Below are 222,095 nucleotides of genomic sequence, written 5' to 3'. Positions count from 1 at the left end.
GTGCGTGTCCTTGCCGGGCGCCCGTACTGGGAAGGCGTTCCAAACCGTTCCATGTGGTTCGGGGCCGTGGCGTGAAGGAGAGCGCTGCCCTGCCCATGACCGACGCGTTGACGACTTCCGGGAAGGGGGAGGGGCATGGACACAGTACGGTTGGGCCGCACAGAGCTGCAGGTCAGCCCGATCTGCTACGGCACTTGGCAGTTCGGCGGGGATTGGGGTCAGGTCGACGAGCAGGCGGCCGTCGCCGCCATCCGGCACGCCCGCGAACGAGGTGTCACCTTCTTCGACACCGCCCAGGGCTACGGGTTCGGCGTGGCGGAACGCGTCCTGGGCCGGGCACTCGAGGGGGACCGGGACCAGGTGGTGATCGCCACGAAGGGCGGTCTGCGCATGGACGGTGACCGGCTCGTCCGCGACTCCAGTCCCGCCTGGTTGCGCCAGGGGGTGCGGTCGAGCTTGGAAGCGCTCGGCACCGACCACGTCGACCTGTACCAGGTGCACTGGCCCGATCCGCGCACCCCGTTCGAGGAGAGCGCCGCCGCGCTGCGCGACATGGTGGACGAAGGGCTGATCCGGCACGTCGGAGTGTCCAACTTCGACGCCGACCAGCTGCGCGCCTTCCCGGGCGCGGAGACCGTGCAGCCGCCCTACCACCTGTTCCGTCGCGACGTGGAGGCGGAGGTGTTGCCGTACGCGGCGAGTGACGATCTGGGTGTGCTGGCGTACGGGCCGCTGGCGCACGGGCTGCTCGGCGGCGCGTTCGACGAGCACACCGTGTTCCCGGCCGACGACTGGCGTGCGCACAGCCCCGACTTCACCGGCGACCGCTTCCGCCGCAACCTCGCGGTCGTCACCGAGCTGAGCCGCTTCGCCGTACGCTTCGGCACGACCATCGGACAGCTCGCGGTTGCGTGGGTGCTGTCCAACCCGGCCGTGCACGTGGCCATCGTGGGCGCGCGCAGCCCCCGGCACCTCGACGAGAGCCTGGACGCGGCCGAGCTGACGCTGGGGCCGGACGACCTTGCGGAGATCGACGCGATCGTGTCCGGCGCCGCCCCGATGGCAGGGCCCGCACCGGAAGGCATGTGAGGACCCTGTGAGGACCCTGTGAGGACCCTGTGAGGACATCGTTACGGGCCTCATCCGCGAGGTGCACGAAGAGACAGAGCCGATGTTCTCATCGGTGTGTCGGCGCACGACGGTGTCCGTCCACGAGCGGATCCATGCCGCATACGGGTCGTCGAGGGCCGGGCATGGAACCACTCATTCAGTCATGATGCGAGCAATGCGATCCCTGCTGGCAGAGGGTGACAGTGCGGAATCGAGGAGACGCGAGAAAATGCGGCGGAACCAGTACAGCGACTTCTCATCGGCGGTGACCTGGTCCAGGATGCCACTGTGCTCGGTGTAAAGCACACTCTGCTCCACTCCGGCGAGCAATCGAGTTAATATTGTGAAGTGCGCGTCGACGATACCGGAGGGCGCCGTCAGCGGCAACACGCGGAGATTCACATTGGGAAGCTCCGAAGCTTCGATCAGTTTCCGTCCCTGTGCTTGCATGATGGACGCTCCGCCGACCGTGCGCCGCAATACAGCCTCGTCGATGACCGCAATCAACTGCAAGGGGTCGTCAGAGGTGAGGCGCTCCTGGCGGCGCATCCTTACGTCAACGCGATCGTCCACCTGCCGATCGCGAAGACTCGTATCTATCTCTTTCCAAGCGGAAATAATACACCGCGCATAATCCGCAGTCTGCAGCAGTCCCGGAATCGCCCGAAGCTCCCACTGTTCTATTGTGTGAGACACCGCCTCGAAGTCCAGAAACTGAAGAAAAGCTTCTGAGCGCGCGGAGAAGGCGCGCCACCACGTTTGAGCGGGTTCGCTGGCCACGAGCGCTAGCACGCCTTGGCGCTCCTCGGCGGAGGCGCCGTAGACATCCAGAAGCGCTGCCACGTCCACTAGTGACACCCCGATCCGGGCGTTCTCGATTCGGCTGATCTTGGAGGCGGACCAACCGAGCCGCCTGCTGACCTCCTCGCCGGTAAGGAGACTGCGCTCACGAAGTCGCCGCAGCTCCTCGGCTAGCAAGACGCGCTGCATGGACGGGGACAAGGTCCACCTCTCGGGGAGTGAAGCCGCGTTGGGTATGGGCAAATCTCACGTCATAAGAGGCTGAGCCATCGGGGGTAGGGAAGTAAGACCTTGTGCAAGCTTGCATGCAAGCTCTCTGAGAGCCCATCATAGAAGCGCAGGCATGGTCAATGGCCGCGAAGTAGATCTTTACCGTCAGCGCCCACGACGACCCGCCGTCCGCAGGCAGGTCATCATCTACGTCATGGCTGCACAACAGAGATCGTCACCGGGAGGCCCGATGGCTCCTTCACCGTCTCGACCACCGTTGTTGTCGGTCAGGGCCGCTGTGATACTGGTTTCCGCCTCCATCCTGGGCCTCGTGGCCGCCCTGCTCAGCTATTGGGCCGATCAATCCCTGCCAGGAGCGATTCTTATGGGCGGTGGAGCAACAGGAGCAGGGGTATTACTTTTGCAGAAGCTGATTGCCGAGTAGCCAACATCCCTTGGCCGGCTCCCCCCTTATGTACGAACAGCGCGATGCGCTTGAAGCTGTAAGGGTGTGCAAGGCGGAGGAAGGCTTCCGCCGGCCCAAAAAGCTGGTCGAGTCTTGCGCACGAAGGATCTGTACGGGTAGCTTCTGGCATCGTCGCGGCGAACAAGCCATGTCGCCGTGAACCGACATCGGCCCCATCGCCGATGTGAGACAGATAAAGATCCACTGGTCGCACTCGATATCCCCATCTCACCTTCGTCGAGATGTCGACCTGCCGAATCCGTGCAGCCAGGAAGCGCGGAGCCGGGGAACCAGCGATCCCGCTTTCCCGAGGGACCAGGGGTGAATCGGCGCGCAGACTGCGCCGTAGGGCTACTTCCAGCCCGAACCCGTCAGCTAACCCGGTAGGCGTTCGTGGAAGACTCAAGGAGAAATCCTGACTACTCTGTACAATGCTGACTCATTCAATTGGCGGCGCTCGAGCCGCTGCGAAACGGGTGCGTGCGTCGAGATCGCCATCGTGCCGGGCAACCGGGTCGCCATCCGTAACTCACAGAAGCCGTCCGACATGGTGGTCATTTCGGGAACGGAATACCAACGGTGGATCGACTCTCTGAAATGAGGTGAACATCCTCGGGCAGGACTCCAGCCTGCCCGAGGATGGTGACCGTCATGCTGGTGGGTGTCCGGTTCAGGTGCCGCGCCTGGGACGGTTTCGCGGTCGGCCTGAGGCGCCGTTCTGGTCGGCGGAGGCGGCGGTGGTGCTCGGGGAGACCCGGCGAGAGGTGTTCCTGGCCGTCCGGGCTCTGCCGCGACGCCAGCGCGAGGTGCTGGTGCTGCGTTTCTACCTCGAACTGTCGGAGGCGGAGATCGCCCAGGTGATGGGGGTCAGCCGCGGAACGGTCAAGTCGACAGCATCCCGGGCGCTGAAGGTGCTCGCCGCGAAACTGCAGGAGGAGCGATGACCCGAAGCGTTGAAGACCGGCTCCGCGACGCCTTCTCCGCCGGCGCGGAGCTGGTACGCCCGGAGAGCCTGGGGCCTGTCGCGGACCCTGTCACGATCCGCGCACGTCGTGGCTTCCGGGGGTTGCCGGTGTTGACGGCTGCGGCGGTCGCCGCCGTTCTCGCCGTGGTCGCACTGGTCACGAACCTGATCATCCCGTCCGCCCGCGTGGCTCCTCCCGTTCTTGCGCCCTCTGACGGGAACGAGGCACTGCGCCGGTTGGCGGCCCAGGTCGCGCGGTTGCCGGACGAGCGGGGCGCGTACTGGCGCAGGTCGCTGGTGCGTGACTCGCTGATCCGGGTGCAGGCCGGGGGGCGCGCCTTCAACGCGGTGGTCTCATCAAGGACAGAACTCTGGCTGCCGCGCGACCTCAAGAACCCGGTCCAGACCCAGGACGGGGAACCGAGCCTGCGCCCGGCGACTGCGGCGGACGGACGCGTGTGGCGGGCCGCGGGATCACCCGCCAAGGTTCAGCGTGTGTGCACTGCCGGCACGAAGGCGGCCGACTGCCTGAAGCTGCCGATGCGCGTGGAGAGCAAGGGCTGCCAGTACACCCACGAGGTCGCGCCGGACCACGGGCCCGGCGCCCAACCGCTCGGCCCATACACGCCGGCCGAGATCTCGGCACTGCCCGCCGACGACAAGGGGATGCGCGCATGGCTGCGGGCCCGGTGGGAGTCCAGCCGGACCAAGACGGGGACTGCGCGGACGCTGGAGGAGACCATGGCCGGTTCCGTCGGGCTGCTGGCGACGCCCCTCGCCCCGGGCGCCCGGGCCGCCATCCTGCGCCTGCTCGCCGACCTGCCCACGACCAGCGTTCGGGGGCCGGCCGAGGATCCGCTGGGCCGCAGCGGCCTCGCCGTGGACTTCGACAAGGGCAGCGCCTATTTCAGGGAGTTCGGTACGGACGACGAGGTGACCGAGGACCACACGACCATTCTGGACCCCTTGACCGGCGAGATCCTGGCCAAGGTCACGAAGGCGGGAGAGAGCACCGTGGGCCTCGCCAAGGGCCAGACCGTGGACTCCGAGGTCTGGACCTCCGTGACAGGCTGGACCGACGACCGCCCAAAGCCGCCCGGAAACTGCCGTCGCCTCTAGCGAGCCACCCGGGCCGACGCGGACCCGCCCGCCCGCTGCGACGCCGTCCTCTGCAACCGCGACCGCGGCGGACGGCGTCGCGCGCATGCCGAGCCCTCCGGCTGGGACGACCCGAGCTCGGCCCGCCACCCCACGGCGGCGCGGCGCTGTGGGCGATCACTTCCTTGAGCACTCGGGGCGGGAAGCACAGCCAGGGCTCGGACGGGGGCTCACTTGACAGCGGCTAGGCCAGGTGGAATCGGCACCCGGAGCTCTATCGATCCCGCGCCCCGAGGCTGGCCCGATCGGCGGCGGTACGGCCCGCCGCCCAGCCCTCCCGGTCCCAGGCCGTGCGGACCGCATGCGAGACCAGGTTCGGGAACATGCGCTCGACCGCCTGCTCCACCTCCTGTTCCCGGGCCGCCAGCACGGGCACCAGGTCGGCGCCCCGGCTGGCGCTCTCCTGCGCGACCGCGTCCGCCGTGGCCCCGGCGAGCCGCTCCCCGATCCTGGAGGCGAACGCCGACAGGAACGACTGGCGGAACGCCTTGTTCCTCGACCGGCCGCTGCCGTGCTTCTTGGTGCCCGAGTTCACCAGCGCGGTCTGCGCCTGCACCAGCAGCGAGGTGAACAGCATCTCCACCCAGGACAGGTCCGCCCCGAACCCCATGACGGTGGCGAACCCCAGCTCCTTCGACCAGATCACCCGGCACCTGTTAACCTCGGCGACGAGAACGAGCAGCACGGCCTTGGGCTCCTCGTACGGCGCGTCGACGCCGACCCGGATGCCCGCCGGGGCCTCGCCTCCGCCGGGCCGCGCGTCCAGCATCGCCGCGTCGATGCTGTACTTCGCCATCAGGCTCTGCGCCGCCGAGGTGAACGTCTCCGCCTCCGCCTCGTACGTCGTCGACTCCGCCTTGGCGAGCAGCGCCCGTACCCGCGCGAGCGTCTTCTCGCTGACCGCGTGCGGGCGGGCCAGGACCGTACGGCGAGCGGCCCCGGGCGGCGGGCCCAGCGACTCCAGCCGGGGCAGCCCGGTCAGCAGCCCCAGCAGCTCCAGCACCCCGGAGACGGTCACCAGCCGGCCGGCCCCGTCGCGCGCCTGCCGCGCCGCCAGGTAGCCGCCCTTCCACCACACCACGGCCTCCAGGCCGGCGAGTTGGTCGCGCCAGCGCTCGTCCACCGTGGCCGGCGCGTAGGCCCGCATCTCCCAGGCGATGAGGTCGGCCGCCACCCGCCCGTGCCAATCGGTCAGCCGCCTGGCCGCGATCCTGACCACGTCGGCGGGCTGCCAGCCGTTCCGCCACAAGTCCGAGACCGCACGGGTGACGACCTCCACCAGCACCCGATCGGCGTCGTCCCGGTCGGCCAGGAAGGCGGCGGCGGAGTCGAAGGCCGCCTGGTCCTCGCGGGCGAGCGCCTTCATCGCCGCGCCGATCAGCTCATCAGCCTTGCTCACCCGTGCCGTCCACCTCAAGGAAAGTCCGCCAGAACTCTACCGTGACGGAGCCCCGTCCCGATTCCTTGATCGCGATGATCGGCCGGGGAGGGATGAAGGGACATGACCCCCCGTACGAAGGCAGGGCAGCGATCAAACTCGCTGTCGTGGATGACCATCGCCGCCGTGCGCGCGTACGAGGAGCGGGAGGTTCCCATCCTGCGCCGCCTGCCCGACCTGGGTGAGGGCGCGTACCTGCGGGCGGGCGTGAACGTGCACGACCAGCGGGATCAGGCCCTCGTGGTGGTGGACGGGCTCGTCATCGGCCTGCAGGTCGAGGACGACGAGCAGGCGACCACGAACTACGCGAAGATCCTGGCCGCGCGCCTGCGCGAGGAATGAGGCCGGGAAGCGAGGGCCGCAGGACGATCGCCGGGGATACAGTGATGCTGTTCCTCCGGTAGGGCGCTACGAGGGATGGGGCAGTGGGCCGTCAACCGAAACCACTCGATCCCGGACCAGGGGTGCGCCGGCGGTTCGCCCATGACCTGCGGCTGTTGCGGGAGCGGGCGCGCGGGCGGCGGCGCGGGCTCGTCGTGACGGGCGCGATCGCCGTGGCCTTGCTCGCCACGGCGCTGTTGTGGTTACCGCAGGTGCGAGGAGCCGGCACACCGGCCGAGGCGGCTCGCCCATCGCCCTCCGCAGCGCCGCCCGGCCCACCGGACGCCCCTGCGCCGGCCGATCCCGCAGCGCGGGCCGGGCTGCTGGCCGGTCCCGGATGCCCGGACGGGGCGACGTACAACATCGACACCTGGACACCCGGGAACGACGGCTGGCACGACGACCACGGTGGATGGCAGGGGAACGGGTGCAGCGGCGCCACGGCCTACACCAGGCTCACCGGCGCCATCGACCACTGGGAGGACGTCTTCGACTGGGAGTACCGCGTCGGCGAGAGCGCCCGGTGCAGCTTCGCCGTCTACGTCCCGGACACGCCGCGAGCGGGGGCGAACGCGGCGTACGACGTGTACGGCGAACGGGAGTCCACGGTCGAGGACCGGATCGCCACGTTCACCATCGACCAGCCACGCCACCGCGGCACGTGGGTCGACGTACCCGGCACCCACACCTTCCCCGACGGCGTCGCGCAACTGGCCCTCGTCGACCGGGGAAAGCCCGCCGGCGCCACCGTGGCCGCCGCGGCCGCCGTCCTGACCTGCTCATGAACGCGTCATCGAGGGTCGCCGAGGGGGTCGGAGTGCCGACATGCAGGCGGCCAGGTACTCTCCCAGCTCCTCGATCCGCGTGTCAGGCAGGCGGCTGGACGGCCCGGAGATGCCGACCGCGCCGAAGCGACGACGCGGCCCGCGCCGCCATCGCCGGCTACGTCCTGGTCAACGACGTCAGCGAGCGCACCTTCCAGCTCCACCGCGGCGGGCAGCGGGTCATGGGCAGGTCGGCCGGGACGTTCAACCCGTGCGGCCCGTGGCTGGTGACGCCGGACGAGGCGGGCGACGTCGGCGACCTGGGCATGTGGCTGGACGTCAACGGCGTGCGCCGGCAGACCGGCTCGACGGCGAACATGCTGTTCGACCCCGTCTTCATCGTGCGGTACCTGAGCCGGTTCATGGTCCTCGAACCCGGCGACCTGATCAACACCGGGACGCCCGCGGGGGTCGGCATGGGCCTGACGCCGCCGGTCTATCTGCGGGCGGGGGATCGGATGGAGCTCGGCATCGACGGGCCGGGCCGCCAGAGCCAGTCCGTCGTCGCCGCACCGTAGCTCCCGCACCGCTTCCCCACGCCGCAGTGGGTTGCCGCCTGCCGCCGGTCCGGCTGCACGACCTGCGCCATGAGCTGCGACGTTGGCGCCGGCGTCGGGAATGCCGGCGTCTTATGAGCCGATGCGTCGTGCCGCGACGAGCACGGGCCCGCCCGGCATCGTGGGGAATCGCCGTACGTCCCCCAGGCCGTACGCGGTGAGGGCCTTCGCCATCCGGTCCGCGTCGTAGGCGTTGCCGCCGTTGCGTACGGCGTGCCAGCCGGCGACGGCCCGGCGCAAGGGGGCGGTGACCGCGGGGTTGGTGCCCACGACGATCCAGGCGCCCGGCTTCAGCGCCTCGATCAAGCGCGGCAGGGCCTGGGCCAGGGCAGCCTCCGCCAGGAAGGGTGCGGGCAGCCAGACCAGGTCGTAGGCGGCCTGCTCCGCCACGTCCACGACGTCGGCGTGGCGCAGGGTGACGCGGCCGGCGGCCTCGCTGCCGGCGCCGGCCAGCTCTTTGCGCGCCAGCTCCAGCGCGCGCTCCAGGACGTCGATGCCGACGACCTCGGTACGGGGGAACGCCTCCGCCAGGGTTAGTGCCAGAGCCGCGATGCCGGTGCCGATGTCCAGGATGCGGCTGCCCTGTCCGTCCAGCCGGTCCGCGAGGCCGGGCAGGGCGGGGACGACCTTGCCGGCGATGGCGCGGCCGGTGCCCGCGGACGCGCGGCCCTGGTTGAGCAGCACCTCGTCGTCCTGGTCCGCCCAGCCGCCAGCCTGCCCTTGGTCCCCCGCTGCCGCCGCCACCGCCTGGCGCAGCGAACTCAGACGGGCCTGCGCCGCGCTGCGGTTCGTCGGGCCGTCGGGGTACCGGTACGACGGATGCAGAACCAGCGTGTCCCCGTCCCGCTGTACCAGCCCGGCCGCTTCCAGCACGGCGGTGCGCTGCGGGTCGGCCGCCAGGACGTCGGCCAGTGGCTTCGTGGCGGCGTCGTCCAGGGTGGCGATCAGGGCCGCCAGCGCCCAGGCCGCGGCTTCCAGGGTGGCGGCCGGATCGTCGTTCGGGTCCGGGGAGAGAGCGGAGGGCGGAGGAGCCACGGACATGCGCGGGCCTTTCCTGTCTGAGGGGCTTGTAAGCCTGCGGGAATGGTAACGGCCGCCCAAGCATGAGAGAACGCTCGGTCTTGACGCGGCGCTCGACTGGGAAGACTGACCGTTCTATCTGCTAGACTTGCTTTGGTGGTACACAACACTCGAGGTCACGTCTCCGAAGCGCGATCAAGGCTGCTCGCGACGGCCACCCGGATCTTCTACGCGGAAGGCCTGCACGCCGTCGGGATCGACCGGATCGTCGCGGAGGCCAAGGTCACCCGTGCCACCCTCTACCGGCACTTCCCCAGCAAGGACGAGCTCGTCGTCGCCTATCTGCAGGGAATTCACCAGGCCGATCGCGACCAGGTCGGCGAAGCGCTGGCCAGTGGACTGCCGGCGGCCGACATCCTGCGAGCCATCGCCGAATCGATCACCGAGGGCATCAGGTCGGCCCGGTTCCGCGGATGCGCCTTCCTCAACGCCGTCGCGGAATATCCGGACCCCGAGCATCCCGTGCACAAGGCAGTCCTCGCCCACCGCGCATGGTTCCTGCACACCGTCACGGATCTGCTCGCGCAAGCCGGGAAGACGCCGCCGGAACCCGCGGGCCGGCATTTCGTGATGCTCCGGGACGGCGCGATGGTAGCGGGCTGCCTGGCCGACTCGGCGGAGATCTGCGACACCTTTCTGCAAGGGGTCGAGGATCTCCTGCGGTTCCGCGTCGACTCCTAGCCAGGCCCGCCCGCAACTCGTGGCTGGATCGCCCCTGGTCCCTCCGAGGTAGAACGTTCGGTCTTGACAGCTCCAAGCTTCGTTGCGATGCTGCACGAGATAGAACGTTCGGTCTTGTCGCGTTCAGGGGAGGCCTGATCGTGGCATCCGCTGCATCGCATTCCCTGCGCCACACCATGGAAGGGACCATCGTGACCACCGTTGACTCACCCACCGCCGGCCGGATCGCATCGGCGCTGCGCCGGCTCTACTTCGTGCGGTTCGCGTTCGCCATCGTCTGGGCGGCCTTGATGTTCATCACGAAGGGGCAGCTCGGGCCGCTCGGAATCGCCCTGATAGTCCTCTACCCCTTGTTCGACGTCGCCGCGGCGATCGTGGACGCTCGCTCGTCCCGTGCCACCGGACCGGCTCTCGGGCTGTACGTGAACATCGCCATCAGCCTTCTCGCCGCCGTCGGCCTGGCCATCGCCGCCGCCAGCTCCGGTGTGCCGGGGGCCCTGCTCGTGTGGGGTGTCTGGGCGGTCGTTTCCGGGCTCGTCCAGCTGGTCGTGGGCGTCGTCCGTCGCAGGATGGGCGGCCAGTGGCCGATGATCCTCAGCGGGGGCATCTCCGTGCTGGCCGGGGCGTCGTTCGTCATGGGGGCCTCCGCGCCGAATCCGTCGCTGACCAACGTGGCCGGTTACGCGGTCCTCGGCGGCATCTTCTTCCTCGTCTCGGCGCTGCGCCTCGGCCGCGCCGCCAAGGGGAACTGACATGGGCGCCACGACGTACGACGTCATCGTCATCGGCGCGGGCCCGGTCGGGGAGAACGTCGCCGACCGGGTGGTGCAGGGTGGCTTGACCGCGGCCGTCGTCGAGCGGGAACTGGTCGGAGGCGAGTGCTCCTACTGGGCCTGCATGCCGACCAAGGCGCTGCTGCGCAGCGCGGCGGCGCTTCGGGCGGCCCGCCAGGTGCCCGGCGCGCGTGAGGCCGTGACGGGAGACCTGGACGTGGCCGCCGTCCTCCGCCGTCGCGACTCCTTCGCCTCGTCCTGGAAGGACGACGGGCAGGCCGCCTGGCTGGAGCAGGCGGGAATTCCGCTGTACCGCGGGCAGGGGCGGATCACGTCCGCCCGGACCGTCGAGGTCACCGGAGAGAACGCCGTCAGGACCCCGCTGACCGCGCGGCACGCCGTCGTCATCGCGACAGGAAGCGGCGCGCTGGTCCCGGACATCGCCGGTCTACGCGAGGCGGCGCCGTGGACGAGCCGTGAGGCGGTCGCCGCGAACGCGGTTCCCCGCAGGCTCGCCATCATCGGCGGTGGCGTCGTGGCCTCGGAGCTGGCCACCGCGTTCGCCGCGCTCGGAGCCTCGGTGACGATGCTGGCCCGTGACGGGGTGCTGCCGCTCGCGGAACCGTTCGCCGGCGAGCGGGTCGTCGAATCGTTGCGGGACGCGGGAGTCTCCGTCCGTCTCGGCGCGGAGGCCGGATCCGTGAAGCGCGGCGACGACGGAACGGTGCACCTCACCCTCACCGACGGCGAGCAGATCGAAGCCGACGAACTCCTCGTCGCGACCGGACGCACACCGAACACCCAGGACCTCGGACTGGACGCCGTCGGCCTGACCCCGGGTGCCTGGCTCACGGTCGACGACACCTTGCGAGTCCTCGGGGACGACGGGGCGCCGATCGGTGACGGGTGGCTGTACGCCGCCGGTGACGTCAACCGGCGCGTACTGCTGACCCACCAGGGCAAGTACCAGGCCCGCGCCGTGGGGGACGTCATCGTGGCGCGTGCGAAGGGCGAAACGGTCGAGGGCGACCGGTGGGGGCGGCACGTGGCGACGGCCGACGAGCGGGCGGTACCCCAGGTGGTGTTCACCGAGCCGGAGATCGCCTCGGTGGGGCTGACCGCGGCGGCCGCCGAGGCCGCCGGGCTGCGGGTCCGGGCCGTCGACTACGACATGGGCGCCGTCGCCGGGGCCGGGTTGCAGGCCGAGGGATATCGGGGCCACGCCCGCATGGTCGTCGACGAGGACCGGAAGGTGATCGTCGGTTTCACGCTCGCCGGCCCGGACGTCGCGGAGCTGCTGCACGCGGCGACGATCGCCGTGGCGGGAGAGGTTCCGCTGGACCGGCTGTGGCACGCGGTCCCGGCCTTTCCCACCGTCAGCGAGGTCTGGCTGCGGCTGCTGGAAGCCTACGGCCGATGACTGTCCGGCCGCGAACGCCGGCCGATGACGTGAGGTTCAGCCACTGGGACCGCTGGTAGCCGTGTTCCTCGTCTGGCGGTCGTCGAAGGTCGTCGAGCCCGGCGTCAACGTGCGAACTTCTCGATGGCCGCCGGGGTGACCGGGGTGAAGAAGTTGACGAGGTTGCCGTCGGGGTCGCGGAACAGCAGCGACCGGTTGCCCCAGGGCATCGTGGTGGGCTCGTTGACGAAGTCGGTGACGAAGCCGGTCAGGCTCCGGTGAACGCGGTCCACGTCGTCAACGCGGAACTCGGTGATCACGCTGTGGTTGTCCGCCGGACGGGCAGAGCCCGGAGCGAACAGCGGGACGGTACGGGTGCCGGCGATGGCGAGGGTGGCGTTGGGGGTCCTGAGCTCGGCGAAGTCCTCACCGGCCCACATCGCCCGCACCCCTGTGGCTCGCTCGTAGAACGCGACCAGGCGCGCGACGTCGCCGGTGATGATGCGGATCGAGACGAAGTCCATGCTGATCTCCTTGGCTGGTGGAACCGCTGCACATCGCAGGTTAGGAGAAATACTGGACAGAATCGGTCCTGTATTCGCCTTAGGCTGTGCGCATGCCTCGACCCACCGCCCGCGTGCTGACACTCCTGGAGTTGCTGCAGTCGGGCGGTACCCGGACGGTGGCCGAGCTCGCCGACCGGCTCGGCGTCGATGGGCGCACCGTGCGGCGGTACGTGGACCAGCTGCTCGACCTTGACGTACCGGTGGAGTCGGTGCGCGGCCGCTACGGCGGGTACCGGCTCGCCCCCGGGTACCGGCTTCCTCCGCTCATGCTCAGCGACGACGAGGCGCTGGCCGTGCTGCTCGGCCTGGTCGCCGGCCGCAGAACAGGGCTGACGGCGGCGGGTCACACCGCGAGCGAGACGGCCTCGGCCAAGATCCGGCGGGTGCTGCCCGAACACCTCGCCCGCCGGCTCGGCACGCTCCTGGAATCTCTCGCCTTCACGGATCAGCCCGGTGAGCTCGCCGCCCCGGACGCCGGCGTCCTGCTCACCATCGCCGATGCGGTACGCCATCGCCGGCCGGTCTCGATCCGATACACCGACCGCGATGGCCGGCGCAGCGAACGCACACTGCACGCGTACGGGATCGTCGCCCACTCGGGCCGCTGGTACGTCACGGGCACAGACCCTGACGTCGGGGAGGACCGGACCTTCCGGTTCGATCGCATCGCAGCCGCGAGGACCCTGCCCGGTTCCTTCGAGGCGCCCGCGGGTCCCGATCCAGCGCACCGCGTGTTGTCGGGGTTCGCCACGGCTGCGTACCGGCATGAGGTGATCTTGCGGATCCACGGGACAGCCGAGCAGATCCGCGCCCACCTTCCCGCCGGCGTCGCGACCCTGGAGGAATGCGAGCCCGTAGTTCAGGACCGGGCGACCGGCCGCTGGCTGCGTGTCCGGCTACGGGTGGAGCGGCTCGACTGGTTGCCTCCGATACTCGCCTCACTCGACCGGCCGTTCGTCATCGAGCGGCCCGATGAACTGCGCGACCTCGTCATCGCGCTCGCCGAACGCCTCGCGTCCAACGCCCGCCAAGCCTGACGGCGAGGAACCGACGTCATGAGGGTGGAGACCGTACGGGGAGAGCCTCACGCCAGGTCAGGTGCGCTGGAGCGGCGGCCATACCCCCGGCTCGGATGCAACACGAAACCGCCGCGGTGGTGTTCAGCGCATGACACCCTGCACGGGAGTCTTGCCGACCACGTACGCCGAGGCGGCGCGCTGGGCGAGGACGGTGCTTTCGAGCAGGTATGACGAGCGCTCATGTGCAGGTTCGTGGCCAGAATCCTCCCTGTCGTTGTGCCGGTCTGTAGTGCCGCCAAGCAGTCATGCGTAGGCGATGTACGGCCTTTTGGCAGAATGACTTGCCTCGCTTTTGAAGCGAGGCAAAGCCTGCTTTTCGGGTACGAATCTGGTTTCGGGACCGGATCGCTCAATGAAACGACGCCCCGCGGCCGTTCGTGTGGCAGAAGACCGCCGAAAAGATCCTCGAATTCCTAACCCGATTTTGCCGACGAATTTCAGGCGCGGAACACCGGTGAATGGCCGCTGCCGTACCAGGACCGGGTGCGCCGGCTCATTCTAAAACCACGCCTGACGAGGGAGCGCGGCGCCACCACCTCGCCCGGCCGCACCGCTCCGTTAAATGCCGCCGCCATTCCCGGCTGTGGCGATACCGTGAGTTCTGTGGGTGATCGCGAGACAAGGATTCCGCCGCACATCACCGCGGCCAGGAAAGGGCGGCCGGGCGGCCTGCTCCGCACCCGGAACTTCGGCCTGCTGTGGGCTGGGGAGTCGGTCAGCGGGTTGGGCTCGGCGATCACCACGGTGGCCGTCCCGTTCGTGGCGATAACCGTCTTGCATGCCAGCACCGGCACGGTGGCCCTGCTGACCGCAGCCAGCTGGCTGCCCTGGTTCCTGATCGGCCTCCCGGCCGGCACCTGGGTTGACCGCTGGCCACGCCGCCGCATCCTCGTGTCCGCCAACCTGGTGTCCGCCGCGGTCCTGACCGCTGTCCCGGTCGCCGCCTGGACCGGTGTGCTGACCGTGCCCATGTTGCTGGCCGCGGTGCTGATCGCCGGCACGTCCAGCATGTTCTTCACCCTGGCATTCAACGCCTACTTGCCGCACCTGCTGGCCCCGGATGACCGGATGGAGGGCAACGCCAGGCTCCAGGCCAGCGCCTCGGCCGCAGAGATCGCCGGCCCGGGCCTCGGCGGTCTGCTCACCGAGGTGGCCGGAGCGGTCGGCGGCCTCCTCATCGACGCGTCCACCTTCATCTTCTCGGCCGCCTGCCTGCTCAGATTGCGGACCACGCCCGAGCCGAGGGCGGCGGCGGGCGAGCGGCCCGGCATACTCCGGCAGCTCAGCGAGGGCCTGGGCTACTTCAAGTACGGCGAGTTCATGCTGCCCATGCTCATCGTGGCGGCGATGATCAACCTCGGGATGCTCGGCGTGTTCTCGCTGCGCATCGTCTTCCTGGTGCGCGCCGAAGGTATCGCGCCGGGAACTGTGGGCGGCCTGATCAGCCTCGCCAGCCTGGGCGGCCTGCTGGGCGCCGTGCTCGCGTCCCGGGCCGTCGCCCGCTTCGGCAGCGCGCGCACCTACGTGGTGGTCAATGTCGTGACCGCGCCGTTCATGCTGCTGCTGCCAGCCAGCGGCCCTGGCTGGCGGCTGGCGCTGTTCACGGTGGGATCGTTCGTGGTCATGCTCGGCGCCACGATGTCGGGCATCGTCACCGCTACCTTCCGCGTGAACTACATACCGGCGCATCTCCTGGGCCGGGTCACGGCGGTCTCCCGGTTCGTCATCTCCGGCACCGTGCCGCTCGGCGCAGCCACCGCCGGCGTCCTGGCGACAGCCTTCGGGATCGGTGCCGCGATGTGGGTGTTGGCCGCCTTCTTCGCCGTCACCCCGCTGCTCCTGCTCGCTTCCTCGATGCGCAGCATGCGTGACTTCCCGGCCCTGCCCAGCCAGCCTCCCGTATCCAGCAATGATGACCGACTGCGGTGAAGCATCGGAAAACTGCGCCTGACCTCCTCCGGCCAGCACAATCCGGCTGCGGCGATCAGGCGGGGCTGAGTAGCGGGCCGGCCTGCGTCGTTGCGAAGAAACCATACGGCGGTTAGGTATATCGGAGGGTCTGCGGTGCGAGATTGGCGTGGGAGGGGTCACTAGTTCGACGAGCCGGGGATGGGCTGGGTGGGAGCGAGTCAGCCGTGTTCGGCGTGGCTGCCGTGGTCGGTGACCTGGGCGTCGAACCAGGCGTGCAGCGCCTTGATCAGGGACGGGTCGGTGGTGGTGTAGGCGATTTGGGCGCCGGCGGGGGTGTCGGCATAGCCGATGTCGATCCGATCATGGCCCTGTTCCAGCTCAAGCAGGCCGGGCATCTCACCGCCGTGGATGGACGCGGGGTCGCCGTAGTCGCCCTTGCTGAAGCCCGTGGCCTCCTTGGCCAGGTGCTCGCGGATGAGCTTGACCTGCTGCGCGTCGGAAGGATCGTCGGAGGTGACGGTTTGCAGGCCGCCGGTGGCTGATTTGGCGAAGCGGTGCGTGGTGCGTTCAAGGTCGAACGGCATGACCTGTCGGCTCTTGGCCGCGATCTCCGCCTGACGGGCGGCCAGCGCTTGTGGTTCGTTCCGGCCGACGAGCAGGTATCCGGCCGATGCGGCGCCGATCAGCGCCAGGCCGGCCAGCAGTAGGGGGACGCGTCGCTTCCTAAGGATCATCCAGTGCCTCCGTGAGGGTTTCCAGGGCGTTCAGAACGCCGGCGCGTTCGCTCTCCGGCACGCGGTTCAAGACCGCGGAGAAGCGCGCGGCTCTGGCCTTGGCCAGTTGGTCGGCGGCCTTCGTTCCAGCGGGAGTGAGCTGGACCAGCACCCCGCGCCCGTCGTCCGGGGCCGGGATGCGCTCGGCCCAGCCGCGGTTGATGAGCTGCGTGACGAGGCGGCTGGTGGTGCTCTTCTCCAGGCGCAGCCGATGCGAAAGCTCGCTTTGCCGCAACGCGCCGTCCCTGGCCAGCTCGCCCAGCGCGTGCGCCTCCGACACCGGGATCGGCCGTCCGCAGGGGGTCTGGTCGGGCTGGTGCAGGCCGAATGCCCGGACGAACCGGGCCACGGCCTCCTGAAGATCACGCCCATCCGTCATGGTTCGACCATACAACTATCTTGTTGTACGGCACAACTAGATGGGTGTGCTTCGTGGCTCTCAGCGACTTGGCCTTCCGAGGAGATTGGTGTTGAAAGGCCACGTGAGAACCGGCCGATCCCTGGATCCGACGATCAGACGACGCACCCCGGCTTCTGGAATTCCGGAGCCGGGGTCCTGATGCGTGCAACAGGCACTTCAGTGCTGGGCGAGACGGCGAGCCTCCGCCAGGGTTTTGGACGGGATGACCAGGGTGGGCCTGCCCGAGATGTGCATGACGTGGGTGGAGGTGCTGCCCGCGAGGAGTGCCCGCAGCCCTTGCCGGCCACGTGAGTCCATCACGACGAGCGAGGCGTCGATCTCCTCCGCGACGTCCACGATGGCCTTGGCGGCACTCTCCTCGGGGATCGAGGCGACCCGCGGTTCGGCCCTCAGTCCCCGGCGGCGAGCGTGATCGGCGCCCTCGGTGGCCGGCCGTTCCGAGGCGTCGAAGGTCTTGGCGTCGATGTCGCGCAGGTCTTCCAGCGCGGGGGTGGCCCTCCAGGTGGGCAGCAAGGCTCCCCAGCGGCCGGCGGGCGTAGAGAACGACCGCGATAGCCCTCGGGAAGAGCCGGGCGGTCTCCTCGATGGCGTGGCGCGCGTCGGGGGAGCCGTCGTAGGCGATGAGGATCGGTGCGATGCCGGTCATGGGATGCTCCTTGGGGAGTTCAGCGGGCGGTGGCGGAGCCGGGCTCGGCCGGCTGGGGCTGGTGGGAGCGCAGGGTGAGGCCGGCGAGCAGGGCGCCGGCGGCGGCGATGCCCGCCGCTCCGACGAAGGCGGCGGAGAAGCCGCCGGTCAGCGCGGGCAGGTCGCCCAGTTGCGCGGCCCCGTTGGCGGCGGCCACGGCGGTCATCGCGGCCAGGCCGAGTGCGGAGCCGACCTGGTAGCTGGTGTTGACGATGCCCGAGGCCAGGCCGCCTTCCTCCGGGCGGGCGGAGGAGATGGCGGTGCCGAGGGAGGGGATGAAGGCCAGCGACATGCCGAGGGCGGCGACGAGGCCGGCGGGCAGGACGTCGGTGGCGAAGCTGCCGTCCGGGCTGATCAGTGAGAGCCAGGCCATGCCGGCGGTGAGCAGGACGAGGCCGGTGACGGTGGTGGTCTTGGGGCCGAAGCGGCCGATGGCCCGCGGCGCCACGACGATCATGCCGATCATGATGAGCACGGTCATCGGGACCAGGGCGGCGCCGCTGGGGAAGGCGCTGTAGCCGAGGACCTGCTGCAGGTAGAGGTTGAGGAAGAACCACATCGGGATCCACGCGCCGCCCAGCAGGAGCTGCGTCAGGTTGGCGGCGGCCAGGTTCGGGGTGCGGAAGATGGACAGGCGCATCAGCGGCTCGCGGCGGCGGGCCTGGATCGCGACGAACGCGCCGAGCAGGGCCACGGCCACGGCCAGGACGAGCCAGGTCTGTGCAGCGCCCCAGCCGACTTCGGGCGCGCGGACGATCGCGTAGACGGCGGCGGCCAGGCCGGCGGTGACGGTCAGTGCGCCGGCCACGTCCACGGAGCCCCGCTGCGGGGGAGCGGCGGGCATGAGCGGCTTGTTGGCCAGCAGCGCGACGACGGCGATGGGGATGTTGATGTAGAAGACCCAGGGCCAGCTCAGGTACTCGGTGATGACGCCGCCGAGGAAGACGCCTGCGGTGCCGCCTGCCGGGGCGGCGGCGCCGTACAGGGCCATGGCCTTGGTGAGCTCCCTGGGGTCGTGCCCGAAGAGCATCATGAGCAGAGTGAGGGCGGACGGCGCGATGAGGGCGGCGCCGGCTCCCTGGATCACCCGGCCGGCGAGCTCGACCCACACCTCGGGGGCGATGCCGGCGACGAGCGAGCCGGCGAGCAGGATGCCCCAGCCGGCTCCGAAGAGGCGGCGGGCGCCGAACAGGTCCGACAGGCGCCCGCCCAGCAGGAGCAGGCCGCCGAAGGCGACGACGTAGGCGTTGAACACCCAGGACAGGTTCTCCTGGGAGAAGCCGAGGTCCTGCTGGATGCGGGGCAGGGCCACGCCGATGATCGACGTGTCCATGATCACGATGAACTGGGCCGTGGCGATCAGGGCCAGCGCGGCCCAGCGCCGGGGGGATGGTGCGTTCATGAGCATGCCTTCTGTTCAATACCCGGGTACGGTATGAGCGAGCCCGACTGCCGCTCCGGTATACGGCCCGGGGGTATCGGAGAGCCAATGAATACCACTAGGGGGTATCTGTCAAGTGCCATCGGTGCCGCCGGCGCGCGGCGAGGGAGATCGCAGCCGACGGAATGACGAGCGCGAAACCGATGGTCATGCCGGCTGTGAGGCCGATGAGCTCCTGGACCCAGCCCAGCACCACGTACAGCGCGCCCGCGGGAGCGGCCGACAGACCCAGAACGGTCCCGGCTGCCGCCGCAGGGTGCGCGATCACCACGTTGATCGGGCTGCTCAGGTACAGGAACGCACCTGCCAGAGCGGCCGCGGTGAAGTACGGCACACCGCCGGGCTCCAGCCAGGCCACCGCGAGCAGCGGCACGGCCGCGGCCATCAGGGAGCCGGTCAGCACCCGCCGGTGTCCCAGGCGTGGTGCCAGGACGCCGCCGATCAGGCTCAGGAACGGCGAGGCCGGCAGCACACCGATGGCGCCGACCAGCCGCAAACTGCGTACCCCGGCCACCGTGCCGAAGAACGGCTGTGTCACCTACGACGCGATCGAATGGACCGCGACGATCAGGGCCAGGATCGCCGGCCCCAGCCCGAACCGGGCCTGCAAGGTGGGGAGCGGGGCGCCCAGCATCGCGGTGATGGCGTCGTTGGCGACGTGGACCGCGGCGAGGAAGGCGGCGAGCCTCGTCCCTCCCGGTACGCCTGGCCTGCGGATGATGTGCGGCGTCTGAATCTCCCGAATCTCGTGGTTCGACGCGCGTGCCCGGCTCTCACCGGTCGCCCGCTTGCTGGGAATACCATAGGGGGGTATGGTGTTATTCCCGGCGACGAACCGATGGGAGGGCTGGACATGGCCGGATACACCGGAAACAAGCAGGACCACGCGATGCGCCTGCGCCGCATCGAGGGGCAGGTTCGCGGCCTGCAGCGCATGGTCGACGAGGACAAGTACTGCATCGACATCCTGACCCAGGTGTCCGCGGCGACCAGCGCGCTCAAGGCGTTCTCGCTGTCGCTGCTGGAGGAGCACCTGGCCCACTGCGTCGCCGAGGCCACCCAGAAGGGCGGCCCCGAGGCGGAGGCGAAGGTCAAGGAAGCCTCCGACGCCATCGCCAGACTTGTCCGTTCCTGACTGGATTGAAGGAGAGATCGCTATGAGCACCAGCACCTACACCGTCAAGGGCATGACCTGCGGCCACTGCGTCAGCTCGGTCAAGGAAGAGGTCGGCGAAGTCGCCGGTGTGACCGGCGTCGAGGTGGACCTGGCCACCGGGCTGCTGACCGTTGACAGCGACGGCCCCGTCGACGCGGCGAAGATCATTGCCGCCGTCGAGGAGGCCGGATACGAAGTGGCGAATCAGTCGTGAACGCGGCGGCCAAGCTCGGCGCCTACGTCCTGGGACTGGCCGTCGTCTTCGGCGGCGCCCTGGGCGCGGGCAAGGCGGTGGGCCCCATCGGGACGCCGGCGGCCGAGGACCACAGCGCGATGACCGCAGCCCCTGTCGCGAGCGCCGAACACGACCAGCACGCCACCCAGCAGGCAGACAGTGATACCCCTGGGGGGCTCCAAGTGTCCGAGAACGGGTACACCCTCGTCCCGCTCACCGAAACGATCAAGCCCGGTGAGGCCACAGACTTCCAGTTCACCGTGACCGGCCCCGACGGCAAACCGGTCACCGACTACCAGGTCGAGCACGACAAGAAGCTGCACTTCATCGTGGTCTCCCGCGACCTGGGCAGCTTCCAGCACCTGCACCCCGCCGAGGCGGGCGACGGCGTCTGGTCGGTCAAGCTGACGCTGCCGGACGCCGGCCTGTACCGCGCGTTCGCCGACTTCGTCCCGACCGGCGGCCAGGCCCTGACCCTGGGCACGGACCTGGCAGTGGCGGGCGACTACGAGCCCAAGGCCCTGCCCGAGGAGAGCCGCACCGCGACCGTGGACGGCTACACCGTCACCCTCGACGGCGACCTGACCCCCGGGCAGTCGAGCAAGCTCACCCTCAAGGTCGCCAAGGACGGCAAGCCCGTCACCGACCTGCAGCCCTACCTCGGCGCCTACGGCCACCTGGTCGCCCTGCGCGCCAGGGACCTCGCCTACCTGCACGTCCACCCCGACGGCGAGCCCGGCGACGGCAAGACCCCGGCGGGCCCCGAGATCGTCTTCTACGCCGAAGTGCCCAGCACCGGCGACTACCGCCTGTTCCTGGACTTCCAGCACGACGGCAAGGTCCGCACCGCCGACTTCACCCTCGGCGCCGGAGAGCAGCCCACCCTTCCCAAGGCGGCTCCGACGGCCACCCCGAGCGGGCACGACGCCGACGGCCACAGCCACTGAACGAGAGAAAGGAGCACGGTGATGACCTCGGTCACCGATGACCGGCAGAACGCGGTCGAACTCTCGATCGGCGGCATGACCTGCGCCTCCTGCGCCAACCGCATCGAGCGCAAGCTGAACAAGCTGGACGGCGTGACCGCGACGGTCAACTACGCCACGGAGAAGGCGAAGGTCTCCTTCCCCGAAGGAGTGGACCCGCAGCAGCTGATCGCCGAGGTGGAGAAGGCCGGTTACACCGCCGCGCTGCCCGCCCCGCCGAAGGCGGAGGCGGCCGAGCAGGAGCCGGAGGACGAACTCCGGCCGCTGCGCAACCGCCTCATCACCTCGGTGGTACTCGCGGTGCCGGTGATCGCGATGGCGATGATCCCGCCGCTGCAGTTCACCAACTGGCAGTGGCTGTCGCTGGTGCTGGCCGCGCCGGTGGTGGTGTACGCCGGCTGGCCGTTCCACAAGGCCGCCTGGACCAACCTGCGGCACGGCGCCGCCACCATGGACACGCTGATCTCGCTGGGCACCATCGCCGCGCTCGGCTGGTCCCTGTGGGCCCTGTTCTTCGGCACGGCGGGCACGCCGGGCATGACGCACCCGTTCGCGTTCACCATCGAGCGCACCGACGGCTCCGGCAACATCTACCTGGAAGCCGCGGCGGGCGTCACCGCGTTCATCCTGGCCGGGCGCTACTTCGAGTCCCGCTCCAAGAGGCGGGCGGGTGCCGCGCTCCGCGCGCTGCTGGAGCTCGGAGCCAAGGACGTCGCGGTGCTGCGCGACGGGGTGGAGGCGCGCATCCCGGCCGAGCAGCTGACGGTGGGGGACAGGTTCGTCGTCCGGCCCGGCGAGAAGATCGCCACGGACGGTGTCATCGAGGAGGGCACGTCGGCGGTCGACGCCTCCATGCTGACCGGCGAGTCCGTGCCGGTGGAGGTCCGGACGGGCGACGCCGTCACCGGCGCCACCGTGAACGCCGGCGGCAGGCTCGTCGTGCGCGCCACCCGGGTCGGCGCCGACACCCAGCTCGCCCAGATGGCCAAGCTCGTGGAGGACGCCCAGACCGGCAAAGCGGCCGTGCAGCGGCTGGCCGACCGCATCTCCGGGATCTTCGTTCCGATTGTGATCGCGCTGGCCCTCGGCACGCTCGGCTTCTGGCTCGGCACCGGCGACGGCGTCGGCGCGGCGTTCACCGCCGCGGTCGCGGTCCTGATCATCGCCTGCCCCTGCGCGCTCGGCCTGGCCACGCCGACGGCGCTGCTGGTCGGCACGGGCAGGGGCGCCCAGCTCGGCATCCTGATCAAGGGTCCTGAGGTGCTGGAGTCCACCCGCAGGATCGACATGGTGGTGCTGGACAAGACCGGCACGGTCACCGAGGGTCGCATGACCCTCACCGGCGTCCACGTCGCCGACGGTGAGGACGAGGCCGAGGTGCTGCGCCTGGCCGGCGCGCTGGAGCACGCCTCCGAGCACCCCATCGCCCAGGCCGTCGCCAAGGGCGCCACGGCCCGTGTCGGCGAGCTGCCCACCCCTGAGGACTTCGCCAACGTCGAGGGCCTCGGTGTCCAGGGCATCGTGGACGGCCACGCCGTTCTGGTCGGACGCCCCCGGCTGTTGGAGGAGTGGTCCCAGCACCTGACCCCGGAGCTGGAGCGTTCCCTGCATGCCGCGCAGGCCGCCGGCCGTACCGCGGTCGCGGTCGGCTGGGACGGCCAGGCCCGCGCGGTGCTCGTGGTGGCCGATGTGGTCAAGCCGACCAGCAAGGAGGCCATCACCCGGCTCCGCGCGCTCGGGCTCACCCCCGTGCTGCTGACCGGCGACAACGAGGCCGTGGCCAAGACCGTGGCGGCCGAGGTGGGCATCGACGAGGTGATCGCCGAGGTCCTGCCCGCCGACAAGGTGGACGTGGTCAAGGAGCTGCAGTCGGAGGGCAGGGTCGTGGCCATGGTGGGCGACGGGGTCAACGACGCCGCCGCACTGGCCCAGGCCGACCTCGGGCTCGCGATGGGCACCGGTACCGACGCCGCCATCGAGGCGAGTGACCTGACCCTGGTCAGGGGTGACCTGCGGGTGGCGGCCGACGCGATCAGGCTGTCCCGCCGTACCCTGTCGACGATCAAGGGCAACCTGTTCTGGGCGTTCGCCTACAACGTGGCCGCCCTGCCGCTGGCGGCACTCGGCCTGCTCAACCCGATGATCGCGGGCGCCGCGATGGCGTTCTCCAGCGTGTTCGTGGTGAGCAACAGCCTCCGCCTGCGCCGGTTCAAGTAACCGAAACCTACGGAACGGCCCCGGGCAGCTGCGCTCGGGGTCGTTCCATCGTGACAGGACCCATCCAGAGGAAGATCTGCTGCGCATGCCATCATGAACTGGTCGCCCTGTTCGCCTTGGACCGGCCTTGATGGCATCGCGATCCAGCGCCGGTAGGCGAGGGAGCCGGAGAAGGCGCCCGCCGCGGGGCCGGCCTCCAGTGCGGCGGCGAGGGTTGCGCGCCGCCGGCGGGCGGTCTCGCTGCGGTGGGCGCCGGCGAGGCGGCGGGTGGCGACCGTGATCAGCCATGTGGCCGGATGGTCCGGGACGCCCTGGCCGGGCCATTGCACGGAGGCGGCCAGCAGCGCCTCCTGGACCGCGTCCTCGCAGGCGTCGAAGTCGCCGTACCGGCGGATGAGCGTGCCGAGGGCCTGCGGAGCGAGCCGGCGCAGCAGGTCCTCGGCGGTGCTGGTGCCGCTCACATCTCGAACCCGGACGGGTCCATGATCGGCCTGACCTCCACCGCGCTGTACCGGGCGTCGGGAAAGCGCGCCGCGATCTCGGTCGCGCGTTCGAGGCTCTCGCAGTCGATGACGAAGTAGCCGGCCAGGTGCTCCTTGGAGTCCAGGAAGGGGCCGTCGGTGACCCCTGGCATGCCGTCGCGGACCCGTACCGTCCTGGTGATCAGCGGATCGGCGAGCGGCGCGGCGCCTGCCGCTCGCCTGCTACACGCGGAGTGTGGCGGCACCGAGGACATGGAACGAGAACGGGGTGCGTGCCTCCGGAAGCAGGAAACGCTCGACGTCTTCCAGGGTGAACCCGGCTCGTTCGATCTCTGCCAGAGTGTCGCGGCCGGTGTGGCATCCACCGGCCAGATGCGGCCAGACGGTGGCATCCAGGACCCGCTGCACCCGGACCATCGCGGGTGTGCCGGCACGGACGTGCTCCAGGAACCGCACCTGCCCGCCCGGCTTGAGCACCCGCCTCGCCTCGGCCAGCGCCGCCCCGACGTCAGGCAGCGAGCACAGCACCAGGCAGAACACCACCGCGTCCACGCTGTGATCAGCCGGCGGGAGCCGGTCGGCCAGGCCGGGCACCACCTCGACGGAGATCGTGGCACCGGCGCCGGCGATGCGGGCCTGTTCCCGCAGCCGCGGTTCCGGCTCCACCGCCACCAGCCGGGTCACCTCCGCGGGATAGAGCGCGAAGTTGACGCCGTGCCCGGCTCCCACCTCGACCACCTCGCCGGTCAGGCCGGCCAGCAGGTCGCGGCGGCGTCCGGCCATGCCGCCCTCGTCCAGAGCGCGGGCCATCCTCGGATACATCCGGCCGAAGAACGGCCGCCGCGCGTTCGTCTTCGTCATGGCGGTCACCAGGTGACGGGCAGGGCGGTCAGGCCGCCGGTCAGTACGTTCGCGTTGAAGGTCAGCTCATCTGCCGCACACCCCGGCCTCAGGGTGGGGAAGCGGGCGACGAGCTGGGAGAAGACCACTTGGAGTTCGATGCGGGCCAGCGGGGCGCCGATGCAGTAGCGGGCGCCGTGCCCGAAGCTCAGATGGGGTACGGCGGCACGGCCGATGTCGAAGCGGTCGGGGTCTTCGAAGACCGTGGCGTCATGATTGGCCGCGCCGTTGTCCAGCAGCACCAGATCACCGGCGCGCACCTGCACCCCGGCGATGTCCAGATCGGTTCGCGCGTAGCGCGGGATGCCACCGCCGCCCAGGCCGGGCGCGCGCAGGATCTCCTCCACCGCCGCGCCGACCCGGGACGGGTCCGCCACCAGAGCCTGCCACTGCTCCGGGTAGGCCAGCAACCACAGCGCCCCCTCGTCGATCGCGGCGACCGTCGTCTCGTGCCCCGCGAACAGCAGGAACATGCCCATCGCGGCCGCCTCGTCGTCGCTGACCCCGTCGGTGGCGGCCAGCCGTGAGATCACATCGGCGTCCGTGTCGCCCGCGGCCCTCTTGCGAGCCACCAGCTGCTGCCCGTAGCCGAACAGCTCGGCCAGCCCCTGCTCGGAGCGGGCCCGGTCGGTGATGTCGCCGGCGGCCTGGGTCCAGGCCCGGAACTGGGCGCGGTCCTCGTACGGCACCCCGAGCAGTTCGCAGATGACGGCGATGGGCAGCGGCAGTGCCAGCGCGGCGTGCAGGTCGGCGGGCGGTCCGGCGGCGGCCAGCTCGTCCAGCAGGCCCGCGGTGAGCGTCTCGACCCGGGCGCGCAGGGCGCGCATCCGCTTGGGCGAGAAGTGCGGCTGCAGCAGGGAGCGCATGCGCCGGTGGTCGGCCTGCTCGGTGTCGAAGTCGCCCAGCGGGCCGCCGAACATGGCCGATTCTCCCGTCCGGGAGGCCTGGTCCGGCTCGCGGTGAGCGCGGCCGAGCCGGTCGTCGTCCAGCAACCGGCGCACCTCCTCGTACCCGGTGACCTGCCAGCCGGGATCACCGACCGCAGTGCGGATGGCATGGATCGGAGTGCGGGCCTGCAGCTCGCGTAGCAGCGGCGCGGGCCGCATCGGGTCAGGTTGCGCGTACGGAAGCTGAACGGGTCCGGACATGACTCCTCCGTGAGGTAGACGCAGATTTGTATACTCTGATGTCTAAAAAGCTACATGTAGACTTTTGCTTCTACAAGTGGAGGTGGGATGAGCAACCCCGACTCGACCGGCAACGAGGACGTCGCGGTTCGGCCGGTGCGGCGACTGCGCCGCGCGGAGCGGCGCGAGCAGATCCTGGACGCGGCCACCCGCGCCTTCGCGCGAGCCGGATACGCCGCCACCGGCCTGGACGACATCGCCACCGAGGCCGAATTGACCCGGGCGATGCTGTATCGGCATTTCGACTCCAAAGCCGACCTTTACCGCGCCGTCCTCGACCGGGCCTGCGTACGGCTGGCCGAAGCCACCGGCGCCGACGACTTCGGCGACGACGCCATCCCCGCCCTGCTGCGCGCCGCCGCCGCCGACCCGGACGGGTTCCGGCTACTCTTCCGCTACGCCGCCCGCGAGCCCGACTTCCGCGACCTGATCGACTCCCTCACCGCCGCCTCCCGAGAAGTCGGCCGCCGAAACCTCGCCCGCGCCATCCCCGAAGGCCCTTGGCTGGACTGGGCCGCCAACCTCATCCCCGGCTTCACCCTGGAGGCCGTCATCGCCTGGCTGGACGCCGGCCAACCCGACCCCGATCAGGCCGCCGACCGCATCGCCCAAGCCGTACACGGCGTCATGGCCGCCGCGCACCCCAACGCCTGACGGATGAGACATCGCACCCATCTGCCTTGTAGCCGACAGATCGACCAAGGAAGCTGGCAGGGCTGCAAGGGCCGGCCACCGCCGCCACAAGTCCTCTTTCATCGCGTCCGACCTTCCCGGCCGACCCATCCGAGCCACGATCCACCCATCCACCTGCAGTGTTGCGTTGATCGTTTGAATCTGAGGCCGCTTTTGAGTATGGGTGTACTCATCCCTTGTCTTGCTGCTCCGGCCTAGCCTCGCTGTGGAGCACGAGGAGGATGAGATGGCCACACTGCCCCGGCAAGTGATCGAAGCCATGGCCGACCGGGCCGTACGCCTGCACCATGCCGTCTGGCATGCCTCCCGCGACACCTGGCAACGGCTGAACGAAGCGCAACGCAAGGTGTACCGCGATCACGGGTGGGAGCCGCCGCGCCCGTCGCTGACGAGGGATCAGCAGGTCGAGTTCGACAACGGCTCGGGCGAGGACTTCCTGTACATGCACCGGGAGATGATCCGCACCGTGAACGGGATCCTCGTCGGCTCGGGCGACCGGGTGGTGGGATGGCCGTCCATACCGGCAGCCGGCGACGCCGAGTTCCCCGTCCCGCCGCCGTTCACCGTCCCCGGGAGCGAGGAGACGACCCGGCAGATCGAGCAGGCCAAGTCCGCCGCGACGCTGGAGCGGCTCGGGGAACGGGAGGCCCAGGTGCGGGACCCGGCGGTGCTGCGCGGCATCACCCTCGGCCGGCTCGGCGCGTTCATCGAGTTCCGCATCCACAACACTCTGCACCTGCGCTGGGCGGCCGAGCTGCCACGCTACCGGCCGAGCGGTTCGGCGTTCGACGTGGACCCGCAGTGGGACGTGCCCGGCTACGACTGGCTGGCCGACACCTACTCCAGCCACGTGAATCCGATCTTCTGGAAGCTGCACGGCTGGGTCGACGCCCGAATCGACGACTGGATGCGGGCCAACGAGCTGACCGGGCCGGTGCCCTGGTCGTTCGACCCGCCGTGGATGGGGCCGGGACACCATCACCACCACACCGTGGCCGAACTGGCCCTGCGCGACCGCTCCGGCGCCGGCCTGCGGTCGCACGTCCGCGACCTCGAGGACACCGTCCGAGCCTTGCGGGAGAACGCCGTTCCCGAGCCCGCGCCCTTCCTCGTCCAGGACTGACCAGTCATGGACATCGCCGCCCTGACGGGCACGTACACCTACCGGAGCTTCCTCGACGTGCCGGACCCGGTGGACGACTTCAACCGGCTCCGCTTCGGGCAGCTCGAACTGAGACTGTCCGCCGACCCCGGGGGAGCCCTCAGCGGGTTCCTGCTCTTCTCCTCTGGGTCGCAACCACTGGTCATGGACCTCACCGGCAAGGCGTCCGCCGCGGATCCGCTGCGGTTCCAGCTCACCGGCAAGGGCCGCCCGGCCACCCCCATCGCGGACTTCCACTACGAGTACGACGGCACCGTCCTGCGGCGCTGGGAGGCCGGCCTCGGCCAGCGGACGACGCTCGCGGGCACCGTCCTGCGAGCGGCGGACCACGGAAGCGGGGCAAGCCTCGCCAGGGCAGGACAGACTGCCAGCTTCCTCGCCGTCCGGCGAGCCGCCTGACCTTCCGCTGTCCGCGTGATGGTGGTTCGCCGGTCAGCCGGCGTCGAGCCAGCCGAGCCGTGCCGCCCGCACCCCTGCCTGGAACGGCTGCTCGCTCCCAGCATCGCCGTCAGCTCGCTCACCAGGCGGGTGATGGTGCGGGTGGAGACGCCCATGCTCCTCGCGATGGCGGAGGCCTTCGCGCCGGCGGCCAGCATGCGCAGCACCGCGAGCTGCTGTTCGGTGAGTGAGACGCCATCGGCGGAACGCGGCACGTCCTCCGGCTCCGAGGCGGTCGTCCAGCAGTAGTCGCAGATGGCCGCGAGCGATCTGACCACGCTGCCGCCCCGGATCAGGATGCTGCCCGCGTGCAGGTCCTCGGGGCCGGCCTGAAGGACGGTCGGCGGGGACCTCAGGATCGTCGGCAGGCAGCCAGACTCCCGCGTCCGGAAGGAGCGCAGGGCGGGTCGTCCACCGATGGACGGCGGCGAACCGGCCCCGTTCTGGAAAGCCGGCCATGGCGGGTATCCGTGGCCCGAGTACAGCGAGGCCGGTGTCCATGGCATAGGCGGCCGCCACGGCTTCGGTCGTGCGCGGCGGGACGGACAGCACGCCGCCCTCGGGGCTCGACACCCCGAGGACCGGATGAATCTTGCCGTCCCAGGCAGGGCGATCACGTCCGGGCTCGCCGATGATGTGCAATGCGCCGACCGGTGGCCAGCTGCCGAGCCGGCGGGACAGGTGCTCGATGAGTCGTCGCTCCACCACTTCTCCAATGTACCCTAGGGGGGTATGGTACATCCATGGCACGTTGAGGAGGAGAAATGCGACGACTGGCCCCACTTGACCCCGCTGACGCGCCGGGGAAGGCCAAGGATCTGCTGGCTGACATCGTGAGCAGAAGGGGCGGCGTCGGCGACATGGTCGCCACCATGGCCCACTCGCCGGCGCTGCTGGAGGGATATCTGGACCTTTCACGAGCGATGAAACGCGTCAAGCTGCCGCGCACGCTCAGCGAGAAGATCTCGCTTGCCGTTCAGGAACGGATCGGATGCGGTACCTGCCTCCAGGCGCACACCGAGGCCGGTCGGGCGGTGGGACTCAGCGAGACCGACATCGCGCTGGCCCGGCAGGGCACCTCCACCGACGTGAGAGAGGCGGCACTCATCGCGGTCGCCGTACGCGTGCTGGCCGAGCCATCCTCCATCACCGATGAAGAAATCGCCGAGTTGCGCAAGCACGGCTGGAGCGATCGGATCATCGCGGAGATCGTCGGCGTTGTCGCCCTCAATGTCCTGACCGGCGCTTTCAACCTCCTAGTCGGCTTGCAGCCAGCCGAAACCGCCACGTAGCCCGCTGTACGCCGGCAGGGCCGTGACCCGTTGCTCTGCCCGTTGGTTCCGGCCGGCAATCGGAGCGGCCGAGTGGGGCGCTGGGGATTCGCCTCATCCGATCTGCCTGGGTCTCTCGTACTTCTGCCCTTCGGCAAGGGGAGGCCCAGGGCGCGATCGCGGTGACGCGTACCGAACAGCAGCAGGGGGCCAATCCTGAGGCGAAGCAGCTGGCCCGAAGATCGAGACCGGGCAGCAGGTGCAGCAAATTCAGAAGATCGTCGATCGCCTTCAGTGACCCGCCGTGCGGGAGGAGTGCCTGTTCGTACCGTCGAAACAGATCCGGACTCTTCATTGCGCTTGCGGCATTGAAGGTGGGATGATCGGCGATCATCAGCCCGTGACGGCCTGGTCAGCGCCCCATGGGACAGGGCATGCCTTCGCCGCCGAACCAGTCGGCCAGATACTGCTGCATCTGGACCATCTCGGCGTGCTGCGCGTCGCGTACCTTGGCGGCGAAGGCGGCGACCGGTGGGTGCTGGACGTCTCCGTGCATGAGCAGCTGCTGGGACATCATGACCGCCATCATGTGATGCGGGATCATGTCGCGCAGGAACGCCTCATCCAGCGCATCGCCGGACAGCTTCGACAGATCGCGCATCATCGGGCGGTAACCGGTCTGCGGCGAATGCCCGCGGTACCAGGTGGTCAGCCACCTGTTCATCGTGGCGATCTCGGCGCTCTGCGTGGTGACGATCGAGGCTCCCAACGTGCGCATCTGGGCCCGGCCCGAGCGCTGAAGCTGCTTGGCCGCGGCCACCGCCTCCTTGTGGTGGGCGATCATGTGGGTCAGATAGTCGGCCTCATCGCTGACGTTCGCCCCAGGCATCGAGCTGGTTGACGCCATCATGCCCCAACCGGGCGGCCCGGCACTCTGCTGCGAGGCCGTAGCCGTGCCGCTTGCCGCCGTCGCCGCCAGCACCGAGCCGGCCGCGATCCCTGCCAGTACCGAGCGTTTCATCTCGGCCTCCAACGCTCCTGCTCAGAGCGTTGTCCTACCCTCCAGCCTGGATAACGCACGCATCTGTGCAGGGCCGTCAGACCCTTCACCGGCCGGGGACCGGAGCCCCTCCCTCGCCACGTCGCAACGGGTCACGAGCCCTCCGTCGCGACCGCATGCGTCCCCGGAACCCGCTCAGGACTGAGGGCGCTGCTTGATTCCCGCCTCCAGCAGACGAATCGTTTCGGCGATCCGCTGCGCGCGCACCTCGGGGCGGCGTTTGGTGGCATCGATCCAGCGCAGATAGGCCCGCCGGTAGAACTGGGCCAAGGAGTCGAAGAAGGCGCCCGCCGCCGGGTTGGCTTCCAGCGCAGCAGCGACATCCTCGGCGAGATCCGCCCGCTGTGGCCCTTCCGGAGTCAGCACCACCGTCACGTGCGCGCCTGGCTCCAGCCCGCACCGCAGCCAGGCGGGACCGAGCAGGAACCCGCGCTGCCCCTGATGTTCGGTGATGACCGCACGAATACCCATGCCGTTGAGCGTGCCCGTCACATGATGCACCGGCTTGGGCGCCCAGACCGCATCCGGATCGAACGGCACCGGGACGAACAGGCGTCCCCGCCCACCGGGCCGGCTCTCGACGGTGTAGTGCTGCTCCTGCACGCCCTGATACTGCCACGGCGAACCTGACGCGCCGAGCCGGCACGCAGCCACCGGCGGAGCGGGCCGGAGGATAGGGAGATGCGCCTGGGATCACTCTGCACGGCACATCGGGGCCTGAGAGGTCACGCGGAGGCCAGGATCCGGCAGATTCCTTCGGGGCCGCAGCCGGCCGGATCGACGCTTCGTGCCCGCTGGTGCAGGCTCTGCAAGGCGGTGCGGGTGGCGAGCAGTTCCGCGATACGTGCCTCGACCTGCTCCAGATGGGCCTCGATCAGCGTGGTGACGTGGTGGCAGGGTGGCTGTCCGGCGTCGCGGATGGCCAGCACGCTGCGGATCTCGGCCAGGGTGAGCCCGGCGGCTTGGGTGTCGCGGATGAAGGCGAGCCGTTCGGCGGCCCCGGCCGGGCAGTCGCGGTAGCCGGCGGGAGTACGGGGCGGCTGGGGTAGCAGCCCGGCTTGTTCGTAGAAGCGGATGGTCTTGGTAGTCAGGCCGGCCGCGGTCGCTGGCAGATGCGCGGCTCGCCCACCCTGCTGATCGACGATGCCAATCCGCAGGTCAACGGCCTTCACCTCGCCCGTCGCAAGGAGGTAGATCCCATGGCCACCACCGCAGCCGACGACGCACAGCGCCTGCTCGCGCTGATCCGCCGCCAGATCACCCGCCCCGACATCGCCTTCACCCTGTGGCAGCTGCTGGCCGAGCACGGCGAGCCGGTCGGCATCGAGCACCTGGCCGCCGCCGGCGGGTGGAGCGAGCAGGAGGTCCGGGCCGAATTCGCTCGCCAGCCCGGCACCGACTACGACGCGCGCGGCAGGATCGCCGGGTTCGGGCTGACCCTGCACCCGACCCCGCACGCCTTCACTTTCGGCGGTCGCACCGTGTACGGGTTCTGCGCCAGCGACATCCTCGACTTCCCCGTCGTGCTCGGCCGCCCCGGCGTGGCCGCATCGGCCTGTCCGGCCACCGGCGCGCCCATCCGCGTCGAGCTGACTCCGGACGGCATCACCAGCCTGCAGCCGGCCGCCGCCGTGGTGTCCCGGATGCGGCCCGGGCCACGCCGTCCCCGACGTGCGCCAGCTGTGCAACCTCGGCAACTTCTTCGCCTCCCGCGAGGCGGCCGCGGCCTGGCAGGCGGCCCATCCCGATGGCGAGGTCGTCCCGGTGGCCGAGGAGTTCGAAGTCGTCCGGCTGGCGATGATCGAGCTCGGCTGGACCGCCCACCGCTGACCCAGACTCGGGCCACACTGGCGACAAGAAAAGGTTGTCGACACCCGATTGACAATCTGACGTTGCTGTTCACCCTTGCCACCGACCCCGGCTGCTCGGCCCGCCGCATCCTGGACGACCTCGGCGTTGAGGCCGCCCACTTCAAGAGGGAACTCGCCGACTGCATCCCACCCCCGCCCCGGCCCGGACGCCGCGGCCGCAAGCCGGCCAGGCGTGATCCCGGCAGGCGGGCCTGCTCGTTCTGCGGCGAGTGTGTGCACCTGGCCGGCGAGATCGTCGTCGGCCAGCACGAGCAAGCCCAGCACGAGCAAGCCCAGCACGAGCAAGCCCAGCACGAGCAAGCCCAGCACGAGCAAGCCCAGCACGAGCAAGCCCAGCACGAGCAAGCCCAGCACGAGCAAGCCCAGCACGAGCAAGCCGCGCACGAGCTTCAGCCCGGCCGGCGACTCATCGGCTGAGCATCCGCCGCCCCAGACTCAGGCCGTCCGTGCGGCGTGCGGCGGCTCGGACCCGGCGGTGGGCGCTGCGGGCCAGCGCCGCCATGGCCGGCAGGCCGACAACGGCCGCAGGCGCGAGCGCGCAGGACATCGTCACCGGCCAGGGGACGGGCCAGGTCCACGCCTGACCGGCGATCAGCATCGCAGCCCAGGCGGCGGCCATGCGCGGGCCGGTGGCCGGCATCGCCCGGGCTGCGCGCTGCCAGGGCGAGGCGCGCACGAACGCGGCGGCGATGGTCTCGGCGTCGCCGAACTCGGCGATTGCCGCGCGCCCAGCCGCTTGAGGGTTCATCGAGCCCGGCAAGATGCGCCCCGTAGGCCTCCTGCAGCCCGTCGGACAGTTCCTCGCCGGCGGAGGCGGGCAGCCGTCGGGCCAAGAGAGCGATCTGGGCGGCGATCAGCTCGTGGCCGGCCATGGCCGTGTTCCCAGGGCCGCGGTGATGGCGGCGGCGAACTCCCGCCAGGTTGCCCGCTCGCCGCTCAGCGCCAGGCGTCCCTTCTGGTGAGCGCGACCCAGGCGATCGTCAAGGCCGGATGGCTGGCACGCCCGCGAACAACCGCGTCCTCTGCCCACCTCGGCAGAGGGTCGCACTCGATTGTGCGAAGCCATCGTGCGTGCGGTCACACCCATCCGACCGTCAGCGCGTCCAGCACCTCGACCTGCTACTCGGGCATTCATACCTCCAGCGCCTTGACGCCGTCGGCGTTGGAATGGGTGCAGGTGGAGAAACGAACAGCAGCTGTTCCCTCGCGCCGTGGCGAATTGCTCCTACGGCGGTCCCGACGGCGAGAGGGCCAGGAATGTCCCACTTGCCAGGCCGAGCAGGATGGAGAGCAGCGCGGAGAGCTCGGCGACGCGGGAGGCCGCGGGGTGGGGTTCGGCGGGCGGTTCCCCGGGCCGGAAGAGCGGCACGATCCAGCGCAGGTAGTAGAAGACGCTGGCGACCGTGTTGAACACGGCGATCACGGCCAGCCAGGCATAGCCGCCATCCCAGGCCGCGGCGAAGGCGAGTAGCTTGGCGACGAACACGCCGGTCGGAGGCGTGCCGACGAGCCCTAGCAGGCAGACCAGCAGCGCGAATGCCAGCAGGGGCGAGCGGCGGCCTAGACCGTCGTAGCTCGTCAGTGAGTCCGCGCCCGTGGCCACCACCACGGCAAACGCTCCAACGTTCGTGACGGCGTACGCGGCCACGTAGAACAGGAGAGCTGGCTGTGCCAGGCCGGACTGCCCGGCGACCACGACTGGCAGAAGCAGGTAACCCGCCTGGCTGATCGTGGAGTAGGCGAGCAGGCGGCGCACGTTGTCCTGGTAGAAGGCGGCCAGGTTGCCCAGCGTCATGGTGGCGACCGCGATCACCGCCAGGACAGGGCGCCAGGTGCCGGCGAACACTTCGGTGGCGAGCCGGAGGAGGCCGATGAACGCCCCGATCTTGGGCACGGTGGTGATGAACGCTGCCACCGGCGCGGACGACCCTTGCGTCGCGTCCGGCACCCAGAAATGGGCGGGTACGGCGCCCACCTTGAAGAGGACCCCGGCCAGCACGAGGAGCACCGCCACGCCTGCGGCTGCGGGAACGCCTGGCGCGGGCGTGTAGGAGGTGGTGCCCGAGAGCCCGTACTGCAAGGTCACGCCGGCGAGCATGACCACGCCCAGGAAGGTGCCCATCAGGTAGTACTTGAGCGCGGCCTCGGTGCCGTGCGCGTCCTTGCCGAAGCCCGCCAGCGCGTACGCCGGAATGCTCGCCAGCAGGTAACCGGCGACGAAGACGAGCAGATCGCTCGCGCCGGCCAGCACGATCGTGCCCAGCGCCGCGAGCAGCACGAGCACGTACCACTCGCTCTCCCGGCTGTGACCGCGCAGGCGACCGGAGCCGAGCAGCACGATGAGCAGGGTCATGCCGGCGACCGCGAGCCGGGTGACGTTGGTGGGCAGATCGACGGCGAAGGCCTCGAACGCCATCACGTCCGGCCTGGTCATCGCGTAGCCGGCCGCCGCCATCGCGGACACGAGCGCCAGCCCGCAGATCCACGCCACGACGCGCTGCCGCCGGCGCGGGACGAACAGCCCCACGAGCAGGCCGGCCACCGCTCCCAGCAGGATGAGGAGCTCGGGCAGCAGGTCGAGCGGGTTCTCCGCCATGCTGCTCATCGGCTCACCCACGACACGACGAGAGCGGAAGCCGGCTCGATCAGATCGAGCAGCCAGCGGGGCGCGATGCCGATGGCCAGGGAGAGCAGGAGCAGCGGGGCCACCGCCGCGATCTCCGATGGACGTGCTTCGAGCATGCGTCCGGTGAGCTCGCCAGGCTCGCCCAGGAAGGCCCGGTGCAGCAGCCTCAGGAACAGAGCGGCGGTGATCAGGATCCCGAGAATGCTGAGCGCTCCTGCCACGATGGCGCCGGTGCCGATGACTCCGATGAAGATCTGGAACTCGGCGATGAAGCCGGACAGCCCGGGCAGCCCCAGCGAGCCGAAGGCCGCCACCGTCGCGAGCGCTGTGAAGACGGGCGCGTTCGCGGCGATCCCGCCGAAGCGGCCGGCGTCGTAGCTGCGGGCTCGGTCCCACAACACGCCGGTCAGCAGGAACAACGCACCCGTGAGCAGGCCGTGGCTGACCATCTGGGTGACCGCGCCGGTGACGGCGAGGTCCTTGGCCCGCGAGGCGCCGGAGGACAGGCCCGCAGCGCCGAGGGCGAGCACGATGTAGCCCATGTGGTTGACGGAGGTGTAGGCGATGAGCCGTTTGATGTTCTCCTGTGCCAGCGCCGCCAGCGCTCCGTAGAGCACGCTGACCACGCCCACGATGATGATCACCCATGCGTAGGCGCGCCACGCCTGCGGCATCATCGGCATCGCGATCCGTACCAGCCCGTAGGTGCCCATTTTGAGCAGTACGCCGGCCAGGATCGCCGATCCGGCCGCCGGTGCGTCGGTGTGGGCCGGAGGCAGCCAGGTGTGCACGGGCACGGTCGGAGTCTTGATCGCCAGCCCCAGGCCGATGGCCAGCAGCACCAGCGCGCTCGCGGCCGGCGGGTTCTGGATCAGCTCGACCATGTCGAAGGTGCCCCCGGCCAGGAACAGGCCGATGAAGCCGAGCAGCAGCACCAGCGAGCCGAGGAAGGTGTAGAGGAAGAACTGCAGCGCCGAGCGGCGTGCCTCGCCGTGACCCCAGCCGACGATCAGGAAGTACATGCCGACGATCGACAGGTCGAAGAAGACGAAGAACAGCAGCAGATCCAGCGCCGCGAACAAGCCGGTGCACACGGTCTGGAGGAACAGGAAGAGAGCGGCGTAGGCGCGTGGTCGCCGCGTCTCACGGACCGAGTACACCGCGCAGAGCAGGAACAGGACGGCGGTCATCGCGATGAGCGGCAGCGACAGACCGTCCACGCCCACGTGGTAGCCGGCCCCGATGGACGGGATCCAGCGCAGGCGCGTCTCGTGAGCGATACCCGAGCCGTAGCCGAGCCACATGACGAGGACGAGGGCCAGGTCCACAGCGGCGGCGCCGATCCAGATCCCCAGGACGGCACGCCGACCGAGCCGGGGCAGCACGAGCAACGCGGCCGCCGCCAGCGGAAGGAAGATCACTACGGACAGCACGGTCACCCCATCAGCACGATGATCAGCGCCAGGACGATGAGCACCGCCACCGCCTGGGCGAAGTAGGTGTGGATCTGCCCCGTCTGAGGGCGGCGGACCAGCCTGGCGAGCCGGGCGGCGACGGCGGCGACACCTGCCACGACACCGTCCGCACAGGTCTCGAAGGGCTTCATGACCACGCGGGAGGCGGCCATGACCAGCCCTCCCGCGGCTCGTACGGCTCCGGCGACGACCCGATCGTCGAACCACGCCACGGCGGAGGCCGTCCACATCAACGGGCGCCACACCAGCGCCACCGCCACCGTCTCGAGATGCAGCCACCTGCTCCAGGGACGGGCGGCCTGCCAGTGCGTACGGCGGGTCATCGCGATCACGATCGCAAGGGACAGCGCGCCTGACAGCGCCAGCTCGCCGCCGCTGGGCCCGGGCCGGACCGGTCCGCCCACCAGTTGCGACCATGCGCCGAACGACCACGGCGTCACCACGACGCCCAGCACCGCCGCGCCCGCGGCCAAGGCAGGCAGGGGCATGAGCTGCCGCGCGCTCAGCGCACGTGCGTCGGGCTGCGCCGGCCCGCCGGCCCGCCAGACCGCGATCAGCGCCTTGGCCGCGTACGCCGAGGCCAGCAACGCGGCGCCGAGCGACACGACGAAGAGTGCGAGCGAGTCCGTTGAGGCCAACACGGCGTCCTTGGTGAGCCAGAGAGACAAGGGAGGCACCCCGGCCAGCGCAAGCGCGCCCACCGCGAACGTCACCCCGACCAGACGGTGGCGACGGGCTGCGCCCCGCAGCTCGTCCAGGCTCTCGGTGCCGAGCGAGAACAGCCAGGCGCCCGCCCCGAGGAACAACAGGCTCTTGACCGCGGCGTGCGCCACCAGGTGCGCGGCTCCGCCGGCAACGGCTCCCAGGCCCGCCGCCATCACCATGAAGCCGAGCTGCGCGCAGGTGGACGCGGCGAGCAGTTGCTTGAGGTCCCGCTGTGCGAGCGCCACCCCGCCGAGCAGCAGCGCGGTGAGCGCCCCCGCCCACGCCACCAGGGTCGCCGCCCAGCCGGTGGCTGCCAGGAGCGGCTGCAGCCGCAGGAGCAGGTACGCCCCGGCGGCGACCATCGTCGCCGAGTGCAGCAGGGCCGAGACAGGGCTGGGGCCGGCCATCGCCCTGGAGAGCCAGAAGGAGAAGGGCAGCTGGGCCGACTTGCCCAGCGCTGCCAGCACGACCCCTGCCGCGACCAGGTCGAGCCAGGGGGAGCCGGCCAGCTCGGCCAGCGCCAGCGACTGGCCGCCAAGCAGCGCGGCACCCGCCGCGACATACAGGCCCAGGTCTCCCGCCCTGGTGGTCACGAAGGCGACATCAGCCGAGCGCACCCGCCAGGGCTCCCGCCACCAGAAGCCGATCAGCGCGTACGACATCGCGCCCATGACCTCCCATGCCATCAGCAGCAGGAGAAGATCCGTGGCCGTGACCGTCAGCAGCATGGCCCCGACGAAGATCAGCATGAAGCCGTGGAAGCGAGGGTGGCCGATCTCTCCCGCGGCGAAGACGAGCACCGCCAGGGCCACCGCCGCCACCGTGACCACCATCACCGCCGACAGGCCGTCCACCGACACGCCCGAGTCGATGCCGGAGACCAGCGTCGTACGCGCCGAGGGGCGCGCCACCGCGGCCAGCACGGCGAGCACCAGCGTCACGACCGCCACGGTCACCGACACCATGGCAGGGCGCCACCGCACCACGAGCAGCAGGGCACCGCAGGCCATCGGCAGCACGGGCAGCAGCCACGCCAGTGCGGTCATCCCTGCAGATCCGAGGCGTCGTCGGTCATGTCGACGTCTCGGGCTCGGAAGAGGGCGGTGACCACGGCGAAGCCCATCGCCATCTCCAGCGCCATCACGGTGACCGCCACGAGCACCAGAACCTGGCCGTCCGGAGTCTGCGGGCTGAGGAAGTACCAGAAGGCCCCGCCCGCGACGATCAGCCCGTTGATCATCAGCTCCAGGCCCATCATCAGCATGACGATCGACTGCTGGGAGAGCGCGCCGTACAGGCCGACCGCGAAGAGCGCCGCCGCCAGGACGAGCAGTGCCTGCAACGTCATGAGCCATGCCCCCGATCGGCGTCGTAGCGGCCCCGGTGCGTGGCGAGCACCACCGTGGCGATCATCGTGGCCAGGATCGCGACACCGATCACCATCATCACCAGCATCTTCGGGCCCATGATGGACAGCCCGAGCGCGTGCGTCGGATCCGCCGGGGGCGCACCCCTCCTGTGCGGCCATGGCGTGAGCAGCGCCCCGGCGGCCAGCAGGACGAACACCGCCCCGGCGATGACGATGGCGCCGCGGTGGTTGTGCACCATGGTCATCGGCATGAGGCCGGCCGGGTTCATCATGTACATGATCATGAAGACGGCCATGACGAGCATCTCCATGACCATCATCAAAACGATCAGCACTCCCAGGTAGTGCAGGTCCAGCAGAAGGAAGATCCCGCCCACCGCCAGCAGCGACGCGAGCAGGGCGAAGGTCGCCCGCGCCATGGAATCCACGACGAACACGGCCACGCCGGCGGCCGCCGCGACGACCGCCAGCACCCAGAAGGCGACGTCCATCACATCACCACGATCGAGACGACCAGCAGTTGCACGAGAACGAGAGGAATCAGCACCACCCACGACACCTGCATGAAGCGGTCCATCCTGATCGCGGGGAACCGGTGCCGCGCCCAGAGCAGGACACCGAGCACGGCGGCGGTCTTGACCGCCACCCAGCCCCAGGCCGGAAGCAGGGGACCGGCGCCACCGCCGAGGAACAACGGCACGGCGGCCCCCGCGGCGACGACGAGCAGGGCATATCGGCCCGCCTGGAAGACCAGCCGGTCGGCTCCGGCCAGCTCGGCCGTGACCCCGCCGGCGATGTCCGGGCCGAGGGGCTGGCTCATCGGCCCCCAGAACGCCATGGCCAGCGCCGATACGAGATAGACGACGAAGGCCACCGGCATCCACACCACGAACCACAGCCCCTGCTGGGCCTGCACCGCATCGGCCACGCGCAGCGATCCCGCGCCGACCGCCACAGTGATCAGCGCGAACATGTGCGGGAGCTCGTACGCGAGCCCCTGTGACACGAACCGGTAGCCGCCCACCAGCGGATAGACCGAGTTCGCACTCCAGCCGGTGAGCCAGAGCGCGCCCCAGGCACACACCTCCATGGCGTTGAACCAGACGACGCCGACGTCCAGATCCAGCAACGCGACCTCGCCCAGCGGCAGGACGGCCCCGGCCAGGACCGCCGCCGTCAGCAGGCTGATCGCGCCGATCCTCATCAGCAGGACGTCGGGGAGCAGCGTACGGCGGCGCTGCCCCACCAGCAGCCTGGCCAGCCTGGGGAGAGGGCTACCGCCGTCGAAGGCCGCCGTGGCCAGCACGAACGCGCCCAGCACGACGGGATAGGCGGCCAGCGTCCAGAGCGGTGTGTCGTCAGCCATGGAGCACCTGCTCGACGTCCGGGTCGATCCCGGCCACGATCAACCGGGCCGTCGCGAGCTCGGCACCTGCCAGCAGGCCGGGAAGCTCGGCGAGCTTCCTCGCCACGGGACGGGCGCTCAGCGCGCCGCGCGGGCCCTCGTCGTTGTCGAGGAACTCACCGTCGTCCAGCGAGACGAGCGCGTTCTCCGTACGGGCGAGCCAATCGCTCGCCCGGCCCCACACGTCGCCACCACCACACGGGACGTCCCGCAACATCCAGCGCAGCGTGCGCGAGCCGCGGACACGGCGCGCGAAACGGTCGAACGGGCGCCTCAAGGCGAACTCCGGCTCTCCCGCGAGCGTGCGGTCACGTAGCCGCCTGGCGTGGGTGGCCTGTGGTGACCAGCCCGCGACGTCGAGCAGGCGGCCGAGGCTGTCCAGGTGTGCGGCGGCGCGACGCCGCTCGGCCTCGCCTCGCGTGACCGGCCGTCCCCGGGCGGCTTCCAGCCAAGGTTCGTCCCAATACGGACGCGGGGGACCGTCGGGCAGCCCCGAGACCGTCGTGATCTCGGCCTGCTGTACGACGTCACCCTGGAGCACCGTCTCGACGACCAGCCCGCATGGCCAGTCGTTCAGTATCGGACCCAGCGGCACGTGGAGCTGGTCGAGCTTCAGCCCGTCACGGTCGTCGCCCCGGTCGGCCATCGCCAGGCCACCCGGAACGCCCATGTGGTGCCCGTGTGCGTGACCGGCGGCTGCCTCATGACCCTGGCCTCCGCGGTCCATGCCGGCCTGGGGCGCGTGATCGTGGTCATCGGCTTCGGGCTTCTCCTGTGCGTCGCGCATCTGCCCTCGTACGTCGGCCAACCGGCCGGCACCGTCGTCCAAGGCGTGTGCCACGTGTGCGGCGTCCGCGTCCGGTGGCAGCTCGACGAGCACGCGCGGGCTCGTGAGCTGCGCCCACGTCCGACGGACGGCCTGGCTCAACTCGCGGCCAGGGGTGCCACAGACCACGAGCATGCCCGCGTGGGCAGGCGCGTAGGCGACCCGCCAGCCCCGGCGGGCCAGTTGCGCTTCGGCTCGCACGCGGGTGCTCGTGGCGAAGGGGACGCTCACCACGAGAGGGCGCGGGTCGAGAGCAGCGGTCCGCAGCAACCAGCTGGTCAGGCCCACCGGAACGCGCCTTCGCGCCAGGCGTACACCACGCCTACCAGGAGAAGGGCGAGAAAGATGAACATCTCCGCGACAGCCATCGCGCCGACCTCGGCGACGACGAGCGCCCAGGGAAACATGAAGATCATCTCCATGTCGAAGGCCAGGAAGACCAGCGTTACCGCGTACCAGCGCACATGGAAACGGGACAGTGCGTGCTCCCGGGGGTGTCCGCCCGACAGGAACGGCATGACCTGCGTTGTGCCTGGAAGGGCGGAGAGCCTGGTGGCCAGGTAAACGGTGAGCACCACCGCCAGCAACAGGGTGATGAGGCCCAGCAGGGCCATCCAGGGTGCCATGACATCCCTCCCACCATTGCTACTAGGCCACGTAGTTCCCATCTGTGATACCGCCAACCCCGACGTCCGTCATGGATCCCCCGCAACCGGTGCAGGAGCATCCCGCCGCGTCGCCCGCTTTGCTTTCGTTGGCATGCTCCTGCTGAGTCGCGTACGTGACTTGCACTGCTCATCCGGCGGGCGACCTCATGAGGAGGCCGCATCCCGGGCGTCGCCGCCTGTCTCGCGGCGCGTTGCGTTCGCCACGCGTGCTCGTTCCGGCGGACGTGCTTCTCGCCGCTGTCCTGGCCGATGCGGTACCGGCCATCGTGCTGTTCGGACAGGTCCGGCGAGCGGAAATGGCCGCACGCCGCCTGGCGGGCCTGGGCCGAGCGCGCTCTGATCAGCACGCTCACCACCCTGGCCTGCTGACGAACCGGTCATCGTCACTGTGCTCGGTTCAGGCCGTTCTCATAAGCGAAGATCACCACCTGGACGCGATCGCGCAGACCGAGCTTCATGAACAGCCTCTTGACGTGGGTTCTGATCGTCGACTCCTCGACGACCAGGGCCGCGGCGATCTCGCGGTTCGACAGGCCACGGGCAACCAGCTCGAGGACCTCTCGCTCGCGCGGGGTCAACCCGGCCGGCAGAGCCTGGTCGGCGAGGTCCGGCGCCGGCTGCCGGGCCATGCGGTCGATCACCCGCCGCGTCACCGACGGCGACAGCAGCGAGTCGCCGGCGGCGACGATGTGGACAGCGGCGATGAGATCCTCGGGACGGGTGCGTTTGAGCGGGAAGCCGGAAGCGCCGGCACGCCTGCTCGACCGCCTCGCGCCCGGTCGCGGCCTGGCCGACGATGTCGATGGTGGGATCGTTGGTGAGCAGTTCGATCAGCCCTGCTCGCATCAGGTCGTCGTCATCGCTGATCAGCACCCGCGTCATGGGCGGTGGCCTCCGCAGGGGATGCGGGCGCGGACGCGGAAGGCGTTCTCGGCGCGGTCGACGTCGAGGCTACCTCCCATCAGCGTCGCGCGTTCCCGCATGCCGATCAGGCCGTGCCCGCCACCATGGCGTCGAACGGCGTCCGCGGGCACCCCGTTGAGGACGGTCATCTCCACGGCGGCCTCACCGAAGACCAGCTCGACCCGGGCGCAGCCGTCTCCGTGGCGGGCCGCGTTCGTCAGCGCCTCCTGCTGGATCCGATACGCGGCCTGATCCGCCGGGCCGCCGAGGTCTCGCGGAGACCCGGAAACGTTCAGCGTGACCTTCAGCCCCGCGGCGCGGTGACGCGAGACCAGGTCGTCGAGCGAGGCGAGCCCCGGGCGGCGCCTCATCCGCCGCCTCGCCGTGCCCGCGCAGCGTGCCGACGATCTGGTCGATCTCGCCGGCCGTCTGCCGTGCCAGCTCCTCGATGGCCTCCAGCGCCCGCAGCGAGCGATCCGGATCCTGGTGGTGCCGCAGCCGGGCCGCTCCTGCCCGGACGGCGATCACGCTGATCGCATGCCCGGCCGAGTCGTGCAGGTCACGGGCGATACGGGTACGTTCCTCCGCGGCGGCCAGCAGCCGTTCCTGCTCGGCCTCGCGTTCCGCCCGCATGGCCCGCTCCTGAAGCTCGGCGATCTGCTCGCGCCGCAGCCTCGTCCGCTCGCCGGCGAACCACGCCACCGCCCACGTGATCGGCGTCAGAGACAGGGCGATCCCGGGAACGTCACTGGCGGCCATACTCGCGCCCAGGTGAGCGACGCCCAGGCCACAGACCACGCCGTGGACCGCCAGGTCCAGGGCGACTGCCGCTCGCGGCTGGCCGTCAACACGTAGAGCGCGGCGACAGGGCCGAGCATCAGCACCGAGCGATAGTCCAGGGCCGACAGCACCACGCTCGCCGCCGCAGCCGCCGCGAACACGCCGAACGGTGAGCGCCGCCAGAGCACCAACGGCACGGCCGACAAGCCCACCAGTACCAGGGCGAGCATCGAGGTCACCTGCCCCGGCGCGCGCCGGGTTCATGCCGCCGTGGGGAAGGAGACCAAGCCCGTGGGCCAGCGGCACCAGCGACCCGCCGAACACGGTGATCGTCAAGGTGACGTCGAACAGCGTTCCCCGGACGGGCTGGGCCGCGAAGAGCCGGCGCGCGCTGATCTGGGAGGACACGAACGCCATGGCTACCTTCGTGCCGTCCGGATCAAATCCCCCTGACGGATGAACCTGGTCCACGCCATGGGGACGCGGAAGTTCTCCTCACAGGGGGAAGCGCCACCCCGCCCGCTGGATGTGAAGTGGTGAGCCCGACATGGCGGCAAGAGCGGAAGGACAGGACATGACGAACTCGGTCCCCGGCCCTGACGGCGGCACCGCCCCCGACCGCGGATCGCCTCCCCGCATGCCTCGCTGGGTGAAGACGGCCGTGATCGTGGTGGGCGTGCTGCTCCTGCTGTTCGCCCTCATGCGGATCACCGGCCTCGGAGGTGAGCACGGGCCCGGACGGCACCTGCCCACAGGATGTCGCAACCGTGCGCGGGGGACACCTCGCCAAGGACATCACGACCTCGTACGTCATCGTCCCGCTCGCCTGGGCGGCCTTGGCCACGGGCCTGCTGCAGTCGTGGGGACCACGTGGGGGTTGTTCCGTCACTACCGGGTGCCGACGAAACTCACGCTCACGGTCGTCGCCACGATCGTCCTGCTGGCGGAGACGAGGACCGTCACCGCCCTGGCCGACTACGCGGCCTCCAGCGCTGATCCTCGCGCCGTGCCCGGCACGCTGCCGCACTCCATCGGCGGCCTCGCCGTGCTGCTACTGATCACGATCCTGTCCGTGGTGAAACCACAGGGGCTGGCCCGATACGGATGGCGAAAACAGCAGGACAACCGCCGCAGGAAGGCCGCAAGCCGGGCAAGTGCCGTGGCGTAGAGGTGGCCGCCGTACTCAGTGGCCCTGGTGATACTGGTGGATCACCGCATGGCCCTTGCCCCGGGAGATCAGCCACTTGTTCACCGGCGTCGTCAGCACGAAGGCCACCAGCAGGGCCCCGGCCAGCGCCACCCAGAACAACCAGCTGGCCAGGCCCGCGTCCATGGCGCCCGGCACGATCAGCATGACGCCGTTGTCCAAGATCTCCATCACCGCGATGGAAATGGTGTCCGCGGCCAGCGCGACCTTCAACGCACTGCGGAAGTCCACCCCGGCGCGCAGCACGCCCCGCATGGTGAGCGCATAGCCGAAGACGAAGGCCAAGGCCACTGCCAGCACGATGGTCGCGACGTTGGACAGGCCGGCCCAGGCGCCGATCACCATGCCCAGCACCTCGCCGATGGCACAGCCGGTCAGGCAATGCAGAGTCGCCTGCGCGGCCATGCCCCACGTGGCCGTGGGGTTGGCAGATGTTTCATGTCCGGAGTGTTCGGCCGCGTGGTGAGCGTGCCCGTGCTCGCTGTGCGAGGTCGAGCCGGGACTCGGGTGGTGGTGACCGCTGTGATCCATGTGATCCTCCATAGTCGTGGGGTCCAGATTGTACGGGTAAGGGGTATAAGAGAGAAACACGTGGATTGATGGGGTTTTTAGGCGTGCGCGACCTTGGAGAGGAGAAGGGAAGAGCCTGTTCGGCCATGGTCGAACTATGTGGAGTAGTAGGGGCTGGCTGGTACGCACTCAGGCGAAGCACCGCGCGCCACGCCGTGAGCGAGCCGGTGCCGGCCCCGTCCAACCCAGCCGGCTGACCATGCCGGGCGTCAGGGGTGCCGAGGCGGACAGAGGGCTTGCACCGCCACCTCCATGGCGTCGAATACCGGGAGGTAGGCCTGCAGCCCCGTGATCCTCAACCATCGCGTGACCAGCGCGTTAGGCCGTAGGTAGGCCATCGTCCCCCCTTGCTGCCGCAGCTGCTGGCAGGTCGCGATCAACGCGGAAATCCCGGAGGAATCGAGGAAGGTCAGGGCTGACAGATCGATCAGCCCGGGCAGATGCGCATCGGACGGCAGATGCGTCTCCTCCCATGATCGCCACTCGGCCACGGTCAGCCAGCCCAGCTCCCCGGCGACCCGGACGAGCAGCACCCCATGGTCCGGGGCGACGCTGGTGGTGAGCCCGCTCTTCTGCATCCCACCCCCGTCATGCTGACCACGCACGTCACCGGCCTGGGTGACCACCTGCCCGCGCTCGGCCCCTTCCCCATCGTCGCGGCCATTCTGAGAACCTTGGCCGTCGGACCTGACGTTCGTCTCGTAGGCCAACGGAATCACTGGCTGGAGGCCAACTGCCCTCTTACGCGATCGGAGGTGAGGTCGCGCAGCTCGTCCAGGTACGCCCGCACCTCAGGATGATCAGAATGTTCCGAGCCGACCGCACGCACCAGTTCCTTCGACGACATGATCAGATGCGGGACGGACCTCCGCTGGGCCTTGAGAGACGCCCTTGGGGCGCAGCGACCGTCTGATGTTGGCGAACGCGGCGACGGGGTCGTCGAAGAACATGACCCCAGCGCGGCTGATGGCCACCTCGAAGTGCGCGTCCTTCAGCGGGTGGACCTGGGCATCGCCGCGCTCGAAGGTGATGTTGCCGATGGCCTCCTCTGCGGAGATACGTCAGGCGATCTCCAGCATCGGAGCCGACAGGTCGATCCCGACGGCATGCCCGCGTGCCGCGTGACGTGCGGCGATCCGAGTGGTGTCACCCGTACCGCAGCCGATGTCGAGAACCCGGTCACGCTCGCCGATGCCCGCGGCGGCGAGCAAGTGCTCGTTGGCGGGCGCGGCCATGCGATCCAGACGTTGATAGTGATCGGCACAGCGCCTGCCTTCCTCGCCGTTCCACGCCTCCTCCTGCCTGGCATTGGCCACGAGCGTCATCAGGACGCCTCCGCATCGCTCAACTGCTTGACGAAGTGCCCGCGGCAGTGGGTGCAGCAAAAGCCATAGGTCTTCCCGCCGCGCTCCAGGATGACAGCATCCTGAAGAGGCACCGTCGCGCCGCAGACCGGATCGACGATCATGTCGTCAGCGACCGAAGCCGCAGGGCCGGTCTTGGCTCGCTCGATCAGTTGCAGAACGTCGGCGGAGCGCTGGGCCCGCCCGTGCAGGCCGTAGCCGCCCTCGTGAAGGCTGATCACGTGCACCACCGCCCGCGGCTCGGGATTTCCTTCCGCCTCCGCCAGCTCCGCGGTGATGCGGGAGATGAGGTGCTCGCTCATCTCCTTCCCCCACATCCCGACGATCACGTTCACCACGTACCAGGGGCCCTGCGAAGGGTCGAGCAGCCGCCCGCCGCCGTTCCATACCTCTTCCTCGCGCACCACCACATGGCTGAGCGAGTCGAACAGGTCGATCACGCCAGGATCGGCAGCCATCGTCTCCCCGTTTGCGGCCGACAACAGGCGCCGCGCGGTCAGCCGCCCGGCGAGGTTTCGGCGCTCTTGCTCATCGAAAACACCCCTGGGCACCAGTAGCTCAACGAACAGCATCGTCGATCTGTCCTTTTCGAAGAGGGCCGATCAGTGGCAATGCTCCCGCGCCGGAGTCCTCTCCGTCGTCGGCCCGGAGACGACTCTCCCGGCTACCTCGCCAGTTGTAGCGGGCAGGCACTCTACGACCAGGGAAGTAGCGCGGTGCGCTCTCCTCCTCGTGGGGCTCCGCGGCGTGGCTGTCGGAGACGTATTCGATGTTGCGTGGTAGCCGCCAGGACCGGTCGCTTCGTGCCGCGATCCAAGTGCCGCCAGCCGCCGCCGGGCAGCCGTGCCCGGCTGCATGGGAAACTACTGGGGTGACCGCACGACGTATCGCCTACCAGGGCGAGCCTGGCTCGAACTCCCACATCGTGTGCAAGCGCCACTACCCCGACTGGCATGCGGTGCCGTGCGCGTCCTTTGAGGACGTGTTCGCGGTGGTGGAGAACGGCGAGGCCGAGCTGGCGATGATCCCGATCGACAACTCGATTGCCGGCCGGGTGGCCGACATCCACCACTTCCTGCCGACCTCGGGCCTGCACATCGTTGGCGAGCACTTCCTGCGGATCCAGTTCAACCTCATGGCGTCGCCGGGTGCGACCCTGGACACGATCAAGGCCGTGCACAGCCACGTGCATGCCCTCGGACAGTGCCGCCGGATCATCCGTGAGCACGACCTGGTGCCGGTGATCGCCGGTGACACCGCCGGCGCTGCTCGTGAGGTGGCCGAGGCGGACGACCCGACTCAGGCGGCGATTGCGCCGCCGCTCGCGGCGGAGATCTATGGCCTGCACATCCTCGCCCGCGACGTCGAGGACGAGGAGCACAACACCACCCGGTTCGTGGTGCTCAGCCCGGACTTCGTGCAGGCACCGCGCGGCGAGGGCCCCGTGGTCACCTCGTTCGTCTTCAACGTCCGCAACCTGCCGGCTGCGCTCTACAAGGCGCTCGGCGGGTTCGCGACCAACGGCATCAACATGACCAAGCTGGAGAGCTATATGGTGGGCGGCCACTTCGCAGCCACCCAGTTTCTCGCCGAGGTCGACGGGCACCCTGAGGACCCCGGTCTGAAGAACGCGCTGGAGGAGTTGGCGTTCTTCACCACGGACGTGAAGATCCTCGGGGTCTACCCGGCCGACGCGTTTCGCGCCGACTGAGTCTCGAGACGGGCGCCAGGGCACTCTGCGGATGCCGACAACTGTGCCGGCACGCTGACCAGGCACCTCCAACGATCCTTCGATTACCGCCTGTGAGCAATCGCTCAAATTCTGCTGAGCAAACGCTTGAGCGGGTTTGAGTGTGTGCTCGAAGCTGGCGGGCCGCTCGCCCAGACCTCGCAGCTCGGACGCATGAACGGGATATCGGCACCCCACAGGCCGAACCTGGCATGTCCAGGCAGGGACGCCCGGCCGGAGGGATCTTGTAGGTTGAATCGGCGGCCGCTGGCCGACCGCGTCCACCGCATCGTTCGCGTAGGGAGCCGGGGCGCGGCGACCTGAAACTTTCAGCACGTTCGTGCGTCCGGCCTGGCCGGACGCACATCTGTCGTTGACGAGCGGTGATCTCATGGCTCAGGGTGCGAGGTACTTGGGAACGCTCCCACTCAAGGCTCCCGCATAGGTGCATATTTGCAGAGGTCCCCATGAAATCGACCACACGGCTGCTGACCGCGGGCGCGGTGATCGCCGCGATGCTCGCCGCGCCCTCGGCGACGGGCACGGCGCAGGCCGCCACCTTCCGGTACGGCGAGGCGCTGCAGAAGTCCTTCCTCTTCTACGAGGCCCAGGCGTCCGGGCGGTTACCGGACTGGAACCGTGTCTCCTGGCGCGATGACTCCACCCTGAACGACGGCAAAGCGGCCGGCGTGGACCTGTCGGGCGGCTGGTACGACGCGGGGGACCACGTCAAGTTCGGCTTCCCGATGGCCGCCGCGGTCACCACGCTGGCCTGGGGCGGCGTGGACTACCGGGCCGCGTACAGCAAGGCCGGCCAGCTCACCCACCTCCTCAACAACCTGCGCCAGGCCAACGACTACTTCATCGCGGCGCATCCCGAGCCGAACACCCTGTACGTCCAGGTCGGTGACGGCGGCGAGGACCACTCCTACTGGGGCGCCCCGGAAACCGTGGACGCCAAGGGCCACACCCGCCCGGCGTACAAGATCACCGCATCCTGCCCGGGGACCGACGTGGCCGCCGAGACCGCCTCGGCCATGGCCGCCTCCTCGATGGTGTTCCGGGCCACCGACCCGGCGTACGCCGACACGCTGCTCACCCACGCCAGGCAGCTCTACACGTTCGCCGACACCACCAAGGGCACCACCGGCCAGGACACCGCCTACGTCCGCTGCGTCCCCGCGGCGCAGGGGTTCTACAACTCCACCGGCGAGGGCGGCCAGGTCGAGGGCGCCACCAAGATGTACTGGGACGAGCTGGCCTGGGCCTCCATCTGGCTACACCGCGCCACCGGCCAGGCCTCCTATCTGGACAAGGCTCGCGAGTTCTACCCCAAGATGGGATCCCAGGACGACCCGGGCAACCAGGGCGTCAAGGTGCCGGTGTTCAACTTCGGCTACGGCTGGAACGACAAGCAGTACGCCGTCTACATGATGATGGCGAAGCTCACGGGCGAGCAGAAGTACAAGGACGACACCCAGCGCTACCTCGACTACTGGACCGTCGGATACAAGGGCAAGAAGGGCACCATCACCCCCGGCGGGCTGGCCTTCATCTTCTTCTGGGCATCACTGCGAATGGCGGCCAACACCGCCTGGGTCGCCCTGAACTACGCCGACTACCTCGGGTCCGACGACCCGCTGTACGCGCGCTACCACGACTTCGGCAAGAGACAGATCGACTACGCGCTGGGTGACAATCCGCGCAACTCCAGCTACATGGTTGGCTTCGGCGCCAATCCGCCGCGCAACGTCCACCACCGCGGTGCGCACGGCTCGTGGACCAACGCCGGGCCGGACAGCGAACCGGCCACGAGCCGCCACATCTTGTACGGCGCGCTGGCAGGCGGTCCCGACGCGGGCGACACCTACACCGACAGCCGGGGCGACTACGTGAAGAACGAGGTCGCGCTGGACTTCAACTCCGGCATCACCAGCTCGCTGGTGCGCCTCTACGACGAGTACGGCGGCGAGCCCCTGGCCAGCATCCCGCAGGAGACGCCCGACGGGAACGAGTACTCCATCGAGGCCACCATCAACCACCAGACCCGCGAGACCATGGCCAGGACCTACATCATCAACAAGTCGGCATGGCCGGCCCGGGTGCTGGACAAGGCGAAGATCCGCTACTACTTCACCCTGGACGGCAACACCACGCCGTCCCAGGTCACCGTGGGCGCGTCCTACACCCAGTGCAAGACGCCCACGGGGCCGCACCAGCTCGAGGGCAGGATCTACTACGCCGAGGCCGACTGCACCGGCACGCTGATCTTCCCGGGCGGCCAGTCCGAGTACCGCCGCGAGGTCCAGCTGAGGATCGGCGTGGCCGAAGGCGCCACCTGGGACCCAGCCAACGACTGGTCGGCGTCGGGCGGGCAGAACATCACCTACTACGGCAACGACGGCACCCTGCTGTGGGGCAGGCCCCCCGTCCCGGACACCCCCGACACCCAGCCGCCCACCAGGCCCGGCACGCCGGTCGCGTCCGGCGTCACCGCCACGGGGGCCACCCTGACCTGGGCGGCGGCCACCGATGACCGTGGCGTTCAGGGCTACGACGTCTACCGCACCGGCAGCACGACCAAGGCCGGCTCGACCACCACCACGTCCATCACGCTGACCGGGCTCACCCCGGGCACCGAGTACTCCTACTACGTGGTCGCCCGCGACTCGGTGAACGCCGGGCCCCAGTCCGACCCCGTGATCTTCACCACCGACCCCGTCCCGGTCGACAACGAGGACCCGACGGTGCCCGGCAAGCCAGCGGTCTCGGCGATCACTCGCACCGGCGCCACCGTCACGTGGATCGCTTCCAGCGACAACGTCGGTGTGACCGGTTATGACGTGGTCTCGCCCAATGGCACCGTTCTCGGTTCGTCCACCGGCACGTCACTGGTCCTCACCGGCCTCACCGCCACCGAGTACTCGGTGGCCGTCGTGGCCAAGGACGCGGCCGGCAATCGCTCCGACCCCTCGCCGGCCACCGCCTTCCGCACCGAGTCCGAATCCACCGGCACCTGCCGGGTCACCTACAGCACCAGCGACTGGGACACCGGCTTCACCGCCGCAGTCGGTATCACGAACACCGGTACCACGCCGATCAACGGCTGGACCCTGAGGTTCTCCTTCACCGCCGGCCAGCGGGTCACCCCGCCTGGCTGGTCCGCCGCCTGGACGCAGTCGGGGGCCGATGTCACCGCCACCCACCTCGACTGGAGCCGCACCATCAACCCCGGCCAGACCATCACCATGGGGTTCAACGGCAGCCACACCGGCAGCAACCCCCGTCCCCCGTCCTTCACCCTCAACGGCGCGACCTGCGCCTGATCCCTGACAGCCGTCCGGGAAGGCAGAAGCTCCCCGCCGCTCGTCCTTCGAGCGGCGGCGGGCCACCTTCTTGCATGGGGTGATCGGGATGAGGGTCCAGGTGTCGTTGGCGGTTTTAGAACCACCGTTCGCCTGGAGCCACTGGCTCGCCCGGCAGGCGGCGGGCGGTAACACGTGGTGGTCGCACAGGCCAGGATGTCGGGAGAGCTGCGGCGTCCACGGTATTCACGGCATTGAGCGGAGTAGTGACACCCTTCACCCCCCAACGTGATCCACTTCAACGGGCGTCGTCCGCACCGGGCCTTGAAGCAGGCCAGCCCTCTGCGGGCGCTACCCGATCCGGTCGAGGCCGACATCGAGATTTCCCGACGGGAACGGCTCGGCGTCCTCCTGCATGATTACGCGCAGGTCGCATGAGGAGACACGATATGCGGCACCCAACAGCTTGTGGTCCGTGGCTGGTGACGGACCGAACTATGGCCAGGGCGACGGTGGTGGCTTCTGCGGGCGAAGGACTGGGGTCAGGGCCCGCGTGTCCGAGTGGAGGGCTTGGGCGCACAGCTTGAGCGTTTCCGCGAGTGTCACGCGGTCCGGGTCGTCGATCTCGGCGAGCATGACGGCTTCGATGCTGTCGAGGGAACGGTCGCATCGCCGGAGGGTGCTCAGGCCTTTCGGGGTGAGGCGGGTGCGCAGAGCGCGGCCGCCACGGGGATGTGGGTCGCGGCGGATCAGGCCGCGTTGTTCGAGATCGCGGATGACCAGGTTCATCGCCTGTGGGGTGACGAAGGCGATGCGGGCCAGGTCGGCCGAGGATGGGGCGTCGCGCAGGCGCAGTTCGCTGAGCGCCATGTATTCGGTGGTCGTCACGCCGTGCCGGGCGAGCGCTTCATCCAGGCAGGCGCGGATGCGGCGTTCCAGCCGGAACACCAGATAGCTCACACGGGGCGGAGGTGCGTCCGGCGCAGCGGCCACGGGGACACCCGGATCGGTCACCAGGAGAGGATATCGCGCCCCGTCAGAACGGGCCCCAATGTAAGTTTCTCCCACCGCTATCAAGGACCTTGATAGCAAGTTACTTGATAACCAGGGGAAACGGCTCCCTGCCAGGTGAACCGGCGGACATGCGCACCAAGCGTTCATTGACGGTGGATTGTGGCCCTTCTATTGTCCAGCGACCGATGTCAATACGCGGCGGACCTATTCGCGGCGCGCCGCGAATAGGGAGAGGAGGAGCGCGAATGAGACGATTGACCACGGTGCTGGCCGGTGCCTGCGCCGCGGCGCTCTTTGCCGTCATGACCGTGGTACTAGGATCTCCGGCCGTCGCCGCCGCCTTGGTGGAGGTGACCAGCTTCGGCAACAACCCGGGCAACATGAGGATGCACGTCTATGTGCCGGACTCGCACCCGGCCTCGCCGGCGATCGTGGTTGCGATGCATGGCTGCGGCGGCTCCGGTCCCGGCTTCTACCAGAGCAGTGAGTTCGCCTCGCTGGCGGATCGACATGGCTTCATCGTCATCTACCCGACCGCCACCCAGTCGGCAGGGTTCGGCAACTGCTTCGACACCTGGTCGGACGCGGCCAAGCAGCGCGGCGGCGGCAGCGATCCGGTCTCGATCATCTCAATGATCGACTATGCCGAGCGGAACCATCAGGGAGACCCGAACCGGGTCTACGCCACGGGAAGCTCGTCTGGCGGCATGATGACCCAGCACATGCTCGCTGTCTACCCGGACGTGTTCAAAGCCGGAGCCTCCTTCATGGGTGTGCCCTTCAACTGCTTCGCCGGCGCCTCCGACTACCCGCCCGGAAGCAGCAGGTGCACCGGCGGGAGCATGGACCGAACACCCCAGCAGTGGGGCGATGCGGTCCGCCAGGCGTACCCGGGGTATTCCGGCCCCCGCCCGCGCATGCAGCTGTGGCATGGCACCGGTGACACCCTCGTGCCCTACTCGCTGCTGCGGGAGTCGGTCGAGCAGTGGACCAATGTGTTCGGGCTGAGCCAGACCCCGACCAGCACCGACACTCCGCAGGCAAACTGGAACCGCAGCCGGTACGCCAATTCGTCCGGCACCGTGCAGGTGGAGGCGTACAGCATCCAGGGCGCCGGGCATGTTCTTCCGCAGAGCGGTATGGCCCTTCACGCCACCGAGTTCTTCGGTTTGACCACCAGTCCGACCGACACCACGCCGCCGACCACGCCAGGCACCCCGGTCGCGTCCAACGTGACCGCCGCCAGTGCCACGCTGACGTGGACCGCGTCCATGGACCAGGGCGGCTCCGGCCTGGCCGGCTACGACGTCTACCGGGAGCAGGGCGCCACCGACCCGCAGATCGGCCAGTCCACCACCGCCTCGATCACCCTGACAGGGCTGAGTGCCAACACCCAGTACCAGGTGTACGTACGGGCGCGTGACAGCGCGGGCAACCTGTCGGGCAATTCCGCGCCGGCCACCTTCACCACGGCCGCCACCGGAGGCGACACCGCGCCGCCGACCGCCCCGGCCGGGCTCACCGCCTCGGGCACCACCACAACCGGCACCAGCCTGACCTGGACGGCCTCTACCGACGACACCGGTGTGACCGGCTATGACATCCTGCGCGCTCCCGGCGCGACGGGCGGAACGTTCACCCAGGTCGGCACCTCGGCCACGACCTCGTTCACCGACACGGGCCTGACTGCGAACACCACCTACCGCTACCAGGTCCGGGCGCGCGACGCCGCCGGCAACGTCTCACCGGTCTCCAACACCGTCCAGATCACCACTCAGGGAGGCACGACCGGTGCCTGCTCGGCCACCCCGACCGTGCAGTCCCAGTGGGGGAACGGGTATGTCATCCAGCCGGTGACCATCACCAACACCAGCACCTCGACGATCACCAGCTGGACCGTCACTTTCACCCTGCCGGCCGGGCACACCCTGACCGGCTCGTGGAACGCCACCGTCACCACCAGCGGCCAGACCGTCACGGCCAGAAGTGTCAGCCACAACGGCACGCTCGCGCCGGGAGCCGGCACAGCCAGCTTCGGCTTCCAGGCGAGCAGGCCCAACGGCAACACCGCCCTGCCATCCGGCTACACCTGCGCCTGACCGTCAGCGCGCTTCCCTGATCACGGCCCCGGCCTTGACTGGAGGGACCCGGGCCGTGATCAAGGGATCCGCGCCGGCGGGAGAACCGGCTGCGTACCTGCCCCTGCCGACAATTGCGTCCACCCAGGTCATGACCCCTGCGAGGCTGTGCGTGGCGGGCGCGAGCTCCGGCCACCTTGGAGAAGAAAGCGCGTGCGGCAGGATGGTCGCGTGCTCCTTCGGCTGGCCTACCCGACCGTCACGAACGCCCCGGCTCCGTCGTGGGCGGATCGGGCGATCCTTTCCGTGCTCGCGCGGTTGCTTCCTCGACACCGTGGATGTCACCTGCTTGCCACCCCGCGGATGCTGCTGCGAACTCGATGTTCGATACACGGCTGTCCGGATCGGTGACGTAGGCCCACAGAGTGGGAGTGAGTGACGAAGCCATCTCGACTCCGTTCACCGTCGTGGCAGGCGCAATGTCGAGATCGGCGACGACGGCTTGGCAAGGTCAACCTTCAGCGTCTGCCACTCCGACCAGGTGCTCGACGCGCCGCCCACGCTGACCCGCGTGCGCCAGCGCACCTGCCAGAGGTCGGCCGGCTTGTCCGTGGGAATTGTCACGGAGCCGAAGGCGCCGTTGGTCACTCCGGTGACGCTGCCCGACCAGATCGGACCCGAGCCCTGGCATCCGCACCTCGGCCGGGATGGCCGCGATCTCCCATGCGCCCGTCTCGGGGCGCCTCGCCGTCAACGAGGTCCGGGGACGGGCATCACGGTGAGCGCCGCCCTTCCCCGCCGGGCTCTCGCCTAGCCGGCCCGCACGGCGGGCGGCCCGTGCTGAGCCGTACCAGGAGAGGTGAGCGGCTCGAATCAAGCGGTGCCGGATGCGAGCGTTCAGGGAGATTTGAGAAGCTTCCGGCGTGCGTATCTCACTGCTCGGTCCGCTTGAGGTCCTTGCCGCCGATGGGAGACCGGCCGACGTCGGCGGGGCCCGGTTGCGGATGCTGCTGGCCAGGCTCGCCCTGGCGGCCGGTCGCCCGGTCTCCGCGGAGTCGCTGATCGCCGACCTGTGGGGCGAGGAACCTCCTGCGGGCGCCGTTTCCGCCCTGCAGGGGCTGGTGTCGCGGCTGCGCAAGGCCCTGGGCGAGACAGGGGCGGTGGAGCTGGTGGCGGGCGGCTACCGGCTGCCGGTGGAGCCCGAGGACGTGGACGCGCACCGGTTCGAGGAGCTGTCCGCCCAGGGGCGCCGTGAGCTGGCCGCCGACCGGCCCAGGGAGGCCGCCAGGCTGTTGGGTGCCGCGCTCGATCTGTGGCGCGGCGCGGCCCTCGCGGACGTACGGGAGGCCGCGTTCGCCGCCAACAGCGCGACCAGGTTGCACGACCTGCGGGCCGCGGCGGACGAGGACCGGTTCGACGCGGAGCTGCGGCTCGGGCGGCACGCGGAGGTCCAGGCCGATCTCGCCGCGGCGGCGGCCGAGCATCCGCTGAGCGAGCGGCTGGCCGAGCTGAGGATGCGTGCCCTGTCGGCGGCCGGGCGCCAGTCGGACGCGCTGGCGGTCTACGAGGAGCTGCGCGCCAGGCTGGGCGACGAGCTGGGCGTGGACCCCTCGCCGGAGCTGCGGAAGGTGCATCTCGCACTGCTGCGTGGCGAGCTGGACCGGCCGGTGGCGCAGACCGAGGCCGCGCCGAGCCGGCTGCCCGCCCGGCTGACCACGTTCTTCGGCAGGGAGAGCGAGCTGGGCCGGCTGGCCGAGCTGCTGGACACGGCGCGGCTGGTCACCATCGTCGGGCCGGGCGGCGCCGGCAAGACCAGGTTGTCGCTGGAGGCCGCGTCCCGGCTGCGGGCGCGCGTGTGGTTCGTCCCGCTGGCCGGGGTGAGCGAGCCCGGCCAGCTCGCCGACACCGTGCTCGGCGTGCTCAGCTCGTCGGACAGCCGCCTGTTCGACAGCGGGCAGCTTCGGGAGGCCACCCCCGTCGACCGCATCGCCAACCTGCTCGACGTCGGCGACGGCGTGCTCCTGCTGGACAACTGCGAGCATCTCGTCGAGGCCGCCGCCGAGCTGGCCCAACAACTCCTGGAACGGCTGCCGCGGCTGAAGATCATGGCCACCAGCAGAGAGGCGCTCGCGATCACCGGGGAGACCCTGTGCCACCTGGGTCCGCTCGATCTGCCACCGGCCGAGCCCGAGCCGGCCGAGGCGGGGCAGGCAGCGGCGGTACGGCTCTTCGTCGACCGCGCCGCCGGCGTACGGCCGGGCTTCACACTCGACGCCACCACGGTGGGCGACGTGGTGGAGATCTGCCGCAGGCTCGACGGCATGCCGCTGGCACTTGAGCTGGCGGCGGCGAAGCTGCGCGCGATGGGCGTCAGGGAGATCGTGCGCCGGCTCGACGACCGGTTCAGGCTGCTGACCTCGGGCAGCAGGACCGCGCTTCCGCGCCAGCGCACGCTGCTCGCGCTGGTCGAGTGGAGCTGGGACCTGCTGGAGGAGCCGGAGCGGGTGCTGGCGCGCAGGCTGTCGGCGCTGCCCGGCGGGGCGAGCCTGCCGGCTCTGGAGGTGATCTGCGCCGACGACCGCCTGCCCGCCGACGAGGTGCTCCACGTGATCGGCTCGCTGGTGGACAAGTCTCTCGTCCAGGAGGACGAGGACCGCTATCGCATGCTGGAGACCGTACGCGCCTACGCGGCCGGCCGGCTTGCCGAGTCGGGCGACGACATCACGCCACAGCTGTCCAGATATTTCCTGGCATTTGCGGAGGAGCAGGAGCCGCTACTGCGGACCAGGGACCAGCTGGACGCCATCGCGGCGTTCGACGCGGAGCATGACAACCTGATCCACGCGCTGCGGTCCGCGCTCACCGCGCGCGATGCGGTCACGACGTCCAGGTTCGTGCGCGCGCTGTTCTGGTACTGGGGAATCAGGGGCATGAGCCGCCAGTTCGAGACGTACGTCGCCGAGGTGCTGGCGTTCGGCGACGAGCTGCCGGCGGACGTGCGTGCCGCCTTCCAGGTGGTCCAGGGCGTGGGGGCCGGGGTGCGGAGCGGCGAGCAGCCGCCCAGCCTGGACCGGCGGGCGCTGGGCTTCCACCCGGCGGTGCCGCTGTTCCGGCTGTCCCAGCTGGCCTCCGCCGACCAGGGCCAGGCCGAGCTGGAGCACGCGCTGAACTCACCGGACCCGTGGGTGCGGGCCAGCGCGCTGTGGGCGCAGGACTTCGTACGCAGCCAGCAGGGTGACGTGGACACCGGTGCGCAGGCGCGCCGGGAGGCGTTGCGGGCGTTCGAGCAGGTCGGCGATCGCTGGGGCATGGTGATGGGGCTGCTGGAGATCAGCATGTACGAGGACATGCGCGGCGACCACGAGCAGGCGATCTCGGCCGCGGAGCGGGCCGTGGTGATCAGCTCCGAGCTCGGCACGGAAGAGCATCTGGCCTGGGCCAAGGGGCGGCTGGCGGCGGCCCGGGCCCGCAGCGGCGACCTGGACGGCGCCCGGCGGGACCTCGACGCGGGGCTGCGCCAGGCCAGGGGGCGCGGCCTGCGACGCCTGGAGACCACGCTGCTGAACCATCAGGCGGCAGTGCTTCGCCGGTCAGGAAAGTATCGCGAGGCCCACCGGACGCTGGACCGGCTGGAGACGTTCGCCCATCGGACGCCCCTGCCTGAGGAGATCGTCCGAGGGCTGATCACGGGTGAGCGAGTGTCGCTCCTGCTCGCCGAGGGCGACGCCGCGCGGGCGCGCGAGTTGCTTCCGCAGGCCGTACGGGGCGCCTTCGCCTACGGGAACCCCGGTCACCTGGCCACCGCGTGCGAGTGGCTGGGCAGGCTCCTCGCCCTGGAGGGCGACCCGAAGGGCGCGGCCGCCGCGCTGGGGATGGGCGAGAAGATCAAGGGGCTGCTCGACTCGGGCGATCCCGAGATCCGCGCCCTGATCGGCGACCTGGTCGGGCAGCTGGGCGAGGACGGCTTCCAGGCGGCCTACCGCGAGGGTGCCGGCCTGCCCAGGCAGCAGGCGATAGACCGGCTGGCCGAGGTGGCCGGCCGGTCTCCGAGTCAGGACACCGGGGAGCACGGTCAGGTCGCCCGCTTGCGGTAGGCGCGCATGGCCAGCGGGAAGAACACCGCGACCATCGCGGCCATCCAGGCGAGGCCGCCGAGCAGCGGCCCCGCCACCGGGCCGCCGTTGAGCAGACCCCGCATGCTGTCGGCCATCAGGCTGACCGGGTTGATCTCCGACCAGGCCCGCAGCCAGCCCGGCATGGTCTGGGAGGGGACGAAGACGTTGCTGGCGAACGTGAGCGGCAGCACCAGGATCGTCATCAGCCCCTGCACCGAGCCCGGCGTGCTGACCAGCATGCCGAGGTAGACCGACAGCCAGGAGAAGCTGAGCGCGAAGGCGACCAGCAGCATGACCGCGGCCACCGCCGCGGCCGGGCTCGTCTGGACGCGGTACCCCATGACCAGCGCCAGGGCCAGCAGCGTGCCGAGCGAGACCAGGTAGCGGCCGACGTCGGCGAGCACCGCGCCGACCAGCGGCGCCGAGCGGGCGATCGGCATGCTCCTGAACCGGTCGAACACCCCCGTGCCGGCGTCGGCGTTGAGCGAGACGCCGATGCCGATGCTCGCCTGGAAGACGGTCATCACCATGATGCCCGGCACGATCGTCCGCAGGTAGGCGTCCGGGTCGCCGCCGCCGATCGCGCCGCCGAAGAGGTAGACGAACATCAGCAGGAACACGATCGGCGTCAGGACGACGTCGACGAGCTGCACCGGAGTCTTGGCGATCTTCGTGACGCCCCGCCCGGCCAGGGCGAGCCCGTGCCGCGCGGCCTGGGCCGGGCCGAGGCGCAGCGGCGCTCCTTCGGCGGTCATGCTGGTCATGCGGCGACCCTCCTCGTGCCGGCGTCCTGCCGGGTGAGCGCCAGGAAGACCTCGTCCAGGCTGGGCAGGCGCAGGCCCAGCTCGTCGGCGGTGATGCCGGCCGACTCCAGCCTGCGGACCAGCGCGGACACCAGCATCGGGTCGGCGGCGGGCACGGTGACCAGGCCCGCGCCCGGGTCCTGGGCAGGAGCGTGACCGGTTAGCTCGGTCAAGATCGCGGTGACCGCGTCGAGATCGGCGGGCAGGGTCGGCCGTACGTGCATGATCTGGCCGCCGACGCGCCGCTTCAGCTCACCCGGCCGGCCCTCCGCGACCACGCGGCCCCGATCGACCACGGTGATCCGGTCGGCGAGCTGGTCGGCCTCCTCCAGGTACTGGGTCGTGAGCAGGACCGTGGAGCCATCGTGCACCAGCCCCCTGACCACCTCCCACAGCTGGTTGCGGGTGTGCGGGTCCAGGCCCGTGGTGGGCTCGTCAAGGAACAGGATCCGCGCGTCTCCGACCAGGGAGGCCGCCAGGTCGAGCCGGCGCCGCATGCCGCCGGAGAACGTGCGGAGCGGACGGTCGGCCTCGGTGGCCAGCTCGAACCGCTCCAGCAGCTCGGCCGCGCGGGCCTTGGCCTGCCGCCTCGGCAGGTTCAGCAGCCGGCCGTACAACACCAGGTTCTCCGCGGCCGACAGCGTCTCGTCCACCGAGGCGTACTGGCCGGTCAGCCCTATCAGGGAGCGGACCCGCACCGGGTCGCGCACCACGTCGTGGCCGCCGACCCGGGCCCGGCCCCCGTCGGGCCGCATCAGCGTCGCCAGGATGCGCACCGTGGTGGTCTTACCGGCGCCGTTCGGGCCCAGGACGCCGATGACCTCGCCGGCCCGCACCTCCAGGTCGACCCCGTTCAGCGCGACCTTGTCCCCGTATCGCTTGACCAGGCCCTCGGCCTCGATCGCGTACTCCATCATCGCTCTCCCCCAGTTTTCCGACGACCGCCGTCAGGCGATGGCCGCGGCTGCCAGGGCCAGCGCGGAGCCTGCGAACACCACGACGTTGCGGACGTTCTGCAGGACCCACACCCAGGCGGGGAAGCCCTTCTCGGCCGCCTTGAGCAGGGCCCTGACGTCGATGCGCTGCAGCACGGGGTCGCCCTTGCGCTTGAAGGCCGCCTGGACGGACTTCGCCGCGGTCAGGTTGCTGTAGACGATGAGGACGTTGCCGAGGAGGACGATCGTCTGGAAGACCCAGGTCAGCGTCTCTCCCCAGGGGTTGGCCAGCAGGTTGAGCGTGGCCACGGCCACCATGACGGCGGCGACGGTGACGGGGACCGCGGTCTCGTGGCCGCTGGCGTCGAAGCTGAGCTTGTTCTCGGCCAGCACGGTGACCGGGACGCCCTGGCGGCGCAGCTCCGCCTCGGCGTTCGCCTTCGCGCTGCCGCCGAAGCGGTGACGGACCAGCGGGATGCTCAGGAAGGCGAGGGCGACGAGCAGTTGCAGGATCGCGGTGAAGGTCATCATGTCGGGTTCTCCTCAGCTCTGGTTGCTTGGTGATGCTGAGGACGATGGTGGCCTGGGGCGCTCTCACGGCGCCGATAACCCGCTGATAGGGGCTGTCAGGGCAGATCAGCGAGGTTGGTGGAAGGTGACGCCGGTCAGTTCCTCTTCGCTCATCGCGCCTGCCTCCGGATGACTCGGCACAAGGCTGGGCCGACCAGCGTGGCGGCGCCTACCGTGTGTCGCCGCGGTTGTTGCTGGGGTGTCTCGTGATGTACCGCACCGCCCAGTGGAGGGCGTGGTCGGCGACGCGTTCCCATTGGGGGGCGCCGAGGGCGAAGTGCGGCATGCGGGCGAATTCGTGGTAGTCGGTGACCGCACGGGACTTGCGATAGCGCTGGTAGGTCTGCCGTACCAGGGTGGCGGGGACGGTGTGATCGGCGCCGCCGGCGATCAGGAGCAGCGGGGCGCGGGTGTCGTTGTGCACGTCGACACTGGTTGCGGAGTGCCGTTGCAGGTTGGCGGCGGCGGCCTGGAACAGAGGGCGGCCGGGGGCGGGTACGTGGTAGCGCTGGTAGATAGCCTCCGATTCCTGCGGGGTCAAGGTGTTGGTGAACGCGTAACGGAACTGCCGGGCGCTCAGTGCCACGGTGCGGGAGCGGTTGCCGGGGTTGGACAGGACCGGGAAGGCTGAGCGCAGGCTGCTGAGCGGCAGTCTCAGCACGCCCTTGATCGGAGTGGGGTGGATCGCGACGCCGGCGGCGCCGAGGCCGCGGCCCAGCAGGACCTGGGTGATCAGGCCGCCGAGGGAATGGCCGACGATGATGGGGGGCCGGGCCTGCTCGCGGACGATCTTTTCGTAGAAGTCGACGACTTCGGTGATGCCCAGGCCGTTCATGACGTCGGGGTTCTTGCGCAGGGCTTCGACCTCGATCTCCATGCCGGGCCAGGCCGGGGCGGACACCTGGTGACCGCGTCCGGCGTAGCGCTCGATCCAGTGCTCCCAGGCGCGCGGGGTCAGCCACAGGCCATGAATGAGGACGATAGGGGGCTTGGTCTCGGTGTTCTCGGTCATGGGACTCTCCTGCGAAGTCATCGATCAGGCGGCCAGCAGCGTGGGAAATCGAGATCCGGCTGCCCCTTCAGCGCACAGGAGTACACGGCTGGAGGAAACGGGCAATTCATGCGCAGCTCATCTCCGGAGCTGATAACCGGCGCCGTCGGTGCAGAGACCGGCCCGGCATCGGGTTACCGAGGCCTACGAGCCACGCCGGTCGTGAGCAGCCTGACCGGTGGCTGCTGATCCGCCGCAGGCCTCGCCACCGGCGAGATCGGATGGTTCATCCCCGCGGGGTAGTCGAGCCCTCAGCCGGAGAGCTCGTCGGACACCGCCTCATAGGCCGACCGTCACGCTCCATGATCGCTGCCTTTCGCCAGGAATCGCCGTGCTTACAGCGCCCGGTCACCCGTGATCGCATCGGCCGCGTCCGCCCACGTCATGTCGAGAAGGCGAGCCCCGGCGTCGTGAAGAGTGATGCCGCAGGCCGGCGCCTGGTCGACAGGCAACCCTTCGGTTGTCGCGCTGATCGCCTGGAAGCGGGTGTCGCGCGTCGGGCCGTTGCCGACGAGGTGGCCGCGCAGACGGCCGGTGCGGTCGTAGACGGCCCACCGGCCGTCGCCCACTTGCGGCATGGCGTCGGGGTTGTCCTTCAGCCACTGCGCGTTGGCCGCGTGATCGGGCCGCTCATCGGCCTCATCCGGCTGGGCTGGATCCCCTGTGGCTTGAACCTCGGTGTTGCGAGCACTGCTCATGTCGTGTCTCGCTCTCTCATCATGGCTGGTCGCCTCCGAGACATCGGAGAAGTACTCTCAGCCGTAACCCAGGGTATGGCACGGATCGCACTCCGCCCTCCACCGTCGGGATGCGCTCTCCCGGCGTGCGCCGACGCAGCCCACCGCCGCCCCAGGCTCCACGCCTGACCGCCGGCCTGCCAGCCGATCCAGGCGCCGCCGCTGGAACAGGGTCCCGACGGTCCTGCGACTGCATGAGCAGGTAGATGCCGGCCCCTGGCCGCGTGGTCAGCCCGCGACCGCTGATGAACAGCCAGAAAATCAGCACCATTTCACCGGCGAAGGTGAACACAGCGACGTCGTGCAGATCGCCGCCCGGATTCCTGCACGGACGGCAGCCGAGCCGCGGGCTCGCAGTGATCAGACGGACGTCGCGGATCTCGGCCGGGGTGCCAGGCCGAACTGAACGGCGGTCACGGAGAGGAGCAGGTGTCGCCGCCGTGCCTGGCTGATGGGCGGCGTAGTGTGGGTGTTGTGACGCATCGCGATGTGCCTACCGACCCGCCGCATGACGCGGTGGCTCCGGTGACGGCGCTCGTCGACGCCTGCCGGCACTTCGCCACCCACGTGCGGCTGCTGGCCGACCAGCTCGGTGCGGTGGAGCTGAGCGACGACGACGTCGAGCGGGTCCACAGTGCCGTCCATCAGGTTTTCACCGCGGCGGGCCTCGCGGGCGCGCTCGCCACCGGGCTGCAACGGCACACCGGTGAGCAGGACTGCCCTCACTACAACGTGCTCACCGACGCCGAGTGGGCTCCGCTGGCCGAGGGCGGCAGGCACGGCCGCAAGGCCGTCTACGGGTGTGAGCTGGAGCCAGGTCATGCGGGCGCCCACGCGGCGCACGTCCAGCTGCTACCCGGACCCGACCGGTTCATCTGGATCCGCTGGGACATCCGCGCCCGCGAACTGGTCACGCTGCCGCCGTGCCCGGCCGAACGCGCCGACCCTGACCCCGACCCGCGCTCCCCTTACGGTGACGAGCCGGCGCCGTGCCTGCTGTTCAAGGGGCACGTCGGCCCGCACCGTTACTAGCCCGGATTCAGATCGCACTCAGCCCGTCACCGGCAGGACACGCCTCCAGGGCATGATCCGACTCCAGTTGCCTTCGGAGAGAGTCAGCCACGAGGCCCGTGCCGGACAGGGGCAGGGACGTACGGCCGATTCCAGGTTCGGTCGGCCACTGCCGGGCTGCAGGGGTATAGCGGGGGCCGCGCTCGCGGCGTGGCGGGATGATGATCGCGAGGTGCGCGGTGACCGTGGCCGGGGTCAGGGTCGGCGATGCGCTCCCGATGGCTGCACCGGTGGTGAGCGCCGTCCCGCTGGTCACGGTCGTGGCGGATCCGTTCCGTGGCCTGTCTCCTTGACATGAGCACCGGACGGACCCCGGGCGCGCGCATGCGCCACTCCGTCACGATCTGCTGCGCGACCCGTAGGTCAACCGTTGTCGGGGGTGGAGCATGCGGCAGGCTGCCTGCTCGGAGGGCGGGTCGTCTCCGCCGAGATCGAGGCCGAAGGGCGGATATCGGTCGGTCATCTGGGCCGCGTAGCGGGCGACCTGCAGCCCTCAGCGGTTCAGCCCGAGGATGAGGTCGAACTGCGGCCGGGGACAACGGCCGGTGATGGCGAGCGCGAACCCGGTGATCAGGACGAGCAGAGCGACCAGGCCGCCGCCGCCCCAGCTCCACCTCTCCGGCCTGCCCGGCCGATCCAGGCGCTGCCGCCGAACAGGATCTCGGCGATCAGGAGGTGCGGGATGGCCAGGAGCCGGCGTGAGGCTAGGCGGTGGCGGGCCGTACGGGCGCGGGATCGGTGACGCGGCCGCCTTCGTTCTCCCAGGCGGCTGAGCCGTCCCGGCCAGGTGAGCCCTCCTCCGGTGCCGTGGGGTGGAGGATGTCGGCGGGACGGACGCCGGTCGTGCCCGCGGCGGCGAGCGCGAGCGCGGCCATGGCGTGGCCGGCCGCGGTGCGAGGCGGGATGACCAGCAGGGTGATGGGCACGGTTCCCGCGATACTCAAGGTGATCAGGTGCGGGTCAGCGCTGCGGAACCAGCCCACCCTGACCTGACGGCCCCGGGCCGGGATACGGCGCGGGATGCGATCCCAGGCGTCCAGATGCAGGCCCACGCGCAGGACGGCCCTTCCGAGCCGCTGGTCCACGGCGGCGATGAGGGAAGGCAGTTCGGCGGCGGCATCGCGGGTGCGCGGCCACCATGCCCCGTCGACCGTGCCTCGCCGGTCGAGAACGGTGTTCAGGCTGAGCCTGGGCGCGGACTGGGCCGCGAGAGCAGGGCTGGACGGGGAGAGGAGTGTCGTCATCATGCTTGCCTGGCCTGTCAGGCCCCTCGTCGGGAGGCCGGAAGTGGTCTATCGCCGCGGGCGACGCCAACCTGAATGCCAACGCTCGAAATGTCCTCGGTATTTCTATTCTACCTCGTTCTGCGACCAGGGAGAGATCTGAAGGTGTCAACAGGGAATCGACGCTGTTATCGATTGCGGTGATGGCCAGGCCGGCGATCACCTGTTTCCCGCGCTCTCCAGGAAGGTCAGCCTGGGACAGGCCGCGCCACCGGAAACCGGCATCTGGAGTCGAAAGGCATGGCCGGTCGGACCGGAAACAATCCACGGCAGCGCGGCGGAAATTCGGAAGAATGTTCAAGCGCTGACCGCGGTGATCGTCGACGACACCGAAAACATGCCGGTCCGAGTCCGGCTTATTCTCGCTTCCAGCGATCAGTAAATCTCAGGCGCAAATCTGGAGTAGCCATGAATCATGTCATTGTCGTGGGTGCGGACGGTTCGGATGCCGCGACCGCGGCCGTCGAGTGGGCGGCAGACGATGCCGCTCGCGCGGGGGCGTCGACTGCGAGCTGCTTCAGGGCGCCGCCGCGGCGGTGTTGCGCAGCCAGACCGGTGACTCCGCCGAGGTCGTGATCGGCGCCGGCGGGCTCGGCGGATTCCCCGGGGCCGTGCTGGGCTCGGTGAGCACCCACGTGGCCGGGTACGCGCACGGCCCGGTGGTCGTCGTCCGATCCGGCCCCGACACCGCCCACGGGGAGGTCGTCGTCGGGCTGGAGGACTATCACGCCTGCGGACCCGCCCTCCGTTACGCCTTCGAGCAGGCGATGCTCCGGGCGAGCACGCTACGCGCGCTCTACGCCTGGCAACCGCTGGCACACGCTCACATCCCCGAAAGCGCCCATGACCTGGACGAGATCCACGCCACCCAGTGCCGGAGCGCGGCCGTCATCCTCCGGGGATGGCGGCAGCGATACCCGCAGGTCCCCGTGATCGAGGACGTGCGTCGCGCCCACCCCGTCGATGCTCTCGTCCGCGCTTCCGCCCAGGCGGATCTGGTCGTCGTGGGTTCTCAGGGCAGAGGGGCGATCGGCACCGTGATGCTCGGATCCGTCACTCTCGGGGTCTTGCACGGTGCACGCAGCTCCGTCGCGGTGGTGCGGCCATGAGGACTTGGCCGGGGATGTGCAGCCTGCGCCGGTGACCGTCGTGCTGAGTCAGCCGGCAGGATCGCGGTTGAGCAGCGGCGCCGGAGGTGCCGGCGGTGCGCCCGGCTGGGTCACCGGGCCGCAGACGAGCTTGTCGGCCGCCTGAAGCAGGCGATCCGGGATCGATCCAGCTCCAGAACCGATCACCAGGATGTCGGGCTGCGCACAGCGGTCGGAGCGCGTGCGTCAAACGTTCTCGTCGCTGTGGCCGGCGGCTGTCGGAGCGTCTTCGCGGGGTGCCGGCTGGGTGAACGGGGCGGCAGGCTCCAGCCAGCCGAGCTGTTGGGCGAGGTGCCTGGCGCTGTTGATGACGGTGGCGATGTGGGGAGAGGGGTTGTCCTGGTGCCACAGCAGTGACCACGGGTAGTGCGTCGCGGGCTCGGCCAGAGGCCGCCAGGTGGTGCCGGGCCGGTTGGAGGAGCGGAAGGAGGAGGGGACACAGGACACGCAGCGGTGCTGAAGGACGAGGTCGGCAGCGGCCCGGGAGCTCTCGACGGTGCCCTCGTAGAGGGCGGGCGTGAACCCGGCCGAACGGCACAGCGCGAGCACGAGCTGGTTGAGCTCCGGCGTCTGCGACTCCTCGCCCAGCAACAGCAGCTCGCCGGCGAGGGCGGCGACGGGCACGCCGGCGAGAGCGGCGAAGCGGTGGTCATCGGGCACCAGCACGCCGAGCGGATCGAGCCTGATGAGCTTCGAGGTCACCTCGGCCGGGGTCTGCGAGGCATGTCCGATGGCGATGTCCAGGCGGCCGTCGGCCAGTTGCCGGTACTGCTCGGGGCTGCCTGCTTCGACTTGGTGGATGGTGATGTCGGGATGGTTGTCCTGGAGTTCGCGCAGGATCTGCGGCATGGTGTCGTAACCGGCGTCGATGATGCCGACGCGCAGCGCGGGCACCGACGCGGCGGCGTTGCGGGCGGCCTGCGCGGCCCTGCTGACGTGGTCGAGGATCTGCCGCGCCTCGACGAGGAAGGCGGCACCGGCGGGGGTCAGATCGACGTGGTGGGTGCTGCGGTCCAGCAGCCGCACGTCCAGCTCGCGTTCCAGCCGCTGGATCTGCTGGCTCAGCGCCGACTGCACGATGTGCTCGCGGGCGGCCGCGCGGCCGAAATGCAGCTCTTCGGCCAGCGTCACGAAGTAGCGCAACTGCCGTAACTCCATGCCCGCCACCCCTCTCTGTCCGGGCGACGCCGTTCCGGGCCGTCGTCTCCCACTCTAGGGTGCCTCGTGAGCGAGTGAAGTTCTGGAGGCGGGCCTGACCCCATGCGCTGGACTGAGGTGTGTGGCAGGCGATCTTCGGATTCATGCCGAGGCAGTTGAGGGGGGCGGCCAGGATCGTCACCGCCGCGGAGACGATGGGGTCCGTCGGATGGGGTCATTGTGGAGTCCGCCGAGGTTCAGGCGGGATCCCAACTCGGGACGCAGGACCCGCCGGGCGGGCTGTCGAAGCGGGATCAGCGCTTACCGGCGTCGCCGGTCTTCCCGCCGGTCTGCTTCAGCCTGCCCGCAGTCTGATCGCTCTTGCCCGCGATCTGCCGAGGCCGGTTGCCGTTGACGCGGCCGAAGCGCTGCCTGGCCCAGCGCTTGACGATCTGGACCTTGTTGCTGATCTCCCACTGTAGGCTCATCGCGATCTTCCTCACTGCTCCGCCGCGGTCAGGCGGTTTGGACTCCCAGTGTCCGCACCGCACTGGTCGGGGGAAATGAGCAAAGGGCGGTTCCGGTTATCACCGGAACCGATGAGCGCGGTGTATCCCAAGGACCGCGACCATGTGATTCCTCTTTGTCCATGGAACGGGACCGGTTGGCAGCGGAACCGACAGGCTCATCGATCAGTCTCCGGTCGGCGCGTGGGCTTGCCTCTGTGGGCCGGCGCGACGGCGCTGGATCCGTTCGGGGTCGGGCCAGTGCACCTTGCCCGCCCAGCCGAGCCGCTCGAACAGGCCGATCACGGCTGCGGACGGGTCGAACTGGCCCCGGTTCAGGCCGTGCCGGGCGCAGCTCGGCTCGCTGTGGTGGCCGTTGTGCCAGCTTTCGCCGAAGGACAGCAGGGCCAGCGGCCACAGGTTCGTCGAGCGGTCGTGACGGCGGGTCTTGAAGGGCCGTGCGCCGATGACATGGCACAGGGAGTTGACGCTCCAGGTGACGTGCTGGAGGAGCGCGATGCGGATCAGGCCGGCCCACAGGAAGGCGGTCAGGGCGCCGTACAGGGTGCCGGTGATCGCCCAGCCGGCCAGGAACGGCAGCGCCAGCGACAGCGCGCACAGCGCCGGGAAAGCGCGTGCCACTCGTCTCATGGCGGGATCCGCCAGCAGGTCCGGGGCGTAGCGTTCGGCGGGGGTCGGGTCGTCGGCGAACAGCCAGCCCAGGTGGGCGTGGGCAAGCCCCCGAAGCTGCCCGCGCAGTCCCGTGCCGTACCGGTAGGGGGAGTGCGGATCGCCCGGCCGGTCGGTGAAGGCGTGATGGCGGCGATGCACCGCCACCCAGTCCACGACGTTGCCCTGGAAGGCCATCGACCCGGCGACCGCCAGCACCACGCGCAGCCAGGGCCGGGCGGTGAAGGAGGCATGCGTGAGCAGCCGATGGAAGCCGACCGTCACCCCCAGACCGGTGACCACGTACAGGACGGCGGCGAGCAGCAGATCGGTGAGTGTGACGCCCTGCCCCCACGCCAGGGCGATCGCGACGCCGAGCGCGACGAACGGCACCACCACGATCGTCGCGGTCAGTCCTACCTGGAGCCTGCCTGCTGGAGCGTGTTCTTCTGCCCCGGGGAAGGGCGATGCGCCGTCGTAGTCCTGACGGTGTTGCACCGCCTGTTCGGAAATGGTCATGGGTCTCCTGCGTCTCGTTCATACGGTGCGGCGGTGCACGTAACACCAGCGCCAGGTCGATCTCGATTCCAGGGTGGCGACGACCGGATGGTCGGTCTCCTCGTAGTGGGCGCGGGCGTGCCCGCCCTGTGAGTCGTCGGAACAGGCCACCCAGCCACAAATCAGGCACACCAGCAGGCGCGTCCAGGGCCGGTCGAGGGTCAGACATTCCTTGCACTCGGCCGGTCCATACTGCACCTGGGGGAGCTGGTCGATGTGATCGCAGCGCGGGGCCTGACCATTCAGGCCTGCACGGTCGGTCGCGTCCGTTCCTTGTGCGTCCAGGGTCATCACGACCCCCTCACGGTGACAGCGACGCAAGGTGCGCCGACTGGTCACTTACCAGTCAAGGTGCTCAGCCGGCTCGGCGGAAACACGCAATCCCAGCTAGCCTCATCAGCTGCGGCGATTGCGAGGCTGCGGGCTCGTCGCCGTTCTTCCTCGGGTACTGGTCTGTCTTCCGCCGATGCCCAGGCCGTCGCGGCGAACACGGGGCCGGGCGCGATCGAATTCTCCAGTGACGATGTGATTTGCGACAAGAGCTGATCATCAATCGCACATCGCGAAAAGTTCGGCCTGTGCGGTGATGTGCCCCAATATTCTCGCATCACAGCGCGGGTATTTCATATCAGCCTTGCTGGTGTGGCGCTGACCGCCTGGCCGGCCACTGTGGTGATCGCCCGCCTGGCGCGCCGGGCACACCCGCACCAGCGTGGCCTGGGCGGGCGTGTGGGCCGCCGCGCTCGTGTCCGTCGCCTTCATCGCCTTCATGCCGCAGAACACCACCGCCACGCAGGTGTCCTTCCTGAGTACACGGCACCCTGCCGCTCGCGGTCGCGATGCTGATCGCCACGCTCAGCGGGGATCCTGGTCACCCTGGTGCTCGGCACCGCCCGCATCGCCCAGCTCCGCCGCCTGGCCAATCGGCGCCGCCGCCGGAACCGCTGACCGGCGAGCCTGCTCCCGGTAGGGCTTGCTGCCCGAAGTTGAGCCGCCGTCAGGGAGATCGGATCGTCGTGTGGTATCGGCGCACCACCTCGGCGACGTAGCTCTTCACGTCATCGATCGAAAACCCCGACATCGCGATCCTGCTGTGATCAGCTTTCTCATCGAACGGGGAGGAAATGGCGCCAGCGCACTTCCGGAACCGCATGATTTCGGAAGGTATGAGGTAGAATGAAAATACCGAGGATTTTTCGAGCGTTGGCATTCAGGTCTGCGTCACCCGCGGCGAACCACCACCGGCCTCTTGGGGCCTGGACAGGGTAGGCGACATGACGCTGACACTTCTTTCTCAGCCCGCACCGCTCAGCTCCGCCTCATCGGCGATCCCCCGCGCCGATTCCGCGCTACGGCTCAGCCTCCACCCGGTGCCGAATCGGCGCGCCGTGGTGAACGGGGCCTGGTGGCCCTACTCCCGCGATGCGGCCGCCGAACTGCCTGGCCTCATCGCCGCCGTCGACCGGCTGCTTGATCGCGTCACGCTCGGCATCAGCGTCCATGGCGACACGTGGCAGAGCCTCCCTCGCCGCATCCCCGCTCGCGGCCGCCAGATCCGCATCAGCTGGTCACGCCACACCGACCCGCGCCTGATCACTCTCAGCTTCGCCGCCGGAGAGCCGGTCGTCTTGCTGATCATCCCCTCGGGCACCGCCGCCGACGCTGCGCAGGCCACGCTCAAACTCGCCACCCAGGACACCGCCGGCCTGACGCCCGACGACATCCTCAACCTGGCGACCCTGCCATCCCGACCCGCGGCGCGCCCGACCCTCCGTACGGTGACCGCCGGCAGCTCAGCCGACTGAGACCACGAGGCCGGGGTCTCTCCTCGGCAGGAGACGGCCACCTCCACCAACCGACCGTCGGCACCGGTGTGACCCACGTGCCGCCTGCCGGCCGGATCGAGCGGTCCAGGCACCGCCCTTACTGGCGGCGGCCCGATCTCTCCGGCCGGCAGGCATCCCGTCCATTCGGCTTCTCCAGTGAGGAAACCTTCATGACCGTCATCGACATCGCCCCACTCGCCGGGGCGACCGCCCCGGTGCCGACCCTCGTGCGGCTGTCCGGGAACATCGGCCTCTTCACCACAGCGCAGCTGCGCCAGCGACTGATCAACACCCTCGCGCACAGCAGCGACCTGCTCGTCCTGGACCTGTCCCGGGTCACCTTCTGCGGGCCCGGCGGGCTCGGCGTGCTGGTCGGCGTGCAAGGCCGTGCCCGGGCCCAGGGCATCACGCTGGCCCTGACCGGCCTTCCCCCGTTCATGGCCCGGCTGCTGCGCACCGCCGGCCTGGACCACCGCTTCCCGATCATGGCGTGACCGGCCCCGGCCACCCGCAAGCCCGCCGAGGCGAGCTGTGACGGCAGCCCGCCCTTCCCCGCCCTTCCCCGGCCGGCGACGCCCACGCGCGCTCCGGCGATGAAGCAGGTGCCCGTTGCCGCGAACGGCGCCAGTACGAACACCCACAACGAGCTGGCATGCGCGCGTCCCGCGTGAGCCCGCCACGGCCCGGGCGCCACCTGCGCCCGCCGCGAGCGTGCCTCCACCCGCCTCTGAGCCCGTCAATCCTTCTGCTTGGGTTGCTTCTCAGGAGGTACGGCCTGCGCCGGTGGTCTCGGGACCGGTCCTGCCGGGAGGGGGATCGGATCGTCCTTGAAGAGCTCTGGCACGGCCCGGTAGAGAATGGCGGTGATCGGCACGGCCACGACCGCGCCCGCGATCCCTGCCAGGATGCCGCCGACTGCCAGCACGATAATGATCGCGAGCGGGTGGAAGTGCAGCACCCGGCCGACGATCAGCGGCTGGAGCACGTGGTTCTCCAGTTGCTGCTCGACGATCAGGATGCCGATGAAGATCAGCGCGTAGATCGGGCCCTTCGCGCCGAGCGTGACCAGCGTCGCGACCGCGCCGGCGAAGAGGATGCCGACGATCGGGATGAAGCCGGCCAGGAAGATCAGCACGGCCAGTGCCGCCCACAGCGGGACGCCCATGATGGCCAGCACCACACCCATGAGCACGCCGTGCACCGCGGCTACGGCCACAGTGCCCTGCACGTAGTGGGACAGCGTGGCCCAGGCGGTCCGCCCGGCCCGATCGACCCGTGGCGCCATCCGGCCGAACCCCTTGAGGAACCAGGACCAGATCCGGTCACCATCCTTGAGCAGGAAGAACGTCACGAACAGCAGGAGCACGATCGAGGCCAGCACCTCGACCACCACCACGGTGCCCGCGAGAACCGTCGAGGTGATCTGCTGCTGCCGCTCGGTGACGAACGTGGCGATCTCGTCCACCCAGCCGCTGAGCTGGATGGGCTCCAGGTTCAGCGGGCCGGTATAGAGCCAGCCCTCCACCGTCTTGGCCGTCTGCCTGACCTGGGTCACCAGGCCGGGGAACTCCGCGTTGGCCCGGACGCCGATGATCCAGCCCGTCCCGCTCAAGGCAGCGAGGGCGACGAGCATGGTGATCCAGGTGGCGTAGATCGCCCGCAGGCCGGACGCGCGCAGGCGCCGGGTGAGCGGGAACAGCAGCGCGGTCAGCAGCAGGGCCACCGCCACCGGCAGGGCGACGATGCGCATCGCCGCCACGAAGCCGAACACGTAGTTGGCCACGACGCCGATGACGATCAGACACGCGCACCACGCGGCCATCCTCGCCAAGGTCGCAGGCACTAACCGCAACAGGTGCTCCTGAGGTGGATCCATGCACGGGAACCTTCCCCACCGGCCGGAGATAGGCACGCCTTGAGGCTTCAAGGCGCAGGGAAACGTTCGGAGAAATAGAGTGCGCGTTATGGGTAGGGTTATCCCTCCTCTACCAGCTTTCATGACGGCACGGTGAGCCATCTTCTGTGAGACGACCGCGGCGCGCGCTCACGGCCGCATTCCGCCGACGTACCGGCCTCGGCCATGAGCGCCTTCAGGGGCTGGGCCAGCCGGATGGCGGCAGGCTGGAAGAACGCGAGGAGCCGGCACGGGTGGCTGGATCACATGGTGCGGGCCCTGATCCGCTACGACCAGGCCGATGCCGGCCGGCTGTCGGCCGCCCTCACGTACTACGCTTTCTTCGCCACGTTCGCTCTGGCCCTGCTGGGGTTCGCCATCCTCGGCCGCATCCTGGATCAGCCGGCCGCGCTGGCCGAGGTGCAGCGCTACCTGAGCGACACCTTCCCGCGCCTGGACGTCCAGGCGCTTCGCGACGCCGGAGGAACGGCCGGGCTGGTGGCCTGCGTGGTGCTGCCGCTGACGGGCCTGTTCTGGATGGACACCCTACGCTCGGCGACCAGGGCGATCTGGCGGCTGGAGGAGTATCCGGGCGGCTTCTTCCTGCGTCAGATCATCGACCTGGGCGTGGTGGCGGGGCTCGGGATACTGCTCTCGTTGTCGCTCACCGTCGTCTTCGCCGCCGAGTGGGTGCTGACCTGGATCGCGGTGAACACCGTGGGCGTGCAGGCCGCTCCCGCCCAGTGGGTGCTGTCGGTGGCGGCGTTCGTGCTGGGCATCGGAGTCAACACGTTGCTGGCCATGGCGCTGCTCACCGCGCCACCACGGCTGCACCTACCGCTGCGCCGGGTGATCGGGCCGGCGCTCGTCATCACGATCGGCCTGGAGATTCTCAAGACCCTCGGCCAAGCTCTGCTCAACCTCACCGCCGCCAACCCCGCCTACCAGGTCGTCACCGGAGCGGTGGCGATGCTGCTCTTCCTCAAGGTGCTCAACCAGCTCATCCTGTTCGCCACCGCGCTGGCGGCCACCAGCACGACCGGGGACGTCACCGACCTGGCCACTCGGCGCGGTCCGCCGTGACCTTGAGGTGTACTGCCACGCGACGCAGGAAGGCGGTTCCGCCGAGAGCTTCACCATTCAACCCTCGTCGAGGGGCGTGAGCTGCGATCGGCTCCGCCGATGAGCTTTGCTCAAAACGGCCATATCCGTCTCCGGGTCGATGGCGTTGACTGACAGTGCCCGGTTACCTGGCTTCGGGCGGGATGCGCCGGTGATCCTGGAGCGGAGGCGGTCATGTCCACCGAGACCGTGATGTGGGTGGCTGTCATCGTCGGGGTGGTGGCGGTGATGCCGGCCGTCGGCTTCTTCTTGGTGCGCAGGCGTCGAGATCGCCTGCGAGCGCGATTCGGCCCCGACTACGAACGCACTGCCGCCGCGGCGGGTGACCGCAGGGCGGCCGAGCGTGAGCTGCGGACCCGCCGAACGCGATCAGGGCCACTCGACATACAGCCGCTCGATCCCGACGCGCGCCGCAACTACGCTGACAGATGGGCCGCGGTTCAGGAGCGTTTCGTGAACGAGCCGGGTCCCGCGGTCAGCGAGGCCGATCTGCTGGTGCGGGCCGTCATGGCCAAGCGCGGATATGCCACTGAGGACTTCGCGCAGCAGGCCTCCGAGCTGTCCCTGCGGCACAGCCGCACTCTGGAGCACTACCGCCAAGCCCATGAGGTCAGCGGGCGCGCCACGAGCGGCTGGGTGTCCATCCAGGAACTGCGGCAGGCCATGACGCACTTTCACGCCTTGTTCGACACCCTCCTCGGCGGCGACCAGCGGCCTGTCCGTGCTCGTACACCTCTGACACGCCCACGCGGAACCACGGGTCCCCACCGGTAGGCCGCAGAGCGCACACGAGGCCGCGAGCCGCGGCACACACGACGGATGAATCCACCCCGTGGTCGTGCCACGGGAAACTCACGAAGGCGCCAGGCCCATGACCGGGGGTGCAGGTGCTGTTCGCCCATTGCTTGCGATGCCATTCCAGAGCGGCTTTGCCAAGGTGGACGCCTCGGGCCACTGGCGCGTGGTTCGAAGGGCGCGTGATGTCAGCGGTGTCCGTCGGACTGGAGGGCGGAGAACTCTGCGTGCGCCCGTTCGACGGCCGCGCCTGGCAGGTGGTCAGCAGCCCGACAGAGGCCGGATCGGTCGGAAAAGCACGCGGCTGGGCCGATCACCTTCAGGACGCCGGCCAGAGCCTTGTGCAGGCGGGGCGTTCACCATCACTCACCTCGCCGTCCTTGGCTTCATGCAAGGACGTTCAGTCAGCAATCGTCCCTGCGCCGCGGGGATCTGGAGCCGGGTCAGCGGCTCTCGGTGAGAGGTGCGCCGCCCGCGGCGGGCGCCAGGGGGGCGCAGCCAGGGTGATCCGTGGCGGAGCGCAGTGGCCCTCCGTGCTGAATCTCAACGCGCCGTCGTTCTGCGACCTCAGCGTGATCAGGCACTCATCACCATGCGTACCGTGCTGAACGACGCCGGGGGGATCGCATCGCCATCATCGCGGCTCATCCCCGCGTAGCCGAGGTCTTCGCCAGGCTTCCCGCCCTCATGGACGCCCTCAGCCTGGTGTATCTACCGGCGCCCCGGAGCTTCCCAAGGCGAGCCGCTGTTGCCGCTCGGTGCGCCACTCGACCGTCAGCACGGTGGCATCGTCCTGGAGCCGGCCGCGCTGGTACTTCAGGACGGTCTGGATCAACCGGCGCAGCGTTTCCGGCGCCGACATGCCGTCGGCCTCGCGGCGGACGATGAAGTCGATGAAGCGCTCCAGCCCGAACACTTCCCCGTCCGGACTCTGCGCCTCGATGACGCCGTCGGTGTAGAACAGCAGCCGATCCCCGGGCTCCAGCTGGTAACGCAGGAGACCGGTGGACAGAGCCCAGCCGAAACCCATCGGCGGATCGGGGACGCCAGTCAAGGCGGCGACCAGTTGGCCGCCTCGGATCACCAAGGGCGGATGATGGCCTCGGTTGACCCAGCTCAGCTGGCCGCTGCGCAGGTCCAGGTCGGCCAGGACACCCGTGGCGAAGCGGTCCGTGAACTGCTCGGCGATCGCCGCGTCGATCGCCTGACTCGTCGCGGGCAGGTCCTTGCCCTGGCGGCGGCTGGTGCGACCGGACCCGACGGCGATGGTGGCGGTCAGCCCGGCCGCGGTGTCGTGTCCCATCGCGTCGAAGATCGACAAATGCAGCGTGTCACCGTCGATCGCATAGTCGTAGGCGTCTCCGCCCACCTCGTAGGCGGGCTCCAGCGCGGCACTGACCACCACGTGGTCGTTGGCGAAAGCTCCCGGCGGGAGCAGGTTCCACAACACCTCAGCCGACAGCGTCATCGGCTGAGCGCGCACCAGGCGCGCATAGGAGTCGCTGTGCGGACGCTTACTGATCACCAGCAGCGAGACGAGCGAGGCCAGCCGGCCGACCAGCAGCCCGGCGCCCTCTGCGCCGTTCGGCACGGTCACCCCCAGCACGCCGACCCGCTCGGTGCCGTTCAGCAACGGCACCCACAGCCGCTGCGGACCCTCGCCCGCCGGCGACGTCCGCGCACTCTCGGGCGCGGCGGGGTCCAGCACGTGCCGCGCCTCGACGATCTCCACGCCGCGGAAGGCACGCCCCGCCATGGTGGCGTCGATCCGGATCGGCTCGAGCCGCTCTCCGAACACATCGTGTTGTCCAGTCAAGGGCATCAGCAGTTGCTGTTGCAGGTCGGCTACGTAAATCATCGTCTGTGAGAAGCCGGCCAACCGGCCGTACTCGGCGACCAGGCCCGGCAGATCCTCCATCGCGGACAGATGAGCGGCCTCCAGCAGCCCGCCCAGCATCCCCTCACTCTCACCCGTCACCCTGGCGCCTTCCCTCGAACCCCTGCCATCACCCTAGATCTTGGCCCCGTGCCGAGCCCGCCAGACAGGTCGCCGGGGCGTAGAAGCCCCTGGCACAGCCGGGCGACACCACCGGCTGAGCGCGCCGGCGGCCCGGCGCCGCCCAGTTGCTGTCCCGACTGCTTCCGGACGCCTTCGACCGCGATGGCTCCATGGGCGATGTTCAGCGCTCGGGCGCGTCTCTGCCGTACGAGGACCGGAACTCCCGCGACCGTGCGTACGCGCTCAAGCCGGTATCCACCCGGCAGTCCGGCGCGAGGAAGGTCGTATCCGCCGGCCGGACACCCACCTCGCACTCCCGCGCCAGCAGGTTCTCCCAACCCTCCAGAGCCAACCGCCGGACACCCGCCCCACCGCGCTTCCCGGGGCATCCGAAACACGCGCGCAAGTCCGCCACATCAGCCCTCTACTGAACAGGAACCACACGCCTATCCAACAGGGGACATGGTCACTGTGGCCCTGGCGGTCCTGTCCTCGGCTGCCGCGGTGGCGGGCCGGCAGCGGGGCTGGTGTGTCGCTGCAGGATGTGGCGGACCTGTTCGTGGGAGCAGCCCGCGGCGGTGGCGATCCGGCGCAGCGGCAGGCCGTCGGCGCGGGCGGCGGTGATGGCCTGCTCGCGCGCCTGGGTGTGCAGGCCGGTCAGGCTGTCCTGCAGCTGGTGCAGGATGCGAAGCCGGTCCTCGGCGGCGACCTCTTGCAGTCGGTCGTGGAGCCGGTCGATGCTGGTGCAGATGTCCTGGACGCTCTGCCGCCAGCCCGGTGTCGCGGAATCGCTCATGTCAGACCTCATCGATGGCGGGGACGCGCAGGAGCAGCAGGGCGGTGTCGTCGCTGCGATAGTTCCCCGCATGCGCGGTAAGGGCGGCGGTGATGCGATCCAGGATCCGGTCGGCGTTCAGACCGCCACATCCGGCCAGCAGCGCGGCGAGCGCCGGTTCTCCCCACGAGGCGTGATCTCCGCGGCGGTGGGCCTCGGTGACTCCATCGGTGTAGAGCAGCACCGCGTCACCGGGCGCCAGGTCAACGATCTCGGTGTGGAGGCTCAAATCATCGAACATGCCCAGCAGATCGCCGGGCAGGCCGGCTTCCTGCACCGTGCCGTCTGCTCGCCGGATCAGCGCGGGGGCGTGGCCGCCCAGGCTGATCAGCCCGCGCACGCTGCCGTCCGGGTGGGGCTCGAACGTCAGGCAAGCGGCGGTCAGGAAACGGGTGTTGAGCCGCTGGCGGCACAACGCGTCGTTGAGCCGGGTCAGCACGGTGGCCGGGGATAGATGCTGGGTGGCCTCGGTACGCACGGTGTAGCGGGCCAGGGCGGTGACCTTGGCCGCTTCCAGCCCCTTGCCCGACACGTCGCCGAGCACGGCGCACCAGCGCTGCTCCTGGGTGGCGAACAGGTCGAAGAAGTCGCCGACCACGTTCTCGCCGTCGCTCGCGGGCAGGTAGAGGGCGGCGGCATCCAGCCACGCCGGCCGGGCGATCACCGGCGGCAGGAGGCTGTCTTGCAGGCTCTGTGCCAGTTGACTAACGGCCTGGTGCGAGCCCTCCAGGCCCTCAATGCGCTCGTGGGCCTGGCGCAGTCGCCGGCGCAGGCTGATCTCTTCGCTTACCGAGCGGGCCAGCCGTTCCAACGCCTGGCGCTGCGTGCCGCTCCACCTGCGCGGCCGGTCGTCCAGCACGCACAGCCCGCCCAGCACCAGCCCTTCATCTGACAAGATCGGGAAGCCTGCCCACGCACCGAGGCCGCCCTCATGCGCGATCGGCAGATGCGCCAGCCGGGCATCGTGCGCGGCGTCTTCGACCATCACCGGTGTTCCAGCGCCGATCAGCAGGTGGCACAGGTCTTCATGGATCGCAAACCGCCGCGTTTCCAGCGACAGCGGCCCGCCGCCCGCGGCAGCCTTCCAAAAGGAGTGCCTGCCATCCAGCAAGGCCACGCATGCCCGTCGGGCTCCGGTCGTCGCCACAGCCAGCTCGCACAGGTCATCCAGACCCTGCTCGGGCTCACTGTCCATCAGCTCCGTCGCGGCCAGCGCGGCCAGCCGCTGCGGGTCGTACACCTGGGCCGGTAGCTGGGGCACCGTAGGCGCCAGGACCGGCTTGAACGACGATGCCACGCCAGCACCTCCTCATGCGAAAGGTGTGCCAGGGGGGCCCACGCTGCCTCGTAGTCGCTCAACAACCGATCCGCGTCAACTCACTTGACAGGACCTAATCTACACCCAGCAGCGTTGACTCCATCGTCGGGCGTGAGTCCGGCGTCTCGCCTGGAACCGCGTGCTCACGCCTGTTGGGGGCAGGCCCGGCCTAGTCTCGGTCCTGCTTCTCAGGAACGCTCGATTGCCAGAGAAGATCACCGGTGTCGTGGCCGCGCTGCAGAGAGGGTCAGGACGCTGAGGAGGTATCGCCGTGACGTCATCACGTCACCTCCGGCCCTTCCTCAGCACCAACTGGAGCTGCCCGCGCATGCGGACGGGCGGCGGCGTAACCCGCTGCGCCGCCAGGGCTTCTCCGTGGTCGAGGAGGTGGAGGCAGAACTCGAGCACGCCTGCGCGCTGCTGGCGTTGGATGAGGATCCGCATGTGCGGCGGAAGATCACCGATCTGGTGCTGGCCGTTTTGAAGGACACCAAGGTCCTACCGCCAGTGGAGGAGGTGCGGCGCAAGGTCCGTACCCACGAGGATCTGAACCCGACCGCTACGGTCGCGGAATGGATGACCGAGTTCCTGCGCCGCAAGCGGAAGATCGATCAGACCACGCGCCGATCGTACGAGGCGCACATCCGGCTCTACTTCACTCCCTGCTCACCTGGTGTGAACAGGCAGGCGGTTGGCTCAGGTTGCGGTGTGCCGCGTTGATGGCGGCGAGCAGTACACGGGCTGAGGGGTCTCGTTTGCCGGTGAGGGCGTTCTCGACTCCGGCGAGTTGCTGGAAGGCTCAGCGGGATTCGGTGCGCTGGGCGATCTCCAGTGCTTGGCGTCCGCTGGTGATGCCTTCGTTGAGGTCTCCGATGCGGGGTTGGGTGGCGGCGATCTTCTTGTGGTCGGTCTCGTAGGAGAGGGCGTTGAGGGCGGCTTGGCCTTCGGTGATGACGCGGTTCTCGTCGCCGAGGTTGACGTAGGTGGAGAGCCGGTAGGCGGCCATGCGGGCCGGGTCCAGGAAGCGGGTCCACGCTCGTTCACGCTGGGGCCGTGCCTCTGCATACACATCTCTCGCCTGTTCCAGGCGGTTGAGCGCTTGGCGGTCGCCGAGGTCGGCATAGGAGCAGGCTTGGACGATCGGGTGTCCGCTTTCCTGGGAGGCCAGGTCGGCGATGCGGTCGAACGCGGCGGATTGGCTCGGCTGCTTGATCTCCCAGGCGATCCGTGAGGCCAGGACGGCGGCTTCGCCGGTTGTCGCGGACAGTCGGCGGCGTAGTCGTTCGGGAAGTCCGGCTGGGAGGAGGGTGCTCAGTTCGTTGAGGTGGGCGGTGAGGCCCGGGTAGAGGGAGCGGGCGGGCATGGTTTTCGAGGCGGTGGAAGCCGAGGGTGCGGGCTTCGAGGCGTTCGGCGGTCAGTCCGGCTGCGATTGAACAGGCAACGGCGGTGCGGTTGACGGTGACGTGGCGCGCCGATCTGCCGGGAGAATCCCTCCCTCGCGACACATCACGACCTTCCCGTCGCGGACACTGAGCAGCTCCGGCGCATCGTCCTCATACCAGCGCTGGTAACCGAAAAAGGACTCGTCCTTGTGGAGCCGGGCGGTCAACCAGTCGATCAGCTCGGCCACCTCGGCATGCCCGTCGGGGTGGATCTCCCAGCGGCAGGCAGCAGATCGAGAACCTCATTGACGACGATCGTCTCCTCGGTGATGTGCTCGGGCCGCGAGCCGAGACCCAGATGCCGGCGCAACTCGGCGAGCTCGGTCTCGGACAGGTCGCCACGCAGGTCCATCGCGACCAGGAGTTCGTGAATGTCAGCCACGGCCGTATCGACACGGGCCGACATGCCGGACGGGCTTGTGAGGGATTCCTTGTGAGCAGGTCGCCGTTCAGGCGCAGGAAGCCGGCAGGGGTCCGTTGCGGCGCGCTGAGCGAACCCGGCGAGCCGGCCCCATCAACCGATCGGTGGATGCCGCCGTCGTCGCCCGCCGACGATCCTCGATGCATGGCAGTCATCGAGATCAACGAGCTCACGAAGACCTACCACGGCACCCAGGCCCTGAACGGCGTCTCCCTGCGGGTGGAGCGCGGCGAGATCTTCGGTATCGCCGGCCCCAACGGCGCGGGCAAGACGACGATCGTGGAATGCGTGTCGGGCCTGCGCCGGCCCGACGGCGGCACCGTACGGGTGCTGGGCCTGAACCCCCAGAACAACCGGCGCGCGCTCCTGCAGCGCATCGGGGCCCAGCTCCAGGAGGCGGCCCTCCCCGATGGGATCAAGGTCGGTGAGGCCCTGCGGATGTACGCCTCCTTCTACGACAACCCAGCCGATTGGCGCGCCGTCATGGACGAATGGGGTCTGACCGGCAGGAAGGGAACCCGGTTCGCGAGTCTGTCCGGCGGCTGGAAGCAGCGGCTGTTCATCGCCCTGGCGCTGGTGGGGGACCCGGAGGTGGTGCTGCTCGACGAGCTGACCACGGGCCTGGACCCCGACGCCCGCCGTACCACGTGGGTGCTGATCCGCGCCATGCGCGACCGTGGGGTGACCGTCGTGCTGGTGACGCACTTCATGGACGAGGCCGAGGCGCTCTGCGACCGGATCGCGATCGTCAGCGGCGGGCGGGTCATCGCCGAGGGCAGCCCGCGGGAGCTGATCACCGAGGCGCGGGCCGCCTCGCTGGAGGACGCCTACTTCGCACTCACCGGAAGGAACTGACCCATGCGAGCCCTCAAGAACGTCATCGCCGTCGAACTCATGCTGGGCCTGCGGGACCCCATGTCGGCCTTCTTCGCGCTGGGTTTCCCGCTGATCATGCTCTGGGTGAAGCTGCGCGAGGGGAACAAGCGACTGCCCGGCGGTGCGCCGCTCGTCGACGCCACCGTGCCCATGCTGACCGTGTTCGTCATCGGGCTGGCCGGGCTGGTGGTGCTGCCCGCGACGCTGGCCCAGTACAGGGAGCGGCGGGTGTTGAAGCGGCTGCGGGCCACGCCCGCCTCGCCGGTCATGATCTTCGGCGCGCAGTGGGCCGCCCACATGGTCCTGGCCGTGCTCGGTACGGTGCTGATCGTGGGTGCCGGCGTGCTGGCGTACGGCCTGACCGCTCCCGCCAGCCTTCCCCTCGTGATCCTGGCGTGGCTGCTCGGCGCGCTGAGCCTGGGCGCCATCGGTCTGCTGCTGGGCGTGCTGGCGCCCAGCGGCCGGGCGGCGACCGTGATCGGGCTCGGGCTCTTCTTCCCCATGGTGTTCATGTCCGGCGCTGTGATCCCGCGCGAGAGCATGTCGGGCTCGATGCGGGCGATCGGTGACCTGACTCCGATGGCGCCGGCCGTCCAGGCGATTCGCGACGGTTGGGCGGGCAACGGAGCCTCGGCGGTTACGCTGGGAATCATGGTCGCTGTCTTCGTGGTGGCCGGCGTCGCTGCCGTCAGGGCGTTCCGCTGGTGAGCCGCTGGGCCCAGGCGGGCGGTGGTCACTGGGAGAAGACGCAGGCCGCGCTGCCGTACCTGCTCGTCCTGATCCCCGCGCTGTTCTCGCTGCTGCGTGAGTGGCGGCCGGAAGCCCTGGCCCTGGCGTTGTTCGCGGTGGCCTGGCACTGGTCGCTCGTGACCGCGCACCCCGGCTGGATGGCGCGGCCCTGGGTGGTGCTCGTCTACTTCGTCGTGCTGCTTGCCGCCGTCGCGGCGCTGGTGAGGATCGACACGGTGTTCACGGTGACGGGCGTGGGGATGTTTGTGCAGAGTTTCGCCCTTCTGCCGGGCTTATGGGCCTATCTCGGGGTGGCAGGGACAGTCGGCGTGCTGGTCGCCGCCCGGCCATCGGACGGCCGGACCCCCGTCGAACTGCTCGCCTCCTGCGTCGTGGGAGTGCTGATCTCCTCCATGGTCGGCCTGATCATCAAGACCATCCTGGGGCAGAACGAACGTCTCACCGAAACCGGCCTCAAACTGGCCGCCCTCGCAGAGGAGAACGCGAACCTGCAGGCCAGGCTCCTGACGCAGGCCCGCGAGGCCGGGATGCTCGGCGAGCGGCAGCGAATGGCCAGGGAGATCCACGACACCATCGCGCAGAGCCTGACCGCCATCATCACCCAGCTCGAAGCGCTCGGCGACGTGCCCGAGGCGGGCGCGCGGCTGGAGACGATACGGGCCCTGGCCAAGGAGAGCCTGACCGAGGCCCGCCGCTCGGTGCAGGCACTGCGTCCGGCGCCGCTGGAGGACGCCCACCTCGCCACCGCCCTGTCCGGGATCGCCGAGCGATGGTCGCTGGCCTCGGGCATGCCCGCCTCGGTATCCGTCACCGGCGACCCCCGCCCCCTCCACACCGAGGTGGAGAGCACGTTGTTGCGGGTGGCTCAGGAGGCTCTCGCCAACGTGGCCAAGCACGCCGCGGCCGGCCGGGTCGGGCTGACTCTGTCGTACATGGAGGATGTGGTGGCGCTGGACGTGCGTGATGACGGTTCGGGGTTCGTACGGGACCGCGCGGCGAACGGCTTCGGCCTTGTCGCCATGCGCCAGCGCGTCACCCGCCTGGCCGGCACCCTTGAGATCGAGACGGCCCCCGGCCAGGGCACAGGCATCTCGGCCACCGTTCCCGCGATCCCGGCCGACGCGGAGCGGTGACCATGCCCGTTCGCCTGATCATCGTGGACGACCACCCGATCGTCCGCGACGGCTTGCGCGGAATCCTCGACACGGACGACATCGAGATCGTCGGGGAGGCGGCCGACGGCCCCGAGGCCCTCGCCGTGGCCCTGCGAACCGCCCCCGACCTGGTGCTCCTCGATCTGCGGATGCCGAAGATGACCGGTGCCGAGGTCATCCGGCTCCTGCGCGAGCAGCAGCCAGGAATCCACGTGCTCGTGCTGACCACGTTCGACGACGACGCCGACGTCCTGCCCGCGATCGAGCAAGGCGCCACCGGCTATCTCCTGAAGGACACCCCTCGTGCGGAGTTGCGGCGGGCGGTGCTGGCGGCGGCGGCCGGGGAGACGGTGCTGTCGCCCACGGTGGCGGGAATCCTGACGCGGAAAGCGCAGGAACCGGAGCCGCGCACGTTGAGCCCGCGGGAGCTGGAGGTCATGCGGTTCATCGCTCGGGGGGCGACGAATCGGGAGGTAGCGGGCAAGCTGTTCATCACGGAGGCGACCGTGAAGACGCATCTGCTGCACGTCTTCGCCAAGCTGGGGGTCAAGGATCGTGCGGCGGCGGTCGCGGTGGCGTACGAGCTGGGTCTGCTGGAGCGGCAGCGCTGATCAGTGGGGGCGCCTTTTCATGAACTGCGTCGCCCGTGCCACACGGGTTCTCCTCAGAGTTGTGGGCTCTCGGGCATGCCGGGCTTCGCAGAGGCGAGGAAACGCAGAGGAAACACGAACCTCACGTTGCTGGTCGTCATCAGGATGCACCGTCACGCCGGTGACTGATTCGGATCGACGTGGAGAGCACAAAGCGGCAGACACACATCTTGACCGTCGGAAGTTTCTCCAGGGTGCCGGCGCCGCACTCGGAGCCGGCGCGGTCGCCTCGCTGATCGGCACGGACGCGGCAAACGCCGCTGCGGCCTCTGCTGGGAATCCCGACGAACTTCTGCGGCAAGGCGAGTTCGCAGCCGCGGAGCGTGCCTACCGGGAGATCCTTCGCAAGGAGCCGGGCAACGCCCTCGCGGCCGCCCAGATCGGCTACATCGCCCTGCTGCCCAACCGCTTCGCCGACGCTGAGACGTTCCTGACCAAGGCCATCACCCTCAACCCCGGTGACACCTCCTCCCCGCATCAACTCGGCGACTGTTTCGTTCGCCAGGACGAACTGGACCGCGCGATCGAGCCGCTGCGCGCATGGGGAAACCTTGCCGGGGTGGCGTTCGGCAAGCAGTACGCAGCCATCAACGGCAGGCCGTGGCAGGTCCACGGTGCCGACACCGCCCGGCTGCCGTTCCTGACCATGGACCCGTTGCCCGTCGTCGAGGTCCGGGCGAACGGCGGCCCGCCTAAGAAGATCATTCTCGACACCGGGGCGACGAGCTTGGGCCTGACCGTGGCCGCGGTGGAAATGGGGCACCGACCTCGGCACCCTGTCCACCGGCGCCGACTGCCCGCTACGCTTCGCCGGCCAGTACGCCGACACCGAATCCGGCCTCCACTACAACGTCTTCCGCCACCACGACCCGGCCGCCGCCCACTACATCAGCAGCGACCCGCTCGGCCTGGCGCCGGGCCCGAACCCGTTCGCGTTCGTCCACAACCCGATCACCGCCGCCACCTTCACGGGAAGCCGCCATACGACCCGCATCCTGACGGAGGACACTGTCCTGTATCGGGCCGGCAACGCGGTGAGGGAACTGGGAGAGTACTACTCCGTGCAGAAGCCGGTGGGAGTGATCCAGGCGCGTATCGACAAGGCACTTCCGCCGGTCTGGGACGACGGCAAGGAATGCCTCGTGACCACCGGCTATGCCGTCAAGATCCCCTCCGGTGTGCCAGTCTTCGAAGGAGAAGTCGCGAACCAGGGCTCCTGGTACATGGGCGGCACTGATCAGATCTACATCCGAGACCTGGAACATCCCCGGAGTAGAGGTGCTGGACTCATGGCCGCTTCGCTAGAGGAAGACCGCCTGCACACTGTGCTGCTCGCCCTGATCGAGTTGCTCGACCGCGTCGGCGAGACCGGGTGGGCCGACGCCCTGAGGCGCCACCTCCTGGAGGTCGAGGAGGCCCGTGACCGCGACTCGCCCGAACTGCTCCAGTACGCGGTCCGTCGCATCCTCAGACTCTCCGGTGGCATGGGCAGCTTCGCGGACCTGGTTCTGATGCGTGATCGGAAGGTGTTGCCAGAGCAGAACGAATTCCACAGCCTGCGAAGGCAACTGTTCGAGGTGGCCTGGGACGAGCTGCGCTAACGCGCCGCCAGGGGTGCCTGCGGACGTCGCGGCGGATGGCTGCAGGCAGGGCCTGACGCAGCATGTCGCCGGCGTCGTGGTCGATTTGGCGCACCTCCAGCAGGGCGTCCGCGAGTCGGTAGCGGTCCTCCGGCGACGGGGGCCGGCATGCGGCGGGGGCGGCGCCTCGAACCGCGGCGGCCAGCGAGGGCCAGAGCCGTACGGCGGCTTCCACGGGCAGCATCCACGCGATCTCGGCCGCTCGGTCGGTGTGCGCGGCGGTGACGAGCCCGATCACCCTCAGGGCCGCCGGATCCCAGACTGCGGCGCCGCTGAAGCCACGCTCCACGGTGCCGCCGGTGGGCCGCACGCCGCCGAGCTGCACCCAGTCGGGGCACGGGCCGCCGACGCCGTGCCGCGGGGATGGCCGATACCATGATCTTCCGGCCGTCCGGCGGTCCGCAGGCCAGCAGCGGCAGGGGACGATATCCAACGGGGAAGGGGTGGATGACCAGGTTGCAAGGTCAGCGCGGCGAAGTCCCCGTTGCCGGTGAGTGGGGGACATCGTGGTGATCGATGACCGGCTGGTGGCGGGGCTGGAGGCGGGCGGCCGAGACGATCCGTCTGCGATAGCTCTTCGCCGTGCCTCCCGGCGTTGACGGGGTCGGGCCCGGCAGGTCGCGGTCTGCTGGTCGTGGTCGCGCAACCTGCGCGACATCGCAGCCCGGCTCGTCAGCAACATCTTCCGCAAACAGGACATCACCTCGCGCCGCCAACTCAAGGACATGCGCCTGGCGTGAGGTTGTCACTTCGAGTGATACCTCCCGCGACGTCCGCCGGCGGGTGCGGGCGCACGCCGGGACCACCGGAAACGATCACGCAAGGTGTCCCGGTCCGGCCGCTAGGAGTCCTGGGTGAGGTCGGCGCGGTGGTCGGTGGCCCACTGGGCGAGGGTGCGGCCGGGCTTGCCGAGGACGCGTTCGACGTCGGGCAGGACCGGGGGCGGCTCCTCGGCGTACTCGGCCTGGTAGCCGAGCAGGTATTCGGCGATGTCGCAGGGCATCCCGGCGGTGATGTAGGAGGAGCGTGCCTGGCCGTAGGTGAGCGCTTCGAAGCGCAGGCTTCTGCCCAGTCCCTCGCCGATGGCGGCGGCCTGCTCGCGGTGGCTGAGCGCCTGCGGGCCGCTCAGCGAGTAGGCCTTCCCGGCGTGCCCGTCCTGGACGAGGGCGGCGACGGCAACCTCGGCGATGTCGGCTTCATGGATGGGTACGCCGAGCGCGTCGGGGAAGGCGCTGCGCACCACGCCTTCGGTGCGGATGGACTCACCCCACATGTCCAGCTTGTTGATGGCGAACTCGCCCGGCCGGACGTGGGTCCATCGCAGGCCGGAGGCTTCGATGGCCTGTTCGACCTGGCGCAGCATCTCGTAGCTGCCCGGCCGCCGGACGGTGACGGCCACACTGGTGAGGGTGACGATGCGGGTGAGCCCCGAGGTGACGGCCTGCCCGGCGAAGGCGGCGGCCTGCTCGGCGGCGCGGCCGGGGTCGGGGTCGAGCAGGCCGGCCAGGTAGTAGGCGCCGTCCACGCCGTCGAGTGCGGCGGGCGCGTCACTGATGTCGCCGGCCACCAGTTCCACGCCGTCGGGCAGGGCGGCGGTGGCCGGGTTCCTCGTCAGGGCGCGTACGTGCTGTCCGGCGCGCAGCAGGCGGTCGACCACGATGCGCCCGATCGTGCCGGTCGCGCCGGTCACCAGGATGGTCATGGAGGTTCTCCGATCGTGGATGGCGGACGGCCGCGGGCCGTCGATCGAGCCCGGGTGGCCGCCGGTGACCGACGTGGACATGATGATCGAACCGGCCGGTGCGGTGTCGCGTTCGCGTCAGCGCACGGCCTTCTGAACGAGCTTCCTGATCGCCGCCTCGCCGGCCTCGGTCAACCCTGTCAGGGCGTAAGCGGTCGGCCACATGCCATCGTCCTCGTCGAGATTCGCCTCCACGCTGAACCCCAGCGAGGAGTAGCGTTCCTTGTCCGCCTGCCCGCTGCGGAAGAAGCACACCACCTTCCCGCTCTTGGCGTAGGCGGGCTGGCCGTACCACAGCCTCGGCGCCAGCTCAGGGGCGGCGGCGGTGACGATAGCGTGTACACGCTCGGCCAGCGCACGGTCCGGCTCCGCCATCGCGGCGATCGCCGACAGCACCGCCGCCTCATCAGCGGCCGCCTTCTTCGCGCCTCGGCCGCCGCGTGCCGCCTCCCTCAGCTCGGTGGCGCGCGCCTTCATCGCGGCGCGCTCCTGCTCGGAGAATCCCTCCGCCGAGCGATCGTGTCCCGTCTTCTCGCCGCCGGCCTTCGATGTGCCGCTCATGACGTGTTGCTCCTTGCCAGTCGCCGGGAGGGGGGTGTCCTCACGCTATCCACACGGGCACAGGTCAGGGCTTCTCGATTCCTGACCGATCCAACGCCCCGCGACGCCGTACGCGGCTGCAGGTCCAGATTTGGTTGGAGATTTGAGTCGTGGACACGACACGACGCACAGTCGCAGGTTCGCCCTGGTCCGGCGGACGAACCAGCGGTGCGCGCTAGGTGTATTGACCCGCTGGGTTGTTGACACGGGTGATCGGTGGTCGGACGCCGAGTGTGGTGTGGCATCGGTGGTGGGTGTAGGTGTGCGGGAAGTCTGGCAGAGCGGTGGTGCGTTCGTTGTTGCTGTCGTAGGGCTGGGCGTAGGCCCATTCGTCGAGCAGGGGGCGGTTGAAGCGTTCGGCCTTGCCGTTGGTCTGGGGCCGGTAGGGGCGGGTGTGCTTGCCGGCGGCGCCGAGGTCGGCCAGGGCCTGGTGCCAGGCGGTGCCACGGCGGTGCGGCCGGAGCGGTGGCTGCGCTGGTCGCGGCCATGGATGCGCCAGCCGCCGCCGTCGGGGATGCGGCCGAGCTTCTTGACGTGGACGTGGCGAGTCCCCTTGTAGGCGGTGGGCCGCGAAAACCCATCTCAGCGGCCACATGCGCGACTGGACGTCCCGCTTGAACACGATCGACGAGCGGCTGGCGGGCATGGACGGTCAGCCGGGCGCTACGGTGGGACATGAAGCCTCCGTGCGGTGCAGATTCGACACCTTCACCACATCGGAGGCTTCTCTATTGATCAAGTCCCTCTGTTGACAACGCTCGTGGTCAATACAGCTAGAGACAGGAGGATTCATGCGCCAGGCATTCAGCCCGAGATCCACGAAGCTGTACAAGGCCCGTACCGAGAAGAGGAAGCAGAGCGCGACATGACCTTTACCGGCTGGCGCAAGATCCTGAACTTCGCCCGCATCCAATCCCGGACTGTGACGGTGCACCTGACCAGCGGGGCCGTATTCAGCGGCATCGTGGCGAGCTTAGAAATGGACCTCGTCAAGATCGATGAACACCATCCCGAGACCGGCAAGGTGCAGGAGCACAACTTTGGTATCGATGCCGTCATCGCGATCACGTTCGCCCCGGGAGGACTGATGTCGGAGGATCCACAGTTTGGCAGCCCCGAAGAGCGGGAGCGCCAGTTCACAGAACGAATGCGCGAGATCGGCCGCCAGATGGATGAATCCGCCAGCTGGGACAGCAACCTCAGCTCCGCCCTCGGCAGCGCGTTGCCGCTGGTGTACCAGCGTGACATCGCCACCGCCCGCGCCATCCTGGCCAGGCTGAACCCCGATCAGTTGCGGGCGGTATCCGCCGCCGCGAGCACGCTGGCCGGCCTCGCCGACGAGGAGCTGAGTGCCAGATGAGGAGGAACTCAATCACCTTCGCAGACCATGAACTCGCCATCGATCAATGCGAGTACGAGACCTTCGACGATGACGGCAACCCGGTCATGCGGATGACCGGGCGCAGTACCTTGTGGTGCTCGTACGGGCAGCCGCACGGCTACTGATGCCGAAGCGGTGGTGATGCGGGCAACGGTGCTGGGAAACGGGGGATGACCTCCTCCATGGCCCGCAGCTCCCCGTGCGCTGGGGCGTGATCCTGCTCGCTGGCGTCGGCACCGGTGTCGCTCTGGGTTCGCGGCCGGGCCTCTCGCGGGCGTGATGGTGTCTCGTGGGAATGGTCTGTCCGTTGGTTCCACGCGTCAGACTGGAGCTCGCCTCCGGGCTTGGGTTCCAGGGGCGATCGCAACACCTGACCCTGTGGGGGTTGCCTGACCAAGGTGCATCGGACAGGGCTTCTGGAGGATGGAGCCAGAACTGGTCCTTGAAACCCACCTACACTTCGAACTGGTCGTCGGAGACGATGTGAATCGCAGCCTCCTCCGCGGAGGCGCCCGCACGGTCGATGCCGATGTCCTCGGCCCAAAGATCCGATGACGGGTCTCCGGCATCCTGGGTGGCCCAGACGAGCCGCCCTGCCCTCAGGTATCCGACTTGGTCGTCGATGAGTTCGCCGTCGGTATCGGATGCATCACCGATCCCGTCACCGAACTCTTCGGCTGCGATGTCGGGAACCTCATGGGCAAGCCTCTGGCTGAAGGGTTCGTGGGTGCGAGCTTCGTCGGCGGTCAGCCCCCAGGCCAGGCTTCCGATGGGGCGATCCACTGGCAGATAACCCGGGCCGTCGCCGTCCTCGCCAAGTTCCTCGTCATCGAGGCTCTCCTCTGGTGGCAGCAGTCCGGGCACGTAGTCGTCCATCATTTCTCCTATGAGTGGGTTGCCTGGTCGGCTGGGCCGGGCAACGTGTGCCCGTGGGTGTCCTCGAGAATCGCGTCGCTGTCGGGTACGTGCGCTTCCGCAAGAGGGTCGTGTTCGCCCTGGCATCGTAGCGCCTTTGGGAAAGAAACGGACTATTTAGACCAGTGTCCTTGAGGGGCAGATCGGATCGTTGATCACGGAGGCGGCCGCGTACGGTCGCAGGCAGACCGGCGACGAAGGCAGTGAGCAGCGCTGGCGCGGAGCTTGGCCGTGCTTAGGTGACCGGGTCGTGGCTGAGTCGTTGGACGCTCAACCAGGCGTCGGTTGGCGTCGACCGATCTCCCGTAGCGCGAAAAGATCGGCCATTGCCGAAGGGCGCTGCGGGAGGGGTGGCTCATGGTGAAGGGGATGGTCGGCGGACACGCGACCGCTGCAGGCGCGATGACGTCGCTCAGCGTCCTCGCACCGCTCTGGTGCAGGAGAGCATGCGTGCCTGGCTCGGCCCGCGTAGCTGGAGTGCCGGGCGGCCAGAGAGTGCGCGACCAAGTCGTGGGCCCGATAGTGCTCGCTCGAGGGCCCTGCTGAGAGGACTGGGGCTCTCAGCCGGTGGCCTTCGTGCGCACCGATTCGGCGGCGGTGCGATCGGAGTAGCCTGGGTGCCGGGCGTCGATCAGATCGGTATGGGCGGTCGTTCGTGAAAGGTAGTCGGCGACAAAGGGGCACATGGCGGTGATCGTGCCCTCGCGGGCGCGGATCTCGTCGAGCACTTGCCGCACCACTGCACTCCCCACGCCCCGGTGCCGATGGCTCGACTCCACCTCGGTGTGCAGCAGGGCGTACCGGTTGGGCTTCAGGTGGGTAGTAGAGCCAGCCGACCAGATCGCGGTCGCGGTGAAGCTCGAACCGCCCTTGATCGGTGTTGTCAATCAGCACCTCGGTCACCGGCGCCTGTTCTTCGCCGCTCATCGGCTCACCCTTCCCGTGTGGAGGGACGCCGCGCCTTCGTGCACGCCTACCAGCCGGACTGTCCCATCCACGTATGACGTCTGTCTGCTGCCAACATACACGTAAGTGCCATATATTTGGACTATAAGGTCCCTTTTTCTGGCGAGGGCTGCTCGGGGCCACCACCGATGACGAACGAGGCGAGAAGTGAACATGGAGCCATCACCGGCCGCCCTTGAGGTGCACAAGGACGAGACAATTCGCCTCCGCGAGGCGCTGTCCGATGCCGGGGTCGCCGGTACCCTGGCTTCCGAGACGACCAGCGGGCGGATTACGACCGCCCACCTGTACGTGGACCCAGACCAACGGCATCGGGGCATCGCCTCCGCCTTGGCCCGCCATGCGCTGAGTCAGAGTCGAGCCGTGGTCGGCATCTACTGCGGGTTTACTGTCGACTACGTCCAGGCCTATCCGGAATGGAACGTCATGGTCGACATCAGCCGCTCAGCCTTCGCTGCCACCCGCACCACGCGAAACACGAACAGCGGGCGCTGACGTCATGGACGATCTGCACGTCACCATCGAGCCTGAGCGCATCGTCACCCTGACCCTCATCTTGCGTTCCTGGTCCGCCGAAGATGCTCAGGAAGCGTTCGAGATCTACGGGGACCCGAGAATTGCCAAGGCCATCGGCCGGCGGCAGCCTGTGCGTGATCTCGCCGAGATGCGGGAGTTGTTGGGAGACTGGGATCTGCGGTCGTCACTGAGCCCTGTGCCGCAGGGCCTGTGGGCGGTGGAAGCGGCCGACGACGGCCGGCTCCTCGGCGGCGCGACGCTGCTTCCCTTCAGCCCGCGCGATCCCCGGCTGATGATGGGGTGGCATCTGCGGCCCGAGGCCCGTGGCCACGGTGTCGCCGGCCAGATCGGCCATGCTCTGGCACACCAGGCATTTCTTGCCGCCGACGTCGACGAGGTCTTCGTCGCGGCGCCGCCCCAGAACGCCGGCAGCCTCGCCGTTGCCAAGCGTCTCGGAATGACCGTCGTCGATGACGTCGACTGGTCACACCACGGCGTAAGGCTCGAGGTGCTGCGGATGGGCCGGGCCGACCTCCACAAGATCCGGCCCGGGATCTCGCTGGACAACTCCTATGCCCCGGACGGGCTGGACGACTGGTGAGCTTGACGACGGCGCCCGACGTCCCCTCGGCCGGCAGGCTCAAGGAGAGGGGCCCCGCTCCGGGATCTCATGCCGCCGATGTTGGCTCAACCGGCAGACAAGCTCTCGATATACGCCAGCGCCATGTCGATGGAGGTCGCCATCGGTGTGACATCGCGCGCAGTCTGGGCCAGCATGTATCCGCCCTGGAGGGCGGCCATGAGCCCGGTCGCGAGTTGGTCGATCGGCGCCTCGGCCGGAAGAGTGCCCTTGTCCTGAAGCCTGCGCAACACGCCCGCCAGGAGTCCCTGCCATTCGCTGAAAAGCCGAGACAAGGCCTGGCGCCCGAGGTCGTCCTGATCGGAGACCTCGGAGGCCAGCGTGCCGAGCGCACAGCCGTAGGCACCATGCCGCAGGGCGTTGTTCTGCACCAACGCATCCCGCCAGCGTCGCAGACCTGCGATCGTCGAGACACGGCCGAGGGCATCGCGCTCACGCTCGATGACGCGTTCTCCCACGTGATCGATGACGGCGCGCACGAGCGGTTCCTTGCCGTCGAAGTGGTGGTACAGCTGCGACTTGCTCACTCCACTTGCTGCGAGCACGTCGTCGAGCGTGGTATCCCCGACTCCTTGGACGTACATCAGGTCGGCCGCTGCGGTGACGATCCTTGCCCGCGTCTTTGCGCCGCGCGCCGTCAGGCGTCTGCCAGTGTGCGAGTCAGCGGTCGTCATCACGCATTCATGTTACTGATATCGGACTACTCGTTCCCCGTCCTCGCAGGGCTGTCGTCCTCGGCTGCCGCAAAGGGCGCGAGCGCCATGTCGAGCGCGGCGTTGAGCGGCCAAGGGTCTCGTGCGATCTGACTCAGGGTGCTGCCGCCATAAAGCGCTGCAAGGATCAGCACGGCAGTCTTCTGGGCGTCGACATCGGCTCTCGAGGTCTGCGCGGAAGAGCAGCGCGAGTTTCCTGTGGCGCCCGACTGCAGCAACCGGTCCAAAGCCTCGGCGATGAGCTCGCGCCAGCGATCGAGTAAATCGGCTCGCTCGGGCACATCACCCGATTTTTGCAGGGCCAGCACGTACGGTGATCGCGGGGTCATGAGCTCCTTGACGACGCGGCGACGCCAGCCGGCCAGCTTTGCCCGGTCGGTGACGCCAGACAGAGAAGCGCTTTCGCGGGCCAAGACTTCCGCGAAGTGTGTCGTCATCAATCCCTCCCGGCCAGTCGAACCGCTCACATATTCTGCCATGGAACAGGACTAAATAGTCCAAGTATGAGTTTGATCAACATCTGGCAGCCAGGCGCGGCACAGCCTGACCACCGTGGACCGACTTTCGGTCTGTGATGGCTTGCCAGGCTGTGCCCCAGGTGACCGCTCGGCGAGCGGCCGGTCGGCACCCGGCCGGTGACCTCGGCCGAGATGAGGTTCTTCTCAAGCTGCTTGAGGTCAAGGGCCAGTTCGTGTGGGATCCGAATGGGCCGCTGATCACCGAGATCGCGCGAAGCTGCCCAGCGTCGCCGCGATCTCGATCCGCGCGTACGAGGGCGTGGGGGTGGATCCGCAAGCGGGATGCGGCGCCCTGCGTTGGCGGAGCCGGTCTCCCGGTTCGTCGCGAGCACGAAGGCGATCCGTCCCGCATCCCTACTCATAATGTCGCCTCTGCGCCACCAAAGCCAAGGTCAGCGGTGGCCTTTGGCCACTCCGGGGTGCTCGGGGTCGATGAGGTCGGTGTACTCGGGGTTGTGCTCGATGAAGGTGCGTACGACCGGGCACATGATGGTGACCGTCTTGCCTCGCGCGCGCACGTCGTCGAGGACGCGTCTGATGAGCTCGGTGGCGATGCCCTGTTTGCGGTACTCGGGGAACACCGAGGTCGCCAGCAGTACGAGCCGGTCGCGGCCGGCGACGGTGTAGGGCAGCCCGGCGATCTCGCGGTCGCCCAGGATGGCCTCGTAGATGCCTGCCCTCTCGTCATTGACGACTGTGAAGTCGAACGCGGAAGCATGGGGATCGTCGATCACCTCGTCGACGAGGACGGCCTGGTCCTCACTGAGGGTGTTTCTCCCCTCGGGGTACTCAGAGGCGTAGCTGGTTGGCTCGGTCATGGGATGCTCATTCGTTGATTACTCGTTCGCCGGCCGGGGCCGCTCATCTTGTTCTTGGGTGTGCCGAGTCCTTCAGGGACGAACGCGAATGATCGTCTTCCCCTTGATCCGCTCGGTCGGGTTGAAGGCGGCGACGGCATCGTCGAGGGTCGCCACGTTACCGATGTTCGTGCGCATCCGGCCGTCCCGGACCCGCTGGACGACCTCACCCAGTTGCGCGCGATCAGCCTCGACCACGAAGTCGACCGCCAGACCCTCGGCCGGCTGCGCCTCGGGCGGGCCGGCGATGGTCACCAGCATCCCGCCGGCGCGGACCAGGCCCGCGGACCGCCTGGCGATGTCGCCGCCGATCACGTCGAAGACCAGATCGACCCCGCCGACGTCCTCCAGGGTGTCGTTGTCCAGGTCGACGAACTCCTGCGCGCCGAAGTCGAGCGCCGTCTGACGGTCGGCGGCACGTCCGGTGCCGATGACGTAGGCTCCGGCCTCCTTCGCGAGCTGAGTCACCATCGAGCCGACTCCGCCGGCCGCGCCATGCACGAGAACGCTCTGCCCCACCTCGAAGCGGCCGTGCACGAACAGCCCCTGCCATGCGGTCAGGCCGGAGATCGGCAGGCTCGCCCCCACCGCGAAGTCGACGTCGCCCGGCAGCGGCGCGAGGTTACGCGCCTCGACGGCCACGAACTCGGCCAGGGTGCCGTCACGAGTCCACTCTGCGAGACCGAACACCCGCTGTCCCACCGACAGCCCCCTCGTGCCATAGCCGAGCGCGGTGACCACACCGGCCACCTCGTGGCCAGGGATCGACGGCGTGCGGTCCCGGCCAAGGCGATCGGTCCAGGTTCCGGGCCACGTCAGCTCGCCGGGGGTGAAACCCGACGCGTGAACCTCAACCAGAACATCGTTTCCTGCCGCCTCCGGCTCCGGCCGCTCCGCCAGCGTCATCCCAGCCGTTCCCGCAGCCTCATCCGTCACCACAATGGCCTTCATCGGTACGCCTCTCCCTGTATCAGTCGCTCGCCGACACGAAACTTCGGCTCTTCGCCTTGGTGACGCCAGACGTCGTGGTCTTACCCGGCTGAGCGGAACGATCTGCGACCGGGAACGCAGCCCCGCTGCGGCTGCGTTCGAGGCCAGGCGTCGCTGAAGCTCCGACTGCCCTTCGGTGGCCCGGCTGGTGGCTCGACGGCTCGGCGGGTGGCCGGGTTCGCTCGGATCGGTATACAGCCGGATGGCGGTGCGGCACTCTGATGCCGCTGATCGTCGCGTCCGGACCGGTCGGTGCGGCACGTCGCCCGTCGTGGACCGGCGTGACGTATGGTGCGAACGAAGCGGTCTAGGCTCTAGCCCGTGACCCATTTCGATGTCCTTGTCCTCGGCGCCGGCCCGGGGGGATACGTCGCCGCCATCCGCGCCGCGCAGCTCGGCAAGTCGGTCGCCGTTGTCGAGGAGAAGTATTGGGGCGGTGTCTGCCTCAACGTCGGCTGTATCCCGTCCAAGGCGCTGCTGCGCAACGCGGAGATCGCCCACATCATCACCCAGGAGAAGGACACCTTCGGCATCACGGGTGAGGCGACCATGGACTTCGGCGTCACCCACAAGCGCAGCCGCGCTGTTGCCGAGGCGAGTGCCAAGGGCGTGCACTACCTGATGAAGAAGAACAAGATCACTGAGATCAACGGCTGGGGCACCCTCACCGGCCCCACGTCGATCGACGTTGTCAACGACTCTCAGACCTCGTCCTACACCTTCGACAATCTGATCATCGCCGTCGGTGCCACGGTGCGGCTGGTCCCGGGGGTCACGCTCTCCGAGAACGTGGTCACCTACGAGGAGCAGATACTCACCGACCAGCTGCCGAAGTCGATCGTCATCGGCGGTTCGGGCGCGATCGGGGTGGAGTTCGCCTACGTGCTCAAGAACTTCGGGGTCGACGTCACCATCGTGGAGTTCCTGGACCGAATGGTGCCGACCGAGGACGCCGATGTGTCCAAGGAACTGCTCCGCGCCTACAAGAAGCTGGGCATCAAGGTGCTGCTGTCCACGGCGGTCAAGGGTGTCCAGGACACCGGCTCCGGCGTGCGGGTGACGGTGGCCCCCTCCGCCGGTGGCGATGAGCGGCTGATCGAGGCTGACAAGTTCCTGGCGGCCTTCGGCTTCGCGCCGCGGACGCAGGGCTTCGGCCTGGAGGCTGCCGGCATCGCGCTCACCGACCGTGGTGCCATCGCGGTCGATGCTCGCGGTCGCACCAACGTCGAGGGCATCTACGCGATCGGTGACTGCACCGGCAAGCTGATGCTCGCTCACACCGCCGAGGCGATGGGCGTGGTCGCCGCGGAGACGATCGCCGGCACGGAAACCATGGAGATCGACTTCGACATGATCCCGCGGGCGACGTTCTGTCAGCCGCAGATCGCCTCCTTCGGCTACTCCGAGGCCCAGGCCAGGGAGAAGGGATACGACGTCAAGGTCGCGCAGTTCCCCTTCTCCGCCAACGGCAAGGCCCGTGGGATGGCCGCAGGCGTCGGCTTCGTCAAGGTCGTCGCGGACGCGACGCACAACGAGTTGCTCGGTGCGCACATGATCGGCCCGGAGGTCACCGAGCTGCTACCGGCGTTGACGCTGGCCCAGCAGTGGGACCTGACGGCCGACGAGGTGGCCCGCAACATCTTCGCTCACCCGACACTGTCGGAGGCGATGAAGGAAGCCATCGAAGGCATCGCCGGTCACATGATCAACCTCTAGCCTGCTGCGGAAGTGCGGTCGAGGTCTGCGCCGGTCTACGGCATCCGCGGCCACGCACGGAGCTGCCCGAAGACCGCCGAGCATGCGGCGGTCTTCGATCGCACGGGACCGAGACGGCCCGGGTGAACTCGCGGCCCAGGGTCAGCCATTACGCCAGGGCCGCTCGCACGCGCTGACGTAGCTGGGGGAGGACCTCTGCCTCATACCAGGGGTTCTTCGCGAGCCATCGGAAGTTGAGCGGAGACGGATGCACCAGCGGCAGCACTGCCGGGAGAAAGTCCGCGAACCGTCGAACTGTCGCTGTGAGCGACTCACGAGTGCCTAGATAGTGCTGTTGCGCATGACTGCCGATGAGCAGTGTCAGCTGAATGTGGGGCATCGCCTGGAGGGTCCGCGGGTGCCAGCGGGCAGCGAAGTCGCCTTGCGTCCAGGCGCCTGTCCCGAGAGCGCGACGGACTGCGTTCGCGTTGACACCGGCTACGGCAGGACCCTACGTTTGGACTAAATCGTCCGTTGTGGGTTGCTGTCGCCAGCGACCCCGACCGTGAGACGACCACCACTAGAGACCGTTGAGTCTGGAAGAGAGCACAGGGTGACAATCTCCCGTGGCTTCTTCGGCCATCACGATCCGCGTGCCGTCGATCTGCCGCCCGGTCAGCATCTGACCCACGGATTCCCCGTGCTGACGGCTGGGCCGACACAGCTGATCTCGACGGAGGTGTGGAGCTTCACCATCACGCCTGAGAGTGACAAGCCGAGGCGGTGGAGTTGGAACGAGATGATGGCCTTGCCCTCCGAGGAGATCAACGTCGATATCCACTGCGTGACCCGGTGGACGAAGCTCGGGACCCACTGGCGGGGCGTGGCGCTCGACACCTTCTTCGAGGAGATCGACACCGACAACGAATACGCGATGGTGCATTCGTACGGGGGCTACACCACGAACCTCCCGTTGGAGGACCTTGTCGGGGGCAAGGCCTGGATCGTGTACGAGTATGAGGGAGAGCCGCTTCATGCCGAGCACGGTGGTCCGGCCAGGCTACTGGTGCCGCATCTCTACTTCTGGAAGTCCGCGAAGTGGGTGAACGGCATCACGATGCAGCGCTCCGACGAACCGGGCTTCTGGGAAGGCTTCGGCTATCACAACTACGGGAACCCGTGGCGCGAGGAGCGCTACGCCGGTGACTGACACGAATGCGACGGAGGGTCAGGCCGACAGCTCTGCAGAGGAGACTCCGCCAGCAGGGAATCACTGGCGCAAAGCAACGCTTATCGGTGTGCACCCGCAGTCCTGGCATTCTCGGACACTCGTTCTGGACGTCCCCGGCTGGGCCGGGCATCTGCCCGGTCAGCACGTAGACGTACGTCTCACAGCCGCGGACGGCTACTCGGCGCAACGGAGCTACTCGCTGGCGGAGCCTGCCACGCCCGACCGCGTCGCCGTCACTGTCGACCTCCTGCCCCACGGAGAGGTCTCGCCGTACCTGGTGGAGAGCATGGAGCTCGGCGACGAGCTCGATGTGCGCGGGCCCATCGGTGGATGGTTCGTCTGGGAGCCGGGGGATCCGTCCATCGGAGACGGCCCGGTACTCCTGATCGCCGGCGGATCAGGGGTGGTACCGCTGGTCACCATGCTGCGAGCCAGGAAGCGAGCAGTGGATTCGACGCCGACGATGCTCGTGTATTCGCTTCGCGGCCCTCGCGACCTCATGTACGGGCCTGAGCTGGAAGAGATGTCGGCCGATCTGTCCGCGCCAGGATCCGCCGAAGTGCGCCTCGTCTACACGCGCAAGGTCCCCGGCGGGCACCCCCGTCCCGCCTCACACCTCACGGTCGAGGACATCAAACCTCCGTCCGCATGGCCGGAGCCCTTGGCGGCCCGGGTCTACGTGTGCGGCTCCTCTGGCTTCGTTGACCACGCCGCAGGACTGCTCCACAAGGCGGGATACCCCGACGATCGCATACGCACGGAACGATTTGGACCAACAGGAGTTGATCGATGACCTCGGATCTCTCGACCCCGGCCGCGCCCGATGGCGGCGCCGAGTCAGGCGCGGTCTTGGACGGCAACGCCGCTGCCGGCGATTTCGCCGGGATCCTCGCAAGCGACCCGACCACCGTCACGGTCCGCTGCGGAAGCTGCGGCTCCACACAAGCATTCGGACAACTGTCGGCATGCCTGGGCGGACCGGGAACTGTGCTGCGCTGTCGCCAGTGTGAGGCGATGGTCGCCCGCGTGGCCAAGACACCACAGGGCACGTGGCTCGATCTCTCGGGCTCCAGCTCATGGTTGTTCCTGCCCGCCCCAGGTCCCGCCTGACCGCGACCGCCGGGCGGCCAACCCGATGGGCTCACCCCTCATCCGCCCGGCTGTGCGTTCCAAGGCATGGAAAGGAGGGAAAGCCCGTTCCAACACGAACGTCTAGCCATGCGCGCAAGCTTGCTGGTGCCCACCCTGGGCCGGTCACGAGAGCGGATGCGGCCAGGTAAAGGATCGATGAGGGGAAACGAAATGAAGGCAGTGGTCGGGGAGACCGTCGTGGCCGAGGCCGCGAACGACGCGGTCGTCAGGATGGAGGGAAATGTCTACTTCCCGCCGGACTCGGTTGTGGCCGGCGTGCTCCGCGACAGCCCCACGCCCTACACCTGTCCATGGAAGGGGAGGGCGCAGTATCACGACGTCCTGGTCGGCGAGACGGTGCTCAATGACGGGGCCTGGTCCTATCCGGACGTCAACGAGTCGGCGGTGGCCCGTGTCGGCCGTGACTTCAGTGGCTATGTCGCTTTCGACGGGCGCCAGGTTCGGATCGAGACCTGACCGACCACGACGATGACCGAACAGCACATGCGACAGGCGAACCTCCAAGATCTCGCGCAGGAGAGCCTCGCGCCACCTGGTTCGGATGCACCTGATGAGCTCCGAGATGTCGCTCTCGGCCATGCACGCATCACTGCAGGCCGTACGCGAGGGAACACTTCAGGCAAGCGCTGGTGCAAGTGGTGAGGAGATCTTGTCGGACCTCGATCGTCGAGTCCGGGTAGCTGTCCAACATCGCCGTAACCACCGAAGTCATCTCGCTCGACTTCCCTTCCCATCTCACGACCGGGGTGAGCCCACTCCTTCGGCCGGTTGGCCCGTCTGTCTGTAGCGTCTCCCGATCGAGGTCTTACGCGGATCGAGATGAGGGACGAAGGGGCCGCGGCACGTAAGGACGGACACCCGCATCACCAAGCAGGGCGGGAAACGACCGCAGGTCTCCGGTGACCGACGCCTGTCACCTTGGCACCGGGCCTCCGGCGCGACACACACGCACACTCTAGACGTGGACTATGAAGTCCATTAGCAGGCGTCAGATCGACTCGTCACGCGTACCAGTCAGCGAGGCGCAGGAAGAACGACGGGGTGCAGCTCCCACACGTAACCCCACAGGTACGACGTGGCATACGATCGATACGGTTGCCACGGCTCACCCCGCTGCTGCGCGGCCTTCGGTGTGATCACGCTGTCGAGTTGATCGAGTACGGTGATCGCCTTGCGCACAGTAAGGTCACCGGCCGGGAAGATGTCGGGTCTGCGCAGGTAATGCAGCATGAACCGTTGCGCGGATGATGGACCGATACCGGGTACAGCCACGAGGGCGGCGTGGATTTCGGCATCCGTCATGGTCACGAGTTTGTCCGGCTCCAGCAGACCGTCATCGACGCGTTCGGCCAGTGCGCGGATCGTCCTGGCTTTCTGGTGAGACAGCCCGGCGTCGCGCAGGGTCTGCTCGTCGGCCGAGACGACACGCTCCGCGGTGATGGCGCCGCCGAATCGCGCGACCAGTCGATGGTAGATCGCCAAGCTGGATGCTCTGCTGAGCTGCCGCGAGGCGACGGCGAAGGAGAACCATTCGAGCGGACTGCCCACTGTAACGGGCAGATGCGCGTCATAGGCATCGATCGGGCCAGTGGACTGCACCCACCGGGCGAGTGAGTCGTCGAGCGAGCCCAAGTACTCAGCAGCTGCATGCTGCTCCTTGGTCGCACGCTTCCCCGTGCGAGTCATGGTCACGGCACCAGCCTGGCAAACTTGGACGCTATAGTCCAGTAGAGGTTTGTACGCCGGACGGACCGGCTAGACATCTCGGTACATCATGGGGGCAGAAACTGTCTCGCCGGCCTGCGAGCTCAGTGACCGCCGGCAAGTTCTCCGGCACGCCTGGCACCGACGCGATGCCCTTGGGCTGTCCAGCCGAACCAACAACGAAGATGGAGTGATTGTCATGTCGGCACGTACAGCCCTGATCACGGGCGGCACCAGCGGAATCGGGAAGGCGACCGCGTGGACTCTGCACGAGCGCGGTTACCGCGTCGCAGTCACCGGACATCGTCAGGAGAGCGTCGCTCGGGCGCGGGAGGAGTTGCCCGACGATGTCCTGGTCTTGCAAGCTGACGCCCGGTCGCTCTCGGACACTGACCGGGTCGTGTCCGAAGTCGGGGCGCAATTCGGCAATCTGACCACGCTGTTCCTGAACGCCGGCGTGAACCATCCGATGACGCTGGAGGCTTGGGACGAAGCCGCGTACGACGATGTGTTCGCCGTCAACACCAAAGGGGTGTTCTTCACCCTGGTCAAGGCGCTGCCGCTGCTGTCGGACGGTGCTTCGGTCATTGTCACCGTGGGGATCGGAGCGACACGCAGCCTGACAGGCAGCAGCGTCGCCGCCGGGTCCCACGGCGCGATGCTGGCCATGATCCCGACTCTGGCCCTCGAGCTCGCGCCGCGCCGCATCCGCATCAACGCGGTCAGCCCGGGAATGACCGACACCCCGATGACGCGGGCCTCGATCCGGACGGAAACCGAAGACGTCGCGGGGACGATGACGGCGATGGCCGAGCACAACCCGTTCGGCCGCCTCGGGACGCCGGAAGACGTCGCCGGGACGGTCGCTTTTCTGGCTTCGGACGATGCTGCGTACGTCACCGGGCAAGAGATCGTCGTGTCCGGGGGTGCAGGCTTGGCCATCTGACCGAATCGTCACAGGTTGGCAGATCCGTCTCTGCCCGCATTCGGGGTGGGGCCGTTGCCGCGCCGGTCAGGCTGGACAGATCCGGAAGCAGCGGCGGGTCGGCCCAGCGGCCCGAAGGTGGCTGGGCTGCCACTTCGCCGGCGATGGCGAGTCAGCCAGGCGAAGGTTCGTGCTGCCACCCACCTGCGCGGCAGCACGTCGAAGCCGCCATCCTGTCACTCACCAGGACATACCTTGCAGGATCTCCGCTTCCGACATCCAACTGCGGCAGAGCCGCATCGCAGAGGAGTGAAGAGGCATGGGCGCGTTCGAAGGCCGCAAGCTGATCGCCGTCGGCGGCAGCAGCGGCATGGGACGGCAGAGTGCCCCACTCCAAGCAGATGGGGGAGTGGTTCCCCGCTGACAGGACACTCTAGCCAGGCATCCAAGGCATGACTCGACCAGGTGGACGCGTGGACAACACAGCGCACACCGCATCCGGCGATCAGCGGAATGATCACTGGGCTCGACTGGACGCCTTTCTCCAGACCGATCCGCGCGGCGCGGGCTGTGACGAAGCCATGGCAATGCTGGACGTCTACGCGGAGCTGCTTGCTGCGGGCAACGACCCGAGCGAGCGGTTCCCGGACATCCACCCCCGCACACCTTCTGGCCTGTGGTCCATGCGTCCAGGACTTGGAGGGCCTGCTGTCAGCGCTCACAGGGCCGGCCTCATCTCGGCGGGGCCTGCTGTAGCCCAATAAACCGGACTACAAAGTCCTATAACTTGGTGATCTCGCAGAGTATCTGGCATCTGTGTGGACTATATCGTCCAGATACGATGGACGTAGACGTGGTGTCGGGAGTGACTCGACCAGCGCGTACACGGATTGTGCTGCTCTGACGAAAGAGGTTTGCGGTGGACGACGCGGAGATCGATCAAGAGAATCGCCGATGGGTGCAGGATCTCGCCGGCGCAGGCCCGCGCAGAGAGGCGACATGCGCCGAGTTGTATCCCTTGCTGCTCCGCGTCGCGCGTTCCGAGGCACGTCGACGCGCCTCCCTCCTCAAGCTGGACGGCCCGGAACTCGAGGACATCGCCCACCAGGCCGCCGCTGACGCGCTGATGGCCATCACCGGGCGGTTGGACAAATTTCGGGGTGAGGCGCGGTTCACCACGTGGGCGAGCAAGTTCGCGATTCTCAACGTGGCCACGAAGATGAACCGCCACTTCTGGCGTCGCCACGAGATCCCCTACGAACAAGAGGATTGGTCCAGGCTCGCTTCTCGGTTCGACGTCGGCCCCGAGGGTGAGGCGCAGGTCCGGGAATTCGCGGCCGCCGTCTCGGCTGCGGTGAACGAGAACCTGTCCGATCGCCAGCGGCTTGTGTTCGTTGCGACGGTCCTCCACGGCATGCCGATGGATGTTCTGGCCGACGAACTGGGCTCGACCCACAATGCGCTGTACAAGGTGCTCTTCGACGCCAGGAGGAAGCTCCGTATCGCGCTGGTGGCCGATGGCTACCTGCCTGAGGCACCTGCGAGCCGGTCGGTCTGAGAGGCGCCTGCTCTCGGACGCGAGGCCTTCATCGGTGCCATCGGGCGACTCGCGCCAGAGGGGGAGCATCGGGTTGGGGTCGATATCCCGAATGGACACGCGGCGTCTCCATCGCCAAGTCGGTACAGGCTGCGCAGCATGGCCAGGTGATCAGCCGGCCCGCCGTGAGCTTCTTCGGCCGAACGCCTGCGGAGTCAGGGGCCTGCGCCTCTGGCCAGGATCGACGGTACCCGCGTGGTGTCCGGCCTGATGGACGCCACGGTGTGGGCGAAGACCAGGGGCATCGCGGGTGCAGGCATCGCTCCCGAGGAAACCGGCGTGTGCGAGGTCCGTGAAGCGCGGGGGAGTCAAACGCTCGCCACGGCGTTCTCGGTCCGGGCCGGCTCAGGGCAGGGATGTAGCCATCTCGCTCGAGAACGAACAGGCGTGAACCGGGATCAGCGTTCGACGGGGTCCGGCTCTAGCGCGGAGATGTCCAGGTCGCCCTTGCGGAGCCGGAAGACCTGAAGACGCAGCTCATAGTACTTCGTCGTTTCTCCGACCCACTCCATCCCGATGCGACGGGCGGCGCGTGTACCGCGATCGTTCTTGGGCCGTACGACGGCGAAGACCTCTTCCTCGCCGTTGCTGAAGGCATAGTGGGCCAGAGCGTGACCCGCCTCGGCCGCCAGCCCGCGGCCCCACGCCCAGGGAGCGAGCTGGTAGCCCAGCTCCAGGTCGTCGCCCTCCGGCGGTAGCGGAAGGATCTGCCCCGAGCCCGCGACACGCCCGCTCTCGGTCTCTTCGATCACCCACCGGCCACTCGGGCGCCCTTCGGATCCCAGGGGTGCGGCGATCCATCTGGTGATCATCGCCCGCATCTGGTCGAGATCGTTGACGCGATCCATGGCCGGGGCCAGCCACCGGGAGACCTCCGGGCTGCCGTAGATGTCGAGCGCCTCCGCTGCGTCTGCTTGATGCCACGGACGCAGCCGCAACCGCGGTGTGCTGATGGTCGAGCCGACGATGGTGACCTCGTGAGACAACGCTGCTCCTCGACGGGGGAGGGGACACGCCCAACGGGGCGCTCAGGGGTTGATTACACTACGCCGGATCGGACGAAGCCGTCCATCTAAGCTCCCAAGTGGAGCCACCTCGGCTCCTGCTCTCGACGCTTGCCTAGTGGTGCTGCGTTATCCTAACTTGGACTATATAGTCCTATTAGTGGATGTCGGCGAGGCCGGGTGCCGCGTAGACGGCGGGGAAACGACGACCCGGCCGTGGTGAACGCCGAATCGCATGAAGAAGGAGCGAGAGATGAACGACACCAAGTCGTCGGCCGAAGATCTGGCGATCCTCGAGCAGCTGAACCTTGACTACAACCGTTCGGACCAGGCCGGCGACGCAAAGCGCCTCGGTGAATTCCTCGCTGAGGATTTCATCGTGCAGACACCGGGTGTCACCCGTAACCGTGAGGAGTACCTCGATGACATCGCCAAACCCCGGCCCTTCAAGGATCAAGTGCTGCACGAAGTCAAGATCCGAATCCTCGGCGATGTCGCGCTGATCCACGGCAGGGTGACGTACACCATGATCGCCGATGGGGTGGAGCACGACGCGCTGTACACGGACGTCTACCAGAAGCGTGAGGGTGTCTGGGTCTGCGTCTCCGCCTGCGCGATCGCCCCGGGCGCCTGACCCGCCGCCATGTCCGACGTTGCGGTCCAGGCGCGGTACGAACAGTTCGCCGAACTCCACCGTGGCCCCGGCACGTTCATCATGCCCAACGCGTGGGACGGCCCTTCGGCCCTGCTCTTCAAGGAGGCCGGGTTCATGTCCATCGCGACCTCTTCAGCTGTTCTCGCCGCGACCCTGGGCCGGCTCGACGGCATCCACGCCGTCAGCCGTGATGAGCACCTGAACCATGCCGCCCTGCTCACGTCCGTGAGCGGCCTGCCGACCAACGGCGACTTCGAGGACGGCTACGGCGAGACTCCCGAAGACGTCCGCGCCACTGTCGACGCTGCCGTCGCCGCCGGTCTCGCCGGCATCGGAGTCGAGGACACCACTGGTGACCCCTCCAACCCGATTCGCGACTTCGACGACGCGGTCCGTCGCATGGAGACCGCCGCCGCGGCTGCGCACGGACGGATCGTTCTGACCGGACGGACGGACAACTTCCTGTGGGGGATTTCCGACCTCGATGACACCGTCCGCCGCCTCTCCGCCTACGCGGAGGCAGGGGCTGACGTGCTCTACGCGCCGAGCCTGCCGGACCTGGCCGCCATCGGCGCAGTCGTCAGGGCGGTCGCCCCCAAGCCGGTCAACGTCCTCGTCGGCCCCCAGGACGGGGTTACCCTCGCGGATCTCCAGACGATCGGTGTCCGCCGGATAAGCCTCGGGGTCGACCCCTACACGCACGCTCTCGGAGCAACACGGGCGGCTGCGGCGAAGCTCGCGAAGGGAGACCTGACAGCGCTCGCATCAGATCTCAGCTTCGGCCACCTCATCGACCTCATCAAGGGCTAACACGGCCGCGCAGCCCTGCACTTGACGCATTGAGCCAGATCTCGACGCGAGCCGTTCCGGCCGCCCGCGAGGGCTCGTGCAGAAACGCCGTGGCGCGCTTGCCGAGCAGAGCCCGGCCAGAAGCATGCGATCAGCCAGGAGAACACATGATCGAAAACGAAGAGCCGACGCTGACGCACCACGCACCGCAGATGCGCGTGGTCACGGCATCCTCCTGTACCGCGGCCGTCCGCGTCCCGGCCCAGCCTGTAGCCGCCCGCGCTGCTGCCACTGGTGCGGAGCTCGGTAGCAGGCGGGGCTGGGCGTCCGTCGGTGCGGTCGCGCTCGGCGCGTTCGTCATCGTCATGACGGAGACGCTGCCGGTGGGGCTGCTACCGGAGATCGCCGACGGGCTGCATGTCTCGCTCGGCCTCGCAGGGCTGATGGTGCTCGTGCCGGGCTTCAGCGCGGCGGTGTCGGCGCCGCTGTTCTTCCTCGGCTCCGGCCGCTTCAACAGGCGCTCCGTCATCGTCGTCCTGGGGCTGACGGTGCTGGTGTCGAACGCGGTCGTCGCGGTGGCGCCGGGCTTCGTCCTGGTGCTGATCGCCCGTATGATCTTTGGCGCCACTCTCGGAGCCTTCTGGACCGTGGTCTCACCGGTCGGACCCAAGCTGGTGGGCCCGGCCGGCGGCACTCGCGCCATCACCATCATCGCGGCCGGTATTTCAGGCGGGACGGTGGTGGGGCTGCCTGCGGGACAGTTCCTCGGCAACCTCGTCGGCTGGCGTCTCACGTTCGCCATCGCGGCGGCGGCGACGCTGCTCGTCGTGGTTGTGCAGGCAGTCGTACTGCCGGCAATTCCGCCGGACGGGCGTACGCACCTGCGTGATCTCGTGGGAGTCGTGACGCGGCGGGCCGCCCGGTTCGGGATGGCGGCGGGCGCGATGGTGTTCATCGGACAGTTCGCCGCCTGGACCTATGTCACCCCGTTCCTGATGGACCACACGCATCTGTCCAGCGGCGTGATCTCCCTGCTCTACATCATCTACGGCTGCGGTGGCGTCGCCGGCTCACTCATCGCTGGATCGCTGTTCAAGCGCGGAGTGATCGGCAGCTTCGCCGGGGCGGCGGCGGTAGTGGCCGCCCTGCTCATCGCGCTGGCGAGCGTGGGCGCCACACCTTGGCCTGCCGGCGTGTTGCTCGTGCTGTGGGGCTTGTTCTGGGGAATCGTGAACCCGGGAACGCTGGTCTGGATCCTCGACGCGGCCCCGGAAACCCCCGAGGCCGCATCGGCGGTGAATGTGACGAACCTTCAGATAGCCCTGGCGGCAGGGTCCGGCCTCGGCGCGATCCTGGTCTCGTCGACAACCTTGCAGACGGTGTTCCTCACAGCGGGCTTCATCGTCCTTGCCTCCGCCGTACTCGCCTTGGTGGCGGGGCGGGTCGTAACACTCGTCCGGCGGGGATGAGGGGACCGGGGGGGAGGCAGGGAGCTCACACCGCCCCTCGGCTCATCCCGCGCTGACCGCCAAGGGCCAGGCGGCGCGACGGCTTCGTCGAACGAGCGAGATCGCGAAGTCAAGCGCTTCAGCGAGTTCCTCGCCGAGGACTTCATCGTGCATGGAGCGAAGCAGGAAGCTCTGTACACGGATACGTACCAGAAGCGTGAGGGGACCTGGGTCTGCGTCTCCGCCTGCGCGATCGCTCCGGGCGCCTGACGGCGCCTGCGCAGCTGCTGGTCGCGGGCAACAAGCCGAGACCGTACGGTGAGTCCGCCCTCGTGATCCTTTCCGGCACGCCCGGCTGCGGACGATGGAATGCCTCCCGAGGGCTCATCTGAGGAGGCTCACCGCACGATCTCGGCTACGTCGTCGTGCGCACCGCGCAACCCCCAGAAGTGCTGGCATGGTCCCGAAAAGAGGAAGACGACTCGATGCAACACGTGACCCCAGCGACCAGTCTGGGCAACCGGGACAGAATGCTCCGGCCGGCGTTCGTTTCCGCAGCGGTCTCCCCGGCCGAGGCATGCAACCGGACGCTGCGGTTCTGACCGGAGCGTGCGCCAGGGCGATGTGACCAGCGGATATCGCTTGACATGGGTGGTGAAGGCGGGCGTCGATACCGACCGCCCCGGGCCGGCCGGTGGCCTCGGAGCGTCCCCGCTGCGGCCCCCGTATCGGGTCTCTGCGGGCCGACCGGGGCACGGCGATCCTCACTCCGGGCCGCCCGACGGCGACCGGCACGGTGATGGGCCGGGGAGGGGGAGCGCCGCAGGAAGCGCGACGTCGGGTGTCGACACGAACGACATGGCGAGCTACAGCATGCCCACTGCCCAGCTGTCCAGCACCAGAGCGAACGTCTGCTCGTCACCGTCACGCAGCCGCTGGACCAGAACCCCATCCAGGGGCAGCTCGCGTGCGCGCTTCATCTGCATTCCCTGCCGCTGATCAACTGAGGGGTCAGCTTAGTGCAGTTGGGTACATGGCCATTGCATTCATATCCATCTCCGTAAGACTTTCTTCACCCGCCCGTACAGGCGTCACGGGACGATGCTCGGCAGGTAGTGCTCATCGAGAATATGGGACACGAGCTGCCCTCGGCTGCGCACGCCGACCTTGGCGAAAATGGACTTGAGGTGGTCCCGCACCGTGCTGGTGGAGATGCTCAGCTCGGTGGCGATTCCGGCGGACGGCATACCGGCGATGACCCGCTGCAACACGTCCCGCTCACGGGGAGTGAGGGCGTAGGCGAGCATCAGCAGTTGGGAGATCTCCGAGGCAGGGGCCGCCTGGATGACGACCGAGACATCCGCCGCGTCACCCCCGTCGAGCGGGGAGCCCCAGAGCGACAACCAGCGGCCGGTTCGCGTACGGACCCTGGCGTGGGCACGGGAGCCGTCGCCGGCGCGGGCCGCCGCCGCCACCTCGTGCACGGCGATCCGGAACGGCGGCAGTTCCTCCAGATTGCGGCGGGCGGTCTCGTTGGCGGCCAGCGTGCCCCCGCCTCCGTCCAGAATCAGGACCCCGGGACCGCCGGTATCGCCGCTCACCCCCACCGCCGCGTCCCTGCGGCACGCGGCGGTCCTGAGCGCCACTGCGACGGGGGTGGAGATGGCCTGAAGCAGGTCGGCCTCACTGTCGGTGAAGTCGGCCCGTCCGCCGCCGCGGAACATGGACACGCTGCCCCAGCACCTGCCGTCGGCCACGAAGACGGCCCGCATCTCGTGCCGCGCCTCGATGAGGGACAGCACCGAGCGGAACCGGTGGCTGGCGGCCAGGTCGCCGCCGGTGCTCTGACTGAGGATCGCCACCGTACGACGGGACCTGGCCAGGTCGGCGAACTTGCCGAAGTCCTCGACCAGGTACTCGTTGAACACGGCTGGGGCGACACCGGTCGCGGGTATCGCGTCGGATACCACGTCGATGCGCAGCAGCGTCCACGGATCGATCGTGCTGAAGCAGTACGCGTCCATGGGAACGGCGCGGCGCAGCCGCTCGGCGAGCCTGCCGCGCAGGGTTCGCGAGTCCAGGTCGAGCCGGCAGATCGCCGTGATGTCGAGAACGGCTTCGCGCTGTGTGACAGAGAGCCTCGTCATGGGCGGGCAGCCTATCGGTCCAGAATCCGGACAATCCCATATTTCTGGGATACGCCTGTACGAGACCGCACCCGCATGGTGTCTGTCGATCGACGGCCGTCCACGATGTTCCGCTCGACGGCCTCGGCGGGTACGGCCTCACCGGTCCACGTCCACGAGGACGAGGACGAGGACGAGATCGTCGTGCTCCTGTCCGGCAGCGGCATCTTCTGGGCCGGGCACGCGGCTGACCGTTCTCGCGGGACGAGGCCTGGCAGGTCCTCCTGCACGCACACGACCACATCGGGCGGAAGATCGAGGCCGGTCTCGCCCCCGCTGAACGTGAGCATGGCGGAATACAGCGTCCTGTCCCTGCTCGCCCGGGCCGGTGGCGCCGGCATGCGCATGTCCGAGCTGGCCAAGCGCCGCGTGATGTCCACCGGCGGCTTCACCCGGCTGGCCGACCGGCCGGAGAACCGGGGGCTCATCGAGCGCCGGCGGGCGGCCGAGGACGGGCGCGGGTACGTCGCCGTCCTGACCGCCGAGGGGCGCACCCTCCTGCGCAAGGCCTGGCGGCAGCAGCACGCCGACCTGCGCCGCCTCTTCCTCGACCGGCTGGACGAGCAGGACCTGCGCGACCTGGCGCGCATCTGGTCGAGACTCGCCCCGGACTCCGGCGACGCCGCGGACGACGGTGGCCGCAGAAGCACGCGGGGGCGGTGATGCGGCGGCCCGCGCGTTCAGGACAGGATCTGCTGCAGGATGTAGACGATCACTGAGGCCACGATGCCCAGCACGTACTGCAGGATCGCCGCCGTCCTGATCGGCAGCGTGCGCAGCGTGCCGAAGTAGGCGTACGCCTGGAGGTCGTCCTCGGACCGGCCCACGCGGTTCAGCGCGTCGGACGGGCCGGCGGCCGGCGCCATCAGCGGCGCGATCACCTCGTCCAGGTGGCGGCGCACGATCCGCGACAACGTCACGTACGGCTGGACGCCCACGTACAGGGCGATCGCGGCGGCCGCCACCGGGAAGCCGAGCAGGAAGGCCCCGGCGGCGGGCCCGGGGTTGCGGGCGGCCAGGACCATCGCGGCGATCTCGATGGTGACGACGCCCAGCGCCATGGCCGCGGAGACCAGCGCGTAGCAGTGGCACAGCCGCACGATCGCGAACGTGCCGGCGGGGTCGATCCACGCCAGGCGGAGCCGGGTGTGCCCGCGCAGGCGCAGCGGCAGGTCGGCCACGGTGACGAGCCAGTAGAGCGTGTTGCCGCCGAGGAAGCCCATCCAGCAGTTGTGCAGGTAGAGGGCCGCGGTCGGCTCTACGACGTCGCCGCGCTGCACCGCGACGAGCGCCAGCATGCCCGCCGAGACGGCGGCCCCGGCGAACGCCGACAGGAGCTGGCCGGGCAGCCTCATCCGGCGGCGGAGCCAGCCGTCGAGCCGGTCCCGCTCGGGCGAGTCCGCGACCAGGTCGGCGAGCGGGACGACGAGTTTGCCCGCATGCCCCCAGGCGCCCCAGGCCAGGCCGAGCATGGCCACGCAGACGACCGTCGTCGACAGGGCGTACAGGGCGCTGCGCGCGTTGCCGAAGACCTGGCCGGGTGCCATGAACGCGAGCGCCAGATCGGCCAGGTACGGCCAGGCCGCCATGGCCGTCACGGACACGCCGGCGGTGAGCCAGGTGACCCGGGCGCCGGGCAGGAGCACCGCCACCAGCCGGGCGAGTGCCACGATCACGGCCCGGCGGTGGCCCTGCTCCAGCGTCCCGGCGAGGCGATCGGCGAAGCCGGGAACGGCGCCGCCCGTCGGCGCCGGGCTTTCCACCATGTCATGCGCCAAGACGGGCAGCTCCTCTTCGCGGGATTCCGGAGAGCCGCAGCCTGCCCGGCGCCGGTGACCGTCCGACAGGCCATTCGCTGCCCATTTCCGGCCCGGGAAGCGGCTACGATGCGGCGGCGCCGTAGAGCTCCCGGTGCCACAGGTCGGCGCAGACGCGTTCGACGCCGGCCGTCAGGTGGCGGCGGTAGGTGGTGAACGGCAGGCCGAGCTGCTCCGCGGCCAGCTCCTGGGTGGGCGTGCCGTGCAGGAACGTGACGGACAGCGCCCGGTGGAACTTGACCGAGCGCGGATCCTCCCGCAGGTCGTCGACCGCCTGGCGGAGCAGGCCGCCGAGCGCGGTGGCCGGATCCTCCCCGGCCCGGTCGGCGATCAGCCTGGTGCGCGTCAGCGGGGAGGCGGCCAGCGCGCTCGGCCGGGACAGCTGGCGCAACGCCACGCGCACCGCCTCCGAGAACTCCGTCTGGGACAGCACCGCCAGCTCCGCGGTGGCGGTGTTCGGGCCGTCGGCGGAGCCGCCGAGGAGCAGACGGTTCATCCGCTCCAGCCACGCCTGCGCCGGCACCGCGCGCCAGTCGTGCGCGAACAGGGTGTGGGCGTCGTCGTCCAGCTGCGGCTGCTCGGGGATGATGCGCATCCCGTAGTGCCCGAGATGCCGCACCCACGTGCGGTCCGGCCGCCGCACGGCGATGTACGACCAGGCCATGCGCTCGGCGCGCAGGCAGTTGCCGATCATCCGCCACTGGATCAGGTCCAGCACCGGCGAGTTGGCGCTATGCTGCGGCAGCACCCACAGCCGGCTGACCGCCAGATGCTCGCCGGCGCGCACCGGCGTGGTGGCGCGGGCGTGCGCCCACGCCGCGGCCACCACGGGGTCGGCCGCCAGCTCCCGCTCGTCGAGCTCCGCCAGGCGCAGCCAGGCGGAGAAGGCCACGAGCTCGCCGGTCTCGGTCCGCCGATACAGGCGGAACGCCTCCGGCTGCCGTCCGGCCCAGAAGGCGGCGCCGGCCGCGGACGCCGGGCCCTCCGCCGCCGTGGCCACGCGCAGCAGCGCGGGGACGTCCTCCGGGCGCAGCACCTCCTCCTGGAACTCGCCCTCGTCGCGGCAGCGGTCGAAGTCGGTCAGCGCCCCGTTGTCCCGATGCAGGTAGAGCAGCGCGGCCACCGCGCCGAGCACGTCCGCGTCGCCCGCCGTGCGGACCCTCTCCGCCAGGTGCGCGTAGATGCGGTCGTGCATCACCGCATACCCCTCGGGGTCGCGCCACCGCAGGTCCGCCTCCAGCAGCTCGCGCACCACGTCGTGCGGGAACAGCCCGAGACTGCTCGACTCCACGAACGGCAGCCGCCGCAGCCACCGGAACAGCCTCCCGGCGTCCTGCGGCAACGCCGCCCGCAGCAGGGCCTCCGTCGTCATGTGGGCGTGCGCGCAGATCTCCAGCGCGTGCTGGTGCGCCGCCGACGGCAGCTCGCCCACCAGCTGGTCCAGCAGCGTGGCCACCACGTCCTGGTCCGGCATCCACCGCCTGCTCGCCCCGCCGTCCTTGACCGCCACCGCCGCCCCCAGCAGCAGCGCAAGCGGATGGCCGCCGGCGAAGGACAGCAGCGGGTCGCGCAGCTCGGCCGGCACCCCGCGGGAGTCCAGCAGGGCCTGCGCGTCCACCGCCGGCAGGTCCCGCAGCGCCAGCACCTCCAGCGCCCCGGCCCATCCCGGATCGGCCTGCCAGCGCATGTCCGGCGGGTACCGTCCGGCGATCACCACCAGAGCTCCCACGGGCACCCGCGGCAGGAACCGCTCGCGCAGCCACCCCTCCAGGCCCTGAATACGTTCGAAGCTGTCGATCAGCAGCACCGCGCCGGCGTCCTCCAGCACCAGCCCGGCCTCCGCCTCGAACGCCGCCGGCGACGGCTCCAGCGTGCGCCCGTCCACCGCGGACACCTGCCTGCCCGCCATCGCGGCCTCGTGCGCGAGCCGCCGCAGCAGGGCCGACTTGCCGATGCCGCCGGGGCCGTGCATGTACAGGACGCTGCAGCCGCCGCCGTACAGCGCCGCCTTGAAGACGGCGACCTCTTCCTCCCGCCCCACGAACGCCAGCTCGCGCGCCGCCTCCAGGCGCGATCCCAGCAATCCGGTCGTCTTGCTACTCTCCGATGACATATCCCTGATCCCTCTCCGAACACCCGGCGCGGACTGCTCCTGGGCGCGGGTCCGACTTCTCGGACACGGCGGCCGGATTCTCGGCGAACCATCGACAGGTTCGGCCGGCCAAGAAATCAACAGGACGCACCATGGCATTTCACCACGATGCCCTTCCCACCCTATGAAAGGGCCGCGAGTCGCGGCCATACAGCTCGCTGCCCACCCCCGGTACAGCAGGCTGTGCCTTTGCCGCTTTTAAGTGTCATGAAATGAGAAATCACCTCATTTAATGCAAAGATCATTCATCTGATGAATTCTGGACTTTCAGGTGGGCTTGGAGTCGTCGGCGGTGACGCCGCTGCCCTCGTAGGGATCCGAGGCCCTCGATCAGGCCGAGGAGCTCGGGGTTGGTCGGCGGAGCGGTCGCGATGGACCTGGGCGATCTTGGCGCCGATCTCGGGGCCGGGGTCGTCGGTGAGGTCGTGGGAGATCGTGTCGGCCGCCAGTGGCAGGCCGATCGCGTCGATCTGGCGGTGCAGCGGGTCGTACATGTAGGTGCGGTAGTTGCTCGCCGAGCGTGCGCATCAGGTCGAGCGCGTGCTGGACCTGGTCCTGCGGGGTGTCGGGCTTCAGGGCGATGCGGACCTGGTGGCAGATCATGCCGGTTCCCTCGGAACGGCCCTTAATGCAATGATTTGTTGTGTTAAGTATTGTAGCCCTGAACGCACCTGTTGGTTTTAGACCCGCATAACGCCGTCGATCGGCTCGAACCAGCGTGCCGCCTCCTCGCGTCCGTATATCCGGAGATTTCCGTCCAAGCGTCGTCATGAGCCGATCGGCCGGACCGGGTGATTGGCCCTGATGATGTCCAGCGGGTCGTAGGTCTTCTTGACCTCCTGCAGCCTGCCGAGCACGTGCGCGGGCTCGAAGGCGAGCCCCTCGGCACGCCGTTCGGTGAAGTTGCGGTACGAGGTGGCCGCCCGCCAGGGCGTCATGGCCGCGGCAAGGGCGTCAAGGGTGGCGTTCACCGCGCCGAAGGCGCCGGCGTCAGGCGTAATCCCGGCCGAGAACACGGCGAAGGCGGCGTCCAGCGAGGACACCGCGCCGCCCTCGCTCGCTCCCGGAGCGAGGGCGCCGCCGAGATGCCGCGCCTCAAGGGTCAGCAGCGGGGCGTCGCGACCGGGACCGGCCACCTCCAGCAGCGCGGCCAGGGCCCCATCGGGCAGTCCGGTGAGCTGGAACCCGTCCCCGGCCGCCGGGGTGGGACCGGGCGGGTCAAGGTGGAGCAGGTGCAGGTCGGTGACGGGGGTGGGGGCGAAGGTGTCCATCTCGGGGGCGAGTTCCCGCAAGGGGGCCAGCAGATCGTCGGCCTGGCTCGGGCCGAGTTGCGCGACCGCCTCCACCGCGACCAGGCCGCGGCCGCGGAACGGCTCGGGGATCTCCTCCACCGGCGGGAAGCGGAGCAGCCGCCCGAGCGAGGTGACCGTGTCCGGGACGGTCGCGGTCCAGTCGCGCCAGCGGGTCAGCACGGCCTCGGCCCGCTCCAGCGGCCAATACATCGCGCCCGCGTACACCTGAGAGACAGGGAACAGGCCGAACTCCAGCTCGGTGATCACCCCGAAGCTGCCGCCGCCCCCGCGGATGGCCCAGAACAGCTCCGGCTCGTGTTCGGCGTCCACGCGCAGGACGCGGCCGTCGCCGATCACCACCGTGGCGGCGGTGACGTGGTTGGCGGCCAGGCCGTGGGAGCGGGCGAACCAGGACAGGCCGCCGCCGAGGGTGTAGCCGACCACGCCGACGTCGGCCGCGGTGCCGCCCAGGCCGGCCAGCCCGTGCCCGGCGGCGGCTTCGGTGACCTCCGCCCACACCACGCCGGCGCCCACGCGGGCCCGCCGTCGGCCGGCGTCGATGTGCACCTGTGCCATCTCGGACGTACGCAGCAGAATCGTGTCGTCAAGCGGGCCGAGCGGTGCGGCATTGTGCCCGCTGCTTTGCGGCGCCACCCGCAGCCCCAAGGTCCTGGCCGTGTCCAGCGTGACGGTCACGTCGGCGGCGGACCGGGCCAGCACCACCGCGGCCGGGCGCTGGTCCACGGCCAGTTGCCACGCGGACCGCCCGGCGTCCCAGCCCTGATCGCCAGGCAGGACCAGCACACCGTCGAGATGCCGGGCGAGCTGTACCAACTCATGAGGGGAAGTGTCAGTCACGGTATTCGGACCCTCCGATCGGGTTCGTTGTCCCGATCGAGGGTGCCGGGGTACGTGAGCGGGCCCCATCCCACAAATGAGGGATGTGCCGCGTGTGTGCCGCGTGGGAACCTGTGCGGTGACATGACTCGTCCACGGCATCTGACCTGGCCTTCTATCCTCAGCGCTCAGGTTTCTACGCCTGCTGTGTCTGCTGACGGTCCGGTTGTCCGGCTGGCTGACGCTTCTCGTGCGAGGCGACGCCTCCAAGGCCGTGGAGATCTTGGTACGGCGTCATGAGGTCGCCGTCCTGCGCCGTCAGGTCGCCCGGCCACGACCGGCCTGGGCCGACCGAGCGCTGCCGGCCGCAGAACGGCGATCTTGGCCGCCTCGCGCGACCGGCGCGGGAGATCCGCGCCGCCGGGCCGCGCACGGATAAGCCTGTGCCGCTTCATGACTCATCGTGTGGTGCTTGATCTGCGGCTTTGACCTCCAGGCGCCGTGCGAGCAAGATCGCGGTCTGTGTCGGTTCGTCTGCTGTATCTGACCTTGATGGCCTGGCATCGCCGCCTGATCAAACGCTCGTGAACCTACCCACACCGCGCCGGCCCTCCTGCGATGAGCAAGGAGGTCAGAGAGTTGGTCCTCCGGCTGGCACGTGAGAACCCCAGGTGGGGATACCGGCGGGTACACGGTGAACTGGTTCGGCTCGGCGTGCAGGTCAGCGAGGCGACCGTGCGACGAATCCTGCATTCGCGCCGGCACGGCCCGGTGCCACGAAACGTCGACATCTCTTGGCGGACGTTTCTATGGCTGCAAGCGCAGGGACTGCTCGCCTGCGACTTCTTCCACGTCGACACGATCTTCCTGAAACGCCTGTACGTGTTGTTCGTGATGGAGGTGGAAACACGACGCGTGCATATTCTGGGTGTCACAGCCCATCCCACCGGCGCCTGGACAGCTCAGCAGGCGAGAAATCTGCTCATGGCTTTCGGGCGCCGGGTCAGGTCATTCCGGTTTCTCATTCGTGATCGGGATGCCACGTTCACCGCCGTCTTCGACGAGGTCTTCACCAGCCTGGGCGTCACGGTGATCACGACTCCGCCACGGACGCCCCGAGCCAACTGCTACGCCGAACGCTGGGTCCGAACCGTCCGAGCCGAATGCACCGACCGCCTGCTGATCTACGACGAACGCCACCTTCGATCAGCCCTGAACGAGTACGCCGAGCACTACAACGCGCACCGCCCGCACCCGTCCCGCCGACAACGCCCACCTGATCAAGACGAGCACATCGTGGTGCCGCTGGAAGGCCGGATTCAGCGCCGACAGGTGCTCAGCGGAGCCATCAACGACTACCACCGCGCCGCCTGACCACCCCGAAGAAACACCAGCTCAGGCCACGTGCACGATTTTTGAAGCGGTACAGCTTCCGCCGCCTGCGCATCCAGATCTCCGATTAGGGAGGTACGGCTCTCGGGCAGGACCTCTGAAGGAGTCAGCCGTCTTCCGTCACGTACCGCAGGTAGAAGTCCGGCTTGGCGAGAAAGCGCCGCCAGTCGTCGACCAACTGAAGCTCCTCCCACCTCGTGGCCTGAATGCCGTGCTCTCCCAATTCGATGATCTGCGCGCCAGGAAGGCCGGCCAGGATCGGCGAGTGCGTCGCGCAGATGATCTGGCCGCCTTCGAGCGAGACGCGGTGCATGAGACCGAGCAGGCGAAGGCAGGATCGGAACGACAGGGCCGCTTCGGGTTCGTCCAGCAAATAGAGTCCCGGCCCGGACACCATGCGGTCGAGAACCGTGAAGAACCCCTCGCCGTGGGACTGCTCCGTAAGGTCGTCCTCCCAGAATCCAGGCATGCCGGACACGTTCTGACCCAGGTTGAAGAGTGTCTCGGCGCGGAAGAAGAAACCTCGTCGCTTACGTCGAGGACCGCGCAGGAGTTTGAGCCCTGTCGCGGTGAGTTCGGCGTCGAGCGCCTCTCCCAGCGGAGAGGGTATCCCTGTCGATGCGTACCTCGTACCGGCTTTGCCGCCCTCGGAGTTGATGCCGCACACGTCGGCGATGGCCTCGATCAAGGTGGATTTCCCTGAGCCGTTGTCCCCCACCACGAACGTCACCCGGTCGGTGAAGGTCAGCCCGTACGCCTCCAGATGACGGACCAGGGGCAGTGCGGCAGACCAGCCGGCCGGAGGGCGGGAAACGTCAAGCCGCGTCAGCAGCACGTCTACGCCTTTCCACCGCTTCGAGAAGCTCATATGTGTTTACGGACCGGTGTTTTGCAGTCCCCATCAGGATTGCACAGGGTCACGCCCATGAACCCCAAGCGTAGGCCCCGCTCGCGCCGGTGGTCTGCGAAGACCATCGCGCGGAGCCCTCCTCCCCCTCCCAAAGCATGGAATTACCCCTGCGGTACAAGTTCCCTCGACCTTGCTGTCCGCGCTCGCGCACTCTATGGGGGCCCACCGAGACCATTACCGTGCGCAGGTACAACAGCAACGGCGCGGAGCGGCTCGAAGCCTTCACCGGCCGCTTCGGTCATAAGGAAGCAAGCGCGGAGTGGCAGACTGGCATCGCCGAGACCGGTCGCGGTCGCATCGCGGTCTACCTGCACCACTGGAACTACTTCAACGACTTCCGCCGGAACTGCACGTGTTCGACGACCTCGACACCGCGCTGCACAAGCTCGCTGACGATAACCGCATCCCTCCAGGAATGGGGGTGCCCCGGTGGTAGACCGACGCCGCTGACGTCCGCGACCGGCTGCGCGACCCCGCGGCCGCCCGCGAGCTCATCGACAACCTCGTGGAGTACGCAATGCTCCCGGCCGGCCCGCGCACTATCGCCGTCGGGTGCGCCGGCGGCAAGCACCGAGCATGCGGTTTGGTGGAGATCCTGGCCCACCGCGTACGCGAGCGCGGCCGCGCCGTCAACGTCGAGCACCGCCACGCTCACCTGCCGCGCGTGCTGAAGTAGGGGCGTCCGGGACCGACTCAACCGGCCCGGACGCGCCCAGCATCCACCATCACGTCACGAAGCGAGCCCCGGTCCCCCTCAACTCCAGTTCGAGGGGGGCTCACTCGACCCCCGCCGCACCGCCGGCGCTCTCCGCGCGGCCGACCCAGGGGCCGCTCCCGGGCGACCGTCATTGAAGCCGGTCAGCAGCTTGAAGGGCGGCCAGGTGCGCTAATCGTGTGTGATGTCCGGGTTCTGGATCAGGGCGCGGAACCCGGTCAACAATGCCTTGAGGCCTACTTCGAACTCGTCGTCGCTGCTGACCTCCGCGAGGGCGTCGGCGTGCTGCACGATCAGGGGCAAGGCCGCGGCGTCTCGGGAGCGGTACAGCAGGCGCCGGTGACGGCTCTCTTCGGGATCTGACGAGTCCAGGCCGAGGTTGAAGTTCACCGAGCCGATGATGAAGGTGGCCAGCGACGATGCGGCGGCGTACGCGAGCCGGGGGCTGAAGCCGGCGCCGATGAACAGTTCGAGGGAGTATTGCACCCCGGCCAGCGAGTTGGGGCCGAGCCGCTCGGTCCCGCGAAGGAGCGAGGCCACGCCGGGGTGCCGGAGCAGGTGCTCGCGGAACAGGCGTGCGGACCACGCCGCCTTCTCGGCCCAGTCCGTGTCGCCGGGCGGAACCGAGCTCGCCACGCTGAGTGCCCGGTCGACCAGCAGGGTCACCAGTTCCTCGCGGTTGCGCACGTGGCGGTAGAGGGACGCCTGCGTGCAGCCGAGTCCCTCGGCGATGTTGCGCATCGTCAGCGCGGCCACCCCGCGCGTGTCGAGCAGGTCCATGGCCGTGTCGAGGACGGCATCGAGGGTCAGTGATCTGCGCCGCCGCCGCCGCGCCGGTTCGTTCTCCTGGGCAAGCCACCAGGCCGCCGTGCCCGGCCTCGGTTCCGCCCGCTGGTTCTTCCGCGGGTCATGCGGCGGCAGCTCGCCGGCCATGCCTGTCGTTGTGGGTTCGCGCACGGGACCACGATAAGGCCTAGGCGAACACCGATCACTTACCATAAGCTAACAGCGTTCACATAGTGGCGCGTTGAAGGGGATCATCATGCGCGCAGTGCGTAACACCGACCAGGGCATCCTCGTGACCGAGATCGACGAACCGGTAGCGCCCGGCGTACGCCTCACCATCGCCTCGACGGGCATCTGCGGGACCGACGTGATTTTCGCGGCCGGCGGCGTTCAGGGCTACACCGTTCAGGGCTACACCTACGGCCACGAGTTCGCCGGCACCGCCGCCGACGGCCGGAGCTATGCCGTCGAACCCTTGGTTTACTGCGGACAGTGCGACCAATGCCGCACCGGCCATGTCCAGCGGTGCACTGCCCCGGAGCACGGAACGCTCGGCATCTTCCGGAACGGCGGCATGTGCGATGCCGTGACGGTCTCGGAGAACATGCTCGTCCCGCTTCCGGCCGGCCTGGACGTACGCGACGCCTGCCTCGTGGAGCCGGCGTCAGTGGCCTGGCACGGCGTCCGCAGGGCGGCGCTCACGCCGGGCGAGCGGGTGGCGGTCGTCGGCGGCGGCAGCATTGGGCTGCTGGCCGTGGCCGCGGCCCGGCAGCGCGGCCACGACGTTGATATCGAGGTGCGCCACAAGCACCAGAGGATGGCTGCGGAACGTCTCGAAGCCGGCCCAGCCGAAGGCCTCTACGACGTCGTGATCGACGCCGCCGGCAGCGAGTCCGGTCTCGCCCGGTGCGCCGAGCTGGCCCGCCCCGGCGGTCGCATCGTGCTGCTGGGCGTCTACGTGCACACCGTTCCCATCCCGGGCGTCGCCAGCCTGGTCAAGGAACTCACCTACGTCAACTCCATCTCCTACAGCCGGCACGACGGCATCCGCGACACCGAACAGGCCGCAGCGTTGCTCGCCGGCAACCCTGCGATCGCGCAGACGGTGATCACCCACCGCTTCCCCCTCGACGATGCCGCAGAGGCCTTCCGCGTGGCCGGTGACCGGGCCTCCGGAGCCATCAAGGTCGTCCTCCACCCCTGACGGCCCTCTCCCCGTCGCCATCACCCGCTGTGGCCTGCGGCAACGCTCTCCTCGGGACTCATGGCAACCGCCCCGAGGCGAAGGCGGCACCGCGACCTCAAGAGGCACACGAAGATGCAGACGAGTATCCGACAGGGCCGGCACCTGCCAGGGACGGCACTGTGATCGACTTCGAGGGGCAAGGGTGGTTTCGCGTCCTCCGAGCGGCGCCGCCAAGCCTCGTAGTCGTCCAGGTCGTCGGGGTGAGCCTCGTTCCAGTTGGTGCTGCGCGCCCACTGAAACGAGAAGGGTGTGGACCCTTTCCAGGGAGCCTCTGAGCTGGTGGTCCGAGGGCTGGTGGGGTTGTCTCGTGTCTTCTACCGTTTCGGTAGGGAATGCGAGAGATGGCCGTGATGAGCTCGTTCCTGGAGGAGTTGGCGCGGCGTGAGAACCGCGGCTCGCCGTCGGGTGGAGGCGACTCGGGAGGAGATCGCTGTGCTGACCGAGCGGTTGGGGGCCGAGGAGCAGCTTTCACGGGTGGTGGTCGCTCGGGAGGTGGCAGAGGAGATCCTGGGCGAGACGGCTCGGCTGGCGGGGGCGGAGCTGGAGCCGGCCAGGGTGCGGCCGGATGGGTCGCCGATCGGGGTGATCACGGTGGGGCAGTGGGAGCCGGGGATGACGCCTGCGGTGTTGCCTCAGGCGTATCGGGACGTGATGGAAGTGATCACGGATGCGGGGCACGGGCTGCGGTCCAAGCAGATCGCGCTGGCGCTGGGGCTGGGCGATAGCGCCTCGACGGTGGAGGGGCTGCGGGAAAAGCTGCGGCGTCTGGTGGCTCGCGGGTGGCTGACGCAGGACTCGCCGGGGATATTCGCCCTGGTAGATCAGGTTTCTGACGTTCGGGAGGGGTGAAGAGCGGGCTCTCCACATGCGGAGGCGGCGCTGGAGTACGCGCTGGAACAGGCGTCGGCCCGCGGGACGCGGGTCCGCGTGATCCATGCCGTTCCGTTCCCCGCCCTCGCCCCGCACCCGGCGGGATACGGCCCCCTGCCCGCCACGAACGCCGATGGCGCAGGCAGGCGCTTGGCACTCTGGCGGGAGAAGTACCCCGAGGTCGAGATCGTCGAGTCGCAGGTGCACCGGCACCCGGTGCCCGCCCTGGCCGAGCCCTCGCGTACCGCCGGGCTGGTGGTCGTGGGCTCGCGCGGCCTGACAGGGTTCACCTGCTCGTGCACGGCGAACGTGATCGGCTGGTGCCGGTCGCCGCCTCCCGCGCGCTGGCCAGGGCACATCCGTCCTGGCAGCTCGTCGTTCTGGACGGGGTGGGTCACACTCCCCAGCTGGAGGCGCCCCAGGAGACGGCGGACGCCGTGCTGCGCTGGCTCGACCGCGCGGGACCCGCGCTCCACGCCGCCCGCCATCCGCCGGCACGGCAGGCATAACAGCGCCCAGAGCGGGACCTTCGGCTCTACGAGCCTTACCGGCCTCGGACGACGCTGACGCCAACCGGCACGTGCGAAAGGTGGCGAAGGGGCATGGCCGACCACATGAGTCCGCTCGACGCGGCGTTCCTGACCCTGGAGGATGAGCAGCCCGAGGTGTCGATGGCGATCTCGTCGGTCGCCGTCCTGGAGGGCCCGCCGCCGGGCCGGCAGGAGCTCCTCGACACCATCCGCGCCCGGCTGCCGCTGGTGCGGCGCTACCGGCAGAAGGCGCGGCAGGTGCCGCTCGATCTGGGGCCGCCCGCCTGGGTCGATGACCCCGCCTTCGACCTCGGCTACCACGTGCGGCGCGTCGCTCTGGCCCCGCCGGGCGGTGACGTGCAGCTGAGCGAGCTGATCGGCGACATCATGTCCCAGCGGCTCGACCGAGCCCACCCGCTCTGGGAGTACTGGGTGATCGAAGGGCTGGCCGAGGGCCGCTGGGCGCTGGTGTCGAAGGTGCACCACTGCATGGTGGACGGGGTGTCCGGCACCCACCTCTACTACGTGATCTTCGACGAGTCGCCCGAGGGCACCCCGGGGCCGCCCGCGGACGAGTGGAACCCCGACGGCGAGCCGACGGCCCTGCGGCTCACCACCGACGCGCTGCGCGACCTCCTGCTCAACCCCGTCGAGCAGGCGCACCTGATCGGCCGGGCACTGGCCTCGCCGCGCGTCCTCGCCCAGCGCGTCGCCGAAGCGGCCCGCGGGCTCGTGCCGCTGGCGGGCGCGCTGTGGCCGGCGACCGCCTCCACCCTCACCGGAACGATCGGCGAGCACCGCCGCTACGCCGTCGCCCGCGCGCCGCTGAACGACGTCAAGGACGTCGCGCACCGGGCCGGAGTGACCTTCAACGACGTGGTCCTGTCCGCGATCAGCGGGGCGTACCGGAAACTGCTGCGCGAACGCGGCGAGGAACCTCTCCCTCACGCGGTACGCTCGCCCGTCCCCGTCTCCGTCCGCGCGCCCGGCGAGGAAGGCGTGTGCGAGAACCGCATCTCGCTCCTGCTGCCCTACCTGCCGGTCCATCTGGACGACCCGGTGGCCCGGCTGCGCGCCGTCCACGAACACCTGGCCGAGCTGAAGGCGAGCGGTGAGGCGCAGGCCGGGGAGGCCATCACCCGGTTGGCGGGACACGAGCCGTTCCCTCCCGTGTCCGGCGTCATGCGCCTGGCCGCGCACCTGCCGCAGCGTCAGATCGTCACCGTCACCACGAACGTCCCCGGGCCACGCCGGCCCCTCTACCTGCTCGGCCGGCGAACCCTGGAGATCCTCCCGTACGTCCCCATCGCCAACCGGCTGCGCACCGGAGTGTCCATCTTCACCTACTGCGACCAGGTCACCTTCGGCGTCACCGGCGACTACGACAGTGCGCCCGAGGTCGAGGGGCTCGCCCGCGGCATCGAGCGGGAGGTCGAGAGGCTGCGCCTCGCCTTCCGGCCCGCCCCGGCGGCTCCCCGGCCGCGTGCCGCGAAGCGGCGTGCCCCGCAGGCCGCGCGGCCCAGGGTCGCGGAGCCGCACCCAGCCTGATCGAAGGAGAGAGCCATGTTCAACCTCGCCGTCATCCTGCGCGAATCGGCGCAGGCCGCGCCCGGCAAGGCGGCCATCCGCCACGACGGCGGCGTCATGACCTACGCCGAGCTGGACCTGCTGTCCGACTCGGTCGCCGGGGGCCTGGCCGCCCAGGGCGTCCGCCCCGGCGACGCCGTCGGGTTGCAACTGCCCAACCTCCCCGAGTTCGTGGTGGCCTACTTCGGCACCCTCAAGGCCGGGGCGGTGGTCGTGCCGCTGAACCCGCTGCTGAAGGCCCGGGAGGTCGCCTACTGCCTGCGCAACTCGCGGGCCCGTGCACTCATCACCTGGGCGCCGGTCGCGCAGGAGGCTGTCAAGGCCGCCGCGGAAGAGGGCGTCATCGATGTGTTCACCGTCGGCCCGGACTGCCCGCCCGCCGCCCCGTTCACCGAACTCGTCAGGCCGGCGCCGGAGCGCCGGCCGATCGCCCCGAGAGGGCTCCGACACCGCCGCGATCGTGTTCACCTCGGGCACCACCGGCGTGCCGAAGGGCGCCGAGCTGACGCACATCCAGCTCTACATGAACGCCGACATCCCCGGCCGGCTGTTCGACGTGCGCGCCGACGACGTCGTGCTGACCATCCTGCCGATGTTCCACGTGTTCGGCATGTCGAGCATCCTGAACGTGGCGGCGCGCTTCGGCTGCACGCTCTCCCTCGTCCCGCGCTTCGACGCCAGGGCCGCCCTGGAGGCGATCCAGCGCGACCACGTCACCATCTTCGAGGGCGTGCCCACCATGTTCGTGGCCGTGCTGGAGCATCCCGAGCTCGACCGGTACGACACCTCCTCGCTGCGCGTCGCGATCTCCGGCGGCGCCGCCATCCCCGCCCACGTCCTGGACGCCTTCGAGCAGCGCTTCGGCGTCATCATTCTGGAGGGCTACGGCCTGACCGAGACCGCCTCGACGACCACGTTTAACATCAGCGCCGGCGAGCGGCGCGCGTACAGCGTCGGCAAGCCCATCTGGGGCACCGAGACGCAGATCTGGGACGAGCGAGGAAATCGGCTGCCGCCCGGCCGCGAACACGTCGGCGAGCTCGTCACCCGCGGCTTCCACGTCATGAAGGGCTACCACGGCCAGCCGGAGGCGACCGCCGAGGCCATGGCGGGCGGCTGGCTGCACACCGGCGACCTCGGCTACGTCGACGAGGACGGCTTCTTCTTCATCATCGACCGCAAGAAGGAGCTGATCATCCGCGGCGGTTACAACGTCTACCCGCGCGAGGTGGAGGAGATCCTCTACCACCACCCGGCCGTCGCCGAGGCCGCCGTGGTGGGTGTCCCGGACGCGCGGCTGGGGGAGGAGGTCGCCGCGTACGTGTCGCTCAAGCCCGGCGAGCCCGCCACGCGAGCGGAGCTGATCGCCTACTGCAGGGATCGCCTGGCCGCCTACAAGTACCCGCGCTACGTCGAGATCCGCGACGCGCTGCCCAAGACGGCCAACGGCAAGATCGCCAAGCTGGATCTGGTCCGGGCGTGATGGGACGAACGTCCTGCCCCTTCCACGACCTCCGGCCCTGCCACGCGCGGGCCGGAGGCCGGAGGCTGGAGCCGGGATGACAACCATCCTGCTCACAGCGAGAAGAGGAGCTCACCATGAAAGCGACCGTGGGTGACCGGCTGATCGTGGAGGGGACGTACGGCGCCAACGCCCGCCGGGAGGGCTTCGTCGTGGGCGTGGAGCATGCCGACGGCTCGCCGCCCTACCAGGTGCGCTGGCTGGACAACGGGCGCGAGTCCCTCGTCTACCCCGGGCCGGACGCGCGCGTCGTCCCCGGCCACCGATGAACGTGACGGGGCGCATCGATCGTGCCAGCCCCTCGGACGTCGCCATGCTGGCCATGGGAGCGGCCGGCTCGCTGTCACAGCGGGCCGGCGCCGTCCTGCTGCTAGAGCCGGGGCCGGAATTCGAGGTGACGCGGATATCGGCGCTGCTGGCCGAGTGGATCAGGTCCGTGCCGAGGCTGAGGCGGCGGCTGGTACGGGTGCCGTTCGGCGGTGGCCGCCCGGTGTGGGTGGACGATCCGCGGTTCGACCTCCGGCTGCACGTGCGCGAGGTCAAGTGCCCGGCCCCGGGGGACGAGCCGGCGCTGCTGGACGTGGCCGCCGCCGTGCTGACCGGCCCGCTGCCGCCATCGCGGTGGACGGCGCTCTTCGTCACCGGGCTGAGCGACGGCGCGGTGGCGCTGATCGTCGTGCTCGACCACGTGCTGGCCGACGGGATCGGCGGGCTCGCCCTGCTCGCGGCGCTGGCCGACCCCGCGCAACGGCCGGCGCCCACCGGGTTCCCGCAGCCTCCGCCGTCCCTGCCGCGCCTGGCGGCCGACGCCTTCACCGAACGCCTGCGATCGATCGGCCGCGTACGAACCTTCTGGCGGGACGCCAAGACAGCCCTCGCGGCCACCGGCGGGCTGCGCCCGGAGCCCATCGCGCGGTGCTCGCTGCTGCGGCCGACCGGCCAGCGCCGCACCTTCGCCGTCGTGCGAACCGGCCTGGCGCCTCTGCGGGCCGTGGCCCACCGCCACGGCTGCACCGTCAACGACGCGCTCCTGACGGTCATCACGGGCGCGCTGAGCAGGCTCCTGGAACGGCGGGGCGAGCACGTCGGCGCCCTGTCGGTCTCGGTGCCGGTGTCGGCCCGGCGCAGCACCACCTCCAGCGAACTCGGCAACCGCTTCGGCGTGCTGATCGCCGCCCTCCCCACCACCGGCGATCCCGCGCACCGCATGGCGCGGATCACCGCCCTGCTCGCCGGGCGCAAGAAACAGGCTGCGATCGCCTCCGCCGCCGATCTGTTCGGCCCGCTGTTCCGGCTGCTGGCCGCGCTCGGGCTCTACCGCCGCTACCTTCGCCGGCAGCGCCGCATCCACACCCTGGTCAGCAACGTACGCGGCCCTGACAGCATCCCCGATCTCGACGAGCTCATCGCGTACCTGCACGACGAGCTCGCCGGCATCACGTAGATCCTCAATCGGCCGGGGCCGGCGCGGTCCGCTGCAGGTTCTCGATGCTGCGCACCAGAGCCAGGTTCGCGGCCGTCAGCGTGCGTACCTGCTCCTCGAGACTGTCGACCCGCTTCTTCAGCGTCAGCAGCTCCGCGTCGACGAGCGGCGCTTCCATGATCACGCGTCCACCGATCATGATGGGTTCACCTCCTGATGAGCCCATGGTGACCCCTCCACCGGGCTCGGAACACCGGCGAATGCCCTCACCCCGAGGGACCAATGGCACTGGCCGCCCGCGCCGCCCGCGCGGACGCTCGTGGTGAAAGGAGGTGGCACGATGAGGCTGACCTGGAAGGACGCTCTCGCGACAGTGGCCGCCGGCGTCAACGTCGCCGTCTACGTCGCCTTCACCCAGGGCGCGGACCTCCCGATCGTCGGCGACGTGCGCGGCGCCACCGGGACGATCCTGCTGCTGGGCCTGGTGGGCGGCTGCATGCTCAGCGCGGCGCCCGAGGCGTACGAGCGCAAAGGCCCGTACACAGTCGTGGCCAGCACGCTGGGCGGCATCGCGCTCCTGGCGGGCGTGATCGGGCTGATCATGGCGGCGGAGCTCGCGCTGGCGGTGCTGTTCTACGCCACCATGGCGCTGTGGCTGATGGCCACCGTGCGGCACGCGCTCGCCCCGGCGAAGACGGAGGCGCTCAAGTGAGGAACGGGCCGGAGCTCTCGACGGCTCCGCGCGAAGCTGGCGGCGACCGGTCCTGCGCGGCTGTTCGAGGAGCCGTACCACGGCATCGACCAGGGGTGAGGAGGCTGCGAGGTGGCTCTTGGCGCTGCTGGGCGGCCCGTGCCGGTTGGTCCGGGTGCCGCTGGAACATGATCGGGTGACCGAAGGCCTGCTGCCGGGTACCTCCGCGTACGCCCACAGCAGTGCGGTCCTCGCCGTCTCCCAGACCTTCTTGACGAGCTGAACCGGCGCCTGGACGTGGCGTTGCCCGTGGAGCGCTTCCGCCCGAACATCGTGATCGACGGCTGGAACGAGTTGTATCTGGAGGACCGCGCCCAGCGCATCGCCATCGGCACCGGCGATCTCGGCTACGCCAAGCAGGCGATCCGCTATGCCGTCACGATGGTCGACCCGGTCACCGGCGGCAAAGCCGGGCCGGAGGCGCTGCGGACGCTCGCCACGTACCGGCGTGTGGCCGGGGGAGGGGGCGCGTTCGGGGCCAAGGTCGCCGTCGTACGGCCGGGTGAGCTCGCGGCCGGGGACCGCAACGTCGCGCGGTCAGAGGCCGTGGATGCGGCGGCCGGTGATCTGGTGGGGCACGATGCGGATGTACAGGTGCCGCTGGCCGCCCGCCCATGGGGTGACGCCGGCGCCGCTCACCGTGGCCACTTCGTCATCGGGCACATGGTGGGCGGGACCCTGGACGAGCACGCTCCAGCCTTCGCGCCGCGGCTCGTCGATCCGGTCCACCTGGAAGCCGATCTTGATCTCCACGCCTTCCACGCCTGTTCGCAGGTCCTGGTCCATGGGGCCGCCGTGGGTGGTGCGGAAGACGATCGCACCGTCGTGCACCCTGTAGTTGACGGGCAGTACCGTCGGGCCGTGTGAGCCGTTGAACGCCACCCGGCCGATGCCGCCCGGCGCGATCAGGCGCAGGCACTCCGCGGGCTCCAGCACCTCCAGCACGGGGCTCTCCGCGGCGGTTCCCGGGCCGGGCGGACGCTCGTACCCTCCGCCCAGCAGATCCTCCACCGTGGTCTCCAGCGCCTTGGCCAGCCGGGTCACCGTGCCCCTGTCGGGGGTGCCCAGATGGTCTTCCAGGTACTGCACGTATCCGGCCGACATGTCCGCGCGGTCGGCCACCTCTTCCAGCGTCAGGTTCAACCTCGTGCGGTGATGGGTGATGCGACGCCCGAAATCGCCCGGGTGGGTCATGATCGTCTCCTCCACGGTGATGACATTGCCGGCAGCCAGGTGTGAGCCGCCTCGGGTGACGCTACCCAGCCGCCCGCCATATCAGACAGGGCCTTTGTCCCTTCGCCATCGACGACACGCTCCCCTCAAGCGGGTGGCCCTTGGACCTGCGGTCGTGGGGACTTCTGGCCCTGTTCCCGGGGCCTCGGCTGAGGTCGGATGGTGTGGTGACAGAGGAGGCCATGATCCTTGCGGGCGTCGGCGGGCCCGGCCCCTCGCGTGCGGCCGCCACCGATCCTCCGTGCCGTCAGCCCACCGCCCGCGGGACTGGACTGAACAGCCGCACCTTGGGCACTACAGCAACCCACACTGAGAAGGGAACGTCCTCATGACCGCAGTTTCGGATGAGCAGGTCCGCAAGGCCGTCGATGAAGACATGCTGGAGAGACTGGCCTCCCCGAAGGCCGGGGAGGTCGAACAACTGGACGCCTGGTGGCGGGCCAACAATTACCTCACGATCGGGCAGATTTACCTGCAGGGCAATCCGCTGCTGCGCGAGCCGCTGGCGCCACGGCACATCAAGCCGCGGCTGCTGGGCCACTGGGGAACCAGCCCCGGCCTGTCGTTGATCTACGCGCACGTCTCCCGGCTCATCCGGCACACCGCGCAGCAGGCGATCTACCTCGCCGGGCCGGGGCACGGCGGGCCGGCGCTGGTGGCTGCCGGATACCTGGAGGGCACCTACAGCGAGATCTACCCGAACGTCAGCCAGGACGAGGCCGGGATGTTGCGGCTGTTCCGGCAGTTCTCCAGCCCGGGCGGCATTCCCAGCCACGTCTCGGTGACCACGCCGGGCTCGATCCACGAGGGCGGCGAGCTGGGGTACGTGCTGGTGCACGCCTTCGGCGCCGTCATGGACAACCCCGACCTGCTGGCGGTGGCGGTGGTGGGCGACGGCGAGGCCGAGACGGGGCCGCTGGAAGGGTCGTGGAAGGGCCTGTCGTTCCTCAACCCCGAGCGTGACGGCGCCGTGCTGCCGATCCTGCACCTCAACGGCGCGAAGATCGCCGGCCCCACGGTGTTGTCCCGCAAGGATCCTGACGAGGTGCGCCGGCTGCTGGAGGGCCACGGCTACGAGGTGCTGGAGGTGGAGGGCTCGGACCTGCCGGGCATGCATCACCGCTTCGCGGCGACGCTGGCCGAGGCCTGGAGCAAGATCCGCACCATCCAGCATCTGGCCCGTACCGGCGGGTGGGACGGGACCCGGCCGCGGTGGCCGCTGATCGTGCTGCGCTCGCCCAAGGGGTGGACCGGCCCGGACAAGGTGGACGGCGTGCAGATGGAGGGTACGTGGCGCTCGCACCAGGTGCCGCTGTCCGGGGTGCGCGACAATCCGGAGCACCTGGCGATCCTGGAGAGCTGGCTGCGCTCGTACCGGCCGGAGGAGTTGTTCGACGCCACCGGTGCGCCGACCGAGCTGGTGCGCGGCCTGGCGCCGGAGGGGGAGCTGCGGATGAGCGCCAGCCCGCACGCCAACGGCGGCCTGCTGACGCGGGATCTTGCCCTGCCCGACTTCCGCGGTTACGCCGTCGAGGTGCCGCGTCCGGCGCAACTGCGCGCGGAGTCGACCCGCCGGCTCGGCGAGCTACTGCGCGACGTGTACCGCGACAACCCCGACACCTTCCGCCTGTTCTGCCCGGACGAGACCAACAGCAACCGGCTCGGCGCCGTGTTCGAGGTGTCCGACCGCGCCTTCGCCGAACGCGTGACGGCCGAGGACGTGGCGATCAGCCGGAACGGGCGGGTCATGGAGGTGCTGTCGGAGCACAACTGCCACGGCTGGCTGGAGGGCTACACGCTGACCGGACGGCACGGCATGTTCGCCACCTACGAGGCGTTCGCGATGGTCAGCGCCTCCCAGACGGTGCAGCACGGCAAGTGGCTGCAGGAGGCGAGCCGGCTGCCGTGGCGGGCCAAGGTGCCCAGCCTCAACGTGCTGCTGACCTCGACCGCCTGGCGCAACGACCACAACGGCTTCTCCCACCAAGGGCCCGGCCTGATCCAGGTCGTGCTGACCCAGCGCGGCGACGTCGCCCGCGTCTACCTGCCGCCGGACGCCAACTGCCTGCTGTCGGTGGCCGACCACTGCCTGAGGTCGCGGTCGTACATCAACCTCATCGTCATCGACAAGCAGCCGCAGCTGCAGTGGCTGAACATCGACCAGGCCATCGAGCACTGCGCCCGCGGGGCCGGGATCTGGGACTGGGCCGGCACCGACGACGGCACCAGCGACCCCGACATCGTGCTCGCCTGCGCCGGCGACGTGGTGACGATGGAGACGGTCGCGGCGGCGCAGATCCTCAAGGAACGGCTGCCCGGCTTCAAGGTCCGCGTGGTCAACGTGGTCGACCTGATGACGCTGCCGCGCCCGAAGGACCACCCGCACGGCATGAGCGGCACCCTGTTCACCGAGCTGTTCACCGACACCGTCGATGTGGTGTTCGCCTTCCACGGCTACCCGGGCGCCATCCACCAGCTCGTGCACGGCCGCCCGGACGCCGACCGGTTCCGGGTGCGCGGCTTCATCGAGGAGGGCACCACCACCACGCCCTTCGACATGACGGTCCGCAACCGCGCCTCCCGCTACCACCTGGTCATGGACGCCATCAACAACGCCAGGCGGCTGCCGCGCGGCGCCAGCGACCTGATGGCCTGGTGCGAGCGGAAACTCGCCGAGCACCAGGCGTACGTCGTCGAACACCTCGAAGACATGCCCGAGGTGCGTGAGTGGTCGCTGGGCGACTGGGCGAAGAAGGGCTGACCAGACCGAGCACCGCCGCCCCCGCTGGTGACCACCAGTGGGGACCTGCGGCGTTGCCCGTAGCCCCACCTCATGACCTGGTCCGCGATCACCGTCACTCCGCGGCGGACCGCGCGATGGCAGGGGCGTTCCCTCGGCGTGCCGCCGCTGGATGCGGATGTGCTTGGTGAGGACCAAGCTCCTCTGGCCTCGGGTGGTACGGCACTGGGCGCCGGCGACCCTGCACACCTCCTGGTGAACACAACTTGCCGAGGACCAACGGCGCCGATCTCGGGACTTCGTCCCCGGGCGCCGGGACCCGGTTGCCGGGACGGTGGAGATGACAGACCGACGTCCGAAGGAGCGGCATCATGGCCGGTCACCTCGTGGCAGGAGAGATCATGACCGTGGAGACGCTGACCGTAGGCAACCGGTCGTGGACGGGCGGCACGTGCTCGGCATCCTGACCCGCGAGCGGATCGCCGCGTCCTGGTCGGGCGGGCCGCAGGAGCAGTCCAGCCGTCCTGTACGGGCGCTGCTCGGCTGCGAACAGGTGCCGCGGGTACGGCAGGACACGCCGCTGACCAGGGTCGCCGTCCTGATGCTCGACGCCGGCTGCGACGCCGTGCCCGTGGTGTCCGGCGACGGGCTGTTCGGGCTGGTCACGGCCCGGGACGTGCTGTCGGCCGTCGCCGGGCGGGCCAGGCCCGCCGCAGAACCCGGCGAGGTCGTGACCGGGATGTTCCACCTCGAACCTGTCCTGCCCCACGAGAACCCGATGGGAGGCGCGTGATGGACGCGCTGGTCGTGTACGAATCCATGTTCGGCAACACCAAGCAGATCGCCGAGGCCGTCGCCGAAGGGCTGGCCACCCGCCTGCGAGCAGAGGTGGTCGAGGTCGGCTCCGCGCCCGCGAAAGTGGGGCCGGAGGTCGGGCTGCTCGTGGTGGGCGGGCCGACGCACGCCTTCGCCATGAGCAGGGCCTCCACCCGCCGCTCCGCCGCCCAGCAAACCACGCACCCGCTGGTCTCCCGAGGTGATGGCGTGCGCGAGTGGCTGTCGGCGCTCGCCACGGCCTCGTCCGCGGTCCGCTCGGCCGCCTTCGACACGCGCGTCGCCAAGCCGCGCGTGCCCGGCTCCGCCGCCCGTGGCATCGCCAGGCGCCTGCGCCGCATCGGCGTCCGGGCCGTGGCGCCGGCGCAGAGCTTCTACGTCACCGGCACGGAAGGACCGCTGGCGGCGGGGGAGTTGGAGCGGGCCAGGCAGTGGGGACAGAGCCTGGTGGCGTCGTTCCCCGTCACGACAGCCTGACACGGCGCGCAGGCCCGATGGACGGGGACCCACGGCTCTGCCGCCTCCCCGTCCGGCGGGCGCCTTCGCGTGCCGGACTCCGGCAAGGGGCCGAAGGTCCCACGCACGCGGGACCGTGGTCTCTGACCCGCGAGCCCCGAGCGCCGGACGATGAAGGCATGAGACTCGGAATCAACGGATTCGGCAGGATCGGCAGAGCCGTCCTGCGCCGCGCGCTCCGCACCGACCTGGAGATCGTCGCCGTCAACGACATCGCCGACCCGGCCACGCTGGCTCACCTGTTCAGGCACGACTCCACGTACGGGCCGCTGGACCTGCCCGTCACCGCCGCCCCCGGCCTACTGGAGGTCGACGGCCGGAAGCTCGCCGTGAGCGGCTGCGCCGACCCCGCCCAGATCGACTGGCGGGCTCACGACGTGGAGCTGGTCATCGACGCCACCGGCCGCTTCCGCACCAGGGACGCCCTGGCGAGCCACCTGAAGGCCGGCGCCCGCAAGGTGCTGCTGTCGGCCCCCGGCAAGGGCCTGGACGCCACCATCGTGCCCGGAGTCAACGACGCCGCCTACGACCCGGTCCGGCACGAGATCGTCTCGCTCGCCTCCTGCACCACCAACTGCGTGGCCCCGATGGTGAAGGTGCTGCACGAGCGGTTCGGCCTGGTGCGCGGCTTCATGACCACCATCCACGCCTACACCGGCGACCAGATGCTGCTGGACGCCCCGCACAAGGACCCGCGCCGGGCCCGCTCGGCCGCCGTCAACATCGTGCCCACCACGACCGGCGCCGCCCGCATGGTCGGCCAGGTCCTGCCTGAGCTGGAGGGCCGCCTGGACGGCGTCGCCATCCGGGTGCCCGTCGAGGACGGCTCCATCACCGACCTGTCCGCCCAGCTCAGCCGCCCGGTCACCGCCCAGGAGATCAACGACGTCTTCGCCGGTGCCGCCCGGGACGACCTGCACGGCATCCTGCGCTACAGCACCGACCCGCTCGTCTCCCGCGACATCATCGGCGACGCCGCCTCCTGCGTGTTCGACTCCGCCCTCACCCAGGCGAGCGGCGACCTGGTCAAGGTCTTCGGCTGGTACGACAACGAATGGGGCTACGCCAACCGGCTCGTCGAGATGGCCCAGCGGATGGCCTGACGCTCGCATGAGAACCCTTCCGGTGATCACCCTGCGCTTCGACGAGATCTGCCTGAAGCACACGCGCCGCGTGCTCCTGCACGCGGCGCGGGAACGGGGACTGGACGGGGCTCGCCTCGACGACTTCCTCCTGGCGGTCGACGAGGGCGTGGTCAACGCCGTGGCGCACGGCGGCGGAGCAGGCAGGCTGAGCCTGTGGTGCGGGGACGGCGTTCTTCGCTGCGAGATCAGCGACCGAGGACCCGGTATTCCCGCGCGGATTCTCGCCGGCGCCTCCCTTCCGCCGCCCACCGCGCCCGGCGGGCGGGGGATCTGGTTGATGCGCCGCCTGGCCGACGAGGTCGCCTTCACCACCGGACCCGAGGGCACCGCCGTGCGGCTGAGCATGCGGCTGCCCCCGCCGGCGGAAGCGGATCGGCGATGTCCCCAGGCCCTGTCCGGTGCGTCGCCGGGACCGCCGCAGGCAGAGGCCCTTCGTCCCTTGCACCGGCGACCTCCGGCCCTGCGCCACGCGGACACGTATGAGGTCCGATGAGAGGTGACGAAGGAGGAAATCATGATCATCGTAGGAGTTGACGGATCCGTGGCCGCACGGGCCGCTGTGGAGTGGGCGGCCGGCGACGCCGCCCGCAGGCACGTGCCGCTGCACATCGTGCACGTGACCGATACGTCGTGGTACCTGGTCGGCAAGCGCCCCGACGCGGTGCTGCCGGACTCCCTCCACAAGGAGGGGCGGCGGGTGCTGCGGGAGGCGGAGGCTCTCGTCCGCGAGCGGCAGCCGTCCGCTGAGGTCACCACGCGTGAGATGGAGGGCACGCCAGCCGAAGTGCTGCGCGAGCTGGCCGGGGACGCGACAGAGCTGGTGGTCGGCTGCCGCGGTCTCGGCGGGCTCTCCGGCGCGCTGCTGGGTTCGGTGAGCGCCCACGTGGCCGGGCACGTCCGCTGTCCCGTCGTGGTGGTGCGGGCCCAGCACCGGCCCGTGCACGGCGAGGTCGTCGTGGGGCTGGACGACTCGCCGGAGTGCGAGCCCGCCCTGGCCTACGCCTTCGAACAGGCACAGCTGCGCGGCGCGACGCTCAGGGCCGTGCACGCCTGGCAGCTGCCGGTGCACGCCTACGCTCCCGAGGCCCCCTACGACCTGGACGAAGTCCGCGCCACACAGCACCAGGCCGTCCACGACCGGGTCAAGGCCGCAGGCCAGGACCACCCGCAGGTGACGGTCGTCGAGGACGTGCCCTGTGCGCAACCGGCGGACGCCCTCACCGCGGCGACCGAACAGGCGGATCTGCTCGTGGTGGGCTCGCACGGGCGAGGAACCCTGGGAGCGGCGCTGCTCGGCTCGGTCAGCCGCGGCGTCCTGCACCACGCCCGCTGCCCGGTCGCCGTGGTCCGCGCCTGACGACGCGGGACCTTCGTCATGGTCATCGGGGACGTTCGCCGCTGACCGCCCAAGCCGCCGTACGCGAGCCTGGAGGTGAAAGAGAGGTGGACATCATGTCGATCGAAGTCAAGGACGTCATGGGACGCGTGGCCATCGCCGTGCAGGCGGACGCCTCGTTCGCCGAGATCGTGGCCGCGATGAAGCGGTTCGCGGTCGGCGCGGTCACCGTCATCGACGCAGACCGCCGCCCGATGGGCGTGGTCTCCGAGGACGATCTCCTGCTCAAGGAGATCGACACCGTACGGCACAGCGTGTCACTGTTCGAGACCCGCAAGCAGCGGCGCGACCACCAGAAGGCCGCCGCGGTCACGGCATCCCAGCTGATGACCTCCCCCGCGATCACCGTCACCCCGGGCACCAGCGTGCGCGACGCCGCCCGGCTGATGCACACCAAGCGCATCAAGCAGCTGCCCGTGATCGACGTCGTCACCGGGAGGGTCATCGGCACCCTGCACCAGCGGGACGTGCTTCGCGTCTTCACCCGCCCCTCCGGCGAGCTGGAGGCCGACATCCGTGCCCTGCTGCCGGAGCCCGGCCCGTTCACGGTCGAGATCGACGCCGGCATGGTGAAGATCGGCGGGCAGGTGCGCTGGCGGTCGCAGGCGATCGCCCTCGTCGAAGCCGTCCGCAACGTCGAAGGCGTGGTGGACGTCGTGGGCGACCTGGCCGCCGAGGACGACGACCTCATCGTCGTCCCGCCGCTGATGTAGGGCCGCCGTCGTGGACACGGCATGGCACATCGAGGTGCACGGCATCGTGCAGGGCGTCGGCTTCCGGCCGTTCGTGCACCGGCTGGCAACGGCCATCGGGATCCGGGGACAGGTCAGGAACGCCGGCGGGCACGTGGTCATCTCCGCCACCGGCCCGCCGGCGTCGCTGGAGGCGTTCGTCTCCGGCCTGCGCACCCAGCCGCCCAGCGCCGCCCGCGTCCGGGACGTGCTCGTCACGCCGGTGCCGGCGGAGCAGCAGACATCAGGCTTCGAGATCGTGGCGAGCGACGTCACGCCCGCGACCGGCAGCGAGATCCCGCCCGACCTGGCCACCTGCGCCGACTGCCTGCGCGAGCTGTTCGACCGGGCCAACCGGCGCCACCGCTACCCGTTCATCAACTGCACGGCGTGCGGCCCCAGGGCGACCATCATCGGCAGCCTGCCCTACGACCGGACACGAACGTCGATGCGAGGCTTCGCGATGTGCCCGGCCTGCGCCACCGAGTACCGCGACCCGTCGAACCGGCGCTTCCACGCCGAGCCGATCGCATGCGCGTCCTGCGGCCCCCGCCTACGCTGGCAGGCCATGACGGGCGAGACCGCGCTGCGGGCCGCCTCGGACGCCATCGCGGCCGGCGCCGTCGTGGCCGTCAAGGGCCTGGGCGGCTTCCACCTGGTCTGCGACGCCATCAACGACGAAGCCGTGTCCCGGGTACGCGAGCTCAAGGCCCGCGCCGGCAAGCCCCTGGCGGTCATGGTGCGCGACACGATCACGGCAGGCGCGCTGGCCGGCCTGTCGGACGCCGACCGCGCCCTGCTCACCGCACCGTCCGCGCCCATCGTGCTGGCGCCGCGACGGCACGGCGTGCTCTCGCCCGGCGTCTGCCACGGCATGCCGGACATCGGACTGTTCCTGCCGTACACGCCGCTGCACCACCTCCTCCTGGACGCGCTGCGCCGTCCCCTCGTGGTGACCAGCGCCAACCACGCCGACAGCCCCATGCCGACCATCGAGATCTCCGGCCTGGCCGTGGACGGCGTCCTCACCCACGACCGGCCCATCGTGGCCCGCTACGACGACTCGGTGATCCGCTCGTTCGGGCGAGACTCGATCACGATCCGGCGTGGGCGCGGGCTCGCCCCCGCGCTGCTGCGCCTGCCCGCCGCGGCGCCGCCCCTGGTGGCCGTGGGAGCTCAGCTGAAGAGCACCTTCACTCTCGCCGACGGCGACCGGGCGGTGCTCGGGCCGCACATCGGCGACCTGTCCGACGCCGAAACACTGCAGGCCTACGACCAAGCCCTCGATCACCTGAGCCACCTGCAAGGCATCGAGCCGCTGCACGCCGCGCACGACTTGCATCCCGGCTACCTGTCGACCCGCCTGGCGCGACGCTGGCCGAGCCGCATCGCCGTCCAGCACCACCACGCCCACGTCGCCGCCGTCGCCGCCGAGCACCGGTTGCAGCCGCCGTTCCTCGGCGTGGCCTACGACGGGCTCGGCCTGGGCGACGACGGCACGTTCTGGGGCGGCGAGCTGCTGCTGGCCTCCTACGGCGGCTACCGGCGGCTGGGCCGCTTCTCCCGCGCGCCCATGCCCGGCGGCGAGGCGGCCGTGCGCAGGCCCGCCCGCATGGCTCTCGGTTACCTGCTCGGCGGTGAACTCAGTACCGGGTCCGTCCCCGGGCACCTGCCCGGACAAGAGGTCATCGCCCGCATGATCGCGCGAAGCGTGAACTGTCCGGACGCCTCCAGCGCCGGCCGCCTGTTCGACGCCGCCGCGGCGCTGCTGGGCCTGTGCGAGGTGAACGGTTTCGAGGGTGAAGCCGCCACCCGGCTGGAACAGGCCGCGGCGGGCTTTCCTGGGGCCGAGCCGCTGGCCTGGCGGCTGGAGCGCCACGACGGGCTGTGGGTATACGACTGCGTGGCCACCCTGCGGCACCTGCTGGAGGCTGAGGCGGATGGCGAGCCGGTCGGCCGGATCGCCGCCGCCTTTCACGCCACGATCGCGGCTGTGACGGTGCTGCTGTGCGAGCGGGCCGCCGCCGAGCACGACGTCACCCAGGTGTGCCTGGCGGGCGGGGTGTTCCAGAACCGGCTGCTGGCCACCGACGTGCTGGCCCGGCTGTCGGCGGCGGGCTTCGAGCCGTACATCGGCGAGCGGGTGCCGGTCAACGACGCCGGCATCAGCTACGGCCAGGCGGCAGTGGCGGCGGCGCGGTTGTCACACGGGTGACCCGTCATTCCTTGCGTTCGGCCCGCAACCGGGCGGCCAGGGCGGCGGCCTGGGTGCGGCCACGGAAGATCCTATGGCCTGCGGGCCTGGGCGAGCTGAGGAGCAGATCATGAAATCCGACACGCGCCGCTCCGGGCGCTGGCTCCGGTGGATGTACCGCGGTGGCCGCCCCAATCGCCTGGCACGCGCCATGAACCGGTCCTGGACGGTGGTGCACTCCAGCGGCCTGGTGCCCCACCTGGTGACCTTGGAAGTGCCCGGACGTCGGACGGGACGGATCATCTCCTTCCCCATGGTGATGGCCGACCACCGAGGAGAGCGGTACCTGGTGGCGATGCTGGGACCGCACACCAACTGGGTGCTCAACCTGCGCGCGAACGGTGGCGGGGCGGTGCTGCGGCACGGTCGGCGCAGGAGCGTCCGGCTCGTCGAGGTCGACCCCGCCGAGCGTGCTCCCATCCTGCGCCGTTACCTGGCCCTCGCGCCAGGCGCGCGCCCGCACATTCCGGTGAACCGGCACGCCCCACTGGAGGAATTCCAGCCGATCGCGGCCCAGGTCCCCATATTCCGCATCACGGCCCCGTAGAAGGGCCTTTCGGCCCTGCCCGGCCTGGCTGAAGCGGATCAGTCTGGAAACCGGACGGAAGGACCGACATGTCAGCGGTGATCGTAAAAGGACTACGCAAAGAGTATGGGACGGTGAAAGCCGTCGACGAGGTGAGCTTCGTCGTCGAACGCGGAGAGGTGTTCGCACTGCTCGGGCCGAACGGCGCGGGCAAGACCACCACCGTGGAGATCCTGGAAGGGCATCGGAAGCGCGATGCCGGCCACGTGTCGGTGCTCGGCTTCGACCCGGCCACCGGCGGGCGGGCCTACCGTGAGCACATCGGGATCGTGCTGCAGGAGGCCGGGTTCGAGGAGGAGTTCTCCGTCTTCGAACTGGTCAGCCTGTACGCCGGCTTCTACCCGCACCCCCGCGACCCGGGCGAGGTCATCGAGCAGACAGGCCTGAAGGACAAGCGCGACACCCGCGTGCGGACGCTCTCCGGCGGGCAGCGGCGCCGCCTGGACCTGGCGCTCGGCCTCGTCGGGCGTCCTGAGGTGCTGTTCCTGGACGAGCCCACCACCGGCTTCGACCCCTCGGCCCGGCATCACGCCTGGGAGCTGATCGACGGGCTGCGCTCGTCCGGCACGACCATCCTGCTCACCACCCACTACATGGACGAGGCCCAGCATCTGGCTGACCGGGTCGCGGTGCTGCGCGCGGGCCGCGTGATCGCCTCCGGCGCGCCGGACACGCTCATCGCGGCCGAGCACACCAGCGTGCTGACCTTCCGCCTGCCCGAGGGTACGGCCGCCGCCGACCTGCCGCCCCTCACCGGCCACATCGAGGCGCGCGGCCCGGCGGTAACGGTCGAGACCAAGCAGCCCGCCCGCGACATGCACGAGCTGACCGGCTGGGCACTGGAACGCGGCACCGACTTGACCTCCCTCACCTTGGCCCGGCCGTCGCTCGAGGACGTCTACCTCGACCTGGTGAGCGAGGAGACATCATGATCGCGCGGCTGGCCTGGCACGAGACCCTCTCCTTCGCCCGCAACCCCATGGCGGCCGTCTTCACCGTCGCGATGCCCCTGCTGATGACGGTGATCGTCGGTGCCGCGGTGGGCAACCAGGCCGTCCAGCCCGGCTCGGACGTGCGGGTGATGCAGTTCGTCATCCCGGTCATGGCAGTGTTCGGCGTCGCCCAGGGCTGCTTCGGCGCGCTGGCCATCCGCCTGGCCGACCTGCGCGACCGCGGCTGGCTCAAACGGCTGCGTGGCACGCCGGTGCCCGCCTCGGCGGTGCTCGCAGGGCTGGCCGGGGCGTCGCTGGTCATCGCAACGGTGACGGTGGCCGCGCTGCTGGCGGTGGGCGTCGTCTTCTACGACACGCAGATGGTCTGGCGTACGCTGCCCGCGCTGCTGCTCACCCTGCTGATCGGGGCGGCATGCTTCACCGCGCTCGGCTTCGCGGCGGTCGCGCTGGTGCGCAACGCCGCGGCGGTGCAACTGCTCGGCACCGGCCTGCTGCTGGCGCTGGCGTTCATCTCCGACGTCATCCTCATCGGCGCCCGGCTGCCCGCCTGGCTGGACGCCGTGGGCTGGGTCTTCCCGCTGCGGCATCTGGCCCATGCCGTGCGCGACGCGATGAACCCGTTCCTCACCGGAGCCGGCTTCCACGCCGACCACCTGGCGGTGCTGGCGGCCTGGGGGATCGGCGGCGCGGCGCTGGCGGTGTGGCGCTTCCGCTGGGAACCCGCCCCGGCGCGGACGGCGAAGGCTCCCGCGCCGATCACGCGGCGGCCACGTCGGCAGGGCCGTCCTTCACCGGTGTCGCTGCTGGCCGGTCAGGTCGCGCACGCGCTCTCCCGGCTGCGCCGGGACCTGTCCACCGCGTTCTTCACCGTCATCCTGCCGGTGCTGCTCCTGGCGCTGATCTCACTCATCTTCACCGACGCCCGGGTCTCAGGGGTGCGGCTGCCGGTCTTCATGCTCGCCGCGATGATCACATACACGGTGGGCGTGGCGTCCTACGTGAACATCGCCGAAGCCACTGCCGGTGACCGCGAGCGCGGCGTGCTCAAACGGCTCGCCGGCACTCCGCTGCCGCGCTGGGCATACCATGCGGGCCACCTCACCACCGCGCTGCTCGTCACCATCGCCACCGCCCTGGTGCTGGCGCTGGTGGCGGCGCTCGGCTACGGCGTCAGGATCGAGCCCGGCATGATCCCCTGGATGCTCGCCGCGATCGTCGCCGGAGCGTCGTGTTTCACCGTCCTCGCAGCGCTCGTGGTGGCCTTCGCGAGCAAGCAGCAGACGATCAACGCGATCACCCTCGGCACCTTCCTGCCCCTGGCCTTCGTCTCCGACGTCTTCGTCATCGGGGGCGAACTGCCCGCCGCGCTCCGCATCATCGGTGATGTCTTCCCGCTCAGGCACGTCTCCCACACGGTCCTCGCCGTGCTGGATCCGGCGGGACGGCCGTGGCCGTGGACCGACCTCGCCGTGGTGACGGCCTGGACACTCGGCGGGCTTGCGGTCCTCTCCGTCGTGGGCACCCGGCGAAGGGCCGGCTGATTTCGGGGTGCCGTCAACCAACACGTCATAGGCCGCCAAGCCCCGCAGAACACCTAGCCCGACCTTCTGTCATGCCGAAGGGCCCGGCGCGAATCTATGGGCATTGAACGTCCGCCGCTTGGCACTCGTCTGGCCTTCGCACTGGTGCCGAAGTACTTCACGCAGCACGGGCCCTCCCATGCTGCCGGGTGGAGTCCTCTGACGAGATGGTCGACTACGTCGCGAAGCAGCGCCAGTTCGCTCGTGGCGACCCTGCCGAGCCCGACGATCGCCACCTGCGACAGACCGTTCGGACAGGAGGCGAGCGCATCCCGCAGTGTCCGCAAGTCCCGCGTCCGGCCGCCGAAGGACATCGCCAGACGTCGTTTCAGCCCGGCCAGTGCCCACCGGCGACTTGGCGCGGACGGCGATGCGCTGGGCCGGCGGCCTGCTGCTCCTGCTAGCCGCCACGCTGGCCGGCATGTACGGCGTGTCGCTCGTCCGCCAGGCCCTCACAGCGAGCTGCCGGTGGACGCGCGGCCGCTGCCCCAGGCCCAGATCCACCTGGGCATGGCCTCGACCTGACCATGGTCGTGCCCACCCTGGTGCTGGCGGGCGTGCTGCTGTGGCTGCGCACCGCCTGGGGGTACGCGCTGGGCGTCGCGACGTGCGTCTACGTCGGGGCGTACCAGCTCAACTACCTGACGGCGCGGTACTTCGTCGCGCAGGCGGGTGTCCCAGGAGTGGCGTACGCCGAACCGCTCGACCTGCTGATTCCTGCCCTGCTGCTGGCCTCGCTGCTCGCCCTCATCGTCCACCGCCGCGCAGCCTGACGGCGCGAGGCATGCGCACAGCCGTCACCTCGTTCTCGTCCCGCACGCGACGCCGGTAAGGACCAACGGCGCTCCTGATCGGGACTTCCTCCCCGGGCGCTGAGCTCCCTCCGGGACGACGTTGGAGGTGACAAATCGGAGCGAAGGGGTGCGAGATGGCAGGACACATCGTTGTGGGAGTGGAGAGATCCGCAGCGGCGAAGGCCGCCGTGCAATGGGCGGCGGCCGACGCCGAGCGCAGGCACCTGGGCCTGCGCATCGTGCACGTGCGTGAGCAACGGCCAGGGGAACACGCGAGGGGATGCTGCGCGAACACGCTGACCTCCGCCGCCGACCTGGCCCGCGCAACGGCGGGCGGCATCCAGGTGACCACGGAACTGGTGGCAGGCACCGTGGTCGACCGGCTGCTCGCCGAGTCCGAGACCGCCGACAGCGTGGTCCTGGGCAGCCGAGGCCTCGGCGAGCTCGCCGGGATGCTGGCCGGCTCCGTGAGCCTCGCCGTGGCCGGGCACGCCACAGGCCCGGTCGTGATCGTGCGAGGCCCTGACAACACCAAGCACGGCCGCGTGGTCGTCGGCTACGACAACTCCGAGCACGCCGAGGCTGCCATGCAGTACGCCGTCGAACACGCCCGAGCCCACGGTGCGCGCCTGCACGTGCTCCACGCCTGGCAGACACCGATCTTCTCGCCGTACCTGACCGCCTGGAACAGCCTCATGGTGGAGGTCTACCAGGAGGAGTCCAGGGCGGTGACAGAGAACCTGACGCGGTGGTGCGAGAAGAACCCCGACCTCGACATCACCCACGAGACGCTGTCCGGACACCCGGTGGGCGTCCTGGCCAGGGCCGGCGCGATGGCCGACCTCGTGGTCGTGGGCTCGCGCGGGCGAGGCGGCTTCACCTCGGCGGTGCTGGGCTCGGTCGGCCACGGCGTCCTGCATCACGTGACCTGCCCGGTCGCGGTGGTGCGGCCCCGCAAGGAGGAATCCTGAGCGGCAGGGGACGAAGGTCCCGGTGCCGCGGGCCCTACGGCACTGCTGCGCGAGCCGCGCTAGCGGTGTGCTTGAGATGACACAGAAACGGCGAATCACCCCTCGAAAGGGGGCCATCATGGCCGCCACCCTCAGCAGGCCCGTCATGGAGACCGGCGCCGCTCACGCCCGCCGTCCCGTCGATTACGTCTGGGCCGCCGCCCGGATCTCGATCGGCTGGATCTTCCTGTGGGCGTTCCTGGACAAGACCTTCGGCTGGGGTTTCGCGACCCCTGCCAACCGCGCCTGGATCGAGGGCGGCAGCCCCACGACCGGGTTCCTCAAGGGCACCGGCGAGAACGCGCTCGGCGGCTTCTTCTCGGGCCTCGCCGGGCAGGCGTGGGTCGACTGGCTGTTCATGGCCGGTCTGCTTGGCATCGGCCTGGCCCTGATCCTCGGCATCGGCACCCGCATCGCCGCCGGTGCCGGCACCGCGATGCTGGTCCTGATGTGGGCGGCCGAGCTGCCCCTGGCCAACAACCCGTTCATGGACGACCACATCATCTACTCGATCGTCCTCATCGGCCTCGCCCTCACCGGCGCGGGCACCACGTTCGGGCTCGGCAACCTGCCGATCGTCCAGCGCAACGCCTGGCTGAAGTAGTGCGAACGACCAGACGCCCACCTCCGGCACACCGGAGGTGGGCGCCGGCATGTGCGGGGATCGGCCCGGCGCCTGGCCCACCGAGCCGTTCCGGCTTCGTCCCGCGGTCCTTCGGCTCCCTGCTTCCGGGACTTCCGGCCCTGCACGTCGCCTGGCGACTCCGGTCAGATGGTGGTAACGAAGGAGGACATCATGATTGTTGTGGGGGTCGACGGCTCCGTGCCGGCGCGTGCCGCCGTGGCGTGGGCCGCCAATGACGCCTTCCGCATGCACCAGCCGCTGAGGCTCGTCTACGCGGTGGACCGGCAGCCGTACCAGATCGCGAAGTACCCGGACGCCGATCGGCCCGACCAGCTGCGCCGTGCCGGTCAGAAGGCGCTGAACGAGGCGATGGCGCTGGTGCACGAGCGCCAGCCCAGCGTCGAGGTGACGACCGTGCTGGAGGAGGGGCCGCCCGCGCGGATCCTGCGCGAGCAGGGCAAGGCGGCCGTCGAGGTGGTGATCGGCAGCAGGGGGCTCGGCGCGGTCACCGGCGCACTCCTGGGGTCGGTCAGTGACCACGTCGCCGGTCAGGCCGAGGCGCCCGTCGTGGTGGTCCACGGTGGGCAGCGGTCGGCCTACGGGCAGATCGTGGTGGGCGTGGACGACTCGCCCGACTGCACGCCGGCGCTGGTCTACGCCTTCCAGCAGGCCGCCCTGCGCGGCAGCACGCTGCGGGCCGTGCACGCCTGGCGGCGGCCCGTCCAGGCGTTCGGGACCGAGCTGCCGCACGAGGCGGGCGAGGATCGTCTTGCCCGCGAGGACATGGTGAGGGCGTGCCTGGAGCCGTTCAAGCGGCAGTACCTGGACGTCACCGTGATCGAGGACATCCGGTACGCCGACGCTGTCGAGGCGCTCACCCAGGCGTCGGAGGAAACAGACCTGCTGGTGGTCGGCTCCCATGGGCGCGGGGCCCTGAGCTCGGCGCTGCTGGGCTCGGTCAGCAGGGGCGTTCTGCACCACGCGCGCTGCACGGTCGCCGTGGTCCGGACGGGCTGAGGCCCGGGACCTTCGGCCCCGGCACGCGGGACGTTCGCCGCTGCCCCCGCTCGAGGATGAGGCGCACGCTGACAGAACAAGGCGGAGGAGGCTGGTCAGGATGTGCCTGGGCGTACCGGGAAGGATCGTGGCCCGCGACGGCGAGATGGGCACCGTGGACTTCGACGGGCTGCGCCGGGAGGCATGCCTGTCCTACACCCCCGGGGCGGGGCCGGGCGACTACGTGATCGTGCACGTCGGCTTCGCCATCTCCCTGCTGGACGAGGACGAGGCGCTGCGTACGCTCGCGGTGCTCCGGGCGATCCCGGGAGGGCTGGATGAGATATCTCGATGAGTACCGGGACCCCGTGCTCGCCCGCCGCCTCGTGCGGGAGATCCGGGCCGCCGCCACCCGTCCGTGGTCGATCATGGAGGTGTGCGGCGGGCAGACGCACACCATCGTCCGGCAGGGCATCGACGAGCTGATCCCGGTGCGGATGGTGCACGGGCCCGGCTGCCCGGTGTGCGTGACGCCACTGGCCACCATCGACCGGGCACTGGCCATCGCCGCCCGCTCTGAGGTCATTTTCACCTCCTTCGGCGACATGCTGCGCGTGCCCGGCTCCGGTGCGGACCTGCTGTCGGCCAAGGCGCGCGGCGCGGACGTGCGCGTCGTCTACTCGCCCCTGGACGCCGTGAAGCTGGCGGCGGCGAACCCGGACCGGCAGGTGGTGTTCTTCGCGGTCGGCTTCGAGACCACGGCGCCGGCCAACGCGATGGCCGTGCTCCGCGCGGACGCGGAACACCTCGGCAACTTCAGCGTCCTGGTCAGCCACGTCCTGGTGCCTCCAGCGATGGCCGCGATCATGGAGTCCGCCTCCGTGGACGCCTTCCTGGCGGCCGGGCACGTGTGCGCGGTGATGGGCTGGACGGAGTACGAGCCGCTGGCCGCCCCCGCCTCGGCGCCGGCACGCTGGAGGACGCCGCGATCGTCACCACCGGCGCGCCGGAGATCGTGCTGTCCACCGACGGGTTCGTGGTCACGCCCCGCTTCTTCCCCGGAGGCGACATCGGGTCGCTGGCCGTGCACGGCACGGTCAACGACCTGGCCATGATGGGCGCCGTACCCGTGGCGCTGAGTCTGGCCTACATCGTGGAGGAGGGGCTGCCGCTGGACGAGCTGCGCCGCGTCACCACCTCCGTGGCCGAGGCCGCGCGAGCCTGTGACGTCCGCGTCGTGACCGGCGACACCAAGGTCGTCGGCAAGGGCGCGGCCGACGGGCTGTTCGTCACCACCACCGGGATCGGCGTGCGGCTGCCTGGCGCGCACGTCGCCGCCGCGAACGGCCGCCCCGGCGACGCCGTGCTGCTGTCCGGCCCGATCGGCCTGCACGGGATCACCATCCTGAGCACCAGGGAAGGGCTCGGATTCGAGAGCTCACTGGCCTCCGACAGCAGGCCGCTGCACCGCCTGGCCGCCGCGATGATCACGGCAGGCGCCTGCGGGGTGCACACATTGCGCGATCCGACCAGGGGCGGGCTCGCCAGCGCGCTGAACGAGCTGGCCGCCGCCTCCGGCGTGGGCGTGGAGCTGGACGAGCCGGCCGTCCCCATCCCGGCCCAGGTCGCCGCCGCCTGCGACCTGCTGGGCCTGGACCCGCTGCACGTGGCCAACGAGGGCTGCCTGGTGGCGTTCGTCGACCCGGCCAGGGCCGAGGCGGTGCTCGCCGCCATGCGCGCACGGCCTGAGGGTGCGTGCGCGACCCGCATCGGCACCGTGGTCGCCGGCCATCCCGGGCGGGTCACCATGCGCACGCTGGTGGGCTCGCACCGGGTCATCGACATGCTGGTGGGAGAGCAGCTCGCCGGGCATCCGGCCGAGTGCGCGCGCCAGCTCCACGGCATCGGCCAGGGACAGGACGTGGCTGCTCGCCCCACCGTGCGGCAGGGACGGAACGCCGCGGAACCGGCGCACCACACCCGGCGGCTCGCCCGAGCACGCGGCGTCGACCACGACGGCCACGTCAGCGCCCGTCCACGCCTCGATGAGCTCCGCCGGATCGCCGCCGTTCTCGATCACCGGCACGCCCAGCCCGCGCAGCAGGCGGGCGGTCGCGAGCCCGGCGCCGTCGTCGCCGCGATAGTCGTTTCCGAGCCCGATGACGACCGTTCTAGTGGCCTCGTTCCCGGTGGCGATGACGGTGGCCGCGGCCTTCGCGTGAGGGCCGAGCGCAGGGCGAACCTGGGAAGGTACACCTGGATCGGTGCCTGAAGCTGAACTCTTCGACGATTCCGCGATCGCGGGACCACACGATCGTGTCGTGCCGCTTGGAGACCAGGGCGGCACCGTGGTGCCATGGACCGGCGCCGAGAACGGCGATTCTCATTCCCACCCGCTCCGCAGCCGCCGCCCGGTGCCGTCAGTCCTGGTTTACGACGGACTTCGTCCTTGTCCTTGACCGTGCACCACGTTGATCACGCCGTCGCGGGCGTGTCCGCGACGGCGTGTCCGTCCTTGCGTGGTGAGCCGATCACTGGATCGACCGGCCCGAGGTCATGCGCCGCCCCAGACGGGCAGGTCGGCGATGTCGTCGTGCTTCCAGCCGAGTTCGTCGTGCACGGCCACGACGCCGTCGATGTTCTCCGCCAGGCGGACGGCGGTGACGGCCTGGCTGCGCTCGGCGTACGTGCCGCTCAGCGTGACGACGGCGTCGGCCACGGCGACGTCGGCCTTGCCGTGCAGGGCCTCGCGCACCGCCCGCTCGATCTCCTCGTCCAGGCGCAGGAAGACCTTGATCAGGTCGCGGCGGCTGACGATGCCGGCCAGGCGGCCGTCGGCGTCGACCACGGGCAGGCGCTTGACGCCGTAGCGGTCCATCAGCCGGGCGGCCGACACGACGGGAGCGTCGGGGGTGGTGACGTGGGCGGGGCTGGTCATGAGCGCGCCGGCGGTCTCACCGAGCGACTTGCGGTAGCCGCTGCCCTCGCTGCCGGCGGTGTGCCGGATGCGGGCGCGCAGCGGCGGCCGGTAGCCGTCGCCGTAGTAGCGCTCCTTGAACTCCTCCTTGGCCAGCAGGTCGGCCTCGGACACGACGCCCAGCACGCGGTTGTCGTCGTCCAGCACGGGCACCCCGCTGACGCCCCGGCTGATGAGCAGCTCGGCCACGGTGTGGAAGGACGCGTTCTCGTTGACGGCGGCCACCTCGGTGGTCATGACGTTCTCGACGATGGCTCTCATGGTGATCTCCTGACGTGCTTGACCCGGACGATGCCGGGCACGGTACGGGCGAGCACGTCGGCGATGTGGTCGGCATGCTCGTGGGGCGGCCCGCTCAGCTCGGCGACACCGTCACGTACGGTGACCTCCCAGCTCGGGCCGGACGGGTACTGCTCACGCAGGGCTGCTGCGACCGCCTCGCGCAGCTCGTGGTCGGGGCGGGCCAGCATCGCCATGAGGTCGCGGCGGCTGACCATGCCGACGATCTGTTCGCCGCGGACCACGGGCAGGCTCTTGATCCGTTTGCCCACCATGAGGTCGATGGCGGTGGTGACGTCGGTGGTCTCGGTGACGGTGACGGCTTGGCGGGTCATGACCTCCATGACGCGGCGGGGCGGCGGCTCGTGCGCCTCTTGTGCGGGCAGGACGGTGGCGCGAGGGTCGGGCTCGAACTCGCCGCGCAGCAGGTCCAGTTCGCTGACCACGCCGGCCAGGTGGCCGGCGTCGTCCACGACGGGAGCGGCGGTGATGTTGTTGTCGTAGAGGGTCCGGATGGCCCGCCGCACCGGGTCGGTGCGGCGGACGGTGATGGCCGGGCCCGTCATGACCTCGCGCACGAGCATGGCTACCTGCCCTCCCACTTGGAGTCGTCGGCCTTCCAGGTGAGCTTGTCGACGACGTCGACCACACCGTTGACCCGGCCGGCCATGCGCACGGCGATCGCTGCTTCGGTGCGGCGTTCCATCCAGCCGGACAGCGTCACGACGCCCTGGCGCACGTCCACCCGGACTCCGTCGGTGTTGACCCACAGGCTGCGGTCGAGAACATCGTCGCGCACCTCGGCGGCGATGGCCTCGTCGCCGCGCAGGAACAGCTTGACCAGGTCGCGGCGGCTGACGATGCCCACCAGGCGGCCGTCGTAGTCGACGACCGCGAGCCGCTTGACGTCGCGCTCGTCCATGAGCCGGGCGGCCTCCACCGCGGCCGCGGCGGGCGTGATGGTCACGGCGGGGCTGGTCATCAGCTCGGCGGCGGTGTCACCCTCGGCCTTCCGCCGGCCCTTGGGGTGGCGCAGCCGGGCGCGCAGCGGCGGCCGGTAGCCCTCGCGGTAGAACTGCTCCCGGAATTCCTCCTTGCGCAGCAGGTCGGCCTCCGACACCATGCCGAGCACATGGTTGTCGTCGTCGGTGACCGGGACGGCGCTGATGCCGCCGGTGATGAGCGTCTCGGCGATCTGTTTGAACGGGGTGGCGGCGGATACGGCGACGACCTTGTCCGTCATCACGTCTGCGACGGTCATGCGCATGACTGCCTCCTTGTCGGTTGTCTTCATCACACCTCGCGAAAGCGGCGGCGCTCAGAGGCGAAGGTCCCGAACGGGACGGTCGTTGGTCAGCGCAGCCGCCGTAGCAGCGGCGAGGGCGGAGGCTCGCAGGGCGCCACCCTGATCCGGGCATCCACCGTGACCGCATCGTCAGCGGTGACGATGACCGGATTGAGGTCCAGCTCCGCCACGTGGGGCAGATCGTCCAGCAGGCGTCCGATGCGGGTGATCCGGTCCGCCAGGGCCTCGGCGTCCACGGGCGGGGAACCCCGGTAGCCGTGCAGGAGAGGGGCGCAGCGCAGCTCCTCGATCATGCCGGCCGCGTCGGTCACCGGAGGGACGCGGAAGGCACGGTCGGCCAGCAGATCGGCCAGCACCCCGCCCATGCCCACCATGACCAGCGGGCCGAAGGCTGGGTAGCTCACGCCGCCGACGATCACCTCGACGCCGCCCTGCAGCATGGGCTGGACGATCGCGCCGGTCATCTCGGCGCCGAGGCGGGCCGCCATCTCCCCGTACGCCTGCCGCACCTGCTCCTCGGTGCGCAGATCCAGCCGGACGCCGCCGACGTCGCTCTTGTGCACCGGCCCGACGGCCTTGAGCACGACCGGCAGACCGGCACGCCGGGCCGCCTCGGCCGCGGAGTCCGGGCCGTCCACCTCCAGCGACTCGACCAGCGGCACGCCGTAGCAGGCCAGCAGCCGGGCGGTGGCTGCGGGGGAGAGCCAGCAGCCCTCGGGGGAGGCGGCCAGCTCCGCCTCGACGATCTCCCGGGCGGCGCGGCCGTCGACGCGGACGTCCGCGCCCGCGGGTTCGGCCGGGCCCCTGCGCCACTCGGCGTAGCGCACGGCGCGGGCCAGCGCGGCGACGGCCTGCTCGGGGAACGCGTACGACGGGATCCGGCCGTCGATCATGCCATCGTGACCGACGACGCAGGCCAGCACGGTCTTGCCCGCTGTCTTGGCCGCCTCCGCGATCGCCTGGCGGGTCCGGTCCAGACCGGAGCCGAACGGCGGCGTGTAGACGACCAGGATCACGTCCACCTCGGGACAGGCGACGAGCGCCTCGACGGCGGCGCCGAGTTCGTCCGCGGTGGCGTCGGCGGTCAGGTCGACCGGGTTGCCGAGCGCGGCGGCGGCCCGCGCGTCCAGCAGGCCGGGCGGCAGCTCGGGGACGGTCAGGCCGGACCGCTCGCAGGCGTCGGCGGCCATCGCCTGGGGGCCGCCCGAGTTCCCCACGATGGCGACCCGGCGCCCCTCGGGCAGCGGCTGGCCGGCCAGCAGCTTGGCGGTGTCGATCAGCTCGTTGACGCTGTCGAGCCGGATGGCCCCGGCGGCGCGGGTCAGCGCGTCAACGGCGACGTCGGGGGTGGCCGCCGCGGCGGTGTGCGAGCGCACCGCCCGCCCGCCCGCGCCGCTGCGGCCGCTCTTGACCAGCAGCACCGGCTTGCTCCTGCCGACCCGGCGGGCGATGCGGGCGAACTTGCGCGGGTTGCCGAACGACTCCAGGTACAGCGCGATCACATCCGTCGCCGGGTCGTCCTCCCAGTATTCGAGCAGGTCGTTGCCGCTCACGTCGGCCTTGTTGCCGACGGACACGAACGACGACACGTCCAGCCGTTCCAGCAGAGCCGCCCCGACCGCGCCCGATTGCGACAACAGCGCCACCCTCCCCTGGACCGGGCGGTGCGGCAGGAAGCTGGCGTTCAGCCGCGCCGCCGTGTTGACCACCCCCAGGCAGTTCGGGCCGACCAGCCGCATCCCCGCCGAACGGCAGATCCGCAGCAGCTCGCCCTCCACACTCTGCTGCCCGGCCTCGGCGAACCCCGACGTCAGCACGATCAGCCCGGCGACTCCGGCCTGCGCGCAATCCCTGGCCACCTCCAGCACGTGCCGGGCGGGCACGGCCACTACGGCCAGATCCACGCCGTCGGGAACCTTGGCGTGGCAGGCCAGCCCGGCCACCTCGGCGGCGTGCGGGTTGACCGGATGGATCGGCCCGTCGAAGCCGCCGTCGAGCAGATTACGCAGCACCTTGTGGCCCACCGCCCGCTCGTTGCGGCTCGCGCCGATCACGGCCACCGAACGAGGGGCGAGCACCCGGGCCAGGGACGTTCGCGCAGCCTCGTGATCGCGCGCCTCGACGCCCTGCCGCAGCCGGGCCGTGGGGCGAGCGGCGATGTCGAGGTGCATCATGCCACCCTCGAAGCGCCGCGCCACGTCCAGACCGAGGTCGTGCAGCACCCGGATCATCGGCCGGTTCTCGGCCAGCACGTCGGCGACCAGCGTGTCCACCTCGTGCTCGGCCGCGTCCAGCGCGACGTGTTCGAGCAGCAGCGTGCCCAGCCCGTGGCCGTGCACGGCGTCGTCGATGAGGATGGCCAGGTCGGCCTTGCCGTCGTCCATGGGGACGTACTCCGCGACCGCGACCAGCCGGCCCCGCAGAGCCGCCACCAGGGCGTGCCCGCGGTAGACGCCGGAGGTGATGCGATCCATGTAGGCATGGGCGGTGCTCCGGCCGCCGGTGAAGAAGCGCAGGTAGGCCGAGCGTTCCGACGAACGCTCCACCAGCTCGTGCAGGGCCACCCGGTCGCCGGGATGCAGCCGGCGCACATGGGCGATGCTGCCGTCGCGCAGCAGGACGTCATAACCCTCGGACATGGTCCGTCTCCCGTTCTGAAGGGCGTGCTCTCAGCTCTGAGGCTGTCGGGAGGCGGGTGTGGCAGGCAGTGCCGGACGGCCCCGGCATCAAGGCCGAAAGTCCCTGCTGGAGGTGCCGACGCAGGGGCGACGCTGGGCACGCCCGCCCTGGTGTCGCAGCCCGTGGTGGGCTGAGCCGTCACCTGGCCACCAGCTCGGCCGCCGGGCGGCGCGGGCTGCGGGCCACGTACGGGCCGTAGCCGAACTTGATGATCATCTGTGGGTGCCCCCGCCGGTGGTGCGGGTCGCGGCGCCGGCACATGTCCCGCAGGTCGAGCGGCTGGTTGAGGAACGACGCTGGCCCAGCTGCTGGGCATGGAGCCGGCGGAGAGTTTCCTGTTCGCGCTGGGCGTCACCGTGGCGCTGGTACCCGAAGGGCTGCTGCCGACGGTCACGCTCTCGCTGGCGCGGGCCGCCCAGCGGATGGCCGCCCAGAACGCCCTGGTACGCCACCTGGAAGCGGTCGAGACGCTGGGCTCGGCCACGTTCATCTGCACCGACAAGACCGGCACGCTCACCCGCAACGAGATGACGATAGCCGACCTGTGGTCACCCGCCACGTCGCCCGCCGAGGTGCTGCGCTCGGCCGTCCTCAGCTCGACCGGGCGCATGAGCGGCGGCAAACCGGTCGGCGACCCCATGGAGGTGGCCCTGCACGTCGAAGCGCTACGCCTGCACGCCGCCGTGGACGACCAATAGGTCACCGCACGCCTCCCGTTCGATCCGGTACGGCGCCGCGCCTCCGTCGTGGCCGGCGGCCGGCTGCCTCTCAAGGGCGCCCCGGACGCCGTGCTGCCGCTCTGCCACGCCGTGCCCGGAGTGGACGAGGCACTGGCCAGGATGAGCGACCGGGGCCTGCGCGTGCTGGCGGTCGCCCGCGGCGACACGGCCGAGGAGCGGGACCTGGAGTTCCTCGGCCTGGTCGGCCTGCACGACCCGCCCCGCGACGACGTCGCCGAGGCGATCTGGAAGTGCCGCATCGCCGGCATCAAGCTGGCCATGGTCACCGGCGACCACCCGCGCACGGCCCGCGCCATCGCCGCCGAGGTCGGCCTGCTCGGCGAGGAGGAACTCGTCGTCACCGGCGCCGACCTGCCGACGGACGACGCGGCCCTGGGCGAGCTCCTGGACCGCGACGGCGTCGTGGTCGCACGCGTGGCCCCCGAGGACAAGCTGCGCATCGCCCGCGCGCTGCGCTCACGAGGCCACGTGGTCGCCATGACGGGGAGGAGATGCTCTGCAACCACGCGGTCGTAGCCGAGGCCGCCGTCGTGGAGGCCTGATGGGCGACTTGAGGAGGAAGCCGCCGCAAGATGGCAAGCTGGAGCTCGTGGCTCCTCGAGCGTGATGTCTCAGATCGAGGTCACGCCGTGGCCTCGGAACTGGCCGTGCACGCGGTCGAGCAGCTCCTGGCCGGGCGGTGCGACGTCACCAAGGGGGAAGCGCAGGCCGAGGCGCTCGTACTTGGCGGTGGCCATGCGGTGGAAGGGCAGGACGTCGACCCGTTCGACATTGCCCAGGCCGGCGACGAAGCGGGCCAGGGCATCCACGTTGTCGGGGGCGTCGGTGAGTCCGGGTACCAGCACGAACCGCACCCAGGTGGGCCGGCCCAGGTCGGCGAGGCGGCGGGCGAAGCGCAGGGTGGGTTCGACCGGTCCGCCGGTGAGGCGGCGGTAGGTGGCCGGGTCGTAGGACTTGATGTCGAGCAGGACCAGGTCGGTGTCGGCGAGCATGGCGTCGGTGGCGCGGATGCCGAGCAGGCCCGAGGTGTCCAGGGCGGTGTGCAGACCGCTGCCATGGCAGCGGCGCAGCAGCTCGGCGGTGAAGCGAGGCTGCAGTAGCGGTTCACCGCCGCTGATGGTCACCCCGCCGCCGGCGACGGAGATGAAGCGCCGGTATTTCCCGATTTCCGCCATGACTTCCTCGGCGGTGACCTGGCGGCCGTCGCGCATCCGCCAGGTCTCGGGGTTCTGGCAGTACAGGCAGCGCAACGGGCAGCCGGCGGTGAAGACGACGAAGCGGGTGCCGGGGCCGTCCACGCCGACCGACAGGTCCCAGGAGCTGACCGAACCGTTCATCTCGGTACGCTCACATCGAGCCGTGGAAGGTGCGGTTGACGACGTCGCGCTGCTGGTCGGGGGTGAGACGGACGAAGTTGACCGCGTAGCCGGAGACGCGGACGGTGAGCTGCGGGTAACGGTGGGGGTGCTCCATGGCGTCCAGCAGCACCGCGCGGGTGAGCACGTTGACGTTCATGTGGAAGCCACCGGCGTCGAAGTAGCCGTCCAGCACGCCGACCAGGTTCGCGACGCGCTCCCCCGGGGTTCGGCCGAGCCCGTCCGGGGTGGCGGTGCTGGTCAGGCTGATGCCGTCGAGGGCCTGCTCGTAGGGGAGCTTGGCGACCGACAGGGCGGAGGCGATCAGGCCGTGACGGTCGCGGCCGTTGCTCGGGTTGGCGCCGGGGGCGAACGGCTCGCCGGCACGGCGGCCGTCGGGGGTGTTGCCGGTGTGCTTGCCGTAGACGACGTTGGAGGTGATGGTGAGCACGGACTGGGTGTGCTCGGCGCCGCGGTAGGTGCGGTGCTCGCGGATCTTGGTCATGAAGGAGCGGACGAGGTCGACGGCGATGGCGTCGGCGCGGTCGTCGTTGTTGCCGTAGGCCGGGTAGTCGCCTTCGACGTGGTAGTCGACGGCGAGGCCGGTGGCGTCGCGGATGACCTTGACGCGGGCGTGCTTGATGGCCGAGAGGCTGTCGGCGGCGACGGACAGACCTGCGATGCCGCAAGCCAGGGTGCGTTTGACGGGGTAGTCGTGCAGGGCCATCTCCAGGCGCTCGTAGGCGTACTTGTCGTGCATGTAGTGGATGATGTTGAGCGCGTTGACGTAGGTGCGGGCCAGCCAGTCCATCATCCGGTCCAGCGCCTTGGCGACCTGCTCGTAGTCGAGCACGTCGCCGGTCAGAGGTGGGTGGGCGGGCCCGACCTGGGCGCCGGTGATCTCGTCGTGGCCGCCGTTGATGGCGTACAGAAGGGTCTTGGCCAGGTTGACGCGGGCGCCGAAGAACTGCATCTGCCTGCCGACCGGGGCGGCCGACACGCAGCAGGCGATGGCGGTGTCGTCGCCGGTGCGCGGGCGCATCAGCTCGTCGCTCTCGTACTGGATGGCGCTGGTCTCGATCGACAGGGCCGCGCAGAAGCGCTTGAACGGCTCCGGCAGGCGCGGCGACCAGAAGACGGTCAGGTTCGGCTCCGGCGCCGGGCCGAGGTTGCGCAGCGTCTGCAGATAGCGGTAGCTGGTGCGGGTGACCAGCGGGCGGCCGTCCTCCCCGAGGCCGCCGATCGACTCGGTCACCCAGGTGGGGTCGCCGGAGAAGAGCTGGTCGTACTCCGGGGTGCGCAGGAAGCGGACGATGCGCAGCTTGATGACGAAGTCGTCGACGAGCTCCTGCGCCCGCTCTTCCGTGATGTGGCCTTCGGTGAGATCGCGTTGCAGGTAGACGTCGAGGAAGGTGGAGGTGCGGCCCAGGGACATGGCGGCGCCGTTCTGCTCCTTGATCGCGGCCAGGTAGGCGAAGTACAGCCACTGGACCGCCTCATGCGCGGTCGCGGCCGGTCGGGAGAGGTCGTGGCCGTAGGAGGCGGCCATCACCTTCAGCTCCTCCAGCGCGCGCAGCTGCTCGGCCAGCTCTTCCCGGTCGCGGATCACGGCGTCGGTGGCGTCGGCGTCGTCCAGGGAGCGCAGCTCGGCCTGCTTGGCCTCGATGAGCCGGTCGACGCCGTAGAGGGCGACGCGGCGGTAGTCGCCGATGATGCGGCCGCGGCCGTAGGCGTCCGGCAGGCCGGTGATGACGCCGGAACGGCGGGCGGCCAGGATCTCGGGGGTATAGGCGTCGAACACGCCGTCGTTGTGGGTCTTGCGGTACTTGGTGAAGATGTCCTTCACCGCCGGGTCGAGCTTGTGGCCGTAGGCGGCCAGGCCGTTCTCCACCATGCGCAGCCCGCCCGCCGGCATGATGGCCCGCTTCAGCGGCGCGTCCGTCTGCAGGCCCACGATCAGCTCACGGTCCCGGTCGATGTAGCCGGGCGCGTGCGCGGTGATCGACGACGGGGTCGTGGTGTCGGCGTCGAGGATCCCCCGCCGCCGCTCCTCGGGGAACAGCGCCGAGACCTTCTCCCACACCGCGCGGGTGCGCTCCGTCGGCCCTGTCAGGAACCGGTCGTCGCCCTGGTACGGGGTGTAGTTCGCCTGGATGAATGCCCGCACGTCCACGCCGGATCTCCAGTCCACGCCACGAAACCCCCGCCACGCATCCGTCGCGATCATCGTTCCCCCTTCGTCTTCGTCGAAGCTCTCCTTCCACCCTCGTGCACCGGTTGCTCGATCACATCGGCCTTAGGGCATCCGTGCGTGGGACGAACGTCCTCGCTCTTCGTAGACCTCCGGCACTGCCGCGCCCGAGCCGGCGGCATCCAGGTGATCATGGTGACCGGCGGCCACGCGGACACCGCCTGCGCCGTCGCCGAAAAGGTCGGCATCGAGCCGGCCCGGTGGTGACCGGTGCGGTACTGGACGGGCAGGACGCACTTCGAGGAGAGCTGCCTGAAGCGCACGCGGCGCGGGAACGGGGACTGGACGGGGCTCGCCTCGACGACTTCCTCCTGGCGGTCGACGAAGGCGTGGTCAACGCCGTGGTGCACGGCGGGGGAGCAGGCAGGCTGAGCCTGTGGTGCGGGAACGGCGTCCTGTGCTGCGAGGTCAGCGACCAGGGACCTGGGATCCCCGCGTGGCTTCTCGCCGACGTGTCCCTTCCACTGCCTGCCTTGCCCAGGCACCTGCTGTAGCCGGGCAGGTAGGGGAAGGCGCCGGGCATATGCTCGGGTACGTAGGGCATCCGGCGGGCCTCGGAATGGACGCCAAGCTGCTCCGGATGACCGGGCACGACGTCCAGGGCCCGCTGTCGTCCGGCCCCGGAGAGCACGCCGACGTGCTGGCCCACATGGCCGCCATCCCGGGCGACCCGTCCCAGGCCAGTACGAGCGGCTGGTCCAGAGGCCGAGCTTCGCTGATCTGGCAGCTCCATGGAGTCAGGTGGGCTGCTGGATGCGCCGGCCGGTGGCCTCCACCGCGGTGATGACGATGAAGTGGTCACGGCCTCGGGCCCACGGCGTCAGCGGCAGGCTTTCCAGCCGGGCGAGCTCTGCCGGGTCGTCGGCGACGCGGGCATACCCTACGACGGTGACCGACCAGCCGCTGCGCGCCTCGGGGTCGAAGTCGTCGACCTCGAAGGCCACGACCGCGTGGCGGGTGGCGGCGGCCAGCTTGGAGCCGGCCGCCGTACGGATGACGATGTCCTGCTCGTCCAGGCAGAAGTTGACCGGCTGCACGGCCGGCAGTGCGCGGTCGGTGAAGACGATGCGCCCGATCGGGCGTGATGGCAGCAGGCGCATGCACTCCTCGTGGGTGAGTACCTGCAGACCGGCCGAGTCGAGTTTCATGTCTGTAGCGTGCCCGTGGTCGTGTCCGGCTGGTTAGGGACGAAAGGCCCGTGACGGCTGCTGATCGCCCTCGGTGATTGCGGGCTGAGGTTCTTGTGGGCGGGGGGTGGGGTGCAGGATCCGGTCGAGGCGTGCGGCGGCGTAGCCGAGTACGGACAGCGCGGTGACGATCAGCAGGTCGCCGGCGTTCAGTGGCTGGGTGCTGAGGAGTTGGCGCAGTGGGGGTAGGTACAGGGCTGCTAGTTGCAGGATGAACGCGCCGGCGACGGCGAGCAGCAGCATGGGGTTGGCCAGGGTTCCTGGGCGGGTGCGGGAGCCGAGGGCGACGCCGAGCTGGGTGGCGCCGAGGGCGAAGAAGGCCATGCTCTGCCAGGGGCGTCCGGTGGCTGCGGCCCAGATGGCGATGCCGAGGGTGACGGTGGTGAGGATGACGGCGATGCGGATGACGCGTTGCCACAGGCCCGCGCCGAGGGTGCTCTGGCTGGGTGGCCGGGGTGGGTCGGTCATGGCTCCTGGGACGGTGGGCTCGCCGCCGAGGGCTACGCCGGGCAGTCCGTGGGTGAGCAGGTTGATCCACAGGATCTGGGCGGGGAGCAGGGGGAGCGGGAGTCCGGCGAACGGGCCGAGGAGCATCACGGCGATCTCGGCGGCGCCGCCGGACAGGCCGTAGACCAGGAAGCATGCGGCGCCACAAGGGCACGGGCGGCTTCTGCGGGAGCAGGCTGGCGCCGTCGCGTGCGAGCCGCAAGGCCGCCTCCGCCGACGTCAGCCCAGACAAAGGCATCACCGTCATGTCCTCCGTGCTCGCCGCGGTCTTCCGGCAGGCGGATGATCGCTCGAATGTGTCCGCGCCCTACTGTTCGCGAACTCAGGTGCAGCCAACAGGGACGTTGGTCCTTTTCCGGAGGGCCGGAAGCACACATCGCGGAAGAATCCGTGGAAGGGCCTTTCGGCCCCTTAGGACCGACCTCCTGAAGGCCATTGGAGGTTCAGGATGGAGATCCACGCGCCGGCACGCCGTCCGGCCGTCGCTCGCCGCACCGGCTACACCATCGCCGCTGTCATCGACGGGACCCTGCTGTACGCCATCAACGCCCACCCCGGCTGGCAAGCCGTGCCCCTCCTCTCCCCCGATACCCTGCGGGTGCTGCCGCTGGTCAACCTCTCGCTGATCGCGGCACTCATCGCCAGCACGATCTTCCTGGCCCACGACCCGCGCTGGATGAGGTCGGCAGGGGACCTGGCGACCACGCTGATCAGCCTCACGGCTCTGGCCCAGATCCTGCGGATCTTCCCGTTCGCCTTCGACGACCCCACCGTCGACTGGGCGCTCATCGTCCGTACGGTGGTGATCGTGGCCATCGCCCTCACGGCCATCGCGGCCGCCGTGCATCTCGTGACCCTGCTGAGGCACGCGGCCCAGCGACCGTAGGCGACAGGGCGCCTGGCGGTGCCACCGGCGCCCTGAACACGACGCGGGCGAGCGATTCTGCAGTGATGAAGGAGCATCAGCGGCCCGGAACGCCGAGCCTGCCGCGGCCTCTCCTCACGTGGGACCGAAGCTCACTCGCGTTCTTGGTCGGGCCGGGGCACGACCATGACCGGCCGGTGGGCGTGGTGCAAGGTGGCCATCGCGACGCTGCCCATGAGGATCTCGCGTGCCGCTGAACGCCCCCGTGACCCGACGACCAGGACGGACGCGTCCCGGCTGCGGCCGCACGCGCTGAGCGCCTCGGCCACAGCGCGTCCAGGCGTGCCGGAGCCGCCGGCGACGTCCAGCCGGTCCAGGGTGATGCCGCCGCTCTGCGGCAGGCTGCCCGAGGGCGAGGGGATGTCAGCGCCGTCCACGCAGACGATCGTCAGGTCCCGTCCCGGGAACAGCTCCTGCGTCGCCGCGAGGGCGGCTTCTGCGCCGGGTGATCCGTCCCAGCCGATGAGCGCCGGCCCGCTCTCCAGCGCCGCCTGCTCAGCGGACAGCAAGGGATGCGGCACGACGAGGACGGGGCGGGGCGTGTAGTGCACCACCATGTCCGAAACGCTGCCCAGGACCGCTTGGGCGCCACCGAGGCCACGCGATCCGACGAGAACCAGGTCGGCGTCCAGTTCCTGCGCCAGCTGGGCGAAATACAGGCCTTCGCCGCCGTAGGCGCGGCGCACCAGGGGCTCAGCGTTCCAGCCGGCGGTGCGCGCGAGCCTGACTCCCCGATCGGCGAGCCTGCGTGCCTCGGCTTCCCCCTCGCGCTCGATTGCCGCGATGAAGGCGTTGAGCTCGGCGGCGCCCGTCCACAGCCGCCGCCGCAGGCTCTCGCTGGCGAACGGCGGGGTCCACAGATGGGTGATCCACACACGTGCCTGCGGGAACAGCGCGGCACCGACATCGATCGCCGCGGCGGCCGCTGGAGACCCGTCAAAACCCACGATCACATTGATCGCCATCATGTACCTCCCTGGGTACTGCTACTGCCAGGCACAGCCTTGCCCCATTTGCACCGGCTTCACCCTGAGCATCCACGGTGGCAGACACCGTCGATGGGAGGCTTTGGACCTGTCTCGCCTGCCGTTGGTCCTTCGCGGCCGGCGACCGGATCGGCCGGCTGGAGATGCGCCCGCCTGGATCGACCGGGAGGTTTGCGGTGTGACATCCGGCAGGAGGTGCCGGTCTGCCGGGATGATGGCTGCATGAACGTGAACGAAGTGCTGTTGCCAGGCGTCGGCCTGCGGTATGAGTTCACCACTCAGGCGGGGGAGCGGATCGCCGTGGTGGCGCGGCGCACGGGTGAGTTCGAGGTGGTCGGCTACGCAGGTGATGACCGCGACGAGGGCTGGCCGCTGTTCCGGCTGACCGAGGAGGAGGCCGAGGCGCTGGCGCAGATCCTGGGTGCGCCGCGGATCGCCGAGCGGTTCGCCGACCTGACCCGGGAGATCCCAGGGCTGAGCTCTGAACCGGTGACAGTGACACCGGCCTCGCCTTACGTGGATCGCCCGCTGGGGCACACGCGCGCACGCACCCGTACCGGGGTGTCGGTGGTGGCGATCGTGCGCGGCGCGGATGTGATCGCCTCGCCCGGCCCGGACGAGGTGTTGCGGGCCGATGACGTGCTCGTGGTGATAGGCACCCAGGAGGGCATCGACGGTGTGACGCGGATCATCCAGGGCTGAACGCGTGCACGTCTCGATCGCGCTGCTGCTGGAGCTCGGCCTCATCCTGGCCGCCCTCGGCCTCCTGGGCGCCCTGGCCCGCGGCATGACGCTGTCGCCCATCCCGCTCTACCTGCTGGCCGGCCTGATGCTCGGTGAGCGTGGCGTGCTGCCCGCCCCGGCCGCAGGCGAGTTCGTCCAGGCCGCGGCCTCGATCGGGATCGTGTTGCTGCTGCTGGCGCTGGGACTGGAGTTCTCGCTCGCGGAGTTCTCCACGAGCATGCGCCATCATCTGCCGTCGGCGGGGGTGGACCTGCTGGCCAACGCCGTCCCGGGCGCGCTGGCCGGCTGGATGCTGGGGCTGGACGGCGTGGGCATGCTGGCGCTGGCCGGCGCCACCTACAGCTCCTCTTCGGGCATCATCGCCCGGCTGCTCGGAGATTTGCGGCGGCTGGGCAACCGGGAGACGCCGTCGGTGCTGTCGGTTCTGGTGCTGGAGGACTTCGCGATGGCGGCCTACCTGCCTGTGCTGGCGGTGCTGGCCTCCGGAGGCACCTGGTGGCAGGCAGTGCTGGGCGCGCTGGTCGCGGTCGGCGCAGTGGTGTCCGCCTTCGCCGCCTCCTCCCGTTGGGGGCACCATATCGGCCGGCTCGTGGCGCACCCGGACAACGAGCAGCTGATGCTGCGCATGCTGGGGCTCACCATGGTGGTGGCTGCGCTGGCCGAGTTCGTGCACGCGTCGGCGGCGGTTGGTGCCTTCCTGGTCGGACTGACGCTGACCGGGCAGACGGCCGAGCGGGCACGAGCCGTCATCACACCGTTGCGTGACCTGTTCGCCGCGATGTTCTTCGTGGCCATCGGCCTGTCGGTGGCTCCCGCCGGCCTGTTGCCCGTCCTGCCGGCCGCGCTGGCGCTGGCCTTGGTCACCGGGCTGACCAAGGTGCTCACCGGGCGCTACGCCGCCGCCCGCGACGGGGTGGGCCGGCGGGGCCGGCTGCGTGCGGGCGCCGCGCTGATCGCGCGAGGGGAGTTCTCCATCGTCATCGTCGGCCTGGCGGGGCCCCACCTGCCCACCCTGGCGCCGCTGGTAGCCGCCTATGTGCTCGTGCTGGCCATCGCAGGGCCGCTCATCACCCGCTTCGTCGGAGCCCGGCCCACGGCGAAATCTCCGCCCAGCCGTGCCGGATCTCGGCCTCCAGCGTGAGCCCTCATTCCCGCCGGTCAGCTCGCAAGCGGCGGCCGGGTCGTCGCCGGCGCTGACGAGGAGGTCCGCGTGGGTGCAGGTGTCCGGCCGGGTTCGACCGCGGGGACGCCGCCCTTGAGGATGTGCAGGCCGGTGCCGCAGTTCGTGACGGCGCCCATGCGGTCGATCGCGTCCGTCGGTTCGATGAGCTGTGGCTCGGGAGTCTCCTCCCAAGCGCCCGACCAGTGCTTTCATGCGGAACCTCGTTGGAGAGATCGCGGAGGTCGGCCCTTGCCATGGTGGGGTCGCGTCAACGCGTCGGCGTGGCGTGTGCGGGTGCTGACGTCGGGACGGTGGCCAGGCGGATGCCGACCAGGATGAGCGCTGTGCCGGCGAGCAGCAGGACCGCCGTGGCGATGAAGAGCCCGGCCGTCAGCCCTCCCAGCCAGGGAAGGGTGGCGGCCACCCGCAGGTCGGCTGCCACAGCCGGGGTGCCGTTGGCGTTCATGACGACGACGGTCCACTTACCGGGCTGGACGTCCCAGGTCAAGGTACTGGTGCCGGTGGCCGCCCAGAAGGTCTGGGACGAGGGCGGAGCCGGTGTGGCCGCCCCCGGATACCGGTCGTAGGCGCCACCGATGCCTTCCGGGGTGACCCGTTCGTGGGTGACGTTGCTCAGATAGGCGGTGACGTCGTCCTGGCGGGCGATGCCGAGGAAGAGCGGGGTGCGGGTGCCGGATGCGCTGATGCGGACGCGGCCCACGCCGTCGCGCAGGAAGGACACGCCCTGCCCGGCGATGGTGATCTGCTCGCTGGTGAGGGCGTAGGTGGAGGTGGCCACCCGCTGAGGGCCGGTGCTGATGAAACCGTCGGCGTCGCGAGCCTGGCCGAGCAGGGCGGCGCCGGTGCCGGTGGCCGCGGTGGCGAGCCCGGCGAAGGCGAGGACGGCGCCGGTGGCGAGAGCCACGATGGAGGTGGCGCCGTGCCGCGCCGGGGTGTGCGCCGAGGCGGGCGGCGGTTCAAGCCGCGGCAGCTCATGGCCGCCCTGTTCGAGACGGAACGGCGGGTAGGCGTCGGTCATGAGCGTGGCGTACGCCGCGACTCTGAACGCCCACCGGTTCATCCCGAGCACGAGGTCGTACACGCCGTGCGGGTAGCGGCCGGTGAACAGCAGCGACAGCGCGGCGATGAGGACCAGCAGGCCGATGAGACCGCCCCAGTCGAGGGTGTAGAGGACGCCGCCGCCGTCCGGCAGGCTGTTGTTCCAGGAGATGATGCTGCCGCTGGTGAACAGGCCCACGATGAGGTAGTGGGGGATGGCCAGCAGCCACCATTTGACCAGGACGAGGCCGCGGGAGAGTCGTTCCGGGTAGTCGATCTCCAAGGTGGCCGGGTAGTCCGGGGCCGCGCCGAGCGTGAAGGGCGGGTAGCGGTCGGTGCCCAGGGCGCCGTAGGTGTAGTAGGCGACCCGCCAGGTCCAGCGCAGCACGCCCAGGTTGAAGTCGAACAGCGCGCGCGGGTATCGGCCGGTGAACAGGATCGCGAAGAACGCGACGACGGTGAGAACGCCGAAGGCTATCCACAGCAGGCTCAGCACGACGTAGTGGGGGATGGCGAGAAACCACTTCACGATCCAGAGGCCACGGTTGAGCGGTTCCTCGAGCCGAGCCTCGACCCGCACCGGATAAGTACTCATGCGACCAGCACATCAGCGGTCACGCGCGACTGCCTGCGGGCGAAAGTCCCGACTCTGGCGCTGATGGACCCAGCCGGCTCACGTGCCCGTCGTCCCGGACGCGACGCTGTCACAGCCAAGGCCGATGACGACGAGGTCCAGCGCTGTCGTTCTGGGCCTCAAGCGGTTTCCAGCTCGGCGGCGGGGCGCCGTGGGCTGCGCGCCACGGGAAGCCCGTAACCGAGCCGGATGATCATCTGCGGGTGACCTCGGCGGTGGTGGGGGTCGCGGCGCTTGCGCATGTCGCGCAGGTCCAGCGGCTGGTTCAGGAACGATGCCGACACGCCGTGCCCGGCGGCCACCAGCAGCACCCGCTGCAGCGCCTGACCGGCCCGCAGCCAGTCCGCGGGGCGATCGCCCATGGTGGTCAGCACGGCGAGCTGCGGGTGTTCCTCGAATCGTGCCTCGCCTTCCTGCCGCCCGAAGTCCCGGACAGGCGCTGGATCGCGCAGCGGGCGTGGCCCGTGGACGTAGCCCGGAAGGCCGTCGTACCGCGCGCCCGGCATCGCCCACGCGGCCAGCTCGGCGCGGTAGTCGTGGTCGCGGGCCAGCTCCTCCTCGGCGATGGCGGCACAGTCCAGCGTGTCGGCCGTCGCATGCCGGTCGAGGAACACCAGCCCCGCTCCCTCCCGCATGGCGGCCTGCCGGAGTTCGGCCCGCACCGCGCGTGGCAGAGCACGGTCGGCGAAGGGCCGGCGGCTGGTGCGGCGCACGGGGATGAGGTCGTACAACTCGCGATACTCCTCGGGGACGGGCAGCGGCCCGCCCATGCGCACGGCCGCCAGCAGCTCGGGCTCCGCCTCGGGCGCGGGCAACAGCCACACCACTGGCCGCCGGCCGGACGTACGCACTGCCAGGCGCAGGTTGAACAGCGCCGCGCCGCAGCTCACGTACTGATTGCGGCCGCGCGGATCGCTGATCCGCAGCCGCCGGTCGGGATCGGCGAACATCTCGACGAACTCCCGGCGGACCACGTTGAAGCGCCATGGCTGGGTGTTGAACACCGACGGCGCCTGCCCGGCCGCCACCAGCAGCCGTCGGACGCCGAGCTCGGTAGCGAGTGAAACGGACATCACACACCTCCTGCCACCGACGCTGCCGCACCTGGTCCGGCTGCGGTGAGGGCCTGACGGCCCCGCCTCGGTGCCGAAGGTCCCCGCGCAGCGGCGGGCAGCGCCACGACTTGGCGTGGGGGAGGACCAAGGTCCTCATGCCGAGGGCCGTACGGCACTGAGCGCCGGCGGCCACAACCGGTGTGATGGAGGTGAGACAAGGACGCACGACAGAACAGGAAAGGGAGGCCCGCCATGGCCACCACCATCCACCAGCCTGTGACGCACACCAGCGCGGGCAAGGCGGAGCACAAGACCCCGGCCGACTACGTCTGGGCCATCGCCCGGATCTCGATCGGCTGGGTCTTCCTCTGGGCCTTCCTGGACAAGACCTTCGGCTTCGGCTTCGCCACCCCGGCGGCCAAGGCCTGGATCAACGGCGGCAGCCCGACCACCGGCTTCCTCAAGGGCACCGGCGAGCACGCCCTCGGCGGCTTCTTCACCGGCCTGGCCGGGCAGGCGTGGGTGGACTGGCTGTTCATGGCCGGCCTGGCCGGCGTCGGCCTGGCGCTCGTCCTGGGCATCGGCACCCGCATCGCCGCCGGCGCCGGCACCGCGATGCTGCTCCTGATGTGGGCCGCCGAGCTGCCCCTGACCACCAACCCCTTCATGGACGACCACCTCATCTACGCGATCGTCCTCATCGGCCTCGCCCTCGCCGGCGCCGGCAGGACCCTCGGACTCGGCAACCTGCCCATCGTCCGCCGCACCCCGTGGCTCCAGTAGCCGCCCTGGCCACCCGCCCGCCCTGCCCCCAGGGCGGGCGGGTTTTCGTTGACCTGAAGGAGAGATCATGATTCTCGTGGGAGTGGACGGCTCGCGGCCGGGCTCGAGGCCGTCGGCTGGGCAGCCCGGGAGGCGGCCCTGCGCGCGGCGCCGAGTTCCTGGTCGTGGGCAGCCATGGGCTCGGCGGAGTGCGCGGGATGCTCGTCGGATCGGTCGCCTACGGGGTGGCCGGGCATGCGCCGTGCGATGTGGTCGTGGTTCGCCAGACTTCCTCGACGGCGGCTGGTGAGGTCGTCGCCGGTGCGGACGGTTCCCGGCTTCGCCACGGGTGCTGGAGTTCGCTTTCGCCGAGGCGGAGCTGCGTGGTGGGCGGCTGCGAGTCGTGCACGCCAGGGCCCAGCAGGGGTTCGACCCCGTGGCGCAGGAGGGACCGGGCGCGCTGAAGGAGGCGCTGGGCGACCTTCGAGCACGGCATCCGGACGTGACCGTCGCAGAGGAGTTGGTGCACGGCCATCCGGCCGAGGTGCTGAGGGAGGCCGCGGCCGGTGCGGAGCTCCTGGTGGTCGGCTCGCACGGGCACGGCACGTTCGCCGGGATGGTGCTGGGCTCCGTCAGCCACGCGCTGCTGCACCACGCCCCGTGCCCACTCGCCGTGGTCAGAACGGCACCATGACCCGAAACCACCTGGACGACTGCGTGCGCAGGAGTCGCCGGCGCGGATGGGCAGCATGGGACGCCCCCATGAGCTGTGGGCGTGGCGGGCTGACCCTCACTCTGGGCAGATGCATCATGAGAACGATCCGGCTGGAAGAGGTCGAGGCTCGAAAGCCTCCGATGGCCGGTCCGGACAACCGAAGCCCGGCCCCGATCAGGATCGGGGCCGGGCACGGCGTCTTGTTCTGGAGTGGTCAGAGCTGGAAGACCAGGCGGGCGGGCACGGTGCCGGCCAGGACGTCGTCGAAGGACTGGTTGATCTCCTCCAGCTTGCGCGTCTCGTAGACGACCTTGGTGCGTCCCGCGGCGTGCAGTTCGAAGACCTCGGCCAGGTCGGCGCGGGTGCCGACGATGGAGCCGATGACGCTGATGCCACCGAGGACGGTCTGGAAGACGGGCAGGCTCATGGTGTTGTCCTTGGGCAGAGAGACCAGCACCAGGCGGCCGCCGCGGCGCAGTGAGGCGTGCGCCTGCTCCAGCACGCGCGGACTCGCGGCCAGCACGATGGCCACGTCCGCCCCGCCCAGGGCTTTGATCTCGGCGACCGGGTCGCTGACGGCGGCGTTGACCGTGTGAGAGGCGCCCAGCTCCCGGGCCAGGCGCAGCTTCTCGTCGGTGACGTCGACCGCGATGGTCTCGCCGCCGAAGATCTGCGCGTACTGCTGCGCCAGGTGGCCCAGCCCGCCGATGCCGAAGATCGCGGCACGTTCGGAAGGCCGCAGACCGGAGACCTTGACCGCCTTGTACGTGGTCACCCCCGCGCAGGTCAGCGGCGCGGCCTCAGCCGAGGCGACGCCATCGGGCACCGGGACCACGTAGGCGGCGTGCGCGACCGCGTACTCGGCGTGGCCGCCGTTGATCGCGTACCCGCTGTTCAGCTGGGACTCGCACAGGGTCTCACGGCCGCTGACGCAGTATTCGCAGGTGCCGCAGGCGTAGCCGAGCCAGGGGATGGCCACCCGCTCGCCGACCGCCCGGCCGGTCACGGCGGAGCCGACCTCCTCGATGACGCCGACGCCCTCGTGGCCCGGGGTGAACGGCAGCGCGGGTTTGACCGGCCAGTCGCCGTGGGCGGCGTGGATGTCGGTGTGGCACAGCCCGCTCGCCTCGATGCGGACGAGGACCTGGGACGGCCCCGGCTCGGGTACGGGCACCTCCTGAAGTTCGACGGGCTTGTCGAAGGCGGTGACGACGGCAGCACGCATGACTGTTCTTCTTTCTCCATCGGGTCTCGCCTTCAGCCTTCCGGTCACAGCGGCGCCCACATCAGGGCCGAAGGTCCCGTACTCGCGGAGTCCCGAGTCACCTCTGGCAGGACCTTGCGTCATCCATCGGCCTCATGGGGCGGCGGGTAAGGCGGGAAGCGACATGAAGCGACATGGAGGCCATGCGCCCAGCGCAGCGTGGGAGCGGTGGCCGGGAAGCCTGCTAGCGAGTTGCGTGCTTTGGGTGCTTGCGGACGGGTATGAGGCCGGAAACTGATGATCGTGCGCAGGTACCAGGGAAGAATCACGCGGCGATCCACGGCGGTGCCTGGCCGGCGAGATCCTCAAGATGAGGCGGAGCTCGATGACGGAGACCGGTAGGAGACAGGCGAGCGAGGCGGATGGCCAGGCCGTGCTGATGCTGGTCATGGCGACGTTAGGCTTCGCGGTGAACTTCTGGGCCTGGGCCCTGCTCAGCCCGCTGGGTCCACGGTTCAAGGAGATGCTCGGCCTCTCGGCGCCGCAGCAGGCGTTGCTGGTGGCGGTGCCGGTGATCGTCGGCTCGCTGGGGCGGATCCCCGTGGGCGCGCTGACTGACCGGTACGGCGCGCGGGTGATGTTCCCTCTGGTGTCTGCCGTCACGATCGCGCCCGTTCTGTTCATCGGCGTCGCAGGGCAGACCTCGCTGGCTGCGCTGCTGATCGGCGGGTTCTTCCTGGGTGTCGCCGGTACTGCCTTCGCTGTCGGGGTGCCGTTCGTCAGTGCGTGGTTCCCGCCGCAGCGGCGCGGGCTCGCAGTGGGAATCTTCGGCGCGGGCATGGGAGGCACCGCCGTCAGCGCGCTGACCACCGTCCCGCTGGTGCGCGCCGGCGGCGCCGCCGCCCCGTTCGTCATCACGGCGGTCGTGCTCGCGGTCTACGCGGCCGTCTCATGGCTGATTCTTCGGGATGCGCCCGGGCGCAGCGTGGCCGGGCAGCCGCTGATCGCGCGGCTCACGGCCACGGCCAGGCTGCCGATCACGTGGCAGGCCTGCCTGCTGTACGCCGTCGCGTTCGGCGGTTATGTCGCCTTCTCCGTCTACCTGCCGGCCTATCTGCAGACTGGTTACGGGCTGGAACAGGCGGACGCGGCCTATCGAATGGCCGGATTCGTGGTGCTCGCAGTCCTCATGCGGCCGCTCGGAGGGTGGGCGTCGGACCGGATCGGCCCGGTACGAGTGCTGGCCGGGGTGTTCGCCGTGGTCGCCGTCATGGCGGCGATCCAGGCGCTGACACCTCCCTTGATGCCGGTGGGCACGGTCGCGTTCCTGTCCATGGCGGCGGCGCTGGGCGCGGGCAGCGGCGCCACGTTCGCGCTGGTCGCTCAGGTCGCCCCGGCCGACAAGGTCGGTTCGGTCACCGGCCTGGTGGGCGCGGCCGGAGGGCTGGGCGGTTTCGTGCCGCCGCTGGTCATGGGCTTCATCTATGGCCGGCTCGGCTCGTACGGGCTCGGCCTGGGCCTGCTGGCCGTCACCGCCGCGCTGGCCGTTCTCCTGACCCTGACCGCGGTACGTGCCCTGACCGCCGCGCGAGCACACGCTGACTGATCTGCGGGCGACGCACCGCCTCTACCTGCCGCTCATACCGGACGACCGCGGCACCGCTCACGCCATGGGGGCCGCGGTCCGATCCGGGGGACGTCAGCCGTCGTGAACGGTGCTGACGAGGCCGTAGTCCCCGTCAGCGCGGTGGTAGACGAGGCGGCCGGCTCCGGTGTCCGTGTCGGCGAAGAAGACGAACGCGAACCCGGTCAACTCCAGCCGTTCGATGGCCTCCGCCACGGTGAGCCGGGGAGCGGGCAACGGGCTGACCGAGATCGCCGCGCACGTCGGAGCCGGCAGATCCGACTGCGGCACGAGCTGAGCGAGGCGGTAGCCGTCGCCGGTGCGGTAGACGACGCTGTCCTGGCCCGTCGCGTCCTCGGTGAACAGCAGGAAGTCGTAGTCGAGCTCCTCCATGTCCACCACAGCCTCGTCAGGCACGGCGCGGGCCGCCGCGGGAAGCCGTACGACCTGCCGCTCCCCGCCGGCCTGCCCGGCTGGACGCTGTCCGTGGTGGCGCCCCCGCCGGTTCTCCCAGTCCCTGGTGCTCTCCAGCAGCCGCGTCCGCAGCCGGTCACCGAGCAGCTGGACGGCTCCACGAGCGGAGGCCGCGCTGGCCCGGGCCCTGACGAGTCTCCCCTGGACATCCAGTACGGCCTCCGCTGTCCGCCGCCCGGCGCCGAACTCGGGCGCGGTGCCGAGCTTGACCCTCGCGCCGAGCACCGGCTCGTGAGCGAGCCGCGCCAGATGAGCCACGGTCTCCTGGGCGTGCCGGACATCGGCGGGCCGGAACCCGCCACGGATCTTGACCTGCACGTCGGCGGGATCAAGAGCGATGGGCCTGTGCCTCATGCGTGAGCACCTTCTTCGCATCCGTTGCTGATGACCCCACCCTCTGGCCAGTCCGGACGCCGCGGCCAGGGACTTTCGTCCCCGCCGGGCAAGGACGTTGGGCTCCTGCGGCGGAAGGTGTCGCTGGGGCCGGAGCGAGGTCTCTCGCCCGCCGCTGCGAGGACTTTGGTCCCTGCCCGGAGGTGACGGCAGGCGACAAGGTGGTCCCATGCGGATCCTGATGACGGAGTCGGACCCTTCCGGCGGTGCGGTGGCAGGGGCGTTGCTCGCCCTCGAAGGACACGAGATGGCCTACTGCCACCCTCCAGGCGCGGCGCCCTCCACGGCGCCGTGTGCCGGCATGGCTCCTGGCGGTCGCTGCCCGCTGGCGGGCGGGGATGTGGACCTGCTCGTCGACGTCAGGCTGGCGCCGGGCCCCTTCACGCTGCGAGAGGCCGGGGTCATGTGTGCCCTGCGCGCGGGGGTCCCGGTGCTGGTGGCGGGGCCTACACCGTCGGGGACCGGGCTGGAGGAGACCGTATCCAGATGCGAGCCCGTCGAGCTGGTCGAGACTTGCGCGGAAGCGGTGTCGCCGACCGGCCCCGCAGCTCTGCGGGCCGTCGCTGACGCGGTCCGGCCCCTGCTGCGCCGCGCGGGCATGCGTCCGCAGATACGACTCGTGGAGGTGGACGGCACGGTGCACGTGTACCTGTCGTTCCTGAGCGAGATCAGCACAGCGCTCGCAGAAGAGATCCGCCAGGCGGCCGCGCAGGCCTACACGCAGGTTACCCGCGACCGCTTCCAGATCGTCGCGCACGTGGCGCTGCTGGCCGCCACATAGATCCCCGCACCTGCTACCACGGTGAGCGTGCGGCGGCCGTCACGCCTGGTTCCACGTCAGCGCGATGGCTCCCAGCCGCGTCGGACGGCCCGTTCCTCGTCCCTGCTGCGGTAGACGATGTACGGGCGGGTGAGGTACCCGACGGGGGCGGTGAGCATGTGCACCAGCCGGGTGAACGGCCAGATCGCGAACAGCACCAGCGCACTGAGTGCGTGCAGCTGGAACAGCAGCGGCGCGCCTGCCATCGGGGCGGGTTCCGGCTGGAAGGAGAAGATCGACCGGAACCACGGTGAGACGGTGGTGCGATAGTCGTAGCCGCCGCCGGTGATGTTGGCCAGGACGGTGGCGGCCAGGCCGAGGGCGATGGTGAGGGCCAGGACGGCGTACATCAGCTTGTCGTTGCGGGTGGTGGCGGTGAACACGGGACCGACCGTCCGGCGCCGGTAGATCAGGATGGCCAGGCCGCCCACTGTGGCGATGCCGGCGATGGTGCCCAGCACGACGGCGAACAGGTGGTAGAGCTCCTCGCTCATCCCCAGAGCTTCGGTCCAGCTCTTGGGGATCACCAGGCCGCCGACGTGGCCGAGCGCCACGACGAGGATGCCGAAGTGGAACAGCGGGCTGCCGATACGCAGCAGCCGTGACTCGTACATCTGGGAGGACCGGGTGGTCCAGCCGAACTTGTCGTAGCGGTAGCGCCACAGGTGACCGAGCACGAACACGGTCAACGCCACGTACGGCAGCACAACCCAGAGCAGGATGCTCATCGGCCCGCCTCCATCACTGCGTACGGTTCCAGGCCGACGGCTTCGGCCGGCGGTCCCTCGGCCGCCAGCCGTAGCGCGGCCTCCTGCTCGCGTGCGCCCGGCGGGGGCAGCGTGGCGATCACGGCGGCGACTACGTCCGCGTACGGCGAGCGTTCCTCCTGCAGCGCAGCGCGCAGCACCTCCACGCCCGCGCGGTGCTCCAGCAGCAGCCGCCGGGCCTCGCGGACGGCGCCGCGCGCCGACAGCTCGCACACCACGGCCAGGTGGTCGGGCAGCTCGCCGTCGGCGAGCTCGAAGCCCGCCGCGTTCAGCGCGTGCTTGAAGCGCAGCAGCGCGGCGCCGCGCTTGCGGGTGTCGCCGTAGGCGTAGTAGGTGAGGTACGGGCAGCAGCGCCGCTTGAGATCGAACGTCGCCACGTAGTGCGCGGCCAGTTCGGCGGGATAGGTGGCGGCCACATGGGCGAGGAAGGCCGACAGCCGCTCGCGCGCCTCACCCGCCTGCAGCCCGTCCACCGCCTTCGCCAGCACGCCGAGCCCGTCGTACAGCCGTTCGTCGGGATAGCCGAGCAGCACCGAGGCCACCATGTGGGCGGTACGTACGTCGGCGCTCATTTCTTCCTCCTGGGGAACAATCCGTCTGGTGTGCCTTTGCCGTCCCAGTTGAGGAGGTTGACGCGGCCGTGCAGTTCGCCGGCATCGTCCAGGTCCTCGCCTGTCTGCCGCTCGCGCAGGGCGTGGAAGTTCTCCACCGCCACCGGGGCGGGCATGCCGGACGCTTCGCCGAACGGGCCGTTCATACCCGGGCCGCCTTCGTAGTCGAGGCTGCAGCCGGTGGCCAGTTCCTCCAATTGCTCGCCCTGCTCGGCGTGGGCCTTGGGAATGACGTACCGCTCGTCGTAGGGGGCCAGGGCCAGCAGCCGGTGCATGCCTTCGACCTGCTCGCCGCTCATTCCCACGGCTGTGGCGATCAACTCGTCCCGATCCTGGCCCAAGTTGATGCGGCGCATGTAGGAGCGCATCGCGGCCAGCCGGCGCAGCACCGCCCGCACCGGCTCCGGATCGCCGGCGGTGAACAGCTCGGCCAGGTAGCCGATGGGGATGCGCAGGGCGTCGATGGCGCCGAACAGGTTTCCGGCGTCCTCACCGTCATGCCCGGTCCCCGCGAGCACGTCCACCACAGGTGACAGTGGCGGGATGTACCAGACCATGGGCATCGTCCGGTATTCCGGGTGCAGCGGCAGCGCCACGCCGTACTCGAAGATCAGCCGGTGGATGGGGGAGCGGCGGGCCGCCTCCAGCCAGTCCTCGGGGATGCCGGCGGCGCGGGCGGCGGTGATCACTTCGGGGTCGTGCGGATCGAGCATGACGCTCTTCTGCGCCTCGAACAGGTCCTTCTGGTCAGGAACGGAGGCCGCCTCGGTGACGCGGTCGGCGTCGTACAGGATGAGGCCGATGTAGCGCAGGCGGCCCACGCATGTCTCCGAGCAGACGGTGGGGATGCCGACCTCGACACGCGGGTAGCAGAACGTGCACTTCTCCGCCTTGCCGGTGCGGTGGTTGAAGTACACCTTCTTGTACGGGCAGCCGGTCACGCACATCCGCCAGCCCCGGCAGCGGTCCTGGTCCACCAGGACGATGCCGTCCTCCGACCGCTTGTACAGCGCGCCCGACGGGCAGGAGGCCACGCAGGAGGGGTTGAGGCAGTGCTCGCAGATGCGCGGCAAGTAGAACATGAACGCCCGTTCGAACTCCAGCTTCACCTGGCCTGACAGCTTGCGCAGCACGGGGTCGGCCGGGGCGAGCTCGGGCCCCCCGGCCAGGTTGTCGTCCCAGTTGGCGCTCCAGCTGATCTTGGTGGGTTCGCCGGTGATGAGCGAGCGGGGCCGCGCGACCGGGGTGTCGGCCTGCATGGGAGCGGAGAAGAGCTGGTCGTAGTCGTAGGTCCAGGGCTCGTAGTAGTCCTGGATGGCCGGCATGAGCGGGTTGGCGAAGATCGAGAAGAGTTTCTTGAGCCGGCCGCCGGCCTTCAGGCGCAGCCGGCCTCGCCGGTTGAGCTCCCAGCCGCCCTTCCATCGGTCCTGGTCCTGGTAGGTGCGGGGGTAGCCCTGGCCGGGGCGGGTCTCGACGTTGTTGAACCAGACGTACTCGGTGCCGGCCCGGTTGGTCCAGGCCTGCTTGCAGGTGACCGAGCAGGTGTGGCAGCCGATGCACTTGTCCAGGTTCATCACCATGGCCAGCTGCGCCATGACACGCATCAGTAGTCGACCTCCTGGCTGCGGCGGCGGATCACGGTGATCTCGTCGCGCTGGTTCCCGGTGGGGCCCAGGTAGTTGAAGGCGAAGCTCAGCTGGGCGTAGCCGCCGATCAGGTGGGTGGGTTTGACCAGGAGCCGGGTGAGGGAATTGTGGATACCGCCCCGCAGGCCCGAGGTCTCGCTCTTGGGCACGTCCACCACCCGCTCCTGGGCGTGGTACATGTACACCGTGCCCGCGGGCATGCGGTGCGAGACGATGGCGCGGGCCACCACGACGCCGTTGCGGTTGACGGCCTCCACCCAGTCGTTGTCGGCGATCTTCGCTCTGGCGGCGTCGGCCGGGCTCATCCAGATGGTCGGGCCGCCGCGTGACAGGGTGAGCATGAGCAGGTTGTCCTGGTATTCGGAGTGGATGGACCACTTGGAATGCGGGGTGAGATAACGCACCGTGATGCCGTTCTCGCCGGACTCTCCTACGCCGGGCTCGCCGAACATCGCGGTCATGTTCAGCGGTGGCCGGTAGACCGGCAGCGCCTCGCCCGCCTCGTGGATCCAGTCGTGGTCGAGGTAGAAGTGCTGGCGACCGGTGAGGGTGTGCCAGGGTTTGCGGTGCTCGACGTTGATGGTGAAGGCCGAATAGCGGCGCCCGCCGCTTTCGCTGCCCGACCATTCCGGTGAGGTGATCACCGGCACCGGCCGGGCCTGGGTGTCGGCGAAGGTGATCTGCCTGTGCTCGTCGGCCAGGCCGTCGAACGACGTCCCGGTACGCCGGCCCAGCGTGGTGAACCCCTGCGCGGCCAGGTGCCCGTTGGTGGTGCCCGACAGGGCCAGGATGGCCTCGCACATGTCGACGTCGCGGGCCAGGGACGGGCGTCCGTCGGCGACGCCGCCGCGTACGGTGCCGTTCATCCTGCCCAGCCGGTCGATCTCGCCGGAGACGTCGAACGTCAGGCCCTTGGTGGTGGCGCCGAGCCGTTCCAGGAGGGGGCCGAGGGCGGCCATCTTGTCTGCCACGGCCCCGTAGTCGCGCTCGACGGTGACCAGTTTGGGGAAGTCGCGTCCCGGCGTCGGCCTCCCTCCTGTCGCGCGCCAGTCGTGCACCCGCCCGTGCGGGGTGGCGAGTTCGTCGGCGGTGTCGTGCAGGAGCGGAACGGCGACCAGGTCGGTGCGGGTGCCCAGATGGGTCTTCGCCAGGCCGCTGAACGCCTTGGCGATGGCGTGGAAGGCGGCGAAGTCGGTGCGGGTCTGCCACGGCGGGTCGATCGCCGGCGTGAAGGCGTGCACGAACGGGTGCATGTCGGTGGAGGACAGGTCGTGTTTCTCGTACCAGGTGGCGGCCGGCAGCACGATGTCGGAGAACAGCGTGGTGGACGTCATCCGGAAGTCCAGCGACAGCAGCAGGTCGAGCTTGCCCCGAGGCGCCTCCTGCGGCCAGGCGACGCCTTCTGGCCGCTGTTCGGGAGCGGCCTCGTCGGCACGGACGGCCGAGTCGGCGCCCAGCAGATGACGCAGGAAGTACTCGTTGCCCTTGGCGGAGGAGCCGAGCAGGTTGGCCCGCCACACCGTGAGCACACGGGGCCAGTTCGCGGGCGCGTCGGGGTCCTCGCAGGCGAAGCCGAGCCGCCCCTCCGCGACCTGCCCGGCCACGTAGGGCCCTGGGTCGGACCTCGCCGCGGCGGCCTCGTCGGCCAGGTCGAGCGGGTTGCGGTCGAACGTCGGGTATGAGGGCATCCACCCCAGACGTGCCGACAGCGACAGCAGGTCGGCGGTGGCCTTGCCGGTGAACGCGCCCTCGCCGAGCGGAGAGGAGACGACGTCTGCCGCGTAGGTGTCGTAGCGCCACTGATCGGTGTGCAGGTACCAGAAGGCGGTGCCGATCATCTGCCGGGGCGGGCGCGACCAGTCCAGCCCGAAGGCCAGCTGCGCCCACCCGGTGATCGGCCGGCACTTCTCCTGACCGACGTAGTGCGCCCAGCCGCCCCCGTTGACGCCCTGACAGCCGGTCAGCGTCGTCAGCGCCAGGAACGAGCGGTAGATCGTGTCGGAGTGGAACCAGTGATTCGTCCCCGCACCCATGATGATCATGGAACGGCCGCCGGACTCCTCGGCGTTGCGGGCGAATTCCCGCGCGATGCGGGCCGCCGCCGCGGCCGGCACGCCGGTGATCGCCTCCTGCCAGGCGGGGGTGTAGGGCTCGGCAGCGTCGTCGTACGCGGATGGCCAGCGTCCGGGCAGCCCTTCGCGGGCGACCCCGTACTGAGCGAGCATCAGGTCGTAGACCGTGGTCACCAGGTGAGCGCCGACCCGCCGCACCGGCACGCCGCGCTGCAGCACGCCATCGCCGTGACCGTCGAAGCGTGGCAGCGCCACCGGCACCGACTCCGGCCCGAGACAGGTCAGCAGCGGGTCCACTCCGTCCAGGTCAAGGTTCCAGCGGCCCTGCCCCTGGTCGGAGTAGCGGAAGCCGAGCGAGCCGTTCGGCACGACCGGCTCGCCGGTCCGCGCGTCCACAAGCACCGTGGCGAACGCCGCCTCCTGGCCCTCCTGACCCAGGTCGGCCGCGGTGAGGAACTTGTCCGGCACGTATGATCCGTTGCGCTCTCGCAGCCGGATCAGGAACGGCAGATCGGTGAAGCGCTTGACGTAGTCGGCGAAGGCGGGCGTCGGCCGGTCCGTGAAGAACTCCTTGAGGATCACGTGGCCCATGGCCATGGCCAGTGCGCCGTCCGTGCCGGGGTGCGGGGCCAGCCACTCGTCGGCGAACTTGGCGGCGTCGTTGTAGTCGGGCGCCAGCACCACCACCTTCTGGCCGTGGTAACGCGCCTCGGCCATGTAGTGGGCGTCCGGCGTGCGGGTCACCGGCACGTTCGAGCCCCACAACATCAGGTACGCCGCGTCCCACCAGTCCGCCGACTCCGGAACGTCGGTCTGGTCGCCGAACACCTGCGGCGAGGCCACCGGCAGGTCGGCGTACCAGTCGTAGAACGACAGCATCGCGCCGCCGATCAGCGAGATGAACCGGGCGCCCACCGCGTGCGACGCCATCGACATCGCCGGAATGGGCGAGAAGCCCGCCACGCGGTCGGGACCGTAGGTCTTGATCGTGTGCACGTGCGCCGCCGCGATGATCTCGGTGGCCTCGTCCCAGGTGACGCGTACCAGGCCACCCTTGCCTCGGGCGGCCTGGTATCTTTCCCGTTTGCCTGGGTCCGTGGTGATCTCCGCCCACGCCTCGACCGGATCGCCCAGCCGCGCCCTGGCCTCCCGGTACATCTCCACCAGCACGCCCCGCGCGTAGGGGTAACGCACCCGGGTGGGGGAGTAGGTGTACCAGGAGAAGGCCGCGCCACGGGGGCAGCCACGCGGCTCGTACTCCGGCCGATCACCGCCGACGCTCGGATAGTCGGTCTGCTGCGCCTCCCAGGTGATGATCCCGTCCTTGACGTAGACCTTCCACGAGCACGAACCCGTGCAGTTCACCCCGTGCGTGGAGCGCACCACCTTGTCATGGCTCCACCGATCCCGATAGAAGGCGTCCGACTGCCGGCCGCCCACCTGGTACAACGACCGCAGGTCCGCCGAGACCGTACCCGGCCGCAGATGCCGGCCCATCTTCAGCAGCGCGTCGCTGACCGATCCATCCATGCCCGCCATATCACTCGTCCCTGCCGTCACGAATCCGACATGTCCGGTATGGGTGTTGTCTTAGCCCAACAAGAGGCGGGGAAACTCGAACCGGCCGGAAGTGTGAGGGTTCCTGCTCAGGGGAGGCTGCGTGCGAGCGTTTGAGGGGCAATCTCCCACCCCTTGTCAGCGGGGTTGACCAGGACGGGAACCTTGGGGCCATCGAGTGCGCGGTGTCGCGCTCGCCCACCCTGCCGCGTCAAGCCTCGAACGTGATCGCGTGGCCGTCATGGTTCCCCTTCGTGTCGAACGCCGGCTTTCACGCTTTTTGATCTGGGGGCGACCAGGTCGGTCGAAGGGCAGCTGCGAAGGGGACCAAGGTCATCAGGAATCGAGGACGTTGGCCTCCGTACCTGCTACTACGCCACTGATGTGCTGGTGATGATCCTGGAAGTAGGACATCATCATGTCCGTCACTCCGCTGACACGACGCCGCAAGCTGGGTCCGTGGATGGCGACCGCGCTGGTCGTCGGCAACATGATCGGCTCAGGCGTGTTCCTGCTGCCTGCCTCGCTGGCCGCCTTCGGCAGTGCCAGCCTGGTGGCCTGGACACTGACCGCGACCGGCGCTCTGCTGCTGGCGCTGGTCCTCGCCCGCCTCGGCCGCGCCTACCCCAAGACGGGCGGCCCGTACGCCTACGCCCGCCGTGCTTTTGGCGACTTCGTCGGCTTCCAGACCGCGTGGGGCTACTGGATCGCGGTCTGGGTCGGCAACGCGGCCATCGCCGTCGCCTTCGTCAGCTACCTCGGCTACTTCTGGCCCGCCCTCGGCGACACCGCCCTGCTCGCGGCAGGCGTCGCGCTGGCGGCGATCTGGCTGCTGACCGCCGTCAACGTGCGCGGGGTACGGCAGGGCGGCTGGATCCAGGCCGTCACCACCGTCGCCAAGTTGCTCCCGCTGGTCGCGCTCGCCGTGGCCGCGCCGTTCTTCATCGACGCCGGCGACTTCACCCCGTTCAACCCCAGCGGCCAGAGCACGTTCGGCGCCGTGACCGCCGCCGCGTCCCTGACGCTGTGGGCGTTCATCGGCATCGAGTCGGCCACCGTCCCGGCCGAGGACGTGGAGCACCCCGAGCGGACGATCCCGCGCGCCACGGTCATCGGCACGGCCGTCACTGCCGCCGTCTACATCCTGGGCACTCTCGCCGTGTTCGCCGCCGTCCCCCGCCAGGTGCTGGTGGACTCCACCGCCCCGTTCGCGGACGCCGCCGCGGTCATGTTCGGCGACTGGGCCGGCACCGCCTTCCACCCCATGTTCGCCGGGCGGGCTCCGGTCTGGTACCCGGCCGAGGCCGAGTAGCCGGCCACCATCGAGGGCGGCGACATCCACGTCGTCGGCGACGGCACCGTCCTGGTGGGGATGAGCGAACGCACCACCCCGCAGGCGATCGAACTGCTGGCCCGGCGCCTGTTCGAGGCCGGCGCCGCTGACAGGGTGATCGCCGCCGCGCTGCCGTCCAAGCGGGCGTTCATGCATCTCGACACCGTCATGACGATGATCGACCGAGGCGTCTTCGTGGTCCACCCCGAGTTGCCTCCGCTGCGCTCGTTCACCCTCACCCCAGGGTTGCGGGTGCGCGAGAACGACGACCTGTTCACCGCGCTTGGCGCGGCCACTGTGCTGCGCGCGGAACAGGACGTGTGGGCCGCCGAACGCGAGCAGTGGGACGACGGCACCAACGTGCTCGCCATCGCGCCCGGCGTGGTCGTCGCCTACGAACGCAACGTCACCACCAACACCATGCTCCGCAAACACGGCGTCGAGGTCATCACCATCGCCGGTGCCGAACTCGGCCGCGGCCGTGGCGGCCCCCGCTGCATGAGCTGCCCCATCGAGAGGAACCCCCTGTGAAAGACCTGCTGCGCATCGCCGACCTGACCGAGCACGACCTCGCCTACCTGCTCGACCGGGCCGAACACCTCAAGCGCCACCCCGGTGCCGCAGGCGACCCGCTGGAAGGACAGACGGTGCTGCTCCACTTCGCCAAACCCTCCACCCGCACCCGCGTCTCCACCGAGACCGCCGTCGTCCGCCCGGGCGGCGTCCCGCTCACCGTCGCCCCTGCCGAGCTACAGCTCGGCAGGGGCGAGACCATCGCCGACACCGCCCGGGTCATCGGCTCCTACGCCGCCGCCGTCGTGATCCGTACCTTCGACCACGACGACGTGGCACGGGTTCGCCCGGTCCGCCGAGGTCCCGGTGATCAACGCGCTCACCGACGCCCATCACCCGCTGCAGGCGCTCGCCGACCTGCTGACCCTGCGTGAGCACTTCGGTGAGCTGCGCGGGCGCAAACTGGCCTACGTCGGCCCCGCCACCAACGTCACCCACAGCCTCATGGAGGCCACCGCGCTGGCCGGCAGTCCATGGGAGATCCCATCGAGGAGAAGACGGCCAGGACCGCGGCGCGCACCCCATACCGCGTCACCGCCGGCCTGATGAGGGAAGCCGCACCTGGAGCGGTCTTCCTGCACTGCTTGCCCGCCCACCGCGGCGAGGAAGTCGCCGGGGACGTCATCGACGGCCCGGCCTCCCAGGTGTTTCCCCAGGCCGCCAACCGCCTACCCACCGCACAGGCGGTCCTGGAAGCGCTGGTCGGCCCCACCTTGGCAGGCGCAAGGTGAGGATCGTCATCGCGCTCGGCGGCAACGCGCTGCTGCACCGCGGGGAACGGGCCGACGCGGCCACGCAGATCCGCAACGCCGCCCACGCCGCCGAGCAGATCGCCCGCCTGGCCACCCACCACCAGATCCTCGTCGTGCACGGCAACGGCCCCCAGGTGGGGCTGCTGGCCGAGGAGAGCGAACGCGACCCCACCCTGGAACGCGGCTACCCGCTCGACACCCTTGTCGCCGAGACCCAGGGCATGATCGGCTACTGGCTCGCCCAAGGCGTCGGCCGCCACCTGCCGGACGTGCCGGTCGCCGCTCTCGTCACCCAGGTCGTCGTGGACCCCGCGGACCCGGCCTTCGACCATCCGGAGAAACCCATCGGCCCCTGCTATCCGGAGGCGGACGCCGAACGCCTCACGACCGAGCGTGGCTGGACCTTCGTCCGGGAACGGCACGGCTACCGTCGCGTCGTGCCCTCGCCGCGGCCCGAACGCGTCGTCGAACTGCCCGATCGCCCGGCTGCTGGACGCCGGCACAGTCGTGATCGCCGGTGGCGGAGGCGGCGCCCCCGTCAGCGGCGACCTCACGGGCATTGAGGCGGTCGTGGACAAGGACGCCGTCGCTGCGCTGCTCGCCACACAACTCGAAGCGGACTTGCTGGCCATCCTCACCGATGTGCCCTACGTGTACGCCGACTACGGCACACCGCGCCAGCGTCCCATCACGACTGCGACTCCCGACAAGCTGGACGGCGACTCCTTCACACCCCGGCTCCATGGGGCCCAAGGTGGCGGCGGCCTGCGCGTTCGGCCGCGCCACCGGCCGGCCGGTGGCCATCGGCGCGCTGGACGAGCTCGCGCGGGTGGTGGATGGCATCAGCGGCACCCGCATCCAGCCCGCAGAGTGACCTCCGCGCCTGGCGATCAGGGACCAAAGGCACTGCTTGTGCAGGACTTCCTCCTCGGGAGTTCTTCCGCCGCCCTGGCGAAGCTGAGAGTGCGAGATCCGATCCGTTGAGGAGATGAGTGATGGCCAGTCAGATCGTGGTCGGCGTGGATGGGTCCGCCCCGTCCTCCGCCGCAGTGGAGTGGGCGGCGGCCGACGCCGCGCGGCGCGGGCACGACCTGCGACTCGTGCATGTGTGCGCGCCGCGGTCGCACGGAGAGGGGACAGAGCACTGCGCCGGCGCGCTGGAGGCAGCCGCCGACCGGGCGCGCGACATCACCAGCGGCGTCAAGGTGACGACGGACCTGCTGACCGGGAACGTCATCGACGAACTGATCGCCGAGTCCGCCACGGCCGACTGCCTGGTGCTGGGCAGTCGCGGGCTCGGCGGGTTCACCGGGATGATGCTCGGCTCGGTGAGCACCGCGATGGCCGGACACGCCATGGGACCGGTCGTCGTCGTCCGCGGATCCCAGCCGGCCGAGCACGGCCGCGTCGTGATCGGCTACGACGGCTCCGAGCACGCGCAGGCGGCCATGGAGTACGCCGTCGAGCAGGCGATGAGGCGCCGGGCCGAGTTGCACGTGGTCACGGCCTGGCAGGTGCCGTCCTTCTCCCCGTACGCCGTCGCCTACAGCAGCCTGATCGAGCAGGTCATGCGGGAGGAGAAGCGCGCGGCACGCGAGCTGGTCGAGCCCTGGCGCACCAACAACCCTGACCTCGTCATCACTGATGAGCAACCCTGCGAACACCCGGTCGCCGCCCTGACCAGGGCTGCCAAGGCGGCAGACCTCGTCGTGGTCGGCTCGCGCGGGCTGGGCGGCTTCGCCTCGGCACTGCTCGGCTCGGTCAGCCACGCCGTACTGCATCACGTGGCCTGCCCGGTCGCCGTGGTCCGGCCCGGTCGGAAGGAGCAGTCATGACCGTCGAAGCGCTGACGGCCGGGCAGGTGATGAGCCGCGTTCTGGTCGCCGTCAAACCGGAGGAGTCGCCGCTCATGGCCTGGGAGCTGATGCGCCAGGCCGGCGTGCACCACCTGCCGGTCGTCGCCGGCAGTCACCTGCTGGGCATCGTGACCCGCGAGGACCTGGCCGCGTCCTGGTCCGGCGGGCCGCAGGAGCAGTCCACCCGGCACGTCCGCGGCCTGCTGGGACGGGAGAGGAGACCGCGGGTGCGGCCGGAGACGCCGCTGCCCCAGGTCACGGCCGCCATGATCGACGCCGGCGTCGACGCCGTGCCGGTCCTGTCCGGCGACGGCCTGGTCGGCCTGATCACCGCCCGGGACGTGCTGGCCGCGGTCGCCGGTCGGGTCAGCCCTTCGGAGGAGCCGGGGGAGGTGGTGACCGGCATGTTCCGCCTTGAACCCGTCCTGCCGACGCGAAGAGAACCGGTCCTGCCGACACGAAGCTGGAGGGAGGCGTGACATGGACGCATTAGTGATCTACGAGTCCATGTACGGCAACACCAAGAAGATCGCCGAGGCGGTGGCCGAGGGGCTGGCCACGCGGATGCGGGCCGAGGTGGTGGAGGTCGGCTCGGCACCCCCGCAGATCGGGAAGGAGATCGCGCTGCTCGTGGTAGGCGGGCCGACGCACGCCTTCTCGATGAGCCGGGCCTCCACCCGCCAGCCGGCCGCCCACGCCGTCGCCAGACGGTTGCGCCGCCTCGGCGTCAGATCCGTCGCACCCGCTGAGAGCTTCTACGTCACCGACATACGGGGGGCGCTGGTCGAGGGTGAGCTGGAGCGGGCCAGGCAATGGGGTGAGAGCCTCGCGGCGTCGTTCCCGGTCCCCGCATCGTGACCTCACAGGCACACCCGAGGGTCGAACCGCCGGACCAAAGGCCCGGCCATCAGGGCAGAACGTCCCTGTTTTGCCCTGGTCCCTCGGTTCGATCATTGAGGCATGAGATTTCATCGCATCGTGGCCGGTGCCGACGGCACCAGGAATTGCGAGGCCGCCCTGCTGTGGGCCGCGGAACAAGCCGTCGGCCGCGGGGAACGATTGCTCGTCGTGCACGCGTGGGAACCCCGGGTCCCGTACAGGGCGCCGTACGCGCGGCAGCCGGCACACGACGACCTGGCGTACGAGCAGCTGCACGGCGATGCCGCACTCAATCGCGCGCTCACCCTGGTGGGGGACCGGTTCCCCGGAATTCGCGTCGAGGGACGGCTCGTTCCCGGCAGGCCCGAGTCCGTGCTCGCCGAGCAGGCCCGGGGGGCCGATCTGCTGGTGCTCGGGTCGGCCGCCCCGCTCGCCGGGGACGGCAGGCTGGGCGCGGTGGTGCTGTCATGCCTGCGCCGGCCGCCGTGCCCGGTGGTAGTCGTACCCCCGATGGGGCTTGACGCTTCTCAACCGGTCGCCGTGGAGCTGGCCGAGGCGCGGTGAATGTCCTCCGGACAGTATGGAGGACGAGGCGCACAGATGGGCGACGGACGGCCGAACATTCCTGACGATACGGCGGCCGGACACCTGCTCGGCGTCCACCACGATGTAGTGGTCACGGCTGCCCGGCGTCCACGCGGTCAGAGGCAGCGCGGCCAGTTCGGCGATCTCGGCCGGGTCGTGCACCGCGCGCGCATGCCCGATGACGGTGACCGACCATCCCGTGCGCTCTTCCGGGTCGAACTCGTCGGCCTCGAAGGCCACCACGGCGTTGCGGGTGGCGGCGGGCAGGGCGCGATCGGTGAGACGATCCGTCCGGTCAGCGCGGACGACAGCAATCGCAGGCACTCCGAACGGGAGAGCACCTGCAGGCCGGACGAGTCGAGTCGCACACCCTCAACAATGACCGCCCGGTGCCGCTCCTCATCAGAGGCGAAGATCCCGTCATTCCCGTCGGTCAGCCCGCAGCCGGGCGGCCAGCGCGGCGGCCTGGGTGCGTCGCTGCATGTCGAGCTTGGACAGCAGATTCGACACGTAGTTCTTGACCGTCTTCTCGGCCAGGAACATGCGCTCGCCGATCTGCCGGTTCGTCAGCCCTTCACCGATCAGGTCGAGAATCTGCCGCTCCTGGTTGGAGAGCGCGGCCAGCGGGTCTCGCCTGGCGGCCTGGTCGCGAAGCCGTTGCAGCATGGCGGCGGTGGTCTGCGGATCCAGCAGCGACTGGCCCGAGGCGACCGTGCGCACGGCGCCGACCAGGTCCGAGCCGTGGATCTGCTTGAGCACGTAGCCGGCGGCGCCGGCCATGACCGCGTCGAACAGCGCGTCGTCGTCGGCGAAGGAGGTCAGCATCAGGCACGCCAGCCCGGGGAGCTTGGAGCGCACCTCGCGGCACACGTCCACCCCGTTGCCGTCGGGCAGCCGCACGTCCAGCACCGCGACATCCGGCCGCAGCGCCGGGATACGCGCCACGGCCGACTCGGCTGTGCCCGCCTCGCCGATCACCTCGATGTCGTCCTCGGAGTCCAGTAGGGCGGCGACACCGCGCCGCACCACCTCATGGTCGTCGACGAGGAAAACGCGAATCATGCTCAGACGCTATCCAACACACGCAACATCGCAAAGTGACCAAAGTCCCGATAGTCGCGGCATACCAGCCCTACTCGCGGTCGCGTGGCCGGTCACCAGGGTCCGCTGGATCAAGGCCGATCCCACGTGAAAGGAAGCTCGAGGATGTCGTCTCGCCGCCAGACGAGGTCCTCGTGGACGTCGACGACCCCGTCGAGCCTCTCGGCGGTGCGCGCGGCGGCGGCCGCCTGGCTGCGCCGGTCGATGTAGCCGGACAGGGTGACGATGCCGTCGTGCACCTCGACAATGATGCCGTCGCGGTCGTTCCACCTGTCCCGTGGCGTTATGCCGGCGACGACGCGGCGCCTGATCTCCTCATCGTCGCACAGGTACGTCCTGAGAAGGTCCCGCCTGCTGACGACACCCTCCAGCCGGCCCTCCTCGTTGACGACGACCAGACGCTTGACGCCGTACTCGTCCATGAGGCGAGCCGCCCTGACCGTTGAGGCATGCGGCGCGACCGTCACCGCGGGAGCGGTCATCAGACCCGCGGCGGTGTCCGCCGCCGCCTTCGTACCGCCGTCCTCGCTCCGATCCGTCACTTTCCGGCGCAGCCTTGTCCGCAGCGAGGGCTGGTAACTCTCGCCGTGATACTGCTCGCGGAACTCCTCCTTGCGCATGAGGTCTCCTTCGGAGACCACGCCGATGACCCGGCCGTCGGAGTCCAGCACCGGCATGGCGCTGATCCCGTTCGCCACCAGCATCCGGGCCACGTCCTTGAATGGCGTGTCCTGCTCGACCGCGACAACCTGCTTGGTCATGACGTCGCTCACCGTGATCCGCATCATGAGCCTCCCTTCGCTCCTGCCTGCCATGACATCGCTTGCCGCGGTGTGACGCGTAGGGGCCGAAGACCTTGTGAGCCCGGCCGTTGGTCGCGGTCTCGGCGCCGCGCACCCGCCGAAGGTCCCGGCAGGGCGGGGACGTACGGCTCTGCACGCGGCAGCTCGAATCCGATGTGCTGGAGGCGACGAAGAGAACAGGCACACAGCCCGCTGGAGGCGGCATCATGACCACCGCGTATGCGAAGCCCGTCACGTACCACGAGACCACCACGACCGGCGCGCGTCGCCCGGTCGACTATGCCTGGGCGATCGCTCGGATCTCGATCGGCTGGGTCTTCCTGTGGGCGTTCCTGGACAAGACCTTCGGCTGGGGCTTCGCCACACCCGCCAACCGGGCCTGGATCGAAGGGGGCAGCCCGACGACCGGCTTTCTGAAGGGCACCGGCGAGAACGCCCTGGGCGGGTTCTTCGGCGCACTCGCGGGACAGGCATGGGTGGACTGGCTGTTCATGGCCGGACTGCTCGGCATCGGCCTGGCACTCGTCCTGGGCGTCGGCACCCGCGTCGCCGCGGCCGCCGGCGGCCTGATGCTGGCGCTGATGTGGGCGGCCGAGCTGCCGCTGGCCAACAACCCGTTCATGGATGAGCACATCGTCTACGCGATCGTCCTCATCGGCCTCACCCTCGCCGGCGCGGGCGGCACTCTGGGACTCGGCAACCTGCCGATCGTCCGGCGCAACGCCTGGCTCAAGTAGTTGCACGCCTCACGCGCCCACCCCGACGTCCGGGGTGGGCACCGTGCTGTCCCGGATGCGAGACTGATCGCATGTCGGAAGGCGAACATCGTCCGTTGATGCCTCAGATGCGGCTGGATGAACTGCTGGCCGAGCTGCAGACCAGGCTCAATGCCGTCCTGGCCACGCGCGACCGCGTGCACGCGCTGCTCGAGGCCGTGGTGTCGGTAGGTAGCGACCTGGACCTGGAGACGGTGCTGCGGCGGATCGTGGAGACCGCGACGACGCTGGTGGACGCCAGCTACGGGGCGCTGGGCGTGGTGGGCGAGGAGAACACGCTCCTGCAGTTCATCCCGGTCGGTCTCAGCGAGGAGGAGATCGCCAGGATCGAGCACTGGCCGCACGGCCTGGGCCTGCTCGGACTGCTCATCAAGGACGCCCGGCCGCTGCGGCTGGGCCGCATCTCCGACCACCCCGAGTCCTACGGCTTCCCACCCGGTCACCCGCCGATGGGCACCTTCCTCGGCGTCCCCGTGCGCGTCCGCGACGAGGTCTTCGGCAACCTGTACCTGACCGAGAAGCGCGGCGGCGGCGAGTTCGACGAGGAGGACGAGGCCGTCGTCATCGCGCTGGCCACCGCGGCAGGCGTCGCGGTGGAGAACGCCCGCCTCTACGCGGAGTCGCGGCGGCGCGAGACCTGGCTGCAGGCCTCCGCGGAGCTCACCACCAGCCTGCTGTCCGGCGCCGACCCGCACGAGGTGCTCGCCACGATGGCGGCCCGCGCCCGCCAGATGTGCGACGCTGACCTGGTCCAGGTACTGCTGCCAGAAGCGTCCGGCAGCACGCTGACCGTGGAGGTCGCCGACGGCGAAGGTGCGGACGAACTGCTGGGCACCACGTTCGACATCGCCGCCACCCTCGCAGGAGACGCGTTCACCCAGGGCGAGCCGCTGTCCGAGACCGACCTGCAGAACATCCCCGATCTCGACTCGCCGCTGCGGAGGCTGGGCTACGGTCCCGCTCTCTTGGTGCCGCTGGGCACGATGCCCAGGGTGCGCGGGGTGCTCACACTCACCAAGCGCAGCGGCCGGCTGCCCTTCAGCAGGGCGGATCAGCAGATGCTCGAGTCGTTCGCCGGCCAGGCCGCGATCGCGCTGGAGCTGGCCGAGGCCCGCCGGGACGCCGAACGGCTCGGCCTGCTGGAAGATCGCGACCGCATCGCCAAGGACCTGCACGACGTGGTCATCCAGCGGCTGTTCGCCACCGCCATGACGTTGATGAGCACGGTCCGGCTGGTGGAGCGGCCGGAGGCGTCCAAGCGGCTGCAGCACGCGATCGACGAGCTGGACGAGACGATCCGGCAGATCCGCTCGTCCATCTTCGCCTTGCAGGGCACGCGGGAGGACATCGTCCCCGGCCTGCGCGCACAGATCGTCGACCTGGTCGAGGGCGCGGGCGGTCATCTGGGCTTCATGCCGGGCCTGCGCATGGAGGGGCAGATCGACACCCTCGTGCCCGAGCAGGTCGCCGAGCACCTGCTCGCCGTCCTGCGGGAGGCGCTGTCCAACGTGGTGCGCCACTCCCACGCCACCCGGGCCGAGGTCTCGATCGCGGTCGCGGATCGGCGGCTCAACCTCACGGTCAGCGACAACGGTGTCGGATTGGGAGAGGGCGGACGCCGCAGCGGCCTGCGCAACATCGAAGAACGGGCCGGACGCTTGGGCGGCACCGCTGAGCTGGAGAGCCAGGAGGGGGGCGGGACGCGGCTGAACTGGCACGTCCCTCTCTGATCCTTGGGCTCGTGGGTTCGTGTGCATCCGGCACGCTGGTTCGGCCGTTGCCTGTTCCGCGCCGTGGGTTTCGATCTGCGCGTGGGCTGGATCCAGGGCGACGGGCGGGACCAAGCTCCCCAATCCGGATGGTGCCGAGTCTGAGAGATCGGCAGCATGACGATGATGCAGCCGTCAAGCCGTGTCTGCTCGGCCGCTGGGCGCCACAGCGGGCCTGAACCTCGTCTTTGCCCACCTTAACCGGATCATCGGCGAGTGCGGCCAGGACATGATCTACATCGCCGGGTTAGGCCACGGCGGGCATGCGCAGGTTGTTCCGGCAGTTCTCCTTCCCTGACGGCATCCCCCGCCACGTCGCGCCCGAGAGACCCGCCTCGATCCATGAGGGCGGCGATGGGCGTGGGACCAAGGTCCCTCCGGACCGGGTCACACGACCCTACGGCCATGGCAATGCCCTGCAGGAGTCTGGCTGCCATGGACGTCCTGGACCTTTCCCGCTGGCAGTTCGGCATCACGACCGTCTACCACTTCCTGTTCGTGCCGCTGACGATCGGGCTGTCGATCATCGTAGCCGGGCTGCAGACGGCCTGGCATCGTACGAAAAAGCCGGAGTACCTGCGGCTGACCAAGTTCTGGGGCCGACTGTTCCTGATCAACTTCGCCATGGGCGTGGTGACCGGGATCGTCCAGGAGTTCCAGTTCGGCATGAACTGGAGCGCATACTCACGCTTCGTCGGGGACGTCTTCGGGGCGCCGCTGGCCATGGAAGGGCTGATGGCCTTCTTCCTGGAGTCCACCTTCCTCGGCCTGTGGATCTTCGGCTGGGACAGGCTGCCGCCCCGGCTGCACCTGGCCACCATCTGGCTGGCCGCCATCGGCACCAACATCTCGGCCTACTTCATCCTCGCCGCGAACTCCTGGATGCAGCACCCCGTCGGCTACCGGATCAACAACGGCCGGGCTGAGCTGACCGACATCTGGGCCGTGCTCACCAACTCCACCACCCTCGTCACCTTCCCGCACGTGATCTTCGGTGCGTTCCTGACCGCCGCCGCCTTCGTGCTCGGCATCAGCGCCTGGTTCCTGCTGAAGAAGCGGGATACGCCGCTGTTCCGCACCTCGGCCCGGCTGGGGCTGGTCGTCGCACTCGTCTCGGCGGTGGGTGTGTCGTTCTCCGGCCACTGGCAGGCGCAGATCATGACCGAGCAGCAGCCGATGAAGATGGCCGCCGCCGAGGCACTGTGGGAGGACGAGAGCTCGGCGGGCTTCTCGCTGTTCGCCGTCGGTGACGTCGAGAACGGCCGCAACCACGTCAACCTCCAGATCCCGTACGGCCTCAGCCTGCTGTCCACCAACACCCTCGACGGCAAGGTCGAGGGCATCAACGACATCCAGGCCCGCTACCAGGAGCTCTACGGACCCGGTGACTACCGGCCGGTCGTCGGCCTGGCGTACTGGTCGTTCCGGCTCATGATCGGCTTCGGCGCGCTGTCAGCGCTGCTGGCCGCGGCCGGGCTCTGGCTGACCAGACGCGGCAGGCTCCCCGCAGGACGCTGGGCGTACCGGCTGGCCATCGCCGGGATCGGCCTGCCGTTCCTGGCCAACAGCCTCGGCTGGATCTTCACCGAGATGGGACGCCAGCCCTGGACGGTCTTCGGGATCATGCGCACCGCCGCTGCCGTCTCACCCACTGCGGACGTCACGTCGGTCGCCATCACCCTCGTCGGCTTCACCCTCGTCTACGCCGTCCTGGCGGTCATCGAAATACGGCTGCTGCTCAAGTTCATCCGTGTCGGGCCGCACGAGCAGGCTGAGCCGGAAGCCCCCGTCCCCGCCCTGAACTACTGAAGGACTTTCCGCCATGGAACTGACCACCGTCTGGTTCGTGCTGATCGCCGTCTTGTGGACCGGCTATTTCGTGCTCGAAGGCTTCGACTTCGGGGTGGGCATCCTGCTGCCCTTCCTGGGAGGCGACGAGGCCGAGCGGCGCGTCATCGTCAAGACGATCGGCCCGGTGTGGGACGGCAACGAGGTGTGGCTGCTGGTGGCGGGCGGGGCGACCTTCGCCGCCTTCCCCGAGTGGTACGCCACGCTCTTCAGCGGCTTCTACCTGCCGCTGTTCCTGATCCTGCTGGCCCTGATCGTGCGCGGGGTGGCGCTGGAGTACCGCAACAAGAGCGACAGCACACGCGGCTGGGACCGGGCCTTCTTCTGGGGCTCCCTCGGTCCCGCGTTCCTGTGGGGTGTCGCCTTCGCCAACATCGTGCGCGGCGTCCCGCTGGACGCCGACCACGAGTTCACCGGGAACCTGCTCACCCTGCTCAACCCATTCGCCCTGCTCGGCGGCGCGGTCACGCTGACCCTGTTCACCCTGCATGGCGCGATCTTCCTGGCCCTGCGCACCACCGGAGAGCTCCGCGAGGGCGCCGTCCGGATCGCCCGCACGCTCGCGCCGGTCACCATGCTCGTGATGATCGCCTTTCTGGTCACTCTCGACGGCGGCAAGCCGGTCTGGTGGGCGACGGTGGTCCTGGCCGGGGCCGGTCTGGCGGCCGCCCTGGTGGCGACCCTGCGCGGCCGGGACGGCTGGGCGTTCACCGCCAGCGCGCTGGCGGTCGTCGCGTTCACCGCGGCCCTGTTCACCGGGCTGTGGCCGAACGTACTGCCGGCCCTCGACCCGGCCCACAGCCTCACCGTCACCAACGCCGCCTCCAGTCCCTACACCCTGACCGTGATGACCTGGGTGGCAGCAATCTTCACCCCTGTCGTGCTGGCCTACCAGGCGTGGACCTATTGGGTCTTCCGCCGTCGCCTCACCGGGGCGCCCGGCGTGCCCGTTGGTCCGCCGAACCCGGGACCTTCGGCCCTGACCCCCGCGAACGGCGGGTGATGTGCTGTTCGTATCCCGATGGAGGTAGATGCCATGAGCACCCGGACAGCCGCGGAGAGCACCCTCGCCATTCGCGCATCGCTGGAGGCCGCCACGTGGGCGCCGTCCGTGCACAACAGCCAGCCCTGGTCGTTCGCCGTCTCCGGCGACGAGATCAGCGTGCGCGCGGACACGGCCAGGAAACTGCGCCATGCCGACCCTGAGGGCAGGCAACTGCTCATCAGCTGCGGAGCCGCGCTGTTCAACATCCGCACGGTGCTGCGCCACCGGGGGTACGAGCCCGTCGTACAGGTGCTGCCGGACCCGGATCGGCCCGCGCTGCTGGCGACCGTGCGGCTGGGGGAGAGCGTCACGGCCGACGAGCACACCAAGGCGCTGCACGCCGAGATCGAGCGACGTCGCACGCACCGGGCCCCCTTCACCGACCTGCCCGTACCGGATCGGCTGGTGGAGACGCTGGTCCAGCAGGCGGCCGCGGAAGGAGCCCGGCTGACCCCCGTACGCGCGGCGCAAGCCGTACGGGCCGTCGCGGCGCTGACCGAGGCGGCCCAGAACATCCAGGCGCAGGACCGGGTCCTCAACCTCGAGGTCATCCGCTGGGCTCGCCCGCCGGGCAGCGCCCGCAAGGACGGCGTCCCCGCCGACGCCTATCCCGCCGACCCGGCCGGCACCGATCCGCGGTTCCCTCAACGCGACTATGCCTGGCGGCACGACTGGGGCACGCATCACGACACCGAAGCGAGCTCCACCGGTGTCGTGGCACTGCTCACCACCAGCGGCGACACCCGCAGGGCGTGGATCGCCGCCGGGCAGGCCCTGCAACGGGTCCTGCTGCACGCCAGCGCGCACGGAGTCAGCGCCGCCTTCCACACCCAGGCGCTGGAAATGCATCATCTGCGCGAGTTCCTGCGCCAGGAGCTCTGCTCGGGCCAGTACCCGCAGATGGTCATGCGCCTGGGGATTACGTTCGACCAGCATGCGGCCGTGCGCCGTTCCCTGCCCGATGTGGTGGATTGAGGGCAGATCTGTACCGCGTCAAACCCAGGGGTCTTGCCCCAAGGACAGGTGGTCAAGGTTCGGCTGCAGGAGCGCTGCGGAAGCCTGCTCGGCCGGGGCGGCGACGCAGCGGCCGGCCATGCTGTCCCGTGCGGCAGGAAGACAGCATGGCCGGTGCGATGATCACGACCAGTGGGCTGAACACCTGCGTCCAACCCAACACATGTCAGCCGACGGCGGTGACGACCCATTCAGGGACGATGACCCCACCGGAGCGCGGCTGGTACCGGGTGCCGAAGCGACCGTTACCCAGTCCGGGATAGACCCACAGATCGCGGTCCCCGCTGACGGCGACCAGGTCGGTCCTGCCATCACCGCTCAAATCCATGGCCGCGACCTTGTAGTTGGTCCAGCCGCTGCCAGCGTGGGTGCGGGCGCCGAGGGTGATGCCGCTCTGGCTCGTGTTGGGATAGAACCAGAGGTCACCGTTGCGGTCGATGGCCATGATGTCGGTGCGGTTGTCGCCGTTGAAATCGAAGGGGAAGGTGCGGTAGCCGGTCCAGCCGCTGTTGCCGATCTGGATCCTGGTGGCACCCGCTGCCCCGTCCGGGTAGTGGAACAGCGTGCCGTTGGCGTTGTGGATGGCGAACAGGTCGGCGTGCGGGTTGCTGTTGGCGTTGCCCGCGGTGAAGGTGTATTTCTCCCAGCCGGAGCCGACATCATCTCTGCTACTGCTGGTCAGATATCCGCCCTTGTTGGGATACATCCACAGAACGCCGTCGGAGCCAGACCTGAGGAGGTCGGCCAGGCCGTCCCCGTCCCAGTCGGTGACGACCCATCCCATGCCCCAACCGCTGCCGATCTTGACCCGGTTGCTGACGCTGACCGTGTTCTCTCCCGAACTGCTCTGGTTCGGATACATCCACAGGTCACCGGCGCTGTCGGTGAGAATGAGATCGTTGCGGCCGTCTCCGTCGAAGTCGTGGTTGTTCTTGGCGGGCGTCAGCGAGACCCTGTTCCAGGTCTGGACCGTGGACAGCACACCGCTGAAGTAGCCGCCGAGGCTCGCGGCGCCGGTCTTGTGCGCGCCTACGCGCAGCGCGCCGGTGGCCTTCCACTTCGTTGTGTGCCGGACACTGGCGACGTTCTGGCCGTTGACCCAGAGGATCACCAGGCCGGAGGCGGCTTTGTAGGTCACGGTGACCTGCGACCAGACACCCAGCGCAGCGCTGCCCGCGGGCGCGACGGCGGTGTCCCAGACGGGACTGGCCACGTCCGACTGGCTCATGGCGAAGTGCCAGGCCTCGTTCTGGATCCAGAGCTTGAAGCGGGCGGTGTTGACGCCGTCCTGGGAAAGTACGGTGCCACCGGCGGTGGAGGGGGGCGAGTAAGTGCCCTGGATGGTGGGTTTGGCCCAGGCGCTGAGGCTGAAGTCGGCGTCGGTGACGACGGCGGGGCCGCCGGCCGCGAGCGTTCCGGTGGTGCGGTCGAACGCGATGGCCGGGCTGTAGGTGTCGCCGGTCTTCCAGGTCGCGCCGGCGGTGGCGGTCAGCGGGAGGCCTGTTCCGGTGAAGGCGCTGTCGGCGACGGTGCCGACCGCGGTGCCCGACGTAGCCGTGGCGGGCAGGTCGGCCAGGGTCCAGGTGTGGTCCGCCGCGGCGGTGGTGATGGCGTTGACCCAGGTCGTCAGATCGTCAGCGCGGGCGGCGGTGAGGGAGCTGTCGCTCCCGGCGGGGTCGGGGCAGCCGGCCTGGCCCGCCTGGCTGAGCACGGCGGCGAGCTTGCCGCCGTTGAGTACCGGTGCACCGGCCATCCCGCTGCACACGAGCGGGCCGGTCGCGGTGGTCAGCGTCGTGGCGGTCGCGGCCGTGAAAGTGACCTGCGCGGTGCGCTGCTGGTCGTTGGTCCAATCGGTGGCGGTCACCCCGGCGCGGCTGTAGCCGACCGTGGACAGTTCGACACCGGTGGGGGCGGTGGTGGCCAGCGGGATCGGGGTGATCCCTTCAACCGGGGTGGCCAGCCGGGCCAGGACCACGTCGCGGCCGGGGCGCGGGCTCAGCCAGTCGACCTTGATGCCGGCCTTTCCGGGGAACGTGACATAGGTCGCGCCGGCCGGCGCGCCTTCGGCGAGCTGGGGCTGGTTCGGGTCGGGGGCCAGGCAGCTCACGGCGCCCAGCACCCAGCTCGGCGCGACCAGCGTCGCGGTGCACTCGCGGCCGTCGCCGGCGAGTTTGCCGACTGCCGCCTGTGCTCCGGTGCCGGGGGCGGGGCCGGTGCCGGCGCGCAGCTGCAGCAGCATGGTGGGGGAGGCGGTCGGGTCGGTGCCCTCGCCGACTTGGGTGTAGCCGTCAGGGTCTACGTTGACGGTGAGGCTTTCGCCGTCGTCGTTGCGTAGTTTGGCGGTTATTTGGTGGCCGGTGCCCTCGCGTAGGCCGTCCCCGCGGATCTCGTACACGCCGGGAACTTCGAGGTTCAGTACGCCGGAGTTGGCGGCTACTTGGAAGCAGACACGGCCGATTCCGTCGGCGCCGATGGCCTCGTCGGTGGTTCGGATCTTCAGCAGGCCGATGTCACCCTGCACCGGCGTGGCGCAGTCGGCCAGCAGGATGTGGCCGTCGCCGGAGATCAGCCTGACGTTTTGCGCCTCCAGGATCTCCGCCGCACCAGGGTAGGGATAGACGCCGTTGTCTACCAGTGACGGGAGCGAGATCGCAGACGCGCCGGCCGCCGGCCAGGCAGCTACCGATAAGGACGCTGCCATCGCTGTGGCGACGCCCAGCGTCACCCAGCGTGGGGATAACTTCATGACCACAAACCTCCGATGTTGCCTGTGCGGAAGTTCCGATAGGCCTGCTAACGCTTGAAGGGTTCACCGCCCGTTCACGTTGCTCGCGCCTCTGCGGATATGGAACGAGGCTAGAGAAGCCCGGTATGCCGGTGGTATATCCGATCATTTCTGGGATTGCCCGGCATTCGAGCATCGTGTGACACTCCGCTGTGCTGAATGGGGGGTGAACCGGATTCGCCTCGTCAGCGCTTCCCGTATGCGAACTTTCGAGCGGTGATGGAGGCTGCGGTGCAGCTGAATGTGTGTGCGCGGATACCCATACGGTGGCAGGTGGTGATCGCGACATGCACGGTCCTGGCTGTGCTCGCCAGCCTGCTGCACGCGCCGCCGGCGTATGCCCAGGGGACGGTTCCCGCTGATCGCCCCCTCGTGGTGTCGGCCTGGCAGGAGGGTGGTCCGCAGGTCCGATTAGCTGCCGAGGCCGCGTTGCTGGGTTCGGACGCTCAGGTCAGCGCGTTCCTGGATGGCGGATGGGCCCAGGCCCAGCGTCTCGATCAGCGGGAGAATCTTGCGCGGGTCATCAGTAACGGTGGTCCCGCCCTGCGCGCGAAGGCTCAGGCCGCCCTAGACGCGGACATCGCAGGTGACCAGAACGCGATCCCCACGTTCCTGAAGAGCGGTTGGCAGGGCCCGTCGGACATCGACACCCGGGTGTCGGTGAACCAGCTGATGGCCTCCGGCGGCGATCAGGTCAAGCAGGCGGCGCAGGCCGTACTGGACTCCGGGACCGCCGAGGAGATGCGGAAGTTCCTGGAGTCCGGCTGGCAGGCGCAGTGGAACACCGACCAGCGGCTACGGATCAACCAGGCCATAGCCACAGGTGGCCCGCAAGTCCGCGCCGCGGGCCAGAAAGCACTGGACGCAGGTGCGCCGGAGGCGCTGGAGGCATTCCTCTCCTACGGCTGGGCCGTGGCCTCGGCGCGGGACGAGGAGACCGCGACTCTAGAAGACCTGCTGGGCCAGGCGAAGGAGGCCAAGGCGCTGGCGGAGCAGGAGACCGCCAACGCCACGAGCGAGGCCGATCGCGCCAGGGACTCCGCAGCCGCGGCGCGCCGGTCGGCGGCGGAGGCCGCTGCCGCAACCGCGGCGGCACGCGACAACATGGCTGAGGCGAAGGCGCAGGCCAAGCGGGCGGCCAGGGCGGCGGAGCAGGCGGCTGAGGCGGCGCAGGTGGCCGTTCACGCCGCGGCTGCGGCGAACCGGGCGGCGCGTGCCGCAGCCACCGCGGCAGCACGCGCCGCGCAGATGGCGTCGAAGGCCAACCAGAAAGCTTCCGAGGCTTATCAGCATGCCGCAGCCGCGGCCGTCGATGCCACTTTTGCGGAGAACGCACGGCAAGCGGCGCAGGCAGCCCAAAGGATCGCCCGGGAGACGGATGAGCTCGCCGAGCTGGTCAACTTGGCGCTCACGGCGGTCAGGGCCAACTCCCATGCGGTCACAGCGGCTACGGCTGCGGCTGAGAATGCTCTCGCGGCAGCGGCTGCCAATGACGAGGCTGTACGGTACGCCAACGCGGCCGGCGCGGACGCCCAGGAGGCGGTCGCCGCGGCGGCAAGGGCACGGGCCAACGCCGAGCGGGCCGCGCGGGCGGCACGGGCGGCACAGAAGTACCTCCAGACAGCCATCGATGCCGCGATCAAGGCGCGAGACGCTGCCATCAAGGCGGCAGCCAACGCCCGGGCCGCGGCCGTCGCGGCCCTCGAAGCCGCCGAGCACGCGGGCGACGCCGCCAAGGCGGCGGAACGGGCCACCGAATACGCCAACCTGGCCACCACGGCCGCGCAGCAGGCGCTGGACACCGCGACCCAGGCGGCCGCGGTCTACGATGCGGCGCGTGTCGCCGACGCCGAACGCCTGGCGGTGGCTCGGGACGAGGGGTTGGAAACCGCCCGGGCAGCCAACGTCGCGTATGAGAGACAGCAGCGGGCCGCCGACTGGGATGTCGACCAGGCCGCCAAACGCGACGCCGAGACCAACAGGCTCATCGCGGTGGTCCTCGACCCGGCCACCGAGCGAGCGGCCGCGGTCGCGGCCGCTCGCAAGGTCGCGCTCAATCTGGCCGGCGGCCAGGGCGCCTGGACCAAGCAGGCGGCGCTGGGCGCACTGGGTGGCGCCGACGATCTCGTGCTGGAGTTCGTGCGCGCCGGCCTCGCCCGCGCTGAGGCGCAGGACAACCGCATCGCGGTGACCAAGCTGTCGGTGACCGACAACGCCGCCCTGGAGACGGCGGCCATGAACGCCCTGGCCGGCAGCGACCAGACGGTTGCGACCTTCCTGCGTACGCAGAGCTATCCCGGCCGGTACACGGCGGACCGGCTGAAGGTCAACCAGATCCTGGCCGCGGCCAAGACGGCCGGCGATGTCGTGCTGGCGCAGCGAGCCGAGCAAGCCCTTGAGGCCGACACGCTGCAGGCGTTGCGGGACTTCCTCGACACCGGCCAGTACACCGCGGCGGTCATCGGTGAGCGGGTGCGGGTCAACCAGATCCTGGCCAGCCCGGACAGCGGGCCGGAGGTGAAGGCGGCAGCGCAGATAGCCTTGGAGGGACCCGCTCCGGGTCTGCGGCAGTTCCTCAGCACGGGCCGGTTCACCGCGGCCGAGCGGGACCACGAAACCGCGGTTCACCTCGCTGTGGTCGCCGGCCTGCTGACAAAGATCAGCCAGGCCGCCGAGTCGGCCGTGGAGAGCGCTCTGGAAGCGCAGGCCGTAGCCGCCCGCGCCCGCGACGACGCCGCGTTGGCCGCATCCTACGCTCAGCAGGCGATCGACTCGGCGCAGCGGGCCGCCGGCTACGCTCAGCAGGCCAGGGTGCACGCCGACCGAGCCGCTGCCTCGGTGGAGAAGGCCGCGGCTGCGGTCAAGACCGCCGTCGGGGCGGCCACGAAGGCCAGAACCTCCGCCCACAGCGCCCTCCGGTCGGCCACCTGGGCGATCGCCTCCCACGCGATGGCCGTCGACGCCGCCAACAGCGCCACCCGAGCAGCACGCCTTGCCTACGATTCGGCCATCAACGCCGGTCAGAGTGCCGACGCTGCCGCCAGCGCGGCCGATGCGGTTTCCAAGGATTATGAGGACGCCGCCGGCGTAGAAATCGCCAAATGCGACTTCGAGTACAACCGGGATGACTATGCTCGGCTGGAGGATGCATACGGCTTAGAAGAGGGCCAGTTCTATCGCGACTGCATCTACAACATCCTCGGGGATCCGGAGGAGCTGGCCACACGGGTATACCTCAACTCCGCCTTCTGTGACATCTATCCGCAGGACAGCCAGTCCTACGAGAACTGCATTGCCTCCACATCGGCTCCCGGCTTCGAAGCGATACAGGAATACAACCTTACCTTTGAGGCGCTCAGGTACGCGCTCACGATGTTCGAAGTGGGGTGGATGCCGGCCATTGTCGGCTGTCAGGTCACGCTGGTCTGCGGAGCAGCACTTACCATCGCCACGGTAGGTGTTGAAATATATCGTTTCGTCCAGGGCGACCAATCGCTGGCCAAGACGCTGCTCAACCTCGGCACGATCGCTCTTGAATCGCTGGCCGGATATGGGATCGGAAAACTGCTCAGCAGTGGGTTCCGGGCACTCAAGAGGGCCTTCGCAGCTTCCAAGACGGGCACGAGCGCGATATCGGAGATCCGTAGAGGCCTGCTCCAAACCGAGCAGAAGCTGGTCCTCGCGCACGTCCGGGCGATGCTTGCCAGCGAATACCCCACGGTCAGGGACACCGCCTTCTTCTGGTCCGGCCGCACGCAGATAGCGCCTGACAAGTATGTGCATGCCGGCCCCGATCTCGTCGCTGAAATTGCGAAGGCGAAGGGTGGCACCTCGCTCGAAATGCTCATGGACAGCCGTGGGATTCCACAGGCGCAAATTCCGAAAGAGATAGAGTGGGACCCCTGGGAGGTGCCATGGGACGCCATCCAGGATCAGGTCAATGATGCGTGGACCCAGGTCTCCCTGAATTACGCGCGAAATGCCTCCGGCGTGGTCAGGGTGGTTCACGGAACAAGCCTGCGCCCGGGCAACGTCTGGGAGACGACGGAGTTCCCCGCGCTCAAGGCCAATCCCAACGTCACCAAAATAATCAGAATAACCATCGTCGACGCGACTACGCGGACGGAGGAAGTGATCTTCGAGCGATAGTCGACAGAAGGCCGTGCTGGTACCCTGTTTCGGTGGAATTTACGATCAGTGAAGAATGGAAAGAGCGGGTCGTCTACCGGGAACAGGGTGCCAGCTTCACTTTCGACTGCGCCTGGGGCGTCAAGCCTCACACCGTCTTCGTGCCATCCGCCGCATACTGGCCGCAGGCGACTCCGGCCTGGATGCACGATCGGCGGGACGAGATTATCGGTCGCCTCCGCGCTCATTTGGGTGCGCGCTACGTCATCGAGGAGTTCGAGAAGAGCGACACCGGTCGCCGGCAATGGGTGACGGTTCTCGCGGCCCGCCATTCGGACGGGTCGGTTCCCGGCGAGTGGATCGCCGTGCTCATGGATCCCGACGAAACAGCCACCCCCCACGCCTCCTGGACGCCCGAACAGCGCAGTCAGTTCTTCGCTGATCACGCGGGGCGGGTCGGCGGCGGGTCCACACCGGACGAGGCGGTGGAAGATCTCCGGCAACGGGTCGGCCAGCCCGAATTGCGCTGGGGAACCTGAACGAGACATCCGCGTGCCGCAGCCACAAGGGCTGCGGCCGGGAACGGTCAGATCCACGTCACACCCACCCGCACTCCGGCGCTCCTTGCCCAGGTGAGCGACCCGGCGGGCAGGCCGCTGCGCGCCGAGGCCGAGAACGAGCACGACCCGGCCGCACCGGACGGCCAGGGCACCGGCCAGATCTGGACCGGCAGCGTGGATAACGTACCGGAAGGCACCCAGGCGAGCATCGCCGTCCCGGCGAACACGCTGTCCGACGGATGGAAGGTGCGCTGGCGGGTCCGCGCGGTCTCACCCACCGCTACCTCCTCCAGGTCGGACTGGCAGACCTTCGCCATCAACGTGCCTGAACCCAGCGCTACCGGCCTGACCATCACTCCATCCAAGGTGGTGGACGGCACCACGGTGACCACCACGCTCACCCCGGCGCTCGCGGCCGAGGTCACGGTGGCTGCGATCATCGCGATGTGGTGTTGTCGCTTGTCTATCGGTTGGTGAGGGGCTTGTTCGGGTTGCTGACGGTGCTGGTCCGACCTGATCTGTCCAAGGACGCTGAGCTGCTGGTGCTCCGTCACGAGAACCAGGTGCTCCGCCGCCAGGTCGGCGGCCAGCCGCGGTGGGGTCACGCCGACCGGCTCTGGCTCACGGCGTTATCGCGGCTGATCCACCGCCGCCGGTGGGCGGAAGTCTTCCCGGTTACCCCAGCGACGATTTTGCGCTGGCATCGTCACCTGGTAGCGCGTAAATGGACCTTCACCGACCGAAGGCGCCCGGGACGGCCCTCCGCGGATGGCTCGGGAGAACCCCACCTGGGACACCGGAGAATACAAGGCGAGTTGGCGCGCCTGGGCTACCCGATCGCGGCCTCCACGGTGTGGGAAATCCTGCACACCGCGGGCATCAGTCCCGCGCCCCGCCGAGCTGGGCCGACCTGGCGGCAATTTCTGACCGCCCAAGCCCACGCGATCATCGCCTGCGACTTCCTGGCGGTCGAGACGGTGCTGCTCAAGCGGCTGTATGTGCTGGTCTTCATCGAGCACGGCACTCGGCGACCGCACCTGGCTGGAGTATCCGCGCACCCGACTGGAGCATGGACGGTGCAACAGGCCCGCAACCTGATCATGGTCCTGGGGGAGCGCGAGCGGGTCATCGGCACCCTGCGCCGCGAACTCCTGGACCGGATCCTAATCCTCAATGAACGCCATCTGGCCCGCGTGCTGCAGGAGTATCTGATCCATTACAACGGGCGCCGGCCGCACCAGTCCCGGCGCCAACGGCCTCCGGACCTTGCGACGCAGCCCTCCCACGACGTGACCAACCTCGACGACCTGCGATCCATCCGCCGAAAACCTGTAGTTGCAGGCATGATCGGCGAATACCACCACGCTGCTTAACCGCAGCTCAGGGTACGGAACGCAATATTCGAGCGGTACACGGTCCTGCGTGACGACGTCGCGACCTGTACCGCGAAGATCGTGTATGTCTCGATCAGCAGTGACGGCGCGGGAAAGCAGCCGGTGCCCGCGCTGCTGCGGAAGGCGCTCACGCAGGCGCACGCCGACGGCAGCCCATGACCGACTGGCAAGGCCCGCGGGGCGCGGCCGAGGAGCGGGCTCGCCGGTCATGACCATGTGCCGTGAGCGGCTGGCACCCCTTCCCAAGTACGTGGCGCTCAAGCTCGATGCCTCACGTCACCCGCCTGACAGGCTCGGAATGCGGGCGCTTCAGCGCCTTGATCCGCGGCTGCCGGCCGCTCTCTTTCACTTGCACGCAACTCGACGTTGTCGCCGGAGGTTTCATGGAAGTCGGTCTGTTCTACGCCCATCAGCTGCCGGACACCTCCCCGGCCGACGGGTTCGACTGGGACATGCAGGTGGTCCGATGGGCCGAGGAGTACGGGCTGAATGAGGCCTGGTTCTCCGAGCACTTCACCGAGGGCTACGAGCGCTGGTCCTCTCCCGAGCTGCACATCGCCGCGGCCGCCCAGCAGACGTCCCGGCTCAAGCTCGGCACCGCCGCCAACCTGCTGCCCTACCACAACCCCATCGCGCTGGCCTACCGGCTCATGGCCCTGGACCACATCACCCGCGGCCGGCTGATGGTCGGCTTCGGCGCCGGCGCCTACCCCACCGACGCCCAGCTGTTCGGCACCGAACTGCCCGCCCAGAACCACGAGATGCTGGAAGAGGCTCAGGACCTCATCCGCCGCATCTGGGCCAACACCGGCGAGCCGCTCACCCTCACCGGCAAGTACTACAACCTCGACATCCCGCCCCTGGACAACCCGCTGCTGCTGGGCAACCACTGGCGCCCCTACCAGGACGGCGGCCCTCGCATCGCCTGCGCCGGGTTCTCCCCCCGCTCCTCCTCCATCCGCCAGGGCGGCGCCCGCGGCGACATCCCGCTCAGCATCGCCATGACCGACGAATACCTGGCCGGGCACTGGGAGGTGTACGCCGAGGGCGCCCGCAGCGCTGGCCGCACCCCCGACCGCACCGACTGGCGGGTGGTCCGGGACGTCATCGTCGCCGACACCGACGAAGAGGCCTTCGCCCTGGCCACCTCCACCCCGCTGCGCCGCCAGCAGGAGGAATGGGTCATCCCGCACAACATCAGCGCCATGGGACTCCCCGACGGCATCAAGCCGGAAGACGTCACCGTCGACCTCCTGGCCCAGTACATGTGGATCGTCGGCTCGGTCGACACTGTCGTCGAACGGCTGGCCACCGAGTACGAACGCTGCGGCGGGTGGGGCACCCTGCTGGTCTACAACTACGACTTCCACAGCCAGCCCGACGCCTTCCGCCGCCACCTGCAGCTCCTCGGCACGGAAGTCGCCCCTCGGCTCACCGAACGCGTCAAGCACCTCAACCCCACCACCTGAACAACCTTCGGGCATCAGCAGCCGTCGCTCGGGACGGCTCACGAGAAGGCCGCGGCCGGCCCCTGCTGGATCGTTCGGGCAGGGACCTGCCGCCGGGCCGGTTTCACCGCAGCAGCGATGCGGGCAGCGGACCGTCGTGTGGTCTCGTGCCGCCTGCTCCGACCCCCCCCAGCTGTGCACCCCTGGACACGTTCGGCCGGCCCTCAACGACGAGGTCGCCGAACCGCCGGAGTCCTGAACGAAAGGAACGACGCCGATGACGGTCACCCTGGACAAGAGTGTCGAGGACTTCGTCGCGAAGCCCCGGCAGCTCTTCATCGACGGCCGGTGGGTGGACGCCGCCTCCGGCAAGACCTTCACCACCCCCGACCCGGCCACCGGCGAGACGCTGGCCCGCATCGCCGAGGCCGACGCCGAGGACGTCGAACGCGCGGTGAAGGCCGCCCGGCGAGCCTTCGAAGGCCCGTGGTCGCGACTGACTCCGTCCGAGCGTGGCAGGATGATCTGGCGGATCGGTGACCTCATCCTGGAACACCTTGAGGAGCTCGCCCAGCTGGAGTCGCTGGACAACGGCAAGCCGCTGGCCGTGGCCAGGTTCGCCGACGTGCCATTGGCCGCCGACCTGTTCCACTACATGGCGGGCTGGGCCACCAAGATCGAGGGCAACACGATCTCGATCTCCGCACCGACCGCGCCCGGCGCCGCGTTCCACGCCTACACGCTCCGGGAGCCGGTCGGCGTGGTCGCCCAGATCATCCCGTGGAACTTCCCGCTGCTGATGGCGGCCTGGAAGCTCGGTCCCGCGCTGGCGACCGGCAACACGGTGATCCTCAAGCCGGCCGAGCAGACGCCTCTGTCGGCGTTGCGGCTGGCCGAGCTGATCGCCGAGGCGGGCATCCCGGATGGCGTGGTCAACGTGCTGCCCGGCTACGGGGAGACGGCCGGGGCCGCGCTCGCCGCGCACCCCGGCGTGGACAAGGTGGCCTTCACCGGCTCCACCGAGGTCGGCAAGCTCATCGTGCGGGCCGCGGCCGGCAACCTGAAGAAGGTGACCCTGGAGCTCGGTGGCAAGAGTCCCAACATCGTCTTCGACGACGCCGACCCGGCGCTCGCCATCGAGGGCGCGGCCAACGCGATCTTCTTCAACCACGGCCAGTGCTGCGTGGCGGGCTCGCGCCTGTTCGTCCATCAGAGCAGGTTCGACGAGGTGGTCGAGGGCGTGGCCGGCATCGCCCGCAGCATCAAGCTCGGCCGGGGCCTGGAGCCGGACACCCAGATGGGGCCGCTGGTCTCCGACGAGCAGCTGCGCCGGGTGACCGGCTTGCTCGACTCCGGCCGGGACGAGGGCGCGCGAGCGGTGGCCGGCGGCGCACGGCATGGCGAGCGAGGCTACTTCGTCGAGCCCACCGTGCTCACCGACATCCGCCCCGACATGAGGGTCGTCCGCGAGGAGATCTTCGGCCCGGTCGTGGTGGCCTCGCCGTTCTCCGACCTGGACGAGATCGCCGCCCAGGCCAACGACACCCCGTACGGGCTGGGCGCCGGCATCTGGACGCGCGACATCTCCAAGGCGCACGCGCTCGCGAGCAAGATCCGGTCGGGTACGGTGTGGATCAACTGCTACAACGTCTTCGACGCCGCTCTGCCGTTCGGCGGCTACAAGCAGTCCGGCTGGGGCCGGGAGATGGGTCACGAGGCGCTGGAGGCATACACCGAGGTCAAATCGGTCTGCACCCGGCTCCAGTGACTGTGGGTCATCGAGCAGGTTGAAGGGCGGGCGCCCGGCGCCCGCCCTTACCCATGCCGGCGACGGCCGGCTTTCACCTGATCAGACAACTGTCACGGACGCGGGCTTCGCTCAGATGAGAGCGGGCGGACGATAGCCACCCACACCGCGGTCAGCGCGATGAGCACGGCGACGAGTGCCGTACCGAGGCGGAAGTTGGTGGTCCGGGCGAAGCCCCGCCTTCCTTGCGACCACGACCCCAACGCCCACGTGAGCGCCCCGCCCGTGAGTGCGATGCCGGCGGTGGCGGCCGGCAGTCCCCGCTCGCCGGCCGGCATCAAGGGCACCATGGCCTCGGCGGCGTAGAAGGCAAGGCGCCGGTGGTCAGCCCGAGCAGCGCCACGACGGCGGGCAGGCCGGCCGTCGCCCTCAAGGTGTCCCTGGGTAACAGGCGGGGCAGTGCCGCGGCGAGCACGATCAGTCCTTCAGAACGAGCAGCCCGGCACCGCTGCCGTACTGCGTCAGGACCGCACCGACGGCGGTCAGCGCGGCCCGACCGGCCTTGCGGTGCAGGCCTGGAGCGGCGATGACCGGCCGCTGGAGACAGGGTGTCCGGCCAGGCCGCGCAGCAGAGCCGGTGCCGCCACGGTGATCAGCGCCGGCACGGACAGGAACACCCATCGCCGGCCGACCGTGTCCACGATGACGCCGGCGGTGATCGGGCCGGCCAGCGAGGGCGGCACTCAGGCGGTGGCGGGCAAGGAGAAGATCCTCGGGCGGTGCTCCTCCGGATACACCTTGGCCACCACGACGTACACGGCCACGCCGACCAGGGCGCCGCCGAAGCCCTGCACCACCCGGCCCGCAATCAGCACCTCCATCGAGGTCGCCGGCCCCGCGAGGAGCAGGCCCGTGACGAAGCCGGTCGTCCCGGTCCACAAGGGCGCCTGCGGCCCGCGTCAGTGCTCGGTGGTTCATGTCCGCGTCCCCAGGTGGCACCGGGGAGGGGAGTTCGTTCAGCCGCTGCGCGTAACGATCCTCCAGAACCCACGTGCTGGTCCCGGGCTACGGGCATGGCGTCCTCACAGCAGCGAATGATCTTTCGCATCACCTTGGTGCCGAGTGGGGAGCGCCGTCCAGGAACCGCAGCGCGGCTGTCGCTGCACGAGCATCGCATGGCGCGCCGGTTCAATCCGTGCCGCTGCCGCGCAGGGAGTATCACGGCATCGGCCAGAGCGGCACGTCCGGTGCGGTGAGCCCGGGTGACGCCTTCCTCGCACTACCCCGATTGGAGAGGCGTGGACGACACGACTTCGCACAGCGCGCCATCGCTCGAGACGCAGCAGGACGGCCGCGAGCACCTGCAAGGCCATCTCGGCACCGGTGGCTTGATCTTCACCGCCCTCGCCTTCAACGCCCCGCTGACCGTCATGGCGGCGACCGTCCCCATCGTCATCAGCGGCGGCATCGGAGCCGGCACCCCCGTGGTCTACTTAACGATCATGGCGTTGGTGCTCGTCTTCGCCGTGGGCCTGGTGGCCATGGCTCGATACATGGAGAAACCGGGCGCCTTCTACACCTACATCATCGCGGGACTGGGCCGCACCGTCGGGCTCGGCGGCGGCTTCCTCGCCATCCTGACGTACCTGGGGCTCGGCGCCTCGACCTACGTGGTCGCCGGTTTCTCCGAGCAGAGTCTCCTGCACAACAACCTGGGCGGCCCGGACATCCCGTGGTGGCTGATCGTGCTCGTCCAGTGGGCCGTGATCAGCTGGTTGAGCCTGCGTAACATCGACATCTCGGTACGCGTCCTCGGCGTCGCCCTGGCGGTCGAAGTCCTCATCGTCGCCGTCTGGAGCCTCGCCGTCGTGGCCAACGGCGGCCCGGAAGGCCGGTCGCTCGACCTGGACGGGCAACTGGCGACCGGCTCCCTCGGCTTCGCCCTGCTGATGGGGCTGTCCTGCCTGGGCGGGTTCGAGTCCATCCAGGTGTACCGCGATGAGACCCGCAACCCGGTGAAGACCATCCCGCGCGCGACGTACCTGACGGTCGTCTTTCTGGCCGGGTTCTACGGCATCGGCTCGTACGTCTACCTCATCGCCCACGGAACCGGCCCCGCGATGGCCACCGCGGCGGACCCCACCAACGCGTTCATGGCGAGCATCGCCGCCTACACCGGCACGTTCATGCAGCAGCTCGGCTACGTGCTGACGTGGTCCAGTGCGGCCGCCGCCCTGCTCGCCATCCACAACATCGCGGCGCGCTACGTCTTCGCCCTCGCGCGGGACGGGGTGTTCCCCCGATGGCTGGCCCGGGTGCACCCGCGGTACAAGTCCCCGTCCACCGCTGCCGTGGCGGTGTCCGTCACGCTCCTGGTGGTCGCCCTGGCTCCCGCGACGTTCCAGCTGGACCCCGTCGTCGGCTACACCATGCAGTACGGCCTGGCGAGCTGGTGCATGGTGGCGCTGTTCGCGGGAACGGCACTGGCCACCGTGGTGTTCTTCGCCCGCAACAGGCACCTGCACGTATCGGTCTGGAAGCGTCTCGTCGCCCCGGTCGTCGCGCTGTGCGGGATGTCGGTCGTGCTCTACCTGGCCACGGTGCAGCGTGAAGCCCTGTTCGGGTCGGCGGAGCTCGGGGCGCTCGGTATCGGTTTCCTCATCCTGGTGGCGCTGGGCGGTGCCCTGTACGCCCGCTGGCTCAAGGCCAGGCGTCCCGAGGTGTACGAGCGGATCGGGGACCAGGAGGAGAACGGTGTCCTCGTCCCGCTCGAACACCCTCCGGCGATCGAGGAGGACGAGGACTTCACCCCGCAGGTGACCGCGAGACCCGAGGACGTCCCCGGCACCTGAGCCGGGTGTCATCAGGGGCGCACGGTCACCGGGACCGAGGCGGGTCCGCGCAGGTTGATCCGGCCGTTCCACCTGACCTCTCCGTCGAGGGCGAGGGCCGGGAACCGGGACAGCATGCGCTCGAACACGACCCGCGCCTCCAGCCGGGCCAGCGCGGCGCCGAGGCAGTGGTGCGGCCCGGCTCCGAACGAGACATGGTGATGCGCGTCTTCCCTGTCGACGCGCAGCTCGCCGGCATCCGGCCCGAAGCGCCGCTCGTCCCGGTTCGCCGAGCCGAGCAGCGCCATCACGAACGCCCCCGCGGGGATCTCGACGCCGCCCAGCACCATCGGTTCCAGAGTGACCCTCCCGCTCGCCTGGACGGGGCTGTCGTAGCGGAGCAGCTCCTCGACCGCTCCCGGCATGAGCGCCGGATCGGCGCGAAGCGCGGCGAGCTGGTCCGGATGCCGCAACAGGGCGACGGTGCCGCCGGAGAGCAGGTTCACGGTGGTCTCGTGGCCGGCGATGTAGAGCAGCAGGACCTGCGCGACGAGCTCGTCCTCGCTGAGCATGTCACCGTCCTCCTCCGCGTGGATGAGCGCGGTGAGCAGGTCGTCCGCTGGATGGCCGCGCTTCCACGCGATCATCTCCGCCGTGATGCCGACGAGCTCCTCCTGGGCGGCGACGATCGCGCTCATCACGTCCTCGTCGTTCACGGGCTCCAGCGCCCGGACCGCGGTGCCGCTCAGATCGCGGACCCGGGCGTGGTCGGTCGGCGGTGTGCCGAGCATCTCGGCGATCACGGCGAACGGCAGCGGAAACGCGAGCGTGGGCACCAGGTCCACGCTCGCGGCGTCGGCGATCTCGTCGAGCATTCCGTCGGTCAGCTCGGCGATGCGCGGTTCGAGCGCCTTGATGGCCCGGGGCGTGAACGCCTTCTGGACGAGCCTGCGCAGGCGAGTGTGGTCCGGCGGGTCCCGGTGGAGCATGGAGACGTCGTCGGTCGCCGGCATGGCAGACTGCCCGGCCTGGTCCTGCCCGGCGGCGTCGAAGGCGGTCACGTTGCGCATCTCGACCGAGGCGCCGGAGCGTAGCAACGCCGAGACGTCGTCATGGCCGGAGGCCACCCAGAAACCGAACGGGTTCTCGTGCACGGGCGCGGTCTCGCGCAGCCGCGCGTACTGCGTATAGGGATCGTCGGTGAACCCTTCAGCGAACGGGTCGAACAACGGATCTTCGGCGTTCCCTGCGGTGGTGAGCGGTTCACTGGTCATCGTGGCGTCCTCTCTGATCCCGGGTGTGGCCGTTGCGTGGGTCATGGTTCGGCGAGTTCGAGGAGCGCGGCGCGGGTCATCACGAGCTCCTCCTGGGTGACGTAGGCGACGTCGAACGCGAGCGCGGCGGCGAGGCCCTCGGCGGCGAAGCGGACGGCGTGGGTCCGGGCGGCGGGCAGCCCGTCCTTGAGGAAGGCGGCCCGCCACCATTCGGCGTCCGCGCGCAGCAGCTCGGCGACCTCGGGGACCTCCTCGATGCCGGCCCAGTGCGTGGAGGGGGCGAAGGTCCGGATCGCGTCTTCGCTGCCCCCGCACAGGGCGCGGACATAGCCGCGAAGGAGCTTGCCGGCGCGGTTCTCGGAGATGTCGGTGTGTTCCATCACCTCGTCGCGGAAGCGGGCGATGGCGTGGTCGACCACCGCGACAAGGAGCGCTTCGCGGTTGGAGAAGTGGTAGAGCAGGCCGCTTTTGGAGACTTCGGCGACGGTGGCGACGTCGGCGAGGCTGAACCGCATCCCGCGTTCCTGCAGGAGTTGTCCGGTGGCGGCGATGATCGCCTGGCGGGTGCGTTCGCGGTCGCGGCTCGTGGGCCGCTTAGTGGTGGCCGTCATGCTGGGGCTCCTTTTCTCTGGTCGAGGGAATCAAGCGCCATGCGACGCCGGAGGCGACGAGCAGGAGCGCGGCGGCGATGAGGGAGGTGACCTGCATGCTGCCGGTGAAGGCGTGCCGCGCGGACTCCATGATCGCAGCCAGCTTGCCGCCGGCCTGCTCGGCGATCGCGGCACCGGTGGCGAGCGAGTCGTTGAAGGCGGCGCGCACGTCCTCCGGCAGCCCGCCGGGCAGATCGAGGTGGGCCCGGTAGAGGGCGTTCTGCAGCGATCCGAGCACCGCGATGCCGAGTGCCACGCCCAGTTCGTAGGCGGTCTCCGACACCGACGAGGCGGCTCCCGCCCGCTCCTTGGGGACAGCGCCGACGACGGCGTCCGTGGACAGCGTCATGCTCAGGCCCGCGCCGAGCCCGCAGATGGACAGCGCGAGGCACAGCAGCCAGTAACCGGGAGCGGCCTCGGCGACCGCCAGCAGCGCGAGCCCAGACGCGGAGACGATCATCGAGATCGCGATCGCGCGCCCGCGGCCCAGATAGGTGAGGACGGTGCTGGCGATGGCGATGACGAGCATCGAGGCGATGGTCGCCGGCAGCTCCACCAGGCCCGCCTGGAGCGGGCCGAGGCCGCGTACGAGCTGTAGGTACTGCGAGAAGAAGAACAGCAGACCGATGAAGGCGAAGACCGCGATCGTCTCCGCCGCGACCGCGCCCGCGAACGCGGGGACACGGAACAGCGAGATGTCCACCAGCGGATGCTCGAGCCGGCGCTGGCGGCGTACGAACAGCGCGCCCGCCCCCAGACCGAGCACGGTGCTCACCGCCGCGGACACGTCGAAGCCGTGGCCGGCGATGTGCTTGATCGCGTACACGATCGGGACGATGGCCAGCACCGACAGCACCGCGGAGGCCACGTCGATCCTCTTGCCCGCGGGGTGCTTCGACTCCGGCAGCAGCGTGATCCCGCACACCACGACGAGCAGCATCACCGGCACGTTGATGAGGAACACCGATCCCCACCAGAAGTTCGCCAGCAACGCTCCGCCCACCAGCGGACCCACGGCTGCGCCTCCGGTCGCACCGGCCGCCCATACCGCGATCGCGCTCGCCCGCTGTTTCGGATCCTCGAAAATGTTGCGCAGGATCGACAGCGTCGACGGCATGATCGTCGCCCCGAACAGGCCCAGCAGCGCCCGCGCGAGGATCAGCATCTCCGCGTTGGGCGCGAACGCGGCGACCACCGACGTGAGTCCAAAACCGACCGAACCGATCAGCAGCAGCTTCTTGCGTCCGATCCGGTCGGCGAGGTTTCCCATCGTCACCAGCAGTCCGGCGATCATGAACGAATAGATGTCGCCCGTCCACAACACCTCCGTCGAGGTGAGCATGAGGTCGGCCGTCATCGCCGGGATCGCCAGGACGAGCACGGTGCCGTCCACTGCCAGCAGCACGACGGCGAGCGTGAGCACGATCAGGGAAAGCCATTCGCGCCGTCCGGCGCGTGTTCGAGTGGTAATCGTCGTCATGACATCCACTGTACCTCTTGGACGGTACAACAGACCAATTGGTCAGTTAGGAGAGTGTGGCCGTGCACGGATGCCGATCGTCGCAGGTGGGATCGCCGCTACCGGGACCCTGTGAGGGGCAGGCGCCCCTCCGCCAGAGCCGTCGTGGCCGCCACGATCTGGAGGAGCGAGCGCTCGTCGGCCAGGTCGTCGGGGCGGGCGAGCCGCTGCAGGATCAGCCCGTCGAGCCCGGCGAAGAAGAAGCGGGCCACCTCCTCGACCGGATGGGCCAAGGTCATGCCCGCGTATGCCGCGGCCTCCCGGAACGCGTCCTCGAAGACGCCGTCGAGCCGCCGCTGATACGCGGCGATGGTGGGGCGCAAGGACGGGGAGCGAAGCCCCATGACGAACAGCTCGGCGATCAACTGGTGGACGTGGGGCTGTTCGACGACGGTACGCCACAGCCGCTGGGCGAACGCGCCGATGATGGCGTGGAAGTCCGGGCCCGCCGGTATGTCGATGGCCCTGACCTGCTCGGCGATGTCGGCGGTCAGTTGCTCGATGACCGCTCGGTACAGCTCGTCCTTGGCGCCGTAGACGTAGTGCACCGTCGCCTGCGCGATGCCGAGTTCGGCGGCGATCGCCCGCGTGCTGGCGGCTGCCACGCCGTCCCGGCGCATCACGGCGATGGCGGCGCGGATGAGCTGTGGTCGGCGCTCGGCGGCGCTCACGTGTGCCACGGTCTGATCGTAGGGGACCGCGGACCCCCGACGGCAGAAGTTGTTCAGGTGACATTGTCAGGTGAACAAATCGCGTCTACGGTGGGGCCACGACGACCGGTCAGCCCTGGCTCGCTGACCCGTGACGACCCGGAGCACCGCGTGAAGAGCATTCGATCCGCTGCCCGTCCCGCTCGGTTCGTGCCGTACCGTACGGCGACCCAGCCCGCCACGCCGGAGGTCTCGCTGTGATGGCGGAGACCGCGGGGCGCCTGGACATGGACGGGCCGATCACCCCCGAGTGCGTGCGAGCGTGGAACAACGCCTACGTGTCGAGCCGCATGGCCGATTCGGTGTGGTTCCCGGAGCAGCTCACGTCGTTTCGCGGCCGGTTCCGGCGGCGCACGCTGCAGGACCTCGTTCTGGTCGACGTCGAAGCCGACCCCTTCGGCACCCGCTACGCGAGTGACTCGCCGGTGACGCAGTACATCGGCGTGTCGGTGAACACACGCAGGTTCACCGAGCGGGTGGTGTTCGGCGACCACCGTGAGTACGTGCTGTCGGCACCGGTCGAGGTCTGGGACGCCACGACGTTGGTGGAGTCGGAGATCCTCGACCCGATGTCGCAGACCGTGGTGCTCGTGCCGAAGCCGGCGCTGCACATGGCCAAGAGCAACTCGCTGATACTGGACGAGGCGGTGCTCGAGGAGGATCAGGCCTCGCTGCGCCTCCTGCGCGGGGTGCTCCTCACCATAGCGGCCGAAGCGGACCGGCTCAGTCCCACGGCCATCGGGGTGGCGCGCAACATCGTCGTCGAACTCCTGCTCAGCGTGGTGCAGGAGCATCGCCGGCCATCGGGAGCGGCAGTCAGCGAAGGCATGCGCCTGTCGGTGAGCCGGTGGATCGACGACCACCTCCACCTCGGCCAGGTTCTGCCGGCCCAGGCCGCTGAGCAGCACGGAATCTCCGTGCGCTCACTGCATCGCCTGTTCGCCGACTCGGGCGAGAGCTTCGGTTCCCTGGTGCGCCGGCGCCGGCTGGAGCGGGCCTGCCGCGACCTGCTGCACACCGACGACATGGTCCAGACCATCGCCATGCGCTGGGGTTACGCCGATGCGAGCCACTTCATCAACGACTTCAAACGGGTGCACGGCAGCACACCGGCCACCTACCGCAAAGGGCTGCGGAAGGCGCCCTGACCGCGACCGCGGGGCGTGACGCAGGCGGTCGATCGGCTGGCACGCTGGCCCAATGAGCGTCCTGTGCTGGTGCAGCACCGTGGTGGGGTCTGGACCGGCCGTACAGGAGGCAGTCGATGGAGCCACGGTGGAGCAGTTCGAAGGCGTTGTGGGAGCGCGCGTGCCGGAGCATCGGCGGTGGCGTGGCCTCCAGCGTGCGTGGCGGGGTGTATCCGCACCAGTTGTATTTCGAGTCCGGCAAGGGCGCCCACCTGGTCGACATCGACGGTGACCGCTACATCGACTACGTGCTGGGCTGGGGCCCCTTGCTGCTGGGGCACGGCCACCCGGCGATCCTGGAAGCCGCGCACGCCCAGCTGGACCGGGGCATCATGTTCGGCGGCGGGAACATGCACGAGGTCGTCGCCGCGGAGCGTTTCCTGGGCGCCCTCGGATGGGCTGAACGCCTGCTGTGGACGAACACCGGCACGGAGGCCGTCCAGATCGCCCTGCGTCTGGCGCGCGCGCACACGGGACGGGACATCGTCGTCAAGCTCGGCGGCGGATACCACGGATGGCACGACACCGTGCTGGCCAGCTACATGGGTTACGGCAAGGGGGGAGAGCCTGTTCCGCACTCGCTGGGACAGCCAGCCTCCTCGCTGGCGGACCTGCGTGTCGGCCTCTACAACGACCTGGACAACTGCGCGTCGGCCTTCGAGGCCGAGCCCGGGCGGATCGCCGCCGTTCTGGTCGATCCGACCTCGTCGAACACCGGTAGCGTCGCCCCCGAGCCCGGTTACCTGGAGGGCCTGCGACGGCTGTGCGACGAACACGGCGCGTTGCTGATCTTCGACGAGGTGGTCTCCGGGCTGCGACTCGGCCTGTCCGGCGCCGCCGGCCGCTTCGGTGTCACCCCGGATCTCGCGACGTACGGGAAGGCCATCGGGAGCGGCATGGCGGTGGCCGCGGTGGCCGGCAGGGGCGAGGTGATCGACCTCGTCCTGCAGGGCGCCGTCCATTCGGGCACGTTCAACGGCAACCCGCTGGCGATGACGGTCCTGACCGCCACGCTCGACGTGCTGTCCCAGCCAGGGGTGTACGACCATATCGACGCGCTGGGGCAGGCCCTGGTCAAGGGGGTGCGCATGGCGGCGATCGAGGCCGGGCACGTGGTGGCCGCGCACCATCTCGGGGCCACGGCGATGGTCGCTCCGGGAGTGCCCCGGCTCACCGGTCCGGATGACTACGCCGAGGCCGACTGGGAGCACTGGGGCAAGCACGTCGTCCCGGCCATGCTCGAGTACGGCGTCTATCTGCTGCCGGGAGGGCGGTTGTTCCTGTCCACCCAGCACACCCTGGCGGATGTGGACGCGACGACGGAAGCGTTCGCCGACGTCTTCGACTCGCTGCCGGCGCCTCGGGTCCAGGGGAACAGCGACAGCTGACCTGCTTGGAAGGGCAGCGGCTCGCGGATTCAGCCGGAACCGCGAGCCGCTGCCCTGACGGCCTCCACCAGAGCTGTGGCTTCGGTGTCCTTGAGCAGGAATCCCGCCACGCCAGCCCGCCGTGCCCGGGACGCGTCCTCATCGGTGGCGAACGTGGTCAGGATCAGCACGGCGCAGACCCCGGTCAGTCGCCCGGCGGCGGAGACGCCGTCGAGCCGCGGCATCCGCACGTCCATCAGCACCACGTCGGGTCGCAACTCCCGGGCCATGGTGACCGCCTGTTCACCGTCGCCGGCCTCACCTACGACCTCGATGTCGTCGGTCCCGTTGAGGATCATCATGATCGCGCCTCTGACGTCGGCCTGGTCGTCGGCGATGAGCACCCGGATGGCGGTCACCCATCGGCCTCCGTCCTCGTGTCGTGGCCGCGCGTTCCCGTCCACCGGATGTCGGGCAGCAGGGCCCGCAGTGAGCGGCCCTTGAACGCGCCGTACCAGACGCCGGACCCGTAGGCCAGGTCGTCGAGGCGGCGGGCGACGGCGAAGCGGAACGGGTCGAGGTGGGCCTTGGTGCGGCGGAAATCGACGATCGTGTCGAAGAGGGCGGCGGCGGCCACGGCACGGCGCATGCGCCGGGAGAACAGGCAGCCGATCGCGGCCAGCGGCCACCAGTGGCGCAGCAGCAGGGCCTTGAGCTGCCAGGTCGCGGCGAGGGCGCGGTCGAAGGTGAGGACGGCGCCGAGCCGGACGGGGTGCTCGGTGTTGCGGACCTTGCGTGACAGGCGCAGGGTGGCGGCGGCGAAGATGAGCGCGGCGGCCGGCAGCGACCAGCGGCGTTGCAGGAGGAGGGCCGTGGCGAAGGCGGCGCTCCAGGGGGTGACGATGGCCGGGGCCACGTCACGGCCGTGCCGCTGGGCGAGCAGGTCGGCTCCGGTGCCGTAGAAGGCCTTGCGCCTGAGCCAGTCGGGGATGGCGGTGCGGTGCTCGTGATAGACGGTGGCGGCCGGCTCGTAGCGGACCCGGTGGCCTTCGCCGGCCAGCCGCCAGGCGAGGTCGACGTCCTCGCCGACGCGCATGCCTGCGCTGAAGCCGGATCCGAGGGCGTCCACCTTGGCCAGCAGGCAGGCGCTGGGCACCCAGGAGACGGGCGCGCGAGGGCGGACGATGCCCGCATGCACGCCGAGGTCGAGTGAGGAGCGGGCGTCCTCGTAGCGTCCGACCCACCGGTCCCGGCCGGGCAGGCGCAGCCCCAGCACACGCGGGGCGACCATGGCCACGCGCGGGTCGTTGAAGTGCCGCAGCAGCAGCGGCAGGGCGTCGGGTTCGAGGACCACATCGTCGTCGGCGAAGGCGACGTAGGGGGTGGTGACCCGTTTCAGCCCTTCGTTACGGGCGGTGGCGGGGCCCACGTTCCGCTTCAGCGCGACGAGCTCGGCACCATGGCGGGAGACGACGCCGGCGATGGCGGCAGGGGCTCGTGACGCGTCGTCCACCACGATCACATGGTGCCGGTCTCCGATGCAGGTGAGCAGTCTGCCGAGGGCTTCCGGCCGGTCGCGTACGGGGATCACGACGGTGATGAGCGCCGGGTCGAGGCCGGGCAGGTCGGCCACGACGGGATCGGCCAGGCCGCCTTCGAGCAGCCGGTCGGCCAGCAGGGCGGAGGCGCGGTCGCGGACGCGGATGGTGCGGCCGTCGAGGTGAGCGGCGGCGGCCTTGGACAGGCGGATCAGGCGGGTCGGGGCTCCGCCGACCAGAGTGCGGCCCTGGTCGCGGACTCGCACGTGCCGATTCAGCCGGACGGCGAACCCGATCGGCAGCGAACCGGCGTCGCGGGTGCTGGTCATGGGGTGATTCCTCTTCCTCTCGCGGCGCCCGGCGCCCGGGGGTGCATCAGGCACCCGTCCGGGCCCACGTGCCCTTCACTCACCCTGGCCGCCACGTCCTCCGCCATGCGGTCGAACAGGCGCTGCCCTTCCTGCGCAGAAGCGGCGGTGGGATCCCCGAGCACCCCTGAGGGCGACACGCCGGCTATGCCTCTGGCGAGGATGTCCGGCATGAGCTGGGGAAGGGGGGTGAGGTTGCCGGGCTTCGCCCGGGCCAGGTCCACGAGGTGGGGGGCCAGGTGCAGCATGAGCGAGGTCTCGCTGCGTCCCGCGTGTGCGTCGGCGCCGTCGGCGGCGCACGGCGCCCACGCTACGTGGTGGCCTTCGGCTCTCAACTGCGTGACGGCCTCGGCCAGGCCGCGCACGTTGCCGCCGTGCCCGTTGACGATCACGGTGCGTCCTGCCCACAACGACAGGGATCGGACGAGTTCGACCAGCAGGAACCGCAGGGCCTCCGTGCCGAGCGACATGGTGCCGGGGAAGCCCTGGTGCTCGCCGCTGGCGCCATAGACGAGGGCGGGCGCGACCACGACCGGAGCGGCCAGGCGCGCCGAGGCGGCTCGCGTGACCGCGACGGCGATCGTGGTGTCGGTGTGCAGGGGCAGGTGGGGTCCGTGCTGCTCGGTCGATCCGAGGGGGATCAGGACGGTGGGCGATGACGGCAGTGCGGGCCAGGGCAGGTCTGCTGACACCTCAGGTGCCGATCTCCCGGGTGAAGCCGGGCGGGATCACCACGTCGGAGGGGGTCAGGTCGTGGACGGAGGCGTGGCCGAGGCCCAGCAGCGCCGAGTCGATCCCGTTGCGCAGGACGTCGAGCACGTTCTCCACCCCGGCCTGGCCGTTGGCGGCCAGCCCCCACAGGTAGGCCCGCCCGATCATGACGGCGCGCGCACCGAGCGCCAGCGCCTTGATCACGTCGCCGCCGCGCCGCACGCCCCCGTCCAGCAGCACCTCGATCTGCGAGCCGACCGACTCGGCGATGGCCGGCAGCAGCCGGATGCTGGCCGGGATGCCGTCCAGGTTGTTGCCCCCGTGGTTGGACACCGAGATCGCGGTGGCTCCGGCCGCCACGGCCCGGCGGGCGTCGTCCAGCCGGCTGATGCCCTTGACCATGAACGGGCCGCCCCACCGCTCCCGCATCCACTCGACGTCCTCCCAGGTGGGAGGCGGCGTCTGCATCCACTTGCCGTACGTGCCGAAGAACGTCGGGGCCGGCTGCCCCGCCGGGACCACGTTGGGCACCGTCAGATCGGGCAGGCGACCGGATCTGACGAAGTCGAGCAGCCAGCGTGGCCGGGTCAGGGCCTGAGGCGACAGCTTGACCATGGCCTTGAGGTCCAGCCGGTCGGGAATCCACGGGCTGCCCCAGTCGCGGCCGTGGGAGAACGTCCAGTCCAGCGTCACGATCAGGCCCTTGACGCCGGCGGCGCGGGCGCGCTCCATCTCCGCCGTCATGGACTCCTTGGTGCCCATCCAGTACATCTGGAAGAAGGTCTGCGGGTTGGCCGCGACGACCTCCTCGACCGGCTTGCTGGCGAAGTTGCTCAACCCCATGACCGTGCCGCGGGCCGCGGCCGCGCGCGCGACCGCCACCTCGGCGTCCGGGTGCACGGCCTGCACGCCGGTCGGTGAGATGAGCACCGGCAGGGACACGGGCTGGCCCATCACGGTGGTGGACAGGTCACGCTTGGCGGGCAGGTCCGCGACATGGGGCGCGAAGCCGAGTTCGGCGAACGCGCCCATGTTGTCGCGGTAGGTCACGCCCTTCTCCGAGCCGGCCAGCAAGGCCGCGTACACCGACCTGGGCAGGCGGCGCCGGGCCCGGCGTTGCGCCGCGGCCACCGTCTCGAACCAAGCGGGCATCACAGACCTCTTTCCGGGGATACGGCCAGTCCGGCCAGCGGGCTCTCCGCGCAGGCGCGCACCGGCGGAGCGGCGGGGCGCGGGCCGATCCGCACCGGGACGCGGCGGGAGTGATCCTGGCTGGGCCGGGGCACCGTCCGCCCGGCCGCGGCCAGGGCGTCGGCCGCGTGGCCCTGTACGCATTCGGGGTCGGGGCCGTCCAGCGGCAGGCCGGTGAAGAACTTCGCCGCCATGCAGCCGCCCCGGCAGGAGTCGAAGAAGGCGCATCCCGTACAGGCGCCGCCGGTCTGCGGCGAACGCAGCTCCGCGAACAGCTCCGACTCGCGCCACACCCGGGCGAAACCTCCCGGGGACAGCAGGTTGCCCGCGCGGAAGCGGTCGTGGATCGCGAACGGGCAGGCGTACACGTCGCCGATCGGATCGATCAGGCACACCACCCGGCCCGCACCGCACAGGTTCAGCCCCGGCAGTGACTCGCCGTAGCCGGCCAGATGGAAGAACGAGTCGCCGGTCAGCACGTCCTCACCCGATCGCAGCAGCCATTCGTACAGGTCACGCTGCTGTTCGGCCGTCGGGTGCAGCTCGTCCCACACGTCCGCGCCACGGCCGGAGGGACGCAGCCGGGTGAGCCGGAGCGTCGCCCCGTGAGCGTCCGCGATCGCCTTGAACTCATCGAGCTGGCCCGCGTTCTCGCGCGTGACGACCACCGACAGCTTCGCGTTCTCGAATCCGGCGGCGGCCAGGTTGTCCAGCGCGCGCATCGCCGTCGCGTACGAACCGGGCCCGCGCACCCGGTCGTTCACCTCGGCCGTGGCGCCGTCCAGGGACACCTGCACGTCGACGTAGTCGGTGGCCGCCAGGCGCCGGGCCCGCTCGGGCGTCAGGCGCACCCCGTTGGTCGAGAACTTCACCCCGACCCGGCGGCTCACCGCGTAGTCCAGCAGGTGCCAGAAGTCCGGCCGGATCGTCGGCTCCCCGCCGCCGATGTTGACGTAGAAGACCTGCATCGCCTGCAGCTCGTCGATCACCGCCTCACACTGCCGCGTGCTCAGCTCGCGAGGATCGCGCCGCCCGGACGAGGAAAGGCAGTGCACGCACGACAGGTTGCAGGCGTAGGTCAGCTCCCAGGTCAGGCAGATCGGGGCGGCGAGGCCGAGTTCGAACCGCTTGACGAGCCCTCCGCCGGCCGTACCGGTACGGCCTCCGGCCGGTTGTGCGGCCTGCGGCGTGAGCGCCGCTCCCGGCGTACGCCGTCTGATCATGTCGGCGTCGGCCAGGGCGCTCAGCGCGGAGGAGTAGGCGGGCCACTGCTCCGGGGACACCCCCGCCAGGACCAGCGCGGTACGAGCGTCGGGCAGGCCGGCGAGCGCGCGGACGACGGAGACCAGCTCCGGGCGTTTCATGAAGGACAGACGCCGGTTGCCGAAGTGGTAGGCCAGCGCGCCGAAGGGTTCCGGCCGCAATGCCACATTGGGAGAAAGCTCCCATGCGTCATTCAGCAAGCTTGTCATCGCGTGTTCCGATCTTGGCTAGTAGACGCCGCACATGCCATCGATCGACACGTCTTCGAGCAGCATGTCCTCGGTGAGCACGTCGGACTCCTGAGCGGTCTCATCAGGCAGGCCGGTCGCGATGATCGGGTCGTTCATGACTCCTCCTTCGTTGAATGACGTTGCCGTGCTTCATGGGGTGGGTGGCAGGCGGGCAGCCTCGGAGATCCGACCCTGTCATGTCGGCCGCCCGAGGCATTGAGCACGAGCGCCACCCGCTTGGAACGACCTGCCAGCACAGGCGTGCCGGCCGGTCGCCCTCATCGGTCAGCCGGCGGAGAGGCCGCCGTCGACGGGGAACACCCCGCCGGTGCAGTAGGCGGAGAGGTCGGAGGCGAGGAACACCACGAGCTTCGACACCTCCTCCGGCTCCGCGACGCGGCTGATCGGCTGGGACCACAACCAGGTGTCGAAGTCGAAGTACTCGTTCGTGGCGAAGTGCGCCTTCTCGTGCTCCAGCATCGCCGTGTTCACCGCTGACGGGGCGATGGCGTTGACGCGGATGTTCTCCTTGGCGTAGGTGATGGCCATCGATCGTGTCAGTCCCAGCACGGCGGCCTTGCTCGCCTGGTACGCGGCGTACCCCCAGCTGCCCTTGAGGGCCTGGACCGAGGAGGTGTTCACGATCACACCACCGCCCGTCGCCTTCATCGCGGGAATCGCCGTGCGGCAACCCCGCAGGATGCCGGCCGCGTTGGTCTCCATGATCAACGCCCACTCCTCGTCGGAGCACTCCTCCACCGCCGACACCTCGCAGACGCCGGCGTTGTTGACCAGGATGTCGAGCGAGCCCTTGTCGTCGACGAGCTCCGTGACGACCTCGTTCCACGCTGCGCTGTCCCGCACGTCCAACCGTGCGTAGCCGGCGCCGTGACCCTTGTCCCGGAGCTCCTGCGCCGCTGCCTTGCCCTGGTCGTCCAGGATGTCGGTGAGGAGCACGTACGCTCCCTCTTCCGCGAGGTGTCTCGCGTGAGACGCGCCCTGTCCGCGGGCGGCTCCCGTGACGATGGCGACCTTGCCTTCAAGCAGCATGGCATTGACCTCCTGTTTCAGTTCGATTCAGATCGGATGTGGCGGTTCATCCGAGTCGGAAGACGACGACCTTGCGCACCGTCTCCAGCGTCGTCCAGCGGCAGGTGTCTCCAGGAGCGAGCACGCCGGCGTCTCCGGGCCCGAACTCGAGGACCCGTCCGTCGGGAAAGTCCACGCGCGAACGTCCGCTGACGATGACGAACGACTCGTTGCCCTGGACGTCGTCGAGGACGCCGGGCGTCATCTCCCACACCGCGCCGACCTCGCTCCCGTCCTCCCGCTCCCAGAGCATGGAGACCGTGACCTCCGCTCCCGGTGTCAAGCGCTCGGGAGCGACCGGATACGGGTCCATACGCACGTCGGTCGGCTGGAATCTCGCACTCACCATGACGGCACTCCCTGTTGCTGGCTGATTGCGGTGGGGCCCCTCTAGGAGCCCGCCACCAGGTGGGACAGTCGGGGGGCCACTTCTGAGCCGAGAAGTTCGAGGCTGCGCCGATAGGTGTCCGGCTCCCGGCCGCGGCCAGGGGCGCCCATGAGCAGCGTGCCGAAGCCGCCCACCTCGGCATGAAACGCCTCGATCTTCTTGGCGACCGTCTCCGGCGAGCCGATCAGGAAGAAGTTGTCCACGAGCCACTCCAGGCAGAGATCGTGCTCGGGCACGTCGGCTCCCGCCAGGAGCGAGCCCAGTCCGAGGTCCTTGAACAGGGGGAGGTTTACCTTGGACCAGACCTCGCCCAGGGGGCCGCTCAGCACCTGCTCGCGGGCTTCCTCGTCGGTGTCCGCGAGCCAGACATCCCTGGTGACGCGCCAGCTCGATCGGCGTGGAGTGTGCCCGGCGGCCTCGGCCGCCTCGGCGTAGGTCTCCCAGTGCCGGATGAGCGTCTGGCTCGACACCTCCTGGCTGACCGGGCTGTGGCCTCGCTTGCCGGCCTCGGCGAGAGTCGGCGACTTCGGCTGCATGCCCGTCATCAGGATCTCGGGATGCGGCCTCTGGAGAGGCTTGAGATGCGGACCGTTCACGCTGGACGAGAACTCGGGCATGTCGGCGGTCCAGTACCGCCCGTCGATACGCCACGGTCCGGGCTTGGTGAAGATCGCCTGGATGATGTCGAGACCCTCGGCGAGCATGCGCGCGTTCTCCATGCCTGTCCCGAAGAGCTGCGCGTCCGTCGGGAAGGCACCCGGCGCGACGCCCGCGACGTATCGTCCACCGGTCAGGTGATCAAGCCAGATCATCCTGTGCGCCAGTGCCACAGGGTTGTGGTAGGGAACGAGATGTCCGAGGGCTCCGAGCCGGACGCGAGTCGTCTGCTGCGATGCCGCGGCGATCATGAGCTCAGGGGCGGGACTCGGCTCGTGGCCGAGGGTGTGGTGCTCGGCGAAGAAGACTTCGTCGAGGCCGTACTGATCGGCCCATGAGGCGACTTGCAGGTCCCAGGCGATGACGTCGGAAACGCTGTCCGTACCGGCCGCATAATCCAACGCGTACGGGACGCACAAGACCGCGAACCTCACTCTTACCCTCCATAGATCGACGGAAATGCCTTTCACCAATGCGCGACTTCAAGACCGGCACGACCGTCGGCACTCCCGCCCTGCACGTGCCGCAGACCACGGAAACCGCTCGCGAAGAAGACCATGGGATCGTCCGCGTGCGACTCCACATGGAGCTGGACAATCTCCAGGACGACGATTTCGTGGTCCCCTGCCTCGTGCGACTCACGAATCGCGCATTCGAACCAGGCCTGAGTGCCGTCGACCACGACGGCCCCGGACGCCAGCCGCGTGACCTCCAGACCCGCGAACCGATCGGCCTCCTTCGAGGCGAGCCGCCGCGCGTGGGCCTGCTGCGCCCGGCTCAGCACGCTCACCCCCACCACGCCTGCCTCCCGGAGCCGCGGCCAGGTCGTCGACGACAACTGGATGCACACGCTGAGCAGCGGCGGATCGAGCGACACCGGCATGAACGCCGAGACGGCCATGCCCACGCGCTCCTGTCCGTGCATCGCGCAAACCGCGACCACGCCCGTGGGAAACTTCCCGAACGCCGTCCTGAGAAGACGCCCGTCCAGGGGGGCCTGAGCGTAGCCGTTCGCCATGTGTTGACTCCTCAGCCGTACGATGCAGACGTTTGTCTTCGTCCCAGGGTCCTCCGAACGGCTCGG

General features: G+C 69.8%; 228 protein-coding genes, 17 pseudogenes and 1 riboswitch. Of the genes and pseudogenes, 129 read left to right on the top strand and 116 right to left on the bottom strand.

What is annotated here, in order from left to right:
- The first annotated feature begins 135 nt into the window (after positions 1–135).
- The gene (locus HD593_RS41750; protein ID WP_185107950.1) at positions 136–1,089 is read left to right on the top strand and encodes an aldo/keto reductase; all 954 of its coding nucleotides are present in this window, start codon (positions 136–138) and stop codon (positions 1,087–1,089) included.
- A gap of 174 nt (positions 1,090–1,263) precedes the next feature.
- Here the strand turns inward: HD593_RS41750 and HD593_RS41745 are convergent, their stop codons facing one another.
- Complete coding sequence (locus HD593_RS41745) at positions 1,264–2,100, bottom strand: helix-turn-helix domain-containing protein (RefSeq protein ID WP_185107949.1); 837 nt, start codon at positions 2,098–2,100, stop codon at positions 1,264–1,266.
- Between the two features lie 728 nt (positions 2,101–2,828).
- A riboswitch (cyclic di-AMP (ydaO/yuaA leader) is annotated at positions 2,829–2,992 on the top strand.
- A gap of 7 nt (positions 2,993–2,999) precedes the next feature.
- On the opposite strand from HD593_RS41745, the gene HD593_RS65395 reads away from it, so the two are divergent.
- From HD593_RS65395 to HD593_RS41730, 3 genes are read left to right on the top strand one after another with little or no spacing between them, the layout of a single operon-like run.
- Positions 3,000–3,188, top strand: a complete 189-nt coding sequence (locus tag HD593_RS65395; protein WP_350669264.1) for a DUF397 domain-containing protein — start codon at positions 3,000–3,002, stop codon at positions 3,186–3,188.
- A gap of 1 nt (position 3,189) precedes the next feature.
- Positions 3,190–3,531: an RNA polymerase sigma factor gene (locus tag HD593_RS62500; protein ID WP_185107947.1), complete on the top strand. Its 342-nt coding sequence runs from the start codon at positions 3,190–3,192 to the stop codon at positions 3,529–3,531.
- Positions 3,528–4,670 carry a hypothetical protein gene (locus HD593_RS41730; protein WP_185107945.1) on the top strand — a complete coding sequence of 381 codons (1,143 nt, stop codon included), beginning with the start codon at positions 3,528–3,530 and terminating at the stop codon, positions 4,668–4,670. Before HD593_RS62500 ends, HD593_RS41730 begins: the two co-directional genes overlap by 4 nt.
- A 253-nt stretch (positions 4,671–4,923) precedes the next feature.
- Here HD593_RS41730 and HD593_RS63860 read toward each other — a convergent pair whose 3' ends face one another.
- A complete protein-coding gene (locus HD593_RS63860) occupies positions 4,924–6,108 on the bottom strand; it encodes a DUF2786 domain-containing protein (protein WP_185107943.1) in 1,185 nt (394 codons plus the stop codon).
- A gap of 102 nt (positions 6,109–6,210) precedes the next feature.
- Here HD593_RS63860 and HD593_RS41720 point away from each other — a divergent pair, with 102 nt between their 5' ends.
- The 3 genes from HD593_RS41720 to HD593_RS41710 all read left to right on the top strand — a co-directional run bounded on the left by HD593_RS41720 (position 6,211) and on the right by HD593_RS41710 (position 7,870).
- The gene (locus HD593_RS41720) at positions 6,211–6,489 is read left to right on the top strand and encodes a hypothetical protein (RefSeq protein ID WP_185107941.1); all 279 of its coding nucleotides are present in this window, start codon (positions 6,211–6,213) and stop codon (positions 6,487–6,489) included.
- Between the two features lie 122 nt (positions 6,490–6,611).
- Positions 6,612–7,313: a hypothetical protein gene (locus HD593_RS41715; RefSeq protein WP_185107939.1), complete on the top strand. Its 702-nt coding sequence runs from the start codon at positions 6,612–6,614 to the stop codon at positions 7,311–7,313.
- Positions 7,310–7,870, top strand: coding sequence for a fumarylacetoacetate hydrolase family protein (locus HD593_RS41710; RefSeq protein WP_185107937.1), 561 nt, complete (start codon positions 7,310–7,312; stop codon positions 7,868–7,870). The genes HD593_RS41715 and HD593_RS41710 overlap by 4 nt, the downstream gene beginning before the upstream one ends.
- A gap of 111 nt (positions 7,871–7,981) precedes the next feature.
- Here the strand turns inward: HD593_RS41710 and HD593_RS41705 are convergent, their stop codons facing one another.
- Positions 7,982–8,950, bottom strand: a complete 969-nt coding sequence (locus HD593_RS41705; protein ID WP_185107935.1) for a class I SAM-dependent methyltransferase — start codon at positions 8,948–8,950, stop codon at positions 7,982–7,984.
- Between the two features lie 135 nt (positions 8,951–9,085).
- Between HD593_RS41705 and HD593_RS41700 the strand changes: the two genes are divergently transcribed.
- The 3 genes from HD593_RS41700 (at position 9,086) to HD593_RS41690 (ending at position 11,863) form a co-directional block, all read left to right on the top strand.
- Positions 9,086–9,670, top strand: a complete 585-nt coding sequence (locus HD593_RS41700) for a TetR/AcrR family transcriptional regulator (RefSeq protein WP_312904474.1) — start codon at positions 9,086–9,088, stop codon at positions 9,668–9,670.
- Between the two features lie 191 nt (positions 9,671–9,861).
- Complete coding sequence (locus HD593_RS41695) at positions 9,862–10,422, top strand: hypothetical protein (RefSeq protein ID WP_185107933.1); 561 nt, start codon at positions 9,862–9,864, stop codon at positions 10,420–10,422.
- 1 nt (position 10,423) lies between these two features.
- A complete protein-coding gene (locus HD593_RS41690) occupies positions 10,424–11,863 on the top strand; it encodes a dihydrolipoyl dehydrogenase family protein (RefSeq protein ID WP_185107931.1) in 1,440 nt (479 codons plus the stop codon).
- A gap of 104 nt (positions 11,864–11,967) precedes the next feature.
- Here the strand turns inward: HD593_RS41690 and HD593_RS41685 are convergent, their stop codons facing one another.
- Entirely contained in the window at positions 11,968–12,366 is a 399-nt protein-coding gene (locus HD593_RS41685) for a VOC family protein (RefSeq protein ID WP_185107929.1), read from the bottom strand.
- A gap of 92 nt (positions 12,367–12,458) precedes the next feature.
- On the opposite strand from HD593_RS41685, the gene HD593_RS41680 reads away from it, so the two are divergent.
- Both HD593_RS41680 and HD593_RS41675 read left to right on the top strand, forming a co-directional pair.
- Positions 12,459–13,445 carry a helix-turn-helix transcriptional regulator gene (locus HD593_RS41680; protein ID WP_185107927.1) on the top strand — a complete coding sequence of 329 codons (987 nt, stop codon included), beginning with the start codon at positions 12,459–12,461 and terminating at the stop codon, positions 13,443–13,445.
- Between the two features lie 525 nt (positions 13,446–13,970).
- The gene (locus HD593_RS41675) at positions 13,971–15,416 is read left to right on the top strand and encodes an MFS transporter (RefSeq protein WP_185107925.1); all 1,446 of its coding nucleotides are present in this window, start codon (positions 13,971–13,973) and stop codon (positions 15,414–15,416) included.
- A 200-nt stretch (positions 15,417–15,616) separates the two neighbouring features.
- Here the strand turns inward: HD593_RS41675 and HD593_RS41670 are convergent, their stop codons facing one another.
- The 6 genes from HD593_RS41670 to HD593_RS41645 form a co-directional block, all read right to left on the bottom strand.
- On the bottom strand, positions 15,617–16,132 hold the full coding sequence (locus tag HD593_RS41670; RefSeq protein ID WP_185107923.1) for an aspartate carbamoyltransferase: 516 nt from the start codon (positions 16,130–16,132) through the stop codon (positions 15,617–15,619).
- Positions 16,122–16,550, bottom strand: a complete 429-nt coding sequence (locus HD593_RS41665) for a MarR family winged helix-turn-helix transcriptional regulator (protein WP_185107921.1) — start codon at positions 16,548–16,550, stop codon at positions 16,122–16,124. The genes HD593_RS41670 and HD593_RS41665 overlap by 11 nt, the downstream gene beginning before the upstream one ends.
- 198 nt (positions 16,551–16,748) lie before the next feature.
- Entirely contained in the window at positions 16,749–17,105 is a 357-nt protein-coding gene (locus tag HD593_RS41660) for a universal stress protein (protein WP_221525252.1), read from the bottom strand.
- 152 nt (positions 17,106–17,257) lie between these two features.
- Positions 17,258–18,679, bottom strand: a complete 1,422-nt coding sequence (locus HD593_RS41655; protein ID WP_185107919.1) for an MFS transporter — start codon at positions 18,677–18,679, stop codon at positions 17,258–17,260.
- A 97-nt stretch (positions 18,680–18,776) separates the two neighbouring features.
- Positions 18,777–19,256 carry an MFS transporter gene (locus HD593_RS41650; protein WP_185107917.1) on the bottom strand — a complete coding sequence of 160 codons (480 nt, stop codon included), beginning with the start codon at positions 19,254–19,256 and terminating at the stop codon, positions 18,777–18,779.
- Complete coding sequence (locus HD593_RS41645) at positions 19,257–19,604, bottom strand: hypothetical protein (protein WP_185107915.1); 348 nt, start codon at positions 19,602–19,604, stop codon at positions 19,257–19,259. It lies immediately after the preceding gene.
- Between HD593_RS41645 and HD593_RS41640 the strand changes: the two genes are divergently transcribed.
- Genes HD593_RS41640 through HD593_RS41625 form a run of 4 tightly spaced genes read left to right on the top strand, consistent with a single transcriptional unit; the run spans position 19,572 to position 23,312 of the window.
- Positions 19,572–19,853 (top strand): metal-sensitive transcriptional regulator, encoded by a 282-nt coding sequence (locus HD593_RS41640; RefSeq protein ID WP_185107913.1) that lies wholly within the window; start codon positions 19,572–19,574, stop codon positions 19,851–19,853. The genes HD593_RS41645 and HD593_RS41640 overlap by 33 nt on opposite strands.
- A gap of 22 nt (positions 19,854–19,875) precedes the next feature.
- The gene (locus HD593_RS41635; protein WP_185107911.1) at positions 19,876–20,088 is read left to right on the top strand and encodes a heavy-metal-associated domain-containing protein; all 213 of its coding nucleotides are present in this window, start codon (positions 19,876–19,878) and stop codon (positions 20,086–20,088) included.
- Positions 20,085–21,056 (top strand): hypothetical protein, encoded by a 972-nt coding sequence (locus tag HD593_RS41630; protein ID WP_185107909.1) that lies wholly within the window; start codon positions 20,085–20,087, stop codon positions 21,054–21,056. The genes HD593_RS41635 and HD593_RS41630 overlap by 4 nt, the downstream gene beginning before the upstream one ends.
- A gap of 21 nt (positions 21,057–21,077) precedes the next feature.
- Entirely contained in the window at positions 21,078–23,312 is a 2,235-nt protein-coding gene (locus HD593_RS41625; RefSeq protein WP_185107907.1) for a heavy metal translocating P-type ATPase, read from the top strand.
- A gap of 248 nt (positions 23,313–23,560) precedes the next feature.
- Here HD593_RS41625 and HD593_RS62490 read toward each other — a convergent pair.
- The 4 genes and pseudogenes from HD593_RS62490 to HD593_RS41605 all read right to left on the bottom strand — a co-directional run.
- Positions 23,561–23,773, bottom strand: a pseudogene (locus HD593_RS62490) (sigma factor); the annotation flags it as partial.
- Positions 23,770–24,039, bottom strand: a complete 270-nt coding sequence (locus HD593_RS62485) for a YciI family protein (protein ID WP_312904091.1) — start codon at positions 24,037–24,039, stop codon at positions 23,770–23,772. The pseudogene HD593_RS62490 and the gene HD593_RS62485, both read right to left, overlap by 4 nt.
- Complete coding sequence (locus HD593_RS41610) at positions 24,017–24,655, bottom strand: class I SAM-dependent methyltransferase (protein ID WP_185107903.1); 639 nt, start codon at positions 24,653–24,655, stop codon at positions 24,017–24,019. Before HD593_RS41610 ends, HD593_RS62485 begins: the two co-directional genes overlap by 23 nt.
- Before the next feature lie 5 nt (positions 24,656–24,660).
- A complete protein-coding gene (locus tag HD593_RS41605) occupies positions 24,661–25,842 on the bottom strand; it encodes a cytochrome P450 (RefSeq protein ID WP_185107901.1) in 1,182 nt (393 codons plus the stop codon).
- An 87-nt stretch (positions 25,843–25,929) separates the two neighbouring features.
- On the opposite strand from HD593_RS41605, the gene HD593_RS41600 reads away from it, so the two are divergent.
- From HD593_RS41600 to HD593_RS62480, 3 genes are all read left to right on the top strand, one after another.
- A complete protein-coding gene (locus tag HD593_RS41600) occupies positions 25,930–26,535 on the top strand; it encodes a TetR/AcrR family transcriptional regulator (protein ID WP_185107899.1) in 606 nt (201 codons plus the stop codon).
- Positions 26,536–26,800: 265 nt separating this feature from the next.
- Complete coding sequence (locus HD593_RS41595; RefSeq protein ID WP_185107897.1) at positions 26,801–27,697, top strand: Tat pathway signal protein; 897 nt, start codon at positions 26,801–26,803, stop codon at positions 27,695–27,697.
- 6 nt (positions 27,698–27,703) lie between these two features.
- Positions 27,704–28,135 (top strand): hypothetical protein, encoded by a 432-nt coding sequence (locus HD593_RS62480; protein WP_246547001.1) that lies wholly within the window; start codon positions 27,704–27,706, stop codon positions 28,133–28,135.
- Between the two features lie 140 nt (positions 28,136–28,275).
- On the opposite strand, the pseudogene HD593_RS65390 reads toward HD593_RS62480, so the two are convergent.
- Positions 28,276–28,332: pseudogene (locus HD593_RS65390) on the bottom strand (hypothetical protein); the annotation flags it as partial.
- Between the two features lie 606 nt (positions 28,333–28,938).
- On the opposite strand from HD593_RS65390, the gene HD593_RS41585 reads away from it, so the two are divergent.
- On the top strand, positions 28,939–29,466 hold the full coding sequence (locus tag HD593_RS41585) for a carboxymuconolactone decarboxylase family protein (RefSeq protein WP_185107893.1): 528 nt from the start codon (positions 28,939–28,941) through the stop codon (positions 29,464–29,466).
- A 391-nt stretch (positions 29,467–29,857) separates the two neighbouring features.
- Here the strand turns inward: HD593_RS41585 and HD593_RS41580 are convergent, their stop codons facing one another.
- From HD593_RS41580 to HD593_RS65385, 3 genes are all read right to left on the bottom strand, one after another.
- Positions 29,858–30,466 carry a DUF305 domain-containing protein gene (locus tag HD593_RS41580; protein ID WP_185107892.1) on the bottom strand — a complete coding sequence of 203 codons (609 nt, stop codon included), beginning with the start codon at positions 30,464–30,466 and terminating at the stop codon, positions 29,858–29,860.
- A gap of 174 nt (positions 30,467–30,640) precedes the next feature.
- Complete coding sequence (locus tag HD593_RS41575; protein WP_221525251.1) at positions 30,641–31,108, bottom strand: YdeI/OmpD-associated family protein; 468 nt, start codon at positions 31,106–31,108, stop codon at positions 30,641–30,643.
- A 122-nt stretch (positions 31,109–31,230) separates the two neighbouring features.
- The gene (locus tag HD593_RS65385) at positions 31,231–31,677 is read right to left on the bottom strand and encodes a heavy metal-responsive transcriptional regulator (RefSeq protein ID WP_350668885.1); all 447 of its coding nucleotides are present in this window, start codon (positions 31,675–31,677) and stop codon (positions 31,231–31,233) included.
- Here HD593_RS65385 and merB (HD593_RS65380) point away from each other — a divergent pair.
- The 3 genes and pseudogenes from merB (HD593_RS65380) to HD593_RS62465 all read left to right on the top strand — a co-directional run.
- A pseudogene (gene merB / locus HD593_RS65380) lies at positions 31,618–32,097 on the top strand (organomercurial lyase); the annotation flags it as partial. The gene HD593_RS65385 and the pseudogene merB (HD593_RS65380) overlap by 60 nt on opposite strands.
- Positions 32,098–32,176: 79 nt before the next feature.
- Positions 32,177–32,335 carry an organomercurial lyase gene (gene merB, locus HD593_RS63850; RefSeq protein ID WP_312904087.1) on the top strand — a complete coding sequence of 53 codons (159 nt, stop codon included), beginning with the start codon at positions 32,177–32,179 and terminating at the stop codon, positions 32,333–32,335.
- Positions 32,336–32,397: 62 nt separating this feature from the next.
- On the top strand, positions 32,398–32,793 hold the full coding sequence (locus tag HD593_RS62465) for a hypothetical protein (RefSeq protein ID WP_185107889.1): 396 nt from the start codon (positions 32,398–32,400) through the stop codon (positions 32,791–32,793).
- Here HD593_RS62465 and HD593_RS41555 read toward each other — a convergent pair.
- The 13 genes and pseudogenes from HD593_RS41555 to HD593_RS65370 all read right to left on the bottom strand — a co-directional run bounded on the left by HD593_RS41555 (position 32,783) and on the right by HD593_RS65370 (position 43,363).
- A complete protein-coding gene (locus HD593_RS41555) occupies positions 32,783–33,124 on the bottom strand; it encodes a hypothetical protein (protein WP_185107887.1) in 342 nt (113 codons plus the stop codon). The genes HD593_RS62465 and HD593_RS41555 overlap by 11 nt on opposite strands.
- Before the next feature lie 477 nt (positions 33,125–33,601).
- On the bottom strand, positions 33,602–34,981 hold the full coding sequence (locus tag HD593_RS41550; RefSeq protein ID WP_185107885.1) for an NADH-quinone oxidoreductase subunit N: 1,380 nt from the start codon (positions 34,979–34,981) through the stop codon (positions 33,602–33,604).
- Positions 34,978–36,435, bottom strand: a complete 1,458-nt coding sequence (locus HD593_RS41545; RefSeq protein WP_185107883.1) for a complex I subunit 4 family protein — start codon at positions 36,433–36,435, stop codon at positions 34,978–34,980. The genes HD593_RS41550 and HD593_RS41545 overlap by 4 nt, the downstream gene beginning before the upstream one ends.
- Before the next feature lie 2 nt (positions 36,436–36,437).
- Complete coding sequence (locus tag HD593_RS41540) at positions 36,438–38,228, bottom strand: proton-conducting transporter transmembrane domain-containing protein (RefSeq protein ID WP_185107881.1); 1,791 nt, start codon at positions 38,226–38,228, stop codon at positions 36,438–36,440.
- The gene (nuoK, locus tag HD593_RS41535) at positions 38,225–38,530 is read right to left on the bottom strand and encodes an NADH-quinone oxidoreductase subunit NuoK (protein ID WP_185107879.1); all 306 of its coding nucleotides are present in this window, start codon (positions 38,528–38,530) and stop codon (positions 38,225–38,227) included. Before nuoK ends, HD593_RS41540 begins: the two co-directional genes overlap by 4 nt.
- Complete coding sequence (locus tag HD593_RS41530) at positions 38,527–39,042, bottom strand: NADH-quinone oxidoreductase subunit J (protein WP_185107877.1); 516 nt, start codon at positions 39,040–39,042, stop codon at positions 38,527–38,529. Before HD593_RS41530 ends, nuoK begins: the two co-directional genes overlap by 4 nt.
- Positions 39,042–39,917 carry a complex I subunit 1 family protein gene (locus HD593_RS41525; RefSeq protein ID WP_185107875.1) on the bottom strand — a complete coding sequence of 292 codons (876 nt, stop codon included), beginning with the start codon at positions 39,915–39,917 and terminating at the stop codon, positions 39,042–39,044. The genes HD593_RS41530 and HD593_RS41525 overlap by 1 nt, the downstream gene beginning before the upstream one ends.
- On the bottom strand, positions 39,910–41,070 hold the full coding sequence (locus HD593_RS41520) for a hypothetical protein (RefSeq protein WP_185107873.1): 1,161 nt from the start codon (positions 41,068–41,070) through the stop codon (positions 39,910–39,912). Before HD593_RS41520 ends, HD593_RS41525 begins: the two co-directional genes overlap by 8 nt.
- The gene (locus HD593_RS41515) at positions 41,061–41,408 is read right to left on the bottom strand and encodes an NADH-quinone oxidoreductase subunit A (protein WP_185107871.1); all 348 of its coding nucleotides are present in this window, start codon (positions 41,406–41,408) and stop codon (positions 41,061–41,063) included. The genes HD593_RS41520 and HD593_RS41515 overlap by 10 nt, the downstream gene beginning before the upstream one ends.
- A gap of 425 nt (positions 41,409–41,833) precedes the next feature.
- Positions 41,834–42,103, bottom strand: a complete 270-nt coding sequence (locus HD593_RS64730; protein ID WP_312904085.1) for a response regulator transcription factor — start codon at positions 42,101–42,103, stop codon at positions 41,834–41,836.
- A 225-nt stretch (positions 42,104–42,328) separates the two neighbouring features.
- Complete coding sequence (locus HD593_RS62460) at positions 42,329–42,724, bottom strand: sensor histidine kinase (RefSeq protein ID WP_246546996.1); 396 nt, start codon at positions 42,722–42,724, stop codon at positions 42,329–42,331.
- Between the two features lie 76 nt (positions 42,725–42,800).
- Positions 42,801–42,986 (bottom strand): annotated as a pseudogene (locus tag HD593_RS65375) (histidine kinase); the annotation flags it as partial.
- Between the two features lie 86 nt (positions 42,987–43,072).
- Complete coding sequence (locus HD593_RS65370) at positions 43,073–43,363, bottom strand: hypothetical protein (protein ID WP_185107865.1); 291 nt, start codon at positions 43,361–43,363, stop codon at positions 43,073–43,075.
- A gap of 344 nt (positions 43,364–43,707) precedes the next feature.
- On the opposite strand from HD593_RS65370, the gene HD593_RS41490 reads away from it, so the two are divergent.
- On the top strand, positions 43,708–44,301 hold the full coding sequence (locus HD593_RS41490) for a hypothetical protein (protein ID WP_185107863.1): 594 nt from the start codon (positions 43,708–43,710) through the stop codon (positions 44,299–44,301).
- Between the two features lie 15 nt (positions 44,302–44,316).
- Here the strand turns inward: HD593_RS41490 and HD593_RS41485 are convergent, their stop codons facing one another.
- From HD593_RS41485 to HD593_RS41470, 4 genes and pseudogenes are all read right to left on the bottom strand, one after another.
- Positions 44,317–44,871 (bottom strand): DUF4396 domain-containing protein, encoded by a 555-nt coding sequence (locus HD593_RS41485; protein ID WP_185107861.1) that lies wholly within the window; start codon positions 44,869–44,871, stop codon positions 44,317–44,319.
- 248 nt (positions 44,872–45,119) lie between these two features.
- Positions 45,120–45,629, bottom strand: coding sequence for an STAS domain-containing protein (locus HD593_RS41480; protein ID WP_185107859.1), 510 nt, complete (start codon positions 45,627–45,629; stop codon positions 45,120–45,122).
- A gap of 81 nt (positions 45,630–45,710) precedes the next feature.
- A pseudogene (locus HD593_RS62450) lies at positions 45,711–46,145 on the bottom strand (class I SAM-dependent methyltransferase).
- A gap of 89 nt (positions 46,146–46,234) precedes the next feature.
- Positions 46,235–46,846, bottom strand: coding sequence for a hypothetical protein (locus HD593_RS41470; RefSeq protein ID WP_185107857.1), 612 nt, complete (start codon positions 46,844–46,846; stop codon positions 46,235–46,237).
- Positions 46,847–47,145: 299 nt separating this feature from the next.
- On the opposite strand from HD593_RS41470, the gene HD593_RS41465 reads away from it, so the two are divergent.
- The 3 genes from HD593_RS41465 (at position 47,146) to HD593_RS41455 (ending at position 51,746) form a co-directional block, all read left to right on the top strand.
- Positions 47,146–47,985 (top strand): prephenate dehydratase, encoded by an 840-nt coding sequence (locus tag HD593_RS41465; protein WP_185107855.1) that lies wholly within the window; start codon positions 47,146–47,148, stop codon positions 47,983–47,985.
- Positions 47,986–48,470: 485 nt separating this feature from the next.
- Positions 48,471–51,329 carry a glycoside hydrolase family 9 protein gene (locus HD593_RS41460; RefSeq protein ID WP_185107853.1) on the top strand — a complete coding sequence of 953 codons (2,859 nt, stop codon included), beginning with the start codon at positions 48,471–48,473 and terminating at the stop codon, positions 51,327–51,329.
- A 267-nt stretch (positions 51,330–51,596) separates the two neighbouring features.
- Complete coding sequence (locus HD593_RS41455; RefSeq protein ID WP_185107851.1) at positions 51,597–51,746, top strand: hypothetical protein; 150 nt, start codon at positions 51,597–51,599, stop codon at positions 51,744–51,746.
- A gap of 57 nt (positions 51,747–51,803) precedes the next feature.
- Here the strand turns inward: HD593_RS41455 and HD593_RS41450 are convergent, their stop codons facing one another.
- Positions 51,804–52,322: a MarR family winged helix-turn-helix transcriptional regulator gene (locus HD593_RS41450; protein ID WP_312904083.1), complete on the bottom strand. Its 519-nt coding sequence runs from the start codon at positions 52,320–52,322 to the stop codon at positions 51,804–51,806.
- 128 nt (positions 52,323–52,450) lie between these two features.
- On the opposite strand from HD593_RS41450, the gene HD593_RS41445 reads away from it, so the two are divergent.
- On the top strand, positions 52,451–54,421 hold the full coding sequence (locus HD593_RS41445; RefSeq protein ID WP_185107849.1) for an extracellular catalytic domain type 1 short-chain-length polyhydroxyalkanoate depolymerase: 1,971 nt from the start codon (positions 52,451–52,453) through the stop codon (positions 54,419–54,421).
- Between the two features lie 438 nt (positions 54,422–54,859).
- Here the strand turns inward: HD593_RS41445 and HD593_RS41440 are convergent, their stop codons facing one another.
- Entirely contained in the window at positions 54,860–55,048 is a 189-nt protein-coding gene (locus tag HD593_RS41440; RefSeq protein ID WP_185107847.1) for a hypothetical protein, read from the bottom strand.
- A gap of 275 nt (positions 55,049–55,323) precedes the next feature.
- On the opposite strand from HD593_RS41440, the gene HD593_RS41435 reads away from it, so the two are divergent.
- Complete coding sequence (locus HD593_RS41435) at positions 55,324–58,494, top strand: AfsR/SARP family transcriptional regulator (RefSeq protein WP_185107845.1); 3,171 nt, start codon at positions 55,324–55,326, stop codon at positions 58,492–58,494.
- Here the strand turns inward: HD593_RS41435 and HD593_RS41430 are convergent.
- The 5 genes from HD593_RS41430 to HD593_RS41410 all read right to left on the bottom strand — a co-directional run bounded on the left by HD593_RS41430 (position 58,473) and on the right by HD593_RS41410 (position 62,572).
- Positions 58,473–59,279 carry an ABC transporter permease gene (locus tag HD593_RS41430; RefSeq protein WP_185107843.1) on the bottom strand — a complete coding sequence of 269 codons (807 nt, stop codon included), beginning with the start codon at positions 59,277–59,279 and terminating at the stop codon, positions 58,473–58,475. The two genes, HD593_RS41435 and HD593_RS41430, sit on opposite strands and share 22 nt — an antisense overlap.
- Positions 59,276–60,232, bottom strand: a complete 957-nt coding sequence (locus HD593_RS41425) for an ATP-binding cassette domain-containing protein (protein WP_185112443.1) — start codon at positions 60,230–60,232, stop codon at positions 59,276–59,278. Before HD593_RS41425 ends, HD593_RS41430 begins: the two co-directional genes overlap by 4 nt.
- A 33-nt stretch (positions 60,233–60,265) precedes the next feature.
- Positions 60,266–60,784, bottom strand: a complete 519-nt coding sequence (locus HD593_RS41420) for a hypothetical protein (RefSeq protein ID WP_185107841.1) — start codon at positions 60,782–60,784, stop codon at positions 60,266–60,268.
- Positions 60,785–60,992: 208 nt separating this feature from the next.
- Positions 60,993–61,835: an alpha/beta hydrolase gene (locus tag HD593_RS41415; RefSeq protein ID WP_185107838.1), complete on the bottom strand. Its 843-nt coding sequence runs from the start codon at positions 61,833–61,835 to the stop codon at positions 60,993–60,995.
- A gap of 374 nt (positions 61,836–62,209) precedes the next feature.
- Positions 62,210–62,572, bottom strand: coding sequence for a hypothetical protein (locus HD593_RS41410; protein ID WP_185107836.1), 363 nt, complete (start codon positions 62,570–62,572; stop codon positions 62,210–62,212).
- Between the two features lie 513 nt (positions 62,573–63,085).
- Here HD593_RS41410 and HD593_RS41405 point away from each other — a divergent pair.
- Positions 63,086–63,643, top strand: a complete 558-nt coding sequence (locus HD593_RS41405) for a hypothetical protein (protein ID WP_185107834.1) — start codon at positions 63,086–63,088, stop codon at positions 63,641–63,643.
- Between the two features lie 743 nt (positions 63,644–64,386).
- Here HD593_RS41405 and HD593_RS41400 read toward each other — a convergent pair.
- Positions 64,387–64,929: a DUF5994 family protein gene (locus tag HD593_RS41400; protein ID WP_185107832.1), complete on the bottom strand. Its 543-nt coding sequence runs from the start codon at positions 64,927–64,929 to the stop codon at positions 64,387–64,389.
- A gap of 276 nt (positions 64,930–65,205) precedes the next feature.
- On the opposite strand from HD593_RS41400, the gene HD593_RS64985 reads away from it, so the two are divergent.
- Together HD593_RS64985 and HD593_RS41395 are read left to right on the top strand one after the other, a co-directional pair.
- Positions 65,206–65,541, top strand: coding sequence for a universal stress protein (locus HD593_RS64985; protein WP_341850708.1), 336 nt, complete (start codon positions 65,206–65,208; stop codon positions 65,539–65,541).
- A complete protein-coding gene (locus tag HD593_RS41395) occupies positions 65,433–66,074 on the top strand; it encodes a universal stress protein (protein ID WP_312904081.1) in 642 nt (213 codons plus the stop codon). The genes HD593_RS64985 and HD593_RS41395 overlap by 109 nt, the downstream gene beginning before the upstream one ends.
- Before the next feature lie 225 nt (positions 66,075–66,299).
- Here the strand turns inward: HD593_RS41395 and HD593_RS41390 are convergent, their stop codons facing one another.
- The 5 genes from HD593_RS41390 to HD593_RS41370 form a co-directional block, all read right to left on the bottom strand.
- Positions 66,300–67,271 (bottom strand): LysR family transcriptional regulator, encoded by a 972-nt coding sequence (locus HD593_RS41390; RefSeq protein ID WP_185107830.1) that lies wholly within the window; start codon positions 67,269–67,271, stop codon positions 66,300–66,302.
- A gap of 293 nt (positions 67,272–67,564) precedes the next feature.
- Entirely contained in the window at positions 67,565–67,738 is a 174-nt protein-coding gene (locus HD593_RS41385) for a CsbD family protein (RefSeq protein WP_185107828.1), read from the bottom strand.
- A gap of 204 nt (positions 67,739–67,942) precedes the next feature.
- A complete protein-coding gene (locus HD593_RS41380) occupies positions 67,943–68,944 on the bottom strand; it encodes an acyl-CoA desaturase (protein ID WP_185107826.1) in 1,002 nt (333 codons plus the stop codon).
- 18 nt (positions 68,945–68,962) lie between these two features.
- On the bottom strand, positions 68,963–69,274 hold the full coding sequence (locus HD593_RS41375; RefSeq protein WP_185107824.1) for a UBP-type zinc finger domain-containing protein: 312 nt from the start codon (positions 69,272–69,274) through the stop codon (positions 68,963–68,965).
- A gap of 258 nt (positions 69,275–69,532) precedes the next feature.
- Complete coding sequence (locus HD593_RS41370) at positions 69,533–69,775, bottom strand: hypothetical protein (protein WP_185107822.1); 243 nt, start codon at positions 69,773–69,775, stop codon at positions 69,533–69,535.
- A gap of 482 nt (positions 69,776–70,257) precedes the next feature.
- Here HD593_RS41370 and HD593_RS41365 point away from each other — a divergent pair, with 482 nt between their 5' ends.
- Positions 70,258–70,788 carry a DUF5994 family protein gene (locus HD593_RS41365; RefSeq protein WP_185107820.1) on the top strand — a complete coding sequence of 177 codons (531 nt, stop codon included), beginning with the start codon at positions 70,258–70,260 and terminating at the stop codon, positions 70,786–70,788.
- Between the two features lie 191 nt (positions 70,789–70,979).
- Positions 70,980–71,303 carry an STAS domain-containing protein gene (locus HD593_RS41360; protein ID WP_185107818.1) on the top strand — a complete coding sequence of 108 codons (324 nt, stop codon included), beginning with the start codon at positions 70,980–70,982 and terminating at the stop codon, positions 71,301–71,303.
- 242 nt (positions 71,304–71,545) lie between these two features.
- Here HD593_RS41360 and HD593_RS41355 read toward each other — a convergent pair whose 3' ends face one another.
- Positions 71,546–72,631 carry an AI-2E family transporter gene (locus HD593_RS41355; RefSeq protein ID WP_246546990.1) on the bottom strand — a complete coding sequence of 362 codons (1,086 nt, stop codon included), beginning with the start codon at positions 72,629–72,631 and terminating at the stop codon, positions 71,546–71,548.
- 258 nt (positions 72,632–72,889) lie between these two features.
- On the opposite strand from HD593_RS41355, the gene HD593_RS41350 reads away from it, so the two are divergent.
- Together HD593_RS41350 and HD593_RS41345 are read left to right on the top strand one after the other, a co-directional pair.
- A complete protein-coding gene (locus HD593_RS41350) occupies positions 72,890–73,786 on the top strand; it encodes a YihY/virulence factor BrkB family protein (RefSeq protein WP_185107814.1) in 897 nt (298 codons plus the stop codon).
- A 213-nt stretch (positions 73,787–73,999) separates the two neighbouring features.
- The gene (locus HD593_RS41345) at positions 74,000–74,599 is read left to right on the top strand and encodes a hypothetical protein (RefSeq protein WP_185107812.1); all 600 of its coding nucleotides are present in this window, start codon (positions 74,000–74,002) and stop codon (positions 74,597–74,599) included.
- Positions 74,600–75,317: 718 nt separating this feature from the next.
- Here the strand turns inward: HD593_RS41345 and HD593_RS41340 are convergent.
- From HD593_RS41340 to HD593_RS41330, 3 genes are all read right to left on the bottom strand, one after another.
- Positions 75,318–76,577, bottom strand: coding sequence for a PP2C family protein-serine/threonine phosphatase (locus HD593_RS41340; RefSeq protein WP_185107810.1), 1,260 nt, complete (start codon positions 76,575–76,577; stop codon positions 75,318–75,320).
- Positions 76,578–77,085: 508 nt separating this feature from the next.
- Complete coding sequence (locus HD593_RS41335) at positions 77,086–77,415, bottom strand: helix-turn-helix domain-containing protein (RefSeq protein WP_185107808.1); 330 nt, start codon at positions 77,413–77,415, stop codon at positions 77,086–77,088.
- 1 nt (position 77,416) lies between these two features.
- Entirely contained in the window at positions 77,417–78,751 is a 1,335-nt protein-coding gene (locus HD593_RS41330; protein WP_221525247.1) for a PP2C family protein-serine/threonine phosphatase, read from the bottom strand.
- Positions 78,752–79,147: 396 nt separating this feature from the next.
- Here HD593_RS41330 and HD593_RS41325 point away from each other — a divergent pair, with 396 nt between their 5' ends.
- Positions 79,148–79,492 (top strand): hypothetical protein, encoded by a 345-nt coding sequence (locus HD593_RS41325; protein ID WP_185107806.1) that lies wholly within the window; start codon positions 79,148–79,150, stop codon positions 79,490–79,492.
- Between the two features lie 79 nt (positions 79,493–79,571).
- On the opposite strand, the gene HD593_RS41320 is transcribed toward HD593_RS41325, so the two are convergent.
- From HD593_RS41320 to HD593_RS41310, 3 genes are read right to left on the bottom strand one after another with little or no spacing between them, the layout of a single operon-like run.
- A complete protein-coding gene (locus tag HD593_RS41320) occupies positions 79,572–80,135 on the bottom strand; it encodes a hypothetical protein (RefSeq protein WP_185107804.1) in 564 nt (187 codons plus the stop codon).
- A 51-nt stretch (positions 80,136–80,186) separates the two neighbouring features.
- Positions 80,187–80,402, bottom strand: coding sequence for a hypothetical protein (locus HD593_RS41315; RefSeq protein WP_185107802.1), 216 nt, complete (start codon positions 80,400–80,402; stop codon positions 80,187–80,189).
- Positions 80,390–80,596 carry a hypothetical protein gene (locus HD593_RS41310; protein WP_185107800.1) on the bottom strand — a complete coding sequence of 69 codons (207 nt, stop codon included), beginning with the start codon at positions 80,594–80,596 and terminating at the stop codon, positions 80,390–80,392. The genes HD593_RS41315 and HD593_RS41310 overlap by 13 nt, the downstream gene beginning before the upstream one ends.
- Positions 80,597–80,779: 183 nt before the next feature.
- Between HD593_RS41310 and HD593_RS41305 the strand changes: the two genes are divergently transcribed.
- The 4 genes from HD593_RS41305 to HD593_RS41290 are packed head-to-tail and all read left to right on the top strand — an operon-like array spanning position 80,780 to position 84,026.
- The gene (locus HD593_RS41305; protein ID WP_185107798.1) at positions 80,780–81,490 is read left to right on the top strand and encodes an ABC transporter ATP-binding protein; all 711 of its coding nucleotides are present in this window, start codon (positions 80,780–80,782) and stop codon (positions 81,488–81,490) included.
- A 3-nt stretch (positions 81,491–81,493) separates the two neighbouring features.
- Positions 81,494–82,219, top strand: a complete 726-nt coding sequence (locus HD593_RS41300; protein WP_185107796.1) for an ABC transporter permease — start codon at positions 81,494–81,496, stop codon at positions 82,217–82,219.
- Positions 82,216–83,394, top strand: coding sequence for a sensor histidine kinase (locus HD593_RS64725; protein WP_221525246.1), 1,179 nt, complete (start codon positions 82,216–82,218; stop codon positions 83,392–83,394). The genes HD593_RS41300 and HD593_RS64725 overlap by 4 nt, the downstream gene beginning before the upstream one ends.
- Before the next feature lie 2 nt (positions 83,395–83,396).
- Entirely contained in the window at positions 83,397–84,026 is a 630-nt protein-coding gene (locus tag HD593_RS41290) for a response regulator (RefSeq protein WP_185107794.1), read from the top strand.
- A 139-nt stretch (positions 84,027–84,165) separates the two neighbouring features.
- Here HD593_RS41290 and HD593_RS41285 read toward each other — a convergent pair whose 3' ends face one another.
- Positions 84,166–84,828 (bottom strand): hypothetical protein, encoded by a 663-nt coding sequence (locus HD593_RS41285; protein ID WP_185107792.1) that lies wholly within the window; start codon positions 84,826–84,828, stop codon positions 84,166–84,168.
- Between the two features lie 13 nt (positions 84,829–84,841).
- On the opposite strand from HD593_RS41285, the pseudogene HD593_RS65365 reads away from it, so the two are divergent.
- Together HD593_RS65365 and HD593_RS41280 are read left to right on the top strand one after the other, a co-directional pair.
- Positions 84,842–84,970, top strand: a pseudogene (locus HD593_RS65365) (RHS repeat-associated core domain-containing protein); the annotation flags it as partial.
- Between the two features lie 156 nt (positions 84,971–85,126).
- A complete protein-coding gene (locus HD593_RS41280) occupies positions 85,127–85,666 on the top strand; it encodes a DUF6966 domain-containing protein (RefSeq protein WP_246546988.1) in 540 nt (179 codons plus the stop codon).
- An 880-nt stretch (positions 85,667–86,546) separates the two neighbouring features.
- On the opposite strand, the gene HD593_RS41275 is transcribed toward HD593_RS41280, so the two are convergent.
- Positions 86,547–87,407 carry an SDR family oxidoreductase gene (locus HD593_RS41275; protein ID WP_185107790.1) on the bottom strand — a complete coding sequence of 287 codons (861 nt, stop codon included), beginning with the start codon at positions 87,405–87,407 and terminating at the stop codon, positions 86,547–86,549.
- Here HD593_RS41275 and HD593_RS41270 point away from each other — a divergent pair.
- Entirely contained in the window at positions 87,406–87,543 is a 138-nt protein-coding gene (locus tag HD593_RS41270) for a hypothetical protein (protein WP_185107788.1), read from the top strand. The genes HD593_RS41275 and HD593_RS41270 overlap by 2 nt on opposite strands.
- Here HD593_RS41270 and HD593_RS41265 read toward each other — a convergent pair.
- Both HD593_RS41265 and HD593_RS62440 read right to left on the bottom strand, forming a co-directional pair.
- Positions 87,525–88,007: a DUF1801 domain-containing protein gene (locus tag HD593_RS41265; RefSeq protein WP_185107786.1), complete on the bottom strand. Its 483-nt coding sequence runs from the start codon at positions 88,005–88,007 to the stop codon at positions 87,525–87,527. The genes HD593_RS41270 and HD593_RS41265 overlap by 19 nt on opposite strands.
- 214 nt (positions 88,008–88,221) lie before the next feature.
- Positions 88,222–88,449 (bottom strand): annotated as a pseudogene (locus HD593_RS62440) (integrase core domain-containing protein); the annotation flags it as partial.
- Positions 88,450–88,911: 462 nt separating this feature from the next.
- On the opposite strand from HD593_RS62440, the gene HD593_RS41255 reads away from it, so the two are divergent.
- Both HD593_RS41255 and HD593_RS41250 read left to right on the top strand, forming a co-directional pair.
- On the top strand, positions 88,912–89,406 hold the full coding sequence (locus HD593_RS41255; protein ID WP_185107785.1) for a hypothetical protein: 495 nt from the start codon (positions 88,912–88,914) through the stop codon (positions 89,404–89,406).
- Entirely contained in the window at positions 89,403–89,552 is a 150-nt protein-coding gene (locus HD593_RS41250; RefSeq protein ID WP_185107783.1) for a hypothetical protein, read from the top strand. The genes HD593_RS41255 and HD593_RS41250 overlap by 4 nt, the downstream gene beginning before the upstream one ends.
- 328 nt (positions 89,553–89,880) lie before the next feature.
- Here HD593_RS41250 and HD593_RS41245 read toward each other — a convergent pair whose 3' ends face one another.
- Both HD593_RS41245 and HD593_RS41240 read right to left on the bottom strand, forming a co-directional pair.
- Positions 89,881–90,306: a DUF5709 domain-containing protein gene (locus tag HD593_RS41245; RefSeq protein ID WP_185107781.1), complete on the bottom strand. Its 426-nt coding sequence runs from the start codon at positions 90,304–90,306 to the stop codon at positions 89,881–89,883.
- Between the two features lie 596 nt (positions 90,307–90,902).
- Positions 90,903–91,229, bottom strand: a complete 327-nt coding sequence (locus tag HD593_RS41240; protein WP_185107780.1) for a GNAT family N-acetyltransferase — start codon at positions 91,227–91,229, stop codon at positions 90,903–90,905.
- Positions 91,230–91,461: 232 nt separating this feature from the next.
- On the opposite strand from HD593_RS41240, the gene HD593_RS41235 reads away from it, so the two are divergent.
- A complete protein-coding gene (locus HD593_RS41235; protein WP_185107778.1) occupies positions 91,462–91,803 on the top strand; it encodes a GNAT family N-acetyltransferase in 342 nt (113 codons plus the stop codon).
- Between the two features lie 4 nt (positions 91,804–91,807).
- Positions 91,808–92,425, top strand: coding sequence for a GNAT family N-acetyltransferase (locus HD593_RS41230; protein ID WP_185107776.1), 618 nt, complete (start codon positions 91,808–91,810; stop codon positions 92,423–92,425).
- An 86-nt stretch (positions 92,426–92,511) separates the two neighbouring features.
- On the opposite strand, the gene HD593_RS41225 is transcribed toward HD593_RS41230, so the two are convergent.
- The 4 genes from HD593_RS41225 to HD593_RS41210 all read right to left on the bottom strand — a co-directional run bounded on the left by HD593_RS41225 (position 92,512) and on the right by HD593_RS41210 (position 95,503).
- Positions 92,512–93,138: a TetR/AcrR family transcriptional regulator gene (locus HD593_RS41225; protein WP_185112439.1), complete on the bottom strand. Its 627-nt coding sequence runs from the start codon at positions 93,136–93,138 to the stop codon at positions 92,512–92,514.
- Positions 93,139–93,164: 26 nt separating this feature from the next.
- A complete protein-coding gene (locus HD593_RS41220; RefSeq protein ID WP_185107774.1) occupies positions 93,165–93,614 on the bottom strand; it encodes a hypothetical protein in 450 nt (149 codons plus the stop codon).
- A gap of 473 nt (positions 93,615–94,087) precedes the next feature.
- Positions 94,088–94,513 carry a GNAT family N-acetyltransferase gene (locus HD593_RS41215; protein ID WP_185107772.1) on the bottom strand — a complete coding sequence of 142 codons (426 nt, stop codon included), beginning with the start codon at positions 94,511–94,513 and terminating at the stop codon, positions 94,088–94,090.
- A 72-nt stretch (positions 94,514–94,585) separates the two neighbouring features.
- A complete protein-coding gene (locus HD593_RS41210; RefSeq protein ID WP_185107770.1) occupies positions 94,586–95,503 on the bottom strand; it encodes an NADP-dependent oxidoreductase in 918 nt (305 codons plus the stop codon).
- 360 nt (positions 95,504–95,863) lie between these two features.
- Between HD593_RS41210 and lpdA the strand changes: the two genes are divergently transcribed.
- Positions 95,864–97,258, top strand: a complete 1,395-nt coding sequence (gene lpdA / locus HD593_RS41205; protein WP_185107768.1) for a dihydrolipoyl dehydrogenase — start codon at positions 95,864–95,866, stop codon at positions 97,256–97,258.
- A 148-nt stretch (positions 97,259–97,406) separates the two neighbouring features.
- On the opposite strand, the gene HD593_RS65360 is transcribed toward lpdA, so the two are convergent.
- Positions 97,407–97,637 (bottom strand): uracil-DNA glycosylase family protein, encoded by a 231-nt coding sequence (locus HD593_RS65360; RefSeq protein ID WP_350668876.1) that lies wholly within the window; start codon positions 97,635–97,637, stop codon positions 97,407–97,409.
- A 213-nt stretch (positions 97,638–97,850) separates the two neighbouring features.
- Here HD593_RS65360 and HD593_RS41195 point away from each other — a divergent pair, with 213 nt between their 5' ends.
- The 4 genes from HD593_RS41195 (at position 97,851) to HD593_RS41180 (ending at position 100,076) form a co-directional block, all read left to right on the top strand.
- Positions 97,851–98,447: a sulfite oxidase-like oxidoreductase gene (locus tag HD593_RS41195; RefSeq protein WP_185107766.1), complete on the top strand. Its 597-nt coding sequence runs from the start codon at positions 97,851–97,853 to the stop codon at positions 98,445–98,447.
- Positions 98,440–99,261 (top strand): FAD-binding oxidoreductase, encoded by an 822-nt coding sequence (locus tag HD593_RS64720; protein ID WP_185107764.1) that lies wholly within the window; start codon positions 98,440–98,442, stop codon positions 99,259–99,261. Before HD593_RS41195 ends, HD593_RS64720 begins: the two co-directional genes overlap by 8 nt.
- Positions 99,258–99,578 carry a DUF6510 family protein gene (locus HD593_RS41185; protein ID WP_185107762.1) on the top strand — a complete coding sequence of 107 codons (321 nt, stop codon included), beginning with the start codon at positions 99,258–99,260 and terminating at the stop codon, positions 99,576–99,578. Before HD593_RS64720 ends, HD593_RS41185 begins: the two co-directional genes overlap by 4 nt.
- Positions 99,579–99,770: 192 nt before the next feature.
- Positions 99,771–100,076 carry a DUF427 domain-containing protein gene (locus tag HD593_RS41180; protein ID WP_185107760.1) on the top strand — a complete coding sequence of 102 codons (306 nt, stop codon included), beginning with the start codon at positions 99,771–99,773 and terminating at the stop codon, positions 100,074–100,076.
- A gap of 558 nt (positions 100,077–100,634) precedes the next feature.
- Here HD593_RS41180 and HD593_RS41175 read toward each other — a convergent pair.
- Positions 100,635–101,306, bottom strand: a complete 672-nt coding sequence (locus HD593_RS41175; RefSeq protein WP_246549321.1) for a DNA-3-methyladenine glycosylase family protein — start codon at positions 101,304–101,306, stop codon at positions 100,635–100,637.
- 217 nt (positions 101,307–101,523) lie between these two features.
- On the opposite strand from HD593_RS41175, the gene HD593_RS41170 reads away from it, so the two are divergent.
- Complete coding sequence (locus HD593_RS41170; RefSeq protein ID WP_185107756.1) at positions 101,524–102,270, top strand: SDR family oxidoreductase; 747 nt, start codon at positions 101,524–101,526, stop codon at positions 102,268–102,270.
- An 898-nt stretch (positions 102,271–103,168) separates the two neighbouring features.
- Positions 103,169–103,807 (top strand): sigma-70 family RNA polymerase sigma factor, encoded by a 639-nt coding sequence (locus HD593_RS41165; RefSeq protein WP_221525244.1) that lies wholly within the window; start codon positions 103,169–103,171, stop codon positions 103,805–103,807.
- A 437-nt stretch (positions 103,808–104,244) separates the two neighbouring features.
- Here HD593_RS41165 and HD593_RS41160 read toward each other — a convergent pair whose 3' ends face one another.
- A complete protein-coding gene (locus HD593_RS41160; protein ID WP_221525243.1) occupies positions 104,245–104,832 on the bottom strand; it encodes a GNAT family N-acetyltransferase in 588 nt (195 codons plus the stop codon).
- 271 nt (positions 104,833–105,103) lie between these two features.
- Between HD593_RS41160 and HD593_RS41155 the strand changes: the two genes are divergently transcribed.
- From HD593_RS41155 to HD593_RS41145, 3 genes are all read left to right on the top strand, one after another.
- Positions 105,104–105,484: a nuclear transport factor 2 family protein gene (locus tag HD593_RS41155; RefSeq protein WP_185107754.1), complete on the top strand. Its 381-nt coding sequence runs from the start codon at positions 105,104–105,106 to the stop codon at positions 105,482–105,484.
- 9 nt (positions 105,485–105,493) lie between these two features.
- Positions 105,494–106,315 carry an isocitrate lyase/PEP mutase family protein gene (locus tag HD593_RS41150; RefSeq protein WP_185107752.1) on the top strand — a complete coding sequence of 274 codons (822 nt, stop codon included), beginning with the start codon at positions 105,494–105,496 and terminating at the stop codon, positions 106,313–106,315.
- Positions 106,316–106,461: 146 nt separating this feature from the next.
- Complete coding sequence (locus HD593_RS41145) at positions 106,462–107,763, top strand: MFS transporter (protein WP_185107750.1); 1,302 nt, start codon at positions 106,462–106,464, stop codon at positions 107,761–107,763.
- A gap of 1,070 nt (positions 107,764–108,833) precedes the next feature.
- On the opposite strand, the gene HD593_RS41140 is transcribed toward HD593_RS41145, so the two are convergent.
- Positions 108,834–109,889 carry a LuxR C-terminal-related transcriptional regulator gene (locus HD593_RS41140; RefSeq protein ID WP_185107748.1) on the bottom strand — a complete coding sequence of 352 codons (1,056 nt, stop codon included), beginning with the start codon at positions 109,887–109,889 and terminating at the stop codon, positions 108,834–108,836.
- 75 nt (positions 109,890–109,964) lie between these two features.
- On the opposite strand from HD593_RS41140, the gene HD593_RS60670 reads away from it, so the two are divergent.
- Complete coding sequence (locus HD593_RS60670; protein WP_221525242.1) at positions 109,965–110,591, top strand: MarR family winged helix-turn-helix transcriptional regulator; 627 nt, start codon at positions 109,965–109,967, stop codon at positions 110,589–110,591.
- A 17-nt stretch (positions 110,592–110,608) separates the two neighbouring features.
- On the opposite strand, the gene HD593_RS41130 is transcribed toward HD593_RS60670, so the two are convergent.
- The 3 genes from HD593_RS41130 to HD593_RS41120 all read right to left on the bottom strand — a co-directional run bounded on the left by HD593_RS41130 (position 110,609) and on the right by HD593_RS41120 (position 116,047).
- Positions 110,609–111,706 (bottom strand): hypothetical protein, encoded by a 1,098-nt coding sequence (locus HD593_RS41130; protein WP_185107746.1) that lies wholly within the window; start codon positions 111,704–111,706, stop codon positions 110,609–110,611.
- A 103-nt stretch (positions 111,707–111,809) separates the two neighbouring features.
- Complete coding sequence (locus HD593_RS41125) at positions 111,810–113,858, bottom strand: ATP-binding protein (RefSeq protein WP_185107744.1); 2,049 nt, start codon at positions 113,856–113,858, stop codon at positions 111,810–111,812.
- 806 nt (positions 113,859–114,664) lie between these two features.
- Positions 114,665–116,047, bottom strand: coding sequence for an FAD-binding oxidoreductase (locus HD593_RS41120; protein ID WP_221525241.1), 1,383 nt, complete (start codon positions 116,045–116,047; stop codon positions 114,665–114,667).
- Positions 116,048–116,638: 591 nt separating this feature from the next.
- Between HD593_RS41120 and HD593_RS63835 the strand changes: the two are divergent.
- Positions 116,639–116,767: pseudogene (locus HD593_RS63835) on the top strand (helix-turn-helix domain-containing protein); the annotation flags it as partial.
- A 153-nt stretch (positions 116,768–116,920) separates the two neighbouring features.
- Positions 116,921–117,400, top strand: a complete 480-nt coding sequence (locus tag HD593_RS63830; RefSeq protein ID WP_312904473.1) for an integrase core domain-containing protein — start codon at positions 116,921–116,923, stop codon at positions 117,398–117,400.
- A 124-nt stretch (positions 117,401–117,524) separates the two neighbouring features.
- On the opposite strand, the gene HD593_RS41110 is transcribed toward HD593_RS63830, so the two are convergent.
- Positions 117,525–118,253 carry an AAA family ATPase gene (locus HD593_RS41110; protein ID WP_312904080.1) on the bottom strand — a complete coding sequence of 243 codons (729 nt, stop codon included), beginning with the start codon at positions 118,251–118,253 and terminating at the stop codon, positions 117,525–117,527.
- A 592-nt stretch (positions 118,254–118,845) separates the two neighbouring features.
- Between HD593_RS41110 and HD593_RS65355 the strand changes: the two genes are divergently transcribed.
- Positions 118,846–119,004 carry a RapZ C-terminal domain-containing protein gene (locus HD593_RS65355; protein ID WP_185112435.1) on the top strand — a complete coding sequence of 53 codons (159 nt, stop codon included), beginning with the start codon at positions 118,846–118,848 and terminating at the stop codon, positions 119,002–119,004.
- Between the two features lie 210 nt (positions 119,005–119,214).
- Here HD593_RS65355 and HD593_RS41100 read toward each other — a convergent pair whose 3' ends face one another.
- On the bottom strand, positions 119,215–119,976 hold the full coding sequence (locus HD593_RS41100) for a TetR/AcrR family transcriptional regulator C-terminal domain-containing protein (RefSeq protein ID WP_221525238.1): 762 nt from the start codon (positions 119,974–119,976) through the stop codon (positions 119,215–119,217).
- 94 nt (positions 119,977–120,070) lie between these two features.
- On the opposite strand from HD593_RS41100, the gene HD593_RS41095 reads away from it, so the two are divergent.
- The 9 genes and pseudogenes from HD593_RS41095 to HD593_RS41065 all read left to right on the top strand — a co-directional run bounded on the left by HD593_RS41095 (position 120,071) and on the right by HD593_RS41065 (position 127,028).
- On the top strand, positions 120,071–121,033 hold the full coding sequence (locus HD593_RS41095; protein ID WP_221525237.1) for a zinc-dependent alcohol dehydrogenase: 963 nt from the start codon (positions 120,071–120,073) through the stop codon (positions 121,031–121,033).
- A gap of 474 nt (positions 121,034–121,507) precedes the next feature.
- Complete coding sequence (locus tag HD593_RS41090) at positions 121,508–121,924, top strand: helix-turn-helix domain-containing protein (RefSeq protein WP_185107738.1); 417 nt, start codon at positions 121,508–121,510, stop codon at positions 121,922–121,924.
- A gap of 18 nt (positions 121,925–121,942) precedes the next feature.
- A pseudogene (locus HD593_RS65350) lies at positions 121,943–122,221 on the top strand (universal stress protein); the annotation flags it as partial.
- 20 nt (positions 122,222–122,241) lie between these two features.
- A complete protein-coding gene (locus tag HD593_RS65345) occupies positions 122,242–122,454 on the top strand; it encodes an alpha/beta fold hydrolase (RefSeq protein WP_350668873.1) in 213 nt (70 codons plus the stop codon).
- Positions 122,455–122,547: 93 nt separating this feature from the next.
- Positions 122,548–124,023 carry a WS/DGAT/MGAT family O-acyltransferase gene (locus HD593_RS41080; RefSeq protein WP_185107736.1) on the top strand — a complete coding sequence of 492 codons (1,476 nt, stop codon included), beginning with the start codon at positions 122,548–122,550 and terminating at the stop codon, positions 124,021–124,023.
- Between the two features lie 15 nt (positions 124,024–124,038).
- A pseudogene (locus HD593_RS63825) lies at positions 124,039–124,338 on the top strand (AMP-binding protein); the annotation flags it as partial.
- A gap of 184 nt (positions 124,339–124,522) precedes the next feature.
- Entirely contained in the window at positions 124,523–125,545 is a 1,023-nt protein-coding gene (locus HD593_RS63820; protein ID WP_312904078.1) for an AMP-binding protein, read from the top strand.
- A 116-nt stretch (positions 125,546–125,661) separates the two neighbouring features.
- Entirely contained in the window at positions 125,662–125,853 is a 192-nt protein-coding gene (locus HD593_RS41070; protein ID WP_185107734.1) for a DUF1918 domain-containing protein, read from the top strand.
- Positions 125,850–127,028 carry a wax ester/triacylglycerol synthase domain-containing protein gene (locus HD593_RS41065; RefSeq protein ID WP_185107732.1) on the top strand — a complete coding sequence of 393 codons (1,179 nt, stop codon included), beginning with the start codon at positions 125,850–125,852 and terminating at the stop codon, positions 127,026–127,028. Before HD593_RS41070 ends, HD593_RS41065 begins: the two co-directional genes overlap by 4 nt.
- 4 nt (positions 127,029–127,032) lie before the next feature.
- Here HD593_RS41065 and HD593_RS41060 read toward each other — a convergent pair whose 3' ends face one another.
- Positions 127,033–127,206, bottom strand: a complete 174-nt coding sequence (locus HD593_RS41060; protein ID WP_185107730.1) for a hypothetical protein — start codon at positions 127,204–127,206, stop codon at positions 127,033–127,035.
- A 141-nt stretch (positions 127,207–127,347) separates the two neighbouring features.
- On the opposite strand from HD593_RS41060, the gene HD593_RS41055 reads away from it, so the two are divergent.
- Together HD593_RS41055 and HD593_RS65340 are read left to right on the top strand one after the other, a co-directional pair.
- Positions 127,348–127,719 carry a hypothetical protein gene (locus tag HD593_RS41055; protein WP_185107728.1) on the top strand — a complete coding sequence of 124 codons (372 nt, stop codon included), beginning with the start codon at positions 127,348–127,350 and terminating at the stop codon, positions 127,717–127,719.
- A gap of 276 nt (positions 127,720–127,995) precedes the next feature.
- Positions 127,996–128,223, top strand: a pseudogene (locus tag HD593_RS65340) (MOSC domain-containing protein); the annotation flags it as partial.
- A gap of 72 nt (positions 128,224–128,295) precedes the next feature.
- On the opposite strand, the gene HD593_RS41045 reads toward HD593_RS65340, so the two are convergent.
- Positions 128,296–128,952 (bottom strand): helix-turn-helix domain-containing protein, encoded by a 657-nt coding sequence (locus HD593_RS41045; protein ID WP_185107726.1) that lies wholly within the window; start codon positions 128,950–128,952, stop codon positions 128,296–128,298.
- Between the two features lie 415 nt (positions 128,953–129,367).
- Here HD593_RS41045 and HD593_RS41040 point away from each other — a divergent pair, with 415 nt between their 5' ends.
- The 18 genes and pseudogenes from HD593_RS41040 to hypE all read left to right on the top strand — a co-directional run.
- On the top strand, positions 129,368–131,752 hold the full coding sequence (locus tag HD593_RS41040; protein WP_185112431.1) for a phosphoketolase family protein: 2,385 nt from the start codon (positions 129,368–129,370) through the stop codon (positions 131,750–131,752).
- 415 nt (positions 131,753–132,167) lie between these two features.
- Positions 132,168–132,524 carry a CBS domain-containing protein gene (locus HD593_RS63815; RefSeq protein ID WP_312904076.1) on the top strand — a complete coding sequence of 119 codons (357 nt, stop codon included), beginning with the start codon at positions 132,168–132,170 and terminating at the stop codon, positions 132,522–132,524.
- Complete coding sequence (locus HD593_RS41030) at positions 132,524–133,042, top strand: flavodoxin family protein (RefSeq protein ID WP_185107722.1); 519 nt, start codon at positions 132,524–132,526, stop codon at positions 133,040–133,042. The genes HD593_RS63815 and HD593_RS41030 overlap by 1 nt, the downstream gene beginning before the upstream one ends.
- A 158-nt stretch (positions 133,043–133,200) precedes the next feature.
- Positions 133,201–134,184 carry a type I glyceraldehyde-3-phosphate dehydrogenase gene (gene gap / locus HD593_RS41025; RefSeq protein ID WP_185107720.1) on the top strand — a complete coding sequence of 328 codons (984 nt, stop codon included), beginning with the start codon at positions 133,201–133,203 and terminating at the stop codon, positions 134,182–134,184.
- 7 nt (positions 134,185–134,191) lie between these two features.
- The gene (locus tag HD593_RS41020; RefSeq protein WP_221525235.1) at positions 134,192–134,719 is read left to right on the top strand and encodes an ATP-binding protein; all 528 of its coding nucleotides are present in this window, start codon (positions 134,192–134,194) and stop codon (positions 134,717–134,719) included.
- A gap of 21 nt (positions 134,720–134,740) precedes the next feature.
- On the top strand, positions 134,741–135,583 hold the full coding sequence (locus HD593_RS41015) for a universal stress protein (RefSeq protein WP_185107717.1): 843 nt from the start codon (positions 134,741–134,743) through the stop codon (positions 135,581–135,583).
- Between the two features lie 95 nt (positions 135,584–135,678).
- The gene (locus HD593_RS41010) at positions 135,679–136,335 is read left to right on the top strand and encodes a CBS domain-containing protein (RefSeq protein WP_185107715.1); all 657 of its coding nucleotides are present in this window, start codon (positions 135,679–135,681) and stop codon (positions 136,333–136,335) included.
- A gap of 10 nt (positions 136,336–136,345) precedes the next feature.
- The gene (hypF, locus tag HD593_RS41005) at positions 136,346–138,568 is read left to right on the top strand and encodes a carbamoyltransferase HypF (RefSeq protein ID WP_185107713.1); all 2,223 of its coding nucleotides are present in this window, start codon (positions 136,346–136,348) and stop codon (positions 138,566–138,568) included.
- A 109-nt stretch (positions 138,569–138,677) separates the two neighbouring features.
- Positions 138,678–139,154 carry a nitroreductase family deazaflavin-dependent oxidoreductase gene (locus tag HD593_RS41000; RefSeq protein WP_221525234.1) on the top strand — a complete coding sequence of 159 codons (477 nt, stop codon included), beginning with the start codon at positions 138,678–138,680 and terminating at the stop codon, positions 139,152–139,154.
- 113 nt (positions 139,155–139,267) lie between these two features.
- Positions 139,268–140,125, top strand: a complete 858-nt coding sequence (locus HD593_RS40995; protein ID WP_312904074.1) for an ABC transporter ATP-binding protein — start codon at positions 139,268–139,270, stop codon at positions 140,123–140,125.
- Positions 140,122–141,687: an ABC transporter permease gene (locus HD593_RS40990; RefSeq protein ID WP_185107709.1), complete on the top strand. Its 1,566-nt coding sequence runs from the start codon at positions 140,122–140,124 to the stop codon at positions 141,685–141,687. The genes HD593_RS40995 and HD593_RS40990 overlap by 4 nt, the downstream gene beginning before the upstream one ends.
- 566 nt (positions 141,688–142,253) lie before the next feature.
- Positions 142,254–142,499, top strand: coding sequence for a hypothetical protein (locus HD593_RS40985; protein ID WP_185107707.1), 246 nt, complete (start codon positions 142,254–142,256; stop codon positions 142,497–142,499).
- 155 nt (positions 142,500–142,654) lie between these two features.
- Positions 142,655–143,491, top strand: coding sequence for a universal stress protein (locus HD593_RS40980; protein WP_185107705.1), 837 nt, complete (start codon positions 142,655–142,657; stop codon positions 143,489–143,491).
- Between the two features lie 118 nt (positions 143,492–143,609).
- Positions 143,610–144,134: a DoxX family membrane protein gene (locus HD593_RS40975; protein WP_185107703.1), complete on the top strand. Its 525-nt coding sequence runs from the start codon at positions 143,610–143,612 to the stop codon at positions 144,132–144,134.
- 192 nt (positions 144,135–144,326) lie between these two features.
- A complete protein-coding gene (locus HD593_RS40970; RefSeq protein ID WP_185107701.1) occupies positions 144,327–145,172 on the top strand; it encodes a universal stress protein in 846 nt (281 codons plus the stop codon).
- 100 nt (positions 145,173–145,272) lie between these two features.
- On the top strand, positions 145,273–145,506 hold the full coding sequence (locus HD593_RS40965) for a HypC/HybG/HupF family hydrogenase formation chaperone (RefSeq protein ID WP_185107699.1): 234 nt from the start codon (positions 145,273–145,275) through the stop codon (positions 145,504–145,506).
- Positions 145,490–146,266 (top strand): hydrogenase formation protein HypD, encoded by a 777-nt coding sequence (hypD, locus tag HD593_RS40960; protein WP_246546984.1) that lies wholly within the window; start codon positions 145,490–145,492, stop codon positions 146,264–146,266. The genes HD593_RS40965 and hypD overlap by 17 nt, the downstream gene beginning before the upstream one ends.
- A pseudogene (gene hypE, locus HD593_RS40955) lies at positions 146,167–146,955 on the top strand (hydrogenase expression/formation protein HypE); the annotation flags it as partial. The gene hypD and the pseudogene hypE, both read left to right, overlap by 100 nt.
- A gap of 105 nt (positions 146,956–147,060) precedes the next feature.
- Here hypE and HD593_RS64715 read toward each other — a convergent pair.
- From HD593_RS64715 to HD593_RS63810, 6 genes and pseudogenes are all read right to left on the bottom strand, one after another.
- Positions 147,061–147,498 (bottom strand): annotated as a pseudogene (locus HD593_RS64715) (hydrogenase maturation protease); the annotation flags it as partial.
- 207 nt (positions 147,499–147,705) lie between these two features.
- Positions 147,706–148,389 (bottom strand): CBS domain-containing protein, encoded by a 684-nt coding sequence (locus HD593_RS40945; protein ID WP_185107697.1) that lies wholly within the window; start codon positions 148,387–148,389, stop codon positions 147,706–147,708.
- Positions 148,386–148,991, bottom strand: coding sequence for a CBS domain-containing protein (locus HD593_RS40940; RefSeq protein ID WP_185107695.1), 606 nt, complete (start codon positions 148,989–148,991; stop codon positions 148,386–148,388). Before HD593_RS40940 ends, HD593_RS40945 begins: the two co-directional genes overlap by 4 nt.
- Positions 148,992–148,993: 2 nt before the next feature.
- Positions 148,994–149,668 (bottom strand): CBS domain-containing protein, encoded by a 675-nt coding sequence (locus HD593_RS40935; RefSeq protein WP_221525233.1) that lies wholly within the window; start codon positions 149,666–149,668, stop codon positions 148,994–148,996.
- Positions 149,669–149,760: 92 nt separating this feature from the next.
- Positions 149,761–152,352, bottom strand: coding sequence for a bifunctional acetate--CoA ligase family protein/GNAT family N-acetyltransferase (locus HD593_RS40930; RefSeq protein WP_185107692.1), 2,592 nt, complete (start codon positions 152,350–152,352; stop codon positions 149,761–149,763).
- 178 nt (positions 152,353–152,530) lie between these two features.
- On the bottom strand, positions 152,531–152,653 hold the full coding sequence (locus HD593_RS63810; protein ID WP_281402499.1) for a hypothetical protein: 123 nt from the start codon (positions 152,651–152,653) through the stop codon (positions 152,531–152,533).
- A gap of 53 nt (positions 152,654–152,706) precedes the next feature.
- Here HD593_RS63810 and HD593_RS40925 point away from each other — a divergent pair.
- Positions 152,707–153,648 (top strand): annotated as a pseudogene (locus tag HD593_RS40925) (HAD-IC family P-type ATPase).
- A gap of 95 nt (positions 153,649–153,743) precedes the next feature.
- Here the strand turns inward: HD593_RS40925 and pflA are convergent.
- Both pflA and pflB read right to left on the bottom strand, forming a co-directional pair.
- Complete coding sequence (gene pflA / locus HD593_RS40920) at positions 153,744–154,469, bottom strand: pyruvate formate-lyase-activating protein (protein WP_185107689.1); 726 nt, start codon at positions 154,467–154,469, stop codon at positions 153,744–153,746.
- Positions 154,470–154,479: 10 nt separating this feature from the next.
- Positions 154,480–156,714 (bottom strand): formate C-acetyltransferase, encoded by a 2,235-nt coding sequence (pflB, locus tag HD593_RS40915; RefSeq protein ID WP_185107687.1) that lies wholly within the window; start codon positions 156,712–156,714, stop codon positions 154,480–154,482.
- Positions 156,715–156,798: 84 nt separating this feature from the next.
- Between pflB and HD593_RS64710 the strand changes: the two genes are divergently transcribed.
- A complete protein-coding gene (locus HD593_RS64710) occupies positions 156,799–156,945 on the top strand; it encodes a hypothetical protein (RefSeq protein WP_221525232.1) in 147 nt (48 codons plus the stop codon).
- Positions 156,942–157,232, top strand: a complete 291-nt coding sequence (locus tag HD593_RS64705) for an ATP-binding protein (RefSeq protein ID WP_221525231.1) — start codon at positions 156,942–156,944, stop codon at positions 157,230–157,232. The genes HD593_RS64710 and HD593_RS64705 overlap by 4 nt, the downstream gene beginning before the upstream one ends.
- A 243-nt stretch (positions 157,233–157,475) precedes the next feature.
- On the opposite strand, the gene HD593_RS40905 is transcribed toward HD593_RS64705, so the two are convergent.
- The 3 genes and pseudogenes from HD593_RS40905 to HD593_RS65335 form a co-directional block, all read right to left on the bottom strand.
- Positions 157,476–157,886 (bottom strand): pyridoxamine 5'-phosphate oxidase family protein, encoded by a 411-nt coding sequence (locus tag HD593_RS40905; RefSeq protein ID WP_185107683.1) that lies wholly within the window; start codon positions 157,884–157,886, stop codon positions 157,476–157,478.
- Positions 157,887–157,919: 33 nt separating this feature from the next.
- Complete coding sequence (locus HD593_RS40900; RefSeq protein ID WP_185107681.1) at positions 157,920–158,519, bottom strand: cation transporting ATPase C-terminal domain-containing protein; 600 nt, start codon at positions 158,517–158,519, stop codon at positions 157,920–157,922.
- Positions 158,520–158,613: 94 nt separating this feature from the next.
- Positions 158,614–158,670: pseudogene (locus tag HD593_RS65335) on the bottom strand (hypothetical protein); the annotation flags it as partial.
- A gap of 210 nt (positions 158,671–158,880) precedes the next feature.
- On the opposite strand from HD593_RS65335, the gene HD593_RS40890 reads away from it, so the two are divergent.
- Entirely contained in the window at positions 158,881–159,318 is a 438-nt protein-coding gene (locus HD593_RS40890; protein WP_185107679.1) for a hypothetical protein, read from the top strand.
- A 131-nt stretch (positions 159,319–159,449) separates the two neighbouring features.
- Here the strand turns inward: HD593_RS40890 and HD593_RS40885 are convergent, their stop codons facing one another.
- Positions 159,450–160,325 carry a universal stress protein gene (locus tag HD593_RS40885; protein WP_221525230.1) on the bottom strand — a complete coding sequence of 292 codons (876 nt, stop codon included), beginning with the start codon at positions 160,323–160,325 and terminating at the stop codon, positions 159,450–159,452.
- A gap of 240 nt (positions 160,326–160,565) precedes the next feature.
- Between HD593_RS40885 and HD593_RS40880 the strand changes: the two genes are divergently transcribed.
- Both HD593_RS40880 and HD593_RS40875 read left to right on the top strand, forming a co-directional pair.
- The gene (locus tag HD593_RS40880) at positions 160,566–161,045 is read left to right on the top strand and encodes a cation:proton antiporter regulatory subunit (protein ID WP_185107677.1); all 480 of its coding nucleotides are present in this window, start codon (positions 160,566–160,568) and stop codon (positions 161,043–161,045) included.
- A gap of 4 nt (positions 161,046–161,049) precedes the next feature.
- A complete protein-coding gene (locus tag HD593_RS40875; protein ID WP_185107675.1) occupies positions 161,050–162,228 on the top strand; it encodes a cation:proton antiporter in 1,179 nt (392 codons plus the stop codon).
- Between the two features lie 289 nt (positions 162,229–162,517).
- Here HD593_RS40875 and HD593_RS64700 read toward each other — a convergent pair whose 3' ends face one another.
- Together HD593_RS64700 and HD593_RS40865 are read right to left on the bottom strand one after the other, a co-directional pair.
- Complete coding sequence (locus tag HD593_RS64700) at positions 162,518–163,837, bottom strand: DUF4389 domain-containing protein (protein ID WP_312904072.1); 1,320 nt, start codon at positions 163,835–163,837, stop codon at positions 162,518–162,520.
- A gap of 224 nt (positions 163,838–164,061) precedes the next feature.
- On the bottom strand, positions 164,062–165,015 hold the full coding sequence (locus HD593_RS40865; protein ID WP_185107671.1) for an Acg family FMN-binding oxidoreductase: 954 nt from the start codon (positions 165,013–165,015) through the stop codon (positions 164,062–164,064).
- A 234-nt stretch (positions 165,016–165,249) separates the two neighbouring features.
- On the opposite strand from HD593_RS40865, the gene HD593_RS40860 reads away from it, so the two are divergent.
- The 3 genes from HD593_RS40860 to HD593_RS40855 all read left to right on the top strand — a co-directional run bounded on the left by HD593_RS40860 (position 165,250) and on the right by HD593_RS40855 (position 166,453).
- Positions 165,250–165,780 (top strand): DoxX family protein, encoded by a 531-nt coding sequence (locus HD593_RS40860; protein ID WP_185107669.1) that lies wholly within the window; start codon positions 165,250–165,252, stop codon positions 165,778–165,780.
- Between the two features lie 197 nt (positions 165,781–165,977).
- Positions 165,978–166,223 carry a universal stress protein gene (locus HD593_RS62400; RefSeq protein ID WP_246549315.1) on the top strand — a complete coding sequence of 82 codons (246 nt, stop codon included), beginning with the start codon at positions 165,978–165,980 and terminating at the stop codon, positions 166,221–166,223.
- On the top strand, positions 166,109–166,453 hold the full coding sequence (locus HD593_RS40855; RefSeq protein WP_312904070.1) for a universal stress protein: 345 nt from the start codon (positions 166,109–166,111) through the stop codon (positions 166,451–166,453). Before HD593_RS62400 ends, HD593_RS40855 begins: the two co-directional genes overlap by 115 nt.
- Before the next feature lie 235 nt (positions 166,454–166,688).
- Here the strand turns inward: HD593_RS40855 and HD593_RS40850 are convergent, their stop codons facing one another.
- Positions 166,689–167,699 (bottom strand): zinc-dependent alcohol dehydrogenase, encoded by a 1,011-nt coding sequence (locus HD593_RS40850; protein ID WP_185107661.1) that lies wholly within the window; start codon positions 167,697–167,699, stop codon positions 166,689–166,691.
- A gap of 364 nt (positions 167,700–168,063) precedes the next feature.
- Here HD593_RS40850 and HD593_RS40845 point away from each other — a divergent pair, with 364 nt between their 5' ends.
- Positions 168,064–169,284 (top strand): MFS transporter, encoded by a 1,221-nt coding sequence (locus tag HD593_RS40845; RefSeq protein WP_185107659.1) that lies wholly within the window; start codon positions 168,064–168,066, stop codon positions 169,282–169,284.
- Between the two features lie 93 nt (positions 169,285–169,377).
- On the opposite strand, the gene HD593_RS40840 is transcribed toward HD593_RS40845, so the two are convergent.
- On the bottom strand, positions 169,378–170,130 hold the full coding sequence (locus tag HD593_RS40840) for a sigma 54 modulation/S30EA ribosomal C-terminal domain-containing protein (protein WP_246546981.1): 753 nt from the start codon (positions 170,128–170,130) through the stop codon (positions 169,378–169,380).
- A gap of 208 nt (positions 170,131–170,338) precedes the next feature.
- On the opposite strand from HD593_RS40840, the gene HD593_RS40835 reads away from it, so the two are divergent.
- Positions 170,339–170,950 (top strand): hypothetical protein, encoded by a 612-nt coding sequence (locus HD593_RS40835; protein WP_185107656.1) that lies wholly within the window; start codon positions 170,339–170,341, stop codon positions 170,948–170,950.
- Positions 170,951–171,006: 56 nt separating this feature from the next.
- On the opposite strand, the gene narI is transcribed toward HD593_RS40835, so the two are convergent.
- From narI to HD593_RS40815, 4 genes are read right to left on the bottom strand one after another with little or no spacing between them, the layout of a single operon-like run.
- Positions 171,007–171,717 (bottom strand): respiratory nitrate reductase subunit gamma, encoded by a 711-nt coding sequence (gene narI / locus HD593_RS40830; protein WP_185107654.1) that lies wholly within the window; start codon positions 171,715–171,717, stop codon positions 171,007–171,009.
- Entirely contained in the window at positions 171,714–172,328 is a 615-nt protein-coding gene (gene narJ, locus HD593_RS40825; RefSeq protein ID WP_185107653.1) for a nitrate reductase molybdenum cofactor assembly chaperone, read from the bottom strand. The genes narI and narJ overlap by 4 nt, the downstream gene beginning before the upstream one ends.
- Positions 172,325–173,971, bottom strand: coding sequence for a nitrate reductase subunit beta (narH, locus tag HD593_RS40820; protein WP_185107651.1), 1,647 nt, complete (start codon positions 173,969–173,971; stop codon positions 172,325–172,327). The genes narJ and narH overlap by 4 nt, the downstream gene beginning before the upstream one ends.
- On the bottom strand, positions 173,971–177,624 hold the full coding sequence (locus HD593_RS40815; protein ID WP_185107649.1) for a nitrate reductase subunit alpha: 3,654 nt from the start codon (positions 177,622–177,624) through the stop codon (positions 173,971–173,973). Before HD593_RS40815 ends, narH begins: the two co-directional genes overlap by 1 nt.
- A gap of 436 nt (positions 177,625–178,060) precedes the next feature.
- Here HD593_RS40815 and HD593_RS40810 point away from each other — a divergent pair, with 436 nt between their 5' ends.
- From HD593_RS40810 to HD593_RS40775, 12 genes and pseudogenes are all read left to right on the top strand, one after another.
- Positions 178,061–178,954: an amino acid permease gene (locus HD593_RS40810; RefSeq protein ID WP_185107647.1), complete on the top strand. Its 894-nt coding sequence runs from the start codon at positions 178,061–178,063 to the stop codon at positions 178,952–178,954.
- A gap of 9 nt (positions 178,955–178,963) precedes the next feature.
- Positions 178,964–179,506: an arginine deiminase family protein gene (locus tag HD593_RS40805; RefSeq protein WP_185112428.1), complete on the top strand. Its 543-nt coding sequence runs from the start codon at positions 178,964–178,966 to the stop codon at positions 179,504–179,506.
- Positions 179,503–179,922 (top strand): Rossmann-fold NAD(P)-binding domain-containing protein, encoded by a 420-nt coding sequence (locus tag HD593_RS60655; RefSeq protein WP_221525229.1) that lies wholly within the window; start codon positions 179,503–179,505, stop codon positions 179,920–179,922. Before HD593_RS40805 ends, HD593_RS60655 begins: the two co-directional genes overlap by 4 nt.
- A complete protein-coding gene (locus HD593_RS65330; protein WP_350669076.1) occupies positions 179,855–180,094 on the top strand; it encodes a hypothetical protein in 240 nt (79 codons plus the stop codon). Before HD593_RS60655 ends, HD593_RS65330 begins: the two co-directional genes overlap by 68 nt.
- Entirely contained in the window at positions 180,022–180,279 is a 258-nt protein-coding gene (locus HD593_RS60645) for a hypothetical protein (protein WP_221525228.1), read from the top strand. The genes HD593_RS65330 and HD593_RS60645 overlap by 73 nt, the downstream gene beginning before the upstream one ends.
- Positions 180,276–180,863, top strand: coding sequence for an amino acid kinase family protein (locus HD593_RS62395; RefSeq protein ID WP_312904068.1), 588 nt, complete (start codon positions 180,276–180,278; stop codon positions 180,861–180,863). The genes HD593_RS60645 and HD593_RS62395 overlap by 4 nt, the downstream gene beginning before the upstream one ends.
- Positions 180,808–180,960 (top strand): annotated as a pseudogene (locus HD593_RS65600) (amino acid kinase family protein); the annotation flags it as partial. The gene HD593_RS62395 and the pseudogene HD593_RS65600, both read left to right, overlap by 56 nt.
- 82 nt (positions 180,961–181,042) lie before the next feature.
- Positions 181,043–181,174, top strand: a complete 132-nt coding sequence (locus tag HD593_RS65595) for a hypothetical protein (RefSeq protein WP_281402921.1) — start codon at positions 181,043–181,045, stop codon at positions 181,172–181,174.
- A gap of 121 nt (positions 181,175–181,295) precedes the next feature.
- Positions 181,296–182,135, top strand: coding sequence for a universal stress protein (locus HD593_RS40790; RefSeq protein ID WP_185107645.1), 840 nt, complete (start codon positions 181,296–181,298; stop codon positions 182,133–182,135).
- Positions 182,132–182,635 (top strand): CBS domain-containing protein, encoded by a 504-nt coding sequence (locus HD593_RS40785; RefSeq protein WP_185107643.1) that lies wholly within the window; start codon positions 182,132–182,134, stop codon positions 182,633–182,635. Before HD593_RS40790 ends, HD593_RS40785 begins: the two co-directional genes overlap by 4 nt.
- A gap of 1 nt (position 182,636) precedes the next feature.
- Entirely contained in the window at positions 182,637–183,014 is a 378-nt protein-coding gene (locus HD593_RS40780; RefSeq protein WP_185107641.1) for a flavodoxin family protein, read from the top strand.
- A gap of 102 nt (positions 183,015–183,116) precedes the next feature.
- Positions 183,117–183,599 carry a universal stress protein gene (locus HD593_RS40775; protein WP_185107639.1) on the top strand — a complete coding sequence of 161 codons (483 nt, stop codon included), beginning with the start codon at positions 183,117–183,119 and terminating at the stop codon, positions 183,597–183,599.
- Here HD593_RS40775 and HD593_RS64695 read toward each other — a convergent pair.
- The 3 genes from HD593_RS64695 to HD593_RS40760 form a co-directional block, all read right to left on the bottom strand.
- Entirely contained in the window at positions 183,501–183,944 is a 444-nt protein-coding gene (locus HD593_RS64695) for a pyridoxamine 5'-phosphate oxidase family protein (RefSeq protein WP_312904066.1), read from the bottom strand. The genes HD593_RS40775 and HD593_RS64695 overlap by 99 nt on opposite strands.
- Before the next feature lie 96 nt (positions 183,945–184,040).
- Positions 184,041–184,682 (bottom strand): response regulator transcription factor, encoded by a 642-nt coding sequence (locus HD593_RS40765; RefSeq protein WP_185107637.1) that lies wholly within the window; start codon positions 184,680–184,682, stop codon positions 184,041–184,043.
- Positions 184,683–184,792: 110 nt separating this feature from the next.
- The gene (locus tag HD593_RS40760) at positions 184,793–185,509 is read right to left on the bottom strand and encodes a CBS domain-containing protein (RefSeq protein WP_185107635.1); all 717 of its coding nucleotides are present in this window, start codon (positions 185,507–185,509) and stop codon (positions 184,793–184,795) included.
- 221 nt (positions 185,510–185,730) lie between these two features.
- On the opposite strand from HD593_RS40760, the gene HD593_RS40755 reads away from it, so the two are divergent.
- The 6 genes and pseudogenes from HD593_RS40755 to HD593_RS40730 all read left to right on the top strand — a co-directional run bounded on the left by HD593_RS40755 (position 185,731) and on the right by HD593_RS40730 (position 191,937).
- Positions 185,731–186,261, top strand: coding sequence for a DoxX family membrane protein (locus HD593_RS40755; protein ID WP_185107633.1), 531 nt, complete (start codon positions 185,731–185,733; stop codon positions 186,259–186,261).
- A gap of 71 nt (positions 186,262–186,332) precedes the next feature.
- Positions 186,333–188,030, top strand: coding sequence for a GAF domain-containing protein (locus HD593_RS40750; RefSeq protein ID WP_185107631.1), 1,698 nt, complete (start codon positions 186,333–186,335; stop codon positions 188,028–188,030).
- Positions 188,031–188,211: 181 nt separating this feature from the next.
- Positions 188,212–188,365 (top strand): annotated as a pseudogene (locus HD593_RS65325) (phosphoketolase family protein); the annotation flags it as partial.
- A gap of 139 nt (positions 188,366–188,504) precedes the next feature.
- Positions 188,505–189,878 carry a cytochrome ubiquinol oxidase subunit I gene (locus tag HD593_RS40740; RefSeq protein ID WP_185107628.1) on the top strand — a complete coding sequence of 458 codons (1,374 nt, stop codon included), beginning with the start codon at positions 188,505–188,507 and terminating at the stop codon, positions 189,876–189,878.
- A 13-nt stretch (positions 189,879–189,891) separates the two neighbouring features.
- On the top strand, positions 189,892–190,920 hold the full coding sequence (gene cydB, locus HD593_RS40735) for a cytochrome d ubiquinol oxidase subunit II (protein ID WP_185107626.1): 1,029 nt from the start codon (positions 189,892–189,894) through the stop codon (positions 190,918–190,920).
- A 33-nt stretch (positions 190,921–190,953) separates the two neighbouring features.
- A complete protein-coding gene (locus HD593_RS40730) occupies positions 190,954–191,937 on the top strand; it encodes an Acg family FMN-binding oxidoreductase (protein ID WP_185107624.1) in 984 nt (327 codons plus the stop codon).
- A gap of 205 nt (positions 191,938–192,142) precedes the next feature.
- On the opposite strand, the gene HD593_RS40725 is transcribed toward HD593_RS40730, so the two are convergent.
- Positions 192,143–194,722 carry an FG-GAP-like repeat-containing protein gene (locus tag HD593_RS40725; RefSeq protein WP_185107622.1) on the bottom strand — a complete coding sequence of 860 codons (2,580 nt, stop codon included), beginning with the start codon at positions 194,720–194,722 and terminating at the stop codon, positions 192,143–192,145.
- A 270-nt stretch (positions 194,723–194,992) separates the two neighbouring features.
- Between HD593_RS40725 and HD593_RS63800 the strand changes: the two genes are divergently transcribed.
- The 6 genes from HD593_RS63800 (at position 194,993) to HD593_RS40695 (ending at position 204,059) form a co-directional block, all read left to right on the top strand.
- Positions 194,993–198,910: an ALF repeat-containing protein gene (locus HD593_RS63800; RefSeq protein ID WP_185107620.1), complete on the top strand. Its 3,918-nt coding sequence runs from the start codon at positions 194,993–194,995 to the stop codon at positions 198,908–198,910.
- A 32-nt stretch (positions 198,911–198,942) separates the two neighbouring features.
- Positions 198,943–199,428 (top strand): hypothetical protein, encoded by a 486-nt coding sequence (locus HD593_RS40715; RefSeq protein ID WP_185107617.1) that lies wholly within the window; start codon positions 198,943–198,945, stop codon positions 199,426–199,428.
- 93 nt (positions 199,429–199,521) lie between these two features.
- The gene (locus HD593_RS40710; RefSeq protein WP_185107616.1) at positions 199,522–199,926 is read left to right on the top strand and encodes a hypothetical protein; all 405 of its coding nucleotides are present in this window, start codon (positions 199,522–199,524) and stop codon (positions 199,924–199,926) included.
- A 5-nt stretch (positions 199,927–199,931) separates the two neighbouring features.
- On the top strand, positions 199,932–200,822 hold the full coding sequence (locus HD593_RS40705; protein WP_221525227.1) for an integrase core domain-containing protein: 891 nt from the start codon (positions 199,932–199,934) through the stop codon (positions 200,820–200,822).
- Between the two features lie 404 nt (positions 200,823–201,226).
- Positions 201,227–202,312: an LLM class flavin-dependent oxidoreductase gene (locus HD593_RS40700; RefSeq protein ID WP_185107612.1), complete on the top strand. Its 1,086-nt coding sequence runs from the start codon at positions 201,227–201,229 to the stop codon at positions 202,310–202,312.
- Positions 202,313–202,568: 256 nt separating this feature from the next.
- On the top strand, positions 202,569–204,059 hold the full coding sequence (locus tag HD593_RS40695) for an aldehyde dehydrogenase family protein (RefSeq protein WP_185107609.1): 1,491 nt from the start codon (positions 202,569–202,571) through the stop codon (positions 204,057–204,059).
- 521 nt (positions 204,060–204,580) lie between these two features.
- Here the strand turns inward: HD593_RS40695 and HD593_RS40690 are convergent.
- Positions 204,581–204,781, bottom strand: coding sequence for a hypothetical protein (locus tag HD593_RS40690; protein WP_185107608.1), 201 nt, complete (start codon positions 204,779–204,781; stop codon positions 204,581–204,583).
- Complete coding sequence (locus tag HD593_RS40685; protein ID WP_185107606.1) at positions 204,782–204,979, bottom strand: MFS transporter; 198 nt, start codon at positions 204,977–204,979, stop codon at positions 204,782–204,784.
- Between the two features lie 357 nt (positions 204,980–205,336).
- On the opposite strand from HD593_RS40685, the gene HD593_RS40680 reads away from it, so the two are divergent.
- A complete protein-coding gene (locus HD593_RS40680) occupies positions 205,337–206,890 on the top strand; it encodes an APC family permease (protein ID WP_185107604.1) in 1,554 nt (517 codons plus the stop codon).
- Positions 206,891–206,901: 11 nt separating this feature from the next.
- On the opposite strand, the gene HD593_RS40675 is transcribed toward HD593_RS40680, so the two are convergent.
- The 4 genes from HD593_RS40675 to HD593_RS40660 form a co-directional block, all read right to left on the bottom strand.
- Positions 206,902–208,143, bottom strand: a complete 1,242-nt coding sequence (locus HD593_RS40675; RefSeq protein ID WP_185107602.1) for a cytochrome P450 — start codon at positions 208,141–208,143, stop codon at positions 206,902–206,904.
- Between the two features lie 41 nt (positions 208,144–208,184).
- Positions 208,185–208,754, bottom strand: coding sequence for a TetR/AcrR family transcriptional regulator (locus HD593_RS40670; RefSeq protein WP_185107600.1), 570 nt, complete (start codon positions 208,752–208,754; stop codon positions 208,185–208,187).
- Positions 208,738–210,273: an MFS transporter gene (locus HD593_RS40665; RefSeq protein WP_185107598.1), complete on the bottom strand. Its 1,536-nt coding sequence runs from the start codon at positions 210,271–210,273 to the stop codon at positions 208,738–208,740. The genes HD593_RS40670 and HD593_RS40665 overlap by 17 nt, the downstream gene beginning before the upstream one ends.
- A 98-nt stretch (positions 210,274–210,371) precedes the next feature.
- A complete protein-coding gene (locus tag HD593_RS40660; RefSeq protein WP_185107597.1) occupies positions 210,372–210,992 on the bottom strand; it encodes a TetR/AcrR family transcriptional regulator in 621 nt (206 codons plus the stop codon).
- A gap of 230 nt (positions 210,993–211,222) precedes the next feature.
- Here HD593_RS40660 and HD593_RS40655 point away from each other — a divergent pair, with 230 nt between their 5' ends.
- Both HD593_RS40655 and HD593_RS40650 read left to right on the top strand, forming a co-directional pair.
- Positions 211,223–212,170 carry a helix-turn-helix domain-containing protein gene (locus tag HD593_RS40655; protein WP_185107595.1) on the top strand — a complete coding sequence of 316 codons (948 nt, stop codon included), beginning with the start codon at positions 211,223–211,225 and terminating at the stop codon, positions 212,168–212,170.
- A gap of 116 nt (positions 212,171–212,286) precedes the next feature.
- The gene (locus HD593_RS40650) at positions 212,287–213,597 is read left to right on the top strand and encodes an aspartate aminotransferase family protein (RefSeq protein ID WP_185107593.1); all 1,311 of its coding nucleotides are present in this window, start codon (positions 212,287–212,289) and stop codon (positions 213,595–213,597) included.
- 29 nt (positions 213,598–213,626) lie between these two features.
- Here the strand turns inward: HD593_RS40650 and HD593_RS40645 are convergent, their stop codons facing one another.
- The 10 genes from HD593_RS40645 to HD593_RS40600 all read right to left on the bottom strand — a co-directional run bounded on the left by HD593_RS40645 (position 213,627) and on the right by HD593_RS40600 (position 222,029).
- Entirely contained in the window at positions 213,627–213,995 is a 369-nt protein-coding gene (locus HD593_RS40645; protein WP_312904065.1) for a response regulator, read from the bottom strand.
- Complete coding sequence (gene mftF / locus HD593_RS40640; RefSeq protein ID WP_185107591.1) at positions 213,992–215,443, bottom strand: mycofactocin biosynthesis glycosyltransferase MftF; 1,452 nt, start codon at positions 215,441–215,443, stop codon at positions 213,992–213,994. The genes HD593_RS40645 and mftF overlap by 4 nt, the downstream gene beginning before the upstream one ends.
- Complete coding sequence (mftE, locus tag HD593_RS40635) at positions 215,440–216,174, bottom strand: mycofactocin biosynthesis peptidyl-dipeptidase MftE (protein WP_185107589.1); 735 nt, start codon at positions 216,172–216,174, stop codon at positions 215,440–215,442. Before mftE ends, mftF begins: the two co-directional genes overlap by 4 nt.
- 1 nt (position 216,175) lies before the next feature.
- Positions 216,176–217,345 (bottom strand): pre-mycofactocin synthase MftD, encoded by a 1,170-nt coding sequence (mftD, locus tag HD593_RS40630; protein WP_185107587.1) that lies wholly within the window; start codon positions 217,343–217,345, stop codon positions 216,176–216,178.
- Positions 217,345–218,856, bottom strand: coding sequence for a mycofactocin radical SAM maturase (gene mftC, locus HD593_RS40625; RefSeq protein ID WP_185107584.1), 1,512 nt, complete (start codon positions 218,854–218,856; stop codon positions 217,345–217,347). The genes mftD and mftC overlap by 1 nt, the downstream gene beginning before the upstream one ends.
- Positions 218,857–218,874: 18 nt before the next feature.
- Positions 218,875–218,994: a mycofactocin precursor MftA gene (gene mftA / locus HD593_RS40620; RefSeq protein ID WP_185107582.1), complete on the bottom strand. Its 120-nt coding sequence runs from the start codon at positions 218,992–218,994 to the stop codon at positions 218,875–218,877.
- A gap of 168 nt (positions 218,995–219,162) precedes the next feature.
- A complete protein-coding gene (locus HD593_RS40615; RefSeq protein ID WP_185107580.1) occupies positions 219,163–219,927 on the bottom strand; it encodes an SDR family NAD(P)-dependent oxidoreductase in 765 nt (254 codons plus the stop codon).
- 46 nt (positions 219,928–219,973) lie between these two features.
- Positions 219,974–220,315, bottom strand: a complete 342-nt coding sequence (locus HD593_RS40610) for a cupin domain-containing protein (RefSeq protein WP_185107578.1) — start codon at positions 220,313–220,315, stop codon at positions 219,974–219,976.
- 41 nt (positions 220,316–220,356) lie between these two features.
- Positions 220,357–221,481 (bottom strand): LLM class flavin-dependent oxidoreductase, encoded by a 1,125-nt coding sequence (locus HD593_RS40605; protein WP_221525226.1) that lies wholly within the window; start codon positions 221,479–221,481, stop codon positions 220,357–220,359.
- Positions 221,478–222,029 carry a flavin reductase family protein gene (locus HD593_RS40600; RefSeq protein ID WP_185107576.1) on the bottom strand — a complete coding sequence of 184 codons (552 nt, stop codon included), beginning with the start codon at positions 222,027–222,029 and terminating at the stop codon, positions 221,478–221,480. Before HD593_RS40600 ends, HD593_RS40605 begins: the two co-directional genes overlap by 4 nt.
- Positions 222,030–222,095: the final 66 nt, after the last annotated feature.

The sequence above is a fragment of the Nonomuraea rubra genome (assembly GCF_014207985.1).
Classification (GTDB): Bacteria; Actinomycetota; Actinomycetes; order Streptosporangiales; family Streptosporangiaceae; genus Nonomuraea; species Nonomuraea rubra.
The sequence above is the reverse complement of the archived record's forward strand: the minus strand, read 5'-3'. Positions and strand labels throughout refer to the sequence as shown.

Excerpts from the sequence above, each read along its gene's own strand:
- HD593_RS41170 (WP_185107756.1), top strand. The coding sequence starts at position 101,524 with ATGTCGGCACGTACAGCCCTGATCACGGGCGGCACCAGCGGAATCGGG.
- HD593_RS40980 (WP_185107705.1), top strand. The coding sequence starts at position 142,655 with ATGGCAGGACACATCGTTGTGGGAGTGGAGAGATCCGCAGCGGCGAAG.
- HD593_RS41140 (WP_185107748.1), bottom strand. The coding sequence starts at position 109,889 with ATGACGAGGCTCTCTGTCACACAGCGCGAAGCCGTTCTCGACATCACG.
- HD593_RS40775 (WP_185107639.1), top strand. The coding sequence starts at position 183,117 with ATGAGATTTCATCGCATCGTGGCCGGTGCCGACGGCACCAGGAATTGC.
- narH (WP_185107651.1), bottom strand. The coding sequence starts at position 173,971 with ATGCGTGTCATGGCGCAGCTGGCCATGGTGATGAACCTGGACAAGTGC.
- HD593_RS65360 (WP_350668876.1), bottom strand. The coding sequence starts at position 97,637 with ATGCCCCACATTCAGCTGACACTGCTCATCGGCAGTCATGCGCAACAG.
- HD593_RS40990 (WP_185107709.1), top strand. The coding sequence starts at position 140,122 with ATGATCGCGCGGCTGGCCTGGCACGAGACCCTCTCCTTCGCCCGCAAC.
- narI (WP_185107654.1), bottom strand. The coding sequence starts at position 171,717 with ATGAGCATCCTGCTCTGGGTTGTGCTGCCGTACGTGGCGTTGACCGTG.
- HD593_RS41470 (WP_185107857.1), bottom strand. The coding sequence starts at position 46,846 with ATGCTGTTCGTTGAGCTACTGGTGCCCAGGGGTGTTTTCGATGAGCAA.
- HD593_RS40905 (WP_185107683.1), bottom strand. The coding sequence starts at position 157,886 with ATGAAACTCGACTCGGCCGGTCTGCAGGTACTCACCCACGAGGAGTGC.
- HD593_RS41580 (WP_185107892.1), bottom strand. The coding sequence starts at position 30,466 with ATGAAACGCTCGGTACTGGCAGGGATCGCGGCCGGCTCGGTGCTGGCG.
- HD593_RS41380 (WP_185107826.1), bottom strand. The coding sequence starts at position 68,944 with ATGACCATTTCCGAACAGGCGGTGCAACACCGTCAGGACTACGACGGC.
- HD593_RS41540 (WP_185107881.1), bottom strand. The coding sequence starts at position 38,228 with ATGACCGCACTGGCGTGGCTGCTGCCCGTGCTGCCGATGGCCTGCGGT.
- HD593_RS41750 (WP_185107950.1), top strand. The coding sequence starts at position 136 with ATGGACACAGTACGGTTGGGCCGCACAGAGCTGCAGGTCAGCCCGATC.
- HD593_RS40765 (WP_185107637.1), bottom strand. The coding sequence starts at position 184,682 with ATGATTCGCGTTTTCCTCGTCGACGACCATGAGGTGGTGCGGCGCGGT.
- HD593_RS41060 (WP_185107730.1), bottom strand. The coding sequence starts at position 127,206 with ATGATCGGTGGACGCGTGATCATGGAAGCGCCGCTCGTCGACGCGGAG.
- HD593_RS40695 (WP_185107609.1), top strand. The coding sequence starts at position 202,569 with ATGACGGTCACCCTGGACAAGAGTGTCGAGGACTTCGTCGCGAAGCCC.
- HD593_RS41375 (WP_185107824.1), bottom strand. The coding sequence starts at position 69,274 with ATGACCCTGGACGCACAAGGAACGGACGCGACCGACCGTGCAGGCCTG.
- HD593_RS40670 (WP_185107600.1), bottom strand. The coding sequence starts at position 208,754 with ATGACGGCCACCACTAAGCGGCCCACGAGCCGCGACCGCGAACGCACC.
- HD593_RS41605 (WP_185107901.1), bottom strand. The coding sequence starts at position 25,842 with ATGTCCGGACCCGTTCAGCTTCCGTACGCGCAACCTGACCCGATGCGG.
- HD593_RS64985 (WP_341850708.1), top strand. The coding sequence starts at position 65,206 with ATGGCCGGTCGGACCGGAAACAATCCACGGCAGCGCGGCGGAAATTCG.
- HD593_RS62480 (WP_246547001.1), top strand. The coding sequence starts at position 27,704 with ATGGACATCGCCGCCCTGACGGGCACGTACACCTACCGGAGCTTCCTC.
- HD593_RS41685 (WP_185107929.1), bottom strand. The coding sequence starts at position 12,366 with ATGGACTTCGTCTCGATCCGCATCATCACCGGCGACGTCGCGCGCCTG.
- HD593_RS41415 (WP_185107838.1), bottom strand. The coding sequence starts at position 61,835 with ATGACCGAGAACACCGAGACCAAGCCCCCTATCGTCCTCATTCATGGC.
- mftD (WP_185107587.1), bottom strand. The coding sequence starts at position 217,345 with ATGCCCGCTTGGTTCGAGACGGTGGCCGCGGCGCAACGCCGGGCCCGG.
- HD593_RS40945 (WP_185107697.1), bottom strand. The coding sequence starts at position 148,389 with ATGAGAGCCATCGTCGAGAACGTCATGACCACCGAGGTGGCCGCCGTC.
- HD593_RS63830 (WP_312904473.1), top strand. The coding sequence starts at position 116,921 with ATGGAGGTGGAAACACGACGCGTGCATATTCTGGGTGTCACAGCCCAT.
- cydB (WP_185107626.1), top strand. The coding sequence starts at position 189,892 with ATGGAACTGACCACCGTCTGGTTCGTGCTGATCGCCGTCTTGTGGACC.
- HD593_RS40665 (WP_185107598.1), bottom strand. The coding sequence starts at position 210,273 with ATGACGACGATTACCACTCGAACACGCGCCGGACGGCGCGAATGGCTT.
- hypD (WP_246546984.1), top strand. The coding sequence starts at position 145,490 with ATGAGATATCTCGATGAGTACCGGGACCCCGTGCTCGCCCGCCGCCTC.
- pflB (WP_185107687.1), bottom strand. The coding sequence starts at position 156,714 with ATGATCGCGACGGATGCGTGGCGGGGGTTTCGTGGCGTGGACTGGAGA.
- HD593_RS40970 (WP_185107701.1), top strand. The coding sequence starts at position 144,327 with ATGATTGTTGTGGGGGTCGACGGCTCCGTGCCGGCGCGTGCCGCCGTG.
- HD593_RS40935 (WP_221525233.1), bottom strand. The coding sequence starts at position 149,668 with ATGACCGTCGCAGACGTGATGACGGACAAGGTCGTCGCCGTATCCGCC.
- HD593_RS41335 (WP_185107808.1), bottom strand. The coding sequence starts at position 77,415 with ATGAGCGATTCCGCGACACCGGGCTGGCGGCAGAGCGTCCAGGACATC.
- HD593_RS41385 (WP_185107828.1), bottom strand. The coding sequence starts at position 67,738 with ATGAGCCTACAGTGGGAGATCAGCAACAAGGTCCAGATCGTCAAGCGC.
- HD593_RS41020 (WP_221525235.1), top strand. The coding sequence starts at position 134,192 with ATGAGAACCCTTCCGGTGATCACCCTGCGCTTCGACGAGATCTGCCTG.
- HD593_RS60645 (WP_221525228.1), top strand. The coding sequence starts at position 180,022 with ATGGGAGATCCCATCGAGGAGAAGACGGCCAGGACCGCGGCGCGCACC.
- HD593_RS40975 (WP_185107703.1), top strand. The coding sequence starts at position 143,610 with ATGGCCGCCACCCTCAGCAGGCCCGTCATGGAGACCGGCGCCGCTCAC.
- HD593_RS41430 (WP_185107843.1), bottom strand. The coding sequence starts at position 59,279 with ATGACCAGCATGACCGCCGAAGGAGCGCCGCTGCGCCTCGGCCCGGCC.
- HD593_RS41265 (WP_185107786.1), bottom strand. The coding sequence starts at position 88,007 with ATGAGCGGCACATCGAAGGCCGGCGGCGAGAAGACGGGACACGATCGC.
- HD593_RS41745 (WP_185107949.1), bottom strand. The coding sequence starts at position 2,100 with ATGCAGCGCGTCTTGCTAGCCGAGGAGCTGCGGCGACTTCGTGAGCGC.
- HD593_RS41360 (WP_185107818.1), top strand. The coding sequence starts at position 70,980 with ATGACCGTCATCGACATCGCCCCACTCGCCGGGGCGACCGCCCCGGTG.
- HD593_RS41220 (WP_185107774.1), bottom strand. The coding sequence starts at position 93,614 with ATGACGACACACTTCGCGGAAGTCTTGGCCCGCGAAAGCGCTTCTCTG.
- HD593_RS41640 (WP_185107913.1), top strand. The coding sequence starts at position 19,572 with ATGGCCGGATACACCGGAAACAAGCAGGACCACGCGATGCGCCTGCGC.
- HD593_RS41305 (WP_185107798.1), top strand. The coding sequence starts at position 80,780 with ATGGCAGTCATCGAGATCAACGAGCTCACGAAGACCTACCACGGCACC.
- HD593_RS40965 (WP_185107699.1), top strand. The coding sequence starts at position 145,273 with ATGTGCCTGGGCGTACCGGGAAGGATCGTGGCCCGCGACGGCGAGATG.
- HD593_RS40785 (WP_185107643.1), top strand. The coding sequence starts at position 182,132 with ATGACCGTCGAAGCGCTGACGGCCGGGCAGGTGATGAGCCGCGTTCTG.
- HD593_RS41320 (WP_185107804.1), bottom strand. The coding sequence starts at position 80,135 with ATGCCCGCCCGCTCCCTCTACCCGGGCCTCACCGCCCACCTCAACGAA.
- HD593_RS41230 (WP_185107776.1), top strand. The coding sequence starts at position 91,808 with ATGGACGATCTGCACGTCACCATCGAGCCTGAGCGCATCGTCACCCTG.
- HD593_RS41730 (WP_185107945.1), top strand. The coding sequence starts at position 3,528 with ATGACCCGAAGCGTTGAAGACCGGCTCCGCGACGCCTTCTCCGCCGGC.
- HD593_RS41490 (WP_185107863.1), top strand. The coding sequence starts at position 43,708 with ATGACGAACTCGGTCCCCGGCCCTGACGGCGGCACCGCCCCCGACCGC.
- HD593_RS41245 (WP_185107781.1), bottom strand. The coding sequence starts at position 90,306 with ATGATGGACGACTACGTGCCCGGACTGCTGCCACCAGAGGAGAGCCTC.
- HD593_RS40845 (WP_185107659.1), top strand. The coding sequence starts at position 168,064 with ATGACGGAGACCGGTAGGAGACAGGCGAGCGAGGCGGATGGCCAGGCC.
- HD593_RS41610 (WP_185107903.1), bottom strand. The coding sequence starts at position 24,655 with ATGACGAAGACGAACGCGCGGCGGCCGTTCTTCGGCCGGATGTATCCG.
- HD593_RS41175 (WP_246549321.1), bottom strand. The coding sequence starts at position 101,306 with ATGACTCGCACGGGGAAGCGTGCGACCAAGGAGCAGCATGCAGCTGCT.
- HD593_RS41290 (WP_185107794.1), top strand. The coding sequence starts at position 83,397 with ATGCCCGTTCGCCTGATCATCGTGGACGACCACCCGATCGTCCGCGAC.
- HD593_RS40840 (WP_246546981.1), bottom strand. The coding sequence starts at position 170,130 with ATGAGGCACAGGCCCATCGCTCTTGATCCCGCCGACGTGCAGGTCAAG.
- HD593_RS41070 (WP_185107734.1), top strand. The coding sequence starts at position 125,662 with ATGAAAGCGACCGTGGGTGACCGGCTGATCGTGGAGGGGACGTACGGC.
- HD593_RS41390 (WP_185107830.1), bottom strand. The coding sequence starts at position 67,271 with ATGGAGTTACGGCAGTTGCGCTACTTCGTGACGCTGGCCGAAGAGCTG.
- HD593_RS40865 (WP_185107671.1), bottom strand. The coding sequence starts at position 165,015 with ATGTCCGTTTCACTCGCTACCGAGCTCGGCGTCCGACGGCTGCTGGTG.
- HD593_RS41670 (WP_185107923.1), bottom strand. The coding sequence starts at position 16,132 with ATGATCCTTAGGAAGCGACGCGTCCCCCTACTGCTGGCCGGCCTGGCG.
- HD593_RS40880 (WP_185107677.1), top strand. The coding sequence starts at position 160,566 with ATGAACGTGAACGAAGTGCTGTTGCCAGGCGTCGGCCTGCGGTATGAG.
- HD593_RS41550 (WP_185107885.1), bottom strand. The coding sequence starts at position 34,981 with ATGAGCAGCATGGCGGAGAACCCGCTCGACCTGCTGCCCGAGCTCCTC.
- HD593_RS65355 (WP_185112435.1), top strand. The coding sequence starts at position 118,846 with ATGCTCCCGGCCGGCCCGCGCACTATCGCCGTCGGGTGCGCCGGCGGC.
- HD593_RS40885 (WP_221525230.1), bottom strand. The coding sequence starts at position 160,325 with ATGATGGCGATCAATGTGATCGTGGGTTTTGACGGGTCTCCAGCGGCC.
- narJ (WP_185107653.1), bottom strand. The coding sequence starts at position 172,328 with ATGAGCGCCGACGTACGTACCGCCCACATGGTGGCCTCGGTGCTGCTC.
- HD593_RS40835 (WP_185107656.1), top strand. The coding sequence starts at position 170,339 with ATGCGGATCCTGATGACGGAGTCGGACCCTTCCGGCGGTGCGGTGGCA.
- HD593_RS41530 (WP_185107877.1), bottom strand. The coding sequence starts at position 39,042 with ATGGACGTCGCCTTCTGGGTGCTGGCGGTCGTCGCGGCGGCCGCCGGC.
- HD593_RS40600 (WP_185107576.1), bottom strand. The coding sequence starts at position 222,029 with ATGGCGAACGGCTACGCTCAGGCCCCCCTGGACGGGCGTCTTCTCAGG.
- HD593_RS41255 (WP_185107785.1), top strand. The coding sequence starts at position 88,912 with ATGACCTTTACCGGCTGGCGCAAGATCCTGAACTTCGCCCGCATCCAA.
- HD593_RS41010 (WP_185107715.1), top strand. The coding sequence starts at position 135,679 with ATGTCGATCGAAGTCAAGGACGTCATGGGACGCGTGGCCATCGCCGTG.
- HD593_RS40790 (WP_185107645.1), top strand. The coding sequence starts at position 181,296 with ATGGCCAGTCAGATCGTGGTCGGCGTGGATGGGTCCGCCCCGTCCTCC.
- HD593_RS40755 (WP_185107633.1), top strand. The coding sequence starts at position 185,731 with ATGACCACCGCGTATGCGAAGCCCGTCACGTACCACGAGACCACCACG.
- HD593_RS41150 (WP_185107752.1), top strand. The coding sequence starts at position 105,494 with ATGTCCGACGTTGCGGTCCAGGCGCGGTACGAACAGTTCGCCGAACTC.
- HD593_RS40930 (WP_185107692.1), bottom strand. The coding sequence starts at position 152,352 with ATGTCCGAGGGTTATGACGTCCTGCTGCGCGACGGCAGCATCGCCCAT.
- HD593_RS40900 (WP_185107681.1), bottom strand. The coding sequence starts at position 158,519 with ATGCTCCTCGGCCCGTTCGCCGGACTCCCGCTCCCCCTGCTCCCCGCC.
- pflA (WP_185107689.1), bottom strand. The coding sequence starts at position 154,469 with ATGAACGGTTCGGTCAGCTCCTGGGACCTGTCGGTCGGCGTGGACGGC.
- HD593_RS41635 (WP_185107911.1), top strand. The coding sequence starts at position 19,876 with ATGAGCACCAGCACCTACACCGTCAAGGGCATGACCTGCGGCCACTGC.
- HD593_RS40760 (WP_185107635.1), bottom strand. The coding sequence starts at position 185,509 with ATGATGCGGATCACGGTGAGCGACGTCATGACCAAGCAGGTTGTCGCG.
- HD593_RS41625 (WP_185107907.1), top strand. The coding sequence starts at position 21,078 with ATGACCTCGGTCACCGATGACCGGCAGAACGCGGTCGAACTCTCGATC.
- HD593_RS40730 (WP_185107624.1), top strand. The coding sequence starts at position 190,954 with ATGAGCACCCGGACAGCCGCGGAGAGCACCCTCGCCATTCGCGCATCG.
- HD593_RS41720 (WP_185107941.1), top strand. The coding sequence starts at position 6,211 with ATGACCCCCCGTACGAAGGCAGGGCAGCGATCAAACTCGCTGTCGTGG.
- HD593_RS40780 (WP_185107641.1), top strand. The coding sequence starts at position 182,637 with ATGGACGCATTAGTGATCTACGAGTCCATGTACGGCAACACCAAGAAG.
- HD593_RS41400 (WP_185107832.1), bottom strand. The coding sequence starts at position 64,929 with ATGATGACGACACTCCTCTCCCCGTCCAGCCCTGCTCTCGCGGCCCAG.
- HD593_RS41250 (WP_185107783.1), top strand. The coding sequence starts at position 89,403 with ATGAGGAGGAACTCAATCACCTTCGCAGACCATGAACTCGCCATCGAT.
- HD593_RS63810 (WP_281402499.1), bottom strand. The coding sequence starts at position 152,653 with ATGTGCCGGCGCCGCGACCCGCACCACCGGCGGGGGCACCCACAGATG.
- HD593_RS41665 (WP_185107921.1), bottom strand. The coding sequence starts at position 16,550 with ATGACGGATGGGCGTGATCTTCAGGAGGCCGTGGCCCGGTTCGTCCGG.
- HD593_RS41275 (WP_185107790.1), bottom strand. The coding sequence starts at position 87,407 with ATGACCATCCTGGTGACCGGCGCGACCGGCACGATCGGGCGCATCGTG.
- HD593_RS40985 (WP_185107707.1), top strand. The coding sequence starts at position 142,254 with ATGGTCGTGCCCACCCTGGTGCTGGCGGGCGTGCTGCTGTGGCTGCGC.
- HD593_RS62460 (WP_246546996.1), bottom strand. The coding sequence starts at position 42,724 with ATGAGGCGCCGCCCGGGGCTCGCCTCGCTCGACGACCTGGTCTCGCGT.
- HD593_RS41680 (WP_185107927.1), top strand. The coding sequence starts at position 12,459 with ATGCCTCGACCCACCGCCCGCGTGCTGACACTCCTGGAGTTGCTGCAG.
- HD593_RS41555 (WP_185107887.1), bottom strand. The coding sequence starts at position 33,124 with ATGAACCCTCAAGCGGCTGGGCGCGCGGCAATCGCCGAGTTCGGCGAC.
- HD593_RS41000 (WP_221525234.1), top strand. The coding sequence starts at position 138,678 with ATGAAATCCGACACGCGCCGCTCCGGGCGCTGGCTCCGGTGGATGTAC.
- HD593_RS40810 (WP_185107647.1), top strand. The coding sequence starts at position 178,061 with ATGTCCGTCACTCCGCTGACACGACGCCGCAAGCTGGGTCCGTGGATG.
- HD593_RS41460 (WP_185107853.1), top strand. The coding sequence starts at position 48,471 with ATGAAATCGACCACACGGCTGCTGACCGCGGGCGCGGTGATCGCCGCG.
- HD593_RS41445 (WP_185107849.1), top strand. The coding sequence starts at position 52,451 with ATGCGCACCAAGCGTTCATTGACGGTGGATTGTGGCCCTTCTATTGTC.
- HD593_RS41180 (WP_185107760.1), top strand. The coding sequence starts at position 99,771 with ATGAAGGCAGTGGTCGGGGAGACCGTCGTGGCCGAGGCCGCGAACGAC.
- HD593_RS41210 (WP_185107770.1), bottom strand. The coding sequence starts at position 95,503 with ATGAAGGCCATTGTGGTGACGGATGAGGCTGCGGGAACGGCTGGGATG.
- HD593_RS41030 (WP_185107722.1), top strand. The coding sequence starts at position 132,524 with ATGGACGCGCTGGTCGTGTACGAATCCATGTTCGGCAACACCAAGCAG.
- HD593_RS40850 (WP_185107661.1), bottom strand. The coding sequence starts at position 167,699 with ATGCGTGCTGCCGTCGTCACCGCCTTCGACAAGCCCGTCGAACTTCAG.
- HD593_RS41355 (WP_246546990.1), bottom strand. The coding sequence starts at position 72,631 with ATGGCCGCGTGGTGCGCGTGTCTGATCGTCATCGGCGTCGTGGCCAAC.
- HD593_RS41215 (WP_185107772.1), bottom strand. The coding sequence starts at position 94,513 with ATGACCGAGCCAACCAGCTACGCCTCTGAGTACCCCGAGGGGAGAAAC.
- HD593_RS41365 (WP_185107820.1), top strand. The coding sequence starts at position 70,258 with ATGACGCTGACACTTCTTTCTCAGCCCGCACCGCTCAGCTCCGCCTCA.
- nuoK (WP_185107879.1), bottom strand. The coding sequence starts at position 38,530 with ATGACGTTGCAGGCACTGCTCGTCCTGGCGGCGGCGCTCTTCGCGGTC.
- HD593_RS40890 (WP_185107679.1), top strand. The coding sequence starts at position 158,881 with ATGGAGATCCACGCGCCGGCACGCCGTCCGGCCGTCGCTCGCCGCACC.
- HD593_RS41410 (WP_185107836.1), bottom strand. The coding sequence starts at position 62,572 with ATGAGCAGTGCTCGCAACACCGAGGTTCAAGCCACAGGGGATCCAGCC.
- HD593_RS41155 (WP_185107754.1), top strand. The coding sequence starts at position 105,104 with ATGAACGACACCAAGTCGTCGGCCGAAGATCTGGCGATCCTCGAGCAG.
- HD593_RS41485 (WP_185107861.1), bottom strand. The coding sequence starts at position 44,871 with ATGGATCACAGCGGTCACCACCACCCGAGTCCCGGCTCGACCTCGCAC.
- HD593_RS40750 (WP_185107631.1), top strand. The coding sequence starts at position 186,333 with ATGTCGGAAGGCGAACATCGTCCGTTGATGCCTCAGATGCGGCTGGAT.
- HD593_RS60670 (WP_221525242.1), top strand. The coding sequence starts at position 109,965 with ATGGTGTCTGTCGATCGACGGCCGTCCACGATGTTCCGCTCGACGGCC.
- HD593_RS41710 (WP_185107937.1), top strand. The coding sequence starts at position 7,310 with ATGAACGCGTCATCGAGGGTCGCCGAGGGGGTCGGAGTGCCGACATGC.
- HD593_RS40650 (WP_185107593.1), top strand. The coding sequence starts at position 212,287 with ATGGAGCCACGGTGGAGCAGTTCGAAGGCGTTGTGGGAGCGCGCGTGC.
- HD593_RS41425 (WP_185112443.1), bottom strand. The coding sequence starts at position 60,232 with ATGGAGTACGCGATCGAGGCCGAGGGCCTGGTCAAGCGATACGGGGAC.
- HD593_RS41100 (WP_221525238.1), bottom strand. The coding sequence starts at position 119,976 with ATGGCCGGCGAGCTGCCGCCGCATGACCCGCGGAAGAACCAGCGGGCG.
- HD593_RS40610 (WP_185107578.1), bottom strand. The coding sequence starts at position 220,315 with ATGGTGAGTGCGAGATTCCAGCCGACCGACGTGCGTATGGACCCGTAT.
- mftF (WP_185107591.1), bottom strand. The coding sequence starts at position 215,443 with ATGACCAGCACCCGCGACGCCGGTTCGCTGCCGATCGGGTTCGCCGTC.
- HD593_RS40815 (WP_185107649.1), bottom strand. The coding sequence starts at position 177,624 with ATGGCGGGCATGGATGGATCGGTCAGCGACGCGCTGCTGAAGATGGGC.
- HD593_RS40860 (WP_185107669.1), top strand. The coding sequence starts at position 165,250 with ATGGCCACCACCATCCACCAGCCTGTGACGCACACCAGCGCGGGCAAG.
- HD593_RS41065 (WP_185107732.1), top strand. The coding sequence starts at position 125,850 with ATGAACGTGACGGGGCGCATCGATCGTGCCAGCCCCTCGGACGTCGCC.
- HD593_RS41015 (WP_185107717.1), top strand. The coding sequence starts at position 134,741 with ATGATCATCGTAGGAGTTGACGGATCCGTGGCCGCACGGGCCGCTGTG.
- HD593_RS41705 (WP_185107935.1), bottom strand. The coding sequence starts at position 8,950 with ATGTCCGTGGCTCCTCCGCCCTCCGCTCTCTCCCCGGACCCGAACGAC.
- HD593_RS41340 (WP_185107810.1), bottom strand. The coding sequence starts at position 76,577 with ATGCTGGGCGGGCTGCTGGAGGCCGCTCATCTGTCCGCGATGGAGGAT.
- HD593_RS41690 (WP_185107931.1), top strand. The coding sequence starts at position 10,424 with ATGGGCGCCACGACGTACGACGTCATCGTCATCGGCGCGGGCCCGGTC.
- HD593_RS41350 (WP_185107814.1), top strand. The coding sequence starts at position 72,890 with ATGAGCGCCTTCAGGGGCTGGGCCAGCCGGATGGCGGCAGGCTGGAAG.
- HD593_RS41040 (WP_185112431.1), top strand. The coding sequence starts at position 129,368 with ATGCTGGAGAGACTGGCCTCCCCGAAGGCCGGGGAGGTCGAACAACTG.
- HD593_RS41420 (WP_185107841.1), bottom strand. The coding sequence starts at position 60,784 with ATGATGACCTTCACCGCGATCCTGCAACTGCTCGTCGCCCTCGCCTTC.
- HD593_RS41045 (WP_185107726.1), bottom strand. The coding sequence starts at position 128,952 with ATGACCCACCCGGGCGATTTCGGGCGTCGCATCACCCATCACCGCACG.
- HD593_RS41145 (WP_185107750.1), top strand. The coding sequence starts at position 106,462 with ATGATCGAAAACGAAGAGCCGACGCTGACGCACCACGCACCGCAGATG.
- HD593_RS40940 (WP_185107695.1), bottom strand. The coding sequence starts at position 148,991 with ATGCTCGTGCGCGAGGTCATGACGGGCCCGGCCATCACCGTCCGCCGC.
- HD593_RS41080 (WP_185107736.1), top strand. The coding sequence starts at position 122,548 with ATGGCCGACCACATGAGTCCGCTCGACGCGGCGTTCCTGACCCTGGAG.
- HD593_RS41225 (WP_185112439.1), bottom strand. The coding sequence starts at position 93,138 with ATGACGACCGCTGACTCGCACACTGGCAGACGCCTGACGGCGCGCGGC.
- HD593_RS41125 (WP_185107744.1), bottom strand. The coding sequence starts at position 113,858 with ATGTCATCGGAGAGTAGCAAGACGACCGGATTGCTGGGATCGCGCCTG.
- mftC (WP_185107584.1), bottom strand. The coding sequence starts at position 218,856 with ATGACAAGCTTGCTGAATGACGCATGGGAGCTTTCTCCCAATGTGGCA.
- mftA (WP_185107582.1), bottom strand. The coding sequence starts at position 218,994 with ATGAACGACCCGATCATCGCGACCGGCCTGCCTGATGAGACCGCTCAG.
- HD593_RS41595 (WP_185107897.1), top strand. The coding sequence starts at position 26,801 with ATGGCCACACTGCCCCGGCAAGTGATCGAAGCCATGGCCGACCGGGCC.
- HD593_RS65595 (WP_281402921.1), top strand. The coding sequence starts at position 181,043 with ATGGGGCCCAAGGTGGCGGCGGCCTGCGCGTTCGGCCGCGCCACCGGC.
- HD593_RS40655 (WP_185107595.1), top strand. The coding sequence starts at position 211,223 with ATGGCGGAGACCGCGGGGCGCCTGGACATGGACGGGCCGATCACCCCC.
- HD593_RS40615 (WP_185107580.1), bottom strand. The coding sequence starts at position 219,927 with ATGCTGCTTGAAGGCAAGGTCGCCATCGTCACGGGAGCCGCCCGCGGA.
- HD593_RS65370 (WP_185107865.1), bottom strand. The coding sequence starts at position 43,363 with ATGCTCGCCCTGGTACTGGTGGGCTTGTCGGCCGTGCCGTTGGTGCTC.
- HD593_RS41270 (WP_185107788.1), top strand. The coding sequence starts at position 87,406 with ATGGAGGTTCTCCGATCGTGGATGGCGGACGGCCGCGGGCCGTCGATC.
- HD593_RS41600 (WP_185107899.1), top strand. The coding sequence starts at position 25,930 with ATGAGCAACCCCGACTCGACCGGCAACGAGGACGTCGCGGTTCGGCCG.
- HD593_RS41525 (WP_185107875.1), bottom strand. The coding sequence starts at position 39,917 with ATGGCTGACGACACACCGCTCTGGACGCTGGCCGCCTATCCCGTCGTG.
- HD593_RS41515 (WP_185107871.1), bottom strand. The coding sequence starts at position 41,408 with ATGGCACCCTGGATGGCCCTGCTGGGCCTCATCACCCTGTTGCTGGCG.
- HD593_RS41585 (WP_185107893.1), top strand. The coding sequence starts at position 28,939 with ATGCGACGACTGGCCCCACTTGACCCCGCTGACGCGCCGGGGAAGGCC.
- HD593_RS41300 (WP_185107796.1), top strand. The coding sequence starts at position 81,494 with ATGCGAGCCCTCAAGAACGTCATCGCCGTCGAACTCATGCTGGGCCTG.
- HD593_RS40675 (WP_185107602.1), bottom strand. The coding sequence starts at position 208,143 with ATGACCAGTGAACCGCTCACCACCGCAGGGAACGCCGAAGATCCGTTG.
- HD593_RS41055 (WP_185107728.1), top strand. The coding sequence starts at position 127,348 with ATGAGGCTGACCTGGAAGGACGCTCTCGCGACAGTGGCCGCCGGCGTC.
- HD593_RS62400 (WP_246549315.1), top strand. The coding sequence starts at position 165,978 with ATGCTCGTCGGATCGGTCGCCTACGGGGTGGCCGGGCATGCGCCGTGC.
- HD593_RS41185 (WP_185107762.1), top strand. The coding sequence starts at position 99,258 with ATGACCTCGGATCTCTCGACCCCGGCCGCGCCCGATGGCGGCGCCGAG.
- HD593_RS40700 (WP_185107612.1), top strand. The coding sequence starts at position 201,227 with ATGGAAGTCGGTCTGTTCTACGCCCATCAGCTGCCGGACACCTCCCCG.
- gap (WP_185107720.1), top strand. The coding sequence starts at position 133,201 with ATGAGACTCGGAATCAACGGATTCGGCAGGATCGGCAGAGCCGTCCTG.
- HD593_RS41655 (WP_185107919.1), bottom strand. The coding sequence starts at position 18,679 with ATGAACGCACCATCCCCCCGGCGCTGGGCCGCGCTGGCCCTGATCGCC.
- HD593_RS41345 (WP_185107812.1), top strand. The coding sequence starts at position 74,000 with ATGTCCACCGAGACCGTGATGTGGGTGGCTGTCATCGTCGGGGTGGTG.
- HD593_RS41235 (WP_185107778.1), top strand. The coding sequence starts at position 91,462 with ATGGAGCCATCACCGGCCGCCCTTGAGGTGCACAAGGACGAGACAATT.
- HD593_RS40725 (WP_185107622.1), bottom strand. The coding sequence starts at position 194,722 with ATGAAGTTATCCCCACGCTGGGTGACGCTGGGCGTCGCCACAGCGATG.
- HD593_RS40740 (WP_185107628.1), top strand. The coding sequence starts at position 188,505 with ATGGACGTCCTGGACCTTTCCCGCTGGCAGTTCGGCATCACGACCGTC.